This is a genomic window from Kineococcus endophyticus, from assembly GCF_040796495.1.
Classification (GTDB): Bacteria; Actinomycetota; Actinomycetes; order Actinomycetales; family Kineococcaceae; genus Kineococcus; species Kineococcus endophyticus.
On record NZ_JBFNQN010000016.1, the window covers coordinates 1 to 165,595 of the forward strand.

Here is a 165,595-nt window from a genome sequence, read left to right on the forward strand (position 1 = left end):
GCGACAACGCGTTCGGCTGGGCGAAGTTCGGGTTCAACCCGGTGAACACCACCACCGCGATGACCAGGATGATCGCCGGCGACACCGCCGGGTAGGAGTGCAGCACGTGCTGCACCCGCTGCGCCGGACTGTGCTGGCGCTTGGCCAGTTCCGCCGCAGCGCTCACCGGTGCGTTCGTGGTCGCCACGTCAGCCCCAGCAGATCTTCGAGCCGTCGGCGGAGGTGATCGACTCCACGCCGTCGACGGGCTTGTCGGTCACCAGCGCCACGCCGGTGTCGTAGAAGTCCAGGCCCGGGCTCGTCGAGGGCTTGGTGCCGTCCTTGGCGTAGTCCGCGATCGCCTTGACCCCGAGTTCGGCCATCTTCAGCGGGTACTGCTGCGCGGTCGCGCCGATGACGCCGTCGGTGACCTCCTTCACCCCGTCGCACCCACCGTCGACCGAGACGATGAGCACGCCGGACTTCCCGGCCGCCTTCAGCGCGTTGTCCGCACCCGTCGCGGCGGGCTCGTTGATCGTGTAGACGACGTTGATGTCGGGGTTCTTCGTCAGGCAGTTCTCCATCGCGGTGCGGCCGCCGTCCTCCGCGCCCTGCGTCGGCTCGTTGCAGACGATCGTGTAGTCCCCGCCGTCGTACTTGCCCGTCTTGTCCTCGTCGCCGTTCTTCTGCTTGTCCTTGGTGTCGATCCCCATGCCGGTGAGGAAACCCTGGTCGCGGTTGTAGTCGACGGAGACGACCTTGTCGTTGAACAGGTCGAGCATGGCGATCGTGGCGGGTTTCCCGGCGAGCTGGCCCTTGGTCCACTGGCCGATGAGTTCGCCGGCCTTGAAGTTGTCGGTGGCGAAGGTGATGTCGACGGTGTCGGCCGGGTCCGGCGGGGTGTCCAGGGCGATGACGTACAGGCCCGCGTCGCGCGCCTTCTCGATCGCGCTGTTCACACCCGGGCCGTTGGGCGTGATGAGGATGCCCTTCTGGCCGGCCGCGATGGCGTTCTCGATGAGCTGGACCTGGCCCTGCTCGTCACCGTCCTCCTTGCCGGCACCGACCGTCAGGTCGACACCGTCCTTCGCGGCCTCGGCCTTGGCACCCTTCTGCATGGCGACGAAGAACGGGTTCGTGGAGTCCTTCGTGATGAGCGAGACGGCGACCTCGTCGCCGCCGCCCCCACCGCCGGCGTCGCTGCCGCCGCAGGCCGCGACGGTGGCCACGGCCGCCACGCAGGCGAGGACGGCCGCCGGGCCGCGGTGACGGAGCTTGCGGAACGTGGGGGTCGTGGAACGCGACATGCGATCTTCCTCCTGGCGCTGCGGTGCGCGGTATGACAACGTTGTCGAGTCACGTTTGTAGTGCACGGCCCCCGCACAGGTCAACGAGGTTCCGTCGGCCGTGATGCATCCGTGACAGCCGCGATCGACGACCCGATCGACGTCCCGCCCAACGAACCGCTCGACCACACGCTCGACCACACGCTCGACGAGGAGCACTTGTGACGATCCACCAGCAACCGCCGCCCCGCGCCACCATGCGCGAGGTCGCCACCGCGGCAGGGGTCAGCCTCAAGACGGTCTCGCGCGTCGTCAACGGCGAACCGGGGGTGCGGGAGGCGGTGCGTCGCAAGGTCGAGGCGGTCGTCGAGGACCTCGGCTACCGGCACCACCGGGGGGCCAGCGACCTGCGCCGCGGCGGACAGCGGACCCGCGCCATCGGCGTCCTCGTGCAGGACATCGCGAACGACTACTCGGCCCGGTTGCTGCGGTCGCTGGAGGACGCGACGCGGGAGCGGGGTTTCGTGCTGCTCACCGCCAGCCTCGACGAGGACGCCGACCGGGAACGGCAGCTGGTGGCCGAGATGATCGCCCGCCGGGTCGACGGCCTGGTGCTCATGGCCGCCTCGGAGCGGCAGGACTACCTGGCCGCCGACGTGCGCGCCGGGCTGCCCGTCGTGTGCGTCGACCGGGTCCCGCGCGGCCTCGCCGTGGACTGCGTGACCATCGACAACACCGGGGGGACGCGCGCGGGGACGGAGCACCTGCTGCGCCACGGGCACCGGCGCATCGCGTTCCTCGGGGACCTGCCGACCATCCCGACGGCCCGCGAACGGCTCGAGGGCTGGCGGCAGGCACTGACAGCGGCGGGCCTGGAGGCGGACCCCGCGCTCGTCCGGGACGGACTGCGCACGGTGGGCGCTGCGCGCGACGCGCTGCTGGAGCTGCTGCGGCTGCCCGATCCGCCGACCGCGGTCTTCGCGGCCCGCAACGTCCTCACCGTCGGGTGCCTGCACGCGCTGCGCGAGGAACTGCCCGGCCCGCAGCCGGAGGTCGTCGGCTTCGACGACGTGGAACTGATGGACCTGCTCGAACCCCGGACCACGGTCGTCCGGCAGGACGTCGAGGCGGTCGGCCGCGCCGCGGCCGAGCTGCTGGAGCGGCGCCTGGCGGCGCACGGCGGGCCCGTCCAGCACGTCGTCGTCCCCGCCGAACTGGTCGTCAGGTGACGTGTCCTGCTCCGCGCGAAGGGGTCCGTGGTCCAGGCTGACCCCATGGCGGACGACCTGCTGGCCGACCCGGGCAACTTCCCGGAACTGATGCTGCTGCCGCACCTGGACGACGAGTGGACCGAGGTGCGGCTGGGGCGCCGCAGCGACGGGGCGTGGGAGGTCTACGTGACCATCCGCGTGGACGAGGGCTACCGCAACGAGGCGGCGGCCCAGGCCGTCGCCGACCACTACCGGGAGAACCTCGAGGCCTTCGTCGAGCACCGGCGGCGCAAGCGCCGACGCCCCTGAGGCGGTCCGGGCCTCAGGCGCGGTCGCGCAGCTCGCGGTCGAGCTCGGGCGCGGCGGCGAAGGACGGGGCCTGGACCTCCTGCGGAGCCGCCTGCGCGGCGGGCTGCGCGACGGTCTGGGCGGGAGCGGCCTGCGGTGCGGGGTGGAAGCCGGCGACCGGACCGTTCGGCTGCTCGAAGACCTGGACCACCCACAGGCGACCGTCCTGCGAACGGACGGCACCGAGGCCCATGACGCTGACCTCGGAGCGCAGGATGTTGGCGCGGTGGCCCGGGGAGGCCATGAAGGCGCCCTGCAGCTGGTCGGAGTCGGCGCCGACGCCCACGTTCTCCGCGACCAGCGACCAGCCCTGCAGCTGACGCGACAGGTCCGGGTTGTGCTTGAGCTGCGCGTCGCCGGCCATCCGGAACGCCCAGTCGGTCGCGATGCGGTTGGCCTCGTCGGTCAGGCCCAGCGCCGGCAGCCCCGCCTGGGTGCGGGCCGCGTTGACCAGCTCGTAGGAGCGCCACGCCTGGCCGCCGTCACCGACGAGACCCGGGCCGTCCGCGTGCGCGGCCCCCGCCCCGGCGACGCCGATCGCGGCGGCCACGGCGACAGCTGCCCCGAGGAGGCGGTGGCGACGGGTGGTGCGGCGGGGCGTGCGGGCGGTGGTGTCCACGATGTCCTCCGGACGATCTGGGCTGCGGGGGGTGTCGTTGCTCCCCCACTGCCTCGGCCGTCCGGCGCGGTTCCTGTAGCCCGATCGGGCGACGAGCTGTAACGCGGGTGCGCCGGAACCGTCCTCAGGACGACGGCGCGAGGTCCTGAACCCCCACCACCCCGAGGAGTGCGATGCGTTCGGCGGTCCCGGTCCCCGGCCGCGGCCGGAACAGGACGAGGCTCTGGCCCGACGGCGGGCTGACGACGACGTCGCACTCGAGGTCGAGGCGCCCGACCTGCGGGTGGTTCAGCACCTTGCGGGTCGTCCGTCGCGTCGCGACCTCCTGCAGCGCCCAGATCCGGCGGAACTCCTCGCTGGTGGACTCCAGCGTGCCGACGAGATCCCGCACGTCGGCGTCGCCGGGCCGGGCTCCGCTGGCCCGGCGCAGGTCCGCGACGTACTCGCGGCCCAGCTGGTCGTGCTGGGCCGGGTCGTACCGACCGCGGAGGTCGGGGTCGGTGAACCAGCGGTACACGAACGCCCGGCGCAGTCCCCGCTCCGCGGCGATCGGCCCCAGGAGGGCCACGTTCAGCGGGTTCTGCGCGACGACGGTGCTCAGGTCGTCGGTGACGAGCGCGGGCACGTTCGGGGCGAGCGCGTCCAGCACGCACATGAGCCCGGCGTCCGCGTACCCCTGGGACCGGTGCCGCGCAGGCGGTTCGAGGCCCGCGAGGTGGTGGACGTGGTCGCGTTCGTCCAGCGTGAGGCGCAGGGCACGGCAGATCGCACCGAGGACCTCGGGCGACGGACGCGCACCGCGGGCCTGCTCGATGCGTTCGTAGTGGTCGGTGGAGATGGCCGCCAGCACCGCCACCTCGTCCCGGCGCAGACCCGGGGTGCGCCGCCGCCCGCCGGGGACCAGACCCACGTCGGACGGGGACAGCTGCTCGCGGCGGTGGCGCAGGAAGGCGGCCAGGGCCTGCCGGTCTCCGGGGGTCATGACCACAGTCTGGCCAGGACGCCGGTCCGCAGCCCCGGACAGCGCGTCCGGGGCTGGACCGTACGCGGCGGACCGGCGGGGACCGGCCCACGATGGTCCGGCACGCACCGTTCCAGGAGGAGACACCGTGACCGACCAGAAGATCGTCCTCGTCACCGGCGCCAGCCGCGGCCTCGGCCGCAGCGCGGCCCGCCACCTCGCCCAGGCCGGGTTCGGCGTGGTCGGGACGTACCAGTCGAACGCCTCGGAGGCGCAGGCGATGGTCGCGGAGGTGACCGCGCACGGCGTCCCGGGCACCGCGCTCCAGCTCGACGTGGCCGACGCCTCGACCTTCGAGGCGTTCGCCGGCGCCGTCCGTGACGCGCTGACCGCCTCGGGTGCCGAGCACCTCCACGCGGTCGTCCACTTCGCGGGGTACGGCGTGCACGCGCCGTACGCCGAGACGAGTGCCGCGCAGCTCGAGGACATGCTGCGCGTGCACGTCACCGCGCCGTTCCTGCTCACGCAGCTGCTGCTGCCGCTCCTGAGGAACGGCAGCCGCGTCCTCAACGTGTCCTCCGGCCTCACCCGGTTCACCGGCCCCGGCTACGCCGCCTACGCGGCGGCCAAGGGCGCCGTCGAGGTGCTGACGAGGTACCAGGCCGCCGAGCTCGGGGACCGCGGGATCCGCGTCAACACGCTGGCGCCCGGCGCGATCGCGACCGACTTCGGCGGCGGGGCGGTGCGCGACGTCGCCGCCGTCAACGACGCCGTCGCCGCCGCGACCGCCCTCGGCCGGGTCGGCCAGCCCGACGACATCGGCGCGGCCCTGCCGGCGCTGCTGTCCGACGGGATGGGCTGGGCGTCGGGGACGCGCATCGAACTGTCCGGCGGACAGTCGATCTGACGCGCCCTCAGCCGGCGGGTGTCGTGAGGTCGACCCTCTCGCGCCCGTCGGCGCCCTGGCGCCGCTCCCGCCCGGCGGTCCCGGTCGCCCCGGCGGAGGCGAGGACGACGAGCACGACCCCGAGGCCGCCGAGCAGCGTCATCCGCTGTCCCAGCAGCGCCCAGCCGGCGAGGGAGGCGATGACGGGTTCGAGGCTGAGGAGGATGCCGAACGTGCGCTGCGGCAGCCGGCGCAGCGCCGCGAGTTCGAGGGAGTAGGGCACCACGCTGGCCAGGAGCGCCGTGCCCAGCGCCCACCACAGCCCGTTCGGGGTCCCGAGGGCGTGCACGGCGCCGCCGGCCCCCAGCGGGACGAGCGCCAGCGCCCCGACCGCGGTGGCGACCGCCAGGCCGCCGTGACCCGGCACGAGCCGGCCGACCCGCGCGCTGGCCATGATGTAGGCCGCCCAGCAGGCGCCGGCCAGCAGGGCGAAGACCACGCCGACGGGGTCGAGGGATCCGCCGTGGTGCTCACCGGTGAGCCCGAGGACGAGGACCCCCGCGAGCGCGAGCCCCACCCACAGCAGGTCCCGCAGCCGGCGGCTGAGGACGGCCGAGAGCGTCAACGGCCCGAGGAACTCGATGGTGACGGCGGTGCCGAGGTCGATGCGGGAGATGGCCGCGTAGAAGCAGCCGTTCATGGCCCCCAGGCTCAGACCGAGCATGACCGCGGCCCGCCACTGCAGACCCGTCCAGGCGCGGACGCGCGGGCGGACGACCACCAGCAGCACGAGCGCGGCGAGGCCCAGGCGCAGCAACGTCGTCCCGGTGCTCCCGCCGAGGGCGAAGAGGTGGACGGCGAGCGCGGCGCCGACCTGGAGCGACGTGCACGAGCCGATGACGAGGAGGACGGGACCCACGCGTCCAGTCTGCCTGCCGGGAACGGCCTGTCCAGCGAACGTTCTGCGGCTGTACCGTTCAGTTCTGCTGACGGATGGGGGTCCCGTGCTCGACGTCCACCGGCTCCGCCTGCTGCGGGAGCTCGACCGTCGCGGAACGCTGGCCGCGGTCGCCGCCGCCCTGGGGTACAGCCCCTCGGCGGTCTCGCAGCAGTTGTCGCAGCTCGAGGTCGAGGCGGGGACGGTGCTGCTGGAGAAGTTCGGCCGCGGCGTCGTGCTCACCCCCGCAGCCCGCATCCTGGTCCAGCACGCCGACGTCGTGCTCGCCCAGCTCGAGCAGGCCGAGACCGACCTCGCCGCGATGGCCCGGGAGGCGACGGGCGTGCTGCGCGTCGCCAGCTTCCAGACGGTCCTCTTCGCGCTCGTGCCGCGGACGCTGACGCTCCTGGCCGAGAGGTTCCCCGCGCTGCGCGTCGTCATCGACCACCAGGAGGCGGTGCCCGCGTTCTCGGCGCTGGCCGCTCACGACGTGGACCTCGTCCTCGGCGAGGAGTACCCCGACCGGCCGAACCCGCGCTCGGCCGACGTCGACGAGGAGGACCTCGTCCACGACCGGCTGCGGCTGGCCGTCCCCGCGGACGGCCCCTGGGCGCAGGCCTCCCGCATCGAGGACCTCGCGACGGCGTCGTGGGTCCTGGAACCGGACGGCAGCGATCCCGGTGACTGGGCGCTCGGCCGGTGCCGGCGGGCGGGGTTCGAACCCGACGTCCGCATCCGCACCCCGGACGCCCTGCTGCACGTGCACCTCGTCGAGACGGGGCACGCGGTCGCGCTGCTGCCCGACCTCGTCCGGGCCGGCCGCCCGCGGGTGCGGGTCGTGGACCTGCCCGAGGCTCCGAGCCGTCGCCTCTTCACGGGCGTCCGGCGGGGCGCGGGCGGTCGGCCGGCGGTCCGGGCGTTCCGCGCGGCTCTGCGCGAGGTGGCGGCGGGAACCACCGGATCGATCACGGGAGGCGGCGGGAACTCCTCGGCCCTACTGTGACGCACATCACGTTGTTGAGCGCGTGAGGTTCATGCGGGTTCCGACTCCAACCCACTGAACGCGAACGGACCGGCCGCACCGTGCGGCCGGTCGAGACGGAGGAGGAACCCATGTCCGACGCGACCACCAGCACGAACCGTCCCGGTGCGGCCACCCGGAACTCCTCGGCGGGCGCCGGTCTCGGCAGCGACCACGGCGCCACCACCATCGCCGACACCGTCGTCTCCAAGATCGCCGGCATCGCCGCCCGCGACATCTCCGGCGTCCACGCCCTCGGCGGTGGCGCCGCCCGCGCCGTCGGTGCCCTGCGCGAGCGCATCCCCGGCGGCCGCACCAACCACTCCCAGGGGGTTTCGGTCGAGGTCGGCGAGCGCCAGGCCGCCGTCGACATCACGCTGATCGCCGAGTACGGCGTCCCCATCGCCGACCTCGCCTCCGCCGTGCGCCGCAACGTCATCGCCTCCGTCGAGCGCATGACCGGCCTGGAGGTCACCGAGGTCAACCTCGAGGTCTCCGACGTCCACCTGCCCGAGGACGACGACGAGGACGCCGAGCAGACCCCCGCCCGGGTCCAGTGACGAGCCCCGACCCCGCCGACACCGCAGCGGGAACTCCCGGAGCGCAGGTCACGGTCGAGCAGCTGGCCGACGACCTCGCCGACGTCGTCCGGGCCGTCCCCGGGGTCAGCGACCTGCACCCCGGGGCCCTGGGCGAGATCGGGACCTACCTGCCCGGTCGTCGCGTCGCCGGCATCCGCCTGCGCGACGAGGCGCTCTCCGGGGCCGCGGGTTCCGCGGAACCGAACCGCTACCCGGTCGAGGTGCACGTGGTCCTGCAGGCGGGAGCACCGATCCGGGAGACGGCGCACGCGGTGCACGCCGCCGTGGCACAGCGCCTCGCGACCGCGGGCCTGCACCCCGCAGTCCTCGTCAACGTGGCGGACATCGCCGCCGACCTGACGGTCCCCGCCAGCTGACCGAGCCGCCCGGGCCCCTGGCTCAGCGCCGGCTCCGGGCCACGGGAGTTCTCCGGAACCCCGTGGCCCGTCCCCACCCACCACTCTCCTCGAGGAGTCCCCATGTCGTCGTCCACCACCGGTCTCCTGGCCGGCCTGCTGCTCGCCCTCATCGCCGGCACCGCCGGCGCCGGCTGGTTCCTGCTGGCCCTGCTGTTCGCCGCCATCGGCTACGGCATCGGGGCTCACCTCGAAGGCCGGATCGACCTGAGCTCCCTCATCCCGGGACGCAGCCGTGGCTGACACGCAGACCCTCCAGGGGACGGCCGCACCGACCGACCCGACGCAGCAGCGGGGTCGGACCGACGTCGCCGACCGCGTGGCCGAGCGCATCGCGACCCACGCCGCCGCGGAGGTCCCGGGCTCGGTCCGGACCGGCAGCGGCAGCGGTTCCGCAGGTGGTTCCAGCACGGCCGACCAGGCCCGCAAGGCCGTCGGCGGGGCCGTCGACAGCGTGCTGGGCCGGTCCCTGCCGAACGTCGACTGCACCCGCGCCGGGGACCGCGTCCGCGTCCACGTCCACGTGGCCGCCGTCTGGCCGACCCCGGCCGCCGAACTCGCCACCGCCGTGCGCGACCACGTCCGCGGCCAGCTGAACCGCCTCGGCGGTTACACGGTCGACGCCTGCGACGTCACCGTCGACCGCTACGTCCTGCCCGAGCACGACACCGGAAGGAGGGTCCTGTGAGCACCCCCACCGACCTCTCGAAGGGCCCCGCGAACGGCTCCGCGGGGGAGGCCCGGCCCCTGACGCCCGCGTCCGCCCCCACCGGCGCCGGCCGCATCGGAGCCATCGGGCCCGTCCTGGCCGTCCTGCTCCTCGCCGTCGCGGTGGTCCTGGGCCGCGAGGCGCTCGTCGCCTGGGGAACCCTGTCCGGCAGCAGCTGGCTCGCCCCGGCGGCCGACGGGGTCGACGGCCTGCGCCGCACGACGCCGGCCGTGCTCGCCGGCGGCATCGTGGCGGTCGTCGTCGGGCTCTGGCTGCTCGTCAGCGCCTTCGCCCGCCGCTCCCGCCGCGCCCTGACCCTCAGCGGCGCGGGCTCCGGCGTCACCACCAGCACGCGCGACCTGGCCCGGCTGGCCACGACGACGGCCACCGGCACCGACGGGGTGCTCAAGGCCAGCAGTTCGGCGACCCGCCGTTCGCTGGAGGTCCACGCGCACGCCACGTCCGGCGACGTCCGCGGTCGCCTCGAGCAGTCCCTCGCCACCCTCGTCAGCGGCCTGGACCCCCAGCCCCGCGTCAAGCTGCACGTGCACACGCCCCGCGCGGGCGGGAAGGACGGGAACCGATGAGCCGCAAGGTGCTGGGCCTGGACCGCTTCCTGACCTTCCTGCTGGGCCTCGTCCTCCTCGTCGGCGGGGCCGCCGCCATCGCCTGGTGGGGCGGCTGGCTGGCGCAGGTGTTCCCGGGCGTGGGCGACCGGCTCGGCTCCGGCGCCGGGGACGCCGTCCGCGCCGGGTGGTTCGCCGCCGCCGCGGCCGCGGCCGCCGTCGTCCTGGCGGTCCTCGCGCTCTGGTGGCTCCTGGCCCACCTGCCGCGCCGCGGCACCGAGGACCTGACCCTCGCTGGCAGCGACTCCGCCGGCCGGCTCCGCCTCGACGCGGACGCCCCGGCCCGCACGGCCGCCGACCTGCTGGCCACCCAGCCTGGTGTGCGTGGAGCCAAGGGCCGCACCATCACCGACCGCGGTGAGGTCGTCCTGGAACTGCGCGCCACCTGCGAGCCGACGGCCGACCTGCACGAGGTCGCCGCCGCTGCGAACCGGATCAGCGCCCAGACGCGCCGGGTCCTGGGTCGCGAGGACGTCCACGGTCGCGTGGTGCTCTCGATCGCCCGCCACGACCGCAGCAGCCGCGTCCGCTGAGGCGCGGACGAACAGGCGACGAACGCCGCGGCGGATCCCGGAGGGGATCCACCGCGGCGTCGTCGTGTCCGGGGAGGGGACGGGTCAGCGCTGCACGAACGGCAGCAGGACGGCGTTCACCTCGTCGGCGTGGGTCCACAGCATGCCGTGGGGAGCGCCCTCGATCTCGTGGTACTCGGCCTCGGGGAAGGCCGCGTGGAAGGGACGCCCGGTGGCGTCGATCGGCAGCGTCCGGTCGCCGGTGCCGTGGGCGATGAGCGTCGGCTTCCCGCTCTCCCGCACCGCAGCCACGTCGGCGGTGAAGTCCTCGATCCACGTCGGGACGACGGCGTAGGAGGCGACGGGGGCACTGCCCACGGCCACGTTCCAGGAGGCGTCGACGGCCTGCTGGGAGATGCGCGAACCCAGGTTCTCGTCGAGGTTGTAGAAGTCGGAGAAGAACGCCGTGAACCACGCGAACCGGTCCGCGCGCGCCTGCTCGGCGATGCCGTCGAAGAGCGACTGCGGAACTCCCTGCCCGAGCATGCCGGGTTCGAGGGAGGCGAGGAACGCGAACTTCGCGATCCGGTCGGTGCCGTGCAGCCGTGCGTACCGGGCGAGTTCCCCGGTCCCCATGGAGAACCCGACGAGGACGACGTCCCGCAGGTCGAGGGTCTCCAGCACGGTGTTCAAGTCGCCGGCGAAGGTGTCGTAGTCGTAGCCGGTGGTGACCTTGGAGGAGCGGCCGAAACCCCGGCGGTCGTACGTCACGACGCGGTGGCCGGCGGCGAGCAGTTCGCGGCTCTGGCGTTCCCAGGACGACCCGTCGAGCGGGTACCCGTGGATCAGGACGACCGGCTGCCCGGTGCCGTGGTCCTCGTAGTACAGCTCGACGGGGGTGGAACCCTCCTGGCCGACGGTGATGGAACCCATGGTCGTCTCCTTGGTGAACGGCGGCGGAACGTTCGGAGAACGAGCGTTCTCCGTGGATGTGGCCTACAGTAGAGAACGCTGGTTCTCAGCGCAAGGGGGGAAGCTCGTGACCGATGCAGTGACCGACCGGGAGCGCGTCGTCGCGGCCGCGGACCGGCTGTTCTACGCCCGCGGCGTGCAGTCCGTGGGGATGGACGCCGTGCGGACCGAGGCCGGTGTGCCGCTCAAGCGCCTCTACGCGGCCTTCGGGTCCAAGGACGACCTCGTCGTCGCCGTCCTGGAGCACCGCAGCCGCACCTGGGACGAGGGGGTCGCGCGCGCCTCCGCCGGGGCCCGCACCCCCCGCGAGCGCCTGCTGGCCGTCTACGACTTCCTCGACGGCTGGTTCCGCAGCGACGACTTCCGCGGCTGCGCCTTCGTCAACGCCTACGGCGAGCTGGGAGGTGTCTCACCGGCTGTGGCGCAGGCGGTCCGGGCCCACAAGCTGTCCTTCGCGCAGTACGTCGACGACCTCGTGGCCGACCTGGGAGCCGAGCGCGCGCTCGGGGCCCAGCTCGTCCTGCTGGCCGAAGGGGCGCAGACGACGGCCGCCATCACGGGGGCCGACCACGTCGCGGAGGACGCGCGCAGGGCGGCGGAGGTGCTGATCGACGCCGCGGTCAGGCGGGGGCCGGGCGCCTGACGGGCCGGCCCGACACCCGCACGTCCCCGCCGACGACCTCGACCTCGTCGACGTCGAGCCGCACGGCGTCCGCGATCGTCCCGACGCCGGCCGACCCCAGGGCGGCACGCCCCTCCCCCAGCAGGGCGGGGGCGACGTAGGCGACGACGCGGTCGACGAGCCCGGCCGCGAGGAACGCGCCCGCCAGCGTCGGCCCGCCCTCCAGCAGGACGGAGACGACACCGCGGGAGTGCAGCTCCCGCAGGAGGTCCGCGGGCGAGGCGGCGCTCGAGACGTGGGTCGGGGCGACGTCGTCGAGGACGCGCGCCGTGGCGGGCACCCGGCCGCGGCGGTCGAGGACGACGCGCAGCGGCTGGCGCTCGTCGAGGACACCCTCGGCCGAGCGGGCGGTCAGGTGGGGGTCGTCGGCCAGCACGGTGCCCGACCCGGCCACGACCGCGTCGACCCGGCGGCGCAGGTCGTGCACCTGGGCGCGAGAGGCCTCCGAGGAGATCCAGCGGCTCGTGCCGTCGGCCGCGGCCGAGCGCCCGTCGAGCGTCGCGGCGAACTTCCACAGCACGTGGGGCCGCCCCTGCCGGGCCGAGGTGAGCCACGCCTCGTTGACCCGTTCGGCCTCCCCGGCGAGCACCCCGCCGAGCACCTCGACGCCCGCGGCCCGCAGCCGTGCCGCTCCCCCGCCCTGGACGGCCCCCGGATCGGCGACGGCGTAGACGACGCGACGGATCCCCGCGTCCAGCAACGCCTCCACGCACGGGCCCGTGCGCCCGCGGTGGTTGCACGGTTCCAGGGTGACGTAGGCGGTGCCGCCGCGGGCCCGCTCACCCGCGCCCGCGAGGGCGTTCACCTCCGCGTGCGGACCGCCGGCCCGTTCGTGCCACCCCTCCCCCACCACGACCCCGTCGGACGCGACGACGACGCACCCGACGACGGGGTTCGGCGACGTCGTCCCGAACCCGTGCTGAGCCAGGCCCACGGCGCGCCGCAGGAACCGCTCGTCGACCGGACCTGCGGGATCGACCGGGAGGGGAGGCGCCACGGTCAGCCCGCCAGGTCCAGGGTGTGGGCGGTGTGGTCGCGCTTGGCGCGCAGGTAGCGCGCGTTGGCCGCGGACAGGTGCACGCCCGTCGGCACCCGCCGTTCCACGACGATGCCGTGGTCGGCGAGCTGGTCGGCCTTGTCCGGGTTGTTGCTCAGCAGGGCGATGCCCTCCACGTCGAGCGCGGCGAGCATCTGCGCGGCCACGGTGTAGTCGCGTTCGTCCTCGCCGCGACCGAGCGCGACGTTGGCCTCGTAGGTGTCCAGACCGCTGTCCTGCAGGGCGTACGCGTCGAGCTTGGCGTACAGCCCGATGCCCCGGCCCTCCTGGCGCAGGTAGAGCAGGACGCCTCCGGCCGTGGCGATGCGCTCGACGGCCTCGCGGAACTGCGGGCCGCAGTCGCAGCGCTCGGAGCCGAAGACGTCACCCGTGAGGCACTCGCTGTGCGGACGCACGAGGGGGGTCCGGCCCTCCCAGTTCCCCAGCGAGAGGGCGAGGTGCTCCTTGCCGTCGACGAGCCCGTCGAAGGTGTGGACGCGGGCCGTCGTGCGGTAGCCGTCCGCGAAGCGCAGGGGGACGTCGACGGCGGTGCGGACGGTCGCGACGGGAGTCTGGGTCACGATCTTTCCTCTCAGGAGACCTGCAGGGACCGCTTGGCGAACCCCATCTGGAAGTCGTCGATGACGGTCTTCGGGCGGGCGGCCGGGTCGGTCGCCGCGCCCAGTGTGATGAACAACGGTGTGAAGTGCTCGACGGTGGGATGGGCGTACGGCATCCCGGGAGCCCGCCGGAAGTCGGCCAGCGCGTCGACGTCGCCCCGGTCCAGCCCGTCGGCGACCCAGGCGTCGAACTCGTGCGACCAGGTCGGAACCTCGTTGTACAAGAACATCTCCCGGGTCGCGTACTGCAAGCCGTGCGTCATGAACCCCGAACCCACGACGAGCACGCCCTGTTCCCGCAGCGGCCGCAGGCGGCGGCCGAGCTGCAGCAGCCGGGCGGGGTCGTGGGTGGGCATGCTGAGCTGCAGGACGGGCACGTCGGCGTCCGGGTACATGACCTTCAGGGGCACCCACGCCCCGTGGTCCAGGCCCCGGGCGGCCGTGTGCAGGGGTTCGTCGTCCGGCAGGAGCGAGGCCACGAGCCCCGCGAGCACGGAGGCGTCGGGCGTCTCGTACCGCATCCGGAAGTAGCGCGGGTGGAAGCCGCCGAAGTCGTACACCAGCGGCGTGCCCGCCTCGGGCGAGCTGAGGACGGCCCGTTCGGACTCCCAGTGGGCGCTGACGATGAGGACGCCGCGCGGCCTGGGCAGGGACACCGCCCAGTCCGAGAGCTGCCGGATCCACAGCGGGTCGTCGAAGACGGGCGGGGCGCCGTGGCTGAGGTAGAGCGCGGGCAGGGGCCCGTCGGCCGGCGTCCAGTCCCGCAGGGCGGGTCGGCCCGCGGCCAGGAAGTCGTCGTACGCCCCACCGGGGACGGCGGGATCCATGATCGACACCTCGGTCCTCCCTCCTCGTCGTCACTTGATGCTTCAATCGACAGTAGGCCCGCGGACTTGAAGCGTCAAGCATCATGGAGGTGGCAGTGGACCAGCAGTGGCTCGACCCCCAGGAGCAGGCGGCCTGGCGGAGGATCGTCGGGCTCATGACGGCCCTGCCCACCGCCCTCGACGGCCAGCTGCAGCGCGACTCCGGGCTCACGCACTTCGAGTACTGGGTGCTGTCCGCGCTCTCGGAGGCCCCCGACCGGACCCTGCGCATGGGCTGCCTGGCCGGCTCGGCCCACGGGTCGCTGTCCCGCCTGTCCCACGTGGCCGGGCGCTTGGAGCGGCGCGGCCTGCTGGCCCGGCGCCCGGACCCGGACGACGGCCGCTCCACCCTGGCGACGCTCACCGACGCGGGCTGGGACGTCGTGTCCGGGGCGGCCCCCGGACACGTGGCCGCCGTGCGCCGCCTGGTGTTCGACCCCCTCACGCCGGAGCAGACGCAGCTGCTCGCCGAGATCGGCGACCGGGTGCGCCGATCGGTGGAGGCCGAGCGTTCGCCGTGAGCGGGCGGTACGTTCGAGGGGTGGAACAGCCGCAGGGACGAGCGTTGCGAGCGATCAGCTACAACCTCCACGAGGGACGGGCGACGGCGGAGCTGGCGGCGCTCGCCGAGATCCACGACGTCGACGCGCTGTGCCTGCAGGAGTGCGACACCCTGCGACTGCCCGAGGCCGTCGGACCGCTCGTGCTGGCGGGCGCCACGCAGCGCAACCGGCTGGGCCTGGCGCTCTACTACAACCCCGACCGGCTGCGCGCCCACGGCCACGAACTGCGGCCGCTGCGGCGGTCCATGCACGACCGCTTCCTGTCCCCGGCGCACGAGCGGCTGCTCGCCGTCCGCTTCGAGGACCTGCAGGACGGCGGGGCGCTGCTGACGCTGGCCTCCATCCACACCGCGCCCCTGTCGGCGACCAACGCCATGCGCCGGCACCAGATCACCGAGGCCCTCGGGGCCATCCGGGCGGCGGCCCACGGCACGGCCGCCCTCGTCGTCGGGGACTTCAACTACCCGTGGTTCGCGAGTTCCCTGGCGCGCCGGTTGTCCGAGCAGGGCTTCGAGGTCTCGCACAGCGACCTGCCCACGTACGTGCGCCGCCGGTTCCGGGGGCACTTCGACTTCGCGATCTCCGAGGGCATGCACATCGAGCGGGTGAAGACGTTGCAGCAGGCCGGGTCCGACCACCTCCCGGTGCTCGTCGAGGCCCGCGTCAAGACGCCCGTCCCGGCCTGAGGGAAACCCCGCCCGAGCGCTGTCACAGCTGCCACACTGGCCTCTCCAGCACCAGCCCCAGGAGGCCCCTGTGATCCGCTCCACCCTGCGCCGCGCCGCCCTCGCACCGTTGGCCGCCGCGACGCTCGCCGCCGCCACCGTGGGGCTGGCCGGGACGGCCTCGGCCGCGCCCGCGGCCGGGTTCGAGACGCTCACACCGGTCTGCTCCGCCCAGCTGCCGATCACCCACCCGGGCTGCGTCGCGGGCACGTCCTACCGCGGCGCCCCGCTGCCGGACGGGACGCCGAACCAGATCGTCCAGCTCAGCGGGGACGACCGGTTCGCCACGGCCGCGGCCATCGCCGAGCACGGGTTCCCCGAGGCCGACGTCGCCGTCCTGGTCAGCGGTGAGGACCGCCACCTCGTCGACGCGCTGTCCGCGGCCCCGCTGGCCCGCAGCCTCGCCGCGCCCGTGCTGCTCGGGACGCGCGACTCCGTGCCCGCCGCCACCGCCTCCTACCTGCAGAAGCACCAGGTGAAGGCCGTGCTGCTCGTCGGCGGCGCCGACGCCCTCGGCGAGGCGACCACCGGCCGCCTGCAGGCGCTGGGGGTCACGAGCGTGGCGCGCGTGGCCGGCGTCGACCGCTACGCCACCTCGCGCGCCCTCGTCGCCCTCATGCCGAAGTCCACGCACGGCTGGGCGGCCTCGGGTGAGGACGCCCACCTCGTCGACGCCCTCGCGGCGTCCGGCCCGGCCGCGCGCCTGGCCGAACCGCTGCTCCTGGTCGCCGACGCCGACCCGCTGCCCGCGGCCGCCTCCCTGACGGCTCTCGGGGTGACGTCGACGACCGTGGCCGGCGGCCCGGAGGGCGTGGCGCCCGAGGCGCTGGCCCCGCTGCCCGCGCCGCAGCGGGCCGCCGGCACCGACCGCTACGGGACGGCGGCCGGGCTCGCCGCCGAATCGGTGGACCGCGGGGTGGACGCCGACGACCTGCTCTTCGCGCCCGGGGTGACCGGGCACCTCGTCGACGCCCTCGCCGCCGGTCCCCTGGGCCGGGCCACGCTGCTCGTCGGGGACGTCGACTCCTCCTACGACGTCGTCGAGGCGTGGTTCGACACGTACGGCGCCGGCCGGGTCACCGCGGTGGGCGCGGTCGAGATCGACGGCTGAGAACTCCCCGGTGAGGGGTCAGGTCCGGTCGAGCAGTTCCAGCAACCGGTCGACGAACACGACCTGACCCTTCACCAGCTTGTCCCGCGCGTCCTGCGGGGAGAACCACTGCGCGCGGTCGACCTCCGGGAACTCCGCCGTGCGTCCCGAGCGCGGGGGCCACTGCATCGTGAACGTCCCGGGGACGATCGTCGACACGTCGAGGTCCGCGCGGCCCGCCCACACGGTGACGACCTTGCCGGAGGACTGGCGGGCCTGCCCGATGTCGACGAGGTCGACGTCGGGGACGGGCAGCCCCAGTTCCTCGGAGAACTCCCGGCGCGCGGCGTCGAGCAGTTCCTCGCCCTCCTCCGGCTCCCCCTTGGGGATCGTCCAGGCGTGCTCGTCCTTGCGCTCCCACAGCGGCCCACCCATGTGCGCGAGGAGGAGTTCCACCCCGGTCCCGGTCTCGCGGTGCAGCAGGACACCGGCGCTCTGCTTCGGCATCCCGGCAGTGTCGCGTCCCGCGGCAGCGCCCGCCGCGCCGGGGCGAGGTGACACCCTGGACAGAGGTCAGCGGACGGACCACCCGGGCCCGTCGCCACCCCGCCCCGGAGGACCACCCGCGTGAGCAACCTCGAGCAGGACCCCGACCTCGTGCACTGCTCCGACGGCGGCGGGACGCCGGGGCTCGAACTCCTCGCCCCGCGCGACGTCCCCCTGGGTGGGCCCCGCGCGATGACGGTGCGCCGGACGCTGCCGCAGAAGCAGCGCAGCCTCATCGGCGCCTGGTGCTTCGTGGACCACTACGGTCCCGACCACGTCGCCGGCAGCGGGGGCATGCGCGTGCCCCGGCACCCGCACACCGGGCTCGCCACCGTCAGCTGGTTGTTCTCCGGGGAGATCGACCACCGCGACTCCGCCGGGTTCGCCGCCGTCGTGCGCCCCGGCGAGGTGAACCTCATGGTCGCCGGCCGGGGCATCTCGCACCAGGAGTTCTCCACGCCCGGGACCGAGGTCCTGCACGGGGCCCAGCTCTGGTACGCGCTGCCCGACAGCACCCGCCACATGGCGCCGACGTTCTCGCACCACGTCCCCGACCCGGTCGTGGTCGACGGCGCCGAGATCCGGGTGTTCATCGGTTCCCTCGCCGGCGCCACCTCCCCCGTGCCGACGCACACCCCGCCCCTGCTGGGGGCAGAGATCACCCTCTCCCCCGGAGCCCGCGTGGAATTGGCCGTCGACCCCGGGAACGAGCACGGCGTCCTCCTGGACAGCGGCGACCTGCGCCTCGGCGGAACGCAGGTCCCGCGTGACCACCTGGCCCACGTCCCGACCGGACGCACGCAGCTCGTCCTGGAGGCCGGCCGGGAACCGGTCCGCCTGCTGCTGCTCGGCGGCCGGCCCCTCGGGGAGCAGATCGTCATGTGGTGGAACTTCGTCGGCCGCGACCACGACGAGATCGCGGCCCACCGGGCCGCCTGGCAAGCCGAGATCGGCGCCGAGGCGGGCGAGCGCGGTGCGCCCCCGCGCTTCGGCACGTTCCCCGACGGGATGCCCGCGCCCCTGCCCGCTCCCGACCTGCCCGGGGTCCGCCTGCGCCCCCGCGGCTGACCCGGGGTCAGGCCCCGCGCGCCGGGACGTGCCGCAGTCCCGGACCGTCGTACGCCGACAGCGGGCGGATGAGGGAGTTCGCGGCGCGCTGCTCCACGACGTGCGCGGTCCAGCCGACGACGCGGGCCGCGACGAAGACCGGCGTGAACAGGTCGGTGTCCAGACCCAGCAGGTGGTAGGCGGGGCCCGCGGGGTAGTCGAGGTTCGGCTGGATGTCCTTCGCCTGCACCATCGCGGCCTCCAGCGCGTCCGAGAGTTCCAGCAGGTCCTCCCGGCCCCGGGCCGAGGCGAGGTCGCGCAGGGCGGCCTGCATGGTGGGGACGCGGGAGTCGCCGTGCCGGTAGACGCGGTGCCCGAACCCCATGACCTTGCGGTGGTTCTCCAGGGCGTCGGCGAGCCAGGCACGCGCTCGGTCCGGCGCCCCCTCCCCCGGGCCGATCTCCTCGAACGCCGCCCACACGGCTTCGTTCGCCCCACCGTGCAGCGGGCCCTTGAGCGCACCGACGGCAGCCGTGACCGCTGAGTGCAGGTCCGACAGGGTGGACGTGACGACGCGGGCGGCGAACGTCGAGGCGTTGAAGGAGTGCTCGGCGTACAGGACGAGCGAGGTCTCGAACGTGCGGACGGCGACCTCGTCGGGTTCCTCGCCCGTGACCGCCCAGAGGAAGTTCGCCGCGTACCCCAGGTCCTCGCGCGGGGCGGGCAGCTCCTGGCCGCGGCGCCGGCGCTGGGCGTACGCGACGACGGCCGGCAGCGCGGCGAAGAGGCGTTCGGCCTTGGCGAGTTCCGCGGCCGGGGAACTGTCCTCGGCCTGCGGGTCCAGCGCGCCCAGGACGCTGACGGCGGTGCGGACGACGTCCATGGGGTGCGCCGTCGTCGGCAGGTCGTCGACGACGCGACGGACCCGGTCGTCGAGCGCGCGCCCGGCCCGTTCGCGGTCGCGAAAGGCGTCGAGGGTCCCGGCGTCCGGCAGGTCACCGTCCCACAGCAACCGGGCGACCTCGTCGAACGAGCACCGCGTCGCCAGCTCCTGCACCGGGTACCCCCGGTAGAGCAGGGAGTTCGTGTCAGGGTCGACCTTCGAGATCGCGGTGGTGTCCGCGACGACCCCCGCCAGACCCTTGCTGATCGTCGGCTGGACGTTCGGGTGGGTCATCCCCGGTTCCCTTCCAGGCTGAAGTCGTACACGGAGGAGTCGAAGTCGCCGTAGCCGGCGTAGTCGACGAGGTCGTACAGCTCGGCGCGGGTCTGCATGTCGCCGACCACCGGTTCGAGGGTTCCGGAGGCGGTCAACCCCGCCAGCGCGCGGTCGGCCGCACCCATCGCGAGCCGCAGCAACGAGACGGGGTGGATGACGATGCGGACGCCGGCGTCGCGCAGCTGGGCGTGGGTGAACAGGTCGCTGCGCCCGAACTCGGTCATGTTGGCCAGGACGGGGACGTCGAGGGCGGTGCAGATCGCCTCGAACTCCGACAGGTCGGCCATGGCCTCGGCGAAGACCACGTCGGCGCCCGCGTCGACGAGGGCCTGGGCGCGCCGCACGGTCGCGTCGAAACCCTCCACCCCGCGGACGTCGGTGCGCGCGACGACGAGGAAGTCGGGGTCGCGCCGGGCGTCGACGGCGGCCCGGACGCGACGGACGGCGGTCGCCTCGTCGACGACCTGCTTGCCCTCCAGGTGCCCGCAGCGCTTGGGGTTGACCTGGTCCTCGACGTGGAGTCCCGCCACACCGGCGTCCTCCATGACCTGCACGGTGCGGGCGACGTTGAGGGGTTCACCGAACCCCGTGTCGGCGTCCACGAGGACGGGCAGGTCGGTGACCCGCGCGACCTGCGCGGACCGGCCCGCGACCTCGGTCAGCGTCGTCAGCCCGACGTCGGGCAGGCCGAGGTCGGCCGACAGGACGGCCCCGGAGACGTAGACGCCCTCGAACCCGTGCCGCTGCACGAGCCGGCCGGACAGGGGGTTGAAGGCACCGGGGAACCGCAGCAGTTCCGTCCCGGCCAGGGCCTGGCGGAACGCGGCGCGCTTGGCGCTCGGCGTCGTCGACGAGTACAGCACGGGGTTCTCCTCAGAACAGGCCGACGGGCAGGGGGACGGTCTCGAGCAGTTCCGGGGGCGCCACGACCTGCAGGTCGCGCACCTCCTCGGCGGTCAGTTCCGGCAACCGGCGGGCGAGGGCGGTGAACCGGGCGACCTCCTCGTCGGGCAGCACACCGGTCGCGAGGGTCGCGAGCTTGGCCTCGTACTGGGACCGCGTGAACGGGTGGGCACCCAGCGGGTGCGCGTCGGCGACGGCGATCTCGTCGACGACCGTCCGGCCGTCCGTGAGGCGGGCCTCGACCCGGGCGCCGAACGCCTTCCGGGCCGGGTCGGTCGCGTGGTAGCGCTCGGTCCACTCCGGGTCCTCGACGGTGGAGACCTTGCGCCACAGGGCGACGGTGTCGCGCCGGCCGGCGCGGGTGGAGGCGTAGGAGTCCACGTGGTGCCAGCCCCCGTCCTGCAGCGCCACGGCGAAGATGTACGGCACCGAGTGGTCCAGGGTTTCCCGGCTGGCCGTCGGGTCGTACTTCTGCGGGTCGTTCGCGCCGGACCCGATGACCACGTGGGTGTGGTGGGAGGTGTGCAGGACGATGCTCTCGACGTTCTGCGGGTCGCGCAGTTCCGGGTGCTCGTGGTGCAGGCGCCGCGCGAGGTCGATGACGGCCTGCGCCTGGTACTCCGCGGAGTGCTCCTTGGTGTACGTGTCGAGGATCGCCCGGCGGGACTCCCCAGGTTCTGGCAGTTCCACGGTGTAGTGCGCGTCGGGGCCGTCGAGCAGCCAGGCGATGACGCCGTCCTCGCCCTCGTAGATCGGCGCCGGGCTCGTCTGCCCGCGCATCGCCCGGTCCACGGCCTCGACCGCGACCTTGCCCGCGAACGCCGGCGCGTGCGCCTTCCAGGTGGAGATGGCGCCCTTGCGCGACTGCCGGGTGGCCGTGGTGGTGTGCAGGGCCTGGCCGATCGCCTGGTGGACGACCTCCGTGCGCAACCCGAGCATCGTCCCGAGCCCGGCCGCGACGGACGGCCCGAGGTGGGCGACGTGGTCGATCTTGTGGCGGTGCAGGGAGATGGCGCGCACGAGGTCGACCTGCACCTCGTAGGCCGTCACGATGCCGCGCAGCAGCTGCTCGCCGTCGCAGCCGACGTGCTGGGCGACCGCCAGCAGGGCAGGGACGTTGTCCCCGGGGTGGGAGTACTCGGCGGCGAGGAACGTGTCGTGGAAGTCGAGTTCACGGACCGCGACGCCGTTCGCCCACGCCGCCCACTCCGGCGACGTGGTCTCCGTCGTGCCGACGACGCGCGCCCCGTAACCTCCGCGCGACGGCGGGTGGTCCAGCGCCTGCGACCGCGCCGCGACCACCGGGGGTCGCAACAGGGACGCCGCACTCACTGCGGCGTTGTCCACGATCCGGTTGACGACCATCTCCGCGACGTCGTCGTCGACCGGGCCGCGGACGGCGATCTCGTCCGTCGCGAGCCGGGCGAGCTGCCAGGCGAGTTCGGCCTCGCGAGCGAACTCCTCGTCGCTGCGGTGGACGCGGACCTCGTGCTGCTTCACGCGCTCTCCTCGTCGTGCTGGTGGTGGGACGGGGTGTTCAGGTGTTCCCGGAAGTGCGACCGGCTGCGGTGCAGGTGGACGTGGACGGCGTGCGCGGCCAGGTCGGCGTCACCGGCGGCCAGCGCCTCGGCGATGAGCTGGTGCTCGGACGCGGCGGCGAGGAGCCGGGCGGGGTCGTGCCGGGCCAGGCGTCGGATGCGGACCAGGTGGGTGCGGACGTCGCTCAGCGCGCGGACCAGCCAGGGGTTCGCGACGGCCTCGTCGACCGCTGCGTCGAACTCCGCCGTGACGGCGTAGTAGCGGTCGAGCTCCCCGGCCCCGACGAGGGCCGCGGCGTGCCCGAAGCGGTCGGCGAACTGCGCGAAGACCGCGCGGCCCGGAGCCCGGGCGGCGAGGCGGGCGGCCTTGACCTCCAAGGCCTCGCGCACGTCGTAGAGCTGGTCGAGGTCGCCGAGGTCCAGCGGGGCGACGACGAGCCCGCGCCCGCCGACCGGTCGGGCCAGACCGTCGTGGACGAGCTTGGCGAAGGCCTCGCGGACGGGGGTGCGGGAGACGCCGAGCCGTGCGCTCTGCTCCAGCTCGGCCAGCACGGCACCGGGTGGGAGCTCGCCGTCGAGGACGTCGGCGCGGAGCTGGGCGTACGCCCGCTCGGTCGCCCCGCCACGTCGTTGTGCATGCATACGGACACCATCACTCCAGTCGAAGCGTTCGTCAAGGGTTCTGTGCATGCAGAACTGCCGGTTCAGCGGTCTCGGTAGCTTCGGGCCATGACCGACGAGAGCGACAGCGCAGGCGTGGTCGAGCGGACGCGGGCGGCGTTCGAGCGGGTGCTGCGCCTGGTGCCGGGAGACCCGCTGCTGAACCCACCGGCCACCGACGCCCAGCTCGACGCGGCGCAGGCCCACCTCGGCCGGTCGCTGCCGGCCGACGTCCGCGCCCTCTACCGACTCACCGACGGTCAGGTCCAGTACCGGCACGACGACCCGCGGTGGGCCGCGGGCCTGGTCGCCGGCGAACCCCTGCTGCCGCTCGCCGAGGTGCTGCTGCAGTGGGACCAGTGGGCGGGGTTCGAGGGCGAGACCGGCTTCGACGAGTTCGCGTCCTCGGCCCCGGAGGGCTTCGTCCACGCGAAGTACTCGGTGCGCGGCTGGATCCCGCTGACCCACGACGGCGGTGGCAACCACGTCGGCGTCGACCTCGACCCCGACGTGCGCGGGACCGTCGGGCAGGTCATCACCTTCGGCCGCGACGACGACCAGCACCAGGTGCTGGCTCCGTCCCTGCTCTCCTACCTCGACCAGCTCGCCGACCTGCTGGAGCAGGGGCTCGGCGTCCCGGGTGACGAGGACGGACCGTGGAGCCTGCGGGTGCCGCCCCGGACGTCGCCGTACTCGCTGTTCCGCGCGGAGGGGTAGGCGGTGGTGGACATCGTCGTGGAGGTCGGCGACTGGGAGCACGAGTGCTGCGGCCCCGCCTACGAGCGCGGTCAGGTGGTCGACCTGACCTGCATGGTGGTCACGACGCGCGACGGCACCACGTCCCTGGTCGAGACCCGGCACGAGCTCGGCGTCACCTGGCCGGTCGAGCACGTGCGCGGTCGAGTGGTCGACGTCGAGGTGGTCCTGGAGGACGGGACCCCGCGCTCGATCCTGCGGGTTCCCGATGGGTCGGCGCTGTGCGGGTTCAGCGAGGACGACGGCCACCTCGAGGATCCGTGGACCGGGGAGGTCGTCCTGCGCACGCGCAACGAGTTCCGGGTCACCGTGCGGGTCCCGGGCTCGCGGGTGCCGGGCGCGCCGTCGCCCTACCGCACCTGAGAACCTCCCGGAACGCCCGACGGGACACCGGAACCGTGGCGCCGGGGACCCTGACGGGGTTACCCTCGAGTCGTCGGGTACCCCGCGCCCGGAGCCTTCGTGCCCCGGTTCGCCGAGATCGCGGGGCTTTCGAGATGACGCACCACCGGACCATGCGCTTCCACGTGTCCTCCTGGGAGATCGGCTGCTGCTCACCGAAACCCTTGGTGGGACAGCGGCTTGAGGGTTACCGGCCGCTCGTCGTGCCCGCCTCGCCGGGGGACGGCTGGGACGACCTCGCCGAGGAACTGGACCTCGACGCCCTACCGCCCGAGGTGCGACGGCCTGACGGCGCCCACGGGGTCGTGCGCGGGTTCCTGCTCGGGGAGTTCCACGTCACCGAGCAGGCGCCACCACCACCGGTCCGGGGCACCGTCCTGCGGGTCCGGGTGACATCGCTGGACCGGCGCCTGGAAGGTCGCGGTGACACCTGGCCGAACGGGGAACCGCAGATCTGCTGGTACCCGGTGGCGGGGAGCCTGCGCTACCGGGAGGTCACCACCCCCGACTGGGAGTTCTCCCCGCACGTCCCCCGCGGGGACGCCGCGGTCGGTGACGTTGCGCCGGGACAAGAGGACGGGGTCCTCGTCGACCTCCTCCTCGACGCGGCCCACTGACCGTGCCCGGGGGACCGTCAGGAGTTCACATTCAGGTCCCCCACCCCGTCGAACCAGTCGAGCACGGCCCTTTCGTAGCGCAGCCCGAAGTCCAGGGTCACGAGGTCGAGACGGCCGGCTCCGGCCGCGCGCGACTGCTCGTCCTGGAGCCGGTAGGCCTCCCACCGCGCCTGGTGGATCGCGCGGTGGGTGGCGAGGAACTCGGCGAGCCGCTCCGGCGGGAGGTGGCGGGCGAAGGCCAGCGTCAGCAGGAGCGGGTAGCGGATGTTCTCCTCGCCGGGGGTTTCCGCGATCCACGCGCGGAACACCTCCCGCCCCTCGTCGGTGAGCCGGTAGACCCGACGGTCTCGAGCCCCGGTCGAATCGGTCTCGATGAGACCGGAGTCCGCCATCGCCGCGAGTTCCCGGTACACCTGGCTGCGGGTCAGGGACCAGAAACCCCCGATGCGGACCCGCGCGGTCTCCATCAGGTCCCACCCCGACTGCGGTCCTTCGTGCAGGAACCCCAGGAGCGACCCCACGGTCGCGTTGACGCCGGACACCGCACTCCCCCTTGACAGTCCACTGTGGACAGACGACGTTGGTACGACCGTCCACAAGGGAAGGTACGACATGGATGCGCACGCACTGCTGCTCGGCACGCACATCGCCGCCGGGTGCACCGGTCTGGTCGTGGGCGCTGCGGCGCTCGCGGTCCCCAAGCGCCGCGGCTGGCACGTGCGCTGCGGTCGCGCCTACCAGGTGGTCGTGGCCGTCATGACCTCCTCGGCCGTGGTCCTCGCCGTCACCGCTCCGCGGACGCTGTGGGGTCTGCTCGTCATCGCCGTCGCCACCGAGACGGCCGCCCTGGCCGGGTGGGTCGTGGCCCGCCGGCGGCGACCGGGCTGGCTCCCGGTGCACGTCTCGCTGGTGGCCGGGTCCTACGTCTCCTTCGTCACGGCGGCGCTCGTCGTGAACTGGTCCAGCCCCCTCGCGTGGGTGCTGCCGACACTCGTGGGCTCCCCGCTCATCGCGTGGACCGCACGCCGCGTGGGCCGCGCCGGTCCACGCCGGGAACTCGCTACCGTGCCGCGGTGAGTTCCGACCGCGTCCGGCAGGCCTACTCGGCGATGGCCGGCGTCTACCTCGAGCGGCTCGCGACGATGGACGTCGTCCACCCCGACGACCGACGGCTCATCGAGCGGTTCCTGACGGACCTGGGCGGGCCCGTGCTCGACCTCGGCTGCGGTCCGGGTCACCTCTCGGCGCACCTGCACGCCGCGGGTTGCGACGTGACGGGCCTCGACCTGGTCCCGGAGTTCCTGGCGCACGCCCGCGCGACGTACCCGGACGTCCCGTTCCTGCAGGATTCCCTCACGGCCCTGGACCGACCGGACGGATCGGTGGCCGGCGTCCTCAGCTGGTACTCCCTGATCCATCAGGAGCCGGAGGAACTCGACGGGTCCCTCGCCGAGGTCCGGCGTGTGCTGGCACCCGGCGGTGCACTCGTCATCGGTTTCTTCGAGGGACCGGTGCGGGAACCGTTCGCGCACCGCGTCACGACGGCCCACCGCTGGCCGGTGGAGGAGATGTCGGCGCGGCTGGCGGCGCACGGTCTCGCCGAACGGGAACGGCTGTTCCGCGGCCAGGACGGGGAACGGCGACCGCACGGGGCGATCGCGGCCGTGGCCGTCTGACGCCGGGTCACCTCGGGGCCACCGGCTCCACACGCGCAGTTCACGCCGCGGCCGACGGGATGCGCGATCTTGTGCGGCACCCGTCCTCCGACCCCTCGGGAGTTCCCGTGTCCGTCACCGCCACGGCCCTGCGCGGTTCCGCCGCCGCCCTCGCGCTCGCCCTGCTGCCGATCTCGTCCGCGTCCGCCGCACCCGCACCGCGGTGGGCCACCGTCGGGCCGACCGCCGCGACCCCGTCGGTCCACGACGACACCGCGGGCGGGAAGGCCGACGCCGACGACCCGGCGATCTGGGTCTCGCCCACGGCTCCGGCGGACTCCGTCGTCCTGGGCACCCTCAAGAACGGTGGCCTCGACGTGTACACGCTCGACGGTTCACTGCTGCAGCACGTCGACGCGGGCGAGGACGGCCGCTGGAACAACGTCGACGTCGTCCAGGGCGCACGCATCGGCGACCGGGTCCTCGACCTGGCGGTGGTGAGCGACCGCGGCCGCGACCGGTTGCGCGTCTTCGCGATCGATCCGCGCGGAGCGGCCGCCGGGGCTCGAGTGGTCCGCGACGTCACGGCCCCCGACGCATCCCGGGTCTTCAGCGCGACCGAGGCGGACGTGGCGGACCAGGAGACGGCCTACGGCGTCGCGGCCGGACGCCTGTCCGACGGGTCGGTGCGCGTCCTGGCGACGCGCCGCCACAGCACGGACTTCGCCGTCCTCGACCTCGTCCCCGGCCCGGCCGGCACCGTCGGCTACCGCCAGCGGCTGCGCAGTTCCCTGCCCGGTTCCTTCGCCGTCCCCGGCGGCTCGTGGTCGCCGTGCGAGGAACCCGGCGAAGGTCCGCAGATGGAGGGGTCGGTGTTCGACCCGACGTCGGGCGACTGGTTCGTGGCGCAGGAGGACGTCGGGATCTGGCGCATCTCGGGCGACACCTGGAGCCGGTGGCTCGTCGACCGCGTCCGCGACTTCGGGGTTCCCGCGACGTGGGACGAGGCCTCGGAGTCCTGCCGCATCACCGGAGCCGACCCCGGTCTGGGCGGGACGCGGCTGTCGGCCGACGCGGAGGGCCTGACGATCGCCCACGACCGCCGCGGGACGCACCTGTTCGCCTCCAGCCAGGGCGACAGCACCTTCGCCGTCTACTCGCTGCGCGGTCGCTCGGCCGCGTACACCGGGGGTTTCGCCGTCGTCGACTCCCCGACGGCGGACGGCGCCCAGCACAGCGACGGCGCCGCCGTCACGACCGCGGCCCTCGGACCGCGCTTCCCGCACGGCCTGTTCGTCACGCAGGACGGGGAGTCGACCCGTCCCGGCGACGAGGACCGCGTGAGCACGGGGTTCCGCTTCGTCCCGCTGGAGAGGATCGCCACGCCGCTGGGGTGGTGACCGGCGACCTCAGCGGAAGACGACGGTGCTGTGCCCGTTGAGCAGCACCCGCTGCTGGCAGTGCCACTTCACCGCGCGGGACAGCGCCAGCGCCTCCGCGTCCCGGCCGACCGTCGCGAGGGCGGCCGGGTCGTGGGTGTGGTCGATGCGGATGACCTCCTGCTCGATGATCGGGCCCTCGTCGAGGTCCGGCGTCACGTAGTGGGCGGTCGCGCCGACGAGCTTCACGCCGCGGTCGAACGCCTGGTGGTAGGGCTTGGCGCCCTTGAACCCCGGCAGGAAGGAGTGGTGGATGTTGATGGCGCGTGCTCGCAGGGCGCGGCACGCGTCGTCGGAGAGCACCTGCATGTAGCGAGCGAGCACGACGAGGTCCGCGTCGTACTCGGCCACCAGGTCCAGCAGCCTCGCCTCCGCCTCGGGTTTCGTCGCGGCCGTGACCGGCACGTGGACGAACGGCAACCCGGCCGCCTCGGCCATGGGGCGCAGGTCCTCGTGGTTGGAGACCACCGCCACGATCTCGCCGCCGAGACTGCCGGACCGCCAGCGGAACAGCAGGTCGTTCAGGCAGTGCCCCATCTTCGAGACCATGACGAGGATGCGCGGCTGCCGGTCCCCGCCGAACTGGAACTCCATGTCGAACGACGACGCCGTCGCCGCGAACTCCTGGGTGAGGCGCTCGACGTCGATGTCCCCCGAGACGCTGCTGAACGCGGTGCGGGAGAAGAACCGGCCGGTGTGGACGTCGTCGAACTGCTGGTGCTCGGTGATGTCGCAGCCGTGCTGGTAGACGAACGACGTGACGGCGTTGACGATGCCCGGCCGCTGGGGGCAGCTGAGGGTCAGGACGGCGGTGCTGGTCATGGCTGCTCCTGGACGGTCGGTACGGGCTGCGACGGGGCGAGAGGCGATCAGCCGCGGATGCGCTGCATCTCGGGGTCGACGAGGGGTTCGGCGGCGACGGTCGCGGCGACCTTCCGCCCGAACCACTCGATCTCGACGGCCGTCCCGACCACCGCGGACGCGGCCGGCAGCCAGGCGTAGGCGATGGGCCGGCCGACGGTGTGGCCGAAGGCCGCGCTCGTCACGTACCCCTGGACCTCCCCGCCGACCGACACCGGTTCGGACCCCAGGACGACGCTGCGGCCGTCGTCGACGGTGAGGCAGGTCAGCTTGCGCTGCACGGTGTCGTCGCCGACGCCCTCGAGCGCTGGTCCGCCGCGGAACGATTCCAGCGGCGAGCGGACGGCGAACCCGACACCGGCCTCCCAGGGGTTGTGCTGTGCCGTCATGTCCGTGCCCCACGAGCGGTAGCCCTTCTCCAGCCGCAGGCTGTTGAAGGCGGCGCGACCGGCGGGGACGACGCCGAACTCCCGGCCCGCCTCGAACAGCACGTCCCACAACCGGCCGGCGAGCTCGGCGCTGACGTAGATCTCCCAGCCGAGTTCCCCGACGTAGGACAGGCGCAGCGCCGTGACCGGGACCCCGCCGATGGTGGCGTGCTTCCCGCGGAAGTACTTCAGGCCCTCGTTGCTGAAGTCGTCGGTCGACACCTTCTCCACGACGCGCCGCGCGTCCGGTCCCCAGAGCCCGATGCACGCCGTCCCGCCGGTCACGTCGCGGACGTGGACGGGGCCGAACTCCTCGGCGTGCCGCGCAGCCTGCTGCTCGAGGAACACGTCGTCCTGGTGCCCGTTCGCGCCGACCTGGAACACGTCCGCGGCCAGACGGGCGACGGTGACGTCGCTGCGGATGCCGCCGTCCTCCTCCAGGAACAGCGTGTAGGTGACCGAGCCGACGGACTTGTCCATCTTCGAGGTCGTCAGCCGTTCGAGCAGGGCGACGGCACCGGGGCCGGACACCTCCAGTCGCTTGAGGGGTGTCATGTCGTACATCGCGACGGCCGTGCGCGTCTTCCACGCCTCGACGGCCGCGACCGGGGAGTGGAACTGCGCGGCCCAGGGCTCCCGAGCCGGCGGCTGCCACTCCGCGGGCAGCTCGTCGAGCAGCGCGGCGTTCTCCTCGTACCAGTGCGGCCGCTCCCAGCCGGCCGACTCCAGGAAGAAGGCGCCCAGGTCGCGCTGGCGGGAGTGGAACGGGCTGACCCGGACGTCGCGCGGGGACGTGCGGGGCTGCAGCGGGTGCAGTACGTCGTAGATCTCGACGAAGTTCTGCTGGGACGTCTCGCTGACGTAGCTCTCGGTCAGCTGCACCTCCTCGAAGCGGTGCACGTCGAGGCCGTGCAGGTCGTACTCGGAGAACCCGTCGACGAGGGTCTGCGCGAGGGCCTTCGCCACGCCGGCGGAATGGGTGACCCACACGGCCTCGGCGATGTGGAAACCCGCGACGTCGCGGGACTCCCCGACGAGGGACCCGCCGTCGGGGGTGAAGGAGAAGATCCCGTTGAACCCCTCCTCGACCTTGGTGCCGCGCAGCGCGGGGAGGAGGTCCTGGCTGTCCTCCCAGCTCGGCGCGAAGTCCTCCTCGGTGAAGGGCAGCATCGACGGCATGGCCGCCGCGGTGACCTCGCCCTCGGGCAGTTCGTCGAGCCGGACGGGCATGGGCCGGTGGGCGTAGGAACCGATCCCGATGCGGTCGACGTGCTCGCGGTAGTACAGGTCCTTGTCCTGGTGGCGCAGGATGGGCAGCGAGGCCTCGCTCAGGTCGGTGTTGCGGCCGACGAGGTCGGGCACCTGCCCTGTCTTCACGTACTGGTGCGCCAGCGGGAGCAGCGGCACCCGCATGCCGACGAGCTCCCCGACCTCCGGCCCCCAGAACCCGGCGCAGCTGACGACGACGTCGGCCGGCACGGTGCCCTCAGCGGTCCGGACGCCCGTGACCCTGCCGTGGGCGTGCTCGACGGCCACGACGCGCTGCAGGCCGCGGAACTCGGCGCCGCGGGCGGTGGCGCGGCGCACGAGCGCCGTGACCGCGCGGTGGGCCTTGGCCAGGCCGTCGGTCCGCACGTGCAGGCCACCGAGGACCTTCTCCGGGTCGAGCAGCGGGTGCAGGGCGACGCACTCGGCCGGGCTGATCAACTCCGCTCCGGCCACGCCCCACGACTGCGTCCAGCCGAGCTTGCGCTGCAGGTCGGTCCACCGCTCGGGGGTCGTCGCGACCTCCAGCCCGCCGACCTGGTTGAAGCACCACGCCCCGTCCACGTCGAGGCCCTTGAGCTTCTCGACGGTGTACTGCGCGAGGTGGGTCATGGTCCGGGAGGAGTTCGTCTGGAACACCAGACCCGGCGCGTGGGAGGTCGAGCCACCCGGCAGCGGCAGCGGTCCCTGGTCCAGGACGGTCACCCGCGTCCAGCCGCGCTCGGTCAGCTCGTCCGCGAGGTTCGCGCCGACGATGCCGGCACCGATGATGACCACGCGAGGGGTCGTGCTCATGGGGGTTCCTCCTCCGCCGGCGGGTCCCGGCTGCTCGTGTCGTGCGGGGTGGAGCGCGCGGATCAGTCCTGGTCGACCGGCCCTGGACGGAACTCCAGCGCGGCGTCGGCCAGCCAGGCGGCGAGGTACCCGGCGAAGGACGTGCGGACGAGCACCTCGAACTCGTCCCCGCCGTCCCCGAGGGCGAGCAGGACGACCCCGGCCTGGGCGAGGTTCGTCTGCGCGCACGACCCCGCGGGGAACCGGCGGGGGTCGACGTCGACGGCCGTCCCCGCCCGCAGCAGTTCCTGCGCGTGCGGGCCGTGCAACCGCAGCACCACCCGCTGCGCGGAGACGTCGGTCGCGGCGCCGCCGACCGGGGCGAGGCGGGAGCGCAGCGCGTCCTCGAGGCCCCAGGGGGGCGCGGTCTCGTCCAGCACGAGCCACTCGTCGGGGCCGAGCCAGACGACCTTGCCCGCACTCGTCCGCACCCAGGTGTTCGCCCGCGTCGGGAGTTCGGCACCCAGGACGTCAGCGGCGGCCCGCGCCGCCGCACCACCGCGCTCGGCCCGCACGACGGCCATGGCCGTGAACGGCCGCGCCTCGACGTGGCCGGCGGTGAGGGTCGTCAGCTGCGCCGGGTCGGCGAGCGGGTGGGTGCGGGCGAGGGTGGGGGTCGGGTCAGCCATCGCGACGGGCTCCTTCGGGGTCGACGAGGACGGGACCGGTGACCTCGACGGCCACCAGGCGGTTCCCCACGGGCACGTGGAGGGTCTCCCCGTGCCGGGAGGCACCGCCCTTCAGGAGGGCCAGCGCGAAGGGACGGTCCAGGAACGCGCTGCGGTAGCTGGAGGTCACGTGCCCGAGCATCGGCACCGGCGGCGGGGGCAGTTCCCCGTCCTCCTGGAACGCGATGAGCTGCGACCCCTCCGGCAGGACGGTGTCGCGGTCCACCGGCAGCACCCCGACGAGCTGCTTGCGGTCGGTGCGCTGGTTCTCGGCGCGGGCGAAGGACCGCTTGCCGACGAAGTCGGGCTTCTTCTTCGACACCACCCACGACATGCCCAGGTCCTGCGGCGTCACGGTGCCGTCGGTGTCCTGGCCGATGATCGGGTAGCCCTTCTCGGCGCGCAGGACGTGCATCGTCTCGGTGCCGTAGGGCGTGATGCCGAACCGCTCCCCCGCGGCGACGAGACGCTCCCACACGGCCGGCGCGTACCAGCCGTTGACGTGGACCTCCCAGGCGAGCTCGCCGGAGAAGCTGATGCGCGCGAGTCGGACGGGGACGCCCTCGAACTCGACGCCGCGCCAGGTCATGAACTCGAACGCCTCGGCGGAGGCGTCGACGCCGAACACCTCGCCGATGACGTCGCGCGATCGCGGACCCACGACGGGGAACGCCGCCCACTGCTCGGTGACCGAGGCGAGGTGGACGCGCAGGTCGGGCCACTCCGTCTGCAGCCACTCCTCCATCCAGTCCAGGACCTTCGCGGCGCCGCCCGTCGTCGTCATGACGAGGAACCGGTCGTCGGCGACGCGCAGCACCGTGCCGTCGTCGAGCACCATGCCGTCGGCCCCGCACATGACGCCGTAGCGGACCTTGCCGACCTTGAGGGAACTCATGAGGTTCGTGTAGAGCCGGTCGAGGAACTCCCCCGCGTCCGGTCCCTGCACGTCGATCTTGCCGAGGGTCGAGCCGTCGAGGATGCCCACGCCCGTGCGGGCGGCGGCGCACTCGCGCAGGACGGCGGCCTCCATGTCCTCACCGGGCTGCGGGTAGTACCGCGGGCGCTTCCACTGGCCGACGTCCTCGAAGACGGCGCCGTGCAGCACGTGCCAGTCGTGCAGGACGGTCGTGCGGACGGGGTCGAACAACTCCCCGCGGTCGCGGCCGGCGAGGGTCGCGAACGACACGGGCGTGTAGGGCGGGCGGAACGTCGTGGTGCCCACGGCCTCCGGACCGCGGCCGAGGAGTTGCCCGAGGATCCCCGTGGCGACGATCCCGGACGTCTTGCCCTGGTCGTGCGCCGTGCCGATCGTCGTGTACCGCTTGACGTGCTCGGGCGAGCGGAGCCCGGCACCCACGGCCCGCTCGATGTCGGCGACCGTCGCGTCGCGCTGGACGTCCACGAACTGGCGGCTGGAGTCGCCGTCGGGGTCCGGCACGAACCACAGCAGCGCCGGCGGCTGCGTCGGTGCCTGGGCCGCGGCGACGGGCAGGTCGTCCTGGTCGGCCGGGTCCAGGTCCAACGCCTCCAGGACGGAACGGGTCTCCTCCCGGCCCTGGGTCAGCGCCCCGGCGAGGCTGAACTCGCCGCTCGCGGCCCCCACGACCGTCAGACCGGACAACCTCTCGGCGGGCAGGAACGCCCCGAGCCCGGCGTCGAACCGGAGACGGCCCCTCGCCTGGCTGAACAGGTGGACGGCGGGGTTCCAGCCCCCGCTGACGAGCAGCAGGTCGCAGTCGAGGTCGGTGGGGTCCGAACCGTCGCGTCCGGCGACGACGGCTCCGCCGACCCGGTCGGTTCCACGGGTCCCCGTCACGACCGCGCCGGTCCGCAGCGGGATCGAGCGCCGCTGGAGTTCCGCGGCCCAGCCGGTGGGAGCCTCCTGGCGGACGTCCACGACGGCGGCGACCTCGACACCCGCGTCGGCGAGGTCGACGGCCGCGGCGTACGCGGAGTCGTTCGTGGTGAAGACGACCGCGCGGGACCCCGGCAGGACCCCGTAGCGGTGCAGGAACGTGCGCGCCGCGCCGGCGAGCATGGTGCCGGGGCGGTCGTTGTCGGTGAAGACGACGGGCCGCTCGTGGCTGCCGGTGGCGACGAGGACGTGCTCGGCGCGGATGCGGTGCACCCGTTGGCGCGAGAGGTTCTCCGGCGCCTGCGCGCCGAGGTGGTCGGTGCGTCGTTCGACGGCGAGGACGAACCCGTCGTCGTAGACGCCGAACGCGGTCGTGCGCTGCAGGTGGGTGACGTCGGCGTACCCGGCGAGCTCGGCGGTCGCGCGTGCCACCCAGTCGGTGGCGGGGGCGCCGTCGAGGACGTCGGTCGTGCCGAGCAGGGACCCGCCGGCCTCGGACTGCTCGTCGACGAGCGCGACCCGCGCGCCGGCCCGGGCGGCGGTCAGCGCGGCCTGCAGACCGGCCGGCCCGGCGCCGATGACGAGCACGTCGACGTGCAGGTGGCGGCTGTCGTAGCGGGCGGTGTCCGCGATCTCCGCCAGTCGCCCCTGGCCCGGGATCCCCTCGACCGCGAGGCCGTCGAACACCTCGACGGTGGTGGCGAGCAGCATGGGCTCGGGGAACGGTTCCTCGACCTGGAGCAGACCGCCCGGGTCCTCGGCCCAGGCGGCACCGATCCCGCGGGGACGGCCCAGCTTGATGCTCGTCCCGACCTGGTGGCGGCCGTGGGCGAGCAGGGCCGAGGCGACGGTGTCGCCCGGGTGCGCCGTCAGGGTCTCGCCGCCGAACCGGAACTCCAGCACGCGGCTGCGGTCGATGCGGCCGCCGTCGGCGGTGCGGAAGGGTGCGTGCGCCGTGGGCGAGGTGTCGGTGCTCACCGGACCACCGGTCCCTTCTCCTGCGCGGTGTAGACCCGCGTGAACTGGTAGGTGACGGTGTCGCGTTCGGCGTTGAACCACCGCCGGCAGCCGGCCGCGTGCGACCAGCGCTCGCGGAACAGGCCCTTGGGGTTGTCCCGGAAGAACAGGTACTCGGCCCACTCGCGGTCGTCCAGCGCGGCGGGCTCGGCGGGGTAGGCGACGTGCGCCTGGCCGCCGTAGTGGAACTCGACCTCTTCCCGCGGCCCGCACCAGGGGCACTCGATCAACTGCACGTCTGGACTCCTCTCAGTGCGCCACGGCGGCGGCGCCGTGCTCGTCGACCAGCCGGCCCGTCACGAACCGGTCGAGCGTGAACGGCGCGTTGTACTCGTGCGGTGCGTCGTGGGCGATGGTGTGGGCGAAGGTCCACCCGACGCCCGGGGTCGCCTTGAACCCGCCCGTCCCCCAGCCGCAGTTCAGGTAGACGTTGTCGTAGGGCGTCTTGCCGACGATGGGCGACGCGTCCGGCGTGACGTCCACGATCCCGCCCCAGGTGCGCAGCAGGTGCGCGCGGGCGAAGACGGGGAAGAGTTCGACGGCCGCGGCCATCTGCCGTTCGATGATGTGGAACGCGCCGCGCTGGCCGTACCCGTTGTAGGAGTCGACCCCGGCGCCCATGACGAGCTCGCCCTTGTGCGCCTGCGAGACGTACACGTGCACGGCGTTCGACATGACGATCGTCGGGTGGACCGGTTCGAGCAGCTCGGAGACCAGCGCCTGCAGGGGGTGGGACTGGATCGGCACCCGCAGGCCGAGCTTGTCGGTGAGCACCGACGTGGATCCCGCCGAGGCCAGCGCGACCTGTCCGCAGGCGATGTCGCCCTTGGTGGTGCGGACCCCGACGACGCGGTTCCCCTCGCGGAGGAAGTCGGTGACCTCGCAGTCCTGGATCAGGTCGACACCGGCCTCGGAGGCGCGGCGGGCGAAGCCCCAGGCCACGTAGTCGTGCTTGGCGATGCCGGCCCGTGGTTGGTACGTCGCGCCGAGGACGGGGTAGCGGATGTCGGAGGACGTGTTGACGATGGGGCAGATCTTGCGGACCTCGTCCGGCTCGACCCACTCGGCGTCGATCCCGTTGAGCCGGTTCGCCTCGACGCGACGGACCGAGTCGCGCACGTCCTGCAGCGTGTGGGCCAGGTTCAGGACGCCGCGCTGGCTGAACAGGATCGGGTACCCGAGGTCCTCCTCGAGGCCCTCCCACAGCTTGAGGGAGTGCTCGTAGATCCCGGCCGACTCGTCCCACAGGTAGTTCGAGCGGATGAGCGTGGTGTTGCGGGCCATGTTCCCGCCGGCCAGCCAGCCCTTCTCCAGCACCGCGACGTTCGTGATGCCGTGGTTCTGCGCCAGGTAGTGCGCGGTGGCCAGGCCGTGCCCTCCGCCACCGACGATGACGACGTCGTAGGACTTCTTCGGTTCCGGCGAGCGCCAGAGGAAGTCGGGGTGCTCGGGCAGGTCGGCACCCGGGGTGCGCGGGGACTTCGTCCCGGGCGCCGGGGTGTGCGGGACGGCGTCGTCCGGGTCGGTGGAGAACGCGTCGACGGTGGTCACCGGGAGACCTCCTGCACCAGGACGGGAACGGGGCGGGGAGCGGGGCCGGACAGGGTCGGGTAGAGCGGGTGGCGGGCCGCGAGCGCCGTGACCCGGTTGCGCAGGGCGATGAGGCCGAGGGTGTCGGTCTCGGGTCGCAGGGCGGTCGCGATGACGTCGGCGACCTCGGTGAAGTCGGCCTCGTCGAAACCGCGCGCCGCGAGGGCCGGGGTCCCGATGCGGACGCCGGAACTCACCATCGGCGGGCGCGGGTCGAAGGGGACGGCGTTGCGGTTGACGGTGATCCCGATCTCGTGCAGCCGGTCCTCGGCCTGCTTCCCGTCGAGCGTGGAGTTCCGCAGGTCGACGAGGACGAGGTGGACGTCGGTGCCGCCGCTGACGACGGCGATCCCCGCCGCGGCGGAGTCGGAGGCGGTCAGCCGGTCCGAGAGGATCCGCGCCCCGGTGAGCGTGCGACGTTGCCGGTCGGCGAACGCGGGTTCGGCGGCGAGCTTGAACGCGACGGCCTTGGCGGCGATGACGTGTTCCAGCGGGCCGCCCTGCTGGCCGGGGAAGACCGACGAATTGAACTTCTTCGCCAGGTCGCCCTGGGCGAGGATCACCCCGCCGCGCGGGCCGCCGAGGGTCTTGTGGGTGGTGGAGGTGACGACGTGCGCGTGCGGCACCGGCGAGGGGTGCAGGCCCGCGGCGACCAGCCCGGCGAAGTGGGCCATGTCGACCATGAGGTACGCGCCGACCTCGTCGGCGATCGCGCGGAACCGCGCGAAGTCGAGGTGGCGGGGGTACGCGGACCAGCCGGCGACGATCAGCTTCGGCCGGCGGTCGCGGGCGAGGCGTTCGACCTCGTCCATGTCGACGCGGTGGTCGTCCTCGCGCACGTGGTAGGCCGCGACGTCGTAGAGCTTCCCGGAGAAGTTCAGCTTCATGCCGTGCGTGAGGTGCCCGCCGTGGGCCAGGTCGAGCCCGAGGATCGTGTCGCCCGGCGACAGCAGCGCGGCCATGACGGCGGCGTTCGCCTGGGCGCCGGAGTGCGGCTGGACGTTGGCGTACTCGGCGCCGAACAGGGCCTTGAGCCGGTCGATCGCGAGCTGCTCGACGACGTCGACGTTCTCGCAGCCGCCGTAGTACCGGCGTCCCGGGTACCCCTCGGCGTACTTGTTGGTGAGGACCGACCCCTGGGCCTCCATGACGGCCAGCGGCGCGAAGTTCTCGCTGGCGATCATCTCCAGGGTCGACTGCTGGCGGTGCAGCTCGGCGTCGACGGCGGCCGCGACCTCCGGGTCGACGTCGGCGAGGCGACCGGAGAGGACCGGGTCGCCGGCCGGGGCCGCGGGGTGGTCGAGCTGCAGGGTCACGCCAACCTCCAGGACTACGACTGAGTGACTGGTATATCAGTTGGCTGCACAGTAGGACGGTGGCAGAGGAGGGGTCAAGGGGTCAGGGACGCGGCCGCGGAGTCAGCCGGCGGTCCAGGAGGCGGAACAGGCTGAGCAGCGCCACGGAGAGCAGGACGACGAACCCGACGTTCCGCAGCGCGACGGCGTACCCGAGCTGGCTGACGTCCAGGAACGGGTACGGGTACCAGTCGGCGACGGCCCCTCGGACGAGCGTGTAGACCGTCCACCCCACGGGCCAGACGAACGCCCACCCGAACGTCCGACCGTCGACGCGCGGCCGCGGCCCGAAGAGCAGCCAGCTCACGACGGCCAGCACCGGCGAGACGTAGTGGAACCCGGCGTTGATCCACCAGGCCACGCCCGTCGGGTGGACGTACGGGGCGAGCACCGCCCCGAAGACGAGACCCGTCACCGTGATGCCCAGGAGCGCGTCGAGGCGCACCACGCGCCAGAACCGGCCGTCCCGCGCGGGGTCGATGACCAGCGAGACCGCCGCGACGAGGACCAGCAGGTTGCTCTGCACGGTGAAGTAGCTGAGGAGGCGGACGAACCGGGTCACCCCCGGCACCGGATCGGCCTGGCCGGAGTTCGCGTCGGCGCCCCCACCGAGCAGGAGGACCACCTGGGCGCAGAAGGCGGCGAGGACGACCAGCGCTAGGACGGCGTGGACGGTGCGGGAGGGGCGCTGGGTCACCGGGTCATCCTGCCCTCAGGACCGGCCGCCCTCGGCGACCACGGACCCGAAGGCGTCGGTCGCCGTCCAGGTGACGTCGGCGAACTGGTCGGGCCCGACGAGCAGGGTGGTCCACCAGTAGCCGCCGGAGGTCAACGCGACGGCGGACCGGCCGGGGGCGCTCACGACGACCCGGGTCGCCGTCGGCGGGAGGAACCCGAAGGCGGAGACCATCGTGTCGCCGTTCTCCGCGACCGTGGTCCCGCCCAACGTGGAGTTCCGCACGGGCCCGGTGTCCGTCCCGTCCGGGGCGACCGGGCCGTCCACGAGGGCTCCCCCCAGCCGCGAGCAGAAGTGCAGCCGGCCGTCCCGCAAGCGGTAGAGAACCGCCTCCACGGCATCGGTCCTCCCCGCGAACACGGGAGTGACGTCGTCGTCCTCATCGACCGTGCGAGCGCACTCCTGGGCGACGCTCACGAGGGTTCCGGGCGCGACGAGGCGGGGCACGGTCGGGTCGGGAGCTGCCGGCTGGATCCGGACGACGTCCCCCGCGGGGTGCCACGACAACGCGACGACGACAGCCGCCGCAGCGGCGAGTCCGGCGAGGACGACACCGCGCACCCGGCGTTGCCGGGTCCGGCTGCGCACCAGGGCGACGTTCCGCGCCCAGTCGGCGGGCGTCGCCTCCTCCGCGGGAAGCGCTGCGGCGTCGAGACGTCGCTGCAGGTCGGCGGGGTTCACGAGCGCTCCTCCAGGACGGCGGCGAGGGCCCGCTGGGCCCGGGAGATCAACGACTTGGCGGTGCCGACGGGGACGTCGAGGGCGTCGGCCACCTCCGCGACGGGCAGGTCGATCCAGTAGCGCAGGACGAGCGCCTCCCGCTGGCGGGCGGGGAGGGACCGGACGGCGACGAGCAGTTCGTCGACGCGGGCCGCGGCGACGACGGCGTCCTCGGCGGACGCGTGGGTCCGCGGGACGTCACCGGGGGTGCGGCGGACGACGCGCAGGTGCCGCAGCCGGGAGTTCACGAGGTTCACCGTCGTCCGGCGCACGTAGGCGAGCGCCGCGGCGGGGTCGCGCAACCGGTTCCCGTGCTGGTGCAGGCGCACGAACGCCTCCTGCGCGACGTCCTCGGCGTCGTCGGCGCCGAGGAGCTGCGCCAGGTGGACGGTCGGTCGGAAGTGGCGGACGAAGAGCGCCTGGTAGGCGTCCTCCCCGTGGTGGTCCCCCGTCGCGGCGGCCAGCCCCGCAGCCGCTCCTGCTGTTCTCACACCCCCTGGACGCCTCACGCGGCCGAAGGTTGCACACCTTCCCCGTGTCGGACCGGACGCCTAGGGTCCAGGACATGACGACGCTCACCGACCGTCCGGGCTCCGCCCTCCTGGTGATCGACGTGCAGCGCGGCGTGATGGCCGCCAGCGTCGACAGCGACCGCGTGGTGGCGACCATCGCGCGCCTGGTGGAGAAGGCCCGCGCGGCGGACGTCCCCGTCGTGTGGGTGCAGCACTCCAGCGACGAGCTGCCGGTGGACAGCGAGGTCTGGCAGTACGTCCCCGAGCTCGTGGCCGCCGACGGGGAACCAGTGGTGCGCAAGACGTACGGGGACTCGTTCGAGGACACCGAGCTCGAGGAGGTGCTCGCCGCCCGCGGCGTCGGCCGCCTCGTCGTGACCGGAGCGCAGACGGACGCGTGCATCCGCTCGACGCTGCACGGCGGGTTCACCCGCGGGTACGACGTGACGCTCGTGGCCGACGCCCACACGACGGAGGACCTGTCCGAGTGGGGCGCTCCCCCGCCCGAGCAGGTCGTCGCCCACACCAACCTCTACTGGAGCTTCCAGCGCGCCCCGGGCCGGATCGCGCAGGCCGTCCCGAGCGACGAGGTCGACCTCGTGGGGGCAGCCGGCTGAGGTTCGCGCCCGAGGTCGTTCCTCAGCCGCGGGCCTGCAGCCGCAACCCGGACAGGAGGAGGTCCAGCCCGGCGCGGAACTGCTCGCCGTCGTCGTGGGTGGCGAACTCGTCGAGGACGAAGTGGACGAAGGGGAACTGCTCCTCGTCCAGGGCCCGCCAGTGCTCGACGTGCTCCTCGAGCCCGCTGTCCCGTTCGGGACCGTCGGGGGTGGGCTGGCGGCCGAGGTCGGCGGCCGTCCCGACGACGAAGCCGAGCACGGCAGAGACGGCCTCGAAGCTCTGCCGCGGCGGTAGCCCCAGGCGCATCACCTGCTGGCCGAGGCGTTCGTACAGGAGCATGCCGTTCGGCTGCTGCTCGGTGTTGCCCAGGAACCGCGCCCCCAGCCAGGGGCGGACGACGACGGCGTCGAAGAAGGCCACCGCGAGGGCCCGCACGTCGTCGAGGGGGTCCTCGGCGTGGGTCCGGCCCTCGGTGGCCGCGAGCACCGAGGCGATGACGTGGTCGCCGGCGAGGTCGACGAGCTCGTCCTTGCCCGAGACGTACCAGTAGATGCTGCCGACCCCGCCGCCGAGGCGGGCCGCCAGCGCGCGGAAGGTCAGCGCGGACTCACCCGCCTCGTCGAGCAGGGCGACGGCCTCGCTGACGACGGACTCCAGCGAGTGCGAGGCGCGCCGCCGGACCGCGCCCTCCGCCCGCGCTCCGGTGGGCCTGCCGCCGGGACCGCCCGAGCGGCCGCGGCCCACGTCGCCGGGTCGCCGTCGGGGAGGTGTCCGCGCGTCTGCCATGCCGCTCATCCCACCACACCCTCGACACCAGACCGAACGTCGTTCTATAGTACCGAACGTCGTTCGATAACGGACGGCACACCACCGAGAGGAGAGACGCCGTGAACACCACCCCTGGACCCTCGACGCCGACCACGGCGTCCACCTACACCTCCCTGCGCGCCGCCTGGATCCCACTGCTCGCGCTGTGCCTGGCCTTCTTCGTCGAGATGGTCGACAACACCCTGCTGACCATCGCGCTGCCGACCATCGGCCGGGACCTCGGCAGCGGGACCACCGCGCTGCAGTGGGTCACCGGCGCCTACTCCCTGACCTTCGGCGGCCTGCTGCTGACCGCCGGCTCGGCCGCCGACCGCTTCGGCCGGAGGCGCGTCCTGATCCTCGGGCTGACGGTGTTCGGCGCGGTGAGCCTGCTCGCCGCGGCGGTCACCACGGCCGGCGAGCTCATCGCCCTGCGCGCCGCCCTCGGCGTCGCCGCCGCGGCCATGGCGCCGATCACCAACTCCCTGGTGTTCCGCCTCTTCGAGGAGGAGGCGCTCCGCATGCGCGCGATGACGGTGATGATCGTCGTCGGCATGAGCGGTTTCGTGCTCGGCCCGCTGCTCGGCGGCACCGCCCTGGCCCACGTCGGCTGGCAGTGGCTGCTCCTCGTCAACGCCCCGATCGCCCTCGTGGCCGTCATCGGCGTGCGGTTCGGCGTCCCCGCAGACCGCCGCGAGGACCTGACCGGCGACGCCCTGGACCTGCCCGGTGCAGCGCTGTCCATCGCCACCATCGGCTTCGCCTGCTACGCCCTCACCAGCGGCATCGAACACGGCTGGACGTCCCTGGTCACGATCGGTTCGGCGCTGGGCGCGGTCGTCGCGCTCCTCGCGTTCGTCCGGCGCGAGCGGACCGCCGCCCAGCCGATGCTGGACCTCGCCCTGTTCCGCAACGGGACCGTCCGCGGCGCGGCTGTCGCCCAGGTCGGCACCTCGATCGCCATGGCCGCGGTGATGTTCAGCCTGATCCTGCACTTCCAGTACGCCTACGGCTGGAGCCCGGTGCGCGCCGGACTGGCCAACCTCCCGCTGATCCTCACGATGATCGTCGCGACACCGGTCTCCGAGAAGCTCGCCCACCGGTTCGGGCACCGGAACGCGTGCCTCATCGGGGCCGGCCTGCTGGCCGCGGCCCTGGCCGGGCTCGCCGTCGGGGTGGACCACGGCTACCCCGTCATCGCCGCCTGCATGGTCGTGCTGACCGTCGGCCTGCGGACGGTCATGACGATCTGCGCCGTCGCCCTCGTCAGCGCCGCCCCGGAGAACCGCACCTCGCTCGCCGCGTCGCTGAACGACACCGCCCAGGAGGTCGGCACCAGCGTGGGCACCGCGGTCGTCGGAACCCTCATCGCGGCCCTCGTCACGGCCACCCTTCCGGCGGGAACCTGGAGCGCCGAGCTCGTCCAGTCGTTCTTCCACGGCGAGCGCATCGCCTTCACCGTCCTGGCCGTGGTCGTCGGGGTCGTCGCCGGCCTGGGCGCCTCGTCCTTGACGAACTCCCGCAGCACCGAGGAACCCGCTGCGGCGGAGCCGGTCGGTTCCCCCGCCTGAGGACGTCACACGCTGACCTCCTCCTCCAGCCAGGCCCGGAGGGCGGCGGCGATCGCCGGGGAGGAGTCGTGCGGGAGGAAGTGCCTGCCCGGCACGACGACCTCCCGCTGCCGCGGCCACCGGCGACACGCCTCCAGCACGGCGCCGATGACGACGGCCCCGGGATCGCCCCGGACCAGCAGCTTCGGCAGGGAGCTCCCCGCCAGGAACCCGGCCCCCGCCGCCACGCGGTCGTGGACCTCGGGCGGGTCACCGTCGATCGGGATCTGCCGGGCCCACGTGAGCATCGCCCGCCGTCCCTCCCCCGGCTCGGCGAAGGGACGGCGGTGGGCCTCGAGCTCCGCCGGCGTCAGCATCCGCTGCGTCCCCGCCTGCAGGACGACCTCCACGAAGACGTTCTCCTGCAGCACCATCCGCTCCCCGTCCGGGCCCCGCAGCGCCCCGAACAACTCCGGGTCCGGCCCGGTCCCCTCCCGCCACGACACGGGGACGACGCCCGCCTCCAGGTGCGCCAGGGCGCGGGCGGCGCCGGGGTGCCGGCGGGCCCAGTCCGCGGCCAGCACACCGCCCCAGTCGTGGCCGACGAGCACGACGTCCCGGTCCAGGCCGAGCGCCTGCACGGCGGCGTCGAGGTACCGGGCGTGCTCAGCAAACCCGTACCGCGCGTCCCCGGTCCCGGGCAGCCGGTCCGAATCTCCCATCCCGATGAGGTCGACGGCTGTGCAGCGGTACGCGTCGGACAGGTCGGCCACGACGTCGGCCCACAGCAGCGACGACGTGGGGTTGCCGTGGAGGAACAGGACGTCGCGGCCGCTTCCCACCCGGCGGTAGGCCATGCGGTGACCGAGGACGTCGACGTTGGACGGCTGCACCCCACCAGCCTCCCGCGACGGGGCGTCCCCGCACAGCCCTCTGAGGACTGCCAGGAACTCCGTTGAAGCCCGCGACCGTGCACTCCTACGCTCGACGGGTGCAGGCCGGGACCAGCGTTCGCCACGCCCGGCCCACCGACGCCTCGCAGATGGCGCGGGTGCACGTCGACGGTTGGCGGCAGACCTACCGGGGGACGGTGCCGGACGGGGTGCTGGACGATCCCGGACTCCTCGCGTCCCGGGAACGCTTCTGGCACGGGGCCCTCACCGACGAGCGGTGGGCCCGCAATGCGGTCGCCGTCGCCGAGGTCGGCGGCACCGTCGTGGGCATCGCCATGGCGGGTCCTCCTCCGGACCCGGAGGCGTGGTGGCAGGTGCAGCTGCACGTCCTGTACGTCGACCCAGACCACCACGGTTCGGGCGCTGCGGCGGAACTGCTGGACGCCGTCGTCGACCCGACCGCTCCCGCAGCGCTCTGGGTCGCCGACCCGAACCCCCGGGCCCAGGTGTTCTACCGCAAGCACGGGTTCGCCCCCGACGGGCACGCGAGGACCGAGGACGGAGTCCGGGAACTGCGGTGGGTCCGCCCGTGACGACGGACCTGCCCGGCCCCGACTGCTGGCTGAACCCCCTCGTGCGCGTGGGCCGGTCCGGTATCGACGGCGAGGGCCTCTTCGCCGAGGCTCCGATCGCCCGCGGTGAGGTCATCAGCCGTTTCGGGGGTCGGCTCGTCACGGACGCGGAACTGCGCGACCTCCTCACCGAGGCCGCGGCCACGGGGACCTACGTCGACACCCTGTCCCTGCTCACCGACGAGAACCTCGTCCTACCGGCCGGCGCGCCCCAGCACGCCGGGAACCACGGGTGCGACCCGAACACCTGGTGGGTCGACCCCTGCCTCGTCGCGGCCCGCCGCGACCTCGACGCCGGGGAGGAACTGACCCTCGACTACGCCACGATCACCGACGACCCGGAGTTCGCGATGGATTGCTCGTGCGGGTCGGAGTCCTGCCGCGGTCGGGTGACGGGGTCCGACTGGCGACTGCCGCACCTGCAGGCGGCCTACGGACCGCACTGGGTCCCGGTGCTGCGGGAACGCATCGGGACGCGACCAGCCCGACGGCACTAGTTCCGGCGCTTGGCGACCTCGAGGCCGGCGATGACCGCGGCGGCCACGACGAACGCGATCAGAGGCGCCACCACGGCACCGCTCCCCGTCGCGGTGAGGGACAACCGCTGCCACAGCCCCGGGCCACGCCCCACTCCGAGGAGGACCAGGGGCACCACCCCCAGCGTCACGCCCACGAGAGCCGCGAGCCCTTGCCACGCGTCGTGCTGCTTGCTCCCGCTCCTGGTTCCCACGACGTCCTCCCTCGCATCGGCACACGAGCAGTGGAACCCCCAGCGGACGAGTTGTCAATGCGATCGCATTGCTACTGTGCTGTCCATGCCGCGTCACACCGAGCCGGGGACGCAGAAGGCGACCATCACCGACGCCGTCGGACGTCTGATCGCCCGAGGAGGCCTCGAGAGCGTCTCCTTGCGCGCGGCCGCCACCGAGGCAGGAGTTTCCATGGGGCAGGTCCAGCACTACTTCGCCACCAAGGACGACATGCTGCTCGACACCTTGCGACGCTCCTACGCGGCCATGGAGCGGCACGTGCACGAGCAACTCTCCGCCGGCCAGCAGACACCCAGCGAGGAGGGCAGTGCAGAGGACGACGTGAGCGAGCGGGACGTCCTCGTCGCCGTGCTCGACCAACTGCTCGCCCCGGACCGGGACACGCAGAACGCCATCCGCATCGGAACGGCCTTCGCCGTCCGTGCGCGACAAGATGCACGCGTCGCGGCAGTGCTCACCGACGGCGACGCGGACATCGTGGCCCTGGCCACGTCGGTGATCGCGGAGGGAGTCGCCGCCGGACGCGTCGCGGCGTCCGTCGACCCCGAGCTCGCCGCCCGAGGCCTGTTCGCGCTCGCCACCGGCCTCGGGGGTCAGGTGGCGCTGTACGGTGCCTCCTCCGCCGACGCTCGCGAGGTGTTGCACCATCACCTCGCCCTGGTGGCGCCCACCGACGAGTGACGTCGGGCGACACCCGGAATCGAATGGCGGACGGAACTCCCTGACCGTCAGGATCTCGAGAGTGCTCCTTCCTGCGACGATCGCTCTGCGCCGCGCCACCCCGGACGACGCCCCGGCGTTGGCTGACCTCAACGCCCACGTGCAGCGACTGCACGCGGACGCGCACCCCGACCAGTTCTCCCCCGTGAGCCACTCTGCGGTGCAGGCGTTCTTCGACACCGCCCTGGCGGGTGGTCCGGACCTCGCCTGGATCGCCGAAATCGCCGAGGAACCGATCGGCTACCTCTACGCGGTCGAGGCGCACCGGGACGCCAACCCCTTCACCACCGAGCAGCACACCCTCCACGTCCACCACCTCGCCGTCGCCCCCACCGCCCGCCGGTGCGGGGTGGGATCGTCCCTCCTGCGGGCCGTGGTGGGGCACGCCCGGGACGCGGGCCTCGACGGCCTGCTGCTGGACAGCTGGACCTTCAACGCCGAAGCGCACGCTTTCTTCCGGCGGTTCGGGTTCGAGCCGATGCAGACGCGGTTCGCCCTGCGCCTGTGACGAGTCACTCGACCGGGCGGGGTGGCCGACCGTGTTCCCGCCAGGCCCGCAGGTGGGGCTCGACGTCCGACAGACCGGGCACGACCACGTCCGCAGCGGCGAGCTGCTCCGGCGTGTGCGAGGTGGTCACCGCGACGACGTGCATGCCCGCACGGCGAGCGGCCTGCACCCCCGCGGGGGCGTCCTCGACGACCAGGCACCGGTGAGCAGGAACTCCCGCGGCACTCGCGGCTGCCAGGTACCCCTCCGGGTCGGGTTTCCCCCGGCGGACGGCGTGGCCGTCGACGAGGATCTCGGGAACCGGCAGGCCACCTGCGCGCAGACGGGCCCGGACCGTCGACGCCTCACCGGACGTGACGATCCCCCACGAACCCGGCGGCAGCGCGGCCAGCACCGGAGCCGCGTCGGGGAACACGGGGAACACGCCACCGAGTTCGCGGACGAGGCTCTTGAGCCGCAGGTACTCATCCCCGGGGTCGAGCTCCGGGGCGACCTCGGCGACGGTCTCCACGGGACGACGAGCGTGCGTGGCCGCCCACACCACGTCGGCGTCCAGGCCGTGCAGCCGAGCCCACCGGTCCCACACCCGCCGGTACGCGCGGTGGGAGTCGACGAGGACCCCGTCGACGTCGAACAGCACGAGGCGTTCCGGCGGTTCGGTCCCTGGACGACGGTTCACGATGACCCCCCTGCCTCCCGTACCCGCTGCTCGCACTCGCGGCACAGCCGTTCCACCCTCCGGTTGTCCCCCGAGAACGCGAACCCGGCGACCGCCGACATCACGATCTCGGTGCCGTCCATCCGACGGAGCGCCAGGCTCACGGTGTCGAGGGAGCTGGCCGAGTCCAGCGCCGCCAGCTCGACGGCCGCCACGTCCGTCCAGGGCACCCGGTGGGTGCGGGCGTAGCCGACGTAGACCAGTTCCGTCTGCCCGAGGCGGACGTGGCTGGCCAGCGCCCGGGCCGCCCCGTACAGGCTCCCCGCCAGGACGACCCCACCGATGATCACCCCACCAGGGGTGTGGTCGTCGACCAGGATCGCGAGCGCGACGACCGAGAACACCAGCCAGATCCCCGCCAGCACCCACGACCACGGACCCTTCGTCCACGTCACGGTCGACCATCCTGGCAGCGCGGACTCCGGATGGGCACCGAGCGGACGGGTCTCCGGCACGATGGTCGGGTGCTCCTCGACGACGTGTGGCCGGTGCGCGGCCTCAAGGTGACCGGGCCGGTCGTGCAGCTCGTGGTGCCCGACGAGCAACGGCTGTCCGAACTCGCAGCTCTGGCTGCCGACGGCGTCTACGACCCGCAGAACCAGTACCTGCCGCGGTCCCCGGTGGCGGGGTGGGAGGGAGGAGAACCGCTCGAAGCGCAGCGGTCCTTCCTGCGCTACGTCTGGGCCGCGTCGGCCGACTGGTCACCCACGCGGTGGAACCTGGTGCTCGCCGCCGTGGTGGACGACCGTTGCGTCGGCGTGCAGGAGGTCGGGGCGAAAGACTTCGCGGTGACCCGCACCGTGTCCACCGGTTCATGGCTCGCCCGGGAGCACCAGGGTCGCGGCTACGGCCGGGCGATGCGGGAGGCGGTGCTCACCCTCGCGTTCGACCTCGGCGCGGACCGCGCCGAGTCTGCGGCCTGGAGCCACAACGGACCGTCGTTGGGGGTTTCTCGCGCCCTCGGTTACCGGCCCAACGGCACCACCGTGCGGGTTTGGCGTGGACAGCGACACGAACAGGCCGACCTGGTGCTGCACCGCCGCGACTGGGTCGCGCCGCAGGGAGTGACCCTCAGCGGCCTGAGCGACGACGCACGCCGGTTCCTCGGCGCCCCGAGCCGCACGGACGGGGAGATCTGACGACGGTAGGTTCAGCGGCGTGGACCCCGTCGCAACCGTCCGCGCCCGAGGCCTGCTGCCGGGGTTCCCCAACTCGGCGGACCTGGGCGGCCTCCCCCTCCCCGGCGGCCTTCGGACGCGGTACCGCAGCCTCCTCCGCGCCGACACGCCGGCTCGCCTCCTCCCCGCTGACCGCGCGGCCGTCACGTCGTTCGGCCTCACCGCCGTCGTCGACCTGCGGTCCGAGCACGAAGTCCTGACCCACCCGCACCCGCTGGCGGCCGCGGCCGGGTACCAGTCACTCCCGCTGATCGACCCCGTCGCCGAGTCCCGCGTGGACGTCACGAGGTTCGCGGGTCTGGGCGCGGTCTACGCCAGCAGCCTGCAGCGCAACGCAACGCGAAGAACATCTCAGCGATCTTCCGCGCCCTGGCCTCGACTCCGGCAGGCACGGTCCTGGTCTCGTGCCGTGCGGGACGGGACCGGACCGGCATGGTGGTCGCGCTCCTGCTCGACCTGGCCGGAGTGTCCCGGGACCTCATCGTCGAGGACTACGTGCAGGTGCCGGCCAGGTCGGAACACCGGGTTCCGGACGGAGTCCACATCCGGCAGATGCTCGAGCACGTCACCACGGAGCACGGGTCGACGCGCGGGTACCTGCGGTGGTTGGGCCTGGCGGAGGAGGACGTGACCACGCTCCAGGCTCGACTGCAGCCGTGAGGACGGTCACGCGAACCGGTGCATGAACAGGCGTTCCGGTCGCCCGGCCGAGCCGCGCTCCTCGACCCGCTCGGTCGCCGTCCAACCCAACCGCTCGTAGAGGGCGACCGCCCGCGCGTTGTCGGCGATGACCCACAGCTCACACCGCTCGAATGCCTCCGTCCGCGCGCGGGTTAGTACGCTCTCCAACAACGCCCGCCCCACCCCGGCCCCCCACGCCGTGGGATCGGTGGCCAGGTAGCGGACCTCGAGAACAGGCCCCTGCGGGACCAGCACGCAGAAACCCTCGACCGTCGGTCCGCGCCGGGCCACGAGCAACGACGCACCCGCCTCGCCCAGCGACTGCTGAACGCCGACGAGCTTCTCCGCGAGCGCCGGGACCGCGGGCAGGTGGTCCCGCACAGCGACAGCGCGCGCCCAGACACCGGCGGCTTCGCGCTGGGCGGCGAGGCCGACACCGGGCTCGACGACGAGGGGACGTCTGCGTGGGGCACCCTCCCAGCATGCCGGTTGCCGTCGGCAGCGACGTCGCCGGAACTCCGTTGATCAACTGTGCGCTGGGTAGGTAGAGAGGACGGCATGTCCCGTCTGCTCGTCATCGCTGGACCACCCGGAGCCGCCAAGACGACCGTCAGCACCCTGGTGTCCGCACGTCTGTCACCGAGCGTCCTGCTGCGCGGCGACGCCTTCTTCCGCTTCTTGGACCAAGGCGCCCGGGAGCCGTGGCGTCCCGAGGCGCAGGATCAGAACCGCACGGTGGTCCGGGCCTCCTGGGCGGCGGCCGGGCGGTTCGTCGAGGGTGGGTACGAGGCGGTCTTCGACGGAGTCCTGGGGCCATGGTTCCTCCCGACCTTCCTCGAGGCGACCGGGCTGGAGGCGGTGCACTACGCGGTGCTCCTGCCCAGTGCGGACCGTTGCGTGCGGAACGTGGCCGCGCAGGAGGGCCCACGACCGCGACGAACCCGGAACCCGGTTCATGCACGGACAGTTCGTGCGATCGCGTCTCGACGACCGCCACCTCATCGACCCAGCGGGCTCGCCGGAGGAGGCGGCCGTGACGGTCCTGGGGCGCCTCCTCCGTGGCGACCTCGTCCGCGCGGTGGAACCCGCCCCACCCGAGGGCCCGGTGACCACTCGGCCCGCCTCCGCGACGACGCCGCCCCTGACCCCGGAGCACTGACGTCACCTCGACTGGTCGGGCAGGATCGCAGCATGCTGTCCTCCACGGACCTGCCCGGACGCACCGTCCACGTCGTGGCCCTGCGACGCGTGGACCCGCGGTGGCCGGATCCCGTCGATCGAGCGCGAGCGGTCGTCACGACCTTGGACGTCCTGCGGCCGGTCACCGGCAGTCTGGTGTTGGACATGGCCTCCGACCGCTGGAGCGAACGGGACGGCACGCTGCTGCCCATCGACCTGCACGACCAGCAGCGGTGGGCCGAGCAGGACCTGCGCGAACTACCGGCCCCCACACGGACGGGCCGGTGGCCCGGGGCGGTGTGGGTGGACGCCCGCGACGACGAGCTCTGGGCGGCGGCTCGCACCTACGCGACGGCCAGCCTCGGCACCCGGGTTCTCGACGACGACGAGCGGCCGCTCGCGGAGTTCGACGACGGCGGGACCGTCATCACCGCCGCCCTCACCGCCGCAGAGGTCCTGACGTTGCGGCGGACCCGTCCGGAACTCCTGGTCGCACCCGCGGACCAGCGTCGCCGTCAGGAACTCCGAGCGGTCCTGGCCGCGGAGGGGAACCGCAGGGACCGGGGTCGACCGGGCTGGTTCGACGACCTCGACGCCTACCTCGCCCACCGCCGACGAGACCGGCTCAACCGGTGGGAGCCGGCGCCTCCGGAACCCCATGCGGCAGATGCGTTCACCGTCGACCTCACCGTCGCGACACAGGTGCACGACGGTCGCGAACCGGCCCGCGTCGTCGGGCACCTCGGCAGTGGGCGCACCGCTCGCCCCCGCACCACCGACCACCTGGAGCGGATCCGCGAGGGCGTCTTCGCCATCGACCTGAGCGCGATCGCGGCCGGCGCGTTCCCCGACGGCGGGCACCGCGTCGAGTGCCGAGTGCTGTCCCCGTCTCGTCGCGTGACCGGCCGGGCCGCCTCGCTGCTCGTCGACCGCACGGAGGGCGATCTGGTCGACCCCGGCGGACGCCCGCCGTTGCGCGACGGGTGGGGGATGTTCGTCCCGTGGGACGGCTGGTCGGTCTACGTCGAACGCGCGGCGGAGGAGGAACTCACGTTCTCCACCCCGGTCAGCTGGGCCGGCGAGTCCGTGGCCGACGGCACCGTGACCATCACCCTGCGACTGACGCGCAGGTAGTTCCAGACCTCAGCCGAGCGACCGCGTCGCCCACCTCGCCTGGTCCGCCTCCAGCAACGCGGGATCGCGCGGCGGCGCGACCTCGTCGAGGACGTCCAGCCGCCGGATCGCCTCGATGCGGAAACCCCGGATCCCCTGGCGCAGGCGGCACCAGCCGACGAGCAACCAGGCGTCGCCGCCGCGCAGGAGACCCGTGCACTCGACGTCGCGCACCGTCTCCACGGGAGAGGCGCTGCCGCCCTCCTCGCCTCCGGCGTAGGCGATCCGGACGACGCGGCGGGCGGCGATGACATCGGACAGCAGCGCCAGCGGGACGTCGGGGTCCGCCGCGGCGGAGGTGTCGATGACCCGTACCGAGCCGAGGACCTGCTGGACGGACGCGCGGTGCTCGTCCGGCAGGACGGCCTCGATCTTGGCGCGGGCCCGGCGGGCGGCGCTCTGGTACGGCGAGGAGTCGAGCAGGCCCAGACCGGCGAGCACCGCCAGGGACTCGGCCGCGGTGAGGTTCAGGGGCGGCAGCGAGTACTCCCGCAGGATCGAGTACCCGCCCGCGGCCCCGTGGTCGGCGTAGAGGGGGACCCAGGCCACCTGGAGGGAGGCGACGTCACGTTCGACGGTCCGCGTCGAGACCCCGAACTCCCGGGCGAGCCGCGCCACGGACACCGGACGCCGCGCTCCCCGCAGCAGGTCCACGAGCGCGTACTGCCGTTCGGCGCGTTTCACCCGCCCAGCCTGCCAGGGCCCCCCGTCGCACCTCAGCTCCGCATGCTGCGCTGCCCGCCGACGGACCAGACCCGGCGGACGCGCCCGTCCGCGGCGAAGTCGAACACGTCCACTCCACCCACGAGCAGGTCACCGGCCTGCATGTCCCACAGCAGCCGGCCGTGGTCGCCGTCGATCGCGTCGGCGACGGACGTGAAGACGACGCCGGGGTGCTGTCCGTGCCACCACTGCAGGTAGCGGGCGAAGTCCTCGGCGGAACGGATGTCGTCGGCGGGGGTGGACCCGTCGGGTTCGGTCACGGCGAAGTGGATGCGGAAGTCGTCGGCGCAGAGGCTGAGCGCGAGGTCGCGGTCGCCGTTCCACATCGTGAGCCACTGGTCGAGGGCCTGCCGGGCCGTGAGGTCGGTCGTGGTGTTCCCGGTGTTCCCGGTGTTCCCGTTGTTCAAGGTCATGCCAGCAGTCTTCGCGCCGTCCCCGACAACGGTGTGTCGGAGTTCGCGGATCAGTCCGCGAGGGCGTCCCGCAGCACGGGGAACAGGTCGCCCCAGCACTCGACGATCCGCCCGTCCCGGAACCGGTAGACGACGAGTTCCTGCACGTCGACCGCCCGTCCCGTGGCGGGGATCCCGGCGAACGTCCCGCGGTGCGTCCCGCGGCCCCGCAACCGGACCGCGACGGCGTCCCCGTCGACGAGGACCTGCTGCGGTTCCCAGCGGTAGTCGGGGAACCCGGTGGTGATGGCCGCGACGCCCTCGACGTAGGCGGCGAGACCGTCGACGGGGCCGGAGCCCGTCACGTCGGCGGCGACGAACTCGCCGAGCTCGCCGTGGCGGCGGTCGTTGCAGCACGCGAGGTACCGCTCGTAGACGTCGAGGAGATCAGCGCGCGAAGGACCCACCGGGGCATGGTCACACGGGGCCCGGGTGGGGGCGCGGGGAGAACTCGCTTGCGCCGCGGCGGCGTCCGGCACTGGGATGTCCCCGTGATCGTCCGACCCGAGGAACCCCGTGACCACGCCGCCGTGGCCGCCGTGCACCGCGCCGCGTTCGGGCCGGAGGGCGGGACGGTCGCGGCCGTCGTCGAGGGGTTGCGGCCGGGGCGGCCGGAGTCGCTCGTCGCGGAGGTCGACGGGGCCGTCGTCGGGCACGTGATGACCGGCCGGAACCTGCTCGACGCCCCGCCGCGGCTCGTCGACGTGGGAGTGCTGTCGCCGCTGGGTGTCCTGCCGGAGTTCCAGCGCCGGGGCGTCGGGACGGCCCTCGTCGCCGCGGCGCGGGAGGCAGCCGCCAGGCGCGGCTGGCCGGCGTTGTTCCTCGAGGGAGACCCCGCCTACTACGCGGGCAGGGGTTTCCGCGCAGCCGGCGAGCTGGGGTTCCGCCGTCCCTCGCTGCGCATCCCGCCCGCGGCCTTCCAGGTCGTCCTGCTGGACGACTGGGAGGGCTGGATGACGGGGACCCTCGTCTACGACCGGGTGTTCTGGGACCTCGACGCGGTCGGCCTGCGCCAGGGGTGACGTCAGGCGCTGCGGGTCGTGCGCCGCTTCTCCGCGTACATCGCCTCATCCGCCTCGGACAGCAGCTCGTCGGGGTCGCAGGGGTGCGAGGCGACCGCGACACCGGTGCTGGCCCCGACGGACACGACCGTGCCGTCGCCGAGGACGACGTCCTGCTCGAGGTCTCGTCGCAACCCGGCGGCCACCGCGGTCGCCTGCGAAGCGTCGGTCAGCCCGGTGAGGACGATGACGAACTCGTCGCCGCCGGTGCGGGCGACGACGTCGCCCGCCCGCCGTCCGCGGGACAACCGCGACGCGACGACCGTCAGGAGTTCGTCGCCCGCGCCGTGGCCGTGGGTGTCGTTGACCGCCTTGAAACCGTCGAGGTCGAGGTAGAGGACGGCCGTCATCGCGGCCGGGGTGGCGGCGGCCGCCGCCCGGGCGAGGGGTTCTTCCAGGCCGCGGCGGCCGAGCAGTCCCGTGAGCGTGTCGTGGGCGGCCGCGCGCTCCAGCACCTCGACGTGCTCACGTCGTTCTGCTTCGAGCGCGTCCGCGGTCGCCTGCGCGCGCCGGGAGAACTCCACGACGTTGTTGAGGACGGGGAAGAAGAAGCAGAGCAGGGCGGTCCCGATGAGCAGACCCGGCAGTACTCCCACGATGCCGCCGACCCAGCCGAGCGCCTGCACCCCGAAGGCGAGGCCGGAGCAGCCCACGATGCACGCAATGGTCTCCAGCAACCGCCGGGTCGTCGGCACCGTGAGGACCCCGTAGACGCCGGCCGTGGCGCAAGCCCCGGGGACGACGACGCCGAGGCCGAGGGAGGTGAGGACCGTCCCGATGAGGACGCAGGAGACGACCAGCGGCCACGGCCCCCACGAGGTCGCACCCCGGTTGTCGGTGTGGACGCGCATCCGCGGCGCGCCCTGGACGCCGAGCAGGAAACCGCCGACCACGGCGGGGACGAGGTGGACGTCGAGGCCGGCCCACCGGGCGAACAGGCCCAGCGCGGCGATGACGAGGGCGACGCCCGGAGGCCAGGCCAGGTCGGCCACCCACCCCGCGGCCCGCGGTGCAGCCACCGGACCCTCCCCGTCCGTCCACCCCGACGGCGGACCCTCGACCATCATCGGGGCAACGCGTGCAGCTGTGCAGGCGAACGCTCGGGCACGTCGGATCAGGCCGCCGACAACCGGCCGCGGCCGGCCCGCTTCGCGACGTAGAGGGCGGCGTCCGCGCTGGCGTAGAGGTCTTCGGCGCGCGTGGCGGTCGGCGACAACGTCGCGAGACCGGCGCTGATGGACAGCGGGACGAGGGCACCGTCCGGCAGCTGCAGCGGGGTGGTCCGCACCGCGTCGACGAACTGCTGGGCGCGGCGGGCCGCGGTGTCGCGCGGGCAGTCGAGCATGAGGACGGCCAGCTCGTCCCCGCCCATGCGCGCCACGAGGTCCGCCTCGCGGCAACGCCCGGTCAGCAGGGAGGCGACGTGGGTCAGGGCGGCGTCACCGCCGAGGTGCCCGTAGGTGTCGTTGATGGTCTTGAACCGGTCGAGGTCGATGAGCACGAGGGAGGCCTCGGCGACCCGGTGCTCCACGGCCCGCGCGGTCGCCGTGTCCAGCACCCGCCGGGTCCACAGACCCGTCAGCGGGTCGATGCTCGCCTGCTGCCGCAACCGTTCCACGAGGCGCTCCTGCACGGCCTGGGCCCGGGTGAGCACGCCGCTGATGAGCAGGAACAGGACCGTCATGTAGGCGAAGTCGGTGACGGCCTGCTGCGGTTCCAGCAGCGTCCACACGACGACGGCCTCCCCCGCCGTCGTCGCGGCCGTCACCAGCGCGACGCCGCCGACGCGCAACTGGGCGGCGGCCCACACCACCGGCACGATGAAGAACACCTGGCCGGTGAGGGTCGCGTCCCGAGTGACGAGGTCCAACCAGACCACGGTGAGGACCCCCACCAGGGGCGCCAGGACGATCAGCGGGCCCACGCGGTCGGGCGGTCTGCGCAGCAGCACGACGGACAGCGCGGCCAGGACGCCGGCGCCGCACAGCTCCGGCACCGGGACCCCGCGGGCGTTCACCGCACCCGTGGCGACGTTGGTCAGGATCGTCACCATGAGGGCCACGACGGCCCAGGTGCGGGCGGACCGCGGGTTGCGGGCGCTGAAGGAGTCGAGCAGGCGACGTCGACGGGCCACGCGGCTCTCGCCGTCGGCCCGTCGGGTTCCCTCCACACCTCCTCATCGGCACCTCCGGCGCGGGCTCAACCGCTGGACGCCACACGAACCCGCTCGGAGCAACGGTGGGAGTGCTGCAACAACGCGACCGCGGCACCGCTGACGACGAGCCCGAGCAGCGTGAGGGCCGGCGGCGTCCGGCCCAGGGTCGGGACGGCCCACAGGGTCGTCACCGCCGGCGTCAGGTAGAGGAGCGTGCTGGCCCGGTCCGCGCCGTCGCGCGCGGTGACGACGTAGTAGAGGGCGTAGCTGCTGATCCCGGCGACCACACCCCACCCGACGGCGACCCAGAACCCGGGCGCCACCGGCGGCACCAGGTGGCCGGCGGGAGCCGCGGACCCCACCGCGAAGCCCGCGGTGACGAGCGCCTGCACGGCCAGGCCGGGCATGAGGGGGACGCTGCTGCCCGGGGGCCGGGACCACCGCTCCTGCAGCAGCGTCCCGGCGGTCAGGGCGAGCATCGCGCCGAACGGAAGGGCCATCGCGACGAGCGCGGTGCCGGACCCGAGGTCGGCCACGGCCGTCAGCGCGACGCCCGCCGTGCCCAGCAAGAGACCGCCGGCCTGGGTCCTCGTCAGCCGCCGTCCGGCCGCGAGCGCCGCGGCGACGAGGACGAGCGCCGGCTGCAGGGAGGCCACGAGTGCGGACGTGCCGGCGGGGACGCCCGCGGCGGCCGCGTGCACGACGCCGGTGAGGTACAGCGCCTGGCACAGCACCCCCACGACGGCCTGCCGCACCCAGTCGCGGCGGTCCAGCAGCCGGCAGGCCACGGGCAGCCACGGGGCGAGGACGACGGCGGTCACCAGGCAGCGCCAGGCCAGGAGCGTGCCGGGGGCCGCGTGCGCGGCGCCGAGCTCGGCGCTGAGGAACCCCGAGCTCCAGACGACGACCAGGGCGGCTCCGCGGAGGACCCCGGAGTGCGAGGAGGTGGACACGGCGGGCAGGTAACCACACCGGTCGGTATACTCGCAGTGCACCCACGAGGAGGTCCCGTGCCCGTCCCCACCGTTCTCGACGACGTGACGCCGTCGGCCCTGCGCCCGGTGCTCGCGCCCCTGCCCGCACTGACCGAGGCGGGCGACCGGCTGCTCACGGCGGCCTCCCAGCTCTTCTACGACCGCGGCGTCCGGGCCGTCGGCGTCGACCTGATCGCCGACACCGCCGGGACGACGAAGAAGACGCTCTACGACCGGTTCGGCTCCAAGGACGCCCTCGTCGCGCTGTACCTGCTGCGCCGGGCGCACCGCTGGCGCGAGCACCTCGCCGCCCGGCTGACCGAGGGCGGGCGGCACCCGGTGCTGACGGTGTTCACGGCCCTGGAGACGTGGATGGGCACGCAGCACCGGGGCTGCGCCTTCGTCAACGCCTACGCCGAACTCGGTGGTGGGCCGGGCGCGCAGGACCACCCGGCCGTCGCGGTGGTCCGGTCCGAGAAGGCGTGGATGCGGGCCCTGTTCGACGACCTGACGGGCGAGGCGGAGCTGGGCGGTCGCGTGCACCTCGTCTACGAGGGGGCTCTGGTGCTGCGCACCGCGGGCGGCGACCCGGACGCGATCGCCGCCGGCCGGGACGCCGCGGCGGCGCTGCTGGCCGGAAGGTCCGACCCGCCGCAGCGGTTGTCCCCGGCATGAGCACCCGCGAGCACCTGGAACCCGGCCCGGACCACCCGATCACCGTCACGCCGACCGACGGGGAGGTCGTCGTCCGCGTCGGCGACACCGTCGTGGCCCGCACGACGTCGGCCCTGACGCTGCAGGAGGCCGACTACCCGTCGGTGCAGTACGTCCCCCTCGCCGACGTCGACCCGGACGCGCTGCAGCCCAGCGACACCCGCACCTGGTGCCCCTACAAGGGCGAGGCGTCGTACTGGTCGCTGACCGCGAACGGCACGGACCTGGCCGACAGCGTGTGGGGGTACCCGGACGCCTCGCCCGCGGTCGGGCGGATCGCCGGCCACGTCGCCTTCTACCCCGACCGGGTGTCCGTCACCGTCGGGTGAGGTGTGCCCGGCGGGGTTCCGGTGACGTGTGACGCCTCAGGACACCGGCGAGCGCTGGGGTCACCCGGCGCCATGGTCCGCCCTGAGGACCGGGCGGGCGGCGGGGCCGCGCGGAGAAGCGTTCGTCGTCGAGGTGACCCAGTGGTCGCCGCAGGTGACGTCGAGAACGCACAGCACGAGCTGTTGCGTTGCGTTCCGACACCCATCGCGTCCCTACGGGTGTCAGGACGTCACACACCGCGCGACCGTGGACGTCGCCTGTCTCCCACCGGGCGAGGCGCATCCTGATCAGGTGCCCATGCTGATGGTCAAGACCGGCCTGACGCGTTGGCGCACGGGGACCACCTCGATGCGCGGGGGCGGCTTGGACGACTTCCTCGACGGTCAGCACGTGGGGTTGCACAACGTGATCGTCCACCGCCCGATCCGCCTGCCCACCGCTGTCGGTGAGCACCTGGTGGAGGTGCGTCAGACGGGGACACGGGGCGGGTGCGCGGTGACGGCGCGGCTGTCCTTCGACGTACCGGAGGACGGGGTGCAGCGGGTGATCGTGCAAGCCCGACCGGCGCGTCGGTCGTGGGTCTCGTCCGCGAACGTCATCGACGACATCGGGATCAGTCCTCGACCGAAGGCGTGATCTCGCGGGTGACCGGTACGTCGCCCCGCAGGGCGCCTCGAGCGATGGCCCCGGTCGGGCGCGACGAGCGTGCGTTCCGACGTCATTCGCCGGCGTCCTCCAGGAGACGTTCGGCGGCGCGCCGGAGCTCGGGCAGGTCCTGGGTGACGGTGGCGGTCACGATGGAGTGGGTGGTGTCGAAGTAGCGGTGGGCGAGGAGGTCGCGCATGCGGGCGATCTCCGACCAGGGCAGGTCCGGCTCCTGGGCCAGCACCTCCTCGGGGACGGCCTTGACCGCCTCCCCGATCTCGATCAGCCGCACTCGGACCGCGTCGAAGACGAGGCCGTCGGACAGGTCGCCGCGGCGGGTGTGGGCCTCGATGGCGTCCAGAGCCGCCAGGACGTCCAGCAGGCGCTGGCGGGCGGGCCGGCTCACAGGAGCACCAGGTCCGCTTCCACGTTCGCCCTCACGCCGGGTTTGAGCCCGTCGTCGGGGACCAGGTCGACGGGGACGCCGAGGAGGTGTTCGAGTTCACGGCGCAGGCGGCCCAGCGCGAACAGCCCCGTCCCGGCCGGGACGTCCACGAGCAGGTCGACGTCGGAATCGGGACGTTCGGTACCTCGGGCGGTGCTGCCGAAGACCCGCACGTGGTGCACGCCGTGAGCGGCGGCAATCGCCGTGACCTTGCGTCGGTTCCGTCGCAGACGCCGACCCAGGGGCCCGGACAGCGGGGCGTTCAACGGGGAGTCGGCGGCGACCAGTGAGGCCTCGAGCAGGTGACCGCTGGCGCGCAGCAGGTGCAGCAGGACGGGCACGGAGGGTTGGCGCTGCCCGGACTCGTAGGCGCTGATGACGCTCTGGGTCACTCCAGCGCGCTGACCCAGCTGCGTCTGGGTCAGCCCCGCACGAGCGCGCGCTTCCTTCAGCAGCACCTGGGCGGACTCGACGATGGGCACGCCTCAACATAGCGGATCGTCGATGAGCATGCCTGGCGCGAACGCACTGGGACCGGCCTGGCCGCGACCTCCATGGCCCTGCAGCCGGCCCCACTACGGAGTGAGCCGGCGACGGTTCCCCCGGGGGTCAGCGATGTCCGGACCCGGAGTGGGCGCCGCTGTCCTGCGGCGGGACACCAGTTCCCGTGACGGCGTGCACGAGCGCGGTCTTCGGGTAGTCGCCGGCGGCGCTCGGCGGCGCGGTCTCGAAGAGGTCGACCATGAGCTGCAGGGGCTGGTCCAGCACCTGCGCCGAGGTGAAGACCACCTCCTCGTCGCACGCCACGACGACCCCGCGGGCGTCCCAGCGTGCCGACCACGTGTGCGGCCGCCCCGCCCCGACGGGGACGGTCACCTCGGTCATCTCGGTGCGCAGCCGCGGGTCGTGGTGGGCCTTGATCCCGACCCGGGCGGTCGTGGCGTCGGTGGTGACGGCGTCCGCGTCGACCTCGGCGAGGCAGATCTCACCGCAGTCGCGCTCGTCGAGGTGCTCGGTGCCGACGAGCCAGACCGCGAGCATGCAGCCGGGGTCGAGGCTCGCGGTGACGGTGACGTCCACCTGCCCCGACCGGGGCGCCCACAGGATCCGCTGCGGCACCGGGGTCCGGACCACGAGGCCGTCCGGGCGGTGCCGGTGGGTCCCGCGGGTGGAGCCGACGGGGCCGCCGAACGTCGCCGTCTGCAGGTTCGACACCCGCAGGGGCGCGTCCTCGGGCCGCCAGTCCGGCTGGTCGGCGTCGATCCGCAGCCGCAGCCCGGACGGGCCGACGTCCCAGCGGGCGCGCGAGCGCTCCGCGGTCGTCCACTGCGGCAGGTAGTGGTCGACCCACCGGTCCGGATGCGCTGCACCGGAGCGGAAGTCCTCCACGAACCCGGCGCTCGCCGGGTCCAGCCGGGGGAGCCTCCCGCTCACCCCTCCTGGACCTCGTGACCGTCGGCGTCGTCGCTGCGCTCGCCCCCGCCGCTGGTGAGGTGGTGAGCGGCGACGACGAGCGGGAAGTGGCTGAACGCCTGCGGGAAGTTCCCGAGCTGACGACGCGAGACGGGGTCGTACTCCTCGGCGAGCAGGCCCACGTCGTTGCGCAGCGACAGCAGCCGCTCGAACAGCGCGCGCGCCTCGTCGCTGCGTCCGATGCCGTGCAGGGCGTCGACCATCCAGAACGAGCACGCGAGGAAGACGCCCTCGGACCCCGGCAGCCCGTCGGAGGACTCCTCCGTGCGGTAGCGCAGGACGAACCCGTCCTGCGTGAGGTCCCGTTGGATCGCCTCGACGGTCGCGACGACCCGGGGGTCGTCGAAGGGCAGGAACCCGACGCGCGGGATGAGCAGCAGGCTCGCGTCGAGGTTGTCCGAGCCGTAGCTCTGCGTGAAGGTCCCCGTCGTCGGCGAGACGCCGTTGGCCAGGACGTCGGCGCGGATCTCCTCGCGCACCCGGCGCCAGCGCTGGACCGGGCCGGGCAGCCCGAACTCCTCGACGCTGCGCACCATGCGGTCGGCCGCGACCCAGGCCATGACCTTGGAGTGGGTGAAGTGGCGGCGGTCCCCGCGCATCTCCCACAGGCCGTTGTCCGGTTCCTGCCAGCGCGCCTCGAGGTGGTGCATGAGCGCCTTCTGCAGGTTCCAGGAGTCGTCCTCCTTCTCCAGCCCGGCCTGGCGGGCGAGGAAGAGGCTGTCGAGGACCTCGCCCCAGACGTCGAGCTGCAGCTGCCCGGCGGCCTCGTTGCCGATGCGCACCGGCGAGGACCCCTCGTACCCCTTCAGCCACGACAGCTCCATCTCCGGCAGCCGTCGGGTGCCGTCGAGGGCGTACATGATCTGCAGGTCACCCGGGTCGCCCGCGACCGTGCGCAGCAGCCACTCCCGCCAGGCGCCGGCCTCCTCGAGGTGGCCCGAGAGCAGCATGGCCTGGAGCGTGTAGGTGGCGTCGCGCAGCCAGCAGTACCGGTAGTCCCAGTTCCGGGTGCCGCCGAGCTCCTCCGGCAGGGACGTCGTGACGGCGGCCACTATCCCGCCCGTGGGCGCGTACGTCATGGCCTTGAGGACGACGAGGGACCGGGTGACGGCCTCCTCCCAGTGCCCTTCGACCGTCTCGGCGCGGTTCCAGTCGCGCCAGAACTCCAGGGTGTCCTCGAGGGCGTGGAAGGGGTCGGGCCGGTGCGGGGCCTTCTCGTGGCTGCGGCCCCACGTCAGGACGAAGGGGACGCGCTCGCCCTCGCGGACGACGAAGTCGGACACGGAGCTGAGGTCGCGGCCCTCGACCGGGGCGGTGGTCCAGAACCACACCGAGTCCGGGCCGGCGACGGCCTCCAGCTCATCACCGCGGCGGCGCACCCACGGCACGATCGAGCCGTAGTCGAAGCGCAGGGTCAGCTCGGAGGTCATGCGGACCTCGCCCTCGAGGCCCTCGACGACGCGGATCACGTCGGGGTGGTTGCCGCGCGGCGGCATGAAGTCGGTGACGCGGACGGTGCCGTCGGGGGTGTCCCACTCGGTCTCCAGGACCAGCGAGGAGCCCCGGTAGCGACGGCGGGTGCTGCGGGCGCCCCCGCTCGGGCCGAGCCGCCAGCGTCCGGCGTCCGGGGTGTCGAGCAGGGCCGCGAAGCACGCGGGTGAGTCGAAGCGGGGGAAGCACAGCCAGTCGATGGACCCCGTGCGGTCGACGAGCGCCGCGGTGTGGAGGTCACCGATGAGCGCGTAGTCCTCGATCTTGGCCACGTCGCCATCTTCCCCCGTGCGGAGGGTCTGCGTGACCAGATCGCCCGCGTGTCAGCGCAAGTGGCCCTCGGTGACCGAGCGCAGGTGGCCGGTGGAGACGGAGCGCAGGTGACCGGCGGTGATCGTGACCTTGACGGCCGGGGTCTTCACGGTGACGGCGACGGCGGGCTTGGCGGAGGTCTTGACGGGGGCCTTCACGGCGGCCGAGGCGGCCGAGGCGGAGGCCGCCCCACCCAGGAGCAGCGCGCCCGAGACGAGGACGGCGGCGAACGTGCGGTGCTTGGTCACGGTGGTGCTCCCTCTCGTTCGTGCGTCGAGACGGTGCGTCACCGACACTCCAGGCATCGGTCCGCATTCCAGCACGCTTGAGGCGCAGATGGGTAGTCTAGAAGCTACTCTCCGTAATCTTCTAGAGCATTTGAGCGACTCCCGGGCGCCCGGGTCGGGCCGACACCGGGAACGTTCGCAGAGGGTCAGGCGAAGACCAGCTCCATCTCGAGCTCCTCCTCCGTCGGGTCCAGCACGTACGGGACCCGCAGCCCGTTCTCGACGAACCCCCGGCGACGGTAGAACGCCTGGGCCCGCACGTTGCGCTCGTGCACGTGCAGCTTCATGCCCGACGCGCCCGGGGCGGTCCGCGCCCAGGCGAGGACCTCGGTGAGCAGCCGGTCCGCCAGCCCTCCGCCGCGGTGGGCGGGGTCGACGAAGACGGAGACGAGGAAGACGCCCTCGACCGGGTCGGTGTAGGCGCCCATCGTGCCGACCCACCGGTCCGCCGAACCGCCCGCCTCCTCGACGCCGACCACCGTGAAGCTGCCCGGCAGCCAGGTGCGTCGCACCCGGAACCGCCACTCCGCCTCGTCGAGCGTGCGGGCCGTCTCGAGCGTCTCGGCGTACGCCTCGGGGGTGTCGGCCAGCATCCGCAGCCGCAGGTCGCGCCAGCGCTCCCACTCGGGCTCCACGGGCCTGCGCACCTGCACGGTCACGCCCGGCAGCCTACGTCTGGCGGTGGGCCGCCCTGCGTGACAGGCTCACCGCGACAGACGATCGGATCCTCGACGACGAGGCGGTGGGCCGTGAAGCGACGCGTGGCCACGATGACGACGGGCGCGGTGTCGCCCCTGGACGAACTGGAACTGCGCCACGACGGCCACCGGGTCGAACCCGTCGCCGGAACACGCGCGGCCGACCTGGACGTCCGCCGGGTCCTGTTGTGGTGGAGGGGTTTCGAGCACCAGATCCGCACCCGCGCCGAGGAGCTGCACGGCGTCGGCCCGGAACTCGAGGACGGTGCGGCCGCGGCCGACGCGGTGCTGCGCGAACGGACCCCGGAACTCGCCGGCGACGTCTTCGCCGCCATCGCCGTGGGGTTCGGTGCGACGCCCGGCCTGCCGGCGCTCCTGGCCCCCTGGTTCGCCGAGTTCGCCCGGTCGTGCGGCCGCGTCGTCGGCACCCGGGACCTCGCGGACGGGGCCCGGGCGGGACTGGCGGCCGTGCAGCGCGCCGGCGGTCCGGCCCCGGGCGCGGGTTCCCTCGTCGACGCGATGGCCCCCGCCGTCGACGCCCTCGCGGGGGCGGACGTCGCCGACGTCCCGGCCGTCGCCGCCCTCAACGCCGCCTACCGCGCGGCCGCCGACGGCACCCGGCACACCGTCGTCGACGGCACCGTCGATCCGGGGGCGCTCGCCGTGACGTGGTTCTTCGAGCGGGGGACGGTCGTCTGACGCCTCACGCGGCGGTGTTCTCCCGCAGCGGTTTCGACAGGTAGTCGCTGGGGTCGGCGTGCGGCCGCGACCCGCCGTCGTCGAGGAGCTCGACCCACTCGTCGACGACCGGGCCGCCGTCCCAGAGGCGGTAGCCGAGCCGCTCGTACAGGCGCCGGGGTCCGGGGTCGTCGGGATCGACGGCGAGCCCGATGCGCTGGTGCCCGTCGGCGCGGGCGAGGGAGTCGGCGAGGCGGAGGAGCGCCGTCCCGGTGCCCTGCCCCTGCGGGAACGCGGCCAGCGCGTTGACCTCGGCGCAGCCCGGCCAGCGCTCGCGCACGGGTGCGTACTTCGACTGCGCCGTGAGCGAGGCCCGCCCCACGTTCACGCCGTCCCGCCAGGCCAGGAGGTAGTGGCCGCTCCCCTGAGCTTGCACGGCGAACCGCTCGCGGTGGTGGTGGGCCAGGTGCCGGGAGGTCTCCCCCGCCAGCAGCACGGCGAGGTCGTCCTCGGTGCACACGTCGACGCGCAGGCTCACCCGGGCGACGGTACGGACGGGACGTCGCGGTGCCCAGCGGGTTTCGTCGTCGGGGACGCCGCGGCAGCAGACCGGGTCGGGACGCCGACAAAGGTGCTTGCACCTTGAAGGAAACCGGCGTACCGTCGTCTCCAGGCAGTTGAAGATGCAAACACTTCTGGAGGACACCATGGGCTGGTTCGGCGGCAAGGACAAGAACAGCGGCACCACCACGATCGAGGCGCCGGCGCAGACCGGACTGCCCGCGGTTCCCGGCTACCAGGCCGGCACGTGGACGATCGACGCCAGCCACTCCGAGATCTCCTTCACGGTCCGCCACATGGCGGTCAGCAAGGTCCGCGGCCGCCTCGGTTCGGTCTCCGGCGAGATCGTCACGACCGACGAGCCGGGCCGGTCCGCGGTGACCGCCGAGGTCGACGTCACCACCATCACGACGTTCAACGAGCAGCGCGACGGCCACCTCAAGACGGGCGACTTCTTCGCCGTCGAGACCCACCCGACCGCCACCTTCCGCTCGACGTCCCTCGGCCACGACGGCGACGACTTCGTCCTGACCGGCGACCTGACCCTCAAGGGCGTCACGCGTCCCGTCACCCTGACCGTCGAGGTCTCCGGTTTCGGTCCCGACGCCTACGGCGGCACGCGCGCCGGGTTCTCGGCCAAGGGCCAGATCAACCGCCGCGACTTCGGTGTCGAGTTCGACGCCCGCCTCGACAACGGCGGTCTCGTCGTCGCCGACAAGGTCGACCTGGAACTCGACGTCGAGGCCGTCCTCAACGCCTGACCGCGACGGCCGTCAGCGCCGGGGGACCACCCGGCTCAGCACGGTCGACAGCATCGCCGCCCGCGGGGACGTGGCCATCAGCGCCAGGTCCTCCGCGGGCGTCGTCGTCCCGTCGAGGAAACCCAGCACCCGGTGGACGGGGTTGCGGCGGAACAGGTCCACGAAGAACGACGCACCGTCGATCCGACCCGACGTCAGCGCCTCCAGGACGAGGGAGTCCATCAGCAGGTGCCGCCCCCGGTGCGGCGGCGGCAACGTGAGCCCCCGCGGACCGTGCCGCGCGACCTGCGCCACCAGCGCGTCGGCCTGCCGTTGCAGCGTCGTGAACGAGTACCCCGTGGACGGCCGGATCGACCCGGCGTTCGCCCCCCACCGCAGCACCCCGGGTTCGGGGGAGGCGGGGAACCCCGCGTCCGTCATGGGGATGACGCCGCGTTCCTCCGACAGCACCTCGTGCGGTCCGGTCCCGCTGCGCTGCAGGAACTCCCCGAGCCGCTCGCGGTACTGCGCGTCCGTCAGCAGGTGCGCGGAGAACTCCGTGTACTCCACGAGCGCCTCGGTCGGCGACGTCGGCAGCACGTACCCGAACGCCACCCCGCCGGCCGGCTGCGGCGTCCGGAAGTCCATGAGCGTGGCCGTCGCGGGGTCGAACACAGGACGTTCCGCGCGCACGCGGTACCCCAGGAAGTGCTGCCACAGCAGCGTCCGGCCGTCCGTCGGGACGGGCACCGGCCGGGTGTCCACGGCGGGCGACGGCGGCCGTCCCTCCAGCACCCGCTCGTGCACAGCGACCCCCGCCGCGGCGAGCTTCGCCCGGACCGCGCGGTCGAGGTCGGCGGAGTGCAGGCTGCGGTAGCGCCAGGACCCGAGGTCGGCCGTCACGACGGCCCCGTCGGGCGCGACGAGCCGGATGCGCGGCCAGGACGCCGCCACGAGGGCCCCGAACGGCCCGGGACCCGCCGGCCCCCACGTGCTCCACGTGCGGTCGGGGCTGCGGACGTCGGCCGCGGCGGGTGCTTCGACCACCTCGAACGGGACCCCCGCGTCGACCATGCGCCAGGCGAGGCTGGCCCCGGCCGCGCCGAGCCCGACCACGGTGAGTCTGGCCTCCCCGTGATCCACGGGCCTAGTGTTCGGCACGGCTTCCACACACACCGGAGGGACGGGCCATGAAGATCGTCAACGGGTTCAAGGACTTCATCCTGCGGGGCAACGTCATCGACCTCGCGGTCGCCGTGGTCATCGGGGCCGCGTTCTCGGGGATCATCAACAAGGTGGTCGAGGGGCTCATCAACCCCATCATCGCGGCCATCGGCGGATCACCGAACCTCGACGGCGCCTGGGTGATCCCGCTGCGCACGATCGACGGCGAGACGATCGGCATCCAGGTGGGCACCATCGTGGGCGCTGTCCTCAACTTCCTCATCATCGCCGCCGCGGTCTACTTCATCATCGTGATCCCCGTGAACCGCCTGCTCGCCCTCCGGAAGAAGGGGCAGGTCGCCGAACCGAAGGCTCCCACCGAGGACATCCTCCTGCTCACCGAGATCCGCGACCTCCTTGCCCGGCAGACCGGTGGCACCACCCCGACGCTCGACACCAAGTAGTCACGAGGCGCTCCGGGACGGCCCTCGACCGGTTTCAGCGGTCGAGGGCGTCCCGTCCCGGAACCGGTGCGGCGACGACCCGCCCCTGGGCGACCGTCGTCAACCAGCGCACGACGTCGGCGGGTGGCAGCGGGCGGGCGTGCAGGTACCCCTGCGACTCGTCGACGTCGAGGCGGTGCAGCACCGCGCGGGTCGCCTCGTCCTCGACGCCCTCCGCGACGACGCGCAGGCCGAGGCGGTGCGCGAGCGCCACGGTCGCCTCCACGATCTCCGCGGTCCGCGGTTCGCTGAGGACGCGGATCGTGAACGCGCGGTCCAGCTTGAGCTCCGTGGCGGGCAGGTCGGTGAGGTACGCGAGCGAGGAGTACCCCGTCCCGTAGTCGTCGATGCTCAGCTGCACACCCCGCCGCGTGAGCGCGTGCGTGACCTCCAGCGCGAGGTCGGGGTCGGCCATGAGCGTCGTCTCGGTGACCTCCAGCACGAGGCGTCCCGGCGTCAGACCGCTGTGCGCCAGCACCTCGTCGACGAGCGGCAGCAGCTCCGGGTGCGCGAGGCAGCTCGCGGAGACGTTGACCGAGATCCGCAGCGGCACCCCGTCGTGGCTCCAGCCCGCGGCCTCGGTGGCGGCCCGGCGCAGGACGTGGCCCGTGAGCAGCTGCATGAGGCCGAGCTCCTCGACGAGGGGCAGGAACACCAGCGGCGGCAGCAGCCCGCGGGTCGGGTGCTGCCAGCGGACGAGGGCCTCCACGCCGACGACGCGACCGCTCGTGAGGTCGATCTGCGGCTGGTAGTGCAGGACGACCTCGCGGCCCATCCGGCCGTGGCCGGAACGGACGAGCCGGCGCACCTCGTCCGCGAGCCCGGCGCGTTCGCGCAGCCGCGCGTCCACCTCGGAGTCGTAGACGCTGACGCCACCGCCGGCCGTCTTGGCCGAGTACATGGCGGTGTCCGCCTGGCGCAGCAGGCGGTCCGGGTCGACGGCCCCGGCCAGGCCGGAGCGGACCCCGACCGAGATGCCGATCTCGGCGTCCGTGACGACGGCGTCGTGGACGGCGCGGCCGATGCGGGCGGCCTGGCACTCGTCGCGGCCCGGCAGCAGGACGGCGAACTCGTCGCCCCCGATGCGCGTCAGCACGGCGTCGGCGGGCAGCGCCTTCCGGGCGGCCGCGACGACGCGGCGCAGCAGGTCGTCGCCGGCGTGGTGGCCGTGCCGGTCGTTGACCTCCTTGAAGTGGTCGACGTCCAGCAGGAGCAGCGCGGCAGACCGACCGTCGTCGACGAGGACGTCGAGCTCGCGCAGCAGGGCCCGGCGGTTGCCCGTGCCGGTCAGCTCGTCGGTGAGGGCCTGCTGCCGGGACTCGGCGAGGTGGGCGAGCTCGCGCACGAGGTGCACCATCCGCACGCTGATCCCGAGGATCGCCGCGATCGCGTACCAGGAGACCTCCCACCCGCCCTCGTGGTCGTTCAGCCCGAGCGCGGCGACGGCGACGGCGAGCACGACCAGCGCGCCGATCGCGGGGGCCTGGCTGGTGGCCGCGACGGGCGTGGTGCGGCGGGGCAGCGTGGACGCGACGGCGACCGCGACGCAGGCCGCGGTCCAGCCGGTGAGGGCCCGGGCCCCCTCCACCTCGTGCAGGCCGTGCCCGCGCAGCCCTGCACTGAGGACGATGAGGCCGGCGAGGGTGAGCAGCACCAGCCACATCCGCGGGTCCCGGACCAGGCCGCCGATGACGGCCACCGCCGCGCACGTGCCGAGCAGGATGACCAGGCAGGCCACCGTGAGCATCCACACCTGCACGCCGAGCGTCGGCCAGGTCGGGGGCAGGATCCCGAACCACTGCTGCGCGACGAGGCCCGCCGCCGTCAGGGCCAGGACGGCGCTGAGGCCGTTGAGCCAGTCGCCGGGGTCGGAGACGTACGTGCGGAAGCGGTTCCACCGCACGAGCCCACCGTAGACGAGCGGTGAGGCGGCGACGACCGTCACGCCCTGCAGGGGGCCCGGCCAGGAGTCGGTGACCGCCCCGACGACGGGGGCCACGGACAGCACCGCCACCGCGGCGGCCCACCAGCGCCAGACCGACGCCTCCCGGCGGCCGGTGAGCAGCAGCACGGCGATGGCCGCGGCCTGCGCGACGCACAGCAGCACGTGGCGGACCGTCCCCGTCCCCGACAGGACCGCGGCGAGCACCGTCAGCACGGCGGCGGCCGCGACGACGCGCGCGGCGACCGAGGTGTGACGGGGGTTCACCCACGAGGCATCGGCCGCCGCAGGCCCCGACTGGCTGCGCCGTTCGGGTCGGGGATGCGCTCTCCCGCCCCGCGGGGGTTCAGCGCAGGTGGAGCACGCGCAGGGTCCGCAGCCGGTTCAGCGCCGCCGCCACCTCGTGCCGACGCGGGACCGCGACGTCCGCGGGCGCACCGTCCGTCCACTGCGCCGTGGGGCCGGCCAGGTCCACGTCGAGCCGGTCGAGCACCTCCGCCAGCGACCGCTGACCGTCGAGGTGGCCGGCCGCGACGGCGTGGTCGAGCGCGAGACCGGCACCCGTCACCTGCCCCGGGTCGGTGAACTGCCGGACGGCCCGCACGTCGACGTCCTGCTCCCCCAGGCGCAGGGTGTCGGTGCCGACGGCGGACACGCGCCGGCGTCCGCGGGCGGTGGTGTCGACGCTGCGCGGGTCCGGGACGCGGCCCCGCACGGGCGGGAACGTGCCCGCCTCGGCGACCCGGCCCGTGGGGCGGGCGGCGACCTCGCGGGCCCGTCCGGTGACGTCGCTGCAGCGGTAGGACTCCAGCAGCAGGACGCGGTCGGCGACGTCGAGGTAGTCGCCGCTGGAGCCCACGACGAGCACGGTCGACACCCCGTGGTCGTCGGCGAGGGACCGGACGAGGTCGACGAAGGGGTTCAGCGGTTCGGACGCCTTCGCCACGAGCTCCTGCATGCGGGCGTCGCGGACCATGAGGTTCGTCGCGGCCGTGTCCTCGTCGAGCAGCAGCACGCGCGAGCCGGTCTCCAGCGCCTCCAGCGTCGCGGCGGCCTGGGACGTCGACCCGGACGCGTCGGCCGTGGAGAAGTCCCGCGGGTCGACGCCACCGGGCAGCCCGCTGACGAACGCGCCGACGTCGACGCGGGTCACGGCCCGGCCGTCCTCCGCGCGGACCGCGACGGCCCCGGGGTCGGTGACGACGAGTTCACGGCCGTCGCCGGGCACGTGGTCGTGGACCCCGGCCTCCAGCGCGCGCAGCAGCGTGGACTTGCCGTGGAAACCCCCGCCGACGAGGACGGTCACGCCCCTCGGCAGGCCCGTGCCCGCGGTCCGGCCGCGGTGGGGCAGGTCGACCTCCACGCGCAGGGACGGCGGGGAGGAGAACGGGACGGCCCCGGGCAGGGGACGGTCGTCGACGCCGCTGGCCCGCGGCAGGACCGCGCCGTCCGCCACGAACGCGACGAGCCCCAGCCCCGGCAGCTGCGACCGCAGGTGGTCGGCGTCCTCGACGGCGTCGCAGAACGCGCGGGCCGTGTCGAGGTCCACCCCGAGGACGTGACGCGCGACGACGTCGGGCAACGTCCCGGCGAGGTCCGCGGCGGCGCTGCGCCCGTCGATGCGGCGCCGCGGCCCGGGCAGCGGGTAGGCGAACCGCAGGACGACGGACCCGTCCGCGGCCACCTCGCAGCTGCTGCGCTGCACCACCTCCTGCCCTCCGGCGTCCACGCGGAACGGCCCCCGGGCCGCGCGGGCGGAGCGAGCGAGGAACGAGGCGAGGGCCCGGCGGCGGACCGGGGAGACGAGGCCGAGGCCCGCGAACGGCGTCCGCGGGCAGTGGACCTCCCACCGCGAGGGCGGGGCGAAGGGATCGGCCTGGCCGTGCCGCAGGGTCGCCGTCGCGCCGTCCCGCAGCGGCCAGGGTCGGCCGGTCAGCGTCCGGTACCGGGCGTACGGCGCTCCGTCGAGGCGTTCCAGGGTGTCCTGGAGGGTGTCGCGAGGTCCGGCCACCGGGGCACCCTACGCAGCGTCCGTCCGGGTGGCCCACGTCAAGTCCTGGCCTCGGGTACCGATGCTCAGACGATGACGGACGTGACGGTCGACGGGGGCGAGGACACCGCCACCCTGTTGCGCCGTTCCGAGGAGGCGCGCACCCGCGGGGAGTACCGCGAGGGGCGGCGCATCGCCGAGCACGTCGTCGTGCGGGCCACGGCCGAGGGCGACGACTGCGCGCTCGCCGAGGCGTTGCGCCTCGTCTGCAACCAGGCCGTCCGCCTGGGGGACCTCGAGGACGCGGCGCGCGCGGGCGCGGAGGCCTTCGTCGTCGCCGACCGCGTCGGGGACGTGCCCGGCCAGGTCGAGGCCCTGAACCTGCTCGCGTTCTCCTACCTGCAGCTCGCGCTGTTCGACGAGGCGCTCGACGCGATCGAGCGCAGCACCGCCCGCGTCGTGACGCTCGTCGATCCCGACCTGCGCTCGGCCACGTTCAACCGGGCCGGGACGATCCGCTCCGCGATGGGCGACTTCGACGACGCCGGGGAACTGTTCGAGCGGGCCACGCGGGAACTGTCCGGTCAGGACGTCTCGAGCGAGACGCGGTTCTGCCTACTGACGAACACCGCCGACCTCGTCCTGAACCGTGCGTACTCGGGGGGCCTCGTCCCGGCCGAGGACCTGCGGCGCGGGGTCGAGCGGTCGTGCGAATCGCTGGTCCTGGCCGAGGAGGTGGGGAACCCCTACCGGCAGGCCCTGACGTTGCTCAACCGCGGCAGCCTCACCACCTACCTCGACGACCCCGTCCCCGCGACCCGCGACCTGGAGGCCTCCCGGGAACTGTCCCGCGCCCACGGCTACCGGAGCCTGGAACTCGGCGTCCTCGAGGCGTACGCGATGGACGCGCTGCGCCGCAAGGACTTCGCGGCCGCAGCACCGTTGTTCGACGAGGTCGCGCGGACCGCGGACGAACTCAACGACGCGACCGTCCTCGTCCGCGCCCAGGAACTCCTGGCCCGCTGCCACGAGGAGCTCGGCGACTTCCGCGGCGCGCTGGAGGCCTACCGCCGGTTCCACGAGCTCGAGACCCGGCAGCGCACCGAGACCGCCGAGGTCCGCGCCCGGTTGCTGACGCAGACCGTGGAACTGCAGCAGTTGCGCTCGCACGCCGAGACGCTGGACCGGCAGGCGCACGAGGACACGCTGACGGGACTGCGCAACCGCCGGTCCTTCGACGCGGCGCTGCCCGCTCTGCTGGCCGGGGCGGGCGACGGCGACCGCGTGTGCGTCTGCCTCCTGGACGTCGACCACTTCAAGGTCGTCAACGACACGTTCGGCCACGGCGTCGGCGACGAGGTGCTGCGCCGGCTCGGCGCACTGCTGCGCGAGGACGTCCGGCAGCAGGACCTGCTCGCCCGCATCGGCGGGGAGGAGTTCGCGCTCGTCTGCGTGCTGCGGGGCTCCGCGTCCTCCGGCGGCCTCGTCGACGGGGTGCGACGGCGGCTGGACCGGGTGCGGCGCAAGGTGGAGCAGGCCGACTGGGGTCAGACCGCGGACGGGCTGCACGTGACCGTCTCCCTCGGCGCGGTCGTCGCCGTCCGCCCGGACCCCGGCAGCGGCACCGAACTCCTGCGCCAGGCCGACCAGCTGCTCTACGCCGCCAAGGCGGCCGGTCGCAACCGCGTCGTCGCGCGCCCGCTCAGCCGCTGCTGAGGACGTCCTCGAGGCTGCGCGGTTCCCGGCCCGTGACCGTCCGGACGGCGTCGCTGACGGAGGCGAGTTCCCCGGCCGCGATCGCCGTGTACGTGCTGACCCAGCCGTCGACCATCCACCGCGGGGCACCGGACCCGGCACGGGAGGCGTAGGCCTCCTCGACGGTCTCGTCGACGAACTCGACCGGGATCCCGCGGACCCGCGCGATGGTCGCGGCCACCTCTGCGAACGAGAGGGCCTGCGGCCCGGTGAGGTCGTAGCTGCGCCCACCGTGCGCCTCGTCGAGCACGGCGGCCAGGGCCACCTCCGCGACGTCCGCGCGCGCTACCGCCGAGACCCGGCCGGTGCCGGCCGGACCGCGCAGGGCGCCGTCGCCGACGAACTCCGGCAGGACGTCGAGGTAGAAGTTGTCGCGCAGGAACGTCGTGGTGAACCGCGCGGCGGTCAGCAAGTCCTCCGTCGCCGCGTGGTCGCGGGCGAAGGTGAAGGTGCTCGTGGGGGACGCGCCGAGGAACGAGGTGTAGACGACGCGCCGCACCCCGGCCGCGGCGGCCGCCTCGACGACCGTGCGGTGCTGGTCGAGGCGGTCGGCGTGCTCGGCGCCGGAGACGAACAGCAGGACGTCGGCGCCGTCGAACGCGTGGCGCAGCGCCTCGCCGTCGTCGTACGTCGCGACCCGCACGTCGGCGCCGTCGAGGTCGGGGGCGCGGCGCGGGTCCCGGACCACGAGGCGCTGCGGGGCGCCGGCGGCGGACAGCCCGCGGGCCACCCGGCCCCCGACCTGGCCGGTGGCGCCGGTGACGGCGATGAGTCCCATGGGGCCACCCTCCCACCGCGGCTCACACGGCGCGGGGTGTGGTGCGCGCGAACTCCTGCACCTGCGCGAGGTCGAGGATCCCGGCGTCCGAGCCCAGCCCCGTCGCGACGAGGCTGCCGCAGGCCAGGCCCCGTTCGGCGGCCGCGTGCAGGTCGAGGCCGTCGAGCAGCCCGGACACGAAACCCGCCGTGAGTGCGTCGCCGCAGCCGGTGCTGTCGACCACGTCGACGGCGTACGCGGGCAGGACCGTCCCCGGTTCCCCGCGCCGGGCCACGTGGACGCCCTCGCCGCCGAGCGTCAGCAGCGTCGTGCCGACCCCGCGGTCGTGGAACCACGCGGCGATGTCGTCGTGGGCGTCCTGGCCGGTGATCCAGCCGGCCTCCTCCACGTTGGGCAGGAGGTAGTCGGTGTGCGGCAGCACCGGGGCGAGCAGTTCCTGCGCGTCGGGGCGGGGGCTGGCCAGGAGGTCGACCGTCGTCGTCAGCCCCAGCTCCTTCGCGCGGCGCAGGATGCGGCCGGCCGGTTCGCCGTCGACGCCGGGCAGGACGAAGAGCCCGCCGAGGTGGAACACCTGCGCCCGGGCCACCACGTCCCACGGGACGTCCTCCTCGCGCAGCCCCGCGTTCGCGCCGATGACGTGCAGCGCCGGGCGGGACCCGTCCGCGCGGATCGGCAGCAGGCTCGCCGACGTCTGCAGCTCGGGGTCGGTGACGAGGTGGGAGACGTCGACGCCGTAGCCGGTCATCGTGGTGCGGACGAACTCACCGATGGTGTCCGCGCCGACCCGTCCCACCGTCGCGACGTCCACCCCGAGCTTGGCGAGGTTCACCGACGGCGCCGCCGCGGTCCCGGCCACCGTGAAGCGGATCTGCTCGAGGATCGCGAGCTGCTGCCCCGGCGGGACCTGGGTGAACGGCCAGCCGAGCGCGTCGGCGATGTGCGCCCCGAAGGAGACGACCTGCGGCATCGAACGTTCCTCCCGTCCCCGACGGTCCCCGACGACCGCGCGTGATCACGCAGTCTCCGAGGTCGGCCACGCCCCGCGCAACCGGCTGCTCACCCGTGCACGCCTGTGGACAGCCGCCCCTCCCCTGTGGACGACGGGCCGTGCGGGGTGGGGCTCGTCGTCACGACGGGCTCATAGGTTCGGCCCTTCGTCACAACGATCCCGACCCCCTGCGCGCCGGACGTGACGGTGCGCGAGGCGGGGTGACTCACCGTCGAGGCGGGCCGGAGGGGTCAGGGGGCGAGGACGACCACGACGGCCGGGTCCGCGCCGTCCCAGCTGGCCGTCAGCGTCTCCCCCGCGGGCACCTCTCCTCCGAGCACCCGCAGGACGAGCAGGCGACCGTGGCCGGTGTCGACCGTCGTCACCGTGCCCTCGGTACCGACCCTGACGTCGGTGACGGACGGGGAGTCGGCCGCGGACCCGCTGCCCTGGGCGAACCCCTCCTTCGTCCTGGGCTCGAAGCGCCCGTCGACGGCCGTCCGGAGGTCGGCCTCGTGCCCGCCCGTGGCGATGGCGCGGCGCGTCGTGTCCGCCCAGACGGGGTCGCCGACGGCGTCGTACACCCACCGCCGCCCCAGCACGGAGTGGTCCATCTCCGTCACGAGGAACTCCTCGGCCCCGGCCAGGGGCGCACCGCGGTAGGTCAGCGGGACGGTCAGGACCGTCCCGTCGCCCGTGCGGACGAGGAGCGTCTCGACCCCCACCTCACCGGCCGGGTCGTCGAACCGGAACCGCCCCACGACGACGGCCTCCCCCTCGGACGCGGGCGCCCAGGGCTGCGACGGCAGCCAGGCGACGACCGCCTCGCGCTTGGTGGGGGTCAGCGTCGCGCGGTGGATGACGGCCATGGCCCGAACCTACTCGCGGGACTCACGCGGGGAGTTGGCCGTAGACCCGGCCGACGGGCAGGCGCACCACCCGGCGCCGGTCCCGCACCATCGCCCGGCGGTAGTCGTCCCAGTCCGGGTGCTCGCCTGCGAGCGCCCGGTACAGGTCGACGAGTTCCTCGACGGCCTCGTCGTCCTCGCGCTGCGCGACGGCGGACAGGCTCGCGTCCCCCTCGACGACGACCCAGCTCCAGAAGTCGTCGCTGGTGACGTGCAGGCTGGCCCGCGGGTCGCGTTCGAGGTTGCGCGCCTTGGCGCGGTCGGCGGTCACCGAGATCCGGACGAGCCGGCGGACGGGGTCGTAGTGGTGGGTGACGTTGGACAGCTGCGGTCGGCCGTCGCGCTTGAGCGTCGCGAGGACGCTGTTGCGGGTCGAGCCGACGAGGTCCAGGAGGGCGTTCTCCGTCGTGACGTCTGCCATGGGGGTGCAAGCCCCGGCCGTCCCGGGTTTCTTCCGCCCTCGACACGACGGCTCGCCGCTGCTGCACTGGGCCGGGTGTCCGACACCGCCGTGACCGGTCTCCCCCTGGCCCGCCTGCACAAGTTCGTGCTGCGCCCCGGTGACCTCGTCGACGTCGACGGCGCGCTGCAGGACGACGGCGGGACCGTGCTGCTCCTGCCGTTGGGTGACGACGACGGCCCGAAGGCCGGCGAACCCGTCGGCGCCGGCGTCCCGATCCGGCTCCCTGCGGACTCGACGGCCGCACCGGCGGAGGTGGTGACGGTCGTCGGTCAGTGGACGGGCACGGAGATCGTGGCGGCCTACGTGCAGACCGCACCCACCCCGCGGACGCTGCGCCGACTGACGCGGACCCGCGCCCGCGAGCCCCGCCTGCCTCGCCCCCCGGCGAACGAGGGGCGCGCCGCGATGGACTTCCTCGTCAGCGACGACGTTCCGGACGGGCTTCTCGTCGCCTTCGGCAGCGAGGTCCAGGAGGACGGGTCGGACCTGGAGCTGGCCTGGTTCACCCTCGTCACGCCACCGGTGGCAGAGCGGCTGGTGGACGTTCCGCCCGAGCAGCTCGCCGTCGACGTCTGGCTCGTCCCGGCCCGACCGTCCTGAACGTCAGTGCCCGCCCGGGTGCCCGCTGGAGATGACCCGGCCGCCGTCGCCGTCGCTGTTCGGGACGAAGTTCCCCAGCGGCATCCGCGGGGGTTTCCGGCGATCGGCCACGACGAGCGAGACCACCCCCCACACCCGGCGCAGCACGCGCAGGGCAAGGGGCGATCGGCGCTGGGGGGAGTTCTCGGTCACGTCCTGATCGTGGCACTCCCGGCCGGTCGGCCGGAGCCGTTCTCACCGGTTGCGCACCAGCAACCACAGGAGCAGCGGTGCGCCCGCCGCCGCGGTGACAAGCCCGACCGGCACCGGTTGCGGGAACGCGGTGCGTGCCACCAGGTCGGCGAGGAGGACGGCGAGCGCGCCGACGACGGTCGCTCCCCCGACGGGTGGCCCGGCCGTCCGGAACACCACCTGAGCAAGCTGCGGGGCCGCGAAGGCGACGAACCCCACCGGCCCGGCGACGGCCGTCGCGGCGGCCGCGAGCACGACGGCCAACGCCAGCAGGAGCACCCGCGCCCGCCCGACCCGCACGCCCAGGGCTGCGGCCGTCACGTCGTCCAGGCGGAGCACGTCGAGGGTCCGCGCCGACGCCGCGAGCAGGACCAGCGCGACCCCCACGACGGCGGCGACGGTCGGCAACCGGTCGGGGTCGACGTCGTTGAGGGATCCCGTGAGCCAGCGCAGCGCCTGACCGAGGTCGGGCAGGTCGGCGCGCAGCAGCGTCCAGGACGTCGCGGCGCCGAGACCGGCGTTGACGCCGAGCCCGACGAGGACGACGCGACGGGCCGTGATCCCGTCCTTCCACGCCAGCAGCAGCACGACCGCGGCGGCGGCTGCAGCGCCCACCGCGGCCGCGGCGACGGGACCCGCCGCGGCGACCGCACCCCCGAGGCCGCCGACGCCGAGCAGTCCCACCACGACGGCGCACGAGGCCCCAGCGGTGACCCCGACGATGTCCGGGCTCGCCAACGGGTTGCGCAGCAACGACTGCGTCACGGCTCCGGAGGCCCCGAGGGCGGCACCGACGAGGACGGCCGTGACGGCTCGCGGCGCGCGCAGCTCGAGGACGAGGAACTCCAGGCCGGGCGACGCCGAACCCGTGAGGGCGGCGAGGACGTCGGCGGGCGCGAGCACCCGCTCCCCGAGGGCGATCGCCGCGACGCACCCCACGAGCACCGCGACCAGCAGGACGACCCAGACGACCAACCGGAGGGCCGACCGCCCTCGCGGACGGACCGGCGGCGGCGCGAGCACCGGCGCGCTCACCGGTCGAGCCTGCGCGCGAGCGCGACGAACACGGGCGCACCGAGGACGGCGAGCACGATCCCGACGGGGAGTTCGGAACTGCTGAGCAGCACTCGGCCCGCGACGTCCGCGACGGTGAGCAGCACCGCCCCGGTCAGCGCCGACAGCGCGAGCGTCGCGACCGGCCGGGCGGCGGCGAGGAACCGGGCCAGGTGCGGGGCGAGCAGTCCCAGGAACCCGAGGGTTCCGGCGGCCGCGGTCGCCGCCGCGGCGAGCAGGACGACGGCGGCCAGCCCCACGGCCCGGTCCCGCCGGACGCGGCGGCCGAGCGCGGCGGCGAGGTCGTCCCCGAGTTCCAGGGAGGACAGCGCGGGGGCCGTGACGGCGGCGGCCAGCACCCCGAGGACGAGGACGGGGGCGATGCCGGTCAGGACACCGAGGTCGCGCGCTGCGAGCGTGCCGGCGCTCCAGAACTGGAACGAGCGCAGGGAGTCCTCGTGCAGCAGCAGGACGACCGTCGTCGCCGCCCCGAGGAGAGCCGAGACGACGGACCCGGTGAGCACGAGCGTCGTCACGGGTTCCAGCGACCGGACCCGGCTCGTCAGCCCCAGGACGACCGCCCCGACGACCACGGCGCCGAGCACCCCGCACCAGACGTAGCCCGCCGGCGACCGCACCCCCAGGTACGCCATCGCCACGACGACGCCCAGGGACGCCCCGGCGTTGACCCCGACGAGTCCGGGGTCGGCCAGGGGGTTGCGCGTCAGGGCCTGCGTCAGCGCCCCGGCGAGCCCCAGCGCGGCCCCGACGACGACGGCGAGGACGGTGCGGGGAACCCGCAACCCCCGCACCACGGCGTCGACCGCGGGTTCCCCGTTCCCCCGCAACGAGTTCCAGACGTCCGACACGGGGAGCGGCCGCGACCCCACGAGCAGACTGGCCCCGGCCGCCAGCACCAGCACCGCGGCGAGGACACCGACCGCGGGGACCAGCCGGGGTCGCGCGGCCACCGGGGCGACGCGCTGCAGCAGGTCACTCGTCATGCGAGTCCCCCGGCTCGTCCTCGTGGTGGTCGTGGTTGCGCGTACCGCGCCGCCAGTAGCCGTCGACGTCGTAGGAGTCGCGGTCCAGCCGGAGGTCGCGCGAGAGGTACCGGCGGGCGGGTTTGATCGAGATCGCCTCGCCGGCGACCCACACGTACCCCGTTCCGGCGGGCAGTTCCGCGGCCCGCAACGCGTCGACGAGCAGGGTCGTCGTCCCGGCGGGGGCGGCGCCGCGGTGGAGCCAGTGCAGGTCGAGGTCCGCGGCCGACGCCAGGGGGATCTCGTCGGCGGCGTCGCTCACCTCGACGAACGCCGTCACCGGAACTCCGGGGCGCAACCCCTCCACCCACCGGGCCAGCGCGGGCAACGCGGTCTCGTCCGCGGCGAAGACGTACCAGTCGGCGACGTCCTTGACGAGGAACGCCCCGCGCGGTCCGAGGGCGGCGATCCGGTCCCCGGGTCGGGCCGCGCCGGCCCAACGGCCGGCGACGCCGTGGTCGTGCAGCACGAAGTCGACGTCGAGGAACGGACCCGAGGGGTCGAAGGCGCGGACGGTGTAGTCGCGGTGCACGTGCGCGCCGGAGTTCCAGCGCCCGTCCTCCCCCACGACCGGGACGTTCGGGGAACCGTCGGCGGCCCGGTCGAAGAACAGCTTGAGGTGGTCCTCTGGCGCGACGGTCGGGAACCCGTGCAGGTCCTCGCCCGTGAACCGGACGCGGACCATCCGCGCGGCCAGGCGCGTCACCCCGTGCACCTCCAGGACGCGGGGGACGAGGTCGAACCAGAACTGGGCGGTCCGCTCGTTCTCGACGTCGGCCGTGAAACCGGACACGGTCGTGGGGGTGCTCACCGGGACTCCTGGAAGTTCTCGAGGGTTTCAGACGGGTTCTCGGGCGGGTTCTCGGACGGGTCCAGACCCGAGACGTGCCGGCGCAGCTCCGGCCGGGTCAGCAGCAGGGCCAGCGTGGCGACGGCCGCGAACACGCCGCCGACGGCGATGACGGGGGACGTCCCCAGCGCCCGGGCACCCACCGCGAGCAGCGGCCCGCCGAGGGTGTCGCCCACCGTCACCTGGGCCGACCAGATGCTCTGCACCCGGCCGCGCAACCGGTCCGGGGTGCGTTCGGCCAGGACCGTGAACCGGAGGACCTCCCCGACCACGTCGGTGATCCCGACGACCGTCATGGCGACGACGGCGAACCACACCCCGGGGGCCAGGCCGAAGGCGGCCACGGCCAGCGCGGACACCGCGGGGACGACGACGAGCAGGACCCCGGTGCGCCGTACGCGCGGGATCCACCCGCTGCAGATCCCGGCGACCAGGGCGCCCGCCGCGGGCGCGGCGTACACGAGCCCGACCGCCTCGGGGCCGCCGCCGAGGTCGTCGCCCACGAACTCCGGCACCAGCACGTGCGGGGAGGCGAAGAAGATCTGCAGGAAGCCGATGAGCAGGACCGCACCGACGACGCGGTCGGCGCGCGCGAACGCGAAACCCTCCCGCAGGTCCGCCACCGCCCGCCCCGCGGCGGACCGGCGGGGACCGGCGTCCGGCGCGGACCGCGCCGGCACCACGGGGTCGAGGCGGAACAGGACGAGCCAGGACACGGCGCTCACGACGACGACGGACCAGTACACGGCGGCCGGCCCCCCGGCCCCGGTGACGAACCCCGCGACGAGGGGCGCGGCGACCGAGCCCAGGTCGAGGCAGAGCGCCATGAGCGCTCCCGTGGCGGGCAGCATCGACGGCGGCACGACGGCCGGCACGGCCGCCCCGAAGGCGGTGGCGCCCACCGCCCCCGTGGCGCCGTCCCAGACGGCGAACACGTAGAGGACGGCGACCGACGGGTGGTCGGCGGTGGCGTTGAGCGCGAGCACGACGAACCCGACGACGGCGAGCGCCCGGCTGACGAGGACGACCCGCCGGCGGTCCACCCGGTCGGCCAGCACACCTCCCGCGAGGGACCCGGCGAGGGTCGCGACCCCGAGGACGGTGTTGACGGCGGCCACCTGCAGGGACGACCCGGTGAGGTCGTAGGCCTGCACCGAGAGCACGACGGCCAGCATCCCCAGCCCGAACACCGAGACGAGGCGGCCGGTGAACAGCAGGCGGAACTGCCTGCTCTCCCGCAGCGGGGTGAGGTCGACGGCCCACCCGGACAAGTCGAGGAAGCGGCTCACGCGGGGGTTCTCGGGGTGATGTCGGTCCAGTGCTCGTCGACGTAGGTGAGCGCCGCGTCCCGGCGCACCGGGCCGTGCACGACCGTCCACCCGGCGGGGACCTCGGCGAACACGGGCCACAGGCTGTGCTGGCCGGCCTCGTTGACGAGCACGCGGAAGTCGGCGTCGGGGTTGTCGAACGGGTTCATCGCGTCTCCTGGGTGCTGCGGGGGTGGTCGGTGCGCCCGGCGAGGGCGGCGGTGGTGAACGGGGTGAGGAGGCGGGCGACCTGGTCGGACCCCGCGGGTGAGGTGATCGCGGTGTGGACCACGTCCACCGTGCGCAGCTCGACGGGCCGTCGGCAGAACGGTTGCCACGCATCGCGTTCGGCCTCGAGGTCGGCGGTCGTGGGCACCCGGCCGGTGCGGTGGCCGGGTGCCGTGCTCGCCACCAGCAGGACGGGAGCGGCGACGGGGCGCGGCTCCGCGGTGCCGAGGACCGACGCGGAGTGCACGGCGGAGCGCACGATCCGGTCGAGTTCGGGACGCCCGAACCCGGCCAGCACCCCACTGCCTTCGGCGAGGAACGCCAGCACGTCGTCGGGGTCGTGGGGCGGGGTGAGCCAGTCGGGCCGCTCCCGCAGGGACAGCGTCAGCAGGTACTCCATTGCCTCCTGGTCGGCGCCCACCGGGTCGGGCACCTCGACGCCCACGGGCAACACGCCGCCGGGGGCTCCCGGGTCCAGCAGCGTGAGGGAGGCGAGGTCGACGCCCCGCTCCTCCAGTCGCGAGGCGAGGACGTGCGCGAGGTGGGCGCCGAAGGAGAACCCGACGAGGTGCACGGGCTCGCCCGCGGTACCGGCCAGGACGTGGGGGACGAGCAGGTCGGCGAGCCCGTCGAGCGTCGTCGGCAGGGCCGCGACCTCGGCGGGGTCGGCGGCCAACGCGGGCGACTGCAACGCGAGGACCCGTTGCGCCCCGGGCAGTCGCGACGCCAGGGCGGCGAACGTCCAGCCGAGCCCCAGGAGCGGCGGGACGCAGACGACGGTGCCCCGCGCGGTGTCCTGGCCGCCCAGCGGCAGCAACGGTCCCCACGGGTCCGCCTGCGGCCGGTGCAGCGCGTCGAGCAGGCCGGCGGGGGTGGGGTTCGCCAGGACGGCGGCCACCCCCACCCGGGTTCCGAGCCGGTCGGTCAGCAGCGCCGCGAGGCGCATCGCCAGCAGCGAGTGCCCGCCCGCGGTGTGGAAGTCGTCGTCCGCCCCGAACCGCGGCAGGCCGAGCACCTCCGCGAACGCGGCGCAGACGGTCTCCTCCTCGGCCGTGCGGGGCGCGCGGCCCGTGGCGGTGAGGTCCGGGACGGGCAGGGCGGCGACGTCGAGCTTGGAGTTCACGGTCAGCGGCAGGTCGTCGACGACGACGAGCGCGGCCGGGACCATGTGCTCGGGCAGGTCCCGGCGCAGCCGCTCGGTGACCTCGCCCAACCGATCGCTGAGGTCCGGCGCGGCGGCGACGACGTACCCGACGAGGAGGGGGTTCCCGCCCGGCGCCGGGCGCACCACGACGGCGGCCCGGGCGACGAGCACGTCGCGGGCCACGGCCGCGGCGACCTCCCCGGGTTCGACGCGGAACCCGCGGACCTTGACCTGGGTGTCGCTGCGGCCGTGGAAGTCGAAGCTCCCGTCGGGGCGGCGGGAGACGACGTCACCGGTGCGGTACATGCGCCGGCCGGGCGGTCCCCACGGGTCCGCGACGAACCGTTCGGCGGTCAGGGCGGGGGCGTCGTGGTACCCGCGGGCCAGCCCGGCACCGGCGATCCACAGTTCCCCGGGAACCCCGTCGGGCACCGGCCGCAGCGACGTGTCGAGGACGCGGACGTCGGTGCCGTCGACGGGCCGGCCGACGGTCGGGGTGGCGCTCTCGGCGGTGCCGCCGCCGAGCGTGTTGATCGTGTACTCGGTGGGGCCGTACAGGTTGTACCCCTCCGTCCCGGGGGCGTCCCGCAACGCGTTCCACACGTCCGGGCCGACGGCCTCCCCACCCAGCAGCACGAGCCGGGGCCGGTGACGCCCGGCGTCCAGCAACCCCGCCGCCAGCAGCGCCGAGGCCACCGACGGCGTGACGTTGAGGACGTCCACGCGGTGTTCGTCGACGAGAGCGGCCATGAGGGCGGGGTCGCGGCGCACCTCCTCGGACAGCAGGTGGACCTCGTGGCCGTCGAGCAGCCAGAGCAGTTCCTCCCACGACATGTCGAAGGCGAACGAGATGGCGTGCGCCACGCGCCAGGGTTCCGCACCGGGCGCAGCGCCCGCGGGCTCGAAGATCCGTCGGCGGTGGTTCTCGGCCATGTTCACCAGGCCGCGCTGCTCCACCTGAACGCCCTTGGGCTCACCCGTGGAACCGGACGTGAACATGACGTAGGCGAGGTCGTCGTGCCGGTACGCCGGGTGCAGTTCCCCGGCCGTCACGGAACTGCGGGTGCCCGGACCGGGCAGCGGCAGCACGGTCGTCGGGTCCAGGGTCGTGACGACCCCGGCGCGGTGCAGGACCCGGGCCCGGCGGTCGGCCGGGTGGGTAGGGTCCACGGGGACGTACGCGGCCCCGGCGGCGAGCACGGCGAGGAGGGCGACGACGGTCCCCGCCCCCCGGGGCAGGTCGATCCCGACCCGGTCGCCTGGTCGGACCCCGGTGCGCTGCAGCTCCTGCGCCTGGACGGTGACCGCGGCCCAGAGCCGCCCGAAGTCCAGCGCGACGTCGTCGTCGACGAGTGCCGTCCGGTCGGGGAACCGGGCCGCGGTCCGCGCCAGGCGCGCGGTGAGGGAGTCCGCGGGCAGGTCGCGGTGGTCCCCGGTCCAGGACGCGACGAGTTCCCCGGCGACCGCCGGGTCCAGCGTCGCGACGGTTCCGAGCAGCCGGTGCGGGTCCTCGGTGAGGGCGCCCAGCACGCCGACGGCGCGGTCCAGGAGCCCCTCGGCCGCCGCCGCAGGGAACACGTCCGGGGCGTGGGACAGGATGAACCGGTACGGCTCCCCGGGGTGCACGACGAACGTCAACGGGTAGTGCGTGGCGTCCCCGCCCTCGACGTCGGCCAGCCCCGTCGCGGCCGCGAGCTCGGCGAACGCGGCGTCGTCCTCCGGGGTGTTCCGCATGACGTAGAGCGTGTCGAACAGCGGTCCGAGCCCGGCGTCGCGCTGCACGTCGCCCAGGCCCACGTGGTGGTGCTCGACGAGGGCGCCGGACTCGCGGTGGACCCGTCGCAGCAGCGACGTGACGTCGAGCGCGGGGTCGAGCCGCACGCGGTGCGGGACCGTGTTGAGGAACAACCCGACCGTCTCGTCGACACCGGGCAGTTCCGGCGGTCGGCCCGAGACGGTCTGGCCGAACACGACGTCGTCGGACCCCGTGAGGGAGCGCAGGACGAGGGCCCAGACCGTCGAGCACACGGTGCTCACGGAGACGGCCGCGCCGCGGGCCGTGGCCAGCAACCGGTCGGTCAGGTCACCGGGCAGGTCGCGTTCGACGACGTCGGGCAGCACCTGCTGGCGCACCGCGGAGGGTTCGGCGACCGTCGTGCCCGCGGTGAGCCCGCCGAGCGCCCCTCGCCACGCGGCACGGTCGGCCGCGGCGTCCCGGCCCGCGAGCCAGCCGAGGAACTCCCGGAACTGCGGCGCGGGCGGCAGCGTGGTGTCCCGGCCGCCGGCGCGGACGTGCCGCAGGAGTTCGACGACGAGCAGGGCGTCGGACCAGCCGTCGAGGACGAGGTGGTGGTTGGTGACGAGGAGGTGCACGCCGTGCGTCCCGAGGTCGAGACCGACGAAGCGGACCAGGGGCGGCCGGTCGACGTCGAACCGCCGCTCGCGCTCCTGCCGCTGCAGGGCGGACAGTTCCGCCTGCGCCGCCGCGGCGTCGGCCGGGTCCGACCGCACGGCGCGCCACGGCAGCGCGACCTGCGCGGGCACGAACTGCACGGGCCGGTCGAGCAGCGCCGCCGAGAACCCGGCGCGCAGGGCGCCGTGCCGTTCCAGCAGGGCAGCACACGCCGATCGCAGCACGCCGAGGTCGGTGCCGGGGACGAACCGGTACGTCGACTGCATCGAGTAGACGTCCAGCGTCCCGTCGCCGGCGACGGAGTGGAACAGCAATCCCGCCTGCAGGGGCGAGAGCGGGAGCACCTCCACGGCGGCTGTCGTGGCGGTTGTCGTGGCGGGGGGACTGGTGGTGGTCATCCGAGGTTCCTCAGCAGGCGGTCGAGGGCGGCGGTTGCCCCCGCGTCGAGGTCGACGAGCGGGGCGGCCGGGGGGACGGTTGTGGGCGGAGGAGCCAGCGGGGCGGCGAGGGCCGCGAGCGCCGCAGGGGACGGGGCGGTGAACACGGCCGACGGACGGACCGACCAGCCGCGCGTCCGCAACCCGCTCACGAGGGACATCGCGAGGACGCTGTCGCCGCCGAGGGCGAAGAAGTCCTCGTCCTCGTCGACGGTCCGGCCGAACAGCTCGGCGAACACGGCCTGCACCTGCTCGACCGGCCCGGTTCCGGTGCTGGCGTCGCGCAGGGCGTCCCAACGGGCGGCGACGGCGGCGAACCGACTGCGGGGCAGGACGTCCGCCACCTCGGCGGCCGGGTCGGCGGCACGGACCACGACGTCGGCGACGGCGGACAGCACGTCGACCGCCTCGGCCGCGGACAGCAGCCGCGGGTGGTGCTCCAGCCGCAGCGCCCCCGTGTCCCCGGTGTCCTCCCTCGTGTCCTCCAGCGTGAGGGTCAGCGCGTAGTGCGTGCCGTCGCGGCCGGTGACGTCGCGCAGGTCGAGGCCGGCGGCGGTCGCGGCGCGCTCGGTCCCGCCACCGGGGTAGTTCTCGACGACGAGGAGGGTGTCCGTCCACGGGGCGCGCCCGAGGGCGCCGGCCAGTGCCGCGAGGCCGACGGGCGCCTGGGCCCCCGCGTGCAGCGTCTGACCGGCGAGGTCGCGCACGAGGTCCTCGACGCGTCCCCGGCAGCGCGCGACGAGCGGCACGGTGTCGACGAACATGCCGAGGACGTCCTGCGAGCCGGCGTCGCGGCCGGAGACGACGACCCCCGGCGACACGGTCTTACGACCGCTGAGCGCGGACAGCACGATCGACCAGGCGGCGGCCAGGACGGCGGCCGGGGTCGCCCCGCAGGCCCGCGCCGCCGACGTGAGGGCACGGGGGGGCAGGTCCGCGGTCGCCACGGCGACGGGTTCGCCGTCGTCGAACCCAGGCGGCAGCAGCGGGACGAGGTCTGCGGCGACGGGGGTGAGCAGGTTCCGCCACCGCGGCAAGGACCCGGGGTTCGCCGCCCGGCGCGCGACCGCCGTGGCGAACGCGCCGCGGACGACGTCCTCGGCGGCTGCTCGCCACGTCCCCGCGTACCGGCCCAGCAGTTCGTCGACGAGGGCGGGGACCGACCAGCCGTCCAGGAGCAGGTGGTGCGACCCCAGCAGCAGGACGTGCTCGTCCGGTGCTGTGCTCACCAGCCGGGCCCGCAGCAGGGGTCCGGTGCGCAGGTCGTAGGGCTCGGCCAGGTCGGCGCGGCGGTGGGCGTCGAGGCCGGCGTCCGCACCACCCGGGACGTCGTGGACGGACCACGGCACGTCGACGGCGGCGACGCTGACGAGCACCGGGCCCGACGTGGTGTCCGCGACCCGGCACCGCAGTTGCGGGTGCGCAGCGACGGTCTCGGCCAGCGCGGTCCGCAACCGGTCGGCGTCGAGACCGCCCCCGAGGCGGAGTTCGACGTGCGAGGTGTAGCGGTCCGGGCCGTCACCGGCGTGGAAGACCATCCCCCGCTGCACGGGGGTGAGGGGCCAGACGGCCTGCAGGGCAGGGACGTCGGCGGCGAGCCGGGACAGCTCGCCGGTCCCGAGCCCGACGGCGTCGTGGACGGCCGACGGGGGGTTGGTCCCCGTGTCGAGGACGACGTCGAGGAGGGTTTCGAGGTCGGCCAGCCAGCGGTCGAGGACGTCCCCGGCGCGGTGCCGCAGCGGCGCCGCGACCTGCCAGCGCGCCACGACGGCGGGTTCGAAGTCCCGGGTGGTGGCCCAGGCGTTGAGTTCCCACGCGTGCGAGACGGGCAGTCCCGCGTGCAGGCCCAGCCGGTCCTCCAGGGCGGCGGCGTCCGCACTCGTCCGCCACGGGTGGTGCTCCGGCCCGGCGGGGACCTCGCGGCCGAGCCAGTTCACGAGCACCTGGGCGGGGTTCGCCGCGACCGCCGTGGCCAGGTCCGCCGACGCAGGGTCGAGGTGCTGCAGCACCCCGGCGTCGGGGCCGAGTGCGGCCGAGGACAGGACGGCCCGCGCGGTGGCGGCGACGTGGTCGGCCAGGGACCTCGACGGGTCCCGGCCGGGAAGTCGCACCGGCCAGGTGGCGGTGAACCACCCGACGGCGGACGCGTCCGCGGTCTCCCGCGGGTCGTCGGCGGGCAGCGCCGTGGGCCGGCCGTGGCCCTCCAGCTCCACGAGGAGGTCGTCGGCGCGCGCGCTGGTGAGCGCCGCGAGGAGCACCGCGTCGGGTCGCCACCCGCGGGCGACGAGGTCGAGGAACCGCCTGCTGCGCAGCGGGTCGAGGACGACCTCGCGGGTGGTGGCGTCCCCTGCGGTGCCGAGGTCCGCGGGAACCTCCACCAGCGGGCGGCACGGACGCAGTTCCCGCTGCCAGTGAGCGCGGTGGTCCCGTGCGACGTCGACGGCCCGCTGCTGGGCGTGCGTCCAGGCGGTGAACGACGGGGCGGGCGGCAGGGTCCCGCCCTCGAGCAGGACGCGGAGCTCGTCGAGCAGCACGGCCCAGGACACGGGGTCGACGGCGACGTGGTGGGCCGCGACGGCCAGCCGCGGCGTCGGGCCGCCCGGGTCGGTGACGACCCAGCGGACGAGGTCGCCGGTGGTGTGGTCGATCGTGGCCGCCGCTGCGGCGAGGGCGGTGTCGAGTTCCGCGACCGGGGCGGCCGCGACCACGGCCGGGCGGGGCGCGGTGACCCGCAGGTCCGGCTCGGTCCGCAGGCGCAGGGCCTCGTGCCGGGCCAGGAGTTCCGTGGCCGCGGCGGCGAGGTCCGCCACGCCCGTTCCCGCGGGGAGGTCGACGACGCGGAGCTGCTGGAAACCCCGGAGCGCGGCGACGTCGGCGGCGCGGCCCAGGCCCGCGAACCAGGCCAGCGCGGGCGTCGGGACCGGAACCCCGTCGCGCGGACCGGCGGAGGTTTCGACCGCGCGGGCCAGCGCGGCGAGCGCGCGGGGTGTCCGCGCGGCGAACACGTCGGCGATGCCGACCACGATCGACGCCGCCCGCAGCGCCCCCACGAGGTGGACGGCGGAGATGCTGTCCCCGCCGGCCGCGAAGAAGTCGTCGTCCAGCCCCGCCGCCGCGCCGAGCACCTGCGCGACGACCTCGGCGACCCGGCGGGCGAGGTCGGGGTCGGCGCCGTCGTCGCGACTCACCGGGTGCTCCGGCCCGGGGGCGTCGCCCGTCGGGACGACCTGCGTCAGGGCGAGGTCGGGGACCCGTCCGGCCGCCAGCGCCTCCACGGCGCTGACCCACGCGTCGAGCAGTTCGGCACCGGCGTCGCCGCCGAGGAGTTCCGGGTCGACCTCCAGTTCGAACCGGAGGTCGCCCGGCCCGGGGAACAGCGTGGCGGTGACGGGGAACGTCGTCGCGTCGCGGCCCTCCACGAGGGTGACGGCGAGACCGTCCCCCTGGGTCGGAGCCACCGGGTAGTTCTCGACGACCACGAGGGTGTCGGCCAGCCGCCCCGTGGCCCGCTCGACACCCCCGAGCCCGAGGACGGCGGCCTCCTCGGTGCGGGCCGTCGCGTCGGCGACGTCGCGCACGAGGGTCGCGGACGCCGTGCCGGCGCGCAGGACACGGGTGGTGACGAACATGCCCACGGCCGTGGCGGGGACGTCGGCGCCACGGCCGGCGGACGTCAGCGCCCAGCAGACGTCGCGGCGCCCGGTGCGGGCGGCGAGGACGTGCGCCCACGCGGCCTGCGCCACGGCGGCGACGCTCGCGCCCCGGTCCCGCGCCCCGGAGCGCAGGGCGGCCGTCCGCTCCGCGGTCAGGGTCCGCTGTCGGCGGACGACCCGGTCGGTGTCGGCGGAGCGTCCCCCGCCGAGGAGGGTGGGTTCCGCGCCGGCGAGCTCGGACCGCCAGGACTGCGCGAGGGCGTCCCGGTCGAGGGCGGCGACGGTGCGCAGGTGGTCGGGGAAACCCCCCGTCTCGGCCGCCAGGTCCTCGCCGTCGAGGTCCCGGCGGAGTTCGTCGGCGAGGACGGGCAGCGACCAGCCGTCAGCCAGGAGGTGGTGCAGGGAGAGCACGAGGAACGACGTGGGGGAGTTCTCGCCGGCGATCCAGGTGGCCCCGGCCAGCCGGGCCGCGGCGGGATCCACCGGACGGTCGAGCTCGGTGCGCTGCACCCGGTCCAGCAGGTCGTCCCCGACGGGGCCGGGCACCCGGACGACGTCCAGGGGAAACTCGACCCGCTCCACGACGAAGGCGACGGGTTCGTGCAGCGGCCCCTGCCACACGCCGGTGCGCAGCGCCGGGTGTCGCGCGAACAACCCCGCGACAGCACGTCGCACGGCGGTCTCGTCGACGCGGCCGGCGGGGTCGTGCAGGCGCAGCAACACCGTCGTGCGGTAGGGGTCGCGTGCGGCCCGCCGCCCGTCGACGTGGACGCCGAGCTGCGTCGGGGTGAGGGGCCAGACCGCCTGCAGCGCGGGCGAACCGGTCACGGCGTCGCGCACGTGGGTGGCCAGCTCGGCCCGGACTGCGGGGTCGAGCGGCACGAGGTCGGGAACCTCCGGGCTGGTGGACGGGCCGGTCGCCACAGGGTCGGCGGTCTCGGGCACCGCGTGAGCCGCGACGGCCGCGGGCGTGCGGGCGACGAGGACGTCGGCCGGGCGCAGCGACCAACCGGCCGCGCGCAGCCGCGCTGCCACCCGGACGGCCGAGATGCTGTCGCCGCCGAGGGCGAAGAAGTCGTCGTGCGCGCCGACGGCCGGAACGCCGAGGACCTCGGTGAACGCCTCCGCCACGACCCGCGCCACGACCCCCTCACCACCGGACGCGGAGGTCGGCCCCGCGGGGACCGCCCCGGGCAGGGGCAGGGCCGCCCGGTCCAGCTTCCCGTTCCGGGTGAGCGGGAGGTCGTCGACGACGAGGACGTCGCGCGGGACGAGGTGGGCGGGCAACCGCTCGGCGCACCACGCGCGCAGAGCCGCCGGGTCGGGGTGCGCACCCGCGGGCACGACCCAGGCCACGAGCCGGCGCCCACGACCCACCTGCGGTGCCAGGACGACGGCGCGCGAAACCCCCGGGTGCGCTGCCAGCGCGTGCTCGACCTCACCCGGTTCGATCCGCAGACCGTGCAGCGAGATCTGGTCGTCGGTGCGGCCGGCCACGTGCAGGCGACCGTCCTCGTCCCAGCGCGCCCGGTCGCCCGTGCGGTACAGCCGGTCCCCCGGGACGTGCGGGAAGGGGTTCGCCACGAACCGTTCGGCGGTCCGCGCGGGCAGGCCCCGGTAGCCGTGGGCCAGTTGCTCCCCGGCCAGGTACAGCTCCCCGTCCGTCCCCGGCGGGACGAGCCGCAGCCACGCGTCGAGGACGACCGCCCCCGTCACCCCGACAGGGGTTCCGACGACGGGGACGTCCGCGTCGCGCACGTCCGCCGCGAAGGCGTCGACCGTGGCCTCGGTGGGGCCGTAGAGGTTGAGGACCCGGGACCCCGTGCGGGCCGCGAGGTCGCGCATCCGGGTCCACAGGTCCGGGCCGAACGCCTCCCCGCCGACGACGCAGACGGCGGGCAGTTCCGTGAACGCGTCCGCGGCGAGCAGCGCGGACCAGACGGTCGGGGTGAGGTCGAGGTAGGCGATCGCGTGGTCGCGGACGTGCTGCGCCAGGGCGAACGGGTCGAGGAACAGGTCCTCGGCCAGGACGTGCACGGTGTGCCCGCCGAACAGCGCGAGCAGGGCGTCCCACTGCGCGTCGAAGTGGAACGCGGCGGTGTGCGCGACCTGGACGGGGTGGGCGGGGTGCAGGCCGGTGAGCTGCCGGGCGCACAGGTGCGCCAGCGCGCGGTGCGGGACGGCGACGGGTTTCGGGGTTCCCGTCGACCCGGAGGTGAGGACAACCGCGGCGACGTCGTCGGGTCCGGGCACGACGGCCACCGCCCCCCGCGGTCCGTCGTGCAGCGGGACGACCGCGTCGGCCGTCACGAGGGCGAGCGCCCCCGCCCCGGCGAGGACGTCTGCTCGCCGGACCGCGGGCAGGGCCGGGTCGAGGACGAGGACAGCGGCCCCCGCTGTCAGGACGGCGAGGACGGCCTCGACGGTGCGGTTCCCCCGCGGCACCGAGACGGCGACGGTGCGGCGACGGCCGGGTCCCGCGGGCAGCGCGGCGAGCACGTCGGCCCGCAGCGCGTCGACCGCTCTGGCGAGGTCGGCGCCGGTCTGCCGCGACGTCTCGCCCCCGGGTCCTGCCGTGACGAGCAGGTCCCGGTCGGCGCAGCGCGCGGCGACCTCGGCCCACCGCTGCGGCAGCAGGGGCGGTACCGCCGACTCCACCGCGGGGCCGATCCCGTTGCGCTGCAGCGCGTCGTCATCGGCAGCGTCGAGCACCGGTACGGCGGCGACGGTGACGTGCGGCTCGGCGACCAGGAACGCCGCGACGGCGTGCAGGAGGCGCCGGGCCGTGGTTCCCGGGCCGGTGTGGTCCAGGAGGAGTTCCCACCCGTCCGCGCCGGGCCGCACGGTGAGGGCGAACGGGTAGTGCGTGTCGTCCTCGACGTCCTCGAGCTGCAGCGTCGCCGGGCCGACCCGCCAGGCGCGCGGGGGTTCCGGCGTCTCGACGGCCAGGAGGCTGGTGGCGAGTTCCGGGCTGCGCAGGGCGCGGAGGATCCCGCTCGTCCCGACGTGGTGGTGCGGCAGGGACGCCCGCCAGCGGTCGGCGCCGGCGCGTGTGACGTCCAGCAGGGTGCTGGCCGGGGTGGTGGGGTCGGCGACGAGCACGGAGTCGGTGAACAACCCGATCGCGGTCTGGACCCCGGCGACCTGCGGGTCGCGGCCCGAGACGGGCACGGCGAACGGCGTTCCGGTGGAGCCGGTCACGGCGTCGAGGGCCAGGCCCCAGCAGGTCCGCGCGCGGTCGGCCGCGGTGAGGCCGTCCCACGCCTCGCCCCGTGACGGGCGGACGGTGGCGCGCAGCCGCCGCCGTGCACCCCGCGGCGAGGGCGCCGGAGTTCCCGGGGTTCCGGTGAGGTGTCCGAGGTGCCGGACCCAGAACTCCTCGGCGGCACTGCTGTCCTGCGCGGCCAGCCAGCCGAGGTGGTCGTCGTAGCGGGCCCCGGGGGCGGCGGGCACGTCGTGCGGTCCCGGCACCTCGGCGGTGAGCCGGCGCGCGACCTCCCCGGCCAGCAACGGCATCGACCACGCGTCGAGCACGGTGTGGTGGGCCGTGACGACGAGGGCGGACTCCTCGCCGGCCTCGAGGTGCGTCCACCGCACGAGCGGCGGGGCGTCGAGCGCGAACCCGGCGGCGAGGTCGGCGGCCCGAGTCCTGGCGAGGTCGGCGGCGAGGTTCGCCGGGTCGTCGAGCACCACCGTGCGGAACCGGGGCGTCGTCCCGGGTTCGACGAACTGCACGGCCTCGAGCTCGTCGGCGACGACGAACCCGGCGTGCAGCTGGGGTTCGTCGGCGACGAGGCCCTCGACGGCCCGGCGCAGGGCGCCGGCGGGCAGGGAACCGCGGATCCGCACGACGGCCTGGCCCGTGTACGGGTCGTCGGGCCGCGTCTCGGCGAGGGCGAGGAGCCCGCGCTGCAACGGCGTCGTCGGCCAGACGAGGGGTCCGGTCGGGCTGGTCATGCGCGGCGTCCTCCGGTGCGGCGGCGGGTGAGGAGGTCCTGGACCCGCGAGATCTGGGTGGCGTCGAACTGCGGCACCGCAGGGGCGGGCACGCCGACGACGACGGGGGTCGCGGCCGCGGCGACGGCCTCGACGGTGCGGCGGGCGAAGACGGTGCTGACGGAGCCGGCGAAACCCCGAGCGCGGAACCCGGCGACGGCGCGGATCGCGGTGATGGAGTCCCCGCCGAGCGCGAAGAAGTCGCTGCCGGCCCCGACGTCGGCGACCGGCAGGCCGAGGGCGTCGGCCAGGGAGTGCGCCCAGGCGGTCTCGGCCGGTCCCTGCGGCCTCCGCCCCTCCGGCACGCCACCCGCGGCGGGGGCCGGGAGCGCGGTCGGGTCCAGCTTGCCGGTCGCGGTGCGCGGCAGGGTGTCCAGGACGACGACGGCCGCGGGGACGAGGTGCTCGGGCAGGACGTCGGCGGCCGCGGCCCGCAGGCCCTCCCCGTCGCCGTCGCGCGGGCCGGTGACGTACGCGACGAGGCGCCCGGACCGTTCCACGACAGCGGCTTGGCGAACGCCGTCGAGGCGCAGCAGCGCCGTCTCGACCTCAGCGGGTTCCACCCGGTACCCGCGCACCTTGAGCTGCCGGTCGGCGCGGCCGAGGTAGTCGAGCATCCCGTCGGCCCGCAGCGCGACGAGGTCGCCGGTGCGGTACATCCGGCTGCCGGGCGGCCCGTACGGGTCGGCGACGAACCGGGCGGCCGTGAGACCGCCCGCCCCGCGGTAGCCGAGGGCGAGCTGCGGGCCGGCGAGGTGGAGTTCGCCCGGGAACCCTTGGGGCACGGGACGCAGGTGCGCGTCGAGGACCCGGGCCGTCGTGCCGTGCACCGGCCGCCCGATCGGGGTTCCGCCGACGGCGTCGTCCTCGCCGTCGAGGCCGACGGCGTCGACCGTGGACTCGGTCGGGCCGTAGAGGTTCCGGACGACGAGCCCGGGTTCGGCGCGCAGCCGCTGCCACAGCACGGGCGGGCAGGCCTCGCCGCCCACCGTGAGGACCCGGACCGGGTGCGGGCGGGTGAGCAGTCCCGCCTCGAGCAGCGCGGCCGCGACCGTGGGAGTCGTGTCGACGAACTCCAGGCCGTGCGCGCGGACGGCCTCGACCGTCGCGGCGGGGTCCCGCACCACCGCGCGCGGCAGGAGGTGGACCTCGTGCCCGGACAGCACGGCCTGCAACGTGTCCCAGGACCCGTCGAACGTCAGCGGCAACGTCTGCGCCACCCGCAGCCCGCGGTCGGCCGGGACCCCGCGGCCGGGGGCGAACGTCGTGGCGCGGTGGTGGGCCAGGAACGCGGCGAAGGCGCCGTGGGTGACGACGACCGCCTTGGGTTCGCCCGTGGACCCGGACGTGTGGACGACGTGGGCGGGAGTCCCCGGCGCCGGAACGGGCAGTTCGCCCAGCCGGGTGCCGGTTCGTCGGCCCACGGTTCCCGGAGTGAGCCGCAGCGCGTCCGGCCCGAGGCGCCGCACGAGGTCGTCGCGGCGGGCGGCGGGCCAGGTGGTGTCGAGGGGGACGGCCGTCCGGCCGGCGACGAGGCAGGCCAGGTGAACGGCGACGGCTCCGGCACCGCGGGGCAGGTCGAGCGCGACGGGTGCGGCGGGCGGGCAGACCTGGACCAGCCACCCCGCGGTCTCGGCGACCTCACGGGCGAGGTCGGTGACCGTCCAGCGCGTCGCGCCGTCGACGAGCGCGGTGCGGCCGGGGAACCGGGTGGCGCTGTCCCGCAACAGGTCGACGGCGCCGAGGACCGCCACGGGGGGCGTGGTGAGCCCGGCGGGGGCGGCGCCGGCGAGCGCGGCCACCGCGGTCCGCGGGTCGGCGGCGCACAGGGACCGCAGGACCGCGCTGAACTCGGCGAGGACGGCGTCGACCTGCCCGCTCGTCAGGAGCCCGGCGGGGACCTCGGCGCGCCAGTCCAGCCGTCCGTCGCGGGTTCGGACGAGGGAGATCGACAGGTCGTCGACCGGTCCCTCCCCGAGGTTCTCGACGAAGATCGTCACGTCGCCGGCGGTGTCGGGGTGGTCGAACGTCTTGAGGTTCAGCTCGGTCCCGACGAGGGGGCGGTCGTGGTGCACGCGACCCGTCGTGCGGGCCAGTTCCTCGCCGCGGAACCGACCGTGCCGGCGGAGTCCGCGCAACCCGTCGACGACGCCGCCGACGAGGTCGGCCGCGGTGGCGACGGGGTCGACGCGGAACGCGAGCGGGACGACGTTGACGACCGTCGTGGGGCACAGCGCGGCCGAGGAGCCGGTGCGGTTCATGAGCGGGATACCGAGGACGACGTCCCCCGCGTGGTCCGTCCCGCCCAGCCGGGACAGCACGACGAGGTGCGCCGCCGCGGCGAGTTCGGCCCAGGTGGCGCCGAACCGGTCGGCGGCGCCGTCGAGGTCCGGCCCGGTGAAGGTGAACCGCCCGGACCGGACGGTTCCCCGTCCCGGGACGCGCGTGGCGGTGGGGACGCCGAACCCACGGGCGGCGCCCTCGGAACCCGTCCGTCCGGCCCAGAACGCACGGTCGCGCGCGAACGCGGCGGACGCGCGGTACTCCCGCTCGGCCGCGACGACGTCCGCGACCGGGGTGAACCACGGCGCCGGGGTGGGCGCCCCACCACGACCGGCGGCGAGGAGTTCCGCGACGCGGCGGACGACGAGCCCGACCCCCCAGCCGTCGACGAGGACGTGGTGCCAGCCCGTGAACCACGCGACGTGGCGGGGGCCGACGACGAGCAGGTGCTGCTCGTGCAGCGGGTCAGGTCCCAGCGGCAGACCGCGGGCGATCCGGTCGGCCGACCACGCCCGCGCCGCCGCGACGTCGTCGACCGGGGTGACGCCGACGCCGGGGACGACCCCGTCCTCCCCGCGCGCCACGTCACCGTCGACCGACACGTCACCGTCGACCGACACCCGCACGGCGTGGAGCCCCGTCTCGCGGACGGCCTGCGCCACGGCGGCCGCGACCCCGGCCGGGTCCAGCGCCGGTGCGGACGCGGGCACGGTGAGGTGCACGAGTTCCCCGACCGTGAACAGCGCGGGGTCGTCGGCCACGAGCTGGGCGTGGACGACACCGCGCTGCGCCTCGGTCAGGGGCGGGAGGGTCCGGCCGGTCATCCCCGGATCGCCGCCAAGGCCTTCTCGAAGTCCTGCAACGCGACCAGCCCGGTCTCGTAGCGGTCGGCGAAGAAGTAGCGCAGGCCGTAGGCGTGCCCGGCGCGGACGGCGGGGAGTTCCTGCCAGGTCGGCAGGGCCATCATCTCCGCCGCCCCGACTCCGGGTTCCTCGGCGAGGCTCTGCTCGTACAGGACGGCGGTCGCGTCGGTCACGGTGCCGAGCTGCTCGGCGGACAGGAACGCGGCGTTCTCGTCGGTGATGTCCCGCGAGACGGAGGTGAGGGTGCCGCCCGCGTCCACGACCGTGTCCCCCGGCCAGGAGATCGGCGAGTAGACGGTGACCTCCTCGTAGAAGTCGAGGGGCGCGAAGACGTTGCCCGACAGCACGTCGGCGTAGTCGGCACGGATCTGCGCGGCCTTGCTCTCGTACCTGGCCTTCGCCGCGTCGGCGTCGTCCCCGTCGCCGAGGACGTGCGACATCTCCAGCGTCGCGTCCTTCGTGCGCGCCGACCCGTCGGACCGCACGAGGACGGTGGGGGCGATGGCGTTGAGCTTCTCCCACGTCGCCGTGGCCTCGGCGGACAACTCCTCCTGCGTGCCGCCCCGGACGAAACCGATCATGAGGTCGGGTTCGAGGGAGGAGATCTTCTCGTAGTCCCAGCCGTCGGCCCCGAGGACGATCGGCAGGTCGGAGACCTTCTCGTACTCCTGCGGCAGGAACGCGTCCTCGTAGTCGCCGTCGGCCGTGGCCAGCGGAGTGATGCCGGCCCCGAGGAGGGGACCGACGGCCCCCTCGAGCGCGATGACACGGCGGGGTTCGGCCGGGATCTCCACGGCGCCGAACGCGGTGTCGACCGACCGGGTCGTCGCGGCGGACGCCGTCCCGCCCGCCGTCGCGCGGTCGGTCCCCCCGCACGCGGTGACGGCCAGCAGCACCGACGCCCCGAGCGCCGCGCCGAGGACCCCCCGCCGCGACGCCCGCCGCCCCCCTGCCCGCGCGGAGGACACACTTTCCGCCCCTCGGGACCGTTCCCAGAGGGCGGGAAGTGTGTTTTCCGCGCGGGGTCGGGGGGTGGTCGGGAGCAGGGGTGCGGTCACGGGTCAGGCCTTCCGGGGGTCGGTGAGGGCGAGGACGGCGAGCGCGTCCTCGACGGTGCGGGCGGCGGCGAGGTGGGGGAACGAGACGTCGGCGCCGGCGGAGCGCCAGCGGTCGACGAGCGCCATGAGCCGGATCGAGTCGACGCCGAGGTCGTCGAGCGGGTCCTCGCGCAGGACCTCCTCGCGCGGCAGGCCGGCGGCGGCCGCGAGGTCGCTCAGGACCGTCTCGACGGTCAGGGGTGCGGGCACGGCTGGTCCTCCACGGTCGGGACGGGCGGGGGTGCGAGCGCCGGGGGCCGGCGGTCGCGCGGCACGACGAGGGGGCGACCCGTCTCCGGGTCGACCAGGACGCGTGCCGGCAGGTCGAAGACCTCGGCGACGAGCCGTTCGGTGACGACGTCGTCGGGAAAACCGGCCGCGACGACGGCCCCGTCGCGCAGGACGACGACGTGGTCGGCGTACCGGGCCGCGAGGCTGAGGTCGTGCAGGACGGCGACGACGGTCCGACCGCCCCGCACGAGGGCGGAACAGGTGTCGAGGACGTCGACCTGGTGGGCCACGTCGAGGAAGCTCGTGGGTTCGTCGAGCAGCACCGCCGGGGTCTGCTGCGCCAGCGCCATCGCGATCCAGACGCGCTGGCGCTGCCCCCCGGACAACCGGGCCAGCTGACCGTCGGCCAGGTCCAGGGTTCCCGTGGTGCGCAGGGCGTCCTCGACGGCGGCCCGGTCCGCGGCCCGCACGGGCGTGAGGGCTCCGCGGTGCGGCTGGCGGCCCCGCAGCACGAGGTCGCGGACGAGGATCCCGTCCGGCGCCTCGGGCTGCTGCGGCAGCAGGGCCAGCGTGCGGGCGAGGTCCCGGGGACGGAACTGCGCCAGGTCGCGCCCCTGGACGAGGACCCGCCCCGCGGTGGGCCGCAGGATGCGGGCGAGGGTCAGCAGGAGCGTCGACTTCCCGCAGCCGTTGGGGCCGACGACGGCCGTGAAGGACCCGGCGGGAACGGTGACGTCGACCGACCGCAGGACCTCCGGCCGGCCGGGACGGCCGACCGTGACTCCCTCGGCCTGCAGCAGCGGTTCCGCTGCCCTCACGGGCTGGGTTCCGCGACGAGTGCGGGCCCCGGCACCGCGGCCGCGCCCGACCGCAGTGCGGCCGCGATCTCCCCGGCGCGCACGGCGACGTTCGACAGGAGCGTGGCCGAGATGCCGTGCTGGTGCCCCGTGGAACCGACGAGGAACAACCGCCCGCGCGCCGGGACGTTCCAGCGGGCGGCGTAGTCGCGGGTGGCGAGGAGCCGGGACCGCTCGTCGCGGACGAGCAGGTCGGCGTCGTCCCCCAGCAGGGCGGCCGGGTCCAGCGGCCGGTACCCCGTCCCGCAGACGACGAGGTCGACGGCGAGGCGTTCGGTCCGCCCCGTCAGCCCCTCGCGGATGCCGACGTCGAGGCCGTCCGCCGTCCCGCGGACGTCGACGAGCCGCGCGGCGCGGTGCCATGCGAAGCGCCCCGGGCCGGTCCAGCGGTCGGTGTAGTCGAGGTCGTAGAGGCGTTGCAACGTCTCGGGGTTCACGACGGCGTTGTTCGTCCCGCGGTGCAGGTCGTCGATGCGGTCCCGCTCCGCGACGGGCGCGTCGAACAGCGCGTCGACGCTGGCGGCGTCGAAGATGCGGTTGGCGAACGGGCTGGAGTCCGACGGCGACAACCCGAACCGGCTCTGCACCGAGTGCAGCCGCGCGCAGGGGAAGCGTCCGTGCAGGTCGGCGAGGACCTCCGCCGCGCTCTGCCCGCCGCCGACGACGGCGACCGCGCGCACGGACCCCGGATCGACGTCACCGACCCGGTGCAGGTGCTCGGCCGTGTGCCACACCCGGTCCGACGCGACGACACCCGTCGGCAGGACGGGCTGCAACCCGGCCGCGAGGACGACGTCGCGCGCCAGGACGCGGGTGACACCGTCGGCGTCGGCGACGGTCACCTCGAAGTGCTGCAGGACCCCGCCCTCGAGGACGGGCCGGACGAGTTCGACGCGGCTGCCGTAGCGCACCACGTCGTCGAGCTTGGCGGCCGCCCATCGCAGGTACGCCGCGAACTCGACCCGCAGCGGGGTCATCGACCCGCGGTTGAAGAAGTCGGCGAGCCCGTCGCGCTCGGCGAGGAACTGCAGGAACGTGAACTCCGACCGGGGGTTGCGGAAGGTGGCGAGGTCCTTCGCGAAGGCGATCTGCATGGACGCGTCGGGCAGGAGCATCCCCGCGTGCCAGCGCTGCTCCGGGGCGGCCTCGAAGAACCGCGCGCGCAGGGGGTCCCGGCCCGCCCGCCGGTCGTCCTGGGCCTGCTCGGCGAGGGCGGCGGCGAGGGCGATGTTCGCGGGGCCGAACCCGACGCCGACGACGTCGAGGACCTCGGACCGTCCCGCACGGTCCCGCGTCCCACGTCGGGACACCTTCCCCACAGCGGTGGCGGGCAGGTCGTCGACGATGCGGAACACGTCGGGAACCTTGTAGGCGGCGAGCGAGGCACCGGTGAGGTGCCGGCGCAGGGTCCGCCGGTCCAGCGCACCGCGCCGGCCGGGGCGGGGCACGACGTAGGCCACCGACCGTTCCCCGAGGCGTTCGTCGGGTTCGCCGACGACGCAGACGTCGTGCACGGCGTCGTGGGTGAGCAGGAGGTCCTCGACCTCGGCCGGCGAGATCTTCTCGCCACCCCGGTTGACCTGCTCCTTGACCCGGCCGACGACGCGGAGAGACCCGTCCGCGCTGCGGCGCACGAGGTCTCCGGTGCGGTAGGACCCGTCCGCGGCGAAGGCGCCGAGGTTGACCGGTGCCGCCGCCGGGTCGTCCGTGCCGGGCGCGTAGTACCCCCGGATCGTGTACGGCCCGCGGACGAGGAGTTCCCCGGTCTCCCCCGCCGGGACCTCGGCCCCGGTGGCGTCGACGACGCGGACCTCGTCGAGGGCGGACATCGGCCGGCCCTGGCTCTCGACGAGCAGGTCCACCGGGTCGTCCGGCGAGGTGTAGCAGACCAGCCCCTCGGCCATGCCGTAGACCTGCTGCAGCGGACCGAGGTCGTCGAGGACGCGACGGGCCACGGCGGGCGACAGGCGCGCCCCGCCCACGAGCACGCGCCGCAGCGACGACGTGTCCGCCGTGGCGAGGTCGGGGCTGTCGAGCCAGAGCTGGACGAGCGGGGGCACGGCGACGACGTGGGTGACCCGGTGCTCGGTGACCGCCGCGAGGACCGTGGCGGCGTCGCTGCTGGGCGGGAAGACGACGCTGCCCCCGGCGGCGAGGACCCCGAACCACCCGGGGGAACTCAGCGGGAAGTTGTGGGTGGCCGGCAGCGGGACGAGCATCACGGTGGCGGTGTCCACGGCGCACAACTCGTTGCTGCGCAGGAAGGAGTACGCGTACTCGCGGTGGGCGCGCGGGATGAGCTTGGCCGGTCCGGTGGTGCCGCCGGACAGCTGGAAGAACGCGAGTTCCCCGGCGTCCGCGTCCGGACGGACGGGGTGGGGTTGCTCCGACCGGGGCACGGTTCCCGCGGGGCGGTGCAGGACCCGGAGACCGGTGGACCCGAGCGCGGCGTGGACGCGGCCGGTGAGGTCGGTGAGGTCGGCGGCGCCGCCGGGACCGTCGAGGTCGCCGACGATCCAGTGCGTCGCCCGGCCGGTGCGCGCGACGTGGCTGATCTCCTGCGCCCGGTGGGCGGGCAACGCCAGGACGGGCCGCGCACCGAGGCGGAACAGGGCCAGCACCACGGCGACGAGGTCGACGGATCCCGGCAGCTGCAGGACGACGGTGGTCCCCTCCCGCACACCGTCCGCCGCGAGGTCCGCGGCGGTCCGGCCGACGCGCTCGAGGAGTTCCGCGTACGTCGTCCGGCCGGTGGCGTCGACGACGGCGGTGGCGTCCGGACTCACCCGGGCGGCCGCGGCGACGAGGTCCTCGATGCGGTCGGTCCCCCAGGTCCCGGCCGCGAGGTGCTCCGCGACGACCTCGGGCGGGTAGGGGACGACACCCGGGCTGTCCTGGAACGCGGTCACTGGGCGGGCCCCTCGGTCGGACGGTCGTCGCCGGTGAGGGCGGCGAGGGCGGTGGCGAACTTCGCGGCGGTCTCGGCGTGCTCGGCGTCCGGGGTGGACCCCGCCACGACACCGGCTCCGGCCCACAGCCGCGCCGACCCCGACCCGGTGTCGAGCAAGGCGCAGCGCAGGACGAGCGCCCACTCCCCGTGGCCCGCTGCGTCGGTCCAGCCGACGAGACCGGCGTAGTTCCCCCGGGGCGCGGGTTCGAGGGTGCGCACGAGGTCGAGGGCGGCCTCCACGGGAACCCCGCTGACGGCAGGGGTGGGGTGGATGCGCAGGGCCGCGTCGAGGGAACCCACTCCCGCGCGCGGCGTTCCCGTGATGCGTGTCCCGAGGTGCCACATGGTGTCCGTCGCCGTCGGGACGGGCGCTGCGGGGACGTCGAGGCCGTGGGTGAGCGGCGCAAGGCGCTCAGCGATGTGGTCGACGACGAGGGCGTGCTCGCGGTGGTCCTTGGTCGAGGACAGGAGGTCGGCGGGAGGCCCGGTCTCCCCCGCCCGTCGCGGCCGGGAACCTGCGAGCGGGTGGCTGACGAGGCCGTTCCCGTCGACCGCGGCGACGAGTTCCGGGGACGCCCCCGTGAGCAGGCCCGCAGCGGTCCGGACCGCGAACGTCCACCCGTGGGGGTTCGCCGCCGCGAGCCGGTCGAGGTACGCCCCGACGGTGGAACCCACCGGGAGCGGGGTGTCGAGGGTGCGCGCCAGGACGACCTTCTCGAGGTCCCCGGCGCCGATGCGCAGGAGGGCCTCCGCGACGGCGGCGCGGTACCCGGGGTCGTCGGGAACCTCCCGCGTGGTGCGACCGGCCCCGGCCGCGGGAGGTGCCCACGGCCGGCGGACGATGTCGCGCACCAGGCTCAGTTCGGCTGTGCCGTCCGGGTCGAACGGGACGACCCCGCAGACGAGGGAACCGTCCCCCGGACGAGACCCGTTGCGGCGGAACGCCTCGCGCACCGCGGCCACGACGTCGGCCTCGTGACCGCGCGGGACGTCGAGCGGGGTTCCACCGGTCGCGTGGACCAGGCCCGACGGCGCGGCGACGGCGAAAGAGGCGTCCTCCCACCGCACGTCCGTGCCGACCGCCGGCCGGGGCGCGGCGGCGGTGGTGGCCAGTCCGGCGCTCACGCGGGACCGCCGCTGTGTTCGGTGGGACGCACGGGTTCCTCCGGTTCGAGGGGTTTCTCACGTCAGACGCCGACCAGGCATCCGTCACCGTGACTTTGGTGAGCCTATCCTCACCCGAGGGGGCGGCGTCAAGGCGCGGCGCACCTGTTCCCGCGCGCTTCAGGACAGCGCGGCGACCACGTCGTCGGTGCTGCGGACGACTCCGCACGTCCCGGCGATCCAGGCCAGCGCGGAGCGGTGCCGCTGCTCGTCGAAGTCCGCGACGGCGTCCCCGACGACGAACGGCTGCACGTCCCGCATGAACGCCTCGCAGGCACTCACCTGGCAGCCGATGGAGGCGTACACCCCCGTGACGACGAGCTGGTCGCGACCCGCCCGTCGCAGGTCGTCGGCGAGGGTCGAGCGCTGGAACGCGGAGTACCGCCACTTCGTCAGCACGGTGTCGCCGCCGTGCGGCGCCACCTGGTCGGGAATGCCCGCCCGGTGCGGACGGCGACCGATGCCGTCACCCCAGAAGTCGCTGAGCAGCGCGCGGTCCCCCGGGTCCTGGACCGCGGGCTGGGCGGTGTAGACGACGGGGACCCCGGCGGCCGCCGCCGCGGAGCGGATGCGCGAGACGTTGCGCAGCAACGTATCCCGCAGCCTCGAGTCCGCACCGTAGACGTCGAGGAAGTGGTCCTGCAGGTCGTGCAGCAGCAGCACGGCACGGTCGGCCCGCAGTTCCCACGGGACGCGGGCGACGGGGAGTTCGGCCGGGGTCGGCAACGGGTAGTCGGTGACGGCGGGCAGGTCGGTGACGCTCACAGGGTTTCTCCGGGGCAGGCGGGGACGGCGGGTCAGTCGCGCAGTGACGCGCCGCCGTCCACGAGGACGTCGGTGAGGGTGATGTGGCGCGCCGCGTCGGACAGCAGGAAACCCACCGTCTCCGCGACGTCGCGAGGGTCGGCGACCCGGCCGAGCGGGATGCCCAGGCGGAACGCGTCGAGGTCGCCGCGCACGACGGAGCCCGGTCCACCGGGCAGGTCGCGCTGCATGGCGGTGTCGGTGGATCCCGGGGAGACGACGTTGCAGCGCACGCCGTCCGGGGCCAGTTCGAGCCCCAGGCACAGGACGTACCGGGTGGCGGCCGCCTTGGACGCGGCGTAGGCGGCCATGCCCGTCCGGGAGAGCTTGGCGGCGTTGGAACTGACCGCCACGATGGCGCCGCGGCGGCGTCGGACCATGTGCCGGGCCACGGCCCGGCAGACGTTCCGGGTGCCCCCCGCGTTCACGGCCATCGACAGGTCCCAGTCACGGTCGCCGTCACCCGTCGCGGCGCCGGCCCGCAGGACACCGGCGACGTGGGCGAGTTCCTCCACCGGACCCAGCTCCCGTTCGGCACGGTCGACCTCCCGGTCCACCGCGTCACGATCGGCGACGTCGCACACGGCCGTCCGGACGCGGACACCCCGCGTGCCGAACCGGGCTGCGGCAGCCTCGAGGGCCTCACCGTCCCGGTCGAGCAGCAGGAGCGCCGTGTGACGTGGTGCGAGCACCTCGGCGACCGCGGAACCGATCCCACCGGCCGCACCGGTGACGACGGCGACGCGTTCTGTGCTCACGGCAGGAAGGTTAGCCTCACCTCGTGTTCCACCGTCAACTCCTCAGCGACGAGACGAACGTCTCACTGCTCGTGCACGGTCGGCTCCCAGCCCGGTCCTCCGTCACCCGCCCCACCGTCGAGGACCTGCGACGGGCGGACCGGTTGCGGCGCAGCGAGGACCGGGACCGCTCCCTCGTGACGGCGCACCTCCTGCGGGTGGCCGCCGCTCACCTGGCCGGGGTCGACGCCGGGGAGGTCGACGTCACGCGGGCCTGCCGGACGTGCGGGACCGACGGCGACCACGGCCGCCCCGTCGTCCGGCGGGGTCCGGCCGCCGGCATCGGACTGTCCGCCTCGCACGCCGGGGACGTCGTCGTCGTGGCTGCCTCGACGGTGGGGCCGGTCGGGATCGACGTGGACCTCGTCGCGCACACCGCGTTCCCCGGTTTCGACGCCGTCGCCCTCGCCCCCCGGGAGCGCGACGCCCTCGACCGCGTCCCGTCCGCCGACCGTGCGCGGTGGCGGGCCCGGTGCTGGACGCGGAAGGAAGCCGTCCTGAAGTGGACAGGGCTCGGGCTGGCCGTCGAGCCCACCGCCGTCGAGGTTCCCGCCGACGGGACGCCGCACGCGCGGGGTCCCCTGTCCGCCGAACTCCCCCCGGACCTCGTCGTCGTGGGGTTGCAGGGACTTCCGCCCGGGTACGTCGGGGCGGTCGCCGCCCAGCGCGACGCCGCCGGTGTCCTCGCCCGCCCGGTCGAGGACACCGGCGGCTAGTGGTCTGACCGGGAAGTTCGTGACCACAGGCGCGTCCTGAGTGCGTGCATCGCAAGGCGTGGGAGCGACGGGCTGGCAGCGTCATCTCGAGCGACCGCAACGCAGCGAGGTGCGTGCTCAGGGCGCGAAGGGGGGGCACGAACTTCCCGGTCAGACAACTAGATCACAGCCCCGTCATCGCCTGCATCGCCGCGTTGTAGCGCTCCCCCGCCACCCCGAGCTGTTCGGCCGCCGCGGACAGTTCCGCGAGGTCGTCCGCACCGAGGTGCAGCTCGACGGCTCCGAGGTTCTCCTCCAGGCGCGACAGCCGGCGGGTCCCGGGGATCGGGACGATGTCGGGCCGCTGAGCGAGCAACCACGCGAGCGCCACCTGCGCGGGTGTCCCACCGAGGGTTCCCGCGACGCGGCTCACCAGGTCGACGAGCGCCTGGTTCGCGGCGCGGTTCTCCTCGGTGAAGCGGGGGATGCGCGTGCGGATGTCGTCGGCGGCGAACTCGGTCGAGGTGTCGACTGCTCCCGTGAGGAAACCCTTGCCGAGCGGGCTGAACGGCACGAGGGAGATCCCCAGTTCGTCGAGGACGGGCAGCACTTCGGCTTCGATCTCCCGGGTCCACAACGAGTACTCGCTCTGCAGCGCCGTGACGGGGTGGACGGCGTGCGCGCGTCGGATGGTCCCGGCGCCCGCCTCGGACAACCCGAAGTGCAGGACCTTGCCCGCGGCGACGAGTTCGGCGACGGCCCCGGCGACCTCCTCGATCGGCACGTCCGGGTCGACGCGGTGCTGGTAGAAGAGGTCGATCCGGTCGGTCCTCAGCCGCGTGAGCGAGGCGTCGGCGACGCGGCGGATCTGCTCCGGCCGGCTGTCGGTCCCGACGGACTTCCCGTCCTGGATGTCCCAACCGAACTTGGTCGCGAGGACGACCCGGTCCCGCAGGGGTTCCAGCGCCTCCCCCACGAGTTCCTCGTTGTCGTACGGGCCGTACACCTCGGCCGTGTCGAACAACGTCACGCCCCGTTCGACGGCGCCCCGCAGGACACCGACCATCTCCTGCCGGTCCCCGGGGTTCGGGCCGTAGCTCTGGCTCATCCCCATGCAGCCCAGGCCGAGGGCCGAGACGGTCAACCCGCCGTCGACGGTGCCCAGGGTCCGCATCGTCGTGCTCCGCGTCGTCATGGTGTCTCCTCTGGTTCTGCTGCGGTCGACAGCAGTCAACCCGCACGGGGGAGGGCGCGACAGTCTCTGGCGAAGGGTGTGACGGCAGACCACCTCTGCGGTCCGCGGACGGGTGGCCCGGCGACCTACGATCGGTGGGGTGGACAACCGGGACGAGATCCGCACCTTCCTCACCACCCGCCGCGCGAAGATCACGCCGGAACGGGCGGGACTCGTCGTCCACGGCACCCGGCGCGTGCCCGGTCTGCGCCGCGGCGAGGTGGCCGGCCTGGCCGGGGTCAGTGCGGAGTACTACGCCCACCTCGAACGCGGCAACCTCGGCGGCGTCTCCGAGAGCGTGCTGCACGCCCTCGGCACGGCGCTGCAGCTCGACGAGGCCGAGCGCGCGCACCTGCAGGACCTGGCGCGGGCGGCGGGCCCCGCGGCCCGGACCCGGCGCCGTCCTGCTCCGCAGGGGGTGCGGGCGGGGTTGCGGCGCGTCGTCGACGGGCTCGGGGACCTGCCCGCCTACGTGCGCAACGGCCGTCTCGACCTGCTGGTGTTCAACCGGATGGCCCGCGCGCTGTACGCGCCGGTCTTCGCCACGCCCCGTGCGACGGGACAGGAACCCAACACCGCGCGGTTCACCTTCCTCGACGACCGTGCCCGCGACTTCTGGGCCGACTGGTCGCGGGCGGCGGACGAGACCGTCGCGATCCTGCGCACAGAGGCCGGACGCGACCCCTTCGACAAGGGGCTGAGCGACCTCGTCGGGGAACTGTCCACGCGCAGCGAGGAGTTCCGCACCCGCTGGGCGGCGCACGACGTCCGGCTGCACTCGACGGGCGCCAAGCACTACCACCACCCCGTCGTCGGGGACCTGGAACTGGCCTACGAGTCGTTGCAGCCCGCGGCCGACCCGGGCCTGACCCTGCTGGTCTTCAGCGCCGAACCCGGGTCCGCGTCCCACGACGGGCTGCGGCTGCTGTCGAGCTGGGACGCCTCACCCGCCGCGGTCGAGACGGAGTCCTGAGCGGGCTCACCCGAGGAGCGTGGGGACGACGTACCAGCGGTTGTCGACCTCGGCGACGACGAGACGCCGTGGCGCGGCGCGCTCGTCGCCGCCCCCAGCACCGGCGAACCGCACGACGAGGTCCGCACCGTCCCGGACGACGACCGTCCCCGAGAGGTCGGGCACCAGCTCCGTCACCCGTCGCAGCTCCGCCTGCGCCGCAGCCCGCGGGTCGGCGACGACCTCCTCGTCCAGCAGGAGGGCGAGGCGAGCGGGGTCCTCGGCGCGCAGCGCCGCCTGCACGGACCCGGCCAACTCCGTCGGGTCCTGCGCCCCCCGCGCGGGTTCGGCGTGGATGGCGACGGTGAGGCCGCCGATGGCCAGCAGCGGCACGAGCACCGCGAGCGCGAGCCAGGGACCGGAGGGACGTCGGGGAGGAGCCACCCGAGGAGTGTCCCGGGAACGACGAAGGCCCCGGTCTGCTGACCGGGGCCTCCACCACACGTGCGCGAGGGGGGAGTTGAACCCCCACGCCCTTTCGGGCACACGGACCTGAACCGTGCGCGTCTGCCTATTCCGCCACTCGCGCGTGCTGAGAGCAACCGTACCAGCCCGCGACACCCGCCGATGACGTCCCCACACGCCACCTCCACCTCTGCGCACCGCCGCTCCACAGGCGCGCAGGGGGTCCCCGGCTACGATTGCCGGGCCGGACTGTCTGACCGTGATCTTGAGGGGAGGCCCACCGTGGGAGTGCTCGACCGCTTCGAGCGCGGGGTCGAACGTGCCGTCAACGGTGTGTTCGCGCGGGCCTTCCGCAGCGAGGTGCAACCCGTCGAGGTCGCCAGCGCCCTGCGCCGCGAACTGGACGACCGCGCGGCGGTCCTCTCGCGCGGCCGGACGCTCGTCCCCAACAGCTTCATCGTCGAGCTGGGCCCGGCCGACCACGAGAAGATCGCCTCCTGGCAGGACACCCTGGCCGACGAGCTCGTCGCCGCCGTCACCCAGCACGCCGAGAAGCAGCGGTACAGCTTCGTCGGACCGGTGCGGGTCGGCTTCCACGAGGCCGACGACCTCGAGACCGGCGTCTTCCGCGTCCTGTCCTCCACCGTCAAGGGCCGCGTCGCCCCCGCGACGCCCCGCACCAACCAGGCCGGCCGGCCCCGGCTGGAGGTCGACGGCCGCGGGTACGTGCTCGCGGAGTCGGTGACCGTCCTGGGGCGCGGCTCGGACGCCGACGTCGTCCTGGACGACCCGGGCGTCTCGCGCCGGCACGCGGAGATCCGCGTCGCGCCGGGCGGGGCACGGGTGTCCGACCTCAGCTCGACCAACGGGACGTTCGTCGACGGCGAGCGGGTGTCCTCGCTCGACCTGTGGGACGGGGCCGTCATCACCGTGGGGCGCAGCAAGATCGTGTTCCACGCCGCCCGGCGGGACGAGGGCTGGACGTGACGGGCGAACCGGGGACGCGTTCGTGAGCGAACTGACCCTCACCGTCCTGCGGTTGGGGCTCCTCGTCGTGCTCTGGCTGTTCGTCCTGGCCATCGTCGGCGTCCTGCGCGCCGACCTTCTGGGGACGCGCGTCACAGCCCGCCGGACCGAGCGCGCCAAGGCGCGGCCCCGGCGCGACCCGGTCGAGGCCGCCCCCGAACCGGCCCGGGCCCGGCGCGCGACGCTCGTCGTGACCGAGGGTTCGTTGCGCGGCACCACCCTCGCCCTGGGGCAGAGCGCCGTGCTCATCGGTCGCGGTAGCGACTGCACCCTCGTCCTCGACGACGAGTACGCCTCCACCAAGCACGTCCGCATCACCGCCAACCCCGCCGGCGACGGCTGGACGGTCGAGGACCTGCAGTCCACGAACGGCACGTTCCTCGGCCGCGACCGCCTGACCGCCCCCGCCCCCTTCGAGCCCGGCACGCCGCTGCGCATCGGCAAGACCGTGCTCGAACTCCGGAGGTAGCCCGTGGCCATCGCGCTGAACTACGCCGCGCGCTCGGACGTCGGACTGGGCCGCACGACGAACCAGGACTCCGGGTACGCCGGGCCGCACCTCCTCGTCATCGCCGACGGCATGGGCGGGCACGCCGGTGGGGACGTCGCCAGCTCCCTCGCGGTCGGCGAGATGTCCTCCCTCGACGGGGAGTCGCACGGCAGCGACGACGCCGCCCAGCACCTGCACGACGCCATCGAGGCCGCCAACGAGCAGCTGCGCCGGCGCATCGAGGCCGAACCCGACCTCAACGGCATGGGCACGACGGTCACGGCGATCCTGCGCGCCGGTTCCCGGCTCGTGCTCGCGCACATCGGCGACTCGCGCGGCTACCTCCTGCGCGACGGCGCGCTGACGCAGCTGACGAAGGACCACAGCTACGTCCAGACCCTCATCGACGACGGGCGCATCACGCCCGAGGAGGCCGAGCGGCACCCGCAGCGCTCGGTGATCATGCGCGTCCTCACGGGCCGCACGGACGACGAGGCGGACGTCTCCGTCCGCGAGGCCCGCCCGGGCGACCGCTACCTCCTCTGCAGCGACGGCCTCTCGGGCGTCGTCAGCCACGACACCCTCGCCGAGACCCTCGCCGCAGGCGAGGACCCGGACACCACGTGCCAGCGGCTCGTCGAGCTCGCGCTGCGCGGCGGGGGTCCGGACAACATCTCCTGCGTCGTCGCCGACGTCGTCGAGCTCGGCGGCGGCGCACCGCCGTCGACGACCCCGCAGGTCGTCGGCGCGGCCGCGTTCCACCGTCCCCGCCGCTCCTCGGCCGCCGGGACCCCGGCCGCTCGGGCCGCCGCCCTGCGCGCCGCGCAGGACGAGTCCGGCGACGACTCGGAGGACGACGATCGCCCGACGCTGACCGACCGCGAGCGCCGCCGTCGGCGCCTGCGGTGGATCGCCGGTCCGCTGCTCCTCGTGCTGCTGCTCGCGGCCGGCGGGCTGGGGTTGTGGCGCTGGAGCCAGCAGCAGTACTACGTCGGTGACGACGCCGGGACGGTCGCGATCTACCAGGGGCTGACGCAGGACATCGGCCCCCTGAAGACGTCCCACGTCCTGCAGACGACGGACATCGCGGTGGCCGACCTGTCGACGACGTGGTCCACGCGCGTCCGGGCGCGGGTGTCGTCGAGCAGCCTCGCCGACGCGCGCGAACTCGTCGAGAACCTCGAGGACAACGCCGCTGCCTGCCGCGCGGCGGTCACGGCGAACGCGCCCGTCCCCTCGCCGACCCCGACCGCCAGCGCCGGGGCGACGGACACCCAGACCCCGAGCGCCACGTCGACGAGCACGTCGACGAGCACCCCCACGAGCTCCCCCACCGAGACCCTGAGCCCCGAGGACTGCGGAGGCGTCGGCTGATGGCCACCGTGCTGCCCGTCTACCCCACGACCCGGCGCAACGTCGAACTCGCGCTGGTGCTGCTCGCCGTCGTCATCGCCGGCGGAGCCTGGGCCGTCACCGGCCTGACCATCGACGGGTCGCTGCCACCGAACCTCTTCGCCTACGCGGGCGGCCTCGGCGGGCTCGCCGTCGTGCTGCACCTGCTGCTGCGCTGGCGGGCCAAGCACGCCGACCCGCTGCTGCTGCCGGTGGCGACGCTGCTCAACGGCATCGGCCTGGTGATGATCCACCGGCTCGACCTCGCGCTGGACTCCTCGGCCGCGTCCCGGCAGTTCATCTGGACCGCGCTGGGGATCGTCGCCGCGGGTGCCGTGCTGGTGTTCGTGCGCGACCACCGGATCCTGCGCCGGTACACGTGGACGGCTGCCGTGGCCGGTCTCGTCCTGCTGCTGCTTCCGCTCGCGCCGGGGTTGGGCCGCACCGTCAACGGGGCGCGGATCTGGATCGGGATCGGTCCGCTGTCCTTCCAGCCCGGTGAACTCGCGAAGATCTGCCTGGCGGTGTTCTTCGCCGGGTACCTCGTCGTGCACCGCGACGCGCTGAGCCTGACCGGCAAGAAGATCCTGTTCCTGCAGCTGCCGCGGGCGCGCGACCTCGGGCCGATCCTGCTGGCCTGGGTGGCGAGCATCGGGATCCTCGTCCTGCAGCGCGACCTCGGGACCTCGCTCCTCTTCTTCGGGCTGTTCGTGGCCGTCCTCTACGTCTCCACCGAACGCGTGTCGTGGATCGTGCTCGGCCTGCTGATGTTCTCGGCCGCGGCCGTCTTCGCGGCCACGACGATGGGTCACGTCCAGGCGCGCGTCGACATCTGGCTGCACCCGTTCACGGCGGAGAACCGCAGCGGCTCCAGCTACCAGCTCGTCCAGGGCCTGTTCGGGATGGCCAACGGCGGGCTCACCGGGACCGGTCTGGGCGAGGGCCGGCCGCAGACCGTGCCGTACGCGAACTCCGACTTCATCTACTCAACGATCGGCGAGGAGCTCGGCCTGGCCGGCCTGTTCGCCGTGCTCGTGCTGTACGTCGTGCTCGTCGAGCGAGGGCTCCGGACCGCCATCGGCGTCCGCGACGGGTTCGGCAAGCTGCTGGCCGCGGGGCTCGCGTTCTCGGTGACGCTGCAGGTCTTCGTCGTCGTCGGCGGCGTGACGCGGGTCATCCCGCTGACGGGTCTGACGATGCCGTTCCTCGCCGCGGGCGGGTCCTCGCTGGTGTCGAACTGGATCGTCGTCGCGCTGCTGCTGCGGGTGTCCGACCTCGCGCGCCGCCCCGCCGCGGAGGTCCGCAACGGCCCCGACGGCGACACCGGCGTGACCCAGGCGGTGAGGACGCTGTGAACCGCCCCCTGCGCCGGCTGTCCCTCGTGGTGGCCTTCCTCTTCTTCGCGCTCTTCGCGTCCACGACGTGGATCCAGTTCGTCTCGGCGGACCGGCTCAACGCGATGCCGGGCAACTCCCGGCAGCTGTACGCCGAGTTCGGCCGAGAGCGCGGCGCGATCCTCGTCCAGGGTGGTGCGGCCGTCGCCACGAGCGAGCGCGTCGACGACCCGTACACGTTCCAGCGCGCCTACGCGGCGGGCCAGCTCTACGCGCCCGTCACGGGCTACTACTCGCTGCGCTACGGCACGGCCGGCATCGAGCGCGCCGAGAACGACGTGCTGTCCGGGTCCGCGGACGAGCTGTTCTACCGCAACCTGTCCAGCCTGCTGACCGGTGAGAAGCCGAAGGGCGCCGACGTCACGCTGACGCTGCAGCCCAAGGTGCAGCAGGCGGCGTGGGACGCCCTGGCCGGGCGCAAGGGCGCCGTCGTCGCCCTGGACCCCGAGACGGGGAACGTCCTGGCCATGGTGTCCAGCCCCAGCTACGACCCGAACACGCTCGCCAGCCACGACGGCGCGGCGCAGCAGCAGGCGTGGACGCAGCTCAACGGCGACGAGGACGACCCGCTGGTGAACCGCGCGACGTCCGCGCTCTACCCGCCGGGGTCGACCTTCAAGCTCGTCACGGCCGCCGCGGCGCTGGAGAGCGGGAAGTACACCGCCGACTCCGCGCTGGACGGGCCGCAGGAGCTCGACCTGCCCCAGACGAACAACACCCTCAAGAACGACGAGGGCACGGCGTGCGGTCCGAACGACAAGGTGTCGCTGTCGGACGCGCTGAAGATCTCGTGCAACACCGCCTTCGGCTGGCTCGGTGAGCAGCTCGGCGCGGAGACGCTCGGCGAGCAGGCCGCCAAGTTCGGGTTCGGGCAGTCGCTGTCCATCCCGACGTCGGTGGCCACGAGCCGCTACCCGACCGGGGACGCCGTCGCCGGCCCGCTGCTCGCGTACTCCGCGATCGGCCAGGGCAACGACGTCGCGACGCCGCTGCAGGTGGCGATGCTGTCGGCGGCCATCGCCAACGACGGGGTCGTCATGAAGCCGAACCTCGTCGCGAAGGTCAGCGAAGCCGGCGGTTCGGGCAGCGTCATCGAGCAGCCCTCGCCGAGCGAACTGGGCCGGGCCGTCAGCTCGAGCACGGCGAAGACGTTGCAGCAGATGATGGAGCTCGTCGTCAGCAACGGCACCGGCACGCGGGCGCAGATCGACGGCGCCACCGTCGGCGGCAAGACCGGTACGGCCCAGCACGGGGCGGGACTGCCGCCCTACGCGTGGTTCACGTCCTTCGCGGAGAAGGGCGGCAAGAAGGTCGCGGTGGCCGTGGTCATCGAGGACGGCGGGTCGACCGAGAGCGCCTACGGCGGCCGGTTGTCGGCCCCCGTGGCCAAGACGGTGATGGAGGCGGCGCTGAATGGCTGACCGCAGCACAGGTCGGGACACCGAGGGCACCGAGGGCACCGACGGCAGTGACACAGGACGCAGGGGACGGGGAGAGCAGTGACGGACACGACGACTGGCCACGGGGTGCCGGCGCCGCGCGTGCTCGGCGGCCGCTACGAGGTCGGGAACCTGCTCGGTCGCGGCGGCATGGCCGAGGTCCACGTGGCCCAGGACACCCGGCTCGGGCGGACGGTCGCGGTGAAGCTGCTGCGCTCCGACCTCGCGCGGGACCCCTCGTTCCAGGCCCGGTTCCGCCGGGAGGCGCAGGCCGCGGCCGGCCTCAACCACCCCTCGATCGTCGCGGTCTACGACACCGGCGCCGAGCACCTCACCGAGCACGGCGGCGGCCGCGTCGAGCTGCCGTGGATCGTCATGGAGTACGTCGAGGGCCGGACGCTGCGCGACATGCTGCGCACCGACCACCCCCTCGCCATCACCGACGCCCTGGCGTACACCGAGGGTGTCCTCGGCGCGCTGGAGTACTCCCACCGCATGGGCATCGTCCACCGCGACATCAAGCCCGCCAACGTCATGATCACGCCCGCGGGCGAGGTCAAGGTCATGGACTTCGGCATCGCGCGGGCGATCAGCGACTCCTCCGCGACGCTGACCCAGACGTCCGCCGTCATGGGCACGGCGCAGTACCTGTCGCCCGAGCAGGCCCGCGGCGAGCAGGTCGATGCCCGCAGCGACCTGTACTCCACCGGCTGCCTGCTGTACGAGATCCTCACCGGCCGCCCGCCGTTCACCGGTGACGCGCCCGTCGCCGTGGCGTACCAGCACGTCTCGGAGCAGCCGCGGCCGCCGTCGGCGCTCGTGCCGGACATCCCGCCGGCCGTCGACCACGTCGTCCTCATGGCGCTGACGAAGGACCGCGAGCACCGGTACCAGAGCGCCGGCGACTTCGCCGACGACCTCCGCCGGGCCGTCGAGGGCCGTCCCCTGCGCGGGGCGAGCCTGCCGCCGACGGCCCAGGCCACCCAGCAGTTCGCGGCCGCGCCGCCCACGACCGTCACCCCGCCGGTGCCCGTCGGCCCCTCGACCGGGACGCTGCCGCGCGTCAGCGACGACGGGCCGCTGGAGGAGGACCGGCCGCGGCGCTGGCCGTGGATCATCGTCATCGTCGCGCTGGTGCTCGGCATCGGCGTCGTCGTGTGGGCGCTGTCGAACTCCGGCGCCGACCGCGACGGGTCCGGGAGCCAGACCACGGCCTCGACGCCGGCGACCGTCGCGATGCCCGATGTGGTGAACTCCTCGGAGTCCGACGCCCGGACGGCGATCGAGGCGGCCGGGCTGACGGCCAACGTCACGCAGGCGGCCGACGACACCGTCGCGGCCGGCAACGTCGTCAGCACCGACCCGCAGGCGGGCACCCAGGTGCAGGTCGGCGGCACGGTGAACGTCGTCGTCTCGTCGGGCCCGGACGCCGTCCAGGTGCCGAACGTCCGCGGCCAGTCGCAGGAGGCGGCCCGGCAGACGCTCCAGGAGGCCGGGTTCACGGTCGGCGACGTCAACTCCGTCGACGACGCCTCGGTGGGCAAGGGCGAGGTCGTCTCGACCAACCCGAAGATCGGCGCCTCGGCCCCGAAGGGATCCACGGTCGCGCTGAACATCTCCAGCGGTCAGGTCACCGTGCCGGACGTCGTCGGGCAGTCGCAGACCGACGCGCAGAAGACGCTCAACGACCTCGGCTTCAACGTCAACACCAAGGAGACCACGGAGCAGGGCAGCGGTGAGCCGGGCTCCGTCGTGGACCAGAGCCTGCAGGCCGGGACGAAGGTCGACGCGGGATCCTCCATCGACCTCGTCGTCCAGGCCCAGCCCACGGCGACGGACACGCCGTCGTCGTCCCCGACCGGCTCGTCCTCGCCGAGCCCGACGGGATCGTCGAGCGGGGGTTCGTCCGCGAGCAGCAGCCCGACCGGGGACTCCGGGGACGGTCAGCAGTGACGCGAGCGGCGACCCGGGTGCTGCACCTGTCCGACACCCACCTCATGGCGGCGGGCGCCCTGCACAACGGGCTCGTCGACACGACGGCCGCTCTCGGGCACGTGCTGGAGTCGTTGCACGGCATCGGGTCCGTGGACGCCGTCGTGGTGTCGGGGGACGTCTCGGACGACGGGACGGTCGCCTCGTACACGACGGCCCGCGACCTCGTCGGGGAGTTCGCGCGCTCGCACGGGGCCGTCCCGGTGTTCGCGATGGGGAACCACGACACCCGCGGGCAGTTCGCCGAGGTGCTGGGGCCGGTCCGGTCCGTGCACGACCTCGACGGGTTCCGCGTCGTCGTCCTCGACTCCTCCGTCCCCGGCCGCGGGTACGGGTTCCTCGACCCCGAGCAGCTGGACTGGCTGCGCGGGGAACTCGCGACGCCCGCGGCCCGCGGCTCGGCCGTGGTGCTGCACCACTCCCCCGTCCGCGCGCCGACGGTGCTGCACGAGGCGCTGAAGCTGCAGAACCCCGACGACCTGCTCGACGCGCTGGCGGGCACCGACGTGCGGGTCGTGCTCTCCGGGCACTACCACCACCACGCCGCGCAGACGTACCCGTCGGGTCTCACGGCGCTCGTCGCTCCCGGGGTCGCGAACCGCAGCGACCCGTTCGTCGCGCACGGGCAGGAGCGGATCCTGCGGGGTCACGGCGCCCTGCTCGTCGAGGTCGACGAGGCGGGGACGGTGTTCTCCAGCGTCCTGTCGATCCCCTCCCCCGGCGACGGGGAGGAACTGTTCGTCCTGGACGAGGAGACCGTCCAGCGCATCGCCGCCGAGGCCGGGGTCCCGCGCTGACCGGCCGGTTCCTCGCCTGGTGCGACGCGTGGAACGCGGCGCACCCGTGGGACCACAACGCTGCCTACCACCGGTGGATCGAGCGGCAGCTCCCCCCGCGGTGCGGCTCCGCCCTGGACGTCGGGTGCGGGACGGGGGAGTTCGCGCGCCGGCTGGCCCGCCACGCCGACCGCGTGACCGGGATCGACGTCGATCCCGCCGTCGTCCGCACGGCGACGGGACTCTCCGAGGGGACCGAGTTCCGGTGCGGTGACCTGATGACCGTCGAACTCCCCGGGCAGTACGACGTGGTGACGGCCCTCGCCGTCCTGCACCACGTCCCCCTCGAGGTCGGGCTCGTGCGCCTGCGCGACCTCGTCGCCCCCGGGGGGACGCTCGTCGTCCTCGGGGTCCCGGCGGGGCGGGGGTTCCTCGACTCCGGGCTGGACCTCCTCGCCATCCCGGCGAACCTCGCGGTGGGCGCCCTGCAGACGCGGCGCCGGGGTTCGGCCGAGCGGCCCGTCGCCATGACCGCCCCCACGGCTCCCCCGGACGCGACCCTCGCGCAGGTGCGGTCGGTGGCGCGGCGCGTCGTCCCGGGCGCCCGGATCCGGCGGCGCCTGTTCTGGCGGTACTCACTGGTGTGGTCGGCGCCCGGCGGCGAAGTTCACAACCCGAGGTCGCTCAGGCCGGGGTGGTCGGCCGGACGCGGTCCGGAGAGGTCCCAGGAGAACTTGCGCTCGGACTCCGCGATCGCGACGTCGTTGATGCTGGCGTGGCGGTGGGTCATGAGCCCTGCGTCGTCGAAGCGCCAGTTCTCGTTGCCGTGGGCGCGGAACCACTGGCCGTCCGCGTCGTGGTACTCGTACGCGAACCGGACGGCGATGACGTCGCCGGTGTGGGCCCAGACCTCCTTGATGAGCCGGTAGTCCAGTTCGCGTTCCCACTTGCCGGTGAGGAACTCGACGATGGCGGCGCGGCCCTGCAGGAAGGTGGAGCGGTTGCGCCACCAGCTGTCCTCGCTGTAGGCGAGGGCGATGCGCTCGGGGTCGCGGGAGTTCCAGGCGTCCTCGGCGGCGCGGGCCTTGACGGCGGCACTGGCGGCGGTGAACGGGGGCAGGGGCGGACGGGACACGGGACACCTTCCGAAGGACTGGCTGTACCGATCGGTACTAGCTGTACTGGAAGGTACAGACAGAGCGCCGACCCGTCAACGGTCACCGCGGGAAGCGGATCAGGAGACGGCGGCGAGCAGGCGTTCCTCGACGCCGGCCACGACCCCGACGACCACGGCGTCCTCGTCGAGGGCGCGCGCCAGGACCAGCGCCCCCTGGATCGCGGCGACCGCGTCCAGCGCCAGCGCTGCGGCGTCCCGATCCTCGACGCCACCGCGCCGCAGCGTCTGGGCCAGGAGGTCGACCCACACGGAGAAGTAGGTGCGGACCGCGTCGGCGTGGGTCGCCAGCTCCCCACCCAGGGCCGTCACCGCGAACAGGCAGACCCGCTGGCGGGAGAGGAAGTAGTCCCGGACCGTGCCCGCCATCCTCGACACGGCGCCGGCCACGTCGTCAGCGGTCCGCAGCGGCGTGAAGACCTGGTCCTCGAACCACGACTGCACCTCGCCCAGCACCGCACGCGCCATGTCCGCCTTCCCGTCCGGGAAGAAGTGGTACAGGCTGCCCCGGCCCATGCCGGTCTCCTGCTGGATGACCGACAGCGACGCGGCCTCGAAACCCCGGCGGCGGAAGACGTCGGCGAGGGCCCGCACGGCGTCCGAACGGTCGAGGAGGGTCCGCGGCACCAGGGGTTCCTCCCGTTCCGTGTGGTCGGTCGCACCGAGTGTACCGCCCAGTACAGATCGAGACTTCACGTCGGGGCGTTCCCCGCGGGCGGTCGTGGTGCGGATCCCCCGACGGTTCCGCACCCGACCTGCACGGGGGTCAGAAGACCCGTCGCCTGGTTCCCGAGATGGGGACGAGGTTCAGGACCAGACCGACGACGATCAGCACGACGCCCACCCACAGCAGGACGTGCACCGACGGAACCAGCAGTCCCACGATCAGCAGGACGATGCCGAGGACGACCATGACAGCTCCTCCCTGAGCTCCGGAAACTCCGTGCACTCGACGGTACGCCGCGCGTCGCCGCACGCTCGTCGAGAACTCCCCCGTCTCCGGCTCTCACCCGAACGCCGGATCCCCTGCGCCGGAGCGCGGCCCGTACGGGGCAGTTCGGTCACGGCAGACCGGTGAGCCACCACCCTGCGCCACTGCTCGCGGGAACTGGGGCGGTCGGAGTTCCCCCCCGCCCGGCGGCGCGTGCCCGCACGACGACGGCCACCCCCAGCCCGCCCCCGGCGGCGCTGACGGCGACCCCGACCTGCCCCGCCGCCAACCCGCCGGCGAGGGCGACCAGCAGGGCCGCTCCCGTCGCCCCCCACGGGTGGCCGATCGCGAGGGCCCCGCCGTCGGGGTTCAGGCGCGCGTCGGCGTCGTCGAGGCCGAGGTCGCGCGAGCAGGCGAGCACCTGCGCGGCGAACGCCTCACCCACCTCGAGCCGGTCGACGGCGGCGAGGTCGAGGCGGGCGGAACGCAGCGCGGCGCGGACGGCGGGTGCGGCGGCGGCCCCGGGCAGGGCGGGGTCCGCGCCGACGGCCGCCGTTCCCAGCACGGCGAGACCCCCTGCGCCCCAGCGCTCCGCGGTGGCCAGGTCGACGAGGGCGAGCCCCGCGGCGCCGTCGGCGTGCGCGCTGGCGGTGGCCGCGGTGACCGTGCCGCCGAAGGCCGGCGAGAAACGGGCGACGACCTCGGGGCGCAGGACGCGCGGCCGGGCGTCGTGCTCGACCCCCGCCAGCGGGACGAACCGTTCCGCCGTCCGGCGGCGCGCGACGAGAGCGCGCGCGTGCGACCGGACGGCGAACGCCTCCTGGTCGGCGCGGGAGATGCCGAGGTGGGCCGCGAGCGCGTCGGCTGCGGGGCCCATGTCCGGATCGGGGAAACCGTCGGGGGCGAAGGCCGCGCGCGGGACGACACCGTCGAGGTGGCGGGACGTGGTGCTCTCGGCGCCGACCGCGAGCACGGGACCGCTCCCGGTGGCCGCGAGCGCCGCGGCGAACCGGACGGCGGCCAGTCCGCTGGCGCACTGCGCGTCGACCGTGGTCCCCGGGACACCGGCGCCGAACCCGGCGGCCAGCGCAGCCCGGCGGGCGGGGTTGCCGTCGGCCGTCCCGACCCCGGCGACGACCTCGGCGACGGCGACGTCCTCCCCGGCGGCGCAGGCGGCGACGTCCTCGGCGAGTGCTGTGAGGACCGCCGCGGCGAGGTCGTGGTCGCGCAGTCCGGCGTAGGTCGTGCCGGCCGTGGCGAAAGGGGTGCGGCGCGCGGCGACGACGACGGCGCTCACCGTGCCCGCCCGGCCACTCGCGCGACGGCGGCGCGGTCCGGTTCGCCCTTGCCGGTGCGCGGGACCCGCGTGACCGCCAGCCAGCGCCGGGGCCTGGCCGCGGACGGCAACGAGCGGGCTGCCGCGCGCAGGGCCGCGGGCACGTCGGCCACCCCCACGACGACGGCCGTGACGACCTCCCCGAGGCGGTCGTGCGGACTTCCGCAGACGACGACGTCGGCGCCGGGCGGCAGGTGCGGGCGCAGTGCGTGCTCGACCTCGGCGACGAGGACCGTGCTGCCGCCGCTGAGGACCGCGCCGGGGCGACCCAGGACGGCGAACCGGCCGTCCGGCAACGGTTCCGCGACGTCGCCGACACCGGCCCAGCCGTCCGTCACGACGGGGGTGGCGCCACCCGTCGCGTCGATCCGGGACCGCGCGACGTAGGGAGAGGCGACCTCCAGGAGCGCCCCGCGCACGCGGACGTCGACGCCGGGGAAGGGGCCGAAACCCTCCGGGTCCGACGAACCGTCTGCGTGACAGGCGATCCCGACGAAGGACAGCTCCGCGGCGCCGTAGTACTCCACGACCCGCCACCCGCGCTCGAGGGCGCGGCGCCGCACGCGCGGGTCGAGCCCGGCCCCGCCGACGACGGCCGTGCGCACGTGCGGGTGGTCGTCACGGTCGAGGACGGTGGCGAGCACCGCGGGAACCACGTGGAGGACCGTGCTGCCCGCCGGTGGGAGGCGGTCACCTGCCCCACCGGTGCGGGCGCCGACGCGCAGCGCGTGCCACCCCGCGTGCAGCGTCAGGGTCGACGCCGGGGGTCCCGCGGTGCCGACGACGTCGTCCGGGTCCAGCTCCAGGAGGTCGGCGAGGGGCTGGACGGACGCGGCCCAGGACGCCGAGGTCCGCACGACCGCCCGGGGGCGGGAGGTGCTGCCCGACGTGCTGAGGACGAGGTCGCCGGGCCCGACCTCACCCGCGCCGGCGGCCCGGCGGACGGCCCTGAGCAGCTCGTCACCGCCGGCGGGGTCGAGCACGAGGACGGGTGGGTGGTCGGGGTCCGCGGTCGCCGCGACCAGCGCGGACGCCAGGTCCGCCGCGTCCGCGGGCAGGACGACGAGGTCGCCCGCCACCTCAGACGGAGGTGGTCGTGCGGCGGCGGCGCAGCGGCAGGAGCTCGGGGCGGGCGCGGTGCACGCCGCTCGCGACGAAGGCCGTGAGGGCGGCCTTGAGGAGGTCGCCGGGCAGGAACATCACGCTGGTCCACGCCGGGAGCTGCGTGATCCAGACCTGCAGCGGGACCCCGATCAGGTACACCACGCCGATGCCGCCGGCGAGGGCGGCCGTGAAGAACCACTGGGGCTGGTTGCTGGGCCGGCGCGCCGTCAGCCACCCCGTGAGCGCGGCCCCCAACGGCCACCCGAGGAGGTACCCGACGCTCGGCCCGGCGAAGACGCTGAGGCCGCCGCGCCCGCCCGCGAGCACCGGCAGGCCCGCGGCGCACAGCACGAGGACGACGAGGACGGCGAGCGCACCGCGCCGAGCGCCGAGGAGGGCGCCGGCGAGCATGACCCCGAGGGTCTGCAGGGTGATGGGCACCGCACTGCCGAAGAGCGGCAGCTGACCGGGCGCGCCCAGGACGACGATGACGGCGGCGAAGGTCGCGATGAGCGCGACGTCGCGAGAGGTCGAACGCTGCACCGGACGCATGAGGCGGAAGAGTAGCCAGCCCGGCGCCTGCGCCGCGGCCCCACCGGTCCACGTCCAGGGTCGACGCCTCGTCGACGGGCACGCGGCCGGGCGGACTTCGCCAACCGGTACCCGGCCGGGGCCACGTCGTGCGACGGTGGGAGGACTCGCTGGAGAGGAGCAGGTCATGGGCTCGGTCGCCGTCATCTTCATCGCGCTGGTCGTCTCGGCGCTCGTCCTCGTCGCGCTCATCGTCACCCTGCTGGTGCGCGACCGCGGCCGTGACCGGTCGTCCCGGGACGTCCCGCACCGCGGCGACTGGGACCTGGCCGGATCGGCGCCGATGGCACACCGACGGGGCACGGGGACGCCGTCGGGCAGCTGACGCCTCGGCGTCAGTCGGGGGCTCCCCCCAGGCCGCCCAGCAGGGTCCCCGTCACCGTGCCGACCAGGCGGGCGACCAGTCCTGAGGCGTCGACGTAGTTGCCCGGTCCCTTTCCCAGCCCGTCGTGCGGGATGCGCGCCGCCATGCGGGGCAGGTCGGCGCGCACGGCGTCGTCGTCGACGGCCCGTGGCCCGGTCGGCTCGTCCAGCTCCTCGAGGGGGAAGGAGTCCAGGGCCGTGCCGTCTCCGTCGTGGCGGTCGTGGAAGACGTCGACCGCGGCGACGTCGAAGCTCTCGCCGGCGCCGTCGCACCCGCCCCCCAGGTCCGCCACGTCGGCCAGGGCGTCGGGGTCGGCGGCCACGGCCTCGAACGTGCTGCGGCCGTGGGCCACGACGAAGGCCCGGAAGTCGCTGAGGACGTCCTCGGAGACGAAGCCGCACGCCATCTCCGCGGCCTGCACGTGGCGCCAGGTGTGCAGCCGGGCCGAGACGTCCAGGAAGCGCCGCTCGTAGGCGGCGACGGTGGCGTCGTCCCGGGTGCTGAGGTGCTCGACGACCAGCCGGGCCGCGCCGTCGGCATCGCCGTGGGCGCGGGTGCGGGCGTCCTCGACGACCTGCCAGAACTCCGCCTCGTCCATCAGCGGTCCGTCGGCCACCGCGGGGGCGCTGGGCAGCGGAGCCGGCGGGCTCGCCGTCCGCCACGGAGCCGGTTGCGGGGCGTCAGCGGGTGCGCACGCGCCCAGCACGGACGCGACCAGCAGCAGCGGCGCGAGGCGCCCGAGCCTCCCTCGCACGTCACCCAGCGTAGGCGGGAGTGGTGGTCCGCGGGGCGCGCCCGCGTGGGTTCCCCCGTTCAGCGGCAGGGGTCCCCGACGTCCCACCCACCCCCACGTCTCCAGGGTTTCACGCCCTCCAGCGCGGGTCGCGGCCCGCGAGCGCCAGCACGCGCTCGAAGGTGGTGGCGGCCGGCGGGACCGGGAGCGGCGGCCCGAACAACCCCTGCCGAGCGGCCGGGTCGGCAGGCACGGCCTCGACGAAGCCGGCGACGGCGGCCACGCTGGCGGTGTCGGGTCGGTGCGTACGCCCCGTCGCGACCGCGACGTCCCAGGTGTGCAGGACGAGCTCGTCCAGGGCCACGACCCCGGCCTCCGCGGCGGGCATCTCGATCCCACCGGCCCGGGCCGTGCCCTGCCACGCCGACGGCTCCCGCCAGGCGGCGGCGAGCTCGGTCAGCTGCTGCGGCAGGTCCTCACGCCACCCGCCGGGCAACGCGTCCGGCATGTCCCCCGGTGGGGACCCGCCCCGGTCCACCTCCTTGCGGGCGGCCGCGGTGAAGGCGGCGGTCAACCCCACGACGTGGGTGAGCAGGGCGGACACCGTGCAGTCGCACGGCGTGGGCCGGCCGAGGTCGGCGTCGGAGAGGTCGGTGACGAGAGCGGCGAGTTGCCCGGCCGCGGGGCGGAGGTCCAGCACACGGGGATGACCCGCGGGCTTGCTGGAACTCATCGCGGAGCCGCGCTGTCCCAGCTGAGCCAGCGTCAGGTCGGCACCACCCGCTCGACAGGCCAGGATGGTCCGGTGCCCGACGATCTGGGCGTCGCCTTCGACGCCGTGGCTGCGGCGGCGGCCGTCGCTCTGCGGGCGTTCGCCGACCTGGCCTCGGTCGAGCCGCAGGTGAAGGACGACGGTTCGATGGTCACCGCGGCCGACCGGCAGGGCGAGCGAGCAGCCCGTGGCGCGCTGGCCCGGCACCGCCCGGGAGACGCTGTCCTGGGCGAGGAGTTCGCGCTCGCCGACGGGGTGGGCCGGACGGGGCGGCGGTGGATCGTCGACCCGATCGACGGGACGGCCCACTTCGTGAACGGTGACGACCGCTGGCTCGTGCTGCTCGCGCTGGAGGTCGACGGGGTGCTGGAGGTGGCCGTGGCCGCGGTCCCGGCGCAGGGCCGGGTCTGGTGGGCCGTCCGCGGGGGCGGCGCCTTCGCCGGGACGGTGGACGCGGCCGGCACCGTGAGCGACGCTCGACCCCTGGCCGTTTCCCCGCCCCCCACGGACCCGGGGTGGCCGCGGATGGGCGTCGTCCCCGCAGCCCCGTTCCAGCTCGACACCGACCGTGACCTGGCGCGTCGTGCCGGTGCCGGCACCGAGGCGGCGCAGTGGCCGCTGCACCCGGCGCTACTGGTCGCCCAGGGCGACCTCGACGTGGCGGTGCAGACGCGCGCGTCGATCTGGGACGTGGCAGCGACCACCTTGATCGTCGCGGAGGCCGGTGGCCTGAGCAGCGGAGCGGACGGGTCACCGGACCTCGGGAACGGTCCGCGGGTCTTCTCGTCGGGGCCTGGCGTGCACGCCGGCGTGCTGGCCGCGGTCGCCGCCAGGCGTCCCTGACGCGCGGACACGTTCCCGTGCAACGGGAGGGAGGGGCCGTGCGTATGCTCCACGGACCCGTCGTCGGGTCCGGACCGACGCGGCACGGACGGGAGGGACCGCGTGGACGCGGACGTCGTCGTCATCGGCGGAGGACTCGCGGGCCTCGTCGCCACGTGCGAACTGGTCCGGGCCGGCAAGAGCGTGCTCGTCGTCGAGCAGGAGAACTCGGAGAACCTCGGGGGTCAGGCCTACTGGTCCTTCGGGGGGATCTTCCTGGTCGACAGCCCGATGCAACGGCGCCTGGGCGTGCGGGACTCCTTCGACCTGGCCTGGCGGGACTGGCAGGACTCGGCCCGGTGGGACCGGCTGGACGGCGACCACCCCGAGGACCTGTGGGCCCAGCGGTGGGGACGGGCCTACGTCGAGTTCGCCGCCGGTGAGAAGCGGTCGTGGTTGCGGCAGCAGGGCGTGAGGTTCACGCCGCTGGTGGGGTGGGCGGAACGGGGATCCCTCAGCACCGGCGGGCACGGCAACTCCGTGCCGCGGTTCCACGTCCCGTGGGGCACCGGGACCGGCATCTCCGAACCGTTCGCGGACAGGGTCCGGGCCGCCGCCGGAGCCGGACTGGTCACCGTCCGCTTCCGCCACCGGGTGGACGAGCTCGTCGTCGAGTGCGGCCAGGTCCGGGGCGTGCGGGGCGCCGTGCTGGCTCCCGACACCGCGCGGCGGGGAGCGCCGTCGAACCGGTCGGTCGTCGGCGAGTTCGAGCTGAGGGCGCAGGCCGTGGTCATCGCCAGCGGGGGCATCGGCGGCAACCACGACCAGGTCCGCCGGTGGTGGCCATCACGGTTGGGAGAACCGCCGCGCAGGATGGTCACGGGAGTTCCCGAGCACGTGGACGGCCGGATGCTGGACGTCGCCGCCGACCAGGGCGTCCGCCTGGTCAACCGGGACCGCATGTGGCACTACACCGAGGGTCTGCAGAACTGGAACCCGATCTGGCCCGGTCACGGGATCCGGATCCTGCCGGGCCCGTCCTCGCTGTGGCTCGACGCGCGGGGTCGACGGCTCCCCGTCCCCGGCCTGCCCGGCTACGACACCCTGGGCACCCTGACGCTGCTGCGGACGACCCCGGACCTCGCCGGCCTCGACCACTCCTGGTTCCTGCTGGACCAGTCCATCGTCAAGAAGGAGTTCGCCCTGTCCGGGTCCGAGCAGAACCCGGACCTCACGAACCGGGACCTGCGGCTCCTCCTGCGCTCGCGCCTCGGGCGCTCGGCTCCCGGCCCGGTGGAGGACTTCAAGGAGCACGGCGAGGACTTCGTCGTCGCCGACACCCTGCGCGACCTGGTCGACGGCATGAACGCGCTCACCGGCGACGGGTTGCTCGACCACGACGAGATCGAGCGGCAGGTGCGGGCCCGGGACGACGAGGTCGTCGACCAGTCCTCGGAGGACGCCCAGGCGGTGGGCATCCGCACCAGCCGCCGGTTCCTCGGCGACCGGCTCTTCCGGACCGCCCGACCGCACCGCCTCCTGGACCCCGCGCACGGTCCGCTCATCGCGGTGCGCCTGTGGACCGTGACGCGCAAGACGTTGGGCGGCATCCAGACCGACCTCGCCGGCCGGGCACTGGGAGCGGACGGCGCCCCCGTCAGCGGCCTCTACGCCGCGGGGGAGGCGGCCGGTTTCGGTGGGGGCGGCGTCCACGGGTACAACGCGTTGGAGGGGACGTTCCTCGGCGGCTGCCTCTTCACCGGTCGCACCGTGGGGCGCTCGCTCGTCGACGCCCTGTGACGCCCGCCGCCACCGCGCCCGTCGGGTCCACAGGCGTGACCCGTGCGAGGTCCGGCTGTCGTCGCGGGATCCACAGGCGACGTTCCGGGCCGTGCGGGCCCCTCGCTGTGGACGACGCCGGAGGTGGGTCGGCGCGGGGCCGCAGGCTGCAGCCATGCCGATCCCGCACCCCACCCTGCGACGCCCCGTCCGCACTCCCGAGGAACTCACCACGCGCTGGGAGATCGTCGCCGTGCTCGGACGCGGCCTGGACGACCCTCCCGCGCCGGACCAGGAGGCCTCGGACCTGTGGATCCAGCTCTTCGACGCGACCGGTCACGCCCACGGCGTGCTCGTCGTCGTGGAGGGCGTCGAGCCCGCGCCCGACGACGAACTGACCGGCAACCTCGCCGGGGTCCTCGCCCACCTGCTGACCCTGGAAGTGGACGGGGAGGGTGCCGCGGCGGTCGCCCTGGTCCCGCGAGCGCCCCGCGACGTCGTGGTGGACGACCTCGCGTGGGCCGAGGCGCTGAGGACGGCCTGCCGCGCCGACGGCGTGCCGCTCCTCGGCGTGCACCTCGTCAGCGGCGTGCACGCCCGTCCACTGCTGTGACGGCGGGTGCGCGCGGTCCGGGGTCAGCCGACGGGTGCCGGGGCGGGTCGGGCCTGCTGACGCGGGTTGGGGCGGCGGACCGCCTCCTGCATGGACATGCCGCTGATGGCGTCGCAGAGCTCCGGCAGGGACTCGAGCACCTGCTCGGCCACCTCGAGCGGGACGGCCTGCGGCGACAGGATCGTGACGGTCACCTTGCCGCGGCTGCTCGGTCCCTGGGAGACGAAGCAGCCGGGGACGCGTTCGGCGATCCCGGAGATGAACCCGTTGAGGTCGCGCACGCCGATCGGCCTCGTCGTCTCGATCGCCAGCACAGTCTTCATCGCGCTCCTCCGCAGGGTGGCCGTGGGCGGCCCCGTCCGGGGGGACGGGGTCCACGTCGTGGGTGTTCTCGAGTGGGTCACGGTGACCCGCACGGGCGTCTCACCTCTCCCGCTCTGTCGGCACGCACCGACCCCGGCCACACAGCGCGTCGCCCGAATCACCCTGAACGGACCAGCGCGGACGGGTCCGCCCCCAGCCCGCGGTCAGCGCCGGCCGGCACCCGCGGGTGCGCTCAACCCGGCGCGCACCTCGGCGCTGACCCGCGCAGCGGTCTCGGCCCGCTCCCCCGTCACCCCGCAGGCCCCGAGGCAGACCGCGGCGATCTGCAGCGGACGGCGCTCGACCCCCGGCAAGGACGCGGCCATCTCGACCAGGTGCAGGCAGACCTGGCCGAGCACCTGCGGGTCCACCGGGTGTCCCGCCGGGACGACGTCCCGCGCCAGCTCGGCGTAGACCTGGCCGAGCTGCCGGCGGTGCTCCCGGAACTGCTCGAACCGCGGTTGCTGGACCTCCGGCGCCACGTACAGGGCGGCGATGCCGAGCGGTCCGGCCAGCAGGGTCCCCACGTCGACGACGACCAGCGCGTGCAGCGCGGTGGCCGCGTCCGGCGCCTGCGACCGCAGGGCGTCGACGACGTCGAGGGTGGGGCGGACGGACGCCTCCAGCAGCTCGAGGAGGATCTCGTCCTTGCCGGCGAAGTGGTGGTAGAGCGAGGCCTGCCGGATGCCGACGCGGTCGGCGATGGCCCGCGTCGACGTGGCCGCGAAGCCGGACTCGGAGAACAGCGCCGCCGCGGCGTCGAGGATCTCCTGGCGCGGTGTGCGGCCGTCGTCGGCGGCGCCCCGGCTGCGGGGCCGTCCGACCCGGCCCGTCCCGGCCCGCTCGCTCACCCCGCCGATGCTGCCACGACCTCTCCGGCCCCGGCGGCGCGGGCGGCGAGCCACGACCCGGCTGCGGTGATCTCCCGCGCCCCCTCCAGGGCCGCCGGCTCGGCGAGGAACCCGCGCACCACCCGTCCGTCGTCCAGGGTCACGGCGCCGATCGTCATGGGCTGCGGCAGGGCCGCGACGAACGCGCCGAACCCCGCCGCCGTCAGGCGCCACACCTCGCCCAGGACGCCGGCCCCCGCGGGGTCGCGCACCATGCCCGGCTTGGGCGGGACGGTGTCGAGGGCGAAGAGGCGGTACTGCGGCGCCGTGGTGGCCGGGCCGACGAGGGTGGCGCCGGCCGCGACGAGCTCGTGGTGCAGGGGCTGACCGGACAGGTGCGCTCCGACGACGAGCAGGTCCACGGTCACGTCGGCCCACCGCTGCGCGAGCACCGCCAGCGCGCGGTCGCTGAAGGCGGGGCCCGTCAGCATGACGCCGAACGGCAGACCGTCCACGGTCCCGGCCGGGACCGCGAGGGAGGCCATGTCGAGGAGGTTGGCGAAGTTCGTGAACCGGCCCATGCGCGCGTTGGCGCCCACGGGGTCCGCCGCCACCTCGGCGAGCGTGGGGTGCCACGTCGTCGTGGGGGTCAGCAGCGCGGTGGTCCCCGCGAGCAGGTCGCGGGCGCGGGCCGCGAGGACGTCGAGGCGCTCGCGGTCGCGGAACACCTCCGCCGCCGAGACGTGCTCCCCCGCCGAGACGATGCCGGCCACCGTGGGGTCCAGGTCGGTCCCGACGAGGTGGGCGTTCTCGCGCAGGTGCCGGCCGACGGCCGCGGTCCGCTCGGCGACGAACGCGCCGCCGTACAGGAGGTCGGCCGCTTCCAGCAGCGGGGCGACGTCGACCTCCACGACGTCGGCGCCGGCGGCCCGCACCCGCTCGACGTACCGCGCGAACGCCTCGGCCCAGCCGTCGGCCAGGCCCTGCAGGTGCTCGGCGGTGGGCACGGCGATCCGCGGCCGTGCCGGCGGCGGGGGCAGCGGCGCGTCCACGCGGGCCAGGGGGTCGAGTCCGTCGAGGCCGGTCAGCTCCTCCGCGACCCGCCGCGCGGTGGCCAGGTCGCGGGCGAAGACGGTGACGCAGTCCAGGCTGCGGCAGGCCGGGACGACGCCGGTGTTCGGCACGAGGCCGCGGGTGGGTTTCACCCCGACGAGGCCGTGCAGCGCCGCCGGCACGCGCCCGGAGCCGGCCGTGTCGGTACCGAGCGCGACGTCGACGAACCCCAGGGCCACGGCGACGGCGGACCCGGAGCTGGACCCCCCGGAGATCCGGTCGGGTGCGAACGCGTGCCGCACCGCCCCGTGAGGACTGCGCGTGCCGACGAGCCCGGTCGCGAACTGGTCCAGGTTCGTCTTGCCGAGCACGAGGGCTCCGGCGGCGCGCAGCCGCGCGACGGCGGTGGAGTCCCGGTCGGGCCGGTACGCGAAGGAGGGGGCCGCGGCCGTCGTCGGCAGGCCGGCGACGTCGATGTTGTCCTTGACGGCCACGAGGACCCCCGCCAGCGGCGCGTCCGGGTCGACCGACGCGGCCTCGGCCAGGACGTCCTCGACCGGGCGCAGGGCGATCCACACCTCGGGCCGGCCGAACTGCTCGATGCGCGCGTAGGCCTGGCGGACCTTCACGCCCAGCGCGTCCACGCCACGGTTCACGCCGGGGCTCCTTCCAGGGGGCGCACGGAGAACAGCACCTGGCCGGCGGTGACGGCCTCACCGGGTTTCACGTACACCTCGAGCAGTTCCCCCTCGACGGGCGCGGTCACGGCCGTCTCCATCTTCATCGCCTCCAGCGCCAGCACGCGGTCCCCGTCGCCGACCGAGGACCCGGCGGCCGCGGACACCTGCCAGACGGTCGCGGCGAACGGGGCCTCGACGCCGACCGCACCGGCGGGCAGGTCGACGGGGCCGGCCGCGACGGTCGGGGCGGGTTCGGGCCGGACGTCGAACTCCCCCGACGCCCGCCACCGGTCCTTCTCCGCCTCGAACGCGGCGGACTGCTGCGCGCGGAACGCCGCGATCGAGTCGGCGTGGGCGGCGAGGAACGCCTCGTGCTCTGCGAGGGAGAATTCCCCCTCCTCGGTCTCGACGTGACCGCGGCCGGCGTCGGTCTCGGCGCGGAGTTCGAGGAGTTCCTCGGCCGAGACGGGGTACCACTCGATCCGGTCGAAGAACCGCAGCGCCCACGGGTCCTGCGTGAACAACCCACCGCGGCGGAAGCGGTTCCACACCTGGGTCGTACGGCCCACGAACTGGTACCCGCCGGGCCCCTCCATGCCGTAGATGCACAGGTACGCACCACCGATGCCGACGGAGTTCTCCGCCGTCCACGTCCGGGCCGGGTTGTACTTCGTGGTGACGAGGCGGTGCCGCGGGTCGAGGGGCGTCGCGACGGGCGCGCCGAGGTAGACGTCGCCCAGGCCGAGGACGAGGTAGCTGGCGTCGAAGACGGTCCGGAACACGTCGTCGACGGAGGCGAGGCCGTTGACGCGGCGGATGAACTCGATGTTCGACGGGGTCCACGGGGCGTCGTCGCGGACCCCGGCCATGTACCGCTCGATGGCCAGGTGGGTCGCCGGGTCGTCCCAGGACAGCGGCAACCGCACGCGCCGCGAGGGCACGACGAGGTCGCTCGTCGGGGGCAGCGCGTCGTCCAGCTCGCGGAGCAGGCCGACGAGCCGGGAGGCGCGCAGGACGCTCGCGTCGGTGTGCACCTGCAGGGAACGGATGCCGGGTGTGATGTCGAGGATTCCCGCCGGGCGGTGCTCCTCCAGCGCCCGCATGAGGGCGTGCACGCGCATCCGCAGCCCGAGCTCGAGGACCATGTCGCCGAACTCGACGAGGAGGTTGTCGTCGCCGTCGCGGCGGTACGTGGCGGCGGGGCGGGTGGCCGTCGCCGGTACACGGGCGAGGACCCCGTCGTCGCCGTCGCCCACCGAGGACGTGGCGAGGTCGGCGCGCCGCAGGCGAGGTGCGGCCGCGACCTCCTCGCGCACCGGGACGAAGCGGACGCGGTCGCCGGGCCGCAGCTGGCCCAGCTTCCAGAGGTCGCCCGAGGTCACGACGGCGGGGCAGACGAAACCCCCGAGGGAGGGGCCGTCGGGTCCGAGCAGGATCGGGGTGTCCCCCGTGAAGTCGACGGCCCCCACGGCGTACGGGGTGTCGTGGATGTTCGAGGGGTGCAACCCGGCCTCGCCGCCGTCGGTGCGGGCCCAGCGCGGGCGCGGTCCGTCGAGCCGGACACCGGTGCGGGCGGAGTTCAGGTGGACCTCGTAGTCGGTCGCGTAAAACTCGTCGAGGTCGGCGCGGGTGAAGAAGTCCGGGGCGCCGTGCGGGCCCTCGGTGACGGCGACCAGCCAGTCGTGGGTGTACTCGGGCCGGCGCTCGACCGGGACGGGGCCGGGGATCGTGCTGAACCCCTCCCCCTCGGGTGCCCCGGGGCGCAGCACGTCCCCGGCCTGCAGCGCCCGGCCGCCGTGGCCGCCGAACCCGCCGAGGGTGAACGTCGAGGCACTGCCGAGGTAGAGCGGCACGTCGATCCCGCCGCGGACGGCGAGGGCGAGCCGCAGACCCGGTCCGGTCGCGGTGCCGATCGCCAGGACTCCACCGGCGGGCACCTCCACGGGTTCCCACTGCGGCACCTCGACGCCGTCGACCGTGACGGTCGCGGGCGCGCCGGTGACGCAGACGACGGCCTCTGTCGAGAACTGCAGCGTCGGGCCGGTCGCGGTGATCTCGAGGCCGGGCGCCGTGGGCGGGTTCCCGACGGCGAGGTTGGCCTCGCGCAGCGACAGGGGGTCCATCGGACCCGACGGCGGCACGCCGACCTGCCAGTACCCGAGGCGGCCGGGAAGGTCCTGCACGGTCGTCATGGCCCCGGGGGCGAGGACGTCGATGCGCGGGTCCGGGTCGCGCCCCGCGTCGATGCCCACCGACGGGCCGACGTCGAGCGTGGAGGTGGAGTGGGTGGCCGAGCGCAGGGGCAGGTCGGCCACGAGCGAGCGCAGCAGACCCAGGTTGGTGACGACGCCGTCGACGCGGGAGGCGGTGAGCGCCTCGCCGAGCAGGTCGAGCGCGGCGTCACGACCGGGTGCGGACGCGATGACCTTCGCCAGCAGCGGGTCGTAGAACGGGGTCACCTCGGTGCCCGTCTCGACCCAGCCGTCGACGCGCACGCCGGACAGCTGCGGGAACTGCGCGTTCGTCACGAGTCCGGGGCAGGGGGCGTCCTGCTTGGCGGGGTCCTCGGCGTACACGCGGGCCTCGACGGCGACACCGCTCGCCCGCCAGTCCCGGTCGAGGGCGTCGCGGACGACGGGGTCGTCGGCGCCGTCGCGGGCCAGGCGCAGCATGAGCTCGACGAGGTCCACGCCGTAGGCGAGCTCGGTGACGGGGTGCTCGACCTGGAGGCGGGTGTTCACCTCGAGGAACGCCGCCTCCTCGCGGAGGGGGTCGTAGACGAACTCGACGGTGCCGGCCGACCGGTACCGCACGGAGGCCATGAGGTCCGCGGCCGTGCCGGCGATGCGGCGTCGGACGTGGTCCGGCAGGGCGGGTGCCGGAGCCTCCTCGACGACCTTCTGGTTGCGGCGCTGCAGGGAGCAGTCGCGGTCGCCGATGACGGCGACGCCACCGCGGCCGTCCCCGAACACCTGCACCTCGACGTGCCGGGCGGGGCGGACGAGGCGTTCGAGGAACACCCCCGCCGAGCCGAAGTTCGCCGATGCCAACCGCACCACGCGGTCGTACGCCTCGCGGACCTCCGCGACCGTCGCGCACGCCTGCATCCCGATGCCGCCGCCCCCGCCGGTCGCCTTGAGCATGACGGGCAGGCCGACGGCTTCGGCCGCGGCGACGGCCTCGTCGGCGGAGGCGAGCAGCCCCGTGCCGGCCAGCAGCGGGACGTCGGCGCGGGCGGCGAGCTCGCGGGCGGTGTGCTTGCTGCCGAACGCGGTGATCTGCTCGGGCGTGGGGCCGACGAAGGCGATCCCCGCGGCCTCGCAGGCGCGGGCGAACTCGACGTTCTCGGAGAGGAACCCGTAGCCGGGGTGCACGGCGCCCGCACCCGTGGCCAGGGCGGCCTCGAGGAGGGCGTCGGTGCGCAGGTACGACTCGCGGGCGGGCGCGGGCCCGAGCCGGACCGCGGTGTCGGCCTCACGGACGTGCGGGGCGGCGCGGTCGGCGTCGGAGTACACGGCCACCGTGCGCAGGCCGAGCTCCCGCGCCGAGCGCAGGACGCGTCGGGCGATCTCGCCGCGGTTGGCGACGAGCAGGGTGTCGAAGGTCACCGGGGTCCTCCCGCGGGGGCGGTCACGAGCATGCGCAGCGGCGTGGGGTCGAAGTCGTTGCAGGGGTTGTTGACCTGCGGGCAGTTCGAGACGACGACGAGCAGGTCGACCTCGGCGCGGAACGCGACGCGCTTGCCGGGGCCGGACATGCCGTCGACGATCCCGAGGGAACCGTCGGGTTCCACGGGGACGTTCATGAACCAGTTGAGGTTGGACACGAGGTCGCGGGCGGACAGGCCGTGCCGGGCGCCCTCGGCGAGGAAGTTCTCCCGGCACCCGTGCTGGTGCATGGTGTGGTGGCCGTACCGCAGGGTGTTCGACTCCTTGCCGCAGGCGCCGCCGATGGTGTCCTGGCGTTCGACCTCGTTGGCCACGACGGTCGCGAGGGGGGCGCCGTACTGGCTGCGCAGCACCGTGCCCGTGCGGACGTACGCGTTGCCCTGCCACGCCAGGGTGTCCGGCACGCTGTACCGCTCGCTGCGGTCGGCGTCGGAGAACAGCAGGCAGTCCGCGGACTGGTTGCCGCCCACGTCGACGATGGTCAGGACGTGCCCGGCGCGGACGACGGCCGACCAGGGGGCCCGGGGTGCGACGCGCTCGTCGAGGACGACGTCGCCGGTCACGAGCGGGGAACCCCAGTCGAGCGTGCTCTGGTCGGTGCTCACAGGCCTCGGGCCTCCGCGTGGTCGAGGGTGTTCAGGTAGGCACGGCGCAGTTCGGGGGTGCGGGTGGCGCGGTCGTCGGCGGTGGATGTCGGGGTCGAGCGCCACGCGTGGATCCGCAGCGGCCCGACGGTGAACTCCGGACGGGGGTCGAGGGGGTGCGCGGTGTTCGCGACGAGGACGACGAGCGGGAGTTCGGCGAGAAGGTCCACCTCGGCGGGGCCGGCGGACCCGAGCCAGTGGAAACCCCCGTCCGCCTCGACGCGCACGCCCTGGAAGAAGCTCACGCTCGGCGGGAGGTCCCGGGGTTCCAGACCCTGCTTGGCGGCCGCCAGCGTGAACAGGCCCCGGCCCGACGGGCTCGGCCCCTCCGGGGCCGCGTCGCCGTAGCGGTGCACGTTCCACGCGTCGGACGTCGTCCCGCAGAACGCGTCGTGCCGGCCCGAGGAGTCGGCGACGACCGTGGCCAGCACGCGTCCGTCGCCCGAGAGCAGGGGGTGCCCCTCCCCGAGGTACGCCTGCCACGGGATCTTCTGGGTGTCCGCGACGTTCAGCCGCTCCCACGGGGCCACGGCCGAGAACAGCAGGACGTGCGCGCACGCGTCGCCCGTCACGTCGGAGAACCGCAGCCGGGTCCCGCGGGCGACGACCCTGGACGTGTAGCCGCCGGGCGCGACCGTCTCGGCCCAGGTGAGCAGCGCGGGGTCGACGTCGGCGGGGGCGTGCGGGGAACTCGACGCGGGCAGGTACGGCATCCACTCCGCGCGGACCCCGTCCTGCGCACGGGCGTCGTCGCGGGCGGCGAGGACGGTCGCCGTGTTCCGCCCGTCGTGACTGCTGGTCATGCGGGTTCCTCCACCCGGTCGGACTCGGCGGGCGCGCTGACCTGCAGCCGGCCCAGGACGATCGGACCGCCGTGGCGGACGCGGTTGCGGCGGTGCACGACCACCCCGACGAGGACGGTCCCCGCGATGAACAGCAGTGCGCTCCACTGCAGCCACCACGTGCCGCCGGCGAGGTCGTAGACGCTGGCGCGGGGCCAGGCGAGGTTGACGACCATGACGGTCTGGTAGACGACGGCGAGGACGTTGACGGGAACGCCCCAGCGACTCAGGGAGAAGAGCGGACGGCCGAACTCGTCGGTGCCCGACGGGAGTTCGCCGCGCAGGCGACGGACCAGCAGCGGCAGCGTGACCCCGAGGTAGGCCAGGTACAGCAGGGCGATGCACAGGCTGGTGAGCGCGGTGAACACGGCGCTCTGGTCCCAGTTCACGGCGAGGGCGATCGCGGCACCCACCCCGACGAGGACGGCCGCGCCGATGGGTGTTCCGGTGCGCACCGAGACCCGGCCGAAGAGGGAGGCGAAGGGGAACGCGCGCTCGCGGGCCATCGAGTAGACCATCCGCGACCCCGACGTCTGGACCGCCAGGGTGCAGACGACGACGGCGACGGCCACGCAGGCCAGGAGCAACCGGCCCCCGACGTCGCCGAGGCGGGCGGTGAGCACACCGGCGAGCCCGCCGGAGGCCAGCGATCCGTCCGTGAGGCTGGGCGCCGCGATGACACCGCCGACGAGCAGGAGCGCCCCACCGACGCCCGAGAGGACGAGGGCGCGCAGGATCGTGCGGGGCGTCGTCGCGCGGGGCGCGCGGGTCTCCTCCGACAGTTCCCCGGCGGAGTCGAACCCCACCATGACGTAGGCCGCCATGAGCGAGCTCGCGAGCCACAGCCCGAGGTAGTTCCCCTCCCCCGCACCGGTGCTGGTCATCACGACGCCCGGGCTGCGTTCGGCGTGGCTGAACAGCGCCACGACGAGGGCGACCACGCCGATGATCTCGACCACGACACCCGCGGAGGTGATGACGGCCATGAGCCGGACCCCGATCGCGTTCACCGCGGTCGTCACGACCAGGAGCAGCAGCCCGAGGACGACGGCGTTCTGCGCTCCCGTGGCGGTGGTCGGCGCGGAGTCCGCCCCGGCCCCGCCGACCAGCTGGAAACCCGACCAGATCGACGGCAGCACGGTCTGCAGCGCGATGGCGGCGGTGGCGACGGTGAGGACTTGGCCGACGACCATGACCCACCCGGTGAACCAGCCGACGTCGGTGCCCGCGAGGCGGCTGGACCACTGGAACACCGCCCCCGAGATGGGGTACCGGGCGGCCAGTTCGGCGAAGCAGAGCGCGACGAGCAGCTGGCCGGCGAAGACGGTGGGCCAGGTCCAGAAGAACCCGGCACCACCGAAGCCGAAGCCCAGGCCGAAGAGCTGGAACACCGTCGTGAGGATCGAGACGAACGAGAACCCGGCGGCGAACGAGGCGAACGGACCGACGTTGCGGCGCAGCTGCTGGCGGTACCCGAACCCACCGAGGTCGCTGCTGTCGGGGGCGGTCCGGTCGGGCCGGGAACGGGGTGCGGGAACGGACATCGTCGATCCCTCCGGTCGGTGGAGCTCGGATACCTGTCACTCGACAGGTATGGCTCCGAGTCTGTCCGAGCCGGTGTTTCGGTCGTGTTTCACCGCCGTGAAACCTTCATGTCACGGGAGCCGCGCGTCACCCCGCGGACACCGGGCTCCGTGGACCGGGGACCGCCCCCTCGCGCGCCGCGCACCAGGCCTCGAACTCCGGCGCCGGCAGCGGCCGCGCGTGCAGGAACCCCTGCGTCTCGTCGCACCCCAGGCCCGTGAGCGCCGCGAGGGTCTCCTCGTCCTCGACGCCCTCGGCCACGACGCGCAGCTGCAACGCGTGGGCCAGGCCGACGGTGTGGGCGACGATCGCCGCCGCCCGCGGGTCCGACAGCAGGTCGGCCGTGAAGGAGCGGTCGAGCTTGAGCTCGCTGACGGGCAGCTGCCGCAGCTGGGTGAGCGAGGAGTAGCCGGTGCCGAAGTCGTCGATGCTGCCCTGCACGCCGAGCGCCCCCAGCGCCTCCACGACGGCGAGGCTCCGCTCGGGTTCGCGCAGCAGCGCCGTCTCGGTGACCTCCAGGACGAGGGACGTCGCCGGGACGTCGTGGCGGGCCAGCAGCGCCGCGACCGTCTCGGGGAGCGAGGCGTCGAGCAGCGTTCCGGCGGAGAGGTTCACCGACATGCGGACGACCAGGCCGCGCCGGCGCCAGGCCGCCTGCTGCGCCACGCTCTGCCGCAGGACCTCCTGGGTCACCGCGTCCATGAGCCCGTGGCTCTCGGCGACGTCGAGGAACTCCCCCGGGGCCAGCAGCCCGCGGACGGGGTGCTGCCACCGGACCAGCGCCTCGACCCCCGACAGCGTCCCGTCGCCGCTGTGCAGCTGCGGCTGGAAGTGGACGCGCAGCTGACCCGCCGCGATGCCGTGCCGCAGCTCGGCGACCGTCGAGAGCAACCCGTGGGTGTCGCCGTGGCGGTCGGGGTCGTAGGTCACGACGGACCCGCCCACCGCCCGGCCCGTGCGCTTGGCGTCGTACATGGCCGTGTCCGCGCGCCGCAGGAGCACGGTGGCGTCGACGACGGGTCCGGAAGCCGCGGGGGACGCCTCCCACGTCGCGCGCCCCACGCTGAGGTCGGCGTGGACGCTCACGCCACCGACCGGGAAGGGTTCGCGCTGTGCCCCGTCGAGGACGGCCAGGACGCGGTCGCCGGGGACGCCGTCGTCGCTGACGACGACGAACTCGTCACCGCCGAGCCGCGCGAAGACGGCCGACGCCGGCAGCTCCGGCGCTATCCGTTGGGTGAGCATCTGCAGCAGCCCGTCCCCGGCCCCGTGACCGAGGCTGTCGTTGACCTCCTTGAAGTGGTCGAGGTCGAAGACGAGGACCTGCACGCCCGCGGTCGGCCCCTCGGTCGTGGCGGCCCGGTGGGCGAGCACCTCGTCGAGGTGGCGCACGAGCGCGCGGCGGTTGGCGATCCCCGTGAGGTCGTCGGTGAGGGCCTCGCGCCGGCTGACGGCCAGCTGCGCGAGTTCGAAGAGGTTGACCAGCAGGCGGACGCTCGAGCCGAGGACCCCCAGCAGCGCGCAGAGGGCCAGCCCGCGGGGAGCGCCCGCGAGCAGGACCACCGTCGCGACGGCGAGCCCGGCCGCGACGACGACGAAGGACCCCACGGTCGACTTCACGGGGTCGGAGGTCTGGGTGGGTTCGAAGCGCGCCTCGAGGACGGCGGCGGCGGCCAGCGCGACCAACCCCGCGGCCCACAGGGGGAGCGCCCACGTGGGGCGCGTGCCACCGTCCACGAGCGCGGCGACCCCGCCGGCCCCTGCGAGGCAGTAGGCGGCGAAGACGAGCCAGATCCGCACGTCGCGGTGCAGCCGTGCGGTGAAGGCCGCCGTCAGGGCGGCGCCGAGCAGGATGAACACGCACGCGTCCTGCAGGACGAGGAGCTGCTCGCGCCAGGACGCGGACCCCAGCAGTCCCGAGTCCACCCCGTCGCCGGCGCGCAGCGCCACTCCGACACCCACGAGGGCGGCGACGACGAGGACGGCGCTGACGCCGTTGAGGAGGTCGTCGGGGTCGACGCCGGCGCTGCGCCGGCTCCAGCGGACGAGCGCGCGGTAGGCCAGGGGGAACGTGAGCGCCGCGCAGACGGCGTTCGGGACGTCGGTGTACGGCTGCAGGCCGGGGACCGCGGCGACGGCGGCCGTGGACACGGCGCCGACGCCGTAGAGGAAGCAGCCCCAGCTGAACAGCCGCCACACGAGGCCTTCGGCCGTGGCCCGCCGGGCCCGCCACACCAGGACCCGCCAGGTCGCCGTGACGGCGACCAGCGCCAACGCGAACCGCACCGTCGGCCACGCGCCGCCACCGGTGAGGGCGAGCGGGACCTGCGCCAGCGCCGCGAGGAGGAGCACCGACAGCACGACCGCGGGCCATCCGCGGCGCCGGGAGACGGCGACGACCCTGCGGATCGGGGACCAGGACCTCGGGTGCGTCACACCGGTGTCTCGGCGCAACGATCACCGGGGCGGAGAGGTCGTCACCCGAACCGGTCAACGGGACGACCCCCGGGGTGCTGCACCCCGGGGGTCGTCCGCCGCGTCAGACGGCGGTGCGCGCGGTCGACAGCCGGCGGCTCAGCAGCAGGAGTCCCACGGTGAGGACCGCCGTCGCCAGGGCCGAGAGGGCGAAGAACGACACCTCGCGCTCGGCCGAGTAGAGCTGGGCCAGCAGACCCGACAGCGACGAACCCCCGGCCATCGTGAGGAAGTACAGGGACAGCGTCTGCGCCCCGTAGCTCTTCGGGGCCGCGGCGGTCGTCGCCGACATGGCCACGGCGGGGACGAGGGACTCGGCGATCGAGAACATGGCGAACCCGAAGGCCGCCATCCACAGCGGGTTCGCCGTGCCGGTGGTCCCGCTGCCCAGCAGGAAGACCGCGTAGCCGAGGGCGAGCGCCACGAGGCCGAAGCTCATCTTGGTGAGGGACCGCAGCGCTGGGCCGCGACGGCGCAGCCACAGCACTCCCAGCAGCGGCGACAGCACGATGGTGAGGAAGCCCTGCGCGGCGACGACGGTCGCCGGGGGGATCGACACCCCCAGGACGTCGAGGTCCAGCCGGGTGTCCGCGTAGAGCGAGAACGTGGTGAACAGCTGGAAGAACATCGTCCAGAAGAGCAACGAGGCCCCGAACACCGGCAGGTAGGCGACGACGTCGCGGTGCTCTGCCGGGGTCACCGTCCGCGAGGTCAGCAGGAGGGTGAAGTACCCCACGCTGGCCAGCACCACGAGCGCGGTGGTGACGACGCCGAGGCGGTCCAGGGTGAGCAGGCCGGTCGTCCAGGCCACGGCGACCACGGCGACCGCGGCCACGACGACGGCGAGCGCCGTGCGCCCCTGACCGGCCTGCAGGGGGTTCGGGACGACCCGGGTCGAGGCGGGCAGGGAGTTCCAGCCCGCGACGTACTGCGCCAGACCGATCGCCATGCCCACGGCGGCCGCGGCGAAGGCGACGTGGAAGCCGATCCGGTCCTGGAGCACCCCGGTCAGCAGCGGTCCGAGCGTCCCGCCGAGGCTGATGCCCATGTAGTAGAACGAAAAACCCGCGTCCCGGCGGTCCTGGTCGTCCCGGTAGAGGTCGCCGACCATCGCGGTGGCGTTGACCTTCAACCCGCCCGTGCCGATGACGATCAGCCCGAGCCCGGCGGCCAGGCCCCACCCCGACCGGACGGTGGCGAGGACGACGTGACCGAGGAGGATGGCGCTGCCCGCGACGAGGACGGTGGTCCGGGCCGCGAGCACCCGGTCGGCGACCCAGCCGCCGAGGATCTGCGAGAGGTAGACGATCCCGCCGTAGGAACCCGTCACGCCCAGCGCCGTGGCGGTGGGCAGGCCGAGCCCGCCGTCGGTCAGCGAGTAGTAGAGGTAGTAGGCCAGGATGACCTGCAGCCCGTAGTAGCTGAAGCGTTCCCACATCTCCACCCCGGCGAGGGTGACCAGCGCGCGCGGTGAGGACGGGGTGGCGGTCGCGGTGCTGCCTTCGATCTCTCGAGCTGTGGTCACGGCGGACTCCGAGGATGAGGGGTGGGGGTTCGGGGGGGTTCTCGGGGGTGGGCGCTGGGTTTCAGGAACTGCGGCGCTCGACGAGGACGCAGGTCCCGTCGGCCCGGGGATCGGCGGCGGCGTCGAACCCGCCGTCGGGGGAGATCAGGACGAGGTTCACCTGACCGGTGTCCTCGTCGGTGGCGGGGATGGTGGTGACCGCGAAACCCGCGGCGTCGAGCGCGTCGGCGACCGCGTCGTCGGCGTCGGCCTCCAGCCGGGCCCCCTCGGGCGGGTCCGTGCGGTCCAGCGGTCCGACGACCCACCGCGGGGCCGAGACGCTCTCCGCCGCAGTGCGTCCGGCGAAGCTCTGGAGCAGGACCTGCGCGTGGACCTGGGGTTGCGCCTTGCCGCCCATGACCGAGCAGACGGTCTCGACCCGGTCGCCGCGCAGCGTCATCACTGGCATGAGGGTGTGCGACGGACGGCGCCCCGGGGCAGCGAGGTTCGGTGAACCCTGCTCGAGGGAGAAGCTCGAACCCCGGTTCTGGAAGAGGACTCCCGTCGCGGGGTCGAGGACGAACGAGCCGAAGTGGCCGTACACGCTCTGGATGAGCGACACGGCCGTCCCGTCGTCGTCGACGGCGGAGATGCCGACGGTGTCGCCGCTGGCGGTGTTCAGCGCGCGGCGGGCGACGGGGACGTCGGGGACCTCGCCCGCATCCATGGTCATGAGGTCGTCCGCGGAGGGGCCGCCGGTGCGGAGGTCGGCCAGGACGCCGTCGCGCAGGAGACCGCAGGCGTACAGTTCCCGGGCCAGCACCTCGACCCCGGCGGACAGGGCCCGCTCCGGGGTCAACCCGGCGGCCTCGGCCGCGGCGAGCGTGCGCAGGAGCGCGAACCCCTGGGTGTTCGGCGGGCTCGTCACCACCGTCCGCCCGGCCACGTCGCGCACCAGCGGGTCGGTCACCTCGGGGGTGAACGCGGCGAGGTCGTCGGTCCTCAGGGGGCTGCCGGCGGCCCGCAGGCCGTCCACGAGACGCGCCGCGAGGTCGCCCGTGTAGAACGCGGAGGGACCACCAGCAGCCACCTGCACGAGGGTTTCCGCGAGGGCGGATTGGACGAGCAGTTCCCCGTGCCGCAGCGGGCGACCGCCCGGCGCGAGCAGTTCGGCCAGCCCCTCACCGGTCTTCAGGTCGGGCAGGGTGTGGCCGATCGCGCGGTGCAGGGACCGGCTCACCGGGACCCCCTCACGCGCCCAGCGGATCGCCGGGGCCAGGAGCTGCGCCCAGGGCAGCCGACCCGCGACCGTGGCGAGCGCCTCCCAGCCGCGGACCGCACCGGGGACGGTGACCGTGTCGGCACCGCGGACGGGCATCTCCCCGCCGTGGCGCCCGCGCAGGGCCGTGGCGTCGGTCGCGGCGCCGGCCGGGCCGGTCGCGTTGACGCACCGGATGCGGCCGTCGGCGGTCCGCACGAGCGCGACGAGGTCGCCGCCGAGGCTCGTGTTGTGCGGGTAGACGACGCTCAGCGCGGCGGCCGCGGCGATCGCGGCGTCGACGGCCGAGCCTCCTGCGGCCAGCACCTCCTCCCCCGCCCGGGTCGCCGCCCAGTGGGGGGTGACGAGGACCGAGCGGTGGACCCCAGCGCGAGCACGAGCCTGCACGGCGGGCGCGGTGGTGCTCGAGGTGGTGGGCGCTGCGGCGGACGACATGGTGATCGGAGCCCTTCGACGACGGTGTGGAGGCGCTCGTACAGCGAACCACCACGACCCACCATTGGTCTAGGGGTGAGACCAAGTGAGCCAATGTCGAGTGAACACCGCCGCCGTGTCGGGTGGGTGACACACGTGTTTCGGCGCTGCTTCGGCCCCCCGAGCCGACCGGAACGGGCGGGATAACCTGCCGGGGTGAGCATCGACTGGACGTCCGCGAGGACCAGCAGCGTCTCGCTCACCGACTCCCTCGCCGTCTCGATCGAACGGCACATCGTGTCGGGCCGGCTGCAGCACGGTGACCGTCTGCCGGCCGAGCGGGAGCTCGCGGCGCAGCTGCGGGTCGCCCGGGGCAGCCTCCGGGAGGCCCTGGACCAGCTGGAGCGTCGTGGCGTCATCGAACGCCGTCGCGGACGGGGCACCACCGTCATCGACCCCACGAGGATCGAGGCGGCCGACCAGCTCGCCCAGGCCTTCACCGAGTCCTCTGTCAGCGCGCTCGACGCGCTCGACGTCCGCGAGTGCCTGGAACCCCCGATCGCCGCGCGGGCCGCGCGCCGTGCGACCGCCGCGGACGTGGCGCTGCTCGAGGCAGCCCTGCGCGAGGCGGAGAAGTCGCCGGACGAGGTCGCGTTCATGGAGTGCGACCGCACGTTCCACCGCACCATCGCTCACGTCACGCACAACCCGCTGCTCGTGCGGATGATCGACCGCACGCGCGACGTCCTCGACCTCAGCCGCCGCGACCAGAGCTTTGCGGACGGGTGGCGGGCCGTCGCCAACGAGGAGCACCGGGCGATCTTCCAGGCCATCGCCGACCACGACCCCGCCGCCGCCGAGGCGGCCGCAGCGGCGCACCTCGCCGGGATCCGCCGCGACCTCGGCGGGTCCTCGCAGGAGACCTGACCCCGGTCTCCTCCCGGGCCCGGTCGTTCACCAGGCCAGCGCCGCCAGGTGGCCGTGCCCCGACACCACCCGGGCCGTGCGGCGTGCCGCCGCGGCACGGACGCCGGGATCGGGGTGGTGGGCGTGGATCGCGAGTTCGACGAACAGGTCGTAGGTGGCCAGGCGGTCCCGCAGCCGCGGGTGCGCGAACAACTGCGGGTACGCACCGCGCAGCCACCCGGGAACCGCGGTGAGCGTGGCCGGGTCGAGCCCCTGCCCGTCGGGGGTGGGGGGGAACTCCTGCGCCCGCGCGCACCAGCGCAGGACGGTGTCGAGTTCGGCGTCGGCCGGTTGGGCCAGCGACTCCGCGAAGTCGACGAGTCCGGTGACGCGGTCGCCGTCGACGACGACGTTCGAGCCGTGGAGGTCGCCGTGGACCAGGACGGGTTCGTCGTCGACGAACAGTGCCGACAGTTCCCGGACCCGTGCGGCGACGTCGTCGAGCAGCCTCGCGTCGTGGTCGGGCCGGCGCCGTGCGGCCTCGACGAGCTCCAGCGTCCGGCCCACCACCGGTGGGTGGAACGCGGGCCACGGTACGCCGTCGAGCGCTGCCGCCAGCCACGGCGGGAGCAGGTCCGGTGGTGCGGGAACGCGGTGGAGGGCCTGCAGGGCGGACGCGAGGCTCTCGACCAGCGCACGACGGGTGGCGACGTCGGCCCCGCGCCAGGCCTCGTGGAGGCTGGTGCCGCGCAGGCGTTCGGAGACGTACCAGGGTCCGTCCGGGCCGTCTCCGTGGGCCACCCGCCGGGCGTGCGGGACGTCGCTGCCGGCGAGCAGGCGCACGACCCTCGCCTCGTGGCGGAAGGCGTCGCGGTGCCGGGTGTCCGAGGTCACCCGGACGACGACCTCGTCACCGATCCAGGCCCGGCTCACCCAGCCGGCGCGACGGTGGAAACGGCCGGTGGCCGGGAGTTCGGCAGCGGCCAGCGTCCTCGCCAGGACGGGGTCCTCGCGGGGTTCGACGACCCGCTCCACCCGGGCGCCGAGGCGCCCGGGTGGGTGGTGGTGCGTCAGGCCGGGTCGCCGAAGTCCGGGACGGGCAGGCGCGCCCCGCCCTGCTTCGCGGACTCGTTGGCGACGATGCCCGGGACGGTGAACCGCGCGGCGACCCACGCGTTGACCGGCGGGTGGGCGCGGTCGCGGACCGCGACGACGAAGTCGTCCGCCAAGAAGTGGTGCGCGCCCTCGTGCCCGTTGGGTGCGCCCTCGAACTCCTTCGGCAACCGGCTGCGGTCGTGCACCTTCGCCGTGCCGGAGCGGAAGCTGCTCAGGAGACCGGGGTCGATGTCCGACAGGTCCTCGGGGACGTCGGAGTGCTCACCGGGCTTGAGCTCGTCGCTGATGTCGAGGGTGTTCCCCTTGTGGTAGTCCTCGCCCTCGGTCTTGACCGTGACGACGGTGCTGGTGACCGACTGCTCCATGACCTGTTCGGTGCCGTAGAAGCGGAACCGCGACTCGGGGCCGCTCCAGTACCCGACGCGGCGGAACTCGTTGGTGCGCATGACCCCGCCGTCGGCGAGTTCGAACAGGGCCGACATGTTCGAGAAGTCGTTGCCCCAGCGCGAGACCTTCGTGTCGAAGACGCCGTCGCCGCGGGAGTCGCTGATGCCGGTGCAGCTGACGCTGACGGCGTGGGTCTTCCACGCACCCAGCACGCCGCCGATGGCGTGGGTCGGGTACAGCATGGGCGGGTAGCTGGCCGTCTCCTTCCAGTCGTCCCCGCCGCTGTACTGGTAGGCCGCGTAGAACCCGTTGTCCATGTCGTGGACGTAGTCGCCCTCGCCGTAGAACACCCGGCCGAACTCCCCGGCCGCGATGTGGTCGCGCGCCCAGACGGTCGCGGGGTTGTAGTAGCTGGTCTCGCCCATCATGTAGACGAGCCCGGTCTCGCGCACCGCGGCCACGATGGCCTCGCAGTCGTCGACCGTGGTCGCCATGGGGACGGCCGAGTAGACGTGCTTGCCGGCCGCCAGCGCCTGCAGGACCAGCGGACCGTGGGACCAGCGCTGGGTCATGATGGCGACGGCGTCGACGTCCGAGGCCAGCGCGTCCTCGAAGGTGTCGAAGGAACCCGCGAGCCCGTGGGACTCGACGTGCTGCTGCGCCCGTTCGGGGACGAGGTCGGTGACCCACACCTCCTCGACGTCGGGGTGCAGCTGCCACAGGGCGATGAAGCTCCGGGCGAACTGGCCGGTGCCGATGACTGCGATCTTCACGGGGACTCTCCTGCGAGTCGAGGGTGCGACGGTCTGCGCCCCAGCATGGTCTACACGAGTCAACTTCGTCCAGGGGGTCCCACTGACAAGCGCCGTTTGCCCTTCCGGAGCGCCGGTGGTTACGGTGCGACGAGGCGCCCACCCCTCCTAGATGCCGGTCCGCCTGACGGCACAGCACCAGGAGTGGACCATCGTGATGTCGCCGCCTCCCGCCCGCGCGCGCCGCGGGTCCGTCCGTCCTTCGGCTGGGGCCCGGCCGTGACCGGTCGGCGGACCGCCGGGCTCCGCGCCTTCCGGGCCACGCTCGTCGGCACCCTCATCACGTCCGTCGGGCTGGGGCTGACCCTGCCCTTCACCTTCGTGTACTTCGACCGCATCCTCGGACTGCCGCTCCCCGTGGTGGGCGTCGTGGTGGCCGCGACGTCCGTCCTCGCCCTGGGCGCCAGCGGGGCGGGGGGTGCGCTCGCGGACCGCATCGGGCTCGGACGGGTCGCCGTGCTCGGGCTCACGCTCCAGGCGGGGGGAACCCTCGTCCTGGCGGCCGCGCGCGAACCCGTGCTCGGCGCCGCGGGACTCGCCGTGCTCTCGATGGGGAACTCCCTGGTGTGGCCGAGCCTCAACGGTCTCGTCGTCCACCAGGTCCCCGCCGAGCGGAGGTCCCGGGCCTTCGCGGTGCGCTTCGGGTTGATGAACGCCGGGCTCGGGGCCGGTTCCCTCATCGCCGCGGCGACCGTGTCGGTCTCGCGGCCGACGAGCTTCCACGTCGTCTACGCAGTGGACGGGGCCACGACCGCCGTGTTCGCACTCGTCCTCCTCGCCAGGCTGCGGGGCACGACGGGCTGGTCGGCGCACGGCGACCACGCCCACCCGGGCTCGGACGTCAGGTACCGGACGGTGCTGCAGGACAGGCCGTTCGTCGCGTACCTGGGCGTCCTCCTCGCCCTGGCGGTCTTCGGCAGCGCGCAGCTCCAGGGTCCGTGGGCGGCTTTCGTCGCCGGCACCGGGGGTTCCCCGCAGGTCATCGGTCTGGGGTTCGCGGCGAACACCGTCGCGATCATCTCCCTGCAACTGCCGGTGGAACGCTGGACCCGGGGACTGCGGCGCAGCCGGTTGCTCGTCGCGTGCGCGCTCTGCGGGGCCCTGGCCTGGGTGCTCACCGGAACAGCCGGGTTCCCGGGGACGTCCGCGACCGCGTCCGCGGTCCTGGCGGTGTCGGCCCTGGCGGTGTTCGGCGTCGGGGAGACCTTCCTCAGCCCGGTCATCAACGCCGTCCCGAACGCACTGGCACCCGACCACCTCCGCGGCCGGTACAACGCGCTGAACTCGGCCACCTACCCCGTCTCGAAACTCATCGGCCCACCCCTGGCCGGGGTTCTCATCGGCAGCGGCGCACCCTCGTCGTGGGTGGTGACGATCACGCTCGGCCTGCTCCTGACGGCCGGCGGCGCCGGGCTCCTCGGCCGCCGGCTCCCGTCCGCGGTGGAGTCACCCCACCGCCACCTCAGCCGCTGAGGGGGCGGAACCGTTGGCCCCTGGAGAACCGGCGTGGTGCTCGCCGGTCACGAACCCTCTCGTTGCACGGCGGCGTAGACGTCGTCGGGCACGGGTTCCAGCCACGTCACCGGGCTGGCCTGACCGGACCCGTCCGTGACCGATTCCTGGATGGCCAGGTGGGCGGCGAACGAGTCGGCGGTCGCCCCGTGCCAGTGCTCCTCCCCGGGAGGGCACACCACGGTGTCGCCCGCACGGGCCCGGACCACCGACCCGTCGCGGGTCCCGACCAGCGCCGTCCCGTCGGTGACGTGCAGGAGTTGTCCGGCGGGGTGCACGTGCCAGAACGTGCGCGCCCCCGGGGTGAACCGGACGAGCGCCACGGCCACGCGGGACGGGGCGACGCCCGTCGCGAGCGGAGTCATGAAGACGTCGCCGGTGAAGGTGGCGGTGGGCGCCTGGGTGGCGGCCGGGTGCTTGAGTTCCACGGGTCCTCCTGGTGGTTCCTCGTCGGTTCGGTCGGGTCGGTCAGAGCGTGAGCAGGACCTTGGTGGCCCGCCGCTCGTCCATGGCGCGGTACCCCTCGGCGGCCTGCTCGATCGGCAGGGTCAGGTCGAACACCTTGCCCGGGTCGATCGTGCGGTCCCAGATCAACCGGATGAGGTCGGGCAGGAAGCGGCGCACCGGGGCGGGCCCACCGTGCAGGTGCACGTGGGTTGTGAAGATGTCGTCACCGGTGATCGCGACGTCGTGCAGGACGCCCACGAAACCCACGTGCCCGCCCGCGCGGGTCGAGCCGATCGCCTGGTGCATCGACTCGTGCGTGCCGACGGCCTCCACGACGGAGTGCGCGCCCAGCCCGCCCGTCATCTCCTTGACCTTGGCGACGCCCTCCTCGCCGCGTTCCTCGACGATGTCGGTGGCCCCGAACTCACGGCCCAGGGCCTGCCGGTCGGCGTGCCGGCTGAACAGGATGACGCGTTCGGCGCCGAGCTGGCGGGCGGCGAGGACCGCGCACAGGCCCACCGCACCGTCCCCCACGACGGCGACGGTCTTGCCGGGGCCGGCTTCAGCAGCCACCGACCCGAACCACCCGGTGCCGAGCACGTCCGAGGCGGCCAGCAGGGAGGGGATCAGGTCGGCGTCTGGCTGGCCGGGGGTGGCGACCAGGGTGCCGTCGGCGAGGGGGATGCGGGCGTACTCGGCCTGCGCGCCGGTGGGGGCGCCGGGCTGACGGTGGACGCAGCCGGTCTGGTAGCCGGACAGGCAGATCTCGCAGGTGCCGTCCGAGGCGAAGAACGACCCCACGACGAACTGACCGACCTCGAGGGTACGGACGTCTGCGCCGATCTCCTCGACGACGCCGCAGTACTCGTGACCCATCGGCTGCGGCTGGGGGACCTCGTCGGCGCCGCGGTAGGGCCACAGGTCCGACCCGCAGATGCAGGTGGCGGCGAGGCGGATGACCGCGTCGGTGGGTTCGACGATCGTGGGGCGTTCGACGTCCTCGACACGGACGTCGCCGGGGGCGTGCAGGACGACCTTGCGCACGGTGGTTCTCCTTCGAGACGCTGCGCCGGAACGGGTGCCGGCGGCGAGGGGTTTCGGGGCGGCGGGCGCCGGAGCCCGGGGGGCCGGGTGCCCCCTCATCAAAACCCACCGTCGAGCTCCGAGCGCGCCCGCAGACGTGCCCTGTCGAGGGGTGTACCGGTGGTACACCCCTCGGCAGGGACTCCCCCACCTCCCGCGGTCCCCGTAGCGTCGTCCCCGTGGACAACCGCGCTGACAACCGGGACGAGGTCAGGGACTTCCTCACCACCCGCCGGGCCAAGGTCACACCGGCGGCGGCCGGTCTGCCCGACGTGGGGCGCCGTCGCGTCCCCGGGCTGCGCCGGGCCGAGGCGGCCGCCCTGGCCGGGATCAGCGTGGAGTACTACGCCAAGCTCGAACGCGGAGCGCTGGCGGGGGTCTCCGCGTCGGTGCTGGAGTCCCTGGCCCGGGCCCTGCGCCTGGACGAGGCCGAGCGGACGCACCTGTTCGACCTCGCGAGCGCCGCCGACGGCACGAGCGCCCTCGCGCGCCCCCGCCGCCGCTCGACCACCCGCTGGACACCCCGCCCGGCCCTGCAGTGGGCGCTGGACGCCTACGCCGCCGGGCCGGCCATCGTCCGCAACGGACGGATGGACCTGCTGGCCACCAACGTGCTCGGCTGGGCGATGCACTCCTGCCTGTACGCCTCGCTCGAGGCCGCCGGCGGCGGGAACCACCCGAACTTCGCCCGCTACACCTTCCTGGACGCCGACGCGCGGCGCTTCTACCCGGACTGGGCGACCGCGGCCGCCACCTGCGTGTCCATCCTGCGGACCGAGGCCGGACGCGACCCCCACGACAAGGGCATGCACGACCTCGTCGGCGAACTGTCCACGCGCAGCGAGGAGTTCCGCGCCCTGTGGACCTCCCACGACGTCCGCCTGCACGGGGCCGGCACCAAGCAGTTCCACCACACGGCGGTCGGTGACCTCGCCCTGGCCTACGAGTCGCTGGAGATGGTCGCCGAACCCGGGTTGACCCTCACCCTCTACGCCGCCGAACCGGCGAGCCCGACCGCGCAAGCCCTCACCCTGCTGTCCGCCTGGGCCGCGACCGAACGGCGCTCCCCCGCACCCGACGACGATCGGAGCCCCACCCCGTGACCGCCCGCACCAACGCCGACGCCGGACCCACCGCCGGGCACGACCCTGCGCGGGACGGCGGGACCGCCCGTCCGGTGTCGGCCGCGCTCATCGCCACCGTCGTGCTGCTGACCGGCATCGCCCCCCTGGCCACGGACATGTACGTGCCGGCCTTCCCCGACGTCGCCCGCGACCTCGGAACGTCGGCGACGGCGGTCCAGCTGACGCTCACGACGTTCTTCACCGGGATGGCTCTCGGACAGCTGGCCGGCGGGCCGGTCTCGGACCAGCGCGGACGGCGCGCCCCGCTGCTGGTGGCCGTCGCCGTCGTCCTGCTGGCCTCCGTGGCGTGCGCCCTGGCCCCGACGATCACCGCCATGGCGGCGGCCCGGTTCGTGCAGGGTCTCGCCGGGGGCTGGGCCATGGTCATCGGCCGCGCCGTCATCGTCGACCTCGCCCGGGGGCCGCAACTGGTCCGCTCCCTGAACCTCGTCCAGGGCGTCGGGGGCATCGCACCGATCGTCGCGCCGCTGCTCGGTGGGATCGTGCTGCAGCTGTCCGACTGGCGGGCGCCGTTCTGGGTGATCGCCGTCATCACCGCCGTCACGGCCGTCGTCGTCTGGTTCGTCGTCCCCGAATCGCTGCCCCCGCACCGCCGGCACGCCGGTGGGCTGCGGGCCTTCGCGGGCGCGGCGCGCGAGGTGCTGGGGAACCGTCCGTACGTCGGGTACCTGCTCGTGTGCTCGGCGATGATGGTGGCCCTGTTCGCCTACGTCGCGACGTCCGCGTTCGTGCTGCGCTCGATGAACGGGTTGTCCCCCATCGCGTACTCCGTCTCGTTCGCCACGAACGCCGGCGGCATGACCGTCGCCGCACTGGTCTCGGCCCGGCTCGCGGGGCGGGTCCGGACCCGCACGGTCATCGTCGTCGGGCAGTTCCTGGCGTTGGCGGCCGGACTGGCCCTGCTGGTGGGCGCGGTCGGGTTCGGAACTCCCCTGCTGCTCGCCCTGGTGTGCTTCTTCGTCCTCATGGTGGCCATCGGCCTGACCATCGGGAACGCCGGCGCCCTCGCGAACGCCGCCGTGCCCGACCACCCGGGAACGGGGTCGGCCGTGCTGGGGATGCTGCAGTGGGGAACAGCCGGCCTCGCCGCGCCGATCGCCGGCATCGGTGGGGAGCACACCGCGGTTCCCGTCGCGCTCCTCATGACGGTGGGCGCCGCCGTCTCGCTCGGCGCGCTCACCCTCGTCGCGCGTCGACCCTCCGCGTCCACCGCGGTCTGACGCGGGATTCCGGTGTCGTCACCGATCGTCCCGCGGAGCTCTCCCCGAGGAACGGGATCCGGGGTGGTCGCTGTCGACGGGGTGCGGCTCGCCTGGACGCGGAGCGGACCCCGGGGCCCGGGCCGTCCGAGCGTCGTCCTGGCGCACGGCCTGACCGACTCCGCGGACACCTGGCAGCGGGTGAGCGAGCGGCTCGAGCAGTCCCACGACGTCGTCCGCTACGACGCCCGCGGGCACGGATCGTCCGACCGTTCCGAGGACTACAGCGCCGAGGCCCACACGCGCGACCTCGTCGGTGTCGTCCGGGCGCTGGGGCTGGACCGGCCGGTGCTGGTGGGTCACTCCATGGGCGGCATCCACGCCACCCTGGCGGCCCGGGAGATCGCCGTGCGCGCGATCGTGCTGGAGGACCCCGCCTGGCCCCAGGTGCCGCAGGACGGCACCAAGGACGTGGCCGACAGCCGGCGCCGGGTGGTCGAGGTGGCGTCCCTGCCGGAGGGGGAACGGCGTGAGGTCGGTCGCAGGCGCCACCCCTCGTGGCACCCCGTCGTCGTCGCGACGTGGTCGCGCGCGCAGACCCTGCTCGACCCCGACGTCGTCGGCTGGTTCGGCTCCTGGCGGACGCGGAACGCCTGGCGCGAGCACGTGTCGGGCCTCGACGTCCCCGGCCTGCTGCTCACCGGGGACGCCGAGCCGGACGCGGTGGCGGTCCTGCCCGGCATGGCCGAGGAGGCGCGACGGCTCTGGCCCCGGCTCCGGGTCGAACAGGTCGACGGCGCCGCCCACGACGTGCGGCGCGACGGGTTCGACGCGTTCGTGCGGGCGCTCACCCAGTTCCTGGCGGGGCTCGACACCTTGAGGCCGTGACCCGCGTGCGACAGGCTGGCGAGGTGCCCTCCCCTGTCGACGACGTTCCCGACACGCTCCCCGACGTCCTGCCGTTGCGGCCGTTGACGCGGGCACCGGACGCCACCGTCCGGGTCCCGGGGTCGAAGAGCATCACCAACCGCGCCCTGCTGTGCGCAGCTCTGGCGGACGGCATGAGCACCCTGCGCGGCGTCCTCCTGGCCGACGACACCCGCGCAATGGTGGACGCGGTCCGTGCGCTCGGGGCGGAGGTGGACCTCGACGAGAACTCCCGCACGGCACGGGTCACCGGAGTGGCGCGCCGGGGACGGCCGCGCGCAACTCGGCGCCGGCGGTGGGGTCCACCTGGACGCCCGCCAGTCCGGCACCACGTCGCGCTTCGTCCTGCCCGCCCTCGCGCTGCTCCCCGGGCGCAGCGTCCTGGACGGCAGCAGTCAGCTCCGCGCCCGTCCCTTCGGACCCCTCGTCGAGGCGTTGCGGGAACTCGGGGCGCGCGTCGAGGAACTCGGGGTTCCCGGCCGCCTCCCGGTGGCGGTCACCGGTCCGCTGGAGGGTGGCTCCGTCGCGTTGCCCGGGCACCTGTCCAGCCAGTTCCTCTCAGGCCTGCTGCTGGCCGGCCCTCTCATGCGCGACGGGTTGCGGGCCGAACTCACGAGCGCGCCCGTCTCGGTGCCCTACCTCGAGATGACGGCCGCGGTCATGCGGTCGTTCGGTGCGGACGTGGACGGGGTGCACGTCCGACCCGGTGGGTACACGGGGGTCGAGTACGACGTCGAACCCGACGCCAGCGCCGCCTCGTACTTCCTCGGCGCAGCGGCGGTGACCGGTGGGCGCATCACCGTCGAGGGCCTCGGCAGCGCCAGCCTGCAGGGCGACGTCGGTTTCGCCGACGTCCTCGAACGCATGGGGGCACGACTGGAACGGACCGCGAACTCGGTGACCGTCACCGGCACCGGCCGGTTGAGCGGGATCGACGTGGACATGGCCGACATCTCCGACACCGCCCAGACCCTGGCCGCCGTCGCGGTGCACGCGGACGGCCCCACCCGCGTGCGAGGGATCGGGTTCATCCGGGGCAAGGAGACCGACCGGATCGCCGCCGTGGTCGCCGAACTCCGCCGGGCCGGCATCGAGGCGTCAGAGGACCCCGACGGGTTCACGGTGCACCCGGGAACACCCGCCCCGACCCGCTTCGCCACCTACGAGGACCACCGGATGGCCATGAGCCTGGCGCTGCTCGGTCTGCGGCACAGCGGGATGGAGATCAGCGACCCGTCCTGCGTGGCCAAGACCTACCCGGAGTTCTTCACCGACCTCGCCGCGCTGGCCTGACGTCGCGCCCGGAGTTCACGACGGTGTCGGCTTCAACCACCCCTCGGCGCCGGCGGGTACCGGTCGGGATCCTCGTCGACGCCGGCTGCGTGCTCCTCACGAACGTCTCGGACGGAAGACCCGACGGCCGAGATGACCGGATGCGAACGTGTCGTCCGGACGGTTCGGGCAGTGCGGATGGCAGAGTGCGCGCGTGGGCGGTTCCGGAGAGTCGGCCCCCGAGCGCACCTACGTCCGACGCACCGCACGGGTGGTCGTGCTGGACGCGGACGATCGTGTCCTCCTGCTGCGGGTCCTCCGCCAGCCGCACCACCCGGCTGCCGGTGTCGTCTGGTACACCCCAGGCGGTGGGGTGGAAGCCGGGGAGAACGTCCGGCAGGCGGCTGTCCGGGAACTGCGCGAGGAGACCGGGTTGTCCTGCGACGCGGAGGACCTCAGACACGTCGCCACCACGAGCGGCCACGCCGAGGCGCACTGGATCAGCGGGCTGGTCCGGGACGACTACTACCTGTTGAGGGTCCACCGACCTCCGGTCGACACGTCCGGCCAGACCGCTGCCGAGAAGGACAGCCACGACGGGTTCCGGTGGTGGCACCTCGAAGACCTCGTGCGGAGCGCCGATCCGGTGCACCCGCCCTCGTTGCCGGACCTGATCGGTCGTCTCGTCGCGCGGCAGGTCCCGGACCACGTCGTTCAACTGCCCTGGGTCTGGTGACTGGGCCGTCGGGGGCAGGGCACGGACGGGGTCCGCGTCGGACCGGGGGCGCGAGGTCGCGGGCCGAGACCACCGGGCAGGATCACGGGGTGGACACCCTCACCGTCGCCGACGTGACCGCCGCCGCCGAACGCACCGCGGGCCGCGTCCTGCGCACCCCCGTCCTGCAGGTCCAGCCCGGTGTGTGGCTGAAGCTGGAGCAGTTGCAGCACACGGGCACCTTCAAGGCCCGCGGCGCCTTCAACCGCCAGCTCGTCGCCCTCGAGCGGGGGGAACTCGACCCGTCGCGGGGGGTCGTGGCCGCGTCGGGCGGGAACGCGGGGCTCGCGCACGCCCACGCCGCTGCGGAACTCGGGGTCCCCGCGACGGTGTTCGTCCCCGAGAGGGCCCCGGCGGTCAAGGTGCGCAAGCTGCGGGCGCTGGGCGCCGACGTCCGGTCGGTGGGCAGCGAGTACGCCCGCGCCTACGAGGCCGCGGTGGGGTTCGCGCAGGAACGGGGCGCGGTGTTCTGCCACGCCTACGACCAGCTCGAGGTCGCCGCCGGAGCGGGAACGCTGGCGCAGGAGATCGCCGAGGACGTGCCGGACGTCGACACCGTCGTCGTCGCGGTCGGCGGCGGCGGGTTGTTCGCTGGCGTGGCGGCCGCGCTCGAGGGTTCGGCGCGGGTCGTCGCCGTCGAACCGGAGAAAGCGCCCACCCTGCACGCCGCGCTGGCTGCGGGCGAACCCGTCGACGTCGCCGTGTCGGGTGTCGCCGCGGATTCCCTCGGCGCACGGCGCATCGGCATCCTCGGGTTCGACCTCGCCCGGCGCACGCGGCCGCTGAGCCTGCTCGTCGACGACGGCGCGATCGAGTCCGCCCGGCACGACCTGTGGTCGCGGTTCCGCATCGTCGCCGAGCACGGGGCCGCGGCCGCGTGGGCGGGGTTCGCCGCGTACCGGCCCGAAGCCGGGGAGCGCGTCGCCGTCGTGGTGTGCGGGGCGAACACTGACCCGGGCGACCTGCGCTGATCCAGGGCGGACCCGACCCGTGGCCCTCGGGAGGTGGTCCTGGTCCTTCTGCTGGGGGGGTTCCCAGCCCGCCGTCGACGGAGGAGGATGCCGTGGTGCCCGGTCTCAGCGGTTCACGGATCGACCACCTGAACCTGCCCGTCCCCGACCTCGGCGCGTCGACGGCCTTCTACACCGCAGCCCTCGCCCCGCTCGGCATCGTCCCGCTCATCGACGTTCCCGCCGGGCCGACCCAGAAGGCCATGCAGGCCTTCGGAATCCACCCGAAACCGTTCTTCTGGCTCGTGGCCAGCGGCGCGGAGGGTCCGCGCTACGACGCGGACACGCACGTCGCGTTCACGGCCGACGACCGGGCCACCGTCGACGCCTTCCACGAGGCCGCACTCGCCGCCGGAGCGCGCAGCCTGCGGGGGCCGGGCGTGTGGGTCGGGTACCACCCCCACTACTACGGAGCGTTCGTCGCCGGCCCCGACGGGGTGAACGTCGAGGCGGTCTGCCACCGCTGAGCGGGTGATTTCGCCCCTGCCCCCTTCGGATCGCTCGCTCAGGCACCGACACGCATCCGGTGAGTTCCCCCCTCCCGGTTCAAACAGGGCCGGAGCACACCGTCGCCGATCCCGTCGTGGCCGCCGTGCTCGCCGACCTGACCCGCCGCTGCGGCGGCGTCCCGTGGTGGTGCACCGGTCCGTGCGAGGACGACCTGCCCGCCGCCGCCGGCCTCGTCGACCTGCCGGTGCGCGGTCCAGCCGGCGGACTCCTCGTGCGGCTGCGCGGCGGACCCTTCCCGGTGCCGCCGGCGGCGGACGTCGTGGCCTCGCTGCCCGCCGTCCTCGACGTCCGCGGTGCCGTCCTCGGACGCGACGAGGACCTGCGGCAGGAGGCCGCACGCCGCCGGGAGGCCGAGCGCGTCGCCGGGACCGACCCGCTGACCGGGCTGCTGAACCGCCGCGGCTGGGACCTGGCACTCGCCGGGGCGACCGCGGCCTCGGACCCCGGGCGTCCCGCCGTCGTGGTCGTCCTCGACCTCGACGACCTCAAGACCGTCAACGACGTCGGGGGCCACGACGCGGGCGACGCGCTGCTGCGCCGGGCGGGTCGCCTGGTCGCGGGAGCCGTCGAGGCGTGCGACGCGGTCGCCCGGACCGGCGGGGACGAGTTCTGCGTCCTGCTCCTGGGCCGGGACACGGCCACCGCGGCCGAGGTCGTGCACCGGCTGGGCGACGTGCTCACGGCCGCCGGGGTTCCGGCCTCCGTGGGCGCGGCCGCCGCCGACGGGCCGGACCTCGCGGGTGCGTGGGCCCGGGCGGACGAGGAGATGTACGAGGACAAGCGCGTCCGCAAGATCCGGCGCAACGCCGTCCCGGCCGCCCCCACACCGGCGGGCGACGACGCGTGGTCCGGGGTGGAGGTCGACGACCTGCTGCGCCTGCTCACCGATCAGCTCGGGACGGACGCAGCGTTCGTCAGCCGGTTCACCGGCGAGGACCGCTACTTCCGCAACATCGTGGCGGACTTCGACACCCCCGTGGAACCGGGCGACATGACGGCCCTCGAGGGCACCTACTGCCGGCTCATCGTCGACGGTGTGGTCCCCGGCGTCATCCCGGACGCCCTCGAGGTCCCGGTGCTGGCCGACCTGCCCCTCACCCGCGCCCTGTCGATCCGCCGCTACCTCGGCGCGCCGGTGCGGACCCGCGACGGACGCCTGTACGGAACCGTCTGCACGTTCTCGCGACGGCCCGCCTCCGGGCGGGACGGCGCCGCGGACGCGCGGGTGCTGCAGGCGCTGGCCGACGTGGTCGCCCGTCGGGTCGAGGAGGAGGACGGGCGCACGGGCCGCCGGTGACCCCTCAGCGGAACTCCGGACGCAGGTCGTCGAGGTAGGGGTTCTCGCGACGCGCCACCCGGACGACCTCCGGTTCGACGTCGGCGACGAGCAGGGCGGCGTCCGTGGGACCGCCCGCGGCCAGCACGTCACCGGACGGCGCGCAGATGCTGGACCGGCCGACGTAGCACAGGTCGCCCTCGGCGCCGACGTGGTTCACGTAGGCGACGTGGACCTGGTTCTCCCACGCGCGCACCCGGATCAGGTGCTCGGCCACGAACGCGAACGGTTCCATCTGCGCGGTGGGGACGACGACGAGGTCGGCCCCTGCCAGCGCCGCGGCGCGGACGGTCTCGGGGAACTCGACGTCGTAGCAGATGAGGAACGCGATCCGGACGTCCTCGAGGTCCACCGTCACGACCGGCTCGGAACCCGGGACGAACTGCGCGCGGTCGAGGTCACCGAACAGGTGCGTCTTGTCGTACCGGGCGAGGCGGTGGCCCCGGTCGTCGACCAGGACCACCGAGTTCGTCACCCCCGACGCCGCGGGCAGCGGCAACCCGACGGCGAGCGCCAGCCCGTGCCGGGCAGCGACCTCGGCGACCCGTTCCGCCAGGGGTTGGCGGGCGAACTCCTGGACGCGCGGGCCGATGGCGTAGCCCGTGAGGAACATCTCCGACGTGATCAGCAGCCGGCACCCCTCGGCGACGGCCCGGCCGGCGGCATCGTCCAGGACGGCCAGGTTCGCGTCGACGTCGCCGGGCGTCCCGGCGTGCTGCAGTCCGGCGATGCGCACGGATCTCCTCCCGGACGGGGTTCAGGGTGGGGTTCTGGGGCGGGGTTCAGGACGGGGTTTCAGGGCGCGGCGACGTGCAGGGCGAGCAGGGCCACGTCGTCCTCGAGGTCCTCGCCGACGAGCTCGAGCAGGCCGTCGCAGACCCCGTCGGCGACGGGCAGCGCGCCCGAGCGCACCAGGTCGGACGAGGCGACCGCGAGCCAGTCCAACCCCCGCTGCAGGTGGACGCTGCGTCGCTCGACGAGCCCGTCGGTGCACAGCACGAGGGTCGAACCCTCGGGGAGGTCGACCTCGTGCTCGTGCCGGACCGTCTCCGGCTGCAGGCCCAGGAGGAGGTCGGATTCGGCGTCGAGGAACCGGGCAGTCGCGCTCGCGTCGACGAGGAGCGGGGGCGGGTGCCCCGCGTTCGCCCACAGCAGCCGGACGCCGCTCACGTCCCGACGGACCTGGGCGACCACGACCGTCGCGAGGACGCCCACGTGCAGGTCCGAGATCGCCCGGTCCAGCGCCGTGAGGGTCGCGGCGGGGCCGGCGTCGGTGGAGTGGGCGATGCCGCGCAACAGGTTCCGGAGCTGGGCCATGGCCGCGGCCGCCTGCTGGTCGTGCCCGGTGACGTCGCCGATGACGACGTTCAGCACGCCGCCGGCGGTCGTGAACACGTCGTACCAGTCGCCGCCCACGCGCGTGTGGTGGGCCGCCGGGACGTACCGCACCGCCACCTGCAGGCCACCGTCGTCCGGCGGCGTCCACGTCAGCAGCGTCTTCTGCAGGGTTTCGGTGAAACGGGCCGCCCTCGCCGCAGCCGCCGACTCCGCGGCGCGCGCCGAGAGACGTTGCAGAGCCTGGGAGGTGAGCGCGGCGAACGCCTCGAGCAGGCGTTCCTCCGCCGGCCGCCACTGGTGGGGTTCGGCGAAGGCGACCGACAGCGCACCCACGACGGACCCTCCGGCGCCGTGCAGCGGGACCGCGGCCGAGGCCTCCGTCCCGGTCCGGGAGTAGACGGTCGCCGCGTCGGGGAACTCGGGAACGGTGGCGGCGAGGTCAGGAAGGAAGTGCGCCCGTCCCGTGATCGCCGTGTCCACCAACGGCAACCGGACGGTCGGGGCGAGGTGCGCGTGGGCGGCGAGGAACTCGGCGTCGAAGGCCGTGGCGAGGGTCCGGACCCCGGGTTCGTCGTGGTCGATGAGGGCCAGGCCCATCGCCTGCGCCCCCAGCAACGGGGTTCCCCGGTCGGTCACGACCTGCAGGACGGCCGCCTCGGAGTGGGCGTCCCCGAGGTCGGTGGCCACGGCGACCAGCCCGGCCATCGCGGCGGCGTCGGCGGCCCGTTGCTGCGCGTCGGCGTGGACGGCGGTGACGTCGGCGTTCGTCCCCACGAGCCGGACGACGCGGCCGTCGGTGTCGACGATCGCCTGCCCGCGGGCGTGGACCCAGTGCTCGCTGCCGTCGGACCAGCGGGTGCGGAACTCCACCTCGATGGAGCCCGCCGTGGCGACGGCCTGCTGCATGGCGAGGTGGACGCGCTGCCGGTCCCGCGGGTCGACCGAGGCGTCGACGTCGGCGACGGTGCCCGTGGCCGCGCGGTCGCCGAACCCGAACATGACCGTGCTGCGCGGGTCCCACACCACAGAGCCGGACCCCGGCTCCCACTCCCACAACCCGAGCTGCGCCGCTTCGAGCGCGACGGCGAGCCGGGCCTGCCCGGCGTCACCGACCGACGGCGCGGGTCCCGCTCCGGTGACCTCGTCGGGGCTCCGGCCGCTCACCCTCCGCACACTAGGCGGGACGCCCGGTCTTTTCGACCGCAACGGCCGTACTGGTGCACGGGTCAGCCCCACGCACGGTGGAACTGCCGCCGCAGCAGGGGTTCCGGACCCGTCGGTTCCCCCCGCAGGGCCGCGGCCCACCGCACCGCGCTGCGGCACCGGGCGAGGAACACGCCGCGCTCGACGACCACGGACGGTGTCCCGGAACCTCGCGCCACCCCACGGGCCCCGTCGGCGCCCACCGCCAGGACGAGTCCCTCGACGTCGAGCGCCGGATCTCCCGTCCCGGCGTCGGACCAGTCGAGGACCGCGGTCAGGCCGCCGGACCCGTCGACGAGGAGGTGCTCGCCCTTGAGGTCCGCGTGCAGGACGACCGGTCCGTCCTCGTCCGTACCCGGGAGGGGCAGGTCGCCCGGCCGTCCCAGGTCCCGAGCGGCGGCCCGCCCCTGCTGCCGCAGGGGTTCCAGGAGCGGGGAGAGGACGTCCGGGGCCCCCATCGCCCGCACCGCGCCGAGCGGGACGGCGTGCAGCCCTCGCAGGAACCGCGACAGGTCCTCGAGGGTCCGAGCCGTCACCGGCGCCGTCTCGAGGTCGACGCCGGGCAGCCGTTCGTCGAGGGTCCACCGCGTCTCTCGCCACGTCCCCGTCGCCGCGGCCCGCGGCACCGGCACGGCCAGGTGGGAACGCAGGACGTCACGGACGCGGACTTCGCGGTCCAGGCGCCGACTCGTCGCGGTGTCCGGCGCCGACCGCAGGACGTACCGCCCGGCTGAGGCCGTGACCCACCAGGAACGGTGGTCACCGCCGGAGCCGGTGCGCACGAGGGTGACCGCGGCGCCCAGGGCCTCGGCCACCAGGTCCTCCGCGTCGGCGTCCGTCATCACGGCACCCACCGTGGCAGCTGGCCCTAGCGCGCGTCCGGTCGCGTCATCCGCAGCCTGCTCTCCTGGCTGATCGTGAAGTAGTCGGCCGGGCCGCCGCCGCGCAGGAGCGGGTCGGCGGCGAGGGTGTCGAACACGCCGTCGACGAGGAGCGAGTCGTCGATGTGGACCTGGACGACCTCGCCGAGCACGAGCCAGGCGCCCACCCCCCGCTCGTCCACGTCGGTCAGCTCCTGGATGCGCGTCACGCGGCACTCGAAGGCGACGGGGCTCTCGGCCACGCGCGGCGGCCGCACGAGTGCGGAGGCTTCGGGCGTCAGACCGGCGAGGGCGAACTCGTCGACCTCGGGCCCGACGGACGCCGAGGTCTCGTTCATCGGCTCGGCCAGGGCCCGCGTCGCCAGGTTCCAGACGAACTCTCCCGTGGACTCGGCGTTGGTCACGCTGTCCTTGTGGCCCGTGCTGGAGAACCCGACGATGGGCGGGCGGTAGTTCAGCAGGTTGAAGAAGCTGTACGGGGCGAGGTTCCTCGTCCCGTCCTGCGCCACCGTCGACACCCAGCCGATCGGTCGCGGCGCGACGATGGAGTTCAGCGGGTCGTGCGCGAGGCCGTGACCGTCACGAGGGCTGTAGGAGTGCACGAGTGGGGACGCTACCCCTCGTCCCGTCGCCCGCGACCCGGCGCGGAGGCGGCCCTCAGTCCAGCGGAGGGGCCGTCGTGCCGCGCACCACCAACCGGGTGGTGAAGGGTCCGCTCTCACGGACCGGACGGCCCGCCAGCAGGTCCAGGACGGCGGCCCCGGCGGCCACCCCGAGCGCCACCGGGTCCTGCCCGACCGTCGTCAGGTCGGTGAGCTCGGCGAGGGGGTGGTCGTCGATGCTGATGACCGAGATCTGCCGTGGGACCTCGATGCCCGCGCGCCGCAGGCTGCGCAAGGCTCCCAGCGCGACCTCGTCCGAGAACGCGAACACCGCGCTCGGCAGACGGCGACCGGACAGCAGGCGGTCCATCCCCTGCGCACCGCCGCGGGACCCTCCGGACCACGAGACGACGAGGTCCTCGTCGACGGCGACCCCGGCCGCCTCCAACGCCGTGCGGTAACCGGTTTCCCGGTCGCGTTGAGCCTGCCACGCACGGTCGGACGCGGCGACCGTGTTGAGCAGCGCGATGCGCCGGTGCCCCAGTTGGAGCAGGTGGTTCACGGCCTGCTGCGCGGCGAGCACGTCGTCGATCGCGACGCAGGGGAGGGAGTCGGAGTGGCTCCCGGCCGCGACGACCGCGACCCCGGCGTCGGTGAGCTTCGACAGTTCCAGCGGGGTCAGTGCGATGGCGACCACAACGACGGCGTCCACCTTGCGGCGCAACGGCATCGATGCGAAGAACTCGACGCGGTCGTCGGGGTCGTCGACGCAGCGCACGAGCAGGTCGAGGCCCGCGGGACGCATCTGCCGTTCCAGGCCGAGGACGACCGAGCTGCAGTACCAGGTCGGCAGGTCGTGCAGGACGACGGCGACGCGACCGGTGGCCCGGCCGGCCAGCGCGGCGGCCTCGGGGTTCACGACGTAGTCGAGTTCGGCGGCCACCGCACGGATGCGCTCGCGGGTGCCCTGGCTGACGCCCTCCAGGCCCCGCAGGGCCCGGGAGACGGTTCCGAGGGAAACCCCCGCGCGTTCGGCGACGTCGGCCATGCGGACCTCCGGCACCACCGGGGAGGGTTTGCGCACGGGATGGCGCGACGTCGCGGGCATGACGGGATCAGACCACCGTCCGGGGCCGCAGGTCCAGCCTCAACCGCCCGGAACGGGTACCACAATCGCGTGCGTTATGAATCTGCAACGCAAGCGCTTGTGGTGCTCTCACCTGCGACTTCGCTTTCACAAGCGCTTGCGTGAAAGTGACTTGCGCGTTGACGGCTCTCGACGAGCGGGTGTTCAGTTCTCCCGTCGGACCGGGTTCGCTGGTGAGCCCGGCCTGGGGGTCGCCCGGCACACCGTCCGACCCCGACTGCTCTCGATGAAGAGGAGAACACCGTGTTCGGCAAGCCCGGATCCACCGCCACCCGCAAGATCTCGTTCACCCTCGCGCTGGCCGCGACCGGCGTCCTGGCGCTGGGCGCCTGCGGCGGCGGGGACAGCGGCGGCAACGCCGACGCCGCCAAGGGCGGGAACTCGACGGGTCCCATCACGTACGTGCAGGGCAAGGACAACAGCGGCATCGTCCAGCCCGCGATCGACAAGTGGAACGCGGCGCACCCCGACCAGAAGGTCACGCTCAAGGAGCAGACCGACCAGGCGGACCAGCAGCACGACGACCTCGTGCAGAACTTCCAGGCCAAGAACGCCGACTACGACGTCGTGAGCGTCGACAACATCTGGACCTCGGAGTTCGCCGCCAAGGGCTGGCTGCAGCCGCTCACGGGCGACTACGCGCTCGACACCTCCGCCCTGCTGCCGGCGACGGTCAACGCCGAGACCTACAACAAGACCCTCTACGCGGCGCCGACCACCTCCGACGGTGGACTGCTCTACTACCGCAAGGACCTCGTGCCCACCCCGCCGAAGACGTGGGACGAGATGATGTCGATGTGCTCGATCGCCAAGGCGAACAACATCGACTGCTACGCGGGCCAGTACGCGCAGTACGAGGGCCTGACCGTGAACGTGGCCGAGGCCATCAACACGTTCGGTGGTTCGATCCTGTCCGAGGACGGCAAGACCGCCACCCTCGACACCCCCGAGGCCAAGGCCGGTCTCGACGCCCTGGTCAAGGGTTTCCAGGACGGCGACATCCCCAAGCAGGCCACCACCTACCAGGAGGAGCAGGGCCGCCAGTCCTTCGAGGACGGGAAGCTGCTCTTCCTGCGGAACTGGCCCTACGTCTACAGCCTGGCCAAGACGGACGGTTCCTCCACGGTGAAGGAGACGTTCGGCGTCGCCCCGCTGCCCGGCGCCTCCGACGGCAAGACGGGCGCCTCGAGCCTCGGCGGCCACGCGGCCGGCATCAGCGTCTACTCCGACCACAAGAAGACCGCGTTCGAGTTCATCAAGTTCCTGCAGTCCGAGGAGATCCAGAAGGACTGGCTGACCAAGGGTTCGGCCGCCCCCGTCATCTCCTCGCTGTACGACGACGCCACGCTGGTGCAGCAGTTCCCCTACCTGCCCGAGCTGAAGACGTCCATCGAGAACGCCGTCCCGCGGCCCGTGACGCCGTTCTACCCGGCCGTCACCAAGGCCATCCAGGACAACGCCTTCTCCGCCCTGTCGGGCAGCAAGTCGACCGACGCGGCCCTGTCCGACATGCAGAAGTCGGTGCAGAACGCCATCTCCGGCGGTCAGTGACCGGAAACTGGAGCCGGGGGACGGGACGACGACGTCCCGTCCCCCGGGACCGAGTCCTGAGGAGGACCCATGAGCACCACGTCTGGTGTGGCCACCGGTGAGTTCGCGCAGGGGAAGCCACCGCTCAACCCGGGCAAGCGCAAGAGCCTGCACGACGGCTCTGGCCGCAAAGCCGCCATTCTGATCGCCCCGACGATCGTGCTCCTGGCGATCGTCATCCTCTACCCGGTGGTCTCGGCCGTCTCGCAGTCCTTCACCAAGGACGCCGGCCTGGACCCCAACACCGGCCTGTTCGTCCAAGGTGGTTTCGCCGGGGTCCAGAACTACAAGCTCTGGCTCCTGCAGGACTGCGGCAGCGGCGCCTTCTCGTGCCCGCCGGGCACGCTGGGGTCGCAGTTCTGGACCGCGACCGGGGTGACCTTCCTGTTCACCGTGGTGGCCGTCAGCCTCGAGACGGTGCTGGGCTTCACGTTCGCCCTCGTCATGCACCGCAAGTTCAAGGGCCGCGCGATCCTGCGCGCCAGCGTCCTCGTGCCGTGGGCCATCCCCACCGCGGTGACCGCAAAGCTCTGGTACTTCATCTTCGCCTACGACGGGATCGCCAACAAGATCCTCGGCACCGACATCCTGTGGACCGGTGACGGCTGGGCCCCCAAGGCCGCCATCATCATCGCGGACACGTGGAAGACCGCCCCGTTCATGGCCCTGCTGATCCTCGCGGGCCTGCAGGTCATCGACGAGAGCGTCTACGAGGCCGCCAAGATGGACGGCGCGACGGCGTGGCAGCGCTTCAAGCACATCACCCTGCCGCTCGTGAAGCCCGCCCTCATGGTCGCGGTCCTGTTCCGCACCCTGGACACCCTGCGCATGTACGACCTGCCGAAGATCCTCACCGGTGGGGCCGGCGACACGTCGACCCTGTCGATGCTGGTCGTCGACCAGGTCAGGACGGGGTTCAACGCCGCCTCGGCGTTGTCGACACTGACGTTCCTCATCGTGTTCGCCGTCGCGTTCATCTTCATCAAGTTCCTGGGCGCGAACGTCACCGAGCAGCGGGCACCGAAGACGAAGAAGGCGGCCTGAGATGGCGACCACATCGCGCAGCACCTCGACCCACCGCGGTCACACCGTCACCGCGTCCGGCGTGGAGGTCGTCCAGCGCCGGAACGTCCCGGCGGCGGTCCTCACCTACGTGGGCGTCGTCCTCATCTGCCTGTGGGGCCTGCTGCCCTTCTACTGGATGATCGTCACGAGCTTCCGCGACGTCGGGTTCACGTTCGACACGACGCCGTGGCCGACGCACGTGACGCTGGAGAACTACGCGACCGCGTTCTCGACCGACCGCGGCAACCACTTCGGGCGCGCCCTGCTCAACAGCGTGCTCATCGGCGCGGTCACCACCGTGGTCGGGCTCGTGGTCGGCGTCTTCACGGCCTACGCGCTGGCGCGCCTGGAGTTCAAGGGCAAGTTCTACGTCCTCGGCATCATCCTCGGCGCCTCGATGTTCCCGGGCGTCGCGCTCGTCACCCCGCTGTTCCAGCTGTTCACGAACATCGGGTGGATCAACACCTACCAGGCCCTCATCATCCCGAACATCTCGTTCATCCTGCCGCTGACGGTCTACACGCTGACGGCGTTCTTCACCGAGATGCCCTGGGAGCTCGAGGAGTCGGCCCGCATGGACGGCTGCACTCCCGGTCAGGCGTTCGTCAAGGTGATCCTGCCGCTGGCCGCGCCCGGCATCTTCACCACGGCGATCCTCGCCTTCACCGCGGCCTGGAACGAGTTCCTCCTGGCCAGCCAGCTCGGTGGGGACAAGGTCCAGCCGGTCACGGTCGCCATCGCCAGCTTCGCCGGGGCCCAGCCCCACCAGGAGCCGTACACGGCCGTCATGGCCGCCGGCACCATCGTCACCGTCCCGCTGATCATCATGGTGCTGGTCTTCCAGCGCCGCATCGTCTCCGGCCTCACCGCCGGCGGCGTGAAGAGCTGACCCACCCGCACCACCACCCCCGCAGGACCCCTGCACGACCCCTGCACGACCCCTGCACGACGAGGAGACCGCCATGGCCACCCGGCCCCGCTCCAGCAGCCCCCGCCCGAGCGTCTCGGCGAGCGCCGTCCGCGCCCGCCGGAACGCCCAGCACCTGGAGACGTTCGGCGGTCTCCTCGTCGCCATGACCGTGCTCGTCCTCGGGTTCACGATCTACGCCGAGGTGACCGGTGCCCCCGCGCTGAAGCTCGTCGGGGTCCTCGTCCTGCTGCTCGTGGCGGACGTCGTCGTCGTCAAGGCCGCCCGCTCGCAGCGCGCGCGGGCTGCCCAGCGGTGACCGGCCCCCGCGCCTCGGGGGCCGACTGGTGGCGCCAGGCCGTCGTGTACCAGGTGTACCCGCGGTCCTTCGCCGACGCGAACGGCGACGGTCTGGGCGACCTCGCCGGCATCACCCGACGCATCCCGCACCTCGTCGACCTCGGGGTCGATGCCGTCTGGCTGAGCCCGTTCTACCCCTCGGCCCTGGCCGACGGCGGCTACGACGTCGACGACCACCGCGACGTCGACCCGAAGATCGGGACCCTCGCCGAGTTCGACGCGATGGTCGAGGCCCTGCACGCCGCCGGTCTCAAGCTCGTCGTGGACATCGTCCCGAACCACTCCTCCGACCGGCACCCGTGGTTCCGTGCCGCCCTCGCCGCGGGGCCCGGGTCCCCCGAGCGCGAACGCTACGTCTTCCGCCACAGCGCCGACGGCCCGCCCACGGACTGGACCGCCAGCTTCGGCGGTCCCACGTGGGAACCCGTCGGCGACGGCTGGTGGTACCTGCACATGTTCGCCCCGGAGCAGCCCGACTGGAACTGGGACCACCCCGACGTCCGCGAGGACCACGAACGCACGCTGCGCTTCTGGGCCGACCGCGGCGTCGACGGGTTCCGCATCGACGTGGCCCACTACCTGACCAAGGACCTCACCGGTCCCCTGCCGACGCAGGCGGAGATCGAGGCGGGGACCGTGCCGGAGGGGACGCACCCCTTCAACGACCGCGACGACGTGCACGAGGTCTACCGCAGCTGGCGCAAGGTCTTCGACCAGTACGACCCGCCGCGGATGGCCGTCGCCGAGGCCGTCGTCCCCACCCACCGGCGCCCCCGCTACGCGTCCGCGGAGGGTCTGGGTCAGGCCTTCAACTTCGACCTGCTCGAGGCCGACTTCGATCCCGGTCAGTTCCGCGCCGTCGTCGAGCAGAACCTCGACCTGGCGCGGTCCGCCGGGTCGACCTCGACGTGGGTGCTGTCCAACCACGACCAGGTCCGGCACACGTCCCGGTACGCGCTGCCCACCGGGACGTCGCTCACGGCGTGGCTGCTGTCCGACGGCACCGAACCCCGGGCCGACGAGGCGTGCGGGCTGCGGCGGGCGCGGGCCGCCACCGCGTTCCTGCTGGCGCTGCCGGGGTCGGCGTACCTGTACCAGGGGGAGGAGCTCGGCCTGCCCGAGGTCGCGGACCTGCCCGGGGTCGTGCTGCAGGACCCCACGTGGATCCGCTCCCTGGGCACGACCAAGGGGCGGGACGGCTGCCGCGTGCCGTTGCCGTGGAGCGCCTCGGGCCCCTCGTTCGGGTTCGGCCCGGAGGACGGGCGACCCGCCCACCTGCCGCAGCCGCCGTGGTTCGCGCGCTACGCCGTGGAGGCGGAGGAAGCGGACGCCGGGTCGACGCTGGCGTTCTACCGGGCTGCGCTGGCGCGTCGGCGCGAACTGCTCGGCGGGGAGGACCTCGAGTTCCTCGATTCCCCCGAGGGGGTCGTGGTGTTCGAACGGCCGGGGGGCTGGGTCTGCGCCACCAACTTCACGACGTCCGCCGTCCCGCTCCCCTCGGGTGAGGTCGTGCTGAGCAGTTCCGGAGACCCCTCCGGCGTCGGCCTCACGGAACTCCCGGGGGAGAGCACGGTCTGGGTGCAGCGGGCCGGCTGAGCTGGTCGTGCGGACGTCCTACCCCGAGCGTGGGTCGTCGAGCACGAGGAACAGCCGTCGCCGCCGCCGGACTGGCCGCGGTCGTGGGGGGGGGGGGGGGGGGGGGCCCCCCCCCCCCCCCCCCCCGCCCC

161 protein-coding genes, 1 tRNA gene and 6 pseudogenes are annotated in these 165,595 nt (G+C 74.2%); 70 read left to right on the forward strand and 98 right to left on the reverse strand.

The features are described from left to right. Window positions 1–188: 188 nt before the first annotated feature. Window positions 189–1,286: a substrate-binding domain-containing protein gene (locus AB1207_RS20510; protein WP_367640359.1), complete on the reverse strand. Its 1,098-nt coding sequence runs from the start codon at window positions 1,284–1,286 to the stop codon at window positions 189–191. 200 nt (window positions 1,287–1,486) lie between these two features. Between AB1207_RS20510 and AB1207_RS20515 the strand changes: the two genes are divergently transcribed. Together AB1207_RS20515 and AB1207_RS20520 are read left to right on the forward strand one after the other, a co-directional pair. Continuing rightward, complete coding sequence (locus tag AB1207_RS20515; protein WP_367640360.1) at window positions 1,487–2,494, forward strand: LacI family DNA-binding transcriptional regulator; 1,008 nt, start codon at window positions 1,487–1,489, stop codon at window positions 2,492–2,494. A 45-nt stretch (window positions 2,495–2,539) separates the two neighbouring features. Further along, on the forward strand, window positions 2,540–2,785 hold the full coding sequence (locus tag AB1207_RS20520; RefSeq protein ID WP_367640362.1) for a hypothetical protein: 246 nt from the start codon (window positions 2,540–2,542) through the stop codon (window positions 2,783–2,785). A gap of 13 nt (window positions 2,786–2,798) precedes the next feature. On the opposite strand, the gene AB1207_RS20525 is transcribed toward AB1207_RS20520, so the two are convergent. Beyond that, window positions 2,799–3,443 (reverse strand): CAP domain-containing protein, encoded by a 645-nt coding sequence (locus AB1207_RS20525; protein ID WP_367640363.1) that lies wholly within the window; start codon window positions 3,441–3,443, stop codon window positions 2,799–2,801. Window positions 3,444–3,567: 124 nt separating this feature from the next. Further along, complete coding sequence (locus tag AB1207_RS20530; RefSeq protein WP_367640364.1) at window positions 3,568–4,425, reverse strand: helix-turn-helix transcriptional regulator; 858 nt, start codon at window positions 4,423–4,425, stop codon at window positions 3,568–3,570. A gap of 127 nt (window positions 4,426–4,552) precedes the next feature. Here AB1207_RS20530 and AB1207_RS20535 point away from each other — a divergent pair, with 127 nt between their 5' ends. Further along, window positions 4,553–5,311, forward strand: a complete 759-nt coding sequence (locus AB1207_RS20535) for an SDR family NAD(P)-dependent oxidoreductase (protein WP_367640366.1) — start codon at window positions 4,553–4,555, stop codon at window positions 5,309–5,311. Window positions 5,312–5,318: 7 nt separating this feature from the next. Here the strand turns inward: AB1207_RS20535 and AB1207_RS20540 are convergent, their stop codons facing one another. Then, window positions 5,319–6,209, reverse strand: a complete 891-nt coding sequence (locus tag AB1207_RS20540) for an EamA family transporter (RefSeq protein WP_367640367.1) — start codon at window positions 6,207–6,209, stop codon at window positions 5,319–5,321. A gap of 85 nt (window positions 6,210–6,294) precedes the next feature. Here AB1207_RS20540 and AB1207_RS20545 point away from each other — a divergent pair, with 85 nt between their 5' ends. The 7 genes from AB1207_RS20545 to AB1207_RS20575 all read left to right on the forward strand — a co-directional run bounded on the left by AB1207_RS20545 (window position 6,295) and on the right by AB1207_RS20575 (window position 10,113). Next, the gene (locus AB1207_RS20545; RefSeq protein ID WP_367640369.1) at window positions 6,295–7,230 is read left to right on the forward strand and encodes a LysR family transcriptional regulator; all 936 of its coding nucleotides are present in this window, start codon (window positions 6,295–6,297) and stop codon (window positions 7,228–7,230) included. A 110-nt stretch (window positions 7,231–7,340) separates the two neighbouring features. After that, window positions 7,341–7,808, forward strand: coding sequence for an Asp23/Gls24 family envelope stress response protein (locus tag AB1207_RS20550; protein ID WP_367640370.1), 468 nt, complete (start codon window positions 7,341–7,343; stop codon window positions 7,806–7,808). Beyond that, entirely contained in the window at window positions 7,805–8,206 is a 402-nt protein-coding gene (locus AB1207_RS20555) for a hypothetical protein (RefSeq protein WP_437178998.1), read from the forward strand. The genes AB1207_RS20550 and AB1207_RS20555 overlap by 4 nt, the downstream gene beginning before the upstream one ends. A gap of 102 nt (window positions 8,207–8,308) precedes the next feature. Beyond that, window positions 8,309–8,488: a DUF2273 domain-containing protein gene (locus AB1207_RS20560; RefSeq protein ID WP_366174339.1), complete on the forward strand. Its 180-nt coding sequence runs from the start codon at window positions 8,309–8,311 to the stop codon at window positions 8,486–8,488. Continuing rightward, a complete protein-coding gene (locus AB1207_RS20565; protein ID WP_367640371.1) occupies window positions 8,481–8,933 on the forward strand; it encodes an Asp23/Gls24 family envelope stress response protein in 453 nt (150 codons plus the stop codon). The genes AB1207_RS20560 and AB1207_RS20565 overlap by 8 nt, the downstream gene beginning before the upstream one ends. Further along, a complete protein-coding gene (locus tag AB1207_RS20570) occupies window positions 8,930–9,541 on the forward strand; it encodes a DUF6286 domain-containing protein (protein ID WP_367640372.1) in 612 nt (203 codons plus the stop codon). The genes AB1207_RS20565 and AB1207_RS20570 overlap by 4 nt, the downstream gene beginning before the upstream one ends. Further along, window positions 9,538–10,113 carry a hypothetical protein gene (locus AB1207_RS20575; protein ID WP_367640373.1) on the forward strand — a complete coding sequence of 192 codons (576 nt, stop codon included), beginning with the start codon at window positions 9,538–9,540 and terminating at the stop codon, window positions 10,111–10,113. Before AB1207_RS20570 ends, AB1207_RS20575 begins: the two co-directional genes overlap by 4 nt. 84 nt (window positions 10,114–10,197) lie before the next feature. Here AB1207_RS20575 and AB1207_RS20580 read toward each other — a convergent pair whose 3' ends face one another. Further along, window positions 10,198–11,025 (reverse strand): alpha/beta fold hydrolase, encoded by an 828-nt coding sequence (locus AB1207_RS20580; protein ID WP_367640374.1) that lies wholly within the window; start codon window positions 11,023–11,025, stop codon window positions 10,198–10,200. Window positions 11,026–11,131: 106 nt separating this feature from the next. Here AB1207_RS20580 and AB1207_RS20585 point away from each other — a divergent pair, with 106 nt between their 5' ends. Then, entirely contained in the window at window positions 11,132–11,707 is a 576-nt protein-coding gene (locus AB1207_RS20585; RefSeq protein ID WP_367640375.1) for a TetR/AcrR family transcriptional regulator, read from the forward strand. Here the strand turns inward: AB1207_RS20585 and ribD are convergent. From ribD to AB1207_RS20600, 3 genes are read right to left on the reverse strand one after another with little or no spacing between them, the layout of a single operon-like run. Then, window positions 11,685–12,743, reverse strand: coding sequence for a bifunctional diaminohydroxyphosphoribosylaminopyrimidine deaminase/5-amino-6-(5-phosphoribosylamino)uracil reductase RibD (gene ribD / locus AB1207_RS20590; RefSeq protein WP_367640377.1), 1,059 nt, complete (start codon window positions 12,741–12,743; stop codon window positions 11,685–11,687). The genes AB1207_RS20585 and ribD overlap by 23 nt on opposite strands. Before the next feature lie 2 nt (window positions 12,744–12,745). After that, the gene (locus AB1207_RS20595; RefSeq protein WP_367640378.1) at window positions 12,746–13,363 is read right to left on the reverse strand and encodes a GTP cyclohydrolase II; all 618 of its coding nucleotides are present in this window, start codon (window positions 13,361–13,363) and stop codon (window positions 12,746–12,748) included. Between the two features lie 11 nt (window positions 13,364–13,374). Further along, window positions 13,375–14,229, reverse strand: coding sequence for a dioxygenase family protein (locus tag AB1207_RS20600; protein ID WP_367640380.1), 855 nt, complete (start codon window positions 14,227–14,229; stop codon window positions 13,375–13,377). An 83-nt stretch (window positions 14,230–14,312) separates the two neighbouring features. Between AB1207_RS20600 and AB1207_RS20605 the strand changes: the two genes are divergently transcribed. From AB1207_RS20605 to AB1207_RS20615, 3 genes are all read left to right on the forward strand, one after another. After that, a complete protein-coding gene (locus tag AB1207_RS20605) occupies window positions 14,313–14,789 on the forward strand; it encodes a MarR family winged helix-turn-helix transcriptional regulator (RefSeq protein WP_367640381.1) in 477 nt (158 codons plus the stop codon). A gap of 20 nt (window positions 14,790–14,809) precedes the next feature. Then, window positions 14,810–15,517, forward strand: coding sequence for an endonuclease/exonuclease/phosphatase family protein (locus AB1207_RS20610; protein WP_367640383.1), 708 nt, complete (start codon window positions 14,810–14,812; stop codon window positions 15,515–15,517). A 70-nt stretch (window positions 15,518–15,587) separates the two neighbouring features. Further along, window positions 15,588–16,667, forward strand: coding sequence for a cell wall-binding repeat-containing protein (locus AB1207_RS20615; RefSeq protein ID WP_367640385.1), 1,080 nt, complete (start codon window positions 15,588–15,590; stop codon window positions 16,665–16,667). Between the two features lie 18 nt (window positions 16,668–16,685). Here the strand turns inward: AB1207_RS20615 and AB1207_RS20620 are convergent, their stop codons facing one another. Then, entirely contained in the window at window positions 16,686–17,153 is a 468-nt protein-coding gene (locus AB1207_RS20620) for an NUDIX hydrolase (protein ID WP_367640387.1), read from the reverse strand. Between the two features lie 120 nt (window positions 17,154–17,273). Between AB1207_RS20620 and AB1207_RS20625 the strand changes: the two genes are divergently transcribed. Continuing rightward, window positions 17,274–18,260, forward strand: coding sequence for a pirin family protein (locus tag AB1207_RS20625; RefSeq protein WP_367640388.1), 987 nt, complete (start codon window positions 17,274–17,276; stop codon window positions 18,258–18,260). A gap of 7 nt (window positions 18,261–18,267) precedes the next feature. Here the strand turns inward: AB1207_RS20625 and AB1207_RS20630 are convergent, their stop codons facing one another. The 4 genes from AB1207_RS20630 to AB1207_RS20645 are packed head-to-tail and all read right to left on the reverse strand — an operon-like array spanning window position 18,268 to window position 22,541. Next, a complete protein-coding gene (locus AB1207_RS20630) occupies window positions 18,268–19,416 on the reverse strand; it encodes a bifunctional 2-methylcitrate synthase/citrate synthase (RefSeq protein ID WP_367640390.1) in 1,149 nt (382 codons plus the stop codon). After that, the gene (gene prpB / locus AB1207_RS20635; protein ID WP_367640392.1) at window positions 19,413–20,321 is read right to left on the reverse strand and encodes a methylisocitrate lyase; all 909 of its coding nucleotides are present in this window, start codon (window positions 20,319–20,321) and stop codon (window positions 19,413–19,415) included. Before prpB ends, AB1207_RS20630 begins: the two co-directional genes overlap by 4 nt. Window positions 20,322–20,331: 10 nt before the next feature. Continuing rightward, window positions 20,332–21,861, reverse strand: coding sequence for an MmgE/PrpD family protein (locus AB1207_RS20640; RefSeq protein WP_367640393.1), 1,530 nt, complete (start codon window positions 21,859–21,861; stop codon window positions 20,332–20,334). Next, entirely contained in the window at window positions 21,858–22,541 is a 684-nt protein-coding gene (locus tag AB1207_RS20645; RefSeq protein WP_367640395.1) for a GntR family transcriptional regulator, read from the reverse strand. Before AB1207_RS20645 ends, AB1207_RS20640 begins: the two co-directional genes overlap by 4 nt. Before the next feature lie 87 nt (window positions 22,542–22,628). Here AB1207_RS20645 and AB1207_RS20650 point away from each other — a divergent pair, with 87 nt between their 5' ends. The 3 genes from AB1207_RS20650 (at window position 22,629) to AB1207_RS20660 (ending at window position 24,334) form a co-directional block, all read left to right on the forward strand. Beyond that, window positions 22,629–23,276 (forward strand): SMI1/KNR4 family protein, encoded by a 648-nt coding sequence (locus AB1207_RS20650; RefSeq protein WP_367640396.1) that lies wholly within the window; start codon window positions 22,629–22,631, stop codon window positions 23,274–23,276. Between the two features lie 3 nt (window positions 23,277–23,279). Beyond that, the gene (locus tag AB1207_RS20655) at window positions 23,280–23,678 is read left to right on the forward strand and encodes a hypothetical protein (RefSeq protein ID WP_367640397.1); all 399 of its coding nucleotides are present in this window, start codon (window positions 23,280–23,282) and stop codon (window positions 23,676–23,678) included. Window positions 23,679–23,812: 134 nt separating this feature from the next. Then, the gene (locus AB1207_RS20660; protein WP_367640399.1) at window positions 23,813–24,334 is read left to right on the forward strand and encodes a hypothetical protein; all 522 of its coding nucleotides are present in this window, start codon (window positions 23,813–23,815) and stop codon (window positions 24,332–24,334) included. Between the two features lie 17 nt (window positions 24,335–24,351). On the opposite strand, the gene AB1207_RS20665 is transcribed toward AB1207_RS20660, so the two are convergent. Beyond that, on the reverse strand, window positions 24,352–24,876 hold the full coding sequence (locus AB1207_RS20665; RefSeq protein WP_367640401.1) for a PadR family transcriptional regulator: 525 nt from the start codon (window positions 24,874–24,876) through the stop codon (window positions 24,352–24,354). A 70-nt stretch (window positions 24,877–24,946) separates the two neighbouring features. Here AB1207_RS20665 and AB1207_RS20670 point away from each other — a divergent pair, with 70 nt between their 5' ends. From AB1207_RS20670 to AB1207_RS20680, 3 genes are all read left to right on the forward strand, one after another. Continuing rightward, a complete protein-coding gene (locus AB1207_RS20670; protein WP_367640402.1) occupies window positions 24,947–25,411 on the forward strand; it encodes a hypothetical protein in 465 nt (154 codons plus the stop codon). After that, on the forward strand, window positions 25,408–26,010 hold the full coding sequence (locus tag AB1207_RS20675) for a class I SAM-dependent methyltransferase (RefSeq protein ID WP_367640403.1): 603 nt from the start codon (window positions 25,408–25,410) through the stop codon (window positions 26,008–26,010). Before AB1207_RS20670 ends, AB1207_RS20675 begins: the two co-directional genes overlap by 4 nt. A 107-nt stretch (window positions 26,011–26,117) precedes the next feature. Next, the gene (locus AB1207_RS20680; RefSeq protein WP_367640405.1) at window positions 26,118–27,389 is read left to right on the forward strand and encodes a phytase; all 1,272 of its coding nucleotides are present in this window, start codon (window positions 26,118–26,120) and stop codon (window positions 27,387–27,389) included. A gap of 9 nt (window positions 27,390–27,398) precedes the next feature. On the opposite strand, the gene purU is transcribed toward AB1207_RS20680, so the two are convergent. The 10 genes from purU to AB1207_RS20730 all read right to left on the reverse strand — a co-directional run bounded on the left by purU (window position 27,399) and on the right by AB1207_RS20730 (window position 39,249). Next, window positions 27,399–28,250, reverse strand: coding sequence for a formyltetrahydrofolate deformylase (purU, locus tag AB1207_RS20685; protein WP_367640407.1), 852 nt, complete (start codon window positions 28,248–28,250; stop codon window positions 27,399–27,401). A 47-nt stretch (window positions 28,251–28,297) separates the two neighbouring features. Then, on the reverse strand, window positions 28,298–30,778 hold the full coding sequence (locus tag AB1207_RS20690) for a GcvT family protein (protein WP_367640409.1): 2,481 nt from the start codon (window positions 30,776–30,778) through the stop codon (window positions 28,298–28,300). 62 nt (window positions 30,779–30,840) lie between these two features. Further along, window positions 30,841–31,446, reverse strand: a complete 606-nt coding sequence (locus AB1207_RS20695; RefSeq protein ID WP_367640410.1) for a sarcosine oxidase subunit gamma — start codon at window positions 31,444–31,446, stop codon at window positions 30,841–30,843. Beyond that, window positions 31,439–34,318, reverse strand: coding sequence for an FAD-dependent oxidoreductase (locus tag AB1207_RS20700; protein WP_367640411.1), 2,880 nt, complete (start codon window positions 34,316–34,318; stop codon window positions 31,439–31,441). Before AB1207_RS20700 ends, AB1207_RS20695 begins: the two co-directional genes overlap by 8 nt. Further along, a complete protein-coding gene (locus AB1207_RS20705; RefSeq protein ID WP_367640413.1) occupies window positions 34,315–34,593 on the reverse strand; it encodes a sarcosine oxidase subunit delta in 279 nt (92 codons plus the stop codon). Before AB1207_RS20705 ends, AB1207_RS20700 begins: the two co-directional genes overlap by 4 nt. Window positions 34,594–34,606: 13 nt before the next feature. After that, window positions 34,607–35,812: a sarcosine oxidase subunit beta family protein gene (locus AB1207_RS20710; RefSeq protein WP_367640587.1), complete on the reverse strand. Its 1,206-nt coding sequence runs from the start codon at window positions 35,810–35,812 to the stop codon at window positions 34,607–34,609. A 92-nt stretch (window positions 35,813–35,904) separates the two neighbouring features. Then, window positions 35,905–37,257, reverse strand: coding sequence for a serine hydroxymethyltransferase (glyA, locus tag AB1207_RS20715; protein ID WP_437178999.1), 1,353 nt, complete (start codon window positions 37,255–37,257; stop codon window positions 35,905–35,907). 88 nt (window positions 37,258–37,345) lie between these two features. Beyond that, on the reverse strand, window positions 37,346–37,999 hold the full coding sequence (locus tag AB1207_RS20720; protein WP_367640416.1) for a Pr6Pr family membrane protein: 654 nt from the start codon (window positions 37,997–37,999) through the stop codon (window positions 37,346–37,348). 15 nt (window positions 38,000–38,014) lie between these two features. Next, the gene (locus tag AB1207_RS20725) at window positions 38,015–38,719 is read right to left on the reverse strand and encodes a hypothetical protein (protein ID WP_367640417.1); all 705 of its coding nucleotides are present in this window, start codon (window positions 38,717–38,719) and stop codon (window positions 38,015–38,017) included. Continuing rightward, window positions 38,716–39,249 carry an RNA polymerase sigma factor gene (locus AB1207_RS20730; RefSeq protein ID WP_367640419.1) on the reverse strand — a complete coding sequence of 178 codons (534 nt, stop codon included), beginning with the start codon at window positions 39,247–39,249 and terminating at the stop codon, window positions 38,716–38,718. The genes AB1207_RS20725 and AB1207_RS20730 overlap by 4 nt, the downstream gene beginning before the upstream one ends. A gap of 74 nt (window positions 39,250–39,323) precedes the next feature. On the opposite strand from AB1207_RS20730, the gene AB1207_RS20735 reads away from it, so the two are divergent. Next, entirely contained in the window at window positions 39,324–39,887 is a 564-nt protein-coding gene (locus AB1207_RS20735; RefSeq protein ID WP_367640420.1) for a cysteine hydrolase family protein, read from the forward strand. 22 nt (window positions 39,888–39,909) lie between these two features. Here AB1207_RS20735 and AB1207_RS20740 read toward each other — a convergent pair whose 3' ends face one another. Further along, on the reverse strand, window positions 39,910–40,683 hold the full coding sequence (locus AB1207_RS20740; protein WP_367640422.1) for a TetR/AcrR family transcriptional regulator: 774 nt from the start codon (window positions 40,681–40,683) through the stop codon (window positions 39,910–39,912). Window positions 40,684–40,775: 92 nt separating this feature from the next. On the opposite strand from AB1207_RS20740, the gene AB1207_RS20745 reads away from it, so the two are divergent. After that, complete coding sequence (locus AB1207_RS20745; protein WP_367640423.1) at window positions 40,776–42,266, forward strand: MFS transporter; 1,491 nt, start codon at window positions 40,776–40,778, stop codon at window positions 42,264–42,266. Between the two features lie 5 nt (window positions 42,267–42,271). On the opposite strand, the gene AB1207_RS20750 is transcribed toward AB1207_RS20745, so the two are convergent. Continuing rightward, window positions 42,272–43,138, reverse strand: a complete 867-nt coding sequence (locus AB1207_RS20750; RefSeq protein WP_367640425.1) for a haloalkane dehalogenase — start codon at window positions 43,136–43,138, stop codon at window positions 42,272–42,274. Window positions 43,139–43,236: 98 nt separating this feature from the next. On the opposite strand from AB1207_RS20750, the gene AB1207_RS20755 reads away from it, so the two are divergent. Both AB1207_RS20755 and AB1207_RS20760 read left to right on the forward strand, forming a co-directional pair. Continuing rightward, window positions 43,237–43,731, forward strand: a complete 495-nt coding sequence (locus AB1207_RS20755; RefSeq protein WP_367640426.1) for a GNAT family N-acetyltransferase — start codon at window positions 43,237–43,239, stop codon at window positions 43,729–43,731. Next, the gene (locus AB1207_RS20760; protein WP_367640427.1) at window positions 43,728–44,267 is read left to right on the forward strand and encodes an SET domain-containing protein; all 540 of its coding nucleotides are present in this window, start codon (window positions 43,728–43,730) and stop codon (window positions 44,265–44,267) included. Before AB1207_RS20755 ends, AB1207_RS20760 begins: the two co-directional genes overlap by 4 nt. On the opposite strand, the gene AB1207_RS20765 is transcribed toward AB1207_RS20760, so the two are convergent. Next, window positions 44,264–44,500 carry a hypothetical protein gene (locus tag AB1207_RS20765; protein ID WP_367640429.1) on the reverse strand — a complete coding sequence of 79 codons (237 nt, stop codon included), beginning with the start codon at window positions 44,498–44,500 and terminating at the stop codon, window positions 44,264–44,266. The two genes, AB1207_RS20760 and AB1207_RS20765, sit on opposite strands and share 4 nt — an antisense overlap. A gap of 85 nt (window positions 44,501–44,585) precedes the next feature. Here AB1207_RS20765 and AB1207_RS20770 point away from each other — a divergent pair, with 85 nt between their 5' ends. Both AB1207_RS20770 and AB1207_RS20775 read left to right on the forward strand, forming a co-directional pair. Then, window positions 44,586–45,221 (forward strand): TetR/AcrR family transcriptional regulator, encoded by a 636-nt coding sequence (locus AB1207_RS20770; protein ID WP_367640430.1) that lies wholly within the window; start codon window positions 44,586–44,588, stop codon window positions 45,219–45,221. Between the two features lie 61 nt (window positions 45,222–45,282). Then, complete coding sequence (locus AB1207_RS20775) at window positions 45,283–45,768, forward strand: GNAT family N-acetyltransferase (protein ID WP_367640432.1); 486 nt, start codon at window positions 45,283–45,285, stop codon at window positions 45,766–45,768. 4 nt (window positions 45,769–45,772) lie between these two features. Here the strand turns inward: AB1207_RS20775 and AB1207_RS20780 are convergent, their stop codons facing one another. Next, window positions 45,773–46,447, reverse strand: coding sequence for an HAD-IA family hydrolase (locus AB1207_RS20780; protein WP_367640433.1), 675 nt, complete (start codon window positions 46,445–46,447; stop codon window positions 45,773–45,775). Beyond that, window positions 46,444–46,881 carry a hypothetical protein gene (locus AB1207_RS20785; protein WP_367640434.1) on the reverse strand — a complete coding sequence of 146 codons (438 nt, stop codon included), beginning with the start codon at window positions 46,879–46,881 and terminating at the stop codon, window positions 46,444–46,446. Before AB1207_RS20785 ends, AB1207_RS20780 begins: the two co-directional genes overlap by 4 nt. A gap of 69 nt (window positions 46,882–46,950) precedes the next feature. On the opposite strand from AB1207_RS20785, the gene AB1207_RS20790 reads away from it, so the two are divergent. The 3 genes and pseudogenes from AB1207_RS20790 to AB1207_RS20800 all read left to right on the forward strand — a co-directional run. Beyond that, window positions 46,951–47,625, forward strand: coding sequence for a GNAT family N-acetyltransferase (locus AB1207_RS20790; RefSeq protein WP_367640435.1), 675 nt, complete (start codon window positions 46,951–46,953; stop codon window positions 47,623–47,625). 19 nt (window positions 47,626–47,644) lie between these two features. After that, a pseudogene (locus tag AB1207_RS20795) lies at window positions 47,645–47,968 on the forward strand (tyrosine-protein phosphatase); the annotation flags it as partial. Between the two features lie 38 nt (window positions 47,969–48,006). Next, window positions 48,007–48,324 (forward strand): annotated as a pseudogene (locus AB1207_RS20800) (tyrosine-protein phosphatase); the annotation flags it as partial. 6 nt (window positions 48,325–48,330) lie between these two features. On the opposite strand, the gene AB1207_RS20805 reads toward AB1207_RS20800, so the two are convergent. Continuing rightward, a complete protein-coding gene (locus AB1207_RS20805) occupies window positions 48,331–48,726 on the reverse strand; it encodes a GNAT family N-acetyltransferase (protein WP_367640436.1) in 396 nt (131 codons plus the stop codon). Between the two features lie 810 nt (window positions 48,727–49,536). Here AB1207_RS20805 and AB1207_RS20810 point away from each other — a divergent pair. Next, window positions 49,537–50,658, forward strand: coding sequence for an NACHT domain-containing protein (locus AB1207_RS20810; protein ID WP_367640438.1), 1,122 nt, complete (start codon window positions 49,537–49,539; stop codon window positions 50,656–50,658). A gap of 9 nt (window positions 50,659–50,667) precedes the next feature. Here the strand turns inward: AB1207_RS20810 and AB1207_RS20815 are convergent, their stop codons facing one another. Genes AB1207_RS20815 through AB1207_RS20825 form a run of 3 tightly spaced genes read right to left on the reverse strand, consistent with a single transcriptional unit; the run spans window position 50,668 to window position 52,279 of the window. Next, the gene (locus AB1207_RS20815) at window positions 50,668–51,381 is read right to left on the reverse strand and encodes a helix-turn-helix transcriptional regulator (protein WP_367640440.1); all 714 of its coding nucleotides are present in this window, start codon (window positions 51,379–51,381) and stop codon (window positions 50,668–50,670) included. A gap of 32 nt (window positions 51,382–51,413) precedes the next feature. Beyond that, complete coding sequence (locus AB1207_RS20820; protein WP_367640441.1) at window positions 51,414–51,833, reverse strand: nuclear transport factor 2 family protein; 420 nt, start codon at window positions 51,831–51,833, stop codon at window positions 51,414–51,416. A gap of 50 nt (window positions 51,834–51,883) precedes the next feature. After that, window positions 51,884–52,279, reverse strand: coding sequence for an ester cyclase (locus AB1207_RS20825; protein ID WP_367640443.1), 396 nt, complete (start codon window positions 52,277–52,279; stop codon window positions 51,884–51,886). A gap of 84 nt (window positions 52,280–52,363) precedes the next feature. On the opposite strand from AB1207_RS20825, the gene AB1207_RS20830 reads away from it, so the two are divergent. Further along, window positions 52,364–52,894 carry a GNAT family N-acetyltransferase gene (locus AB1207_RS20830; protein ID WP_367640444.1) on the forward strand — a complete coding sequence of 177 codons (531 nt, stop codon included), beginning with the start codon at window positions 52,364–52,366 and terminating at the stop codon, window positions 52,892–52,894. A 2-nt stretch (window positions 52,895–52,896) separates the two neighbouring features. Here AB1207_RS20830 and AB1207_RS20835 read toward each other — a convergent pair whose 3' ends face one another. From AB1207_RS20835 to AB1207_RS20845, 3 genes are all read right to left on the reverse strand, one after another. Next, window positions 52,897–53,952, reverse strand: coding sequence for a GGDEF domain-containing protein (locus tag AB1207_RS20835; protein ID WP_367640445.1), 1,056 nt, complete (start codon window positions 53,950–53,952; stop codon window positions 52,897–52,899). 95 nt (window positions 53,953–54,047) lie between these two features. Further along, entirely contained in the window at window positions 54,048–55,103 is a 1,056-nt protein-coding gene (locus AB1207_RS20840) for a GGDEF domain-containing protein (RefSeq protein WP_367640447.1), read from the reverse strand. Between the two features lie 29 nt (window positions 55,104–55,132). Then, window positions 55,133–56,041 (reverse strand): DMT family transporter, encoded by a 909-nt coding sequence (locus AB1207_RS20845; RefSeq protein ID WP_367640449.1) that lies wholly within the window; start codon window positions 56,039–56,041, stop codon window positions 55,133–55,135. Window positions 56,042–56,098: 57 nt separating this feature from the next. Here AB1207_RS20845 and AB1207_RS20850 point away from each other — a divergent pair, with 57 nt between their 5' ends. The 3 genes from AB1207_RS20850 (at window position 56,099) to AB1207_RS20860 (ending at window position 57,742) form a co-directional block, all read left to right on the forward strand. Next, entirely contained in the window at window positions 56,099–56,737 is a 639-nt protein-coding gene (locus tag AB1207_RS20850; RefSeq protein ID WP_367640451.1) for a TetR/AcrR family transcriptional regulator, read from the forward strand. After that, entirely contained in the window at window positions 56,734–57,105 is a 372-nt protein-coding gene (locus AB1207_RS20855) for a DUF427 domain-containing protein (RefSeq protein ID WP_367640452.1), read from the forward strand. Before AB1207_RS20850 ends, AB1207_RS20855 begins: the two co-directional genes overlap by 4 nt. A 292-nt stretch (window positions 57,106–57,397) precedes the next feature. After that, a complete protein-coding gene (locus tag AB1207_RS20860; protein WP_367640453.1) occupies window positions 57,398–57,742 on the forward strand; it encodes a hypothetical protein in 345 nt (114 codons plus the stop codon). Between the two features lie 82 nt (window positions 57,743–57,824). Here the strand turns inward: AB1207_RS20860 and AB1207_RS20865 are convergent, their stop codons facing one another. The 6 genes from AB1207_RS20865 to AB1207_RS20890 form a co-directional block, all read right to left on the reverse strand. Continuing rightward, window positions 57,825–58,157: a HepT-like ribonuclease domain-containing protein gene (locus AB1207_RS20865; protein WP_367640454.1), complete on the reverse strand. Its 333-nt coding sequence runs from the start codon at window positions 58,155–58,157 to the stop codon at window positions 57,825–57,827. Next, on the reverse strand, window positions 58,154–58,678 hold the full coding sequence (locus AB1207_RS20870; RefSeq protein ID WP_367640456.1) for a nucleotidyltransferase domain-containing protein: 525 nt from the start codon (window positions 58,676–58,678) through the stop codon (window positions 58,154–58,156). Before AB1207_RS20870 ends, AB1207_RS20865 begins: the two co-directional genes overlap by 4 nt. 127 nt (window positions 58,679–58,805) lie before the next feature. Further along, window positions 58,806–59,630, reverse strand: a complete 825-nt coding sequence (locus tag AB1207_RS20875; RefSeq protein WP_367640457.1) for a hypothetical protein — start codon at window positions 59,628–59,630, stop codon at window positions 58,806–58,808. Next, window positions 59,627–61,432 carry a glycoside hydrolase family 15 protein gene (locus AB1207_RS20880; RefSeq protein WP_367640458.1) on the reverse strand — a complete coding sequence of 602 codons (1,806 nt, stop codon included), beginning with the start codon at window positions 61,430–61,432 and terminating at the stop codon, window positions 59,627–59,629. Before AB1207_RS20880 ends, AB1207_RS20875 begins: the two co-directional genes overlap by 4 nt. 51 nt (window positions 61,433–61,483) lie before the next feature. Next, entirely contained in the window at window positions 61,484–61,720 is a 237-nt protein-coding gene (locus tag AB1207_RS20885; RefSeq protein WP_367640460.1) for a hypothetical protein, read from the reverse strand. 185 nt (window positions 61,721–61,905) lie between these two features. Then, window positions 61,906–62,418, reverse strand: coding sequence for a GNAT family N-acetyltransferase (locus AB1207_RS20890; protein ID WP_367640462.1), 513 nt, complete (start codon window positions 62,416–62,418; stop codon window positions 61,906–61,908). A 90-nt stretch (window positions 62,419–62,508) separates the two neighbouring features. On the opposite strand from AB1207_RS20890, the gene AB1207_RS20895 reads away from it, so the two are divergent. Continuing rightward, window positions 62,509–63,156: a DAK2 domain-containing protein gene (locus AB1207_RS20895; protein WP_367640463.1), complete on the forward strand. Its 648-nt coding sequence runs from the start codon at window positions 62,509–62,511 to the stop codon at window positions 63,154–63,156. A 4-nt stretch (window positions 63,157–63,160) separates the two neighbouring features. On the opposite strand, the gene AB1207_RS20900 is transcribed toward AB1207_RS20895, so the two are convergent. Then, complete coding sequence (locus AB1207_RS20900; RefSeq protein ID WP_367640464.1) at window positions 63,161–63,673, reverse strand: GNAT family N-acetyltransferase; 513 nt, start codon at window positions 63,671–63,673, stop codon at window positions 63,161–63,163. Window positions 63,674–63,818: 145 nt separating this feature from the next. On the opposite strand from AB1207_RS20900, the gene AB1207_RS20905 reads away from it, so the two are divergent. Then, the gene (locus tag AB1207_RS20905) at window positions 63,819–64,457 is read left to right on the forward strand and encodes a YceI family protein (protein ID WP_367640466.1); all 639 of its coding nucleotides are present in this window, start codon (window positions 63,819–63,821) and stop codon (window positions 64,455–64,457) included. 12 nt (window positions 64,458–64,469) lie between these two features. Here AB1207_RS20905 and AB1207_RS20910 read toward each other — a convergent pair whose 3' ends face one another. Then, window positions 64,470–65,579 carry a lycopene cyclase family protein gene (locus tag AB1207_RS20910; protein ID WP_367640468.1) on the reverse strand — a complete coding sequence of 370 codons (1,110 nt, stop codon included), beginning with the start codon at window positions 65,577–65,579 and terminating at the stop codon, window positions 64,470–64,472. Between the two features lie 47 nt (window positions 65,580–65,626). Between AB1207_RS20910 and mscL the strand changes: the two genes are divergently transcribed. Next, complete coding sequence (mscL, locus tag AB1207_RS20915; RefSeq protein WP_367640469.1) at window positions 65,627–66,064, forward strand: large conductance mechanosensitive channel protein MscL; 438 nt, start codon at window positions 65,627–65,629, stop codon at window positions 66,062–66,064. A gap of 34 nt (window positions 66,065–66,098) precedes the next feature. Here the strand turns inward: mscL and AB1207_RS20920 are convergent, their stop codons facing one another. Both AB1207_RS20920 and AB1207_RS20925 read right to left on the reverse strand, forming a co-directional pair. Then, a complete protein-coding gene (locus AB1207_RS20920) occupies window positions 66,099–68,312 on the reverse strand; it encodes a putative bifunctional diguanylate cyclase/phosphodiesterase (protein WP_367640470.1) in 2,214 nt (737 codons plus the stop codon). 79 nt (window positions 68,313–68,391) lie between these two features. Beyond that, window positions 68,392–70,056 (reverse strand): P-loop domain-containing protein, encoded by a 1,665-nt coding sequence (locus tag AB1207_RS20925; RefSeq protein WP_367640472.1) that lies wholly within the window; start codon window positions 70,054–70,056, stop codon window positions 68,392–68,394. 72 nt (window positions 70,057–70,128) lie between these two features. Between AB1207_RS20925 and AB1207_RS20930 the strand changes: the two genes are divergently transcribed. Then, a complete protein-coding gene (locus AB1207_RS20930) occupies window positions 70,129–71,751 on the forward strand; it encodes a tetratricopeptide repeat-containing diguanylate cyclase (RefSeq protein WP_367640474.1) in 1,623 nt (540 codons plus the stop codon). On the opposite strand, the gene AB1207_RS20935 is transcribed toward AB1207_RS20930, so the two are convergent. From AB1207_RS20935 to AB1207_RS20950, 4 genes are all read right to left on the reverse strand, one after another. After that, a complete protein-coding gene (locus AB1207_RS20935; RefSeq protein ID WP_367640475.1) occupies window positions 71,738–72,568 on the reverse strand; it encodes an SDR family oxidoreductase in 831 nt (276 codons plus the stop codon). The genes AB1207_RS20930 and AB1207_RS20935 overlap by 14 nt on opposite strands. A gap of 22 nt (window positions 72,569–72,590) precedes the next feature. After that, a complete protein-coding gene (locus AB1207_RS20940; protein ID WP_367640476.1) occupies window positions 72,591–73,535 on the reverse strand; it encodes a carbohydrate kinase family protein in 945 nt (314 codons plus the stop codon). Window positions 73,536–73,807: 272 nt separating this feature from the next. Further along, window positions 73,808–74,425 carry a CG0192-related protein gene (locus AB1207_RS20945; protein ID WP_367640478.1) on the reverse strand — a complete coding sequence of 206 codons (618 nt, stop codon included), beginning with the start codon at window positions 74,423–74,425 and terminating at the stop codon, window positions 73,808–73,810. 22 nt (window positions 74,426–74,447) lie between these two features. Beyond that, entirely contained in the window at window positions 74,448–74,885 is a 438-nt protein-coding gene (locus tag AB1207_RS20950) for a PPOX class F420-dependent oxidoreductase (RefSeq protein ID WP_367640479.1), read from the reverse strand. Between the two features lie 75 nt (window positions 74,886–74,960). On the opposite strand from AB1207_RS20950, the gene AB1207_RS20955 reads away from it, so the two are divergent. After that, window positions 74,961–75,527 (forward strand): hypothetical protein, encoded by a 567-nt coding sequence (locus AB1207_RS20955; RefSeq protein ID WP_367640481.1) that lies wholly within the window; start codon window positions 74,961–74,963, stop codon window positions 75,525–75,527. A gap of 3 nt (window positions 75,528–75,530) precedes the next feature. Here AB1207_RS20955 and AB1207_RS20960 read toward each other — a convergent pair whose 3' ends face one another. The 18 genes and pseudogenes from AB1207_RS20960 to AB1207_RS21035 all read right to left on the reverse strand — a co-directional run bounded on the left by AB1207_RS20960 (window position 75,531) and on the right by AB1207_RS21035 (window position 102,889). Further along, window positions 75,531–75,719 carry a hypothetical protein gene (locus tag AB1207_RS20960; protein ID WP_367640482.1) on the reverse strand — a complete coding sequence of 63 codons (189 nt, stop codon included), beginning with the start codon at window positions 75,717–75,719 and terminating at the stop codon, window positions 75,531–75,533. Window positions 75,720–75,761: 42 nt separating this feature from the next. Next, window positions 75,762–76,793 (reverse strand): FecCD family ABC transporter permease, encoded by a 1,032-nt coding sequence (locus AB1207_RS20965; RefSeq protein WP_367640484.1) that lies wholly within the window; start codon window positions 76,791–76,793, stop codon window positions 75,762–75,764. After that, complete coding sequence (locus AB1207_RS20970) at window positions 76,790–77,815, reverse strand: FecCD family ABC transporter permease (protein WP_367640486.1); 1,026 nt, start codon at window positions 77,813–77,815, stop codon at window positions 76,790–76,792. The genes AB1207_RS20965 and AB1207_RS20970 overlap by 4 nt, the downstream gene beginning before the upstream one ends. Then, window positions 77,805–78,665 (reverse strand): siderophore-interacting protein, encoded by an 861-nt coding sequence (locus tag AB1207_RS20975; protein ID WP_367640487.1) that lies wholly within the window; start codon window positions 78,663–78,665, stop codon window positions 77,805–77,807. Before AB1207_RS20975 ends, AB1207_RS20970 begins: the two co-directional genes overlap by 11 nt. Next, complete coding sequence (entS, locus tag AB1207_RS20980) at window positions 78,662–79,993, reverse strand: enterobactin transporter EntS (RefSeq protein WP_367640489.1); 1,332 nt, start codon at window positions 79,991–79,993, stop codon at window positions 78,662–78,664. The genes AB1207_RS20975 and entS overlap by 4 nt, the downstream gene beginning before the upstream one ends. Continuing rightward, window positions 79,990–80,181 carry an MbtH family protein gene (locus AB1207_RS20985; RefSeq protein ID WP_367640490.1) on the reverse strand — a complete coding sequence of 64 codons (192 nt, stop codon included), beginning with the start codon at window positions 80,179–80,181 and terminating at the stop codon, window positions 79,990–79,992. Before AB1207_RS20985 ends, entS begins: the two co-directional genes overlap by 4 nt. Further along, the gene (locus AB1207_RS24510; RefSeq protein ID WP_437179000.1) at window positions 80,178–81,407 is read right to left on the reverse strand and encodes a thioesterase domain-containing protein; all 1,230 of its coding nucleotides are present in this window, start codon (window positions 81,405–81,407) and stop codon (window positions 80,178–80,180) included. The genes AB1207_RS20985 and AB1207_RS24510 overlap by 4 nt, the downstream gene beginning before the upstream one ends. 3 nt (window positions 81,408–81,410) lie before the next feature. Next, window positions 81,411–82,880: pseudogene (locus tag AB1207_RS24515) on the reverse strand (amino acid adenylation domain-containing protein); the annotation flags it as partial. Continuing rightward, a pseudogene (locus AB1207_RS24520) lies at window positions 82,854–84,194 on the reverse strand (condensation domain-containing protein); the annotation flags it as partial. The pseudogenes AB1207_RS24515 and AB1207_RS24520, both read right to left, overlap by 27 nt. After that, window positions 84,191–91,843 carry a condensation domain-containing protein gene (locus tag AB1207_RS20995; protein WP_367640494.1) on the reverse strand — a complete coding sequence of 2,551 codons (7,653 nt, stop codon included), beginning with the start codon at window positions 91,841–91,843 and terminating at the stop codon, window positions 84,191–84,193. The gene AB1207_RS20995 and the pseudogene AB1207_RS24520, both read right to left, overlap by 4 nt. Next, window positions 91,840–94,989 carry an AMP-binding protein gene (locus AB1207_RS21000; protein WP_367640495.1) on the reverse strand — a complete coding sequence of 1,050 codons (3,150 nt, stop codon included), beginning with the start codon at window positions 94,987–94,989 and terminating at the stop codon, window positions 91,840–91,842. The genes AB1207_RS20995 and AB1207_RS21000 overlap by 4 nt, the downstream gene beginning before the upstream one ends. Further along, window positions 94,986–95,996 carry an ABC transporter substrate-binding protein gene (locus tag AB1207_RS21005; RefSeq protein WP_367640497.1) on the reverse strand — a complete coding sequence of 337 codons (1,011 nt, stop codon included), beginning with the start codon at window positions 95,994–95,996 and terminating at the stop codon, window positions 94,986–94,988. The genes AB1207_RS21000 and AB1207_RS21005 overlap by 4 nt, the downstream gene beginning before the upstream one ends. 93 nt (window positions 95,997–96,089) lie before the next feature. Next, on the reverse strand, window positions 96,090–96,335 hold the full coding sequence (locus tag AB1207_RS21010; RefSeq protein ID WP_367640498.1) for a phosphopantetheine-binding protein: 246 nt from the start codon (window positions 96,333–96,335) through the stop codon (window positions 96,090–96,092). Continuing rightward, window positions 96,320–97,174, reverse strand: coding sequence for an ABC transporter ATP-binding protein (locus AB1207_RS21015; RefSeq protein WP_367640500.1), 855 nt, complete (start codon window positions 97,172–97,174; stop codon window positions 96,320–96,322). Before AB1207_RS21015 ends, AB1207_RS21010 begins: the two co-directional genes overlap by 16 nt. Continuing rightward, entirely contained in the window at window positions 97,171–100,122 is a 2,952-nt protein-coding gene (locus tag AB1207_RS21020) for a SidA/IucD/PvdA family monooxygenase (RefSeq protein WP_367640501.1), read from the reverse strand. The genes AB1207_RS21015 and AB1207_RS21020 overlap by 4 nt, the downstream gene beginning before the upstream one ends. Next, complete coding sequence (locus AB1207_RS21025) at window positions 100,119–101,288, reverse strand: isochorismate synthase (protein ID WP_367640503.1); 1,170 nt, start codon at window positions 101,286–101,288, stop codon at window positions 100,119–100,121. Before AB1207_RS21025 ends, AB1207_RS21020 begins: the two co-directional genes overlap by 4 nt. A 159-nt stretch (window positions 101,289–101,447) precedes the next feature. Further along, entirely contained in the window at window positions 101,448–102,092 is a 645-nt protein-coding gene (locus AB1207_RS21030) for an isochorismatase family protein (RefSeq protein ID WP_367640505.1), read from the reverse strand. 32 nt (window positions 102,093–102,124) lie between these two features. Continuing rightward, window positions 102,125–102,889, reverse strand: coding sequence for an SDR family NAD(P)-dependent oxidoreductase (locus AB1207_RS21035; protein ID WP_367640507.1), 765 nt, complete (start codon window positions 102,887–102,889; stop codon window positions 102,125–102,127). Window positions 102,890–102,912: 23 nt separating this feature from the next. Here AB1207_RS21035 and AB1207_RS21040 point away from each other — a divergent pair, with 23 nt between their 5' ends. Further along, window positions 102,913–103,644, forward strand: a complete 732-nt coding sequence (locus tag AB1207_RS21040) for a 4'-phosphopantetheinyl transferase family protein (protein ID WP_367640509.1) — start codon at window positions 102,913–102,915, stop codon at window positions 103,642–103,644. 163 nt (window positions 103,645–103,807) lie between these two features. On the opposite strand, the gene AB1207_RS21045 is transcribed toward AB1207_RS21040, so the two are convergent. Next, the gene (locus AB1207_RS21045) at window positions 103,808–104,818 is read right to left on the reverse strand and encodes an aldo/keto reductase (protein ID WP_367640510.1); all 1,011 of its coding nucleotides are present in this window, start codon (window positions 104,816–104,818) and stop codon (window positions 103,808–103,810) included. Window positions 104,819–104,957: 139 nt separating this feature from the next. On the opposite strand from AB1207_RS21045, the gene AB1207_RS21050 reads away from it, so the two are divergent. Continuing rightward, entirely contained in the window at window positions 104,958–105,830 is an 873-nt protein-coding gene (locus AB1207_RS21050) for a helix-turn-helix transcriptional regulator (RefSeq protein WP_367640512.1), read from the forward strand. Between the two features lie 6 nt (window positions 105,831–105,836). Here AB1207_RS21050 and AB1207_RS21055 read toward each other — a convergent pair whose 3' ends face one another. Both AB1207_RS21055 and AB1207_RS21060 read right to left on the reverse strand, forming a co-directional pair. Continuing rightward, window positions 105,837–106,253: a hypothetical protein gene (locus AB1207_RS21055; RefSeq protein ID WP_367640513.1), complete on the reverse strand. Its 417-nt coding sequence runs from the start codon at window positions 106,251–106,253 to the stop codon at window positions 105,837–105,839. A 61-nt stretch (window positions 106,254–106,314) separates the two neighbouring features. Further along, window positions 106,315–106,398 (reverse strand) — tRNA-Leu (locus tag AB1207_RS21060). A gap of 158 nt (window positions 106,399–106,556) precedes the next feature. Here AB1207_RS21060 and AB1207_RS21065 point away from each other — a divergent pair. The 8 genes and pseudogenes from AB1207_RS21065 to AB1207_RS21100 form a co-directional block, all read left to right on the forward strand. Continuing rightward, window positions 106,557–107,261: a DUF3662 and FHA domain-containing protein gene (locus AB1207_RS21065; protein ID WP_367640514.1), complete on the forward strand. Its 705-nt coding sequence runs from the start codon at window positions 106,557–106,559 to the stop codon at window positions 107,259–107,261. Between the two features lie 22 nt (window positions 107,262–107,283). Then, a complete protein-coding gene (locus AB1207_RS21070; RefSeq protein ID WP_367640515.1) occupies window positions 107,284–107,769 on the forward strand; it encodes an FHA domain-containing protein FhaB/FipA in 486 nt (161 codons plus the stop codon). 3 nt (window positions 107,770–107,772) lie between these two features. Next, window positions 107,773–109,164, forward strand: a complete 1,392-nt coding sequence (locus AB1207_RS21075; protein ID WP_367640517.1) for a Stp1/IreP family PP2C-type Ser/Thr phosphatase — start codon at window positions 107,773–107,775, stop codon at window positions 109,162–109,164. Beyond that, window positions 109,164–110,537: an FtsW/RodA/SpoVE family cell cycle protein gene (locus tag AB1207_RS21080; RefSeq protein WP_367640519.1), complete on the forward strand. Its 1,374-nt coding sequence runs from the start codon at window positions 109,164–109,166 to the stop codon at window positions 110,535–110,537. Before AB1207_RS21075 ends, AB1207_RS21080 begins: the two co-directional genes overlap by 1 nt. Next, a complete protein-coding gene (locus AB1207_RS21085; RefSeq protein WP_367640520.1) occupies window positions 110,534–111,997 on the forward strand; it encodes a peptidoglycan D,D-transpeptidase FtsI family protein in 1,464 nt (487 codons plus the stop codon). Before AB1207_RS21080 ends, AB1207_RS21085 begins: the two co-directional genes overlap by 4 nt. A 78-nt stretch (window positions 111,998–112,075) precedes the next feature. After that, on the forward strand, window positions 112,076–113,968 hold the full coding sequence (gene pknB, locus AB1207_RS21090) for a Stk1 family PASTA domain-containing Ser/Thr kinase (RefSeq protein ID WP_367640521.1): 1,893 nt from the start codon (window positions 112,076–112,078) through the stop codon (window positions 113,966–113,968). Next, window positions 113,965–114,804 carry a metallophosphoesterase gene (locus AB1207_RS21095; RefSeq protein WP_367640523.1) on the forward strand — a complete coding sequence of 280 codons (840 nt, stop codon included), beginning with the start codon at window positions 113,965–113,967 and terminating at the stop codon, window positions 114,802–114,804. The genes pknB and AB1207_RS21095 overlap by 4 nt, the downstream gene beginning before the upstream one ends. Beyond that, window positions 114,801–115,175 (forward strand): annotated as a pseudogene (locus AB1207_RS21100) (class I SAM-dependent methyltransferase); the annotation flags it as partial. The gene AB1207_RS21095 and the pseudogene AB1207_RS21100, both read left to right, overlap by 4 nt. A gap of 275 nt (window positions 115,176–115,450) precedes the next feature. Here the strand turns inward: AB1207_RS21100 and AB1207_RS21105 are convergent. The 6 genes from AB1207_RS21105 to AB1207_RS21130 form a co-directional block, all read right to left on the reverse strand. Beyond that, window positions 115,451–115,918, reverse strand: coding sequence for a nuclear transport factor 2 family protein (locus tag AB1207_RS21105; protein WP_367640524.1), 468 nt, complete (start codon window positions 115,916–115,918; stop codon window positions 115,451–115,453). A 99-nt stretch (window positions 115,919–116,017) separates the two neighbouring features. Beyond that, window positions 116,018–116,584 carry a TetR/AcrR family transcriptional regulator gene (locus AB1207_RS21110; RefSeq protein WP_367640525.1) on the reverse strand — a complete coding sequence of 189 codons (567 nt, stop codon included), beginning with the start codon at window positions 116,582–116,584 and terminating at the stop codon, window positions 116,018–116,020. 139 nt (window positions 116,585–116,723) lie between these two features. Beyond that, complete coding sequence (locus AB1207_RS21115; protein ID WP_367640527.1) at window positions 116,724–116,870, reverse strand: hypothetical protein; 147 nt, start codon at window positions 116,868–116,870, stop codon at window positions 116,724–116,726. A gap of 148 nt (window positions 116,871–117,018) precedes the next feature. Continuing rightward, window positions 117,019–118,185 (reverse strand): thiolase family protein, encoded by a 1,167-nt coding sequence (locus AB1207_RS21120; RefSeq protein ID WP_367640528.1) that lies wholly within the window; start codon window positions 118,183–118,185, stop codon window positions 117,019–117,021. Then, window positions 118,182–119,303, reverse strand: coding sequence for an AMP-binding protein (locus AB1207_RS21125; RefSeq protein WP_367640529.1), 1,122 nt, complete (start codon window positions 119,301–119,303; stop codon window positions 118,182–118,184). The genes AB1207_RS21120 and AB1207_RS21125 overlap by 4 nt, the downstream gene beginning before the upstream one ends. Window position 119,304: 1 nt before the next feature. Further along, the gene (locus AB1207_RS21130; protein ID WP_367640530.1) at window positions 119,305–119,880 is read right to left on the reverse strand and encodes a biotin transporter BioY; all 576 of its coding nucleotides are present in this window, start codon (window positions 119,878–119,880) and stop codon (window positions 119,305–119,307) included. Window positions 119,881–120,046: 166 nt separating this feature from the next. Between AB1207_RS21130 and AB1207_RS21135 the strand changes: the two genes are divergently transcribed. Further along, complete coding sequence (locus AB1207_RS21135; RefSeq protein WP_367640531.1) at window positions 120,047–120,244, forward strand: hypothetical protein; 198 nt, start codon at window positions 120,047–120,049, stop codon at window positions 120,242–120,244. 10 nt (window positions 120,245–120,254) lie between these two features. On the opposite strand, the gene AB1207_RS21140 is transcribed toward AB1207_RS21135, so the two are convergent. Continuing rightward, window positions 120,255–121,037 carry a DUF4240 domain-containing protein gene (locus AB1207_RS21140; RefSeq protein ID WP_367640532.1) on the reverse strand — a complete coding sequence of 261 codons (783 nt, stop codon included), beginning with the start codon at window positions 121,035–121,037 and terminating at the stop codon, window positions 120,255–120,257. Window positions 121,038–121,146: 109 nt separating this feature from the next. Further along, a complete protein-coding gene (locus AB1207_RS21145; RefSeq protein WP_367640533.1) occupies window positions 121,147–121,716 on the reverse strand; it encodes a TIGR03086 family metal-binding protein in 570 nt (189 codons plus the stop codon). A gap of 105 nt (window positions 121,717–121,821) precedes the next feature. Here AB1207_RS21145 and AB1207_RS21150 point away from each other — a divergent pair, with 105 nt between their 5' ends. From AB1207_RS21150 to AB1207_RS21160, 3 genes are all read left to right on the forward strand, one after another. Further along, window positions 121,822–122,631, forward strand: coding sequence for an inositol monophosphatase family protein (locus AB1207_RS21150; protein WP_367640535.1), 810 nt, complete (start codon window positions 121,822–121,824; stop codon window positions 122,629–122,631). A gap of 102 nt (window positions 122,632–122,733) precedes the next feature. Continuing rightward, window positions 122,734–124,410: an FAD-binding dehydrogenase gene (locus AB1207_RS21155; protein WP_367640536.1), complete on the forward strand. Its 1,677-nt coding sequence runs from the start codon at window positions 122,734–122,736 to the stop codon at window positions 124,408–124,410. Between the two features lie 154 nt (window positions 124,411–124,564). Continuing rightward, the gene (locus tag AB1207_RS21160) at window positions 124,565–125,002 is read left to right on the forward strand and encodes a hypothetical protein (RefSeq protein ID WP_367640537.1); all 438 of its coding nucleotides are present in this window, start codon (window positions 124,565–124,567) and stop codon (window positions 125,000–125,002) included. A 23-nt stretch (window positions 125,003–125,025) separates the two neighbouring features. On the opposite strand, the gene AB1207_RS21165 is transcribed toward AB1207_RS21160, so the two are convergent. The 10 genes from AB1207_RS21165 to AB1207_RS21210 all read right to left on the reverse strand — a co-directional run bounded on the left by AB1207_RS21165 (window position 125,026) and on the right by AB1207_RS21210 (window position 140,359). Then, on the reverse strand, window positions 125,026–125,325 hold the full coding sequence (locus AB1207_RS21165) for a hypothetical protein (protein ID WP_367640539.1): 300 nt from the start codon (window positions 125,323–125,325) through the stop codon (window positions 125,026–125,028). A gap of 204 nt (window positions 125,326–125,529) precedes the next feature. After that, window positions 125,530–126,216: a TetR/AcrR family transcriptional regulator gene (locus AB1207_RS21170; RefSeq protein WP_367640540.1), complete on the reverse strand. Its 687-nt coding sequence runs from the start codon at window positions 126,214–126,216 to the stop codon at window positions 125,530–125,532. Continuing rightward, entirely contained in the window at window positions 126,213–127,904 is a 1,692-nt protein-coding gene (gene atzF, locus AB1207_RS21175) for an allophanate hydrolase (RefSeq protein ID WP_367640541.1), read from the reverse strand. Before atzF ends, AB1207_RS21170 begins: the two co-directional genes overlap by 4 nt. Continuing rightward, on the reverse strand, window positions 127,901–131,536 hold the full coding sequence (uca, locus tag AB1207_RS21180; protein ID WP_367640542.1) for an urea carboxylase: 3,636 nt from the start codon (window positions 131,534–131,536) through the stop codon (window positions 127,901–127,903). Before uca ends, atzF begins: the two co-directional genes overlap by 4 nt. Continuing rightward, entirely contained in the window at window positions 131,533–132,201 is a 669-nt protein-coding gene (locus tag AB1207_RS21185) for an urea amidolyase associated protein UAAP2 (RefSeq protein ID WP_367640544.1), read from the reverse strand. Before AB1207_RS21185 ends, uca begins: the two co-directional genes overlap by 4 nt. Continuing rightward, window positions 132,198–133,043: an urea amidolyase associated protein UAAP1 gene (locus AB1207_RS21190; RefSeq protein WP_367640545.1), complete on the reverse strand. Its 846-nt coding sequence runs from the start codon at window positions 133,041–133,043 to the stop codon at window positions 132,198–132,200. Before AB1207_RS21190 ends, AB1207_RS21185 begins: the two co-directional genes overlap by 4 nt. Continuing rightward, window positions 133,040–134,626: an APC family permease gene (locus AB1207_RS21195; RefSeq protein ID WP_367640547.1), complete on the reverse strand. Its 1,587-nt coding sequence runs from the start codon at window positions 134,624–134,626 to the stop codon at window positions 133,040–133,042. Before AB1207_RS21195 ends, AB1207_RS21190 begins: the two co-directional genes overlap by 4 nt. A 127-nt stretch (window positions 134,627–134,753) precedes the next feature. Next, window positions 134,754–137,027 carry a putative bifunctional diguanylate cyclase/phosphodiesterase gene (locus AB1207_RS21200; RefSeq protein ID WP_367640548.1) on the reverse strand — a complete coding sequence of 758 codons (2,274 nt, stop codon included), beginning with the start codon at window positions 137,025–137,027 and terminating at the stop codon, window positions 134,754–134,756. Window positions 137,028–137,205: 178 nt separating this feature from the next. Next, window positions 137,206–138,666 carry a peptide MFS transporter gene (locus tag AB1207_RS21205; protein ID WP_367640549.1) on the reverse strand — a complete coding sequence of 487 codons (1,461 nt, stop codon included), beginning with the start codon at window positions 138,664–138,666 and terminating at the stop codon, window positions 137,206–137,208. 61 nt (window positions 138,667–138,727) lie between these two features. Further along, complete coding sequence (locus tag AB1207_RS21210) at window positions 138,728–140,359, reverse strand: gamma-glutamyltransferase family protein (RefSeq protein WP_367640551.1); 1,632 nt, start codon at window positions 140,357–140,359, stop codon at window positions 138,728–138,730. Window positions 140,360–140,554: 195 nt separating this feature from the next. Between AB1207_RS21210 and AB1207_RS21215 the strand changes: the two genes are divergently transcribed. Beyond that, window positions 140,555–141,265, forward strand: a complete 711-nt coding sequence (locus AB1207_RS21215; RefSeq protein ID WP_367640552.1) for a FadR/GntR family transcriptional regulator — start codon at window positions 140,555–140,557, stop codon at window positions 141,263–141,265. A 27-nt stretch (window positions 141,266–141,292) separates the two neighbouring features. Here the strand turns inward: AB1207_RS21215 and AB1207_RS21220 are convergent, their stop codons facing one another. After that, window positions 141,293–142,279 carry a phosphotransferase family protein gene (locus tag AB1207_RS21220; protein ID WP_367640553.1) on the reverse strand — a complete coding sequence of 329 codons (987 nt, stop codon included), beginning with the start codon at window positions 142,277–142,279 and terminating at the stop codon, window positions 141,293–141,295. Between the two features lie 35 nt (window positions 142,280–142,314). Then, window positions 142,315–143,520 (reverse strand): Gfo/Idh/MocA family protein, encoded by a 1,206-nt coding sequence (locus AB1207_RS21225; RefSeq protein WP_367640554.1) that lies wholly within the window; start codon window positions 143,518–143,520, stop codon window positions 142,315–142,317. A gap of 258 nt (window positions 143,521–143,778) precedes the next feature. Between AB1207_RS21225 and AB1207_RS21230 the strand changes: the two genes are divergently transcribed. Beyond that, window positions 143,779–145,032, forward strand: coding sequence for an MFS transporter (locus AB1207_RS21230; protein ID WP_367640555.1), 1,254 nt, complete (start codon window positions 143,779–143,781; stop codon window positions 145,030–145,032). A 47-nt stretch (window positions 145,033–145,079) separates the two neighbouring features. Here the strand turns inward: AB1207_RS21230 and AB1207_RS21235 are convergent, their stop codons facing one another. After that, window positions 145,080–145,499: a (R)-mandelonitrile lyase gene (locus AB1207_RS21235; RefSeq protein WP_367640557.1), complete on the reverse strand. Its 420-nt coding sequence runs from the start codon at window positions 145,497–145,499 to the stop codon at window positions 145,080–145,082. A 40-nt stretch (window positions 145,500–145,539) separates the two neighbouring features. Continuing rightward, window positions 145,540–146,562 (reverse strand): zinc-dependent alcohol dehydrogenase family protein, encoded by a 1,023-nt coding sequence (locus AB1207_RS21240; protein WP_367640558.1) that lies wholly within the window; start codon window positions 146,560–146,562, stop codon window positions 145,540–145,542. A gap of 218 nt (window positions 146,563–146,780) precedes the next feature. Here AB1207_RS21240 and AB1207_RS21245 point away from each other — a divergent pair, with 218 nt between their 5' ends. From AB1207_RS21245 to AB1207_RS21285, 9 genes and pseudogenes are all read left to right on the forward strand, one after another. Continuing rightward, entirely contained in the window at window positions 146,781–147,704 is a 924-nt protein-coding gene (locus AB1207_RS21245; protein WP_367640559.1) for a helix-turn-helix transcriptional regulator, read from the forward strand. Beyond that, window positions 147,701–148,966 (forward strand): multidrug effflux MFS transporter, encoded by a 1,266-nt coding sequence (locus AB1207_RS21250; protein WP_367640561.1) that lies wholly within the window; start codon window positions 147,701–147,703, stop codon window positions 148,964–148,966. Before AB1207_RS21245 ends, AB1207_RS21250 begins: the two co-directional genes overlap by 4 nt. Window positions 148,967–149,029: 63 nt before the next feature. Further along, on the forward strand, window positions 149,030–149,833 hold the full coding sequence (locus AB1207_RS21255; RefSeq protein ID WP_367640562.1) for an alpha/beta fold hydrolase: 804 nt from the start codon (window positions 149,030–149,032) through the stop codon (window positions 149,831–149,833). A 23-nt stretch (window positions 149,834–149,856) separates the two neighbouring features. Further along, a pseudogene (locus tag AB1207_RS21260) lies at window positions 149,857–150,072 on the forward strand (carboxyvinyltransferase); the annotation flags it as partial. Continuing rightward, entirely contained in the window at window positions 150,068–151,165 is a 1,098-nt protein-coding gene (gene aroA, locus AB1207_RS21265) for a 3-phosphoshikimate 1-carboxyvinyltransferase (RefSeq protein WP_367640563.1), read from the forward strand. The pseudogene AB1207_RS21260 and the gene aroA, both read left to right, overlap by 5 nt. Window positions 151,166–151,358: 193 nt before the next feature. Next, window positions 151,359–151,880, forward strand: coding sequence for an NUDIX hydrolase (locus tag AB1207_RS21270; RefSeq protein ID WP_367640564.1), 522 nt, complete (start codon window positions 151,359–151,361; stop codon window positions 151,878–151,880). Window positions 151,881–151,969: 89 nt separating this feature from the next. Beyond that, a complete protein-coding gene (locus AB1207_RS21275) occupies window positions 151,970–152,890 on the forward strand; it encodes a serine/threonine dehydratase (protein WP_367640565.1) in 921 nt (306 codons plus the stop codon). Window positions 152,891–152,985: 95 nt separating this feature from the next. Continuing rightward, window positions 152,986–153,396, forward strand: coding sequence for a VOC family protein (locus AB1207_RS21280; RefSeq protein ID WP_367640567.1), 411 nt, complete (start codon window positions 152,986–152,988; stop codon window positions 153,394–153,396). 59 nt (window positions 153,397–153,455) lie between these two features. Next, on the forward strand, window positions 153,456–154,736 hold the full coding sequence (locus tag AB1207_RS21285; protein ID WP_367640568.1) for a diguanylate cyclase: 1,281 nt from the start codon (window positions 153,456–153,458) through the stop codon (window positions 154,734–154,736). A gap of 4 nt (window positions 154,737–154,740) precedes the next feature. Here the strand turns inward: AB1207_RS21285 and AB1207_RS21290 are convergent, their stop codons facing one another. The 5 genes from AB1207_RS21290 to AB1207_RS21310 all read right to left on the reverse strand — a co-directional run bounded on the left by AB1207_RS21290 (window position 154,741) and on the right by AB1207_RS21310 (window position 159,907). Further along, window positions 154,741–155,511, reverse strand: a complete 771-nt coding sequence (locus AB1207_RS21290; RefSeq protein ID WP_367640570.1) for a carbon-nitrogen hydrolase family protein — start codon at window positions 155,509–155,511, stop codon at window positions 154,741–154,743. Window positions 155,512–155,570: 59 nt separating this feature from the next. Then, window positions 155,571–157,277, reverse strand: coding sequence for a SpoIIE family protein phosphatase (locus AB1207_RS21295; protein ID WP_367640571.1), 1,707 nt, complete (start codon window positions 157,275–157,277; stop codon window positions 155,571–155,573). Window positions 157,278–157,339: 62 nt separating this feature from the next. Next, window positions 157,340–158,158, reverse strand: a complete 819-nt coding sequence (locus tag AB1207_RS21300; protein ID WP_367640573.1) for an aminoglycoside phosphotransferase family protein — start codon at window positions 158,156–158,158, stop codon at window positions 157,340–157,342. A gap of 26 nt (window positions 158,159–158,184) precedes the next feature. Then, entirely contained in the window at window positions 158,185–158,799 is a 615-nt protein-coding gene (locus tag AB1207_RS21305) for a flavin reductase family protein (RefSeq protein WP_367640575.1), read from the reverse strand. A gap of 55 nt (window positions 158,800–158,854) precedes the next feature. Next, window positions 158,855–159,907: a LacI family DNA-binding transcriptional regulator gene (locus tag AB1207_RS21310; RefSeq protein WP_367640576.1), complete on the reverse strand. Its 1,053-nt coding sequence runs from the start codon at window positions 159,905–159,907 to the stop codon at window positions 158,855–158,857. A 282-nt stretch (window positions 159,908–160,189) separates the two neighbouring features. Between AB1207_RS21310 and AB1207_RS21315 the strand changes: the two genes are divergently transcribed. From AB1207_RS21315 to AB1207_RS21335, 5 genes are all read left to right on the forward strand, one after another. After that, window positions 160,190–161,497 (forward strand): ABC transporter substrate-binding protein, encoded by a 1,308-nt coding sequence (locus AB1207_RS21315; RefSeq protein ID WP_367640577.1) that lies wholly within the window; start codon window positions 160,190–160,192, stop codon window positions 161,495–161,497. A 69-nt stretch (window positions 161,498–161,566) separates the two neighbouring features. Continuing rightward, a complete protein-coding gene (locus tag AB1207_RS21320; RefSeq protein WP_367640578.1) occupies window positions 161,567–162,580 on the forward strand; it encodes a carbohydrate ABC transporter permease in 1,014 nt (337 codons plus the stop codon). Between the two features lies 1 nt (window position 162,581). After that, window positions 162,582–163,490 carry a carbohydrate ABC transporter permease gene (locus AB1207_RS21325; protein WP_367640580.1) on the forward strand — a complete coding sequence of 303 codons (909 nt, stop codon included), beginning with the start codon at window positions 162,582–162,584 and terminating at the stop codon, window positions 163,488–163,490. 73 nt (window positions 163,491–163,563) lie between these two features. Further along, window positions 163,564–163,827, forward strand: coding sequence for a hypothetical protein (locus AB1207_RS21330; RefSeq protein ID WP_367640582.1), 264 nt, complete (start codon window positions 163,564–163,566; stop codon window positions 163,825–163,827). Then, window positions 163,824–165,464 (forward strand): glycoside hydrolase family 13 protein, encoded by a 1,641-nt coding sequence (locus tag AB1207_RS21335; protein WP_367640584.1) that lies wholly within the window; start codon window positions 163,824–163,826, stop codon window positions 165,462–165,464. Before AB1207_RS21330 ends, AB1207_RS21335 begins: the two co-directional genes overlap by 4 nt. The last annotated feature ends 131 nt before the right edge of the window (window positions 165,465–165,595 follow it).

Coding starts and splice junctions, on each gene's coding strand:
- AB1207_RS20600 (WP_367640380.1), bottom strand. CDS start 14,229: ATGGATCCCGCCGTCCCCGGTGGGGCGTACGACGACTTCCTGGCCGCG.
- AB1207_RS21130 (WP_367640530.1), bottom strand. CDS start 119,880: ATGCGTCCGGTGCAGCGTTCGACCTCTCGCGACGTCGCGCTCATCGCG.
- AB1207_RS21190 (WP_367640545.1), bottom strand. CDS start 133,043: ATGACCAGCAGTCACGACGGGCGGAACACGGCGACCGTCCTCGCCGCC.
- AB1207_RS20770 (WP_367640430.1), top strand. CDS start 44,586: ATGCCGCGTCACACCGAGCCGGGGACGCAGAAGGCGACCATCACCGAC.
- AB1207_RS20905 (WP_367640466.1), top strand. CDS start 63,819: ATGCAAACACTTCTGGAGGACACCATGGGCTGGTTCGGCGGCAAGGAC.
- AB1207_RS20940 (WP_367640476.1), bottom strand. CDS start 73,535: ATGCCGCAGGTCGTCTCCTTCGGGGCGCACATCGCCGACGCGCTCGGC.
- AB1207_RS20740 (WP_367640422.1), bottom strand. CDS start 40,683: ATGAGCGGCATGGCAGACGCGCGGACACCTCCCCGACGGCGACCCGGC.
- AB1207_RS20510 (WP_367640359.1), bottom strand. CDS start 1,286: ATGTCGCGTTCCACGACCCCCACGTTCCGCAAGCTCCGTCACCGCGGC.
- AB1207_RS20580 (WP_367640374.1), bottom strand. CDS start 11,025: ATGGGTTCCATCACCGTCGGCCAGGAGGGTTCCACCCCCGTCGAGCTG.
- AB1207_RS20935 (WP_367640475.1), bottom strand. CDS start 72,568: ATGGGACTCATCGCCGTCACCGGCGCCACCGGCCAGGTCGGGGGCCGG.
- AB1207_RS20970 (WP_367640486.1), bottom strand. CDS start 77,815: ATGACGAGTGACCTGCTGCAGCGCGTCGCCCCGGTGGCCGCGCGACCC.
- AB1207_RS20645 (WP_367640395.1), bottom strand. CDS start 22,541: ATGCATGCACAACGACGTGGCGGGGCGACCGAGCGGGCGTACGCCCAG.
- AB1207_RS20820 (WP_367640441.1), bottom strand. CDS start 51,833: ATGACCTTGAACAACGGGAACACCGGGAACACCGGGAACACCACGACC.
- AB1207_RS21165 (WP_367640539.1), bottom strand. CDS start 125,325: ATGAAGACTGTGCTGGCGATCGAGACGACGAGGCCGATCGGCGTGCGC.
- AB1207_RS21320 (WP_367640578.1), top strand. CDS start 161,567: ATGAGCACCACGTCTGGTGTGGCCACCGGTGAGTTCGCGCAGGGGAAG.
- AB1207_RS20985 (WP_367640490.1), bottom strand. CDS start 80,181: ATGAACCCGTTCGACAACCCCGACGCCGACTTCCGCGTGCTCGTCAAC.
- AB1207_RS20855 (WP_367640452.1), top strand. CDS start 56,734: ATGAGCACCCGCGAGCACCTGGAACCCGGCCCGGACCACCCGATCACC.
- AB1207_RS21135 (WP_367640531.1), top strand. CDS start 120,047: ATGGGCTCGGTCGCCGTCATCTTCATCGCGCTGGTCGTCTCGGCGCTC.
- purU (WP_367640407.1), bottom strand. CDS start 28,250: ATGACCAGCACCGCCGTCCTGACCCTCAGCTGCCCCCAGCGGCCGGGC.
- AB1207_RS20520 (WP_367640362.1), top strand. CDS start 2,540: ATGGCGGACGACCTGCTGGCCGACCCGGGCAACTTCCCGGAACTGATG.
- AB1207_RS21310 (WP_367640576.1), bottom strand. CDS start 159,907: ATGCCCGCGACGTCGCGCCATCCCGTGCGCAAACCCTCCCCGGTGGTG.
- AB1207_RS21325 (WP_367640580.1), top strand. CDS start 162,582: ATGGCGACCACATCGCGCAGCACCTCGACCCACCGCGGTCACACCGTC.
- AB1207_RS21045 (WP_367640510.1), bottom strand. CDS start 104,818: ATGACGACGCGGAGCACGACGATGCGGACCCTGGGCACCGTCGACGGC.
- AB1207_RS20605 (WP_367640381.1), top strand. CDS start 14,313: ATGGAGGTGGCAGTGGACCAGCAGTGGCTCGACCCCCAGGAGCAGGCG.
- AB1207_RS21210 (WP_367640551.1), bottom strand. CDS start 140,359: ATGTCGTCCGCCGCAGCGCCCACCACCTCGAGCACCACCGCGCCCGCC.
- AB1207_RS20695 (WP_367640410.1), bottom strand. CDS start 31,446: ATGGCTGACCCGACCCCCACCCTCGCCCGCACCCACCCGCTCGCCGAC.
- AB1207_RS20810 (WP_367640438.1), top strand. CDS start 49,537: ATGCTGTCCTCCACGGACCTGCCCGGACGCACCGTCCACGTCGTGGCC.
- AB1207_RS21000 (WP_367640495.1), bottom strand. CDS start 94,989: ATGACCGGCCGGACCCTCCCGCCCCTGACCGAGGCGCAGCGCGGTGTC.
- AB1207_RS20690 (WP_367640409.1), bottom strand. CDS start 30,778: ATGAGCACGACCCCTCGCGTGGTCATCATCGGTGCCGGCATCGTCGGC.
- AB1207_RS20530 (WP_367640364.1), bottom strand. CDS start 4,425: ATGACCCCCGGAGACCGGCAGGCCCTGGCCGCCTTCCTGCGCCACCGC.
- AB1207_RS20620 (WP_367640387.1), bottom strand. CDS start 17,153: ATGCCGAAGCAGAGCGCCGGTGTCCTGCTGCACCGCGAGACCGGGACC.
- AB1207_RS20950 (WP_367640479.1), bottom strand. CDS start 74,885: ATGGCAGACGTCACGACGGAGAACGCCCTCCTGGACCTCGTCGGCTCG.
- AB1207_RS21330 (WP_367640582.1), top strand. CDS start 163,564: ATGGCCACCCGGCCCCGCTCCAGCAGCCCCCGCCCGAGCGTCTCGGCG.
- mscL (WP_367640469.1), top strand. CDS start 65,627: ATGAAGATCGTCAACGGGTTCAAGGACTTCATCCTGCGGGGCAACGTC.
- AB1207_RS20630 (WP_367640390.1), bottom strand. CDS start 19,416: ATGACCCACCCGAACGTCCAGCCGACGATCAGCAAGGGTCTGGCGGGG.
- AB1207_RS20930 (WP_367640474.1), top strand. CDS start 70,129: ATGACGGACGTGACGGTCGACGGGGGCGAGGACACCGCCACCCTGTTG.
- AB1207_RS24510 (WP_437179000.1), bottom strand. CDS start 81,407: ATGGTCCCGGCCGCGCTCGTCGTCGTCGACGACCTGCCGCTGACCGTG.
- AB1207_RS21300 (WP_367640573.1), bottom strand. CDS start 158,158: ATGACGGACGCCGACGCGGAGGACCTGGTGGCCGAGGCCCTGGGCGCC.
- AB1207_RS20560 (WP_366174339.1), top strand. CDS start 8,309: ATGTCGTCGTCCACCACCGGTCTCCTGGCCGGCCTGCTGCTCGCCCTC.
- AB1207_RS20995 (WP_367640494.1), bottom strand. CDS start 91,843: ATGACCAGCCCGACCGGACCCCTCGTCTGGCCGACGACGCCGTTGCAG.
- AB1207_RS20735 (WP_367640420.1), top strand. CDS start 39,324: ATGACGACGCTCACCGACCGTCCGGGCTCCGCCCTCCTGGTGATCGAC.
- AB1207_RS21195 (WP_367640547.1), bottom strand. CDS start 134,626: ATGTCCGTTCCCGCACCCCGTTCCCGGCCCGACCGGACCGCCCCCGAC.
- AB1207_RS21160 (WP_367640537.1), top strand. CDS start 124,565: ATGCCGATCCCGCACCCCACCCTGCGACGCCCCGTCCGCACTCCCGAG.
- AB1207_RS20660 (WP_367640399.1), top strand. CDS start 23,813: ATGACGCACCACCGGACCATGCGCTTCCACGTGTCCTCCTGGGAGATC.
- AB1207_RS21080 (WP_367640519.1), top strand. CDS start 109,164: ATGGCCACCGTGCTGCCCGTCTACCCCACGACCCGGCGCAACGTCGAA.
- AB1207_RS21115 (WP_367640527.1), bottom strand. CDS start 116,870: ATGGTCGTCCTCGGCATCGTCCTGCTGATCGTGGGACTGCTGGTTCCG.
- AB1207_RS20670 (WP_367640402.1), top strand. CDS start 24,947: ATGGATGCGCACGCACTGCTGCTCGGCACGCACATCGCCGCCGGGTGC.
- AB1207_RS20550 (WP_367640370.1), top strand. CDS start 7,341: ATGTCCGACGCGACCACCAGCACGAACCGTCCCGGTGCGGCCACCCGG.
- AB1207_RS20945 (WP_367640478.1), bottom strand. CDS start 74,425: ATGGCCGTCATCCACCGCGCGACGCTGACCCCCACCAAGCGCGAGGCG.
- AB1207_RS20575 (WP_367640373.1), top strand. CDS start 9,538: ATGAGCCGCAAGGTGCTGGGCCTGGACCGCTTCCTGACCTTCCTGCTG.
- AB1207_RS20650 (WP_367640396.1), top strand. CDS start 22,629: ATGACCGACGAGAGCGACAGCGCAGGCGTGGTCGAGCGGACGCGGGCG.